The sequence below is a fragment of the Pseudomonas sp. BF-RE-22 genome (genome assembly GCF_019956155.1).
In the GTDB taxonomy this organism is placed as follows: Bacteria; Pseudomonadota; Gammaproteobacteria; order Pseudomonadales; family Pseudomonadaceae; genus Aquipseudomonas; species Aquipseudomonas migulae.
The window spans coordinates 1-167,879 of sequence record NZ_JAHBDD010000003.1; the positions used below are offsets into that span (position 1 = coordinate 1).

General features: G+C 58.5%; 165 protein-coding genes. 76 read left to right on the forward strand and 89 right to left on the reverse strand.

Going from position 1 to position 167,879, the window contains the following annotated elements; all coding sequences use genetic code 11:
* Positions 1 to 333: 333 nt before the first annotated feature.
* The gene (locus tag KGA82_RS01875) at positions 334 to 1,434 is read left to right on the forward strand and encodes a polyamine ABC transporter substrate-binding protein (RefSeq protein WP_008027246.1); all 1,101 of its coding nucleotides are present in this window, start codon (positions 334 to 336) and stop codon (positions 1,432 to 1,434) included.
* Between the two features lie 165 nt (positions 1,435 to 1,599).
* Here KGA82_RS01875 and KGA82_RS01880 read toward each other — a convergent pair whose 3' ends face one another.
* Together KGA82_RS01880 and KGA82_RS01885 are read right to left on the reverse strand one after the other, a co-directional pair.
* Positions 1,600 to 2,778, reverse strand: coding sequence for a cystathionine gamma-synthase (locus KGA82_RS01880; RefSeq protein WP_008027244.1), 1,179 nt, complete (start codon positions 2,776 to 2,778; stop codon positions 1,600 to 1,602).
* The gene (locus KGA82_RS01885; RefSeq protein ID WP_008039030.1) at positions 2,775 to 4,151 is read right to left on the reverse strand and encodes a pyridoxal-phosphate dependent enzyme; all 1,377 of its coding nucleotides are present in this window, start codon (positions 4,149 to 4,151) and stop codon (positions 2,775 to 2,777) included. Before KGA82_RS01885 ends, KGA82_RS01880 begins: the two co-directional genes overlap by 4 nt.
* A 208-nt stretch (positions 4,152 to 4,359) precedes the next feature.
* Between KGA82_RS01885 and KGA82_RS01890 the strand changes: the two genes are divergently transcribed.
* Both KGA82_RS01890 and KGA82_RS01895 read left to right on the forward strand, forming a co-directional pair.
* On the forward strand, positions 4,360 to 4,746 hold the full coding sequence (locus KGA82_RS01890) for a DUF1801 domain-containing protein (protein WP_008039029.1): 387 nt from the start codon (positions 4,360 to 4,362) through the stop codon (positions 4,744 to 4,746).
* A 138-nt stretch (positions 4,747 to 4,884) separates the two neighbouring features.
* Complete coding sequence (locus KGA82_RS01895; protein WP_223449470.1) at positions 4,885 to 5,334, forward strand: cupin domain-containing protein; 450 nt, start codon at positions 4,885 to 4,887, stop codon at positions 5,332 to 5,334.
* A gap of 112 nt (positions 5,335 to 5,446) precedes the next feature.
* On the opposite strand, the gene KGA82_RS01900 is transcribed toward KGA82_RS01895, so the two are convergent.
* Positions 5,447 to 6,865 carry an MFS transporter gene (locus tag KGA82_RS01900; protein WP_223449471.1) on the reverse strand — a complete coding sequence of 473 codons (1,419 nt, stop codon included), beginning with the start codon at positions 6,863 to 6,865 and terminating at the stop codon, positions 5,447 to 5,449.
* 135 nt (positions 6,866 to 7,000) lie between these two features.
* Here KGA82_RS01900 and KGA82_RS01905 point away from each other — a divergent pair, with 135 nt between their 5' ends.
* The gene (locus KGA82_RS01905) at positions 7,001 to 7,891 is read left to right on the forward strand and encodes a LysR family transcriptional regulator (protein ID WP_223449472.1); all 891 of its coding nucleotides are present in this window, start codon (positions 7,001 to 7,003) and stop codon (positions 7,889 to 7,891) included.
* Between the two features lie 16 nt (positions 7,892 to 7,907).
* Here KGA82_RS01905 and KGA82_RS01910 read toward each other — a convergent pair whose 3' ends face one another.
* Entirely contained in the window at positions 7,908 to 8,168 is a 261-nt protein-coding gene (locus KGA82_RS01910; protein WP_008027230.1) for a hypothetical protein, read from the reverse strand.
* 393 nt (positions 8,169 to 8,561) lie between these two features.
* Here KGA82_RS01910 and KGA82_RS01915 point away from each other — a divergent pair, with 393 nt between their 5' ends.
* Positions 8,562 to 9,629, forward strand: coding sequence for a hypothetical protein (locus tag KGA82_RS01915; protein WP_223449473.1), 1,068 nt, complete (start codon positions 8,562 to 8,564; stop codon positions 9,627 to 9,629).
* Positions 9,630 to 9,649: 20 nt separating this feature from the next.
* Positions 9,650 to 10,003, forward strand: a complete 354-nt coding sequence (locus KGA82_RS01920; RefSeq protein WP_223449474.1) for a DUF1428 domain-containing protein — start codon at positions 9,650 to 9,652, stop codon at positions 10,001 to 10,003.
* A 13-nt stretch (positions 10,004 to 10,016) separates the two neighbouring features.
* On the opposite strand, the gene KGA82_RS01925 is transcribed toward KGA82_RS01920, so the two are convergent.
* Positions 10,017 to 10,211, reverse strand: coding sequence for a hypothetical protein (locus KGA82_RS01925; RefSeq protein WP_192415742.1), 195 nt, complete (start codon positions 10,209 to 10,211; stop codon positions 10,017 to 10,019).
* 60 nt (positions 10,212 to 10,271) lie between these two features.
* On the opposite strand from KGA82_RS01925, the gene thpR reads away from it, so the two are divergent.
* Together thpR and KGA82_RS01935 are read left to right on the forward strand one after the other, a co-directional pair.
* The gene (thpR, locus tag KGA82_RS01930) at positions 10,272 to 10,811 is read left to right on the forward strand and encodes an RNA 2',3'-cyclic phosphodiesterase (RefSeq protein ID WP_223449475.1); all 540 of its coding nucleotides are present in this window, start codon (positions 10,272 to 10,274) and stop codon (positions 10,809 to 10,811) included.
* Positions 10,812 to 11,100: 289 nt separating this feature from the next.
* Positions 11,101 to 12,987, forward strand: a complete 1,887-nt coding sequence (locus tag KGA82_RS01935; protein WP_223449476.1) for a hypothetical protein — start codon at positions 11,101 to 11,103, stop codon at positions 12,985 to 12,987.
* 327 nt (positions 12,988 to 13,314) lie between these two features.
* Here the strand turns inward: KGA82_RS01935 and KGA82_RS01940 are convergent, their stop codons facing one another.
* The 5 genes from KGA82_RS01940 to KGA82_RS01960 form a co-directional block, all read right to left on the reverse strand.
* Positions 13,315 to 14,412, reverse strand: a complete 1,098-nt coding sequence (locus tag KGA82_RS01940) for a polyamine ABC transporter substrate-binding protein (RefSeq protein WP_192228304.1) — start codon at positions 14,410 to 14,412, stop codon at positions 13,315 to 13,317.
* 158 nt (positions 14,413 to 14,570) lie between these two features.
* Positions 14,571 to 15,455 (reverse strand): ABC transporter permease subunit, encoded by an 885-nt coding sequence (locus KGA82_RS01945; RefSeq protein ID WP_192228303.1) that lies wholly within the window; start codon positions 15,453 to 15,455, stop codon positions 14,571 to 14,573.
* A complete protein-coding gene (locus tag KGA82_RS01950; RefSeq protein WP_223449567.1) occupies positions 15,452 to 16,333 on the reverse strand; it encodes an ABC transporter permease subunit in 882 nt (293 codons plus the stop codon). The genes KGA82_RS01945 and KGA82_RS01950 overlap by 4 nt, the downstream gene beginning before the upstream one ends.
* 29 nt (positions 16,334 to 16,362) lie before the next feature.
* A complete protein-coding gene (potA, locus tag KGA82_RS01955; protein ID WP_008027211.1) occupies positions 16,363 to 17,505 on the reverse strand; it encodes a polyamine ABC transporter ATP-binding protein in 1,143 nt (380 codons plus the stop codon).
* 347 nt (positions 17,506 to 17,852) lie between these two features.
* Positions 17,853 to 18,614, reverse strand: coding sequence for a gamma-glutamyl-gamma-aminobutyrate hydrolase family protein (locus tag KGA82_RS01960; protein WP_008027209.1), 762 nt, complete (start codon positions 18,612 to 18,614; stop codon positions 17,853 to 17,855).
* 272 nt (positions 18,615 to 18,886) lie between these two features.
* On the opposite strand from KGA82_RS01960, the gene KGA82_RS01965 reads away from it, so the two are divergent.
* The 5 genes from KGA82_RS01965 (at position 18,887) to KGA82_RS01985 (ending at position 24,834) form a co-directional block, all read left to right on the forward strand.
* On the forward strand, positions 18,887 to 20,263 hold the full coding sequence (locus tag KGA82_RS01965) for a glutamine synthetase family protein (protein ID WP_008039000.1): 1,377 nt from the start codon (positions 18,887 to 18,889) through the stop codon (positions 20,261 to 20,263).
* A gap of 261 nt (positions 20,264 to 20,524) precedes the next feature.
* Positions 20,525 to 22,015, forward strand: a complete 1,491-nt coding sequence (locus KGA82_RS01970) for an aldehyde dehydrogenase (RefSeq protein WP_223449477.1) — start codon at positions 20,525 to 20,527, stop codon at positions 22,013 to 22,015.
* A gap of 52 nt (positions 22,016 to 22,067) precedes the next feature.
* Positions 22,068 to 23,351 carry an NAD(P)/FAD-dependent oxidoreductase gene (locus tag KGA82_RS01975; protein WP_008027204.1) on the forward strand — a complete coding sequence of 428 codons (1,284 nt, stop codon included), beginning with the start codon at positions 22,068 to 22,070 and terminating at the stop codon, positions 23,349 to 23,351.
* Positions 23,352 to 23,723: 372 nt separating this feature from the next.
* Positions 23,724 to 24,272 (forward strand): cupin domain-containing protein, encoded by a 549-nt coding sequence (locus KGA82_RS01980; RefSeq protein WP_007946335.1) that lies wholly within the window; start codon positions 23,724 to 23,726, stop codon positions 24,270 to 24,272.
* A gap of 115 nt (positions 24,273 to 24,387) precedes the next feature.
* Entirely contained in the window at positions 24,388 to 24,834 is a 447-nt protein-coding gene (locus KGA82_RS01985; RefSeq protein WP_223449478.1) for an NUDIX hydrolase, read from the forward strand.
* Between the two features lie 90 nt (positions 24,835 to 24,924).
* Here the strand turns inward: KGA82_RS01985 and KGA82_RS01990 are convergent, their stop codons facing one another.
* On the reverse strand, positions 24,925 to 25,182 hold the full coding sequence (locus KGA82_RS01990; protein ID WP_223449479.1) for a hypothetical protein: 258 nt from the start codon (positions 25,180 to 25,182) through the stop codon (positions 24,925 to 24,927).
* A gap of 95 nt (positions 25,183 to 25,277) precedes the next feature.
* Here KGA82_RS01990 and KGA82_RS29425 point away from each other — a divergent pair, with 95 nt between their 5' ends.
* The gene (locus KGA82_RS29425; protein ID WP_411737445.1) at positions 25,278 to 25,721 is read left to right on the forward strand and encodes a hypothetical protein; all 444 of its coding nucleotides are present in this window, start codon (positions 25,278 to 25,280) and stop codon (positions 25,719 to 25,721) included.
* Between the two features lie 325 nt (positions 25,722 to 26,046).
* On the opposite strand, the gene KGA82_RS02000 is transcribed toward KGA82_RS29425, so the two are convergent.
* The 17 genes from KGA82_RS02000 to KGA82_RS02080 form a co-directional block, all read right to left on the reverse strand.
* Positions 26,047 to 26,340 (reverse strand): fructose-bisphosphate aldolase, encoded by a 294-nt coding sequence (locus KGA82_RS02000; RefSeq protein ID WP_223449480.1) that lies wholly within the window; start codon positions 26,338 to 26,340, stop codon positions 26,047 to 26,049.
* A 613-nt stretch (positions 26,341 to 26,953) separates the two neighbouring features.
* Positions 26,954 to 27,826: an alpha/beta fold hydrolase gene (locus tag KGA82_RS02005; protein WP_223449481.1), complete on the reverse strand. Its 873-nt coding sequence runs from the start codon at positions 27,824 to 27,826 to the stop codon at positions 26,954 to 26,956.
* 112 nt (positions 27,827 to 27,938) lie between these two features.
* Positions 27,939 to 28,583, reverse strand: coding sequence for a CGNR zinc finger domain-containing protein (locus tag KGA82_RS02010; protein ID WP_223449482.1), 645 nt, complete (start codon positions 28,581 to 28,583; stop codon positions 27,939 to 27,941).
* A gap of 107 nt (positions 28,584 to 28,690) precedes the next feature.
* A complete protein-coding gene (locus KGA82_RS02015; RefSeq protein WP_223415512.1) occupies positions 28,691 to 30,112 on the reverse strand; it encodes a mannose-1-phosphate guanylyltransferase/mannose-6-phosphate isomerase in 1,422 nt (473 codons plus the stop codon).
* Positions 30,113 to 30,241: 129 nt separating this feature from the next.
* Positions 30,242 to 31,330, reverse strand: coding sequence for a mannuronate-specific alginate lyase (locus KGA82_RS02020; RefSeq protein WP_223449483.1), 1,089 nt, complete (start codon positions 31,328 to 31,330; stop codon positions 30,242 to 30,244).
* Positions 31,330 to 32,727, reverse strand: a complete 1,398-nt coding sequence (locus tag KGA82_RS02025; protein ID WP_223449484.1) for an alginate O-acetyltransferase AlgX-related protein — start codon at positions 32,725 to 32,727, stop codon at positions 31,330 to 31,332. The genes KGA82_RS02020 and KGA82_RS02025 overlap by 1 nt, the downstream gene beginning before the upstream one ends.
* A gap of 11 nt (positions 32,728 to 32,738) precedes the next feature.
* Positions 32,739 to 34,256 carry a mannuronan 5-epimerase AlgG gene (gene algG, locus KGA82_RS02030; RefSeq protein ID WP_192228291.1) on the reverse strand — a complete coding sequence of 506 codons (1,518 nt, stop codon included), beginning with the start codon at positions 34,254 to 34,256 and terminating at the stop codon, positions 32,739 to 32,741.
* A gap of 83 nt (positions 34,257 to 34,339) precedes the next feature.
* Positions 34,340 to 35,728, reverse strand: coding sequence for an alginate export family protein (locus tag KGA82_RS02035; RefSeq protein ID WP_223449568.1), 1,389 nt, complete (start codon positions 35,726 to 35,728; stop codon positions 34,340 to 34,342).
* Positions 35,729 to 35,769: 41 nt separating this feature from the next.
* A complete protein-coding gene (locus tag KGA82_RS02040) occupies positions 35,770 to 37,170 on the reverse strand; it encodes an alginate biosynthesis protein AlgK (RefSeq protein ID WP_223449485.1) in 1,401 nt (466 codons plus the stop codon).
* Complete coding sequence (locus tag KGA82_RS02045) at positions 37,167 to 38,381, reverse strand: alginate biosynthesis protein Alg44 (protein WP_223415517.1); 1,215 nt, start codon at positions 38,379 to 38,381, stop codon at positions 37,167 to 37,169. Before KGA82_RS02045 ends, KGA82_RS02040 begins: the two co-directional genes overlap by 4 nt.
* A gap of 64 nt (positions 38,382 to 38,445) precedes the next feature.
* Positions 38,446 to 39,927: a glycosyltransferase family 2 protein gene (locus tag KGA82_RS02050; protein WP_223449486.1), complete on the reverse strand. Its 1,482-nt coding sequence runs from the start codon at positions 39,925 to 39,927 to the stop codon at positions 38,446 to 38,448.
* Positions 39,928 to 39,984: 57 nt separating this feature from the next.
* Positions 39,985 to 41,295: a nucleotide sugar dehydrogenase gene (locus tag KGA82_RS02055; RefSeq protein WP_008027175.1), complete on the reverse strand. Its 1,311-nt coding sequence runs from the start codon at positions 41,293 to 41,295 to the stop codon at positions 39,985 to 39,987.
* Between the two features lie 590 nt (positions 41,296 to 41,885).
* Positions 41,886 to 43,301: a purine-cytosine permease family protein gene (locus tag KGA82_RS02060; RefSeq protein ID WP_223449487.1), complete on the reverse strand. Its 1,416-nt coding sequence runs from the start codon at positions 43,299 to 43,301 to the stop codon at positions 41,886 to 41,888.
* Positions 43,302 to 43,665: 364 nt separating this feature from the next.
* Positions 43,666 to 44,817 (reverse strand): acetylornithine deacetylase, encoded by a 1,152-nt coding sequence (argE, locus tag KGA82_RS02065; protein ID WP_223449488.1) that lies wholly within the window; start codon positions 44,815 to 44,817, stop codon positions 43,666 to 43,668.
* Complete coding sequence (locus KGA82_RS02070; RefSeq protein WP_192228284.1) at positions 44,814 to 45,491, reverse strand: DUF1028 domain-containing protein; 678 nt, start codon at positions 45,489 to 45,491, stop codon at positions 44,814 to 44,816. Before KGA82_RS02070 ends, argE begins: the two co-directional genes overlap by 4 nt.
* Positions 45,492 to 45,612: 121 nt before the next feature.
* Positions 45,613 to 46,029, reverse strand: a complete 417-nt coding sequence (locus tag KGA82_RS02075; protein ID WP_046027689.1) for a RidA family protein — start codon at positions 46,027 to 46,029, stop codon at positions 45,613 to 45,615.
* Positions 46,030 to 46,050: 21 nt separating this feature from the next.
* Complete coding sequence (locus tag KGA82_RS02080; protein WP_223449489.1) at positions 46,051 to 47,361, reverse strand: flavin-containing monooxygenase; 1,311 nt, start codon at positions 47,359 to 47,361, stop codon at positions 46,051 to 46,053.
* 206 nt (positions 47,362 to 47,567) lie between these two features.
* On the opposite strand from KGA82_RS02080, the gene KGA82_RS02085 reads away from it, so the two are divergent.
* The 5 genes from KGA82_RS02085 to KGA82_RS02105 all read left to right on the forward strand — a co-directional run bounded on the left by KGA82_RS02085 (position 47,568) and on the right by KGA82_RS02105 (position 52,603).
* Positions 47,568 to 48,539: a helix-turn-helix domain-containing GNAT family N-acetyltransferase gene (locus tag KGA82_RS02085; RefSeq protein ID WP_008027162.1), complete on the forward strand. Its 972-nt coding sequence runs from the start codon at positions 47,568 to 47,570 to the stop codon at positions 48,537 to 48,539.
* 39 nt (positions 48,540 to 48,578) lie between these two features.
* Positions 48,579 to 48,959: a RidA family protein gene (locus KGA82_RS02090; RefSeq protein ID WP_008027160.1), complete on the forward strand. Its 381-nt coding sequence runs from the start codon at positions 48,579 to 48,581 to the stop codon at positions 48,957 to 48,959.
* A 247-nt stretch (positions 48,960 to 49,206) separates the two neighbouring features.
* The gene (locus KGA82_RS02095; RefSeq protein WP_223449490.1) at positions 49,207 to 50,301 is read left to right on the forward strand and encodes an alpha/beta hydrolase; all 1,095 of its coding nucleotides are present in this window, start codon (positions 49,207 to 49,209) and stop codon (positions 50,299 to 50,301) included.
* Positions 50,302 to 50,361: 60 nt separating this feature from the next.
* Positions 50,362 to 51,417: an alpha/beta hydrolase gene (locus KGA82_RS02100; RefSeq protein ID WP_223449491.1), complete on the forward strand. Its 1,056-nt coding sequence runs from the start codon at positions 50,362 to 50,364 to the stop codon at positions 51,415 to 51,417.
* A 13-nt stretch (positions 51,418 to 51,430) separates the two neighbouring features.
* A complete protein-coding gene (locus KGA82_RS02105; protein WP_223449492.1) occupies positions 51,431 to 52,603 on the forward strand; it encodes a cupin domain-containing carboxymuconolactone decarboxylase family protein in 1,173 nt (390 codons plus the stop codon).
* Here the strand turns inward: KGA82_RS02105 and KGA82_RS02110 are convergent.
* Entirely contained in the window at positions 52,591 to 53,484 is an 894-nt protein-coding gene (locus KGA82_RS02110; RefSeq protein WP_223449493.1) for a LysR family transcriptional regulator, read from the reverse strand. The genes KGA82_RS02105 and KGA82_RS02110 overlap by 13 nt on opposite strands.
* A gap of 91 nt (positions 53,485 to 53,575) precedes the next feature.
* Positions 53,576 to 54,430, reverse strand: a complete 855-nt coding sequence (locus KGA82_RS02115; protein WP_223449494.1) for a LysR substrate-binding domain-containing protein — start codon at positions 54,428 to 54,430, stop codon at positions 53,576 to 53,578.
* A gap of 134 nt (positions 54,431 to 54,564) precedes the next feature.
* Here KGA82_RS02115 and KGA82_RS02120 point away from each other — a divergent pair, with 134 nt between their 5' ends.
* Genes KGA82_RS02120 through KGA82_RS02140 form a run of 5 tightly spaced genes read left to right on the forward strand, consistent with a single transcriptional unit; the run spans position 54,565 to position 59,277 of the window.
* Complete coding sequence (locus KGA82_RS02120) at positions 54,565 to 55,617, forward strand: agmatine/peptidylarginine deiminase (protein WP_207284502.1); 1,053 nt, start codon at positions 54,565 to 54,567, stop codon at positions 55,615 to 55,617.
* Between the two features lie 4 nt (positions 55,618 to 55,621).
* Entirely contained in the window at positions 55,622 to 56,530 is a 909-nt protein-coding gene (aguB, locus tag KGA82_RS02125) for an N-carbamoylputrescine amidase (protein ID WP_223449495.1), read from the forward strand.
* A gap of 1 nt (position 56,531) precedes the next feature.
* Positions 56,532 to 57,629 carry an extracellular solute-binding protein gene (locus KGA82_RS02130; protein WP_223449496.1) on the forward strand — a complete coding sequence of 366 codons (1,098 nt, stop codon included), beginning with the start codon at positions 56,532 to 56,534 and terminating at the stop codon, positions 57,627 to 57,629.
* Positions 57,630 to 57,652: 23 nt separating this feature from the next.
* Positions 57,653 to 58,777: an agmatine/peptidylarginine deiminase gene (locus KGA82_RS02135; RefSeq protein WP_223449497.1), complete on the forward strand. Its 1,125-nt coding sequence runs from the start codon at positions 57,653 to 57,655 to the stop codon at positions 58,775 to 58,777.
* Between the two features lie 41 nt (positions 58,778 to 58,818).
* Positions 58,819 to 59,277: a metallophosphoesterase family protein gene (locus tag KGA82_RS02140; protein ID WP_223449498.1), complete on the forward strand. Its 459-nt coding sequence runs from the start codon at positions 58,819 to 58,821 to the stop codon at positions 59,275 to 59,277.
* A 399-nt stretch (positions 59,278 to 59,676) separates the two neighbouring features.
* On the opposite strand, the gene KGA82_RS02145 is transcribed toward KGA82_RS02140, so the two are convergent.
* Positions 59,677 to 60,561 carry a LysR substrate-binding domain-containing protein gene (locus KGA82_RS02145; protein WP_008038922.1) on the reverse strand — a complete coding sequence of 295 codons (885 nt, stop codon included), beginning with the start codon at positions 60,559 to 60,561 and terminating at the stop codon, positions 59,677 to 59,679.
* A gap of 156 nt (positions 60,562 to 60,717) precedes the next feature.
* Between KGA82_RS02145 and KGA82_RS02150 the strand changes: the two genes are divergently transcribed.
* Positions 60,718 to 63,741, forward strand: a complete 3,024-nt coding sequence (locus KGA82_RS02150; protein WP_223449499.1) for an FAD-binding and (Fe-S)-binding domain-containing protein — start codon at positions 60,718 to 60,720, stop codon at positions 63,739 to 63,741.
* Positions 63,742 to 63,752: 11 nt separating this feature from the next.
* On the opposite strand, the gene KGA82_RS02155 is transcribed toward KGA82_RS02150, so the two are convergent.
* Positions 63,753 to 64,340 carry a TetR/AcrR family transcriptional regulator gene (locus KGA82_RS02155; protein ID WP_223449500.1) on the reverse strand — a complete coding sequence of 196 codons (588 nt, stop codon included), beginning with the start codon at positions 64,338 to 64,340 and terminating at the stop codon, positions 63,753 to 63,755.
* 172 nt (positions 64,341 to 64,512) lie between these two features.
* Between KGA82_RS02155 and KGA82_RS02160 the strand changes: the two genes are divergently transcribed.
* From KGA82_RS02160 to KGA82_RS02175, 4 genes are all read left to right on the forward strand, one after another.
* Entirely contained in the window at positions 64,513 to 64,791 is a 279-nt protein-coding gene (locus KGA82_RS02160; protein WP_207284493.1) for a LysR family transcriptional regulator, read from the forward strand.
* A 140-nt stretch (positions 64,792 to 64,931) separates the two neighbouring features.
* Positions 64,932 to 66,176, forward strand: a complete 1,245-nt coding sequence (gene mexE / locus KGA82_RS02165; protein WP_223449501.1) for a multidrug efflux RND transporter periplasmic adaptor subunit MexE — start codon at positions 64,932 to 64,934, stop codon at positions 66,174 to 66,176.
* 11 nt (positions 66,177 to 66,187) lie between these two features.
* Positions 66,188 to 69,382 carry an efflux RND transporter permease subunit gene (locus tag KGA82_RS02170; protein WP_223449502.1) on the forward strand — a complete coding sequence of 1,065 codons (3,195 nt, stop codon included), beginning with the start codon at positions 66,188 to 66,190 and terminating at the stop codon, positions 69,380 to 69,382.
* On the forward strand, positions 69,379 to 70,797 hold the full coding sequence (locus KGA82_RS02175; protein WP_223449503.1) for an efflux transporter outer membrane subunit: 1,419 nt from the start codon (positions 69,379 to 69,381) through the stop codon (positions 70,795 to 70,797). Before KGA82_RS02170 ends, KGA82_RS02175 begins: the two co-directional genes overlap by 4 nt.
* Positions 70,798 to 70,863: 66 nt before the next feature.
* On the opposite strand, the gene KGA82_RS02180 is transcribed toward KGA82_RS02175, so the two are convergent.
* The 6 genes from KGA82_RS02180 to KGA82_RS02205 form a co-directional block, all read right to left on the reverse strand.
* Positions 70,864 to 71,460, reverse strand: a complete 597-nt coding sequence (locus KGA82_RS02180) for a cytochrome c3 family protein (protein ID WP_008038883.1) — start codon at positions 71,458 to 71,460, stop codon at positions 70,864 to 70,866.
* A 9-nt stretch (positions 71,461 to 71,469) separates the two neighbouring features.
* Positions 71,470 to 71,955, reverse strand: coding sequence for a nitrate reductase cytochrome c-type subunit (locus KGA82_RS02185; protein WP_008038876.1), 486 nt, complete (start codon positions 71,953 to 71,955; stop codon positions 71,470 to 71,472).
* An 11-nt stretch (positions 71,956 to 71,966) separates the two neighbouring features.
* A complete protein-coding gene (napA, locus tag KGA82_RS02190) occupies positions 71,967 to 74,471 on the reverse strand; it encodes a nitrate reductase catalytic subunit NapA (protein ID WP_223449504.1) in 2,505 nt (834 codons plus the stop codon).
* Positions 74,468 to 74,728, reverse strand: coding sequence for a chaperone NapD (locus tag KGA82_RS02195; protein ID WP_008038861.1), 261 nt, complete (start codon positions 74,726 to 74,728; stop codon positions 74,468 to 74,470). The genes napA and KGA82_RS02195 overlap by 4 nt, the downstream gene beginning before the upstream one ends.
* A gap of 33 nt (positions 74,729 to 74,761) precedes the next feature.
* Positions 74,762 to 74,929 (reverse strand): periplasmic nitrate reductase, NapE protein, encoded by a 168-nt coding sequence (gene napE / locus KGA82_RS02200; protein ID WP_008038857.1) that lies wholly within the window; start codon positions 74,927 to 74,929, stop codon positions 74,762 to 74,764.
* 179 nt (positions 74,930 to 75,108) lie between these two features.
* Positions 75,109 to 75,849: a Mut7-C ubiquitin/RNAse domain-containing protein gene (locus KGA82_RS02205; RefSeq protein ID WP_223449505.1), complete on the reverse strand. Its 741-nt coding sequence runs from the start codon at positions 75,847 to 75,849 to the stop codon at positions 75,109 to 75,111.
* A 358-nt stretch (positions 75,850 to 76,207) separates the two neighbouring features.
* Here KGA82_RS02205 and KGA82_RS02210 point away from each other — a divergent pair, with 358 nt between their 5' ends.
* A complete protein-coding gene (locus KGA82_RS02210; RefSeq protein ID WP_192228256.1) occupies positions 76,208 to 76,669 on the forward strand; it encodes a hypothetical protein in 462 nt (153 codons plus the stop codon).
* 107 nt (positions 76,670 to 76,776) lie between these two features.
* Here KGA82_RS02210 and arsH read toward each other — a convergent pair whose 3' ends face one another.
* Complete coding sequence (gene arsH / locus KGA82_RS02215) at positions 76,777 to 77,469, reverse strand: arsenical resistance protein ArsH (protein ID WP_223449506.1); 693 nt, start codon at positions 77,467 to 77,469, stop codon at positions 76,777 to 76,779.
* An 11-nt stretch (positions 77,470 to 77,480) separates the two neighbouring features.
* Positions 77,481 to 77,951: an arsenate reductase ArsC gene (locus KGA82_RS02220; protein WP_223449507.1), complete on the reverse strand. Its 471-nt coding sequence runs from the start codon at positions 77,949 to 77,951 to the stop codon at positions 77,481 to 77,483.
* Positions 77,952 to 78,247: 296 nt separating this feature from the next.
* On the opposite strand from KGA82_RS02220, the gene KGA82_RS02225 reads away from it, so the two are divergent.
* Positions 78,248 to 78,514, forward strand: coding sequence for a ParD-like family protein (locus KGA82_RS02225; protein WP_008038842.1), 267 nt, complete (start codon positions 78,248 to 78,250; stop codon positions 78,512 to 78,514).
* On the forward strand, positions 78,511 to 79,302 hold the full coding sequence (gene map, locus KGA82_RS02230; RefSeq protein WP_223449508.1) for a type I methionyl aminopeptidase: 792 nt from the start codon (positions 78,511 to 78,513) through the stop codon (positions 79,300 to 79,302). Before KGA82_RS02225 ends, map begins: the two co-directional genes overlap by 4 nt.
* Before the next feature lie 74 nt (positions 79,303 to 79,376).
* Here the strand turns inward: map and KGA82_RS02235 are convergent, their stop codons facing one another.
* Positions 79,377 to 80,024, reverse strand: coding sequence for a TetR/AcrR family transcriptional regulator (locus KGA82_RS02235; RefSeq protein WP_008038840.1), 648 nt, complete (start codon positions 80,022 to 80,024; stop codon positions 79,377 to 79,379).
* A 129-nt stretch (positions 80,025 to 80,153) separates the two neighbouring features.
* Between KGA82_RS02235 and KGA82_RS02240 the strand changes: the two genes are divergently transcribed.
* Positions 80,154 to 81,371 carry an MFS transporter gene (locus KGA82_RS02240; protein WP_008038838.1) on the forward strand — a complete coding sequence of 406 codons (1,218 nt, stop codon included), beginning with the start codon at positions 80,154 to 80,156 and terminating at the stop codon, positions 81,369 to 81,371.
* A gap of 184 nt (positions 81,372 to 81,555) precedes the next feature.
* Here the strand turns inward: KGA82_RS02240 and KGA82_RS02245 are convergent, their stop codons facing one another.
* The 3 genes from KGA82_RS02245 to KGA82_RS02255 form a co-directional block, all read right to left on the reverse strand.
* Positions 81,556 to 82,011, reverse strand: a complete 456-nt coding sequence (locus KGA82_RS02245; RefSeq protein WP_223449509.1) for a VOC family protein — start codon at positions 82,009 to 82,011, stop codon at positions 81,556 to 81,558.
* A gap of 181 nt (positions 82,012 to 82,192) precedes the next feature.
* Positions 82,193 to 82,615, reverse strand: a complete 423-nt coding sequence (locus KGA82_RS02250; RefSeq protein WP_192228253.1) for an MAPEG family protein — start codon at positions 82,613 to 82,615, stop codon at positions 82,193 to 82,195.
* A gap of 72 nt (positions 82,616 to 82,687) precedes the next feature.
* On the reverse strand, positions 82,688 to 83,641 hold the full coding sequence (locus KGA82_RS02255; RefSeq protein ID WP_223449510.1) for a diiron oxygenase: 954 nt from the start codon (positions 83,639 to 83,641) through the stop codon (positions 82,688 to 82,690).
* A 198-nt stretch (positions 83,642 to 83,839) separates the two neighbouring features.
* Here KGA82_RS02255 and KGA82_RS02260 point away from each other — a divergent pair, with 198 nt between their 5' ends.
* Positions 83,840 to 84,796, forward strand: a complete 957-nt coding sequence (locus tag KGA82_RS02260; protein ID WP_223449511.1) for an AraC family transcriptional regulator — start codon at positions 83,840 to 83,842, stop codon at positions 84,794 to 84,796.
* A 47-nt stretch (positions 84,797 to 84,843) separates the two neighbouring features.
* On the opposite strand, the gene KGA82_RS02265 is transcribed toward KGA82_RS02260, so the two are convergent.
* Positions 84,844 to 85,731 carry an NAD(P)/FAD-dependent oxidoreductase gene (locus tag KGA82_RS02265; protein WP_223449512.1) on the reverse strand — a complete coding sequence of 296 codons (888 nt, stop codon included), beginning with the start codon at positions 85,729 to 85,731 and terminating at the stop codon, positions 84,844 to 84,846.
* A gap of 141 nt (positions 85,732 to 85,872) precedes the next feature.
* Between KGA82_RS02265 and KGA82_RS02270 the strand changes: the two genes are divergently transcribed.
* Positions 85,873 to 86,301: an Rrf2 family transcriptional regulator gene (locus KGA82_RS02270; RefSeq protein WP_008038831.1), complete on the forward strand. Its 429-nt coding sequence runs from the start codon at positions 85,873 to 85,875 to the stop codon at positions 86,299 to 86,301.
* 203 nt (positions 86,302 to 86,504) lie between these two features.
* Here KGA82_RS02270 and KGA82_RS02275 read toward each other — a convergent pair whose 3' ends face one another.
* The 8 genes from KGA82_RS02275 to KGA82_RS02310 all read right to left on the reverse strand — a co-directional run bounded on the left by KGA82_RS02275 (position 86,505) and on the right by KGA82_RS02310 (position 94,331).
* Positions 86,505 to 87,086, reverse strand: a complete 582-nt coding sequence (locus KGA82_RS02275) for a hypothetical protein (RefSeq protein ID WP_192228249.1) — start codon at positions 87,084 to 87,086, stop codon at positions 86,505 to 86,507.
* Positions 87,087 to 87,184: 98 nt separating this feature from the next.
* Positions 87,185 to 88,546, reverse strand: a complete 1,362-nt coding sequence (locus tag KGA82_RS02280) for a HEAT repeat domain-containing protein (protein ID WP_223449513.1) — start codon at positions 88,544 to 88,546, stop codon at positions 87,185 to 87,187.
* Positions 88,547 to 88,670: 124 nt separating this feature from the next.
* Positions 88,671 to 89,102 (reverse strand): bleomycin resistance protein, encoded by a 432-nt coding sequence (locus tag KGA82_RS02285; protein WP_223449514.1) that lies wholly within the window; start codon positions 89,100 to 89,102, stop codon positions 88,671 to 88,673.
* Between the two features lie 158 nt (positions 89,103 to 89,260).
* Positions 89,261 to 89,662, reverse strand: a complete 402-nt coding sequence (locus tag KGA82_RS02290; RefSeq protein ID WP_192228246.1) for a GFA family protein — start codon at positions 89,660 to 89,662, stop codon at positions 89,261 to 89,263.
* Positions 89,663 to 89,800: 138 nt separating this feature from the next.
* Complete coding sequence (locus tag KGA82_RS02295) at positions 89,801 to 90,706, reverse strand: alpha/beta fold hydrolase (protein ID WP_223449515.1); 906 nt, start codon at positions 90,704 to 90,706, stop codon at positions 89,801 to 89,803.
* 139 nt (positions 90,707 to 90,845) lie between these two features.
* Complete coding sequence (locus KGA82_RS02300; protein WP_223449516.1) at positions 90,846 to 91,994, reverse strand: hybrid-cluster NAD(P)-dependent oxidoreductase; 1,149 nt, start codon at positions 91,992 to 91,994, stop codon at positions 90,846 to 90,848.
* Between the two features lie 3 nt (positions 91,995 to 91,997).
* The gene (locus KGA82_RS02305) at positions 91,998 to 93,254 is read right to left on the reverse strand and encodes an aromatic ring-hydroxylating oxygenase subunit alpha (protein WP_223449517.1); all 1,257 of its coding nucleotides are present in this window, start codon (positions 93,252 to 93,254) and stop codon (positions 91,998 to 92,000) included.
* A gap of 138 nt (positions 93,255 to 93,392) precedes the next feature.
* On the reverse strand, positions 93,393 to 94,331 hold the full coding sequence (locus KGA82_RS02310; RefSeq protein WP_223449518.1) for a LysR substrate-binding domain-containing protein: 939 nt from the start codon (positions 94,329 to 94,331) through the stop codon (positions 93,393 to 93,395).
* 414 nt (positions 94,332 to 94,745) lie between these two features.
* Here KGA82_RS02310 and KGA82_RS02315 point away from each other — a divergent pair, with 414 nt between their 5' ends.
* The 11 genes from KGA82_RS02315 to KGA82_RS02365 all read left to right on the forward strand — a co-directional run bounded on the left by KGA82_RS02315 (position 94,746) and on the right by KGA82_RS02365 (position 107,121).
* A complete protein-coding gene (locus KGA82_RS02315; RefSeq protein WP_008033405.1) occupies positions 94,746 to 95,459 on the forward strand; it encodes a GntR family transcriptional regulator in 714 nt (237 codons plus the stop codon).
* Entirely contained in the window at positions 95,456 to 96,367 is a 912-nt protein-coding gene (locus tag KGA82_RS02320; protein WP_008038810.1) for a dihydrodipicolinate synthase family protein, read from the forward strand. Before KGA82_RS02315 ends, KGA82_RS02320 begins: the two co-directional genes overlap by 4 nt.
* Positions 96,360 to 97,877 carry an aldehyde dehydrogenase gene (locus KGA82_RS02325; protein ID WP_223449519.1) on the forward strand — a complete coding sequence of 506 codons (1,518 nt, stop codon included), beginning with the start codon at positions 96,360 to 96,362 and terminating at the stop codon, positions 97,875 to 97,877. Before KGA82_RS02320 ends, KGA82_RS02325 begins: the two co-directional genes overlap by 8 nt.
* A complete protein-coding gene (locus tag KGA82_RS02330; protein ID WP_008038806.1) occupies positions 97,874 to 99,220 on the forward strand; it encodes an NAD(P)/FAD-dependent oxidoreductase in 1,347 nt (448 codons plus the stop codon). Before KGA82_RS02325 ends, KGA82_RS02330 begins: the two co-directional genes overlap by 4 nt.
* A 72-nt stretch (positions 99,221 to 99,292) precedes the next feature.
* Entirely contained in the window at positions 99,293 to 100,141 is an 849-nt protein-coding gene (locus KGA82_RS02335) for a glycine betaine ABC transporter substrate-binding protein (RefSeq protein WP_008038804.1), read from the forward strand.
* A gap of 74 nt (positions 100,142 to 100,215) precedes the next feature.
* Positions 100,216 to 101,334, forward strand: a complete 1,119-nt coding sequence (locus tag KGA82_RS02340; protein ID WP_223449520.1) for a glycine betaine/L-proline ABC transporter ATP-binding protein — start codon at positions 100,216 to 100,218, stop codon at positions 101,332 to 101,334.
* The gene (locus tag KGA82_RS02345) at positions 101,331 to 102,179 is read left to right on the forward strand and encodes an ABC transporter permease (RefSeq protein WP_223416287.1); all 849 of its coding nucleotides are present in this window, start codon (positions 101,331 to 101,333) and stop codon (positions 102,177 to 102,179) included. Before KGA82_RS02340 ends, KGA82_RS02345 begins: the two co-directional genes overlap by 4 nt.
* Positions 102,176 to 103,027: an ABC transporter permease gene (locus KGA82_RS02350; protein WP_008033394.1), complete on the forward strand. Its 852-nt coding sequence runs from the start codon at positions 102,176 to 102,178 to the stop codon at positions 103,025 to 103,027. The genes KGA82_RS02345 and KGA82_RS02350 overlap by 4 nt, the downstream gene beginning before the upstream one ends.
* Positions 103,028 to 103,039: 12 nt before the next feature.
* Positions 103,040 to 104,038 carry a 4-hydroxyproline epimerase gene (locus KGA82_RS02355; RefSeq protein WP_223449521.1) on the forward strand — a complete coding sequence of 333 codons (999 nt, stop codon included), beginning with the start codon at positions 103,040 to 103,042 and terminating at the stop codon, positions 104,036 to 104,038.
* Positions 104,039 to 104,152: 114 nt separating this feature from the next.
* On the forward strand, positions 104,153 to 105,136 hold the full coding sequence (locus tag KGA82_RS02360) for a GlxA family transcriptional regulator (protein WP_008038798.1): 984 nt from the start codon (positions 104,153 to 104,155) through the stop codon (positions 105,134 to 105,136).
* A gap of 587 nt (positions 105,137 to 105,723) precedes the next feature.
* Positions 105,724 to 107,121, forward strand: a complete 1,398-nt coding sequence (locus tag KGA82_RS02365; protein ID WP_223449522.1) for an MFS transporter — start codon at positions 105,724 to 105,726, stop codon at positions 107,119 to 107,121.
* Positions 107,122 to 107,216: 95 nt separating this feature from the next.
* Here KGA82_RS02365 and KGA82_RS02370 read toward each other — a convergent pair whose 3' ends face one another.
* Positions 107,217 to 107,918: a hypothetical protein gene (locus tag KGA82_RS02370; protein ID WP_192228235.1), complete on the reverse strand. Its 702-nt coding sequence runs from the start codon at positions 107,916 to 107,918 to the stop codon at positions 107,217 to 107,219.
* A 132-nt stretch (positions 107,919 to 108,050) separates the two neighbouring features.
* Complete coding sequence (locus tag KGA82_RS02375) at positions 108,051 to 108,968, reverse strand: LysR substrate-binding domain-containing protein (RefSeq protein WP_223449523.1); 918 nt, start codon at positions 108,966 to 108,968, stop codon at positions 108,051 to 108,053.
* A gap of 382 nt (positions 108,969 to 109,350) precedes the next feature.
* Here KGA82_RS02375 and KGA82_RS02380 point away from each other — a divergent pair, with 382 nt between their 5' ends.
* From KGA82_RS02380 to KGA82_RS02395, 4 genes are all read left to right on the forward strand, one after another.
* A complete protein-coding gene (locus tag KGA82_RS02380; protein WP_192228233.1) occupies positions 109,351 to 109,803 on the forward strand; it encodes an Ohr family peroxiredoxin in 453 nt (150 codons plus the stop codon).
* 240 nt (positions 109,804 to 110,043) lie between these two features.
* The gene (locus KGA82_RS02385) at positions 110,044 to 110,502 is read left to right on the forward strand and encodes a MarR family winged helix-turn-helix transcriptional regulator (RefSeq protein ID WP_008033385.1); all 459 of its coding nucleotides are present in this window, start codon (positions 110,044 to 110,046) and stop codon (positions 110,500 to 110,502) included.
* A gap of 161 nt (positions 110,503 to 110,663) precedes the next feature.
* Positions 110,664 to 111,359 carry a tRNA (adenine(22)-N(1))-methyltransferase gene (locus KGA82_RS02390; RefSeq protein ID WP_280164027.1) on the forward strand — a complete coding sequence of 232 codons (696 nt, stop codon included), beginning with the start codon at positions 110,664 to 110,666 and terminating at the stop codon, positions 111,357 to 111,359.
* 173 nt (positions 111,360 to 111,532) lie between these two features.
* The gene (locus KGA82_RS02395) at positions 111,533 to 112,102 is read left to right on the forward strand and encodes a DJ-1/PfpI family protein (RefSeq protein ID WP_223449525.1); all 570 of its coding nucleotides are present in this window, start codon (positions 111,533 to 111,535) and stop codon (positions 112,100 to 112,102) included.
* Positions 112,103 to 112,496: 394 nt separating this feature from the next.
* Here the strand turns inward: KGA82_RS02395 and KGA82_RS02400 are convergent, their stop codons facing one another.
* The 8 genes from KGA82_RS02400 to KGA82_RS02435 form a co-directional block, all read right to left on the reverse strand.
* Positions 112,497 to 113,261: an ABC transporter ATP-binding protein gene (locus KGA82_RS02400; RefSeq protein ID WP_223449526.1), complete on the reverse strand. Its 765-nt coding sequence runs from the start codon at positions 113,259 to 113,261 to the stop codon at positions 112,497 to 112,499.
* 144 nt (positions 113,262 to 113,405) lie between these two features.
* The gene (locus tag KGA82_RS02405) at positions 113,406 to 114,104 is read right to left on the reverse strand and encodes an ABC transporter permease (RefSeq protein WP_223449527.1); all 699 of its coding nucleotides are present in this window, start codon (positions 114,102 to 114,104) and stop codon (positions 113,406 to 113,408) included.
* A complete protein-coding gene (locus KGA82_RS02410) occupies positions 114,101 to 114,790 on the reverse strand; it encodes an ABC transporter permease (protein WP_223449528.1) in 690 nt (229 codons plus the stop codon). Before KGA82_RS02410 ends, KGA82_RS02405 begins: the two co-directional genes overlap by 4 nt.
* Positions 114,791 to 114,896: 106 nt before the next feature.
* The gene (locus KGA82_RS02415) at positions 114,897 to 115,679 is read right to left on the reverse strand and encodes an ABC transporter substrate-binding protein (RefSeq protein WP_223449529.1); all 783 of its coding nucleotides are present in this window, start codon (positions 115,677 to 115,679) and stop codon (positions 114,897 to 114,899) included.
* Positions 115,680 to 116,106: 427 nt separating this feature from the next.
* Positions 116,107 to 117,261 carry an alpha-hydroxy acid oxidase gene (locus tag KGA82_RS02420; protein ID WP_223449530.1) on the reverse strand — a complete coding sequence of 385 codons (1,155 nt, stop codon included), beginning with the start codon at positions 117,259 to 117,261 and terminating at the stop codon, positions 116,107 to 116,109.
* A gap of 94 nt (positions 117,262 to 117,355) precedes the next feature.
* Positions 117,356 to 118,273 carry a LysR substrate-binding domain-containing protein gene (locus KGA82_RS02425; protein ID WP_223449531.1) on the reverse strand — a complete coding sequence of 306 codons (918 nt, stop codon included), beginning with the start codon at positions 118,271 to 118,273 and terminating at the stop codon, positions 117,356 to 117,358.
* A gap of 384 nt (positions 118,274 to 118,657) precedes the next feature.
* Complete coding sequence (locus KGA82_RS02430; protein WP_223449532.1) at positions 118,658 to 119,620, reverse strand: GntR family transcriptional regulator; 963 nt, start codon at positions 119,618 to 119,620, stop codon at positions 118,658 to 118,660.
* 43 nt (positions 119,621 to 119,663) lie between these two features.
* A complete protein-coding gene (locus KGA82_RS02435; protein WP_223449533.1) occupies positions 119,664 to 120,980 on the reverse strand; it encodes a CitMHS family transporter in 1,317 nt (438 codons plus the stop codon).
* Positions 120,981 to 121,332: 352 nt separating this feature from the next.
* Between KGA82_RS02435 and KGA82_RS02440 the strand changes: the two genes are divergently transcribed.
* The 4 genes from KGA82_RS02440 to KGA82_RS02455 all read left to right on the forward strand — a co-directional run bounded on the left by KGA82_RS02440 (position 121,333) and on the right by KGA82_RS02455 (position 126,750).
* Positions 121,333 to 123,939: an aconitate hydratase gene (locus KGA82_RS02440; protein WP_223449534.1), complete on the forward strand. Its 2,607-nt coding sequence runs from the start codon at positions 121,333 to 121,335 to the stop codon at positions 123,937 to 123,939.
* 28 nt (positions 123,940 to 123,967) lie between these two features.
* Positions 123,968 to 125,116 carry a 2-methylaconitate cis-trans isomerase PrpF gene (gene prpF, locus KGA82_RS02445; RefSeq protein WP_223449535.1) on the forward strand — a complete coding sequence of 383 codons (1,149 nt, stop codon included), beginning with the start codon at positions 123,968 to 123,970 and terminating at the stop codon, positions 125,114 to 125,116.
* A 183-nt stretch (positions 125,117 to 125,299) separates the two neighbouring features.
* Positions 125,300 to 126,013, forward strand: coding sequence for a TerC family protein (locus tag KGA82_RS02450; RefSeq protein ID WP_223449569.1), 714 nt, complete (start codon positions 125,300 to 125,302; stop codon positions 126,011 to 126,013).
* Positions 126,010 to 126,750 (forward strand): transporter substrate-binding domain-containing protein, encoded by a 741-nt coding sequence (locus tag KGA82_RS02455; RefSeq protein ID WP_223449536.1) that lies wholly within the window; start codon positions 126,010 to 126,012, stop codon positions 126,748 to 126,750. The genes KGA82_RS02450 and KGA82_RS02455 overlap by 4 nt, the downstream gene beginning before the upstream one ends.
* Positions 126,751 to 127,149: 399 nt before the next feature.
* On the opposite strand, the gene KGA82_RS02460 is transcribed toward KGA82_RS02455, so the two are convergent.
* Positions 127,150 to 127,518 (reverse strand): DUF6632 domain-containing protein, encoded by a 369-nt coding sequence (locus tag KGA82_RS02460; protein WP_223449537.1) that lies wholly within the window; start codon positions 127,516 to 127,518, stop codon positions 127,150 to 127,152.
* 334 nt (positions 127,519 to 127,852) lie between these two features.
* On the reverse strand, positions 127,853 to 128,449 hold the full coding sequence (locus tag KGA82_RS02465) for a hypothetical protein (protein ID WP_223449538.1): 597 nt from the start codon (positions 128,447 to 128,449) through the stop codon (positions 127,853 to 127,855).
* Positions 128,450 to 128,771: 322 nt separating this feature from the next.
* Between KGA82_RS02465 and KGA82_RS02470 the strand changes: the two genes are divergently transcribed.
* Together KGA82_RS02470 and KGA82_RS02475 are read left to right on the forward strand one after the other, a co-directional pair.
* Positions 128,772 to 129,443, forward strand: a complete 672-nt coding sequence (locus KGA82_RS02470) for a hypothetical protein (protein ID WP_223449539.1) — start codon at positions 128,772 to 128,774, stop codon at positions 129,441 to 129,443.
* 14 nt (positions 129,444 to 129,457) lie between these two features.
* Positions 129,458 to 130,144: a tetratricopeptide repeat protein gene (locus KGA82_RS02475; RefSeq protein WP_223449540.1), complete on the forward strand. Its 687-nt coding sequence runs from the start codon at positions 129,458 to 129,460 to the stop codon at positions 130,142 to 130,144.
* Between the two features lie 163 nt (positions 130,145 to 130,307).
* On the opposite strand, the gene KGA82_RS02480 is transcribed toward KGA82_RS02475, so the two are convergent.
* The 4 genes from KGA82_RS02480 to KGA82_RS02495 are packed head-to-tail and all read right to left on the reverse strand — an operon-like array spanning position 130,308 to position 132,089.
* Positions 130,308 to 130,490, reverse strand: coding sequence for a DUF1289 domain-containing protein (locus KGA82_RS02480; RefSeq protein WP_008033373.1), 183 nt, complete (start codon positions 130,488 to 130,490; stop codon positions 130,308 to 130,310).
* A gap of 2 nt (positions 130,491 to 130,492) precedes the next feature.
* A complete protein-coding gene (locus KGA82_RS02485) occupies positions 130,493 to 130,849 on the reverse strand; it encodes a hypothetical protein (RefSeq protein WP_223449541.1) in 357 nt (118 codons plus the stop codon).
* A 39-nt stretch (positions 130,850 to 130,888) separates the two neighbouring features.
* Complete coding sequence (dmeF, locus tag KGA82_RS02490) at positions 130,889 to 131,797, reverse strand: CDF family Co(II)/Ni(II) efflux transporter DmeF (protein WP_223449542.1); 909 nt, start codon at positions 131,795 to 131,797, stop codon at positions 130,889 to 130,891.
* 16 nt (positions 131,798 to 131,813) lie between these two features.
* Positions 131,814 to 132,089 (reverse strand): metal/formaldehyde-sensitive transcriptional repressor, encoded by a 276-nt coding sequence (locus KGA82_RS02495; RefSeq protein WP_008033367.1) that lies wholly within the window; start codon positions 132,087 to 132,089, stop codon positions 131,814 to 131,816.
* A gap of 209 nt (positions 132,090 to 132,298) precedes the next feature.
* Here KGA82_RS02495 and KGA82_RS02500 point away from each other — a divergent pair, with 209 nt between their 5' ends.
* The 4 genes from KGA82_RS02500 (at position 132,299) to KGA82_RS02515 (ending at position 134,475) form a co-directional block, all read left to right on the forward strand.
* Complete coding sequence (locus tag KGA82_RS02500) at positions 132,299 to 132,640, forward strand: hypothetical protein (RefSeq protein ID WP_223449543.1); 342 nt, start codon at positions 132,299 to 132,301, stop codon at positions 132,638 to 132,640.
* Positions 132,641 to 133,014: 374 nt separating this feature from the next.
* Positions 133,015 to 133,293, forward strand: a complete 279-nt coding sequence (locus tag KGA82_RS02505; RefSeq protein ID WP_223449544.1) for a DUF2790 domain-containing protein — start codon at positions 133,015 to 133,017, stop codon at positions 133,291 to 133,293.
* Between the two features lie 238 nt (positions 133,294 to 133,531).
* Positions 133,532 to 134,179 carry a hypothetical protein gene (locus KGA82_RS02510; RefSeq protein WP_223449545.1) on the forward strand — a complete coding sequence of 216 codons (648 nt, stop codon included), beginning with the start codon at positions 133,532 to 133,534 and terminating at the stop codon, positions 134,177 to 134,179.
* Between the two features lie 89 nt (positions 134,180 to 134,268).
* Positions 134,269 to 134,475, forward strand: a complete 207-nt coding sequence (locus KGA82_RS02515) for a co-regulatory protein PtrA N-terminal domain-containing protein (protein ID WP_008033360.1) — start codon at positions 134,269 to 134,271, stop codon at positions 134,473 to 134,475.
* 122 nt (positions 134,476 to 134,597) lie between these two features.
* Here the strand turns inward: KGA82_RS02515 and KGA82_RS02520 are convergent, their stop codons facing one another.
* Both KGA82_RS02520 and KGA82_RS02525 read right to left on the reverse strand, forming a co-directional pair.
* A complete protein-coding gene (locus KGA82_RS02520) occupies positions 134,598 to 134,924 on the reverse strand; it encodes a DMT family transporter (RefSeq protein WP_192415939.1) in 327 nt (108 codons plus the stop codon).
* A gap of 69 nt (positions 134,925 to 134,993) precedes the next feature.
* Complete coding sequence (locus tag KGA82_RS02525; protein ID WP_223449546.1) at positions 134,994 to 135,995, reverse strand: SLAC1 anion channel family protein; 1,002 nt, start codon at positions 135,993 to 135,995, stop codon at positions 134,994 to 134,996.
* 115 nt (positions 135,996 to 136,110) lie between these two features.
* On the opposite strand from KGA82_RS02525, the gene KGA82_RS02530 reads away from it, so the two are divergent.
* From KGA82_RS02530 to KGA82_RS02545, 4 genes are all read left to right on the forward strand, one after another.
* On the forward strand, positions 136,111 to 137,067 hold the full coding sequence (locus KGA82_RS02530) for a GlxA family transcriptional regulator (protein WP_192229319.1): 957 nt from the start codon (positions 136,111 to 136,113) through the stop codon (positions 137,065 to 137,067).
* Between the two features lie 190 nt (positions 137,068 to 137,257).
* A complete protein-coding gene (locus KGA82_RS02535; protein ID WP_223449547.1) occupies positions 137,258 to 137,779 on the forward strand; it encodes a sigma-70 family RNA polymerase sigma factor in 522 nt (173 codons plus the stop codon).
* Positions 137,776 to 138,732, forward strand: coding sequence for a FecR domain-containing protein (locus tag KGA82_RS02540; RefSeq protein WP_223449548.1), 957 nt, complete (start codon positions 137,776 to 137,778; stop codon positions 138,730 to 138,732). The genes KGA82_RS02535 and KGA82_RS02540 overlap by 4 nt, the downstream gene beginning before the upstream one ends.
* A gap of 118 nt (positions 138,733 to 138,850) precedes the next feature.
* The gene (locus KGA82_RS02545) at positions 138,851 to 141,331 is read left to right on the forward strand and encodes a TonB-dependent siderophore receptor (protein ID WP_223449549.1); all 2,481 of its coding nucleotides are present in this window, start codon (positions 138,851 to 138,853) and stop codon (positions 141,329 to 141,331) included.
* Between the two features lie 119 nt (positions 141,332 to 141,450).
* On the opposite strand, the gene KGA82_RS02550 is transcribed toward KGA82_RS02545, so the two are convergent.
* From KGA82_RS02550 to KGA82_RS02560, 3 genes are all read right to left on the reverse strand, one after another.
* Positions 141,451 to 142,071, reverse strand: coding sequence for a LysE family translocator (locus KGA82_RS02550; RefSeq protein ID WP_223435659.1), 621 nt, complete (start codon positions 142,069 to 142,071; stop codon positions 141,451 to 141,453).
* Between the two features lie 48 nt (positions 142,072 to 142,119).
* Positions 142,120 to 142,614, reverse strand: a complete 495-nt coding sequence (locus tag KGA82_RS02555; RefSeq protein ID WP_223449550.1) for a PaaI family thioesterase — start codon at positions 142,612 to 142,614, stop codon at positions 142,120 to 142,122.
* A gap of 90 nt (positions 142,615 to 142,704) precedes the next feature.
* Positions 142,705 to 143,109, reverse strand: a complete 405-nt coding sequence (locus KGA82_RS02560) for a RidA family protein (RefSeq protein WP_008024112.1) — start codon at positions 143,107 to 143,109, stop codon at positions 142,705 to 142,707.
* Positions 143,110 to 143,241: 132 nt separating this feature from the next.
* On the opposite strand from KGA82_RS02560, the gene KGA82_RS02565 reads away from it, so the two are divergent.
* The 3 genes from KGA82_RS02565 (at position 143,242) to KGA82_RS02575 (ending at position 145,883) form a co-directional block, all read left to right on the forward strand.
* Positions 143,242 to 144,168, forward strand: coding sequence for a LysR family transcriptional regulator (locus KGA82_RS02565; protein ID WP_008024114.1), 927 nt, complete (start codon positions 143,242 to 143,244; stop codon positions 144,166 to 144,168).
* A gap of 136 nt (positions 144,169 to 144,304) precedes the next feature.
* A complete protein-coding gene (locus KGA82_RS02570; RefSeq protein ID WP_223449551.1) occupies positions 144,305 to 144,973 on the forward strand; it encodes an ATPase in 669 nt (222 codons plus the stop codon).
* Positions 144,974 to 145,094: 121 nt separating this feature from the next.
* The gene (locus KGA82_RS02575) at positions 145,095 to 145,883 is read left to right on the forward strand and encodes a DeoR/GlpR family DNA-binding transcription regulator (protein WP_192229311.1); all 789 of its coding nucleotides are present in this window, start codon (positions 145,095 to 145,097) and stop codon (positions 145,881 to 145,883) included.
* Between the two features lie 18 nt (positions 145,884 to 145,901).
* Here the strand turns inward: KGA82_RS02575 and KGA82_RS02580 are convergent, their stop codons facing one another.
* Together KGA82_RS02580 and KGA82_RS02585 are read right to left on the reverse strand one after the other, a co-directional pair.
* Complete coding sequence (locus tag KGA82_RS02580; protein WP_223449552.1) at positions 145,902 to 146,801, reverse strand: bestrophin family protein; 900 nt, start codon at positions 146,799 to 146,801, stop codon at positions 145,902 to 145,904.
* A 249-nt stretch (positions 146,802 to 147,050) separates the two neighbouring features.
* Positions 147,051 to 147,902 carry a CAP domain-containing protein gene (locus KGA82_RS02585; protein WP_223449553.1) on the reverse strand — a complete coding sequence of 284 codons (852 nt, stop codon included), beginning with the start codon at positions 147,900 to 147,902 and terminating at the stop codon, positions 147,051 to 147,053.
* Between the two features lie 200 nt (positions 147,903 to 148,102).
* On the opposite strand from KGA82_RS02585, the gene KGA82_RS02590 reads away from it, so the two are divergent.
* The 4 genes from KGA82_RS02590 (at position 148,103) to KGA82_RS02605 (ending at position 152,037) form a co-directional block, all read left to right on the forward strand.
* Positions 148,103 to 148,723 (forward strand): cell wall hydrolase, encoded by a 621-nt coding sequence (locus KGA82_RS02590; protein WP_223449554.1) that lies wholly within the window; start codon positions 148,103 to 148,105, stop codon positions 148,721 to 148,723.
* A 107-nt stretch (positions 148,724 to 148,830) separates the two neighbouring features.
* A complete protein-coding gene (locus tag KGA82_RS02595; protein WP_008024127.1) occupies positions 148,831 to 149,766 on the forward strand; it encodes a phosphatase in 936 nt (311 codons plus the stop codon).
* A gap of 176 nt (positions 149,767 to 149,942) precedes the next feature.
* Entirely contained in the window at positions 149,943 to 150,875 is a 933-nt protein-coding gene (locus tag KGA82_RS02600; RefSeq protein ID WP_008044201.1) for a GlxA family transcriptional regulator, read from the forward strand.
* A 193-nt stretch (positions 150,876 to 151,068) separates the two neighbouring features.
* Positions 151,069 to 152,037: a nitrilase-related carbon-nitrogen hydrolase gene (locus KGA82_RS02605; protein WP_223449555.1), complete on the forward strand. Its 969-nt coding sequence runs from the start codon at positions 151,069 to 151,071 to the stop codon at positions 152,035 to 152,037.
* Positions 152,038 to 152,266: 229 nt separating this feature from the next.
* Here KGA82_RS02605 and KGA82_RS02610 read toward each other — a convergent pair whose 3' ends face one another.
* Genes KGA82_RS02610 through KGA82_RS02625 form a run of 4 tightly spaced genes read right to left on the reverse strand, consistent with a single transcriptional unit; the run spans position 152,267 to position 154,455 of the window.
* Positions 152,267 to 152,965, reverse strand: a complete 699-nt coding sequence (locus tag KGA82_RS02610) for a dienelactone hydrolase family protein (protein ID WP_223449556.1) — start codon at positions 152,963 to 152,965, stop codon at positions 152,267 to 152,269.
* A gap of 37 nt (positions 152,966 to 153,002) precedes the next feature.
* Positions 153,003 to 153,626 carry a glutathione S-transferase family protein gene (locus tag KGA82_RS02615; RefSeq protein ID WP_223449557.1) on the reverse strand — a complete coding sequence of 208 codons (624 nt, stop codon included), beginning with the start codon at positions 153,624 to 153,626 and terminating at the stop codon, positions 153,003 to 153,005.
* A gap of 56 nt (positions 153,627 to 153,682) precedes the next feature.
* The gene (locus KGA82_RS02620) at positions 153,683 to 154,198 is read right to left on the reverse strand and encodes a DoxX family protein (protein ID WP_223449558.1); all 516 of its coding nucleotides are present in this window, start codon (positions 154,196 to 154,198) and stop codon (positions 153,683 to 153,685) included.
* A 53-nt stretch (positions 154,199 to 154,251) separates the two neighbouring features.
* On the reverse strand, positions 154,252 to 154,455 hold the full coding sequence (locus KGA82_RS02625; RefSeq protein ID WP_008043946.1) for a hypothetical protein: 204 nt from the start codon (positions 154,453 to 154,455) through the stop codon (positions 154,252 to 154,254).
* A gap of 377 nt (positions 154,456 to 154,832) precedes the next feature.
* Between KGA82_RS02625 and glsB the strand changes: the two genes are divergently transcribed.
* From glsB to KGA82_RS02640, 3 genes are all read left to right on the forward strand, one after another.
* Positions 154,833 to 155,741, forward strand: a complete 909-nt coding sequence (glsB, locus tag KGA82_RS02630) for a glutaminase B (protein WP_008028142.1) — start codon at positions 154,833 to 154,835, stop codon at positions 155,739 to 155,741.
* Between the two features lie 340 nt (positions 155,742 to 156,081).
* Positions 156,082 to 157,584 (forward strand): aldehyde dehydrogenase family protein, encoded by a 1,503-nt coding sequence (locus KGA82_RS02635; protein ID WP_223449559.1) that lies wholly within the window; start codon positions 156,082 to 156,084, stop codon positions 157,582 to 157,584.
* Positions 157,585 to 157,657: 73 nt separating this feature from the next.
* Positions 157,658 to 158,008 (forward strand): BON domain-containing protein, encoded by a 351-nt coding sequence (locus KGA82_RS02640; RefSeq protein WP_008043954.1) that lies wholly within the window; start codon positions 157,658 to 157,660, stop codon positions 158,006 to 158,008.
* A 119-nt stretch (positions 158,009 to 158,127) separates the two neighbouring features.
* Here KGA82_RS02640 and KGA82_RS02645 read toward each other — a convergent pair whose 3' ends face one another.
* The 3 genes from KGA82_RS02645 to cynS all read right to left on the reverse strand — a co-directional run bounded on the left by KGA82_RS02645 (position 158,128) and on the right by cynS (position 159,606).
* Entirely contained in the window at positions 158,128 to 158,787 is a 660-nt protein-coding gene (locus KGA82_RS02645) for a carbonic anhydrase (protein WP_192416027.1), read from the reverse strand.
* A gap of 28 nt (positions 158,788 to 158,815) precedes the next feature.
* Positions 158,816 to 159,052 (reverse strand): DUF2790 domain-containing protein, encoded by a 237-nt coding sequence (locus KGA82_RS02650; protein ID WP_223449560.1) that lies wholly within the window; start codon positions 159,050 to 159,052, stop codon positions 158,816 to 158,818.
* A gap of 86 nt (positions 159,053 to 159,138) precedes the next feature.
* On the reverse strand, positions 159,139 to 159,606 hold the full coding sequence (cynS, locus tag KGA82_RS02655; protein WP_201112519.1) for a cyanase: 468 nt from the start codon (positions 159,604 to 159,606) through the stop codon (positions 159,139 to 159,141).
* Between the two features lie 121 nt (positions 159,607 to 159,727).
* Here cynS and cynR point away from each other — a divergent pair, with 121 nt between their 5' ends.
* On the forward strand, positions 159,728 to 160,624 hold the full coding sequence (cynR, locus tag KGA82_RS02660) for a transcriptional regulator CynR (protein ID WP_223449561.1): 897 nt from the start codon (positions 159,728 to 159,730) through the stop codon (positions 160,622 to 160,624).
* Here cynR and KGA82_RS02665 read toward each other — a convergent pair.
* The 5 genes from KGA82_RS02665 to KGA82_RS02685 all read right to left on the reverse strand — a co-directional run bounded on the left by KGA82_RS02665 (position 160,610) and on the right by KGA82_RS02685 (position 165,077).
* Entirely contained in the window at positions 160,610 to 160,912 is a 303-nt protein-coding gene (locus tag KGA82_RS02665) for a hypothetical protein (RefSeq protein WP_223449562.1), read from the reverse strand. The two genes, cynR and KGA82_RS02665, sit on opposite strands and share 15 nt — an antisense overlap.
* A 121-nt stretch (positions 160,913 to 161,033) precedes the next feature.
* A complete protein-coding gene (locus KGA82_RS02670) occupies positions 161,034 to 161,363 on the reverse strand; it encodes a hypothetical protein (protein ID WP_008028159.1) in 330 nt (109 codons plus the stop codon).
* A 521-nt stretch (positions 161,364 to 161,884) separates the two neighbouring features.
* A complete protein-coding gene (locus tag KGA82_RS02675) occupies positions 161,885 to 162,388 on the reverse strand; it encodes a GNAT family N-acetyltransferase (protein WP_223449563.1) in 504 nt (167 codons plus the stop codon).
* A 31-nt stretch (positions 162,389 to 162,419) separates the two neighbouring features.
* Positions 162,420 to 163,049, reverse strand: coding sequence for a glutathione S-transferase family protein (locus tag KGA82_RS02680; RefSeq protein WP_223449564.1), 630 nt, complete (start codon positions 163,047 to 163,049; stop codon positions 162,420 to 162,422).
* Between the two features lie 78 nt (positions 163,050 to 163,127).
* Positions 163,128 to 165,077 carry a DNA topoisomerase III gene (locus KGA82_RS02685; protein ID WP_223449565.1) on the reverse strand — a complete coding sequence of 650 codons (1,950 nt, stop codon included), beginning with the start codon at positions 165,075 to 165,077 and terminating at the stop codon, positions 163,128 to 163,130.
* A 348-nt stretch (positions 165,078 to 165,425) separates the two neighbouring features.
* On the opposite strand from KGA82_RS02685, the gene KGA82_RS02690 reads away from it, so the two are divergent.
* Complete coding sequence (locus tag KGA82_RS02690) at positions 165,426 to 165,794, forward strand: DUF427 domain-containing protein (RefSeq protein WP_008028168.1); 369 nt, start codon at positions 165,426 to 165,428, stop codon at positions 165,792 to 165,794.
* A gap of 36 nt (positions 165,795 to 165,830) precedes the next feature.
* On the opposite strand, the gene lldD is transcribed toward KGA82_RS02690, so the two are convergent.
* Positions 165,831 to 166,985 (reverse strand): FMN-dependent L-lactate dehydrogenase LldD, encoded by a 1,155-nt coding sequence (lldD, locus tag KGA82_RS02695; RefSeq protein WP_223449566.1) that lies wholly within the window; start codon positions 166,983 to 166,985, stop codon positions 165,831 to 165,833.
* Positions 166,986 to 167,879: the final 894 nt, after the last annotated feature.

The window sequence follows — 167,879 nt, forward strand, 5'->3', positions numbered from 1 at the left end:
CGATAGCGGTGTGTCAGTCACCCATGATGTTGCCTGGCCAACCGCTATCGCCAGCAAGCCGGCTCCTACAGGGATTGCGTACAACAGGGTGATCAGGGCGTCTTCCGCCACCGGATCCACCGGGACACCGATATTGGCCATTTCGATCTCCTTTTGGCCGACCTCGCACTATGAACTCACTCGTTCGTCAGCAAGAATCGAAGCAGCATTGCTGTTTCAGCACGCTTGCGAATCCACAACTGAAATCCTGTTTTCCTTGCCCTGGGCAATTTTTAAGGCCTGCCGTGTACAGAACATAAAAACCAACGAGCGACACATTTGGGGAATTCATTCATGGTCATGATGAAACGCATACTGGGCGCCACTGTTTGTGGGCTGACGCTGTTGGCCAGTGCCGTGCACGCCGAACAGCGGGAATTGCGGGTGTACAACTGGGCGGACTACATCCTGCCGTCCGTGCCCAAGGACTTCGCCCAGAAAAGCGGAATCAAAGTGACCTGGGACACCTTCGACACCAACGAATCGCTGGAAGCCAAGCTGCTGACCGGTAACTCGGGCTACGACCTGGTGGTGCCGTCGAACCAGTTCATCGAAACCCAGATCAAAGCCGGTGTATTCCAGAAACTCGACAAGTCCAAGCTGCCGAACTGGAAACACCAGGACCCGGCACTGCTCGCATTGCTGGACAAGAACGATCCGGGTAACCAGTACGGCGTGCCCTACATGTACGGCACCGTGCTGATCGGTTTCAACCCGGCCAAGGTCAAGGCCGCGCTGGGCGAGAATGCGCCGGTGGACAGTTGGGACCTGGTGTTCAACCCGCAGAACATGCAGAAGCTGAAATCCTGTGGCGTCGCCATGCTCGACTCACCTTCGGAAATCCTGCCGCTGGCGCTGCACTATCTGGGGCTGGACCCGAACAGCCAGAATCCGGACGACTACGAAAAAGCCAAGGCATTGATGCTGAAGATTCGCCCTTACGTCACCTACTTCAACTCCGCCAAGTACATGACCGACATCGCCAATGGCGACATCTGCGTCGCCATCGGCTATTCCGGCAGCTTCTATCAGTTCGGCAATCGCGCCAAGGAAGCGGGCAACGGCGTAGTGGTCGACTGGCGCTTGCCGAAGGAGGGCGCGCCGATCTGGTTTGATACCTTTGCGATTCCAAAAAGCGCGAAGAACGTGGAGGAGGCCCACGAGTTTCTCAACACCTTGCTGGACCCGAAAGTCATCGCCCCGATCAGTGATTTCCTTGGCTACCCCAACGCCAACAAGGACTCGCTTGCGCTGATCAACAAAGAGATCACCGGCAACCCGAACCTGACGCCGACCAGCGAAGCGTTGAAAACCCTGTATGTGGTGCAACCGCTGCCGCAAAAGCTTGAGCGGGTGCGCACGCGGGTCTGGACGAGCATCAAGTCCGGCGAATAACACCCAAGGCGGAGCGCAATCGGCCGGCCTTACGCATTCCCCTGTAGGAGCCGGCTTGCTGGCGATAGCGGCGTGTCAGCCAACATCAATGGTGATTGATACACCGCAATCGCCAGCAAGCCGGCTCCTACAGGTTCGGTGTCATGCCACCGAACCCCGTTTTGTTCAGATCCGTGTCAGCGCCTGCGCCAAATCGGCACGCAGATCCTCGACATCCTCAACCCCCACGGACAACCGCACCAGCCCGTCGCCGATGCCCAGCTGTGCACGGGTTTCTGCGGGGATGGTGGCGTGGGTCATGATTGCCGGGTGCTCGATCAGGCTTTCCACGCCGCCCAGACTTTCAGCCAGGGCGAATATCCGTACGCTCTCAAGGAAGCGCGTGGCACCCGCCAGATCACTCTTCAGATCGACAGAAATCATCCCGCCGAAACCGCGCATCTGCCGCTTCGCCAATTCATGCTGCGGGTGCGATGGCAGGCCCGGGTAGTAGACGCGTGCCACTTGCGGCTGGCGTTCCAGCCATTGCGCCAACTCAAGCGCGTTGCTGCAGTGACGCTCCATGCGCAGCGCCAGGGTTTTCACGCCGCGCAGGGTCAGAAACGCGTCGAACGGGCCGGCGATTGCGCCCACCGAGTTCTGCAGGAAACCCAGGCGTTGCGCCAGTTCCGGGTTCTGCCCGACCACGGCGATGCCGCCGATTACGTCGGAGTGGCCGTTCAGGTATTTGGTGGTCGAGTGCAGCACGATGTCGAAACCCAGCTCCAGCGGGCGCTGGATCCATGGGCTGGCAAAGGTGTTGTCGGCGACGCAGATGATGTCGCGGTCGCGGCAGATACGTGCGACGGCGGCGAGGTCGGTCAGGCTCAGCAATGGATTGCTCGGCGTCTCGACCCAGACCATTTTGGTGTCGTCCTGCAACGACGCTTCGAACGCTCCGAGGTCCGTCAGGTCGACGAAGCTGAAGCGATGCCCGGCGCTGCGTTTACGCACCTTGTCGAACAGTCGGAAAGTCCCGCCGTACAGGTCATTGCCGGACACGATGTGCGACCCTGCGTCGAGCAGTTCCAGCACCGTCGAAATCGCCGCCAGCCCGGAGGCGAACGCGAAGGCCTGGGTGCCGCTTTCCAGGTCGGCGACGCAGCGTTCCAGGGCGAAGCGCGTCGGGTTGTGCGAGCGCCCGTAATCGAAACCCTTGTGCACGCCGGGGCTTTGTTGCAAATAGGTGGAGTTGGCATAAATCGGTGGCATCAATGCGCCGGTGGTCGGGTCCGGCGTTTGCCCGGCGTGGATCACCCGAGTGGCAAAGGCGCGTGCCGCGGCGTTTTCATCGTGTTGACTCATGCAAGGGATCTCCGCAAATGATTGAGCAGGTCGACGCGAGTAATCAGGCCGTGGAAGCCCGAGGCGTCGGCGATGATCGCGACCAGCCCGCGATCGAGTTCTGCCTGCAGCTTTTCCAGGCTGGCGCTGGGCGGCAGGGTTTCTACTTTGTCGGTCATTGCGCTGGCCACGGTCAAGCGGAAGTGTGAAGGATCTTCCTGCATGCCCAGCAGAATGTCGGATTCGTCAATCACGCCGACCAGTTGCTTGCCGTCCGCCAGCACCGGCAGTTGCGACACATCCGCCAGGCGCATGCGCTGGAACGCCGTCAGCAGCGTGTCGTCCGGGCCGACGCTGATCACCCGGCCATCCTCGAAACGCCGTGCGATCACATCGCGCAGGTCGCCATAAGGTTTGCGCTTGAGCAAGCCCTGATCGTTCATCCACTGGTCGTTGTAGACCTTCGACAGGTAGCGGGTGCCGGTGTCGCAGACGAAGCTGACCACGCGTTTGGGCGTGGTTTGTTCGCGGCAGTAACGCAGCGCCGCCGCCAGCAGGGTGCCGGTCGAAGAACCGCCGAGAATGCCTTCGGCGCGCAACAGTTGGCGGGCGTGATCGAAGCTTTCCTCGTCGCTGATCGAATAGGCGTGGCGCACGCTGGACAGGTCGGCAATCGAGGGGATGAAGTCTTCGCCGATGCCTTCCACCGCCCACGAGCCGGGCGTCTGCATGGTGCCGCTGCGGCTGTATTCGGCCATCACCGAACCGATGGGGTCGGCCAGCACCATTTCCAGATTGGGCTGTACGCGCTTGAAGAAACGGGTCAGCCCGGTCAGCGTGCCGGCCGAGCCGACGCCGACGACAATCGCATCCACGTCATGCTGGGTTTGCGCCCAGATCTCCGGTGCGGTACTGCACTCATGGGCGAGCGGGTTGGCCGGGTTGTTGAACTGATCGGCGAAGAATGCGTCGGGAATTTCCAGCGCCAGCCGTGCCGCGACGTCCTGGTAATAATCGGGATGGCCCTTGCCGACGTCGGAGCGGGTGATGTGCACCTCGGCGCCCATGGCCTTGAGGTGCAAGACTTTCTCTGTGGACATCTTGTCCGGCACCACCAGCACCACCCGATAGCCCTTGGCGCGGCCGACCAGGGCCAGACCGAGGCCGGTGTTGCCGGCGGTGGCCTCGACGATGGTGCCGCCAGATTTCAGCCGGCCGTCGCGCTCGGCTTCGTCGATCATCGCCAGGCCGATGCGGTCCTTGATCGAGCCGCCGGGGTTCTGTGATTCGAGCTTCAGAAACAGGGTGCACGGGCCCGTGTCAAAGCGGCTGACGCGCACCAGCGGCGTATTGCCGATCAGTTCAAGCACGGCAGGGCGGGAGTCGTTCGGCATGTTGTCACCTCTTTGCGAAAATTCGCACGGGAAGGACAGCAACCGGCGGTGAGCCATCGCACGCCGGTCGCCAGCAATGCATCGTTTGGACCATAGGCCGCGAATGCGCCTCTCGCAACTTTGTGCGACCAGCCGGTCACCTGATTGCTGGAGAGAATCCCCGAGTCGGCAATACTCAAGCGACCACCATCAGTCGAGGGCGAGCACCATGACGAAGGAAAGCAGCGGGGGCGAATCGGCCTCTGCGCTGATCGACGCACGAATCAGGGAATTGAATGACTGGCGAGGCGAGACGCTGGCGCGCGTCAGGGCGATCATCCAACAGGCAGACCCCGACGTGGTCGAGGAGTGGAAGTGGAGGGGCGTGCCGGTGTGGTCGCATGCCGGGATCATCTGCACGGGCGAGACGTACAAAACAGCGGTGAAAATGACCTTCGCCAAAGGCGCTGCGCTGGACGATCCTGCCCATCTCTTCAACGCCAGCCTGGAAGGCAATACCCGCCGGGCGATTGATGTGCATGAGGGCGAGGCGCTTGATGAAAAAGCATTGAAGGCGCTGATCCGGGCGGCGGTGGTGCTCAACACCTCCAAATGAGTCGGCCGGTTTGTATCCCCGTGTATCCCTCGGGGCCGCAGCTATCTTGGCTTACAAAACCATGGCATCCGCGACACGTGCCCGATACACGACCGCCGCCTAATGGGGCACCACAACGGTATCACCCGGAGAAATGCCATGTTCCGTATCAACGCTCGTCACACCGCCAGAATGCTTGGCGTCGCTGTTGCCACCACTGCCGCACTCGCGGCGTTCTCCGGGATGTCTCAGGCCGAGGAAGTGAAGGCCCCTGCAAAAAGCTGGCAGACAGGGATTCATCGCACCGATCTCCTGAAAAAGGACCTCGACGTCGACGGTCGTGAAGTGATCCAGGTACGGGTTGATATCGATCCGGGCATCTCGTCGCCCAACCACTCCCATCCAGGCGTGGAAGTGGCTTATGTCATCGACGGCACGTTCGAATATCAACTGGAAGGGCAGCCACCGGTCACGTTGAAAGCCGGTGATTCGCTGTACATCCCGGCCGGCGTTGCGCACGTCGCGAAGAACATCGGAACCAAAACCGGCTCCGAACTGGCGACGTACATCGTCAAGAAAGGCGAACCGCTGGTTGTGATCAAACAGTAAGCCAAAGCCACGCAAATCCCTGTAGGAGCCGGCTTGCTGCGGGCGGCGTTCCGACGATGGTGGGTCAGTCGACATCGATTCAGCTGACCCACCATCGCCAGCAAGCCGGCTCCTACAAAGGTTTCAGCGTTCGGCGGGCTAGCACGACGCCTAACGCAACAACGATCAGCCCCAACGCTACCGCGAAGGTGACCCGCATGCCGTGGGCCACGGCTTCGGGTGGCGTCAGGGTGATGTCGGCCGCCTGCGAGGCGAGGGCGAATACAGCCCCCAACGCCGAGGCACCGGTGATCAATCCCAGGTTTCGCGACAGATTGAGCATGCCCGAGACAACGCCACGCTGATCGGGCTGCACATCGCTCATGACCGTGGTGTTGTTGGCCGTCTGGAATACGGCATAGCCGAGCGTGATCACCACCATCGGCGCAACATACCCGCCAATGCCAACGGTCAGCGGCAACACCGATAACACCAGGCAACCGACGGCCATGGCGATCAGCCCGGCGACAGTCATCCGCTGGGCGCCGAATCGGTCGGCGATCCGCCCGGCGGGCACACCTGTCAGGGCCGCGACACAGGGCCCGACCGCGAGCACTATGCCCACCACAACCGCCTTCAGCCCAAGCCCGTGGGCCAGATAAAACGGCCCGACCACCAGCGTTGCCATCATCACCGTCGCGACCAGTGTGCTCATGGCCAGGCTCGCGCTCAGCACCGGGTTGCGAAACATCGCCAGCCGTATCAGCGGCGAAGCGACTTTCATTTCAACCAAAACGAAGAGCCCCACGCCGAACCCCGCCGCCAACAGCAAACCGATATTAAGCAGCCCGAAATGGCCACGGCCCAACGTCATGGCCAGCGCATATGCCGCCAGCGTCAGCGCCAATACCAGCGTGCCCCACGCGTCGAAACGGGCGCTCCCGGTGGTTGCCTTCTGCCGATCCTCCGGCAGGTAGCGATGCGCAAGCAGCAGCGTCATCAGGCCCAATGGCACGGTGACCAGGAACATCGCCTGCCAACCGAACCCACTGATCAACAGGCCGCTCAGCGATGGCCCCAGCGCGGTGCCTATCGCCGACATCGTCCCGAGCAACCCCATGGCGCTGCCGGTTTTGGCTTTCGCCACTGTCTCACCGACGAAGGCCATGGTCAGCGCCATCATGATCGCCGCACCGAGGCCTTGCAGGGCTCGGGCGCCGATCAACATGCCCAATGTCGGTGCCGATGCGCACAGCGCCGAGGCGAGGGTGAATACGCCAATGCCGCCGAGCAGCAACCGGCGGCGGCCGATCAGGTCACCGAGCCTTCCGACGCTGACGATCAGCGTGGTGATCGCCAGCAGATACGCGATGACGACCCATTGCACGTCCTGAAAGGTTGCACCGAACACCTGGGCCAGCGTCGGCAAACCGACGTTGGCGACGCTGGTGCCGAGTGACGACAGCAGCATCGACAGCGAAAGGCTGACCAGCGCCCAGCGCACGGCGGGTGTCTGTGTTGCGTTGTCCACGATGGCGATAGTCGGCTTCATGCTGTCCCTCTGGATCTGACCGCTCCCGAAGTGGAGCTATCAGAAATCTACGCTGGCGCCTAACATGGCGGAAGGCGCACGGGTTGCACTCTACTCGTGCGTCAAACGCCATCTCACCCGGCCGTGGGGCAACGCATGTCGACTCCCGATTTCAATTTGCTGATCACCCTTGATGTGCTGCTCGCTGAAGGCAGCGTGGCGCGTGCCGCCAAACGCTTGCGACTGAGCCCGTCGGCGATGAGCCGGGCGTTGGCGCGGTTGCGCGAAACCACCGGTGACCCGTTGCTGGTCCGGGCCGGGCGCGGACTGGTCGCCACGCCTCGGGCGCTGGAATTGCGCGAGCGGGTCAGCCAGTTGGTGCAGGACGCCGAAGCGGTGCTGCGCCCGGCGCAACAGCCTGACCTGAAACAATTGGTCCGCACGTTCACGTTGCGCACCAGCGAAGGCTTTGTGGAGACCTTTGGCGCGCCGCTCATCGCCCGCGTCGCCGAGCAAGCGCCGGGCGTGCTGCTGCGCTTCATGCACAAACCTGACAAGGACAGCACGTCGCTGCGGGACGGGACCGTTGATCTGGAAACCGGTGTGGTGGGGAAGGCTGCCGGGCCTGAGTTAAGGACCCAGGGTTTGTTTCGTGACCGCTTCATCGGCGTAGTGCGCGTGGGTCACCCGTTGAGTCAGGGCGAGATCACTCCGGAACGTTATGCGGCGGGCGGTCACATCAGCGTCTCAAGGCGCGGGCTCGACAAGGGGCCTGTCGATGAAGCGCTGGCGGCGCTGCAACTGGAACGGCAGGTCGCGACCATCGTTGCCGGTTTCTCGACCGCGTTGGCGCTTGCCCGAGCCACCGATTTGATCGCTGCCGTTCCTGAACGCCACACCGAAAACCTGCGGGCGGGCATGCACAGTTTTTCGCTGCCGGTTGCCTTGCCGGAATTCACCGTCGCGATGCTCTGGCATCCGCGCCTGGACGCCGATCCGGTGCATCGCTGGTTACGTGGGTGTGTTCGTGAGGTCTGTGCGCAATAGCCAGTGACGGTCAGTCTCAAAAACTGAACGACCTCGAAGTGTGTTGGGCCAGCTCGGCATCCAGCAGATGTTCGGCCAGCACATCATTCAAAAAGCGGAATTGATCGTTGAGGCCGACCACTTCGTTGCTGAAGTGGTTGCCGGCGGCTGGCATCAGCAGCGCTTCGAAGTTCTTGTCGAACACCAGCGACAGCACTTTGCGCGAGACGGCCTGCTGCGAGTAGTAGTTGTTGCCGAACACCGGAAAGCTCACGGCGAGGGTGACGGTGTGGATCATGATGTGCGCTCCTCGGTCAGGACGTACCACGAAAAAACGGTCAGCGTGAAGGCTGTCAGGGCCAGGCAGGTCAGCAGATGGATCAACATGATTTGCCCCTCCGGTTCGGGGTTGTGTGTCGGGTTGAAGTTGATCCTACGCTGACGGTTCATGAGCGGAAGGCATTCGCGGCGATGGTGAATATCGATGTGAGTGATGGTCGGGTTTTTGTGGTGTTCTTGAGGGACCCTTCGCGGGCAAGCCTCGCTCCTACAGGGGCCGGTGTTGAAATGTTATTTTGTGAACGACGCTGATCCCTTGTGGGAGCGAGCCTGCTCGCGATGCTCTTGCGGGCAAACACCTATACTCAGGTAGAAACCCTTAATCTGATTTCGACCCTAGAGAACCACGATCTTGAACCTGCGTTCGCTGATCGTCGCCGTGCTGCTGGTGTTGGCGGGATGCGTCACGCCTGCGCGTGCCCCGGCGCCTGCGCCGCCCGTGGTCATTTCCCAGAGCACCTGGCAGCAGGTGGATAGGGACATCGTCGCGGCATCCCAGTCCGCCACCGAGCAGGCAAAAATCTATTCGCGCGGCGCCATGGATTACTGGCGAACCCGGGTCTATCAACTGACCGAAGAAAAATTCATTCCCTGGTTCAGCAGTTACTGGACCCAGGAATGGCTGTCGATGAAAGTCAGCTGGTACAGCCTCAGCGCCCAGGGTGAGCAGGATGCCTCGTCGAAACGCCTGGCGGCCTATCTGCTGGAGCAATACCAGAAACGCGTGCTGGCCCCGGTCGCGGTCGAGATTGATCCCGACCAGATCCTCGGTCTGGCCACGGCGTTCTACGTGGATATTCTTCAGGAAGAACTGCAAAAAATCTCCCAGCGCCACGGCGTGCCCATGGCCCAGCTCAATGGCCGTATCCAGAAAATCCCGGCCATCGCCCTCGGACCGCCGCCCGCGCGAGACGCTTCGCTGTACCAGGTCGTGCACACCCAGCCGCTCAACACCCTGCCGGCGTACACGGCGCTGATCGACAAAATCCACAAGGCCGGCGGTAGCAAGGGCGTTGATTCCACCGACCAAGCCATGGCGCCGGTGGCCAAGCGCGCCAGCCAGCGGATGGAAGCCGAAATGGCCCCGCGCGGTGCCGCCAGCGCGGTGTCCGCAGCGGCGGGAAAAATCGCCGGAGGCTTGATTACCTTGGGCGTGGCGGGGATTCGCGCACTGATTCAGGCCAGCGACCGACCGGACAGCGAGGCGCTGATTCGCAGCAGCCTGGGCAACACGTTCGACAAGGCCTGGATAAAAATGGTGCAGAACCCGACCTCCGGTGTGATGGCGGGGACGTTGTACATGGCAGGGCAGATCGAGGGCAACCTGGCGGGGAGTGCCGACGTACCGTCGGTCAGTTCGGGCAGCGGCGCTGTCGATTGGAGCCCGTCCGAACCGACTAAACCGCAGATCGACCCTTAACCCCCGGCAGGAGAATGACCATGTCTTACGTCGATGGCTGTGTCTTTGCGGTGCCCAGTGCCAACCGCGAAAAATTCAAGAAACACGCGGAATCCGCCGCTGTGATTTTCAAGGAAAACGGCGCCCTGAGTGTTGTCGAATGCTGGGGCGATGACGTGCCCGATGGCAAAGTGACTTCGTTTCCGCTGGCGGTGAAACTCAAGGACGACGAAACCGTGGTGTTTTCCTGGATCGTCTGGCCGGACAAGCCCACCCGCGATGCCGGCATGCAGAAATTGATGGCCGACCCGCGTATGCAGCAGGACGTCAACCCGATGCCGTTCGATGGCCAGCGGATGATCTTCGGTGGCTTCGACATCCTCTTGCAGGTCTGAGCGTGTGGCAGGATCACTCCGGCGTCGGGGTGATCCTGCAACTCTTGCGATTGCGGATCTCGCTGTCCGTCGGTCGTTCTTTGACAAACTCGAAACGCGGTTCACCTTCGCTATAGTGAACCAGCCAGCCCCATTCCAGCTCTGACTCATCCTGACCCGGTTGCGGTGGCACGGCCCACCATGGCTCTTTGCTGATGATCTCTCGCATGGCCCCGTCCCGTTTATTCGGTTGGTTCAACTATAACGTGCATGTCAGGAGGTGCCAGGCGTGAGCGACGAAACCGCGGAGCCGGTCAAACGGCTGTTTTTTGCATTGGATTGCCCATCCGAACAGCGCAAGGCGATTGCCCAATGGCGCAGCGCGCTGCAATTGCGCATCGGGCGTCCGGTGCCGGTGGAAAACTTCCATCTGACGTTGCTGTTTTTGGGCGCTGTGGAGGTGGCGCAGATTGCCGAAATCTGCACGGCGGCAGCAAAGGTGCGCGTGCCGGGTGCGACGTTGCGGCTGGCGCTGGATCGCCTGGATGTGTGGCGCAGGGCCGGGGTGTTGGTGCTCGCGCCGGAACAGGCGCCGCCGGAGTTGCTGCGGCTGGTGTATGCGCTGGAGCAGGCGATGTTGCCGTTCGGGTTTGAAGAGGTACACAAGGAATTCAGACCGCATCTGACGTTGATGCGTGACTATCGGGCGCCGGTGCCTGAGTCGACGACGCCGCCGGAGTTTTTTCTGCGGGCGGATCGATTTGTGTTGTTTGAATCCCACAAGGGCCGCTATCGGGCGCTGGCCGAATGGCCGCTGGTGCCGGCATAAAAAAAGGCGCCCGAGGAGGGCGCCGAACTCACCTTAACCGAGGAAGCCAGGTGAGGCCGTTCGTCAGAGAGGAGTGCAGCGGTGGTAAGGCGCTGCGTGAACGGAAAAGGGTAAGCGGCCAGTATCTATGTTGGATGTTTTGGCCTCATCGCCAGCAAGCCGGCTCCTACAAGGTACGCGTCGCGCCGCAGATCACTGTAGGAGCTGGCTTGCTGGCGATAGCTATCGCGTCGCACGCTGAGAGATCTGGTAGTGTTAGTTATCGGAGAAATTAGTTTTAAGGACTGTTATGAAAAAACTGAAACCCTGGGCACGTGGACCTTTGGAGCTGATCCAACATGCCGAGGAGCACTTGAGAGGGGACAGTGATTTCGACCGTCGCATGGTCTTGGTTAGTTTTGACAATGCTATTGAACTTTCAATCATCACCTTTTTGTCACTTAATCCCATTCAGCGAAGTGGTTTGCAATATGAAAAAGCACAAGTTGGGAAGTGGATGCACAACTTTCACTCAAAGCTTGAGTTTTTGGAATATTATGTTGTTTCTCAGCTTAAACAAGAGATGCTCATAGAGCGTGATGTTTTGGTCTATTATCATTCGATTCGGAATGAGCTTTATCATAATGGGAATGGGTTTGCACCGGCTTTGGAAATTGTCGATGGCATAAAGTCCGCAGCGCATTGGGTCTTTTCCGTATTGTTCGAAAGTAAGCCTGAAGATCATTTTGTCAGTCGGGTTGTTGAGAGTAAATCACCTTTTCCAACTGATGAAACTGGTCTTTCATCTGCTACCCTGTTCTTGAAAGCATTTATAGATGTGAAAAATCTGTTGAATTCGGAAATGGGTGCGGATGGTGTTGAACATTCGAGCTCTCTAGTTTCTGCTATACGGAAGTTTGCCGAAAATTATCCAATAAAATTGCCTGACGGATTAGTTGCTGCAGCTGTAAAGGCGGAAGAAGTTAGGGAGGTCATGCTTGGTGGTGAGCAGCCGGACTTGTCGGGGGTTGAACTTAAAAATCTATCGTCGGAGTTGAAAAAGTATTCGGCCCAGATAGATTCGAAACTCAGACTTTACCAGTTAAAATTAGTAGAGGCAGCCGTTGAGGCGACGGTTAAAACACTGTCGTTGCATGAAGATAGAAAAGTGGGGGTGGTTCATCAAACACTTGGGACAGGGATAAATATGTCCATTGTCTCGTACATAATTCGCGCACGTCAAATTGCAGGGCTGGAGTATGTGCCATTCATTGTGGTCGGCACTCACAGAGAGTTGTTGAGTCAACTTCAAGGTAGATTAATCGATCACTGCCCTGGCTCCTCGGGGATGCATACTGTAATGCCCATGGGTAAGGTGAATTTGATGGCTTCGCTCTCTGCTCCGAATCCTGGAGTAATCTTTACTACGATGGCGCAACTTCGAAATATCCCGATGGTGTTTGAGCAGAAGTGTCTTTTGATTGGTGTCGGCTTGCAAGGCGTTCAGTTTGATTTCAAGAGATCAACTCCGCTTGCTGCATTAATTAATTTTTCCAGTTCTCCTGTTGGTCTCAAAGAGTTTCCGGATAAGAATTTTGGCTCTCTTGTTGTTAGTTTTGGTCTGCAGCAAGCTGTAGAACATGGTGTTCTTCTTCCGTTGATACTGGATAAGAGGCCTGTAACTGTGGTGGCTCGAGCGGGTGCTGATGAAAGCGCGGTTTCTGATGGTGTCAGGGAGGAGTGGATAATTGGTGAGGTTTGTAAAGACCTGAAGAGTTTTTCGTTTGATAGTAGGTGTAAGGCTATTATCGTCACGAATAGAATATCTGTTGCATCCATTTTGTACGAAAAATTGGTGGTCGCGTTAGGTGGGAAGGGAGAGAGTGGTGTGGCTCCGCTAACAGTAGGACTTCTTTCGAGTGCAGAAAAAGATGGAGGTCGTCATGCGGTTCAACAATTCAATAATGCAAGTGACGGAGGAAGCGTCCTTGTGATCACCAGCGGAATGCTGGCGGGGCTTGACTTGCCGGAAGTTAATATGGCTTTTGTAACCAGTCCGCTACAAACGGAGTCTCTAGAAAAAATTACCACTTTGTTGGGGCGTGCCGGCCGATCAACAGAGGGAGTAATTGTTGACTTCAGTGGTAATGCATGGCCGGACGTGATGATTGGGCAAGTAACCAAGAACGAAAATTAGATTTTCAGGTGACGAGCAGTAACGTGTGTGGTTGAAACATCGAACAAGTAAGTTCATAGCTTTAAGGCACAAGGCTCAGGGTTTCAGTCGTTGCAAAAAAAGGCGCCCAAGGAGGGCGCCGAACTCACCTTAACCGAGGAAGCCAGGTGAGGCCGTTCGTCAGAGAGGAGTGCAGCGGTGGTAAGGCGCTGCGTGAACGGTAAACAGTAGAAACCCAATGCCCCTTTAGGAGCGAGGCTTGCCCGCGAAGACGGTGTGTCAGTCGCTATTAATGTTGAATGTGACGGACCCTTCGCGGGCAAGCCTCGCTCCTACAAAGGGGCTCAATTATTTCCCGAGCTTCACCCGCGTCCAGCCCCGGGTCATCACCCGCTGAACGCCGATCGGCATGTCCGGAATCGCATACAACGTCGCCATCACGGCCAAGGGTGGATACGAGCCCGGATCATCGCGAATTGCTTCATCCACCAACGGTGTCGCCGCCGCGTTGGCGTTGCTGTAGCCGATGTTGTTGGTAATCTCGGCGATGATGTCCGGGCGCATCAGGAAGTTCATGAACAGGTAGGCGTTGTCGACGTTCGCCGCATCCCGTGGGATCGCGACCATGTCGTAGAAACTGCCGGCGCCTTCTTTCGGAATGCTGTATTCGATTTTCACCTTGTCGCCCGCTTCCTGTGCGCGGGCCTTGGCTTGCAGCACGTCGCCGGAATAACCGACAGCCACGCAGATGTTGCCGTTGGCCAGGTCGGAGATGTACTTCGATGAATGGAAATACGCCACCGACGGCCGGATCTTCATGAACAGCGCTTCAGCTTCGGCGATCTGCGCCTTGTCCTGCGAGTTCACCGGGTAGCCCAGATAGTGCAGGGCGGCGGGCAGCATTTCGGTCGGCGAGTCGAGGAAGCTGATGCCGCAGGCTTTCAGTTTCTCGGCGTTTTCCGGTTTGAACAGCAAGTCCCAGGAGTTGGTCGGCGCATTGGCACCGAGCACTTCCTTGACCTTGGCCGGGTTGAACCCGATGCCGATCGAGCCCCACATGTACGGGAAGGCGTGACCGTTTCCCGGGTCGCTGGCCGAAGCGTTTTTCAGCAACACCGGGTTGAGGTTTTTCCAGTTCGGCAGCTTCGACTTGTCCAGTTCCTGATAGACACCAGCCTTGATCTGCTTGGCCAGGAAGCTGTTGGACGGCACGACAATGTCATAGCCGGATTTGCCTGCGAGCAGGCGTGCCTCAAGGGTTTCGTTGCTGTCGAACACATCGTAGGTCACGCGGATACCGGTCTCGTCTTCGAACTTCTTGACGGTGTCCGGGGCGATGTAATCCGACCAGTTGTAGACGCGCAGTACCTTGTCATTGGCCTGGGCGCCGGTAGCCATCGCGCCCAATAAGGACAGTGTCAGCAGAGTCCTGCCAAACATTTTCATCGGTACAACTCCATTTCTCTTTTTATTCAAAATCACACCGCAAGCGCTTGCACGCTCCTTTGTGGGAGCGAGCCTGCTCGCGAAAAACCTGAGGACGCCGCGTTCAATCAGACAGACCGCGTCATCGTTAACGTCCATCGCGAGCAGGCTGTTGGGTATCAGGCCGTCGCTTCTACCATTTGCTTTTTCGGTTGCTGCCAGGATTCGCTGGCGGTCTGGTCCATCGCTTCCTGGATCGCCCGTTTGCGGCTGGCTTCAGCGCGGCGGCTGAAGTACCAGACCATGAAGGTCACAATCGAAACGGCGAGCAGTATCAGGCTGGCCACGGCGTTGATCTCAGGCTTCACGCCCAGACGCACCGCCGAGAACACTTCCATCGGCAGGGTCGTCGAACCCGGCCCGGACACGAAGCTGGCCAACACCAGGTCATCCAGCGACAGGGCAAACGACATCATGCCGCCGGCCGCCAGTGACGGCGCGATCATCGGGATGGTGATCAGGAAAAACACCTTGAACGGTTTCGCCCCGAGGTCCATGGCCGCTTCTTCGATGGACAGGTCCAGCTCACGAAGGCGGGCAGAGACGACCACCGCCACATAGGCCGCACAAAACGTGGTGTGGGCGATCCAGATGGTGACGATGCCACGCTCCATCGGCCAGCCGATCAGCTGCGCCATGGCCACGAACAGCAGCAACAGCGACAGGCCGGTGATCACTTCAGGCATCACCAACGGCGCGGTGACCAGGCCACCAAACAGCGTACGGCCCTTGAAGCGCGTGACGCGAGTCAGCACGAACGCCGCCAAAGTCCCCAGCGCCACCGCTGCAATCGCGGTGTAGCAGGCAATCTCCAGCGAGCGCACCACCGAGCCCATCAGTTGCGAGTTGTCGAGCAAGCCGACGTACCACTTCACCGACCAGCCGCCCCACACCGTCACCAGTTTCGAGGCGTTGAACGAGTAGATCACCAGGATCAGCATCGGCAGGTAGATAAACGACAGGCCGAAAATCAGCATGAACTTTGAAAATCCGAAGCGTTTCATCCCCGTGCCTCCATCTCTTTGGCCTGGCTGCGGTTGAACAGCAGAATCGGCACAATCAGGATCAATAGCATCACCACCGCCAGGGCAGACGCCACCGGCCAGTCGCGGTTGTTGAAGAACTCTTGCCACAGCACACGGCCGATCATCAGGGTTTCCGGGCCGCCCAGCAGTTCCGGAATCACGAACTCACCGACCACCGGAATGAACACCAGCATGCAGCCGGCGATGATCCCGTTCTTGGCCAGCGGCACGGTGATTTTCCAGAAGTTGTTGAAGTTGCTCGACCCCAGGTCCGAACCCGCTTCCAGCAAGCTTTGATCGTGCTTGACCAGGTTGGCGTACAGCGGCAAGACCATGAACGGCAGGTAGGCATAGACCACGCCGATATACACGGCCGTGTTGGTGTTGAGGATCTCGATCGGGTGATCGGTGAGCCCGGTCCACATCAAGAACGCGTTGAGCAAACCGTTGTTGCTGAGGATGCCCATCCACGCATACACGCGGATCAGAATCGCAGTCCAGGTCGGCATCATGATCAACAGCAGCAAGACGTTTTGCGCTTCCTTGCTTGCCTTGGTGATCGCGTAGGCCATCGGGAAACCGATCACCAGGCACATCAACGTACTGAAAAACGCGACCTTCAACGAGCCGAAGTAAGCCGAGATGTACAACTCATCCTCGGTCAGCATCAGGTAGTTGCCGACGTTGAGGAACAGCTGGAGTTTCTGTTCGGCGAAGGTGTAGATCTCGGAGTAAGGAGGAATGGCCAGCGCCGCTTCCGAGAAGCTGATCTTCATCACCAGGAAGAACGGCAACAGGAAAAACAGGCACAGCCACAGGAATGGAATCCCGATGACGAGCTTTCGACCACTCGGCATCAGCCGCATGAACCGCTGATTGAGTGTTTTCATGAGCGCAGTACCACGCCGCTGTCGTCTTCCCACCACACGTAGACCTTGTCGTCCCAGGTCGGACGCGCGCCACGGCGTTCGGCGTTGGCCATGAACGACTGCACGACTTTGCCGCCAGGCAATTCGACGTAGAACACCGAGTGACCACCGAGGTAGGCGATGTCATGCACCTTGCCCTGGGACCAGTTGTAGCGGGACTCGGGTTGGGTGGTGCTGACCAGCAGTTTTTCCGGACGGATCGCGTAGGTGATGGACTTGTCCTCCACCGAAGTGCTGACGCCGTGGCCGACGTAGATCTTCTGCTCCAGATCCTTGCTGTGAATGATCGCGTGACCTTCAAGGTCCTCGACAACGGTGCCTTCGAAGGCGTTCACGTTGCCGATGAATTCGCAGACCATGCGGCTGACCGGGGCTTCGTAAATGTCCACCGGGCTGCCAATCTGGGCGATCCAGCCCAGGTGCATGATCGCGATGCGCTGGGCCATGGTCATGGCCTCTTCCTGGTCGTGGGTCACCATCACGCAGGTCACGCCAACGCGTTCGATGATTTCCACTAGCTCAAGCTGCATCTGCGAACGCAGTTTTTTATCCAGCGCGCCCATCGGTTCGTCGAGCAACAACAGCTTCGGACGTTTCGCCAGGGAGCGGGCGAGGGCGACACGTTGACGCTGACCGCCGGAGAGTTGATGCGGCTTGCGTTTGGCGTATTGGGTCATGTGCACCAGGCGCAGCATCTCTTCCACGCGGGCGTCGATTTCACTGGCGGGCAAACGGTCCTGCTTGAGGCCGAAGGCAATGTTCTGTGCGACGGTCATGTGCGGGAACAGGGCGTACGACTGGAACATCATGTTGATCGGCCGTTCGTACGGCGGCATGTCGGTGATGTCCACGCCATCGAGCAGGATCCGCCCTTCGGTCGGGCGCTCGAAGCCGGCGAGCATGCGTAGCAGCGTCGATTTGCCGGAACCGGAACCGCCGAGCAAGGCGAAGATTTCCCCTTGATGAATCTCAAGCGAAACATCGTCCACTGCGGTGGTTTCGTCGAATTTCTTGGTGACGCGGTCGACTTTCACCAAGACCTTTTTCGGTGCCTGGTGACCTTCAAGAGCCTTCCTGTAAATGCTGGAGGCGTTTGCCATGTGAAACTCCCAACAGGTTTCAGTCGTCGGGCCAACGCGGCCTGACTTAAGAGTGGATTGCAAGCCCGGGGCATTCGGTTGGCGCAACCCCTGTAGGAGCGAGGCTTGCCCGCGAAGACGGTATGTCAGTCGATATCATCGTTGTCTGAAACACCGCCTTCGCGGGCAAGCCTCGCTCCTACAAAGGATTGCGCTCGCCTGATCCATACCGCTCGGGCTTATTCGGCGCCGCCGTCCTGGCTGCCTGGGTCGTACTTGTTGTTATTGCAGTGTGTTGTTTTCGCGAGCCACGGACGCGCAAAGGCACGCCCGCCAAACTCGCGGGGGCAGTAAATGGGTGTTTTGGGTCAGCGGGTTTTACGCTGCGCGGCCCGTCGTCGGCATGCATCGCCGAACGCCTGGAAAATACTCAAATAAGGAGGATTCGAAAGCACCTGCCATTCCGGGTGCCATTGCACGCCGACCGCGAAGGTCGGGCTGTGGTCCACCGAAATCGCTTCGATCAGACCGTCCGGCGCAATCGCCTCGGCACGCAGGCCGGGAGCGAGGCGGTCGATGCCCTGGCTGTGAATCGAATTGACCATGAACTCGGTCGGCAACTCCAGCGCTTCGAACACGCCACCCGGTTGCACCGTCACCGCATGCGCCGGGGCGTATTGCACGGCCAGCTCAGGGCTGTCCGCTTCGCGGTGATCGAGCATGCCCGGCAGTTCATGCACCTTCTGGTGCAGGCTGCCGCCGAACGCCACGTTCATTTCCTGGAAACCACGGCAGATGCCGAGTACCGGAACGCCCGCCGCAATGGCTGCACGCAATAAAGGAAGGGTAGTGGCGTCCCGCGCCGGATCGTGATCCGTGCCGGGAGCGCTGGCCGGGCCTTGATAGTGGAAGGGCTCCACATTCGATGGCGAACCGGTCAGCAACAGACCGTCGAGATGCGCGAGCACATCCTCGATTTCAGTCAGTTCGCCTAAGGAAGGAATGACCACGGGCAGCCCCAGAGCCGCGACGCTGACAGCACGCAAGTACTTGTCGCCGCTGATGTGGTAGGGGTGCAGGCCAATCTGTTTGACGCACGCTGTAACGCCGATCAATGGCTTGAATGCCATTTTTATCACCTCGACCTTGAACGAGTTTTTCAGGAGCTTAGCTTTGTTGATTTTAATTAACAACTCTCATGTAAAAAATTCTAAACGCCGCACGTCCGATTGCTAGTCTTTGTGCGGTGTTGAGGGCCTATATGGCACTCTCGTGCCCAGAAAAGTCCCAAAAATAAAGGATGAAAGGCCAAGTGTTCGCTATTGACTTCACTTTGCCGTTCGGGTTGACTGGGCTCCAGAAAGTGCGGTGAACATAATAATTAACAGCTAATAGGTGCATCATGTCGGTCCCTCTGCGTGCCGTTCAACTCAACGAAGCAAACGCATTCCTTAAGAAATATCCTGAGGTTTTGTACGTCGACCTTCTGATTGCGGATATGAACGGTGTGGTGCGCGGCAAGCGCATCGAGCGCACCAGTCTTCATAAGGTCTACGAAAAAGGCATCAACCTGCCGGCGTCCCTGTTTGCCCTGGACATCAATGGCTCCACGGTGGAAAGCACCGGCCTGGGTCTGGACATCGGTGACTCTGACCGGATCTGCTATCCAATCCCTGGCACCCTGAGCATCGAGCCTTGGCAGAAGCGCCCGACCGCGCAACTGTTGATGACCATGCACGAACTGGAAGGCGAGCCGTTCTTCGCCGACCCGCGCGAAGTGCTGGCCAATGTGGTGCGCAAGTTCGATGAACTTGGCCTGACCATTTGCGCTGCGTTCGAACTCGAGTTCTACCTGATCGACCAGGACAACGTGAACGGTCGTCCGCAATCGCCACGCTCGCCGGTTTCCGGCAAACGTCCGATGTCGACCCAGGTGTATTTGATCGATGACCTCGACGAATACGTCGATTGCCTGCAAGACATCCTCGAAGGTGCGAAAGAGCAGGGCATTCCTGCTGACGCCATCGTCAAGGAAAGCGCCCCGGCACAGTTCGAAGTGAACCTGCATCACGTCAACGACCCGATCAAGGCCTGCGACTACGCGGTGTTGCTCAAGCGTCTGGTGAAGAACATCGCCTACGACCACGAGATGGACACCACGTTTATGGCCAAGCCGTATCCGGGCCAGGCGGGCAACGGTTTGCACGTGCACATTTCGATTCTCGACAAAGAAGGCAACAACATCTTTGCCAGCGAGGATCCCGAGCAGAACGCCGCGCTGCGACACGCGATCGGCGGTGTGCTCGAGACCCTGCCGGCGCAGATGGCTTTCCTGTGCCCGAACGTCAACTCGTACCGTCGTTTCGGCGCGCAGTTCTACGTGCCGAACTCGCCGAGCTGGGGCATCGACAACCGTACTGTTGCGGTACGTGTGCCGACCGGTTCCTCCGATGCCGTGCGCATCGAACACCGCGTGGCCGGTGCCGATGCCAACCCGTACTTGCTGATGGCTTCGGTGCTGGCGGGCGTGCACCACGGCCTGACCAACAAGATCGAGCCGGGCGCACCCGTGGAAGGCAACAGCTACGAGCAAAACGAGCAAAGCCTGCCGAACAACCTGCGCGATGCATTGCGCGAGCTGGACGACAGCGAAGTCATGGCCAAATACATCGACCCGCTGTACATCGACGTGTTCGTGGCGTGCAAGGAAAGCGAGCTGGCCGAGTTCGAAAACTCCATTTCGGATCTTGAGTACAACTGGTACCTGCACACGGTTTGACGAGATCTGTGTCGTCCACACCTTTCGTGCACGACACAAACTTTGTAGGAGCCGGCTTGCTGGCGATAGCGGCGGCACATCCAACACAAGTGCCGCCTGACACACCGCCATCGCCAGCAAGCCGGCTCCTACAGTAGATCTTCGTCGTTCGCATCTTTTGTGTACGTCACAAAACCCTGTAGGAGCCGGCTCGCCGGCGATGGCGGCAGCTCAGCCACCACCAACGCCCCACCCAACATTCCTCTGCGTCGAGTCACAACCATGACAAACACTCGCAGCGACTGGGAACAACGCTTCCAGTCCCTAACCATCGAAAACCGCGCCTTCATCGACGGCCAATACCGCGCGGCACTCAGCGGTGAAACCTTCGAATGCATCAGCCCGGTCGACGGCCGCTTCCTGGCCAATGTCGCCAGCACCGATGAAGCCGACGCCAACGAAGCCGTCGCCGTCGCACGCCGCACCTTCGAATCCGGCGTCTGGGCCAATCTCGCCCCGGCCGAGCGCAAGCGCACTTTGATCCGCTTCGCCGACCTGATCCTGGCCAACCGGGAAGAACTCGCCCTGCTCGAAACCCTCGACATGGGCAAACCGATCAACGACTCGATGAACATCGACATCCCGGCGACCGCCAACGCGATCCGCTGGAGCGCCGAAGCCATCGACAAGATCTACGACGAAGTCGCCGCCACGCCGCACGACCAACTCGGCCTCATCACCCGCGAACCTGCCGGTGTCGTTGCCGCCATCGTGCCGTGGAATTTCCCGTTGATCATGGCCAGCTGGAAGTTCGCCCCGGCCCTCGCGGCGGGTAACTCGTTCATCCTCAAGCCTTCGGAAAAGTCGCCACTGACCGCGATCCGAATCGCTCAATTAGCGCTGGACGCCGGCATTCCGAAAGGCGTGTTCAACGTCCTGCCGGGCTACGGCCACACCGTCGGCAAGGCGCTGGCGTTGCACATTGACGTCGACGTGCTGGCCTTTACCGGCTCGACCGCGATTGCCAAGCAACTGCTGGTCTACGCCGGCCAAAGCAACATGAAACGCGTCTGGCTCGAAGCAGGGGGGAAGAGCCCGAACGTGGTGTTCGCCGATGCGCCGGATCTGCGCGCGGCAGCACAGGCAGCGGCCAGCGGCATCGCTTTCAACCAGGGCGAGGTCTGCACCGCCGGTTCGCGTTTGCTGGTCGAGCGTTCGATCCGCGAGCAGTTCATTCCGTTGCTAGTGGAAGCGCTGCAAGCCTGGAAACCGGGGCATGCTTTGGACCCGCAAACCACCGTCGGCGCGGTCGTCGATCAGCGTCAACTGGACAACGTGCTGCGCTACATCCAGGTCGGCAAAGACCAGGGCGCGCAACTGATCGCGGGCGGCAGCCGCACCCTGGAAGCCACTGGCGGCCTGTACGTGGAGCCGGCGATTTTCGACGGCGTGACCAACGCCATGACCATCGCCCGGGAAGAAATTTTTGGCCCGGTGCTGTCGCTGATCACCTTCGATACCGCTGAAGAAGCCTTGGCCATCGCCAACGACAGCATCTTCGGCCTGGCTGCCGGTGTCTGGACCAGCAACCTGAGCAAGGCCCACACCTTCGCTCGCGGCTTGCGCGCCGGCAGCGTCTGGGTCAACCAGTACGACGGCGGCGACATGACCGCGCCGTTCGGCGGGTACAAGCAGTCGGGTAACGGTCGGGACAAATCGCTGCACGCGTTCGACAAATACACCGAACTCAAAGCGACCTGGATCAAGCTCTAATACTTCTACAACGGCGGCCGCCGGCACATGCCAGCGGCCATCGGAGAAACCTATGAAACAGACTCATGTAAACAGCTACTACGCCGCAACCCGCAACTTCACCGGCGACTTCCCGGTGCTGGAACAAGCGGTGGATTGCGACGTCTGCATCATCGGCGCCGGCTACACCGGTTTGTCCTCGGCGCTGTTCCTTGCCGAAGCCGGCTACAGCGTGACTGTGCTCGAAGCCGCCAAAGTCGGTTTCGGCGCCAGCGGTCGCAATGGCGGCCAACTGGTCAACTCCTACAGCCGCGACGTCGATGTCATCGAAGAGCGCTACGGCGACAGAACCGCCGAAGTCCTCGGCAGCATGATCTTCGAAGGCGCCGACATCATCCGTCAGCGCATACAACACTACGACATCCAGTGCGACTACAAGCCGGGCGGCATCTTCGCAGCGCTGAACAAAAAGCAGCTTAAAGGCCTGGCCGAGCAGAAAAGCAGCTGGGAGCGCTACGGCAACAAGAACCTGAAAATGCTCGACGCCGCGGACATCAAGCGCGAAGTCGGCAGCGACAACTACGTCGGCGGCCTGCTCGACATGCAGGGCGGCCACATCCACCCGCTGAACCTGGCCCTCGGCGAAGCCTCGGCCATCATCGGCCTGGGCGGCAAAATCTACGAACAATCGGCGGCGGTGGAAATCACCTACGGCGAACCGATCACCGTGCGCACCGCCAAAGGTGTGGTCCGCGCCAAGTACCTGCTGATCGCCGGCAACGCCTACCTGCCGCAGGGCCTCGACAATCGCGTGACCGCCAAAAGCATGCCGTGCGGCTCGCAAATCGTCGTCACCGAACCGTTGTCGGAAAAGGTTGCGCGCAGCCTGATCAAAAACAACTACTGCGTCGAAGACTGCAACTACCTGCTCGATTACTACCGCCTGACCGCCGACAACCGTTTGCTGTACGGCGGCGGCGTGGTCTACGGCGCGCGCGAACCGGATGACATCGAACAGCTGATCAAGCCAAAAATCCTCAAGACCTTCCCGCAACTGAAGGACGTGAAGATCGACTACCGCTGGACCGGCAACTTCCTGCTGACCATGTCGCGCATGCCGCAATTCGGCCGCATCGAGAAAAACGCCTACTACATGCAGGGCTACAGCGGCCACGGCGTCACCTGCTCGCACCTGGCCGGCAAGCTGATCTCGGAAATGATCCGCGGCGACGCCGAACGCTTCGATGCCTTCGCATCCTTGCCACACATGCCAATGATCGGCGGCCGCACCTTCCAGGCCCCGCTCACCGCCATGGGCGCCGCGTACTACGCGCTTCGCGACCGTTTCGGCATCTAACCCAACACAACCCTGTAGGAGCAGAGCTTGCTCGCGAAGACGACGGCACATCCGACATCGGTGCCGCCTGACACACCGCCTTCGCGAGCAAGCTCTGCTCCTGCATTGGATCCACGGCAGGCACAAAATGTATGTGCAGCAGAGGTCAAAAACTGTGGGAGCGAGCCCGCTCGCGATGACGCCATCCGGTTCCCCATCAATGCCAACTGACCCACCACCATCACCAATAACCATGCGCCTACAGCAACACCCCCAAACGTGATTTAATACCCGCCTTTCACAATTACGGGACAGGGAAGCGGTACTTTCGCGGCCAAAAGTCGCCCGCCATCCACCCCCATAACCCTTAAGTTTTCCTCGCATAAGGCTGTCATGGACACGGGCTCACGACTCAAATTAGTACGCGAAAGCTACAAACTCTCCCAGCGCGAGCTGGCCCGGCGTAGCGGCGTCACCAATGCCACCATCTCCCTGATCGAACAGAATCGCGTCAGTCCCTCCGTCAGCTCCCTGAAAAAACTGCTCGAAGGCATCCCCATGTCTTTGGCAGACTTCTTTACCTTTGATCAGCCGCCACGTGAACATCAATACGTGTTCCGCGCCAACGAACAACCGGATCTCGGGCGTCATGGGCTGCGGTTGCTGCTGATTGGCGCTTCGGTGCCGAGCCGGCAGATGCGCTTGTTGCGCGAGCAATACGCGCCGGGGGCGAGTTCGGGGGAAGAGCCGATTGTGCACTCGGAAGGGGAGGAGTGTGGGTTGGTTACGCGGGGGACGGTTGAGTTGACTGTTGATGGGCAAATCAGTGTGCTCAACGCGGGTGACGGCTATTACTTCCCGACGACGTTGCCGCACAAGTTTCGCAATATTGGCCAGGATGAAGCGGAAATCATCAGCGCCAACACTCCGGCCAACTTCTGATATCAAAAGCGGACGCCAACCTGTGGCAGTTGCCGAGGTTGCGTCCGCGATCAATACCCCATGCCGAATGGAAGCAGCTGCTTCAGGAATTTTCAAAGTAAATGGACTTCACATCATGACCACACCCCGCATCCGCCCCCTCGCACTCTGCATCTTCCATCACGACGGCAAGATACTGGTCAACGAAGCTCGCGATCCTATTACTGAAAAGCCGTTCTTCCGCCCAATCGGTGGCGGAATCGAATTCGGCGAAACCAGCGCCCAGGCAGTTGTACGAGAAGTACAGGAAGAACTCGGTTTGCCCATCACCGATGTTCGCTTGCTCGGCACGCTTGAAAGCCTCTTTACGTATAACGGCACACCAGGGCACGAAATCGTGCAGGTGTACGACGCGAAGTTTGTGGATGCCAGTGTCTATGAGTTGTCGCACCTGGACGCTCAAGAAAGCAATGGTGCACCCTTCATCGCCAAATGGCTCCCATGGGCAAGCTTTACTGACGAACAGCCGTTGGTGCCTGATGGGCTATACGAGCTGCTGAAGAAAGTCGAGCTTTTGGACTGACACCCGTTACCGGATAACTTTGGATCAATCAGCATCAGGCTGTTTCTTGATAAGTCATGGGGATGAATGATGAGAGTTTTAGTGTTGCTATTAATGCTTGGTTTTGGTGGTCAGGCATTTGCCAGTTGCTACGGCATCGATAACAACGATCAGCGCATATTGTGCGAAGCCAGGAATAGCGGTGGCAGTTGCGGCGGTATCAACGACAATGACCTTCGCAGAAGTTGTGAGGCAGAGACCAGTAATGGAAGTTGCTATGGAATTAACGATAACGATCAGCGCGTAATGTGTGAAGCTCGGAAGGGCGGCAGCTGTTATGGTATTAACAGCAATGATCTGCGGGTTCAATGCGAAGCTATGAAACACTGAGGGTGAGGCCTGAAAAAAGGTGACAGATCTATTTTTTAAATAGATCTGTCACCTTTTTCGGGTTTAAAGCCACTATGTCATTGCGTAAGGGTTCTGCACTGATTGCGCATATCGTCATTATGGATATTTTCGCAACCATGGCCACTCTGTTTGGCTTCGCACAAGTTACGTTGATCATCGTCGCGGATGTTATTGCACCCGCTACCGGTTGTTTCCCCTTTGCAAGCATTTCTCATGTCGTCGTTTTTGATGTTATCGCAACCACTGCCGCTCTGTTTGGCTTCGCACAAGTTACGTTTATCATTGTCGCGGATGTTGTTGCACCCGCTACCGGTTGTTTCCCCTTTGCAAGCATTTCTCATGTCGTCGTTTTTGATGTTGTCGCAACCACTACCACTTTGCTGGGCCCTGCAATAGGCACGCTCGTCATTATCTTTGATGTTTTCGCAGTTGGCATAGGTGTACCCACTGAACATCAACAAAATCAAAAGAATGGCTCTCATCATTGGCATCCATGATTTGTCAGGAAGCAGCCTGACGCTGATTGATCCCGAATTTTTTTTCATTTGCGCGCCATCATATCGACATCACTCTGCACAAAAGTTCCGTGATGAAAAACTATTTGAGGAGGCTGTCAAAAAACCAGGAAAGTGCTCTATTCATGCTGTACAGCGTGCGTAAGAAGGTGACTAAAAAGGAATAGGTCGGCCACCTTTTTTACTGGCCACTCCTTGTAGATGCTAACTGAGTACAGGCCAGGGTTAAGTCCCGGACAGCCGCAGATAAGGAGTTACGAGATAACAAAAACCCGCGTCAACGCGGGTTTTTTGGGATGAAATTCAGTCACTGACCATTGGAGGTATCAAACCCACGCTGCTCAATCACCCGAAACACATCACTCACATCCTGGAGCAAAATCCGGGCGATGTTGGCGACGGTGTTGATGTCGTTTTCGGCGTAGTCGGGGAGGCTGGTGCAGCCCATGAGCTGGAGGTAGGGGAGGACGGCGTTTAGGCGTTCGCTGACGACGTTGTGGAGTTCGCGGATTGGGGCGTGGCTGTCGATGACTAGTACGGGGTAGTCGGTGGCGAATTGGGACATGGGGGTGAAGCGGCGGGGCGGATTGTTCAGTGGCATAAGTAAATCTTCCTCGTATTTAAAAGAAGAGCTGCCGCCATTCGCTGCGAAACGAATTGGGTGGTAGCTGTGTGCGGGTTCGCAGACCAAGGATACGAGGAGCCCGGCAGACCCGAAGGCCTCCCACACACAGCCACCATAAAACGGGTTTCGGGCACTGTTGCGGCCGTCATTCCATTTATGGTGCTGCGTTCTACACGTATCTTAAAGGCTGCGAAACCCCTCATCGCTGACCTGTATCTGCGACTGGCCGAAACTATAGGCGCCCATTTTGGCGCTCACAACCGGGCTGTAGGACGCTTTGGCGGTCTTTGGAGCAAGGCTCAATGCCACTGTTTACGGGGTTTTCACGGCATTACGAGGGGTGTGGAGTGCCTTGGGAAATCGGGGGCAGGTTTTGGGGCTGCTTCGCTGCTTATTGGGAATAAATCCCCTCGTTACAAAAGGTGAATTCCTACACGATTTTCGGATGTCAGGTTTGCGAATCGAGTGGGCTGAAAGGTGTGACAGTGAATGTTTGTGTTGAATGTGAGGGCCTCATCGCCGGCAAGCCGGTCTCGCTCCCACAGGGGAGATGTAGGCGGGCGCACTGTTGCGTCCGCCTGTGATCCCTTTATGCGGCGTTGCCAATCACTTCGATGATGCGCTTCGCAATGTAGTCGACATGGGTTTCCAGGGCGAAGTGTCCGGTATCGAGCAGTTCGACTACGGCATTGGGGTTGTCGCGTTTGAACGCCTCTGCGCCAGGCGGGATGAAGAAGGGGTCGTTCTGGCCCCAGATGGCCAGGGTTGGCAGTTGGGTCTCGCGGAAGAAGCGCTGAAAGTCCGGGTAGCGTTTGAGGTTGTTCGCGTAGTCCAGGAACAGGTCGAGCTGGATGTCTTTGTTGCCCGGCCGTTCCAATAGCAGCGCGTCGAGCGTATAGGACTCGGGAGCGATGAGTTCAGGCGTGCTGACGCCGTGTTCGTATTGCCAGCGCGTGCCTTCCAGGTGCAGGACTGCGTCGGCGATGACCTGGCGATTTTCGGACGACGGTTCTGCCCAGTAGGCTTTGATCGGTGCCCAGGCATCGCCCAATCCTTCCAGATACGCGTTGCCGTTTTGCGAGATCAGTGCGGTCATTCTCTCGGGGTATTTGACTGCCAGTCTCAGGCCGGTCGGTGCGCCGTAATCGAAGACGTACATCGCGTAGCGTTTCAGTCCCAGGGTCTCGACGAAATGCCCCAGCGTTTCTGCCAGTGCGTCGAAGGTGTACGCGTATTTGCGCTCGGCAGGTACTTCGGTGAATCCAAAGCCGGGCAGGTCCGGGGCGATGATGTGGAAGTGGGCTGAAAGCAACGGGATGAGTTGGCGGAACTGGTGGGATGAGCTGGGAAACCCATGGAGCAGGAGGAGGGTCGGCTTGGCCGGTTCTCCTGCTTCCCGGTAGAAGACGCGGACGCCGTCGACGTCGGCGAATTTGTAGCGGATGGGGGTAGTGGTGATCATGATGATTGGCCTCGTAACCGCATGGATGAGATCAAGCCGGTTTTCGAGACTAAATCTGGCACGAACAAAGTAACCTGTCAAAATGATTTTGATAGGTTATTGTTTTTCGCCCTCAAGCATCGATGACTTTCTTTTGCCGTTCGCGGTGGGCCGCTGCTTTCGCTCGGTTGCCGCAGACCGCCATGCTGCACCAACGGCGTTTTCTGCCACGGGTGTGATCGACGAACATCAGGGTGCAGCTCGGTCCTTCGCAACATTTCACGTTGGTGAAATCTTCCTCGCTGACGAACTGCGCGAGCACTTCGCCTAGTGGCAACAGCAGGGAATCCGGACTGCGCCAGCGGCGTTTCAGTTCCCGGGCGAGCTTCGGTGTTTCGCCGTCCTGCAGCGTGATCTGGGTGTACTTCTCGTCCCGTTCGAGCAAGCGATTCAAGGCCTCTAGCTCTGTCAGGGCCGAGGCTTCAAGCGGTTTTCCTTTGTATTTCAGGACAAAGCCGCGAAACCACTCGCGCAATGACCGTGCCTGCGCTGCGACGGTTTCCAACTCGCCAGGCATGGCTTGTGCCTGAAGCCGCTGCAGTATCTCGTCGTCCACCCAGCCCGATTGATTCAGCCAGTCCAGCCAGCCGTTGCCGTCGTCGATCCAGTCGACGGGTTCATCGACCGGCGTTGCTATCGAGTTCAGGAAATCGAGAGCGGCGGCGTCGGCGACGAAGAGGGCCGGTCCACGGGGAGTGCTGTTCATGAGGGTGTCCACTAAAGCCTGGATTGATAAGGCTCAGCGTAACCACTCAAAGTTAGTCCGACAAGTTACTAATTAATTGATAACCTCTTCGTAGTGTTCGGTGGGGTTACTGAATGGGCTCAATTCTTGACCTGCTGGTTCCTCCCATAAACATCCTCCAACCGCTCAATATCATCCTCACCCAAATAGCTCCCGGACTGCACCTCAATCACCTCCAGCGGAATTTTCCCGGGGTTGGCCAGCCGATGCACCGAAGCAATCGGAATGTAGGTGGACTGGTTTTCCGTCAGCAGGAAGACCTTTTCGTTGCACGTCACCTGGGCCGTGCCGGAGACCACGATCCAGTGTTCGGCGCGGTGGTGGTGCATTTGCAGGGACAGTTGCGCGCCCGGTTTGACGGTGATGTGCTTGACCTGGTGGCGGATGCCGTTGTCCACCGAGTGGTAGCTGCCCCAGGGGCGATACACCGCGCAGTTGTTCTGGGTTTCCGAGCGGTTTTGGGCGTCGAGCGCGTTCACCAGTTTTTTCACGTCTTGCACGGTGTCGCGGTGCGCGACCATCAGTGCGTCTTCGGTTTCTATCACGACGAGGTCTTCCACCCCGAGCAGGGTCACCAGTTTGCTGCTGCCATGGACGAAGCAATTGCGGCTGTTGTAGCTGACGACATCGCCCTTGAGCACATTGCCGTCGGTGTCCTTTTCGTGCACATCCCACAGCGACGACCAGCAACCGACGTCACTCCAGCCAGCGCTGAGCGGGACGACCCAGGCGCGGTGGGTGCGTTCCATCACCGCGTAGTCGATGGAGTTGTCCGGGCAGCATTCGAAGGTGACGCGATCGATGCTGGTCACGCCTTCGCTGCTGGGGCTGCGCTCCAGGGCCATCACGCAGGTGTCGTACATGTCCGGTTCGTGAGTGCGCAGCTCTTCGAGGTAGCGGCTGGCACGGAACAGGAACATGCCGCTGTTCCAGAAGTATTCGCCGGAGCGGACAAATTCGGCGGCGGTTTGCTGGTCGGGTTTTTCGATGAATTGCTCGACCTTGAAGGCATGGGCGTCCGCATCGCTGCAGTCGGCCTTGATGTAGCCGAAGCCGGTTTCCGGACGTGTCGCCGGAATGCCGAACAGCACCAGATTGCCTTTGAGCGCCTCTTGCTCTGCGTGTTCCAGTGTGGCGCGCAAGGCGGGGACGTCGCTGATCACATGGTCGGCCGGAAGGACCAACATGAGCTCATCGCGGCCTTCGGCAATCAGCTTGAGGGCTGCCAGCGCCACCGCCGGTGCGGTGTTGCGGCCGAAGGGTTCGAGCAGGATTGCCTGTGGCGTGCAGCCGATGGCGGCAAGTTGTTCGTTGACCAGGAAGCGATGCTCCTGATTACACACCACGATCGGTTTGCCGATACCGTTGAACGCCAGGCGCTGCAGGGTTTGTTGAAAGAGTGAACCTTCGCCGGCCAGGCTCAGGAACTGTTTGGGATACAACTTGCGTGACAATGGCCACAACCGGGAACCACTGCCCCCGGACAGAATGACTGGAATCATTTTTCTTTCCTCCCACACCTTCATCGTTCGATTTGAAGGCGCTTCGAACAGCGAAGGACTGCCTTCCATTATTTGAAACACAAGCTCAATTCAAAGTGGCCGCAAACAGGGGCGTGCCGCCTGTTGCACCTAGTCTTTCTGGTCAGCAAACAGTTGGGTGATGTCGCCGCCCAGGCGGTAGTTTTTCATCGGTTCGACCGATTGGCGCCAGCGGTTGGTTTGCGCTGAGCAGTCGTATAGGGCGCAGTACGGTTCCAGCCAGGCAAACTTGCCATCCTCGTTGAGGTCTTCGAGTGCTTGCTTGTGGCCGGTCTTGCGTTCGAACAAACCTGGATTCTTGATGCCTTCTTCCACGCGCGTCGCCAGACGCCGCATGGCGCCGTTGTTCTCTTCGCGCAGGTCGACGCCGTTGGCTTGGGCGAATGAGGCGATCATCATCAGCGGCCCCATCGCGTAGTTATGGTAAGCCAGTGCTCGGGTGTCGCGACCCAATTCGTTGGGCAGGTACCCGTCGGCATCGACCTGGGACGCGCCGATGCGAAACTGTGCGACCGACCAGTCGAACAGGTCGCGCCGGTCGACTACCACCGAGGCCGCCATGACGGACCATGCCGCCCAATACTGGTGATTGTTGAGGCGGTCCAGCGGTTGGTCGCGCCAGTCCCGCACTACCTGTTCGGCGAGCTTGCCGATCCAGGCTTCGATGGGTCGGGTCTGCGCTTCACGGCCCTTCAATGGCTGTGATTGCGAAAACTTGAGCCGCAGGTACGCCGAAGAAATACTGCCCAACGCCCATTTGCGCATCGACTTGCCGGTGTGGGTGTAGGTGGTGCTCAGCAGCGCCTGCGCCTTGGCCCAATCGCCCAGCCAGCTCAATGTGCAGTCCACATGACCCGGGCGGCCGAGCCGCAGATAGGCGGCGACTTGTTTGTTGACGCCTTTTTCCAGTTCGTTGATATCGCCGGACATTTCCTTGTAGCGTTTGTTGGATTCTGCGTTGAGCTGATCCCGAGCCTTGCCCGAGCCTTCGTATTTGCTGGGGATCAACAGGTCGCCGGTATAGGGTTTGGGCGTCGCCGGACAGCTCTGCGCGTCGCCCTTTTTCTCTGTGGCCGGCGCGTAATAGCCCTGCGGCGGGCGAAGTTGTGCGGCCGCTTGCATGGTCGGCCCCATCAGAATGAAGGCCACGCCAATGGCGGCCCAGTGTGCCGGGCGCATCAGTTTTCCTCCGTCTGCGCAGTGCGCAGGGTCGGTGCTGCCGTGATGGCGGGTTTGACGCACAGTCGGGTCGAAAGCCCTGTGGTGGTCATTCCCGGCGGCGGTTGCACGTCCATGGAAAGAAGCGTCTGTTCGCCCCAATCCCCGTCGCCGCGCAGCTCGAAGGCGAAGCGGCCCTGGGTATTGACCGTCGGCGAACGGCTCAAGCTGAGGTTTTCCTGGCGACCGTTCAGATAAGTCAGGGTCGCGTTCAGCAGGCGCACGCCGGGATCCGCGAACTTGAGGTCGACCTGATAACGATTGCCCTTGATCGGATACACGTTGCCGCCACTGCCGTTGAACAACACTTGATTGCGCCCACTGTGCAGGGTCGCCTGGCTTTTGAGCAGCGGGGACTGGTTGTCGCAGCCATCGCTCAGCGCCGCCATTGCCTGGCGGTAGAAGCTGGGTTTGCCAAGGCTGTCGAGGTTGTCGGTTTCCCACACCAGCACCGCCGGCGGGGCGTTCTGGAAGTCGTCGCCGAGCAGGTAGGCGATCAACGAATCATCGTAGCCACCGCCCGGTACGCTGAAGTTGCGGACCGGCGTCTGCAGATATTGTTCAAGGAAACCGGGAAAGTTGAACAGCTCGCTGCTGGCGCTGGTGCCGATCAGTGCGACCTTGGCCGGCCCCTTGGCATCGCCTTGGGCGCGGGTTTGATAACGGGTCACATACTGCGCCGCATAGCCGTTGCCGCAGATCTGTGCGGCGGCTTTTTGCAGCGTGCCCGAGCGTCCCAACAGGCCGGCCGGTTGACTGGCGAAGAGCTGATGCGGCAACGCCTTGAGCACATCGTTGCCCTTGAGCGTCTGGGCTACCAATTGGGCACTGCGGTCGGCGCCATAGGGCGTCCAGTTGTGATCGCCCTTGAAGTAGAAGGGCTGCCCGGCGGGCTGTGGCGAACTCAGCAGGTTGGCAAAGTCGGGCGCCAGAATGCCCAGGCCGCGCACCCGGTCCAGGGTTTGCAGGTAGTTTTGCCGGGCCCTGGCCTGATCGAAGCTGGCCAGTTCCAGCGGCGTCAGGCGGTCGGCGTGCAGCAGGCCGCGACTGGGTGGCATCACCAACACCAGTTCGACCCCACGCTGGGCGAGCCCGTCGCGCAGGCGCTTGAGGGCTTTGTAACCGCTTTCATCAAGGCCGAAGTCGGTGCGCAAATCGCTACGGGTGCGGAAGAGCCACTGGTCCTTGGCCTCCACCAGCGTCGCGTAGTTTTTCAGTTCCGGTGGCTCGTAATAGGTTGCCTGCGCCGCTTGCGGGCACAGCTGACAGCAGGCCTCGGCCGTGTACTGCGGCTGCGCCTGTGCCCCCATCGACATGGACAGCAGGCCAAGCGCGGCAAATCCATGAAAGGTGTTCATCGGCAGGCTCCTCACAGTGTCTCGGGCAGAATCAGCGCGGCGGCATGGCGGCGCAGCAGGATGTCCATCAAGTCGCCCTGAACGTCCCCCAGCAAACCGGTGAAGGCCAGGCCGTCCTGTTTCTGCGGCGCGAGAAAGGTCAAGTCATAGAGTTCCAGGCGCGAGGGTGAAAACACGGCGATGGGGCTGGAACCGTTGCCGATCAGCTTGCCGCCGACCACGGTGAGCGACAGTTTGGCTTCGTAAGGGTCTTCCTTGAGATCGCGGTCGCTGCCACGCAAATCCTTGGTGTGGCCATAGATCCCGGTCAGGGCGTTGGCCATCAGCTCGTTTTCGTACAGCCGCACGCCCGTGCTGTTGCGCACCCGGATCCCGTGTCGATCATTGTCCGCCGCGCGGTTGCGCCAGATCAGGTTATTGCCGCTCTCGTACAAGGTGATGCCGTCGGAACGGTTTTTGTAGGTTTCGTTGTAGGCCAGCAGGTTATTGACGCTGGAACGGTCCAGGACGATGCCCGACAGATGATTGTTGTAGGTGCGGTTGTAGATGATCCAGCTGTCGTTGACCTCGCGCGAGAGGATGATGCCGTGCTTCTTGTGGGTATCGAAGACATCGTTATGGGCAATGATCAGCCGGCGCGAACGGTCGTGCGGGTCGATGCCATATACGATGTTTGCGCGATAGGTGTTGCGCAGAATCACCACGTCGTCGGCCTCGTAGCAATAGAAGCCGAAATAGTTGTCGATGAACTGCGAATTGATCAGCCAGCCGGTCGGTTTCTTTCGCTTCATCTTCGGCGCCATGCTCGGGCTGTACTGGGAAATACTCACCCCATAACTCTTGCTCTCGGTGTAGCCGAAGCTGGTGATGGTGCTGTTGACGATGTAGGTTTCGGTGCCGCCCCAGGAGATCAGGAACGGGCGAAACGTTTCCTCTTTTTTGAACCAGGCCGGGCTGTCGTCTTTCTCGCTCCAGGCGCTGACCTTGGTATCGGTAATGAACAGTTTGCCGTCGTTGACCAGGAAGGAACCGCCGTCCTGGGACAAGCGCAATTCCTTGACCGATTTGTCGATATGCAACGTCCCGCCGGGACGGATGACGATCGGCAAGCGCGCCAGAAACACCCCCGGTGCGGTCTCGCGCAGGGCTGTCTGCGGCAGGCTGCGTGCCAGTTGCGTCAGGCTCATGTAGCCACGGTCGATGAAGATCGCCACGGGCATTTGCTTCTGGCGCACCACCCATTCCTTGAAGCGGTCCTGGCCGCCGATGAACTCGTCCAGCGCGTTTTCCTTGAGCATCGGCTGGATCAAGGCACGGCCAGCGGGCTTGTAGGCAATCTTCGCGGCGACTGCCTCGGCGGTATAGCCGGACAGGTCGGGCATTTTCGGTTCCTTGATCAGCAACGGTTTTCCCGGAGCCTCGCTGATGCTGTAGCGCGGTATCAGGAGGTCACCTGCCGCACTGGCACCTGCCGTCTGCACCAACAGCATTGCGGCGAGCATCAGTCCTATCTTGACGACACGGTCCATAAGTCTCACTCATCCAAAAGGCAGCCGGTTGTGATCAATGTGCCGTTGCCCGCGATGGCTTCAGCGCGGGCAGCCACCGGGTCCTAGATTTTCCAGACGAAATCGATGAACGCCCGGTGCATGCTCGAATCGGTGTCGTTGGCGTAGGCGTCACCGGGGAAGAACACGCCCAGGCGCAGGCGGATCAGTGCCGAGGGTTCGTCGACCCAATCCACCATGCTCGCGGGCAACAGGCCTTGCTTGAAGTACTTGGTCATGACCAGATCGACTTCCTGGCCCAGGTCCTTCTCGCCGTCCACCAGCGCCGCATTGATGATCCCGTCGTCGCCGGTTTCCGTCTGGTCGTCGACCCGCCAGAAGCGGTGGTAGACGAGGCTGGCGTCGTAGTCCTCGCGATACGACCAGGCGCCGAACAGCGTCGCGGTCTGGAGGTTGCTCAGTTCGCCGCGAAAGGCTTCGCCGAAGCGGTGTACCCGTGAGCGCGTGCCGGTGTAGTTCGAGCGGTTGCTTTGCAGGCCGGTTTGCTGGAACTGGTTCTCCTGGTCGTTACCGCCGCCATCGCCACGGGCGGCGGCAGCACCGAGGCGCCAGGCGTCATCGATGTTCCAGCGCAAGCCCAGGTCCGCGGCCCAGGAATTGACGTCGCCGCTGGTGTGGCCTGTCGCGATTCGATCGCCGGAAGGGACGATCACGCTGTTGAGGTTGTCGCGATCGCCGTTCAGCCAGGTTGCGTTGATCCAGTAATTGAGCGGCATCGTCGAGCGATAGTTGTAGCCGTCACCGTTCGCTTCAAGGCCGACCCAGGTCAGGCTGCCGGTGGTGGTCTTGTCGAGTGTGTCGAGCCGGTCACCGGGATCCGGCAGATTGCCGCTGTCTTCCGAGTGATGCACGCGCAGGCCGACCCAATTGTTGGGCGTCCATTGCGTAGAGATGTCGGCGAAGGCATGGGAACGGTCTTTGTCTTCCGGCGCCAGGTCGTCCAGGTCGGTGCGGTAGTCGGAAAAGCGTTGAGCGGCGCCGACGTGGCTGCGCAGCAGCGTGGTTTCGAAGGTCCAGTTGAGCGCTTCGATGTTGGTGTCCATCCATTCGCCGCTGTCCTCACGCAGACGCTGGCGCCCCAGGCGCAGATGCTCGCCCGGATAGGCCGTGATGCCCGAATAGTCGACCCAGAATTCGCGAAGCGCCAGGTAGCTGTCATCCGCTTCACGGGTGTTGCTGTCGTCGACGCCGTTGTTCACGGTGTCGGTGTCGATGGTGTCGGTCGCCGCTACCGCCTGGCCCATCACATAGGCGCTCCAGTTGCCCCATTGGCCAAAGGCCCAGGGGCGCAGGTCGAGGCCAATATCGTTGAGGGTGCCACCGGGTGCAGTGCCCAGGTCCCGGTCGTCCTGCGACTCGCCGGTAATCTTCACATCCAGGCCGAAATTCTTCGGCGCCACTTCCGCCGCCAGCACCAGACCGGCGCTGCACATCAGCGAAACTCCCAGACCATAACCTGCCAACAGTGCTTGTTTCATAGTAAGTCCTGTCCATTTTCCGGAGTTTGCAGCCTGGCGAGAGCCGCGCCCGTCAGACGGGCCTGAGCTTCTTCCTCAAGTAAGGGCTGCGCGATTTTCCTTTCTGCCGGGGTCATCCCCGACTGCACGGCCGACAGCACTGGCCCCGCATTTACCACGCCCTGGCGTTGCGCGAGTTGCGCAAAGACAAAAGCATTGATTCGATTGACCTTGACCCCGCGTGAATCGGAAAACATGTGCGCCAGTGCAAGGTCGGCATTGGGCGAACCGTTGCGCGCTGCCAGCAGCAAGTGTTGCAACGCTTTCTGTGGTTCGACCTGGCCCAGATAACCGCGCCGGTACAACTGGCCGAGGTAGTAATGCGCCCCGACTTCACCAGCGGCGGCCGCCTTGAGCAGATGCTCTTGCGCCAGGCGCGGGTCCTGCGGCAGCCATTTGCCGAGGTAATACAGGCGCCCGGTCAGCAGTTCCGCCCGTGGATCGCCCGCTTCGCGCCCGCGCTGCAAGGCCGAGAGCAATTGCGGCGCATCGCCTTGGGCGGGGTAGTCGTCGATCAGCCGCGCCAGGCTGGTCCAGGCCGGTGGATAGTCGGGTGCCAGTTCCTCAAGCAGGCGCTGGGCGCTTTGCGGATCGGCCGGGCCTTCGAGTGTCGGCGTCGACAGAACGCGCGCCACCGACTCGACCCGCAAGGGCGCGACTCGTCCCTCACGCCAACCCTGGCGCAACTGCGCCAGCAAGTCGGCTTGCGCCTTGGGCTGGGCGCGCATTCGGTTGATGGTGGCCAGCTCCACATAACAGGCATCGAGTAATGCCAGTCGCGCCCGGCACATCTGCTCGATCTGCGGCAGGTGAGCGTTATAAGTGCCCTGATTGCGGTAAATCAGGATTTGCGCCATGTCTGCCTCGACAATGCCCTGGGCGCGCCAACTGTTGACCTTCTGCTGCGGATCCACCCCCGGCGTCAGTTGCGGGTAGCCCAGGTACAACAAGGTCAGCGGCACCACTGCACTGAACTCGCCTTTGTCCCGCGCGCCTTCCAGCAATTGCCGGGCCTCTTGCACTTGCTTGGGATCCGTCGGTCCCTGACGCAGCAACACGCGGCCCAGACGTGACTGCGCCTTGACCGATTCCGGCGCGGCCTGCCGGTACAATCCCTCAGCCTCTTTCAGGCTCGCGGGGTCGCCCGCCGAGGCCGTCAAGTCGCCCATCCCGGCCTGGGCGTCGGCATAGCCGTCCTCGGCCAGCGGCGCGTAGTTCTTGCGAGCCGTTTCATAATCGCCGCGCGCCATGGCCTCGCGCGCCAAGCCTTGATCGGGGAGGGTGCCGCACCCATGAATCATTATCAGGGCAACGGCCAGCGCGGAAAACCGCAGCCCCGATCGCCATGCGCCGTTCATTTTCCGGCCGCCATGACTTTATTCGCCCAGGTGTTTTTCACCCAGGCATTGGCCGCCGAGGCACTTTGCACCCAGACATTGCCTTGCAGGTCTTCGATACTGACCTCCACCGGCCGCCCGGCCTGATCGGTTTGCAACGGGCTGTCAGGCTCAATGGTGACCCGCAGGTCCGAGGCCAGGCCGCCGTTGTCCAGTGCCACCGCAGTGATTTTGCCCGCGCGTGGCTGTTCTTCGCCGATCAGTTGGAAGCTCACCGCTTTGCCGGGCTGGATCTTGGCAAAATTCTTGTAGGGGAAGCGCGCCTCGATGGTTGCCACACCGTCGATAGGCATCAACTCGTACACCGTGGTGCCCTTGCCGACGACTTGGCCATCCGGCACCAGTTGCGACACCACCCGGCAATCGCAAGGGCTGGTCAGCGAACCTTGCAGGGTTCGGCTGAACAGGCGCTCAAGGTTTTCCGGGGTCGCCTGCCCGGGCGGCAGGTTGCCTTTCATCACATCCAGCAGCGAGGCGGAAAAGGTCGCCAGCGGGGCGCCCTTGGCCACCACCGACCCGACTTTGACTAACGAATTGACGCTGCCGTCGCGCGGCAGGCCGATCAACTGGCCGGGCACATTGACCCGCGCCGATTCGGCATGGGTGACGAAATAAATGCCATACAACTGGTGCACCACATAACCAAAGGCAAACAGTCCCACCAGGAACATCAGCAGGCTTACCGCGGTGGCCCGCACGCGAGCGAGAATGCCCATGCCGTGGCCGCTTTCGTGCTTTCGCGGCTTGGTGAAGTTGTCGCGCTGCTGGGTCGAGAGCATGTCACCCAGGCTGATCACCCCGCCCGAAAGGTAAGAGGTGATCACGTAACGCAAGGCGGAAATCGCACGAGGGCGCAGGTTTTGAAACTCGCAACCTATGCGCTGCCCTTCGTCGTTAATCGAGCGCACGACAAACTCCACGTCGATGGCAAACCCCAGTGCATCGACCTGGAACACCAGTTTGCCTTTGTGTTGCCGGCCCACAATCAGCGTTGTACCCGGCTGACTCAGGCTGAATCCTCCGGCTGACAAGTCGATCAGCTCGCAATCGAACGGCTCCCGGTCCGGCCCGTGAAACTTGATCCTCGCCGGCAGAGTGAGCCGCGCATGCTGACGCTGCACCTCCGACTCGTGCACGACATTGTCATCAACAGCAACAAAAGCTGTGTTCATAACGCGTTCCTTCCCATCGATTGAGTCCGATCCGGCACGGCCTGCCACGGCCCTGACACCTGCACTACACAATCCACATCAGCAGCGCGCAAAACACGCTGCCGGCCGAAAACGTCATGGCCCGCGACGACCAGTTATTGAACCAGCGCTGATAGCTCGCCAGCCCACGGTCGAGTTTGGTTTTCTGGCGTGTCCACGATTGCTGGTCGAGACGGAAGAACACATAGATCTTCACCATGGCGCCGACCAGTTGGTTGTAATAGAGAATCAGGGGATAAGCCGGCCCGACCGGGTGCCCCGACGCCAGCAACAGAAGACTCAGGATCAGGCGCGTCACGCCAATCCAGAGCACATAAATCAGCAAGTAGGCGATGCTGTATTTGAGGCTGGCAATGATCGCCACCGACGGCCCGAGCAGGCTGGCCCACATCGATACGCGTTGGTCGAGCAACACCAGCGAGGTGAACCAGCCCAGCCGCCGCACGCCCAGGTGCAGGGCCCGTGAGTTCTGCCGCAGGTTATTGCCATACCAGCGGAACATCAGCTTGCGGCTGGCCTTGATGAAGTTCTTTTCCGGGGGATGCTCGACGGTGTTGATCGCCGCGTCGGGCACATAAAAGGTGTCGTAACCCAGCCGCATCAGGCTGTACCAACTGGACTTGTCATCACCGGTCAAAAAGCGAAAACGTCCCAGGCGCCAGTGCTGCAGATAATCGCGCTCGACGTCTTGAATGAAGCCGGGATCGGTCACCACCTGGGCGCGGAACACCGACATCCGCCCGGTCATTGTCAGCACGCGCTTGCCCAGTGCCATCGAGCACATATTGATGTGCCGCTGGGCGAACCGCAGCTTGTGCCATTCGCTCATCAGGTAGCTGCCGCGCACTTCGCAGAACTCATTGGTGGTCAACCCGCCGACGTTCGGAAAGAGCTTGAACCAGGGCACGGTCAGACGTACCAGCCCGGCGGAGAGCACGGTGTCGCCATCGACCACGGCCACCACTGCATCGGCGTCCGGCACGTGCCGGGAGATCGCCCGGAAACCATGGGCCAGGCCGTCGCGCTTGCCGGTGCCGGGAATCCGCACAAAGCTCAGCTTGACCTGCTCCGGCGGGGTATAGCTGTCCCAGAGCGCCTTGATCAGCAATTCATCGGCGAGCTCGACGATGGAACAGACCACCGTGGTCGGGTAACCACAACCGATGGCCTCTTCAATCACCGAGCGGTAAACCTGCGCCGTGGTCAACGCCTCGATCCGAAAGCTGGTGACCAGCAAAAACACGTGCGACGGGTCGGCAATGCTGCCGAGCCGGGTGACTTTGCGTCTGTAGTAGGGGAACACCAGATAAAGGAACAGTAACCCTCGTATGTAATGGACAGCCCCCATCGAGTAGCGCCAGATGCCGACCGCCCCCAGCAACAGGAGAAAGTCCCTGGATTGGGGATCGAACACTGAGCGCGGCAGCAGCAATGCAAGCCCCAGCAACGCGGTGACGTAAAACAGCCAGCCCGCCGCTTCGCGCAAGTAATCCCTGGCACCAGCCATACTTGTGACTCCTGTTCGATAATCCCGTATTACCCGGGTTGCAGTTCGGTGGCTCTCTTACCAGCAGATGCCTTCGAGCTGATCGTCACTGGTGTGTGGCATGAAACCCACCAGGTCAACCACCTGCTTGCCCTCGGGCACCTCAAGCGCGAGGGCTCTGAAGGACTCGTCACCGTTACCCAACACAATCACCTCTGCCTCGTCGATCACCTTCACAAGGTCTGCGCGTAGCAGCGAAGCCAGGTGCGGAATCTTCGATTCGATGTAGTCCTTGTTGGCGCCGTAGATGCGCGCGTATTCAACGTTGCGGTCGAAGATATGCAGGTCGTAGCCCTTGCCGATCAACATTTCGGCCAACTCCACCAGCGGGCTTTCGCGCAGGTCATCGGTGCCGGCCTTGAAGCTCAGGCCGAGCAGGGCGATACGCCGCTTGCCGTAACTGGTGATGATGTCGAAGGCTCGCTGAACCTGCGCCGCATTGCTGCGCATGATCGACGCCAGCAGCGGGTGCTCGACATCCAGTTGCCCGGCGCGGTAGTTCAGCGCACGCACATCCTTGGGCAGGCAGGAACCGCCGAACGCGAATCCGGGGCGCATGTAATAACGCGACAGGTTGAGTTTGGTGTCCTGGCAGACCACGTCCATCACGTCGCGACCGTCCACGCCGGCAGCCTTCGCGATATTGCCGATCTCATTGGCGAAGGTGACTTTGGTCGCGTGCCAGACATTGCAGGTGTACTTGATCATCTCGGCCACTTCGATACTGCGGCGCAGGAGCGGCGCGTCCAGCTCTTGAAAGAGCGAGGCGAGCAGGTCGCCGCTGCGTTGGTCGAGTTCACCGATCACTGTCATGGGCGGACAGTTGTAGTCCTTGATCGCCGTACTTTCGCGCAGGAATTCCGGGTTGATCGCCACACCGAAGTCGACCCCGGCCTTCTTGCCGGAACAGTCTTCCAGTATCGGGATCACCACATTCTTGACGGTGCCCGGCAGTACCGTGCTGCGCACCACCACCGTATGCCAACTGTCCTTGGTGTGCAGGGCTTCGCCGATCTCGCGGCAGACCGACTCGATGTAGACCAGATCCAGATCGCCATTCTTCTTGCAGGGCGTTCCGACGCAGAGGAACGACATTTGCGTGTCCATCACGGCCGCCTTTACATCACTGCTGCCGCGTAGCCGCCCTGAATTCACCCCCTGTTCGAGCAGCGGTTCCAGGCCGGGCTCGACGATAGGCGATTTGCCCTGGTTGATCAGGTCAATCTTGACTTGCGAGACATCCACGCCGATTACGTCATGACCGCGAGCAGAGAGACAGCCCGCGCATACAGCGCCCACATACCCCAGACCAAATATGCTGATACGCATTGGTAAGTTCCCCATATACCCGGATTTCGGATGGCCATCGGCATGCCACACAGGCCGACAGTTGCTCTATTTGGCTAACTAAGCGGCAGTTTGGTTCAACGTGTTTTTCGGGTCCGCAAACGCAGAACCAAGAGTGTAGACAAACATCTTCCTGGCACTGTCATTTTTTTTAACAGGAATTTCGAACAGTTCGCGCCAGCAATATAAAGAGTGGGGGTTACAAGGAAGGTGTCAAAAGACAATGTGTGAATTACGAATAAAAAATACTAATAAAAACAGCAAGATAACTAACTTATTTCGTTTGGAAATATGAGTAGAATATGTATTTTTGCACCAAAATCAGGCAGGCGCCTATATCGTTTTTTTGAAGCGGCACTGGCGCGGTGCAACGCCAGCGTTACAATTTTGCAATCACCCAGATCAATTTTTTCTTAGAGTGTAAAGTTGCTGAGACATGTCAAATTTTCAATAACGGTTTTATTGGCGTTTTTATTATGCGTGATAGTAAATATCTTGGAGCTGCATAATATGATCAAGCAATAAAAAACCGCATTGATGCGGTTTTTTATTAAGGTTGAAATGCGGGGGAGTTAGAGGCTATTGGCCAGTTTCCCGATGGAGAGTCGGCGCTTGTACGCGGTGTCGCGATTGGCCAGCCAGTAGTAGAGCGGCGAGGTGATGATCAGGCCCACCAGCCAGGACAGGTCAGCCCCATTGATGTGCTGCGAAATCGGCCCGACGTACAGCGGTGTGTTCATGAATGGAATCTGCACCACGATCCCGATCGCATACGCCAACAGTGCCTGCGGGTTGTACCGGCCGTAGATGCCGCCATCGACCTTGAAGATCGAATTGATGTCGTACTGGCCTTTGTGGATGGCGTAGAAGTCGATCAGGTTGATCGCGGTCCATGGCACCAACACCACGAGCAACACCAGCACCATGTCGACGAAGTGGCCGATGAAGTTGGCGGAGGCGCCGACGGCGGCGAAGCAGCAGGCGGCGAGGAGGATGATCGACAGGATGGCGCGGCTTTTGGCGGTGGGGATCCAGCGGTAGGCGAAGGTTTGCACCAGGGTAATCAGCGACAGCACGGCACCGTAGAGATTGAGGGCGTTGTGGCTGATGACGCTGAGCAGGAACAGCACGAGCATCAACGGGCCGATGGAGCCGGTGGCGAGTTTGACGGCGTCCATGGTGTCCATGCCGACGGGCGTGGCGAGGACGGCTACGGCGCCGAAAATGAACGAGAGGCTGGAACCGAGCACGGTGCCCAGATAAGTCGTCCAGAAGGTTGCGGCGACGGGCACGTTGGCCGGCAGGTAGCGCGAGTAGTCGGAGACGTAAGGCGCGAAAGCGATCTGCCAGAGTGCGGCAAGGGACACGGTGGCGAGCCAGCCGGAAATATTGAAGCTGCCGCGTGTGAGGAAATCGGCGGTCTGCACGTGAGTGAAGATGTAGCCGAAGCCGAGCACGATACCCGCGCCGAGCACCCAGGTGCCGATGCGGTTGAGCACGTGGATGAAGCGATAGCCAATGATGCCGATGATGCCGGAACCGAGGGCGCCGATGACGATGCCGACCGGCACTGGCACGCTGTCGACCACGCCATGCAGGGACTTGCCGGCGAGGACGATGTTGGAGGCAAAGAAGCCGATGTACATGATGCCGGCGATCAGCACCACCAGCAGCGCGCCGAGGGAGCCGAACTGGGCGCGGCTCTGGATCATTTGCGGGATGCCCATCTGCGGGCCTTGCGCCGAGTGCAGTGCCATCAGCACGCCGCCGACCAGGTGGCCGACGAGGATGGCGACAATGCCCCACACCAGGTTGAGGTGAAACATCTGCACGCCGAGGGCGCCGGTGACGATGGGCAGCGGGGCGATGTTGCCGCCGAACCAGAGGGTGAACAGGTCACGGGTTTTGCCGTGGCGATCTTCGGGTGGCACGTAGCCGATGGTGTGTTTTTCGATGAGTGGGGCGGGGGTTGTTGCTGCGGTAACCATGATGGACTCTAAGGCAATTTTGAGTACGTGGACGTACTTCGGTGAGCGCCGCGTGGGGCGACGCTTTTCTTGTTGGAGTTGATGATGTGCGGTGGGGTGGGATAGATAAATTAGTAGTTTTGTTGGTACAGACGTTAAAAAAAGTAGGTCCATGGGTCGCCCAAAAAACCTGTGGGAGCGAGCCTGCTCGCGATAGCGGAGTGTCAGTCAACACAGGTGTTGAATGTTAGTCCGCCATCGCCGGCAAGCCGGCTCCTACAGGGTTATTTGGGGTGTTCGGGATCGTTGCATCACCACGCCACCTGTAGGAGCCGGCTTGCCGGCGATAGCGATTGTGAGACCGCCATCGCCAGCAAGCTGGCTCCTACAGGCTGATGAACGCGAGCATTCGTTGCAGCATTTCATCGCAGCGGTTCAATTGTTCGAGGCTGACGAACTCATCCGGTTTATGGCCCTGATCCATGCTGCCGGGGCCACAGACGACAGTGGGAATTCCTGCAGCATCGAACAGGCCGCCCTCGGTGCCAAAGGCCACTGTTCCAAATTCCCTGGAGCCGGAAAATGCAGCGATCAACTCAGCCGCTTCGCTGTGTGCATCCGTCGCCAATCCGGGATACGCCGACAACTCACTGAAGCGAATCTCGCTCTGTTCACTGACCGCACGCATTCGCGGCAGCACTTGCTGCTCGGCGTAGGCTTTCAATTCCTGGGCGACTTCGCTTGGATCATGCGAGGGCAACGCGCGTATTTCGAAGTCGAACCGGCAATCGGCCGGGACAATGTTCAACGCTTTGCCACCGGAAATCACACCGGTTTGTACGGTGGAAAATGGCGGATCGAAACGCGCATCGTGATGCTCGGGCGCTTTCAGTCGGTTACCGATTCGTCCCAGTTCGCCGATCAATTCGGCGGCGTACTCAATGGCATTGACCCCAAGCGGCGCATACGCCGAATGGCACGCTTCGCCATGAATATCGCAGCGCATCGCCAGTTTGCCTTTGTGCCCGAGCACCGGTTTCAGCTCAGTCGGTTCTCCAATGATGCAGAGCATCGGTTTGACCGGGCGTTGTTCCAGCTCCGCCAGTAAGGAACGTACACCGAGGCAGCCGACTTCTTCATCGTACGAAAGCGCGATGTGCACCGGCAGTCTCAGCGAAGCGTTTACCAAGGACGGAACGAGGGCAAGCACGCAAGCAATGTAGCCCTTCATGTCCGCCGTACCGCGACCATACAACTTGCCATCGCGCTCGCTCAGTTCGAACGGCGCAACGGTCCATGGCTGGCCATCGACGGGCACCACATCGGTATGTCCCGACAGCACGATGCCCGGCTTGTCCGCCGGGCCGATCGTGGCAAACAGATTGGCCTTGCTGCGCTGCTCGTTGTAGATCAGTTCACAAGGCACATCGAGACTTGCGAGGTAGTCACGGACAAACTCGATGAGCTGCAGGTTCGATTCGCGGCTCGTGGTGTCGAACGCCACCAGGGTTTGCAGCACGTCGCGGCTGCTGCTCATCGGTCGTCTCCGGCGACGCCGTAGCCGGGGGATTTGTCCGGGGCGAGGGCACGGTCGATGTAGTCCTGGACTTGTGGGCGGTAGGCATCCCAGAGTTTTTCGAGCTGACCGATTGGATCGTTGTCCGCCCAGTCGACTCGCAGGTTGATGATCGGCCAGGTCAGTTCGCCGACCACCACCATCGCTGCCGAATGCACCGGCCCGGCTTCGCCACCAGCGGCGATGGCGGCTTTCATCGCGGCGAGCAGGCGGTCGGCGAGTTGACCTTCGCCGTGTTCGAAGGCCTCGACCATCGCCTCGATCACGCCCCGGTCCGCAAGCATGTTGCCGGCGGCCACACATTGTTCGCCGGACACGGCGTTGTGGTTGCCCAGGGTTTGCGCACCGCTGAAGTGGGCGGTCTGGCCGAGGTGGTCGATGGCGGTGATCTGCCGGTATTGGCTGTAGCCGTTGCGCGTGAGGACCTTGTCCAGCGCATCGAAGGGGGCGAGGCCTTGCTCCATCAGGGCGAGGACGTCCGGGCCGAGGGAGGGCAGGGTGATGTTTTGCGTGGAGACGGCGCCGACACCCGGCAGCAGCCACGGGCAGCGGGCGCCGACGGCGATGCTGGAAGAACTGATGGCGATGCCGAACTGACCGGTTTCGGGGCAACGGGCGGCGATGGAGAAGGTCATGGGTTTTACTCCTTGGCAAATGAGGTGTCTGGGCGGGCCTCTTCGCGAGCAAGCTTCGCTCCTACAGGAAATCCGGATCACCTGTAGGAGCGAAGCTTGCTCGCGAAGGCCGCGACTCGGTCTACTCGGGAATCACCGCAATCACATCAATCTCCATCAACCACTGCGGCTGCCCCAACGCCGACACCACCAGCCCGGTCGAAATCGGAAACACGCCTTTCAACCACTTCCCGACTTCCTGATACACCGGCTCGCGATACCGTGGATCGATCAGGTAAGTCGTGGTTTTGACGATGTGGCTGAGGTCGCTGCCAGCCTCTTCCAGCAACTGCTTGACGTTGCGCATGGCTTGCTCGGCTTGCGCACGCGGGTCACCAAGGCCTACCAGATTGCCTTCGAAATCAGTCCCGACCTGGCCACGGACATAAACTGTGTTACCGGCGCGGACCGCCTGGCACAGGTCATTGTCCAGGCTCTGGTTCGGGTAGGTTTCCTTGGTGTTGAACATGCGAATACGGGTATGGGTTGGCGTGGACATGTGAAGCTCCTGGAAAATGGCTTAAGCGCTGACAGTTTTTTTAGGGGCGAGCGAAACAACTTCCGCCTCGCGTTGCGCCGCATCGTGGTAGTCGAGGTACGAGCGCTGAATGGCAATGTGATCCGCCACGTACTTGGCGTCATGCCAAACGCCCCAGATGAACGAAGAGCCGCGACGGGACTGCCAAGGCAAACCGAGGAAGTACACCCCCGGTTCGCTCGACACACCGCGTTGATGCTGCGGCTTGCCCTTGTCGTCGAAGGCATCCACCTTCAGCCAGCTGTAGTCCGTGGCAAAACCGGTGGCCCAGATGATCGAGGTCACGCCGGCCTTGGCCAGGTCCAGCTCAAGAATCGGATGGGTCACGCACTCCGGATCGGGGAAGGTGATGCGCGCTTCCGGTTCTTGCGGCAGGTCCAGGCCATTGCGTTCGATGTAGGCGTCGGCGGCGTTGAGCAGCGCCAGATAGTTTTCGTCGCCACGCGCCAGGTTCTCGGCCAGGTTCGGCTGGAAGGTCGCCACGCCGCCGTTGAATGATTGAGTCAGGCCGACCAGCGTCATGCCGCGATGAGCGAGGCCACGGAAGTCCACCGTACGGCCGCCATGTGCGCCGCTGACCGCGATGGTCACGTGTTCGCGACCGGGCTTCATCGCCGCTTGATCCCACTCGCCAAGCACCCCCAGCCACCAGCAGAAATCACGGTTGCGATAGGCGCGAGGCGGGCGGTCGTGGGCACCGACGGAGAGGTAAACCTGCTTGCCGGCCCGCTGCAATTCATCGGCGATCTGCACGCCGGACGAACCGGCGCCAACCACCAGCACCGCGCCTTCAGGCAGTTGCTGCGGGTTGCGATAATCGGCGGAGTGGATTTGCAGGAATGGCTGATCCTGCGGCGCAATCGGTGGGATGACCGGCCGCTGGAAAGGCCCGGTGGCGGCGACCACACGGTTGGCCTCGATCACGCCTTCAGAGGTTTCGATGGTGAAGCCCGGACGGCCAACGTTGCGTTCAACTTTCAGCACGTCCACGCCGGTGCGGATCGGCGCGTTGAATTTCCTCGCGTAGGCTTCGAAGTAATCGGCCACGCGTTCTTTCGGCGCAAATTCGTCGGGGCTGAGGTCGTCAAAATCAAGGCCCGGAAAACGGTCGTGCCACGCCGGACCATTCGCCACCAGCGAATCCCAGCGCCCGGTGCGCCAGCGTTCGGCGATACGATTGCGCTCCAGCACCAGGTGCGGCACGCCGAGTTTGCTCAGGTGTTCACTCATGGCCACGCCAGCCTGACCGGCACCAACAATCAGCGTATCTGTTTTTATTTTTTCAGTGGTCATCTCTATACCCTTCGAGTTGGATTTAGGTCGCGAACGGCCTGCCATTTCTTGGGCTCAAGACTAGGGATGACCCTGTTATCGGTAAAATATTATTAAGCTGGCATTTGAGTATAAATAACTGATGCAGAGCGTTTGACTCAGCGCCTGTTGAACCTCCATGCTGAAATATGGTTGTATAGTGCAACTATTTTTAGGGGAGGCCTGAAGTGACCACTCATCCCGCTCTGGTTGAAGAAATCCGCTCTGCGTCGCGCACGATGGTGCGTGAGTTGGGCTTCATGCGCGCCACGCTGGCGGCGACCGACTACTCACCTTCAGCCGTACACGCACTGCTGGAGATCGAGGCACACCTGGCGCTGACCGCCGCTCAACTCGTGCAATTGCTCGATCTGGACAAGTCCAGTGTCAGCCGCATGGTGGCCAAGCTCATCAAGGCCGGCGAGCTGGTGGAAAGTGCCGACAGCGATGGTCGCGTCAAGCGTCTGCAATTGACGAAGCAGGGCCGGCGCACAGTGACTGCGATCCATGCTTATGGGCGAACGCAGGTCCAAACGGCGCTGGAACACTTGAATCCATCACAACAACAAGCGGTCGCCCAAGGGCTGGCGGCGTATGCCCACGCCCTGAATGCACACCGTACCGGCGAAGGAAAAGCGCCGGGCAACCCGGTCGAGATCAGCGTCGGTTACCGTCCCGGTGTCGTTGGGCGCGTGACTGAAATGCATGCCGCCTTTTACGCCAGGCACTCAGGGTTCGGGCAATTCTTCGAGAGCAAGGTCGCCAGCGGCATCGCTGAGTTCGTGGGGCGTCTGGACCAGCCCTGCAACAACCTCTGGGTGGCGACAGTGAATGATCGCATCGTCGGCTCGATTGCCATCGACGGGCAGGATCTGGGCAATAACCAGGCCCACCTGCGCTGGTTCATCCTTGATGACGGTTGCCGTGGTGGCGGGGTCGGCCGTCAGTTGTTGCGCGAGGCCGTGGAGTTCTGCGACCGGTTCGGCTTCGAGGCGATCGAGCTGGCAACGTTCAAGGGCCTGGACGCCGCGCGTCGACTTTATGAAGCCGCAGGTTTTGAGCTGACCCACGAACAGCAAGGCAGTCAGTGGGGCAGCGTGGTGACTGAGCAGCAATTCACCCGCCGCAGGGGAGGCGCAAGTCACCCGGTGAAGCTGTAAACTCCCCACACTTTTTACTTCCTCGAACAAGAGAACCCCATGGCGAACCAAGACATCACCTTCACCCCTGATCCCGACGCGGATTCCATCTCCTCCGACGTGGCCGGCTTCAACGGCATCCTGGTCTCCACGCAGATCCCGACCCGCGCCGACGGCAGCCTGGAACTGGGCGACATCACCCTGCAGAGCGAATGCACGTTGCAGGCATTGAAGGTTGCGCTGGAGCGCGCCGGCAGTTCCATGGACCGCGTCATGCACCTGACCATCTACCTCACCGACATGGCCGACCGCGCCGCGTTCAACGAGGTGTACAAGCGCTTCTTCGCCAAACCGTGGCCGGTGCGTGCGGCTGTTGGCGTGGCTTCGCTGGCAGTTGAAGGCATGCGTGTGGAAGTGACCGCGATGGCGGCCAAGGGCTGAGCAAAATGGTAGGAGCAGCCGGTCGACGCTCGATTGCTCGCGATGAACTCAGGCGCAACGCGTTTATTCAGAAAACCCGCGTTATCGTTGGCCTCCATCGCGAGCAGGCTCGCTCCTACAGGGAAAGTGTTGGGCATTCTCATCACATTTATGTGATTTTGGTATCAGTGCTATCCGATTAGTGCTGTTTATCAATCAATAGTCTGAGGGTAAGTTGCTTCTCTGCGTTTCTCGCCGAGAGTACCCCATGACCCATCCCGTTATTCTCTATCGTGTTTCAGCCCTGGCAAAGGCAGGCACCCTGTGTTTTGCCCTGTGCACCTCTGCGGTCGCCGAAGCGGACGAGCGCAGTCCGCTGGTTATCAAGGAGCAGGGCAGCGTGATTGCCGGCGGGAGAGTTGAGACTCAGCCGGGCATCTTTGACCCCTACAAGCCTGCCCTGTCTGATGGCCAAAGCTACCATGGCGACCATGTGTATGCGTTCTACCAGGTCCCGGTTGACGCTCGCCCGTTGCCGATTGTCATGTGGCATGGCGCGGGGCAGTCTGCGAAATCCTGGGAAACGACGGCTGACGGACGTGAAGGGTTTCAGAACATCTTCCTGCGTCGCGGCTTCTCCACCTGGTTGATCGACCAGCCGCGCCGTGGCGATGCAGGACGCAGTCTGGTTGAAACGACGATCAAGCCGGTGGCGGACGAGCAGATGTGGTTCAACCAGTTCCGCATTGGCCTGTGGCCCGACACTTTCGAGGGCAGCCAATTCCCTCGGGGGCCGCAGGCGCTGGAGCAGTTCTTCCGTTCGATGACGCCCAACACCGGCCCTTATGACATTGAGGTCGTATCCGATGGCGTATCCGCGCTGCTGGAAAAGACGGGGCCGGCCATTCTGTTTACCCACTCGCAAGGTGGCGGACCCGGCTGGCTGACGGCGATCAAGAGCCGCCATGTGCGGGCTATCGTCGCATTTGAACCGGGCAGCAGCTTCGTGTTTCCCGAGGGGGAAGGTCCCGCGCCGATCCCCAGCGCATTCGACACAGTCTCGGCACAGATCGTCTCGAAGGAACAGTTCGAAGCGCTGACCCGTATCCCCATCCTCATCTTCTACGGCGACAACATCCCCGACAAACCGGTTCGTTTGCCTGCTCAGGACAGCTGGCGTGCCCGTCTGGAGATGGCGCGCCTGTGGCGTGATGCGGTGAATCGCCATGGCGGTGACGTAAAGCTCATTCATTTGCCGGAGATCGGGATCAAGGGCAATAGCCACTTCCCGTTTTCTGACTTGAACAACATCGAGATCGCGGACCTGGTTTCGACCTTCCTCGCAGAAAAAAATCTTGATTGATTACGCGCACGGCCATGGCTGCCGTGCACCTTGGAAACAGGAATTGGCAGGAATATTCATATGACGCGAACCACGATAAAGGCCACATTCCTGGCCGCCATGATCGGGATGTCCGGAGCCGAAGTCGAGGCAGGGGACTACAAGCAGAACCCATTCACATTGACCTACGGTGGCGCGCTGACGAAGAACGAGCCCGGAAAGGTCAACATCCATCCGGTCACCTACAAACTCAATGGCCTGGACATTGCCGCCAACGTTTACACCCCCGCGAACTATGACTCGGCGAAGAAGTACCCGGTTGTTGTCGTGGCGCATCCCAATGGCGGGGTGAAGGAGCAGGTTGCAGGCCTGTATGCCCAGCGCCTGGCAGATCAGGGCTATATCACGATCACTGCGGATGCGGCGTATCAGGGAGGCAGTGGCGGTCAGCCGCGCAACGTCGACAAACCAACGAACCGCGTCGAAGACATCCATGGCATGGCGGACTTTATCGCCGGCTATCCGGGCGCCGACGACTCGCGTTTGGGCTTGCTCGGTATCTGCGGCGGTGGCGGCTATTCATTGAAGGCGGCGCAAACCGACAAGCGCTTCCAGTCCATCGCAACGGTGAGCATGTTCAATTCCGGACTGGTACGGCGCAATGGCTACAGGGATTCGCAGCTGTCCACCGTTCAGGAGCGTTTACGGCAGGCTTCGGCTGCCCGTGCCCAGGAAGCGGCGGGCGGAGAAATCCTCTACACCGGCGATGCCAAACTCACCGACGAGCAGATCGCCAAGCTGCCATTTGATTTGTATCGGCAGGGTTTTGAGTACTACGGCAAGACTCATGCTCACCCCAACTCGACCTTCAGATACACCCTGAGTAGCCTGCTGGACCTGATGAGCTTCGATGCGACGGATCAGATCGAACTGATCGACAAGCCGTTGCTGATGATCGCGGGCAGCAAGGCGGACAGCCTGTATATGTCGGAGCAAGCCTTTGCCAAGGCCAGCGGTACACAGGACAAGAAGCTGTTCACCATCGATGGCGCAACTCATATCGAAACCTATTGGGTGCCTGAGTATGTTGACGTCGCCATTGCGCAGTTGAACGCGTTTTACGCCAGAACGCTCTGACTTGGGGGGCATTATGAAAAACACTCTTTTGGGGATCGCGGTTTGCGTCGCAGCGCCTTTTGCCGGCGCTGCGGGTGCTGAAAATGCCGGTGAGTCCCGGTCCGTTCAGCAGATCAGTCGCGCAGGCTCCCAATCTTCCACAGCGGGACCGGCGGATTACTTTACCGGGCAAGTGCGCGTCGACCCCCTGTTCCCCGTCACGAATGAAATCAATGCGTCCAGCGCCTACGTGACCTTCGAGCCGGGGGCGCGTTCGGCTTGGCACACCCATCCCGCAGGCCAGCGATTGGTGGTGGTTTCCGGTGTGGGCTTGACCCAGGAGTGGGGTAAGCCTGTGCAGGAAATCCTCCCCGGCGACGTGATCGTCTGCCCGCCGGGCGTCAAGCATTGGCACGGCGCCGCACCGTCAAGTGCCATGACCCACCTGGCGGTGACCGGTGCTGTGAATGGCAAGAGTGTGGATTGGCTGGAGAAAGTCACCGACGATCAGTACCGCGCCCACGAACCCGTAACGCCGACATCAATGTCCACCGAAAATCTCGCTTCCGAGGTGCTGTCCGCGAGGCAACAAGCCATCCCGCTGATTGCTGCCCACATGGCCAGCAGCAACATGCCGGGGCTGAATGCTGCATTGAATCAGGGGCTGGACGCGGGCCTGACCGTCAGCGAGGCGAAGGAAATACTGGTGCAACTCTACGCTTACACCGGTTTTCCACGCAGTCTCAACGCACTTGGCGAGCTGATGAGGGTTGTGGAGGCGCGCAAGAAAAACGGCATCCAGGACGATCCGGGGCGCGAGCCCGGTCGTGTCATTCCCACCGGTGGTGAACTGCTGTCGGTGGGCAAGGCCAATCAGACCCGCATTGCCGGCGCGCCTGTTCAGGGTCCGCTATTCGACTTCGCCCCTGTCATCAACCAGTACCTGCAGGCACATTTGTTCGGCGACATTTTCGAGCGCGATAACCTGGACTGGCAAAGTCGTGAGTTGGCCACGGTCTCAGCGTTGGCCGTCACTCCCGGTGTGGAGTCACAGCTGCGTTCGCACATGGCCGCCAGCCTGCGGGTCGGCCTGAGCGTTTCGCAATTGCGCCAATTGGTCCGCCTGCTGGCGGCGCAAGGTCATGCCGATGCGGCCAAGCGTGCCGACGAGGCGCTGAATGCTGCCCAGGCAAATCAGCCCAAATAGCGCAGCGCTTCGCGCAGCAGTGCGAAGGCGGGCGAGCTCTGGCGTCGGCTCGGGTAATAGAGGTGGTATCCCGAGAACGGCTCGCACCAATCCGCGAGCACGCGAATCAACCGGCCTTGCGCAACATGCTCCTGCACCAGGTCTTCGGGCATATAGGCCAGCCCCAGCCCCTGAAGCGCGGCCTCCATGCGCATGGCGATGTTGTTGAACACCATTTGGCCTTCGACGCGTACGTTCAGTTCTTGCCCATCCTTCTCGAACTCCCAGAGAAAGAGGCCGCCGTAGGTGGGCATGCGCAGCGTAATGCAGTTGTGCTGCATGAGGTCGCTTGGGAGGGTCGGCTGCGAATATCGAGCGAAATACGCAGGGGAGCCGACAACCGCCATGCGCATGTCGGGACCGATGCGCATGGCGATCATGTCTTTGGCGACCTGTTCACCCAGCCGAACACCAGCGTCGAAGCCTTCCGCCACAATGTCAGTCAGGCCGTAGTCGACGATGATTTCGATATTGAGATCGGGATTGTCGGGCAGCAGCTTCGCGAGTACCGGTTGCAGGACCGTAATCGCGGAATGCTCACCGGCCGTTATACGCAGTTTGCCTGCGGGCTTGTCGCGGAATTCGCTGAGCAATGCCAGCTCGATGTCGATCTCTTCGAACCTGGGGGCGATCACTTTCAGCAGATGTTCGCCCGCTTCCGTGGGGGATACGCTGCGCGTGGTGCGAGACAGTAACCGGACGCCCAGTCGTTCCTCCAGCTGGCGCATGGCCCGGCTCAATGCGGGCTGTGACATGCCCAGCCTGGCAGCGGCGCGGGTGAAACTGCGCTCCTGCGCCACGGCCGAGAAGATCGCGAGTTGGTCGTAGCTTTCAACGGTCATTTGTACATCCCTGGGTCACGTTTCCAAAGAGGAACGAGGAGCTTACCTTGAGGCCTGCGAAAGCGCTTTGCAGGATGTCGAAAAGACCGCGTCACGTCAGGTTGTTCAGCAACCACTCGCTAAAACTGCGCGCCAACGGATTGTTCTCACTGTCACGGTGCGTCAGCAACGCCCAGTTCGGCCCGCGAATGGTTTCCTCCACCAACGGTTGCAGCAGCCCGTTGTCACGCGCCTGCCGACTCAACAGCTGGCTGACCAGCGCAATCCCTAACCCCGCGCACGCCGCGTCCAGCAGCAACCCGGGATCGGAAAAATTCAAGCCCTGATCCTTCTGCCCCACATCGATGCCGGCCTCGACGTCCCAATGGCTCCAGTCCATTTCCCGCTCGCCGTGCAGGGTGGTGCGCTGTTCGATGGGCACGGCCAATACATCGGGGTGGCACGCCGGATAGAGGCGATCAGCGTGCAGCACCTTGAAGCTGCATTCGGCCTGGGAGCTGATGTCATCGCGCACCGCGAGGTCGATGGTCTGGGTGGTCATGTCCGGGACTTCATCGGTGCTGAAAATCCACAGATCGACTTCCGGATGCTGCCGGCGAAAGTCCCCAAGGCGTGGCAGCAGCCAATGACGAGCGAACGTCGGCGTGGTGTTGAGCACCAGTTGATTGGGTTTCTGGTATTGCCCGAGACGACGAATGCCGACCGACAATTGCTGCAACAACGCCTGCGTGGTGCTGAGCAAATCGTGGCCGGCATCGGTCAGGCTGACGCTGCGTCCACTGCGAAAAAACAGCGGCTGTTCAAGGTACGCCTCAAGCGTTCGAATCTGCTGGCTGATCGCCGATTGGGTCAGGTGCAGCTCGTCGGCGGCCTTGTGAAAACTGCCCAGGCGGGCAGCCGCTTCAAAGCCGCGAAGGGTGCTGAGCGGGGGCCAGTGCTTGAGCATATTGATAAGTTCCTCTAATCACTTTTCTGCAAAATCCATCGTTTGTTAGCCCGTTTTTACAGCCGTAGCATGCATGCCAGGACCGCAAAGGTCATTTTCATTGAACACAATGACTTAACTCAAGGGCGATTGTCATGCAGCAGAACGAACTTCAGAACAGCGGCTGGTTGATGCCGGCAGAATGGGTAAAGCACGCAGCGACCTGGATGGTCTGGCCACACAATCAGGCACTCTGGGAGTCGGGTTGGCGCGTCACCCTCGCACAAGTGCAAAAGGATTTCGCCGGGGTAGCCAACGCCATCGCTCGTTTCGAACCGGTGAAAATGGTCGTTGATCCGTCGGCTGTCGCGAGTGCCAAGGCGCTTTGTGGTCCGAACATCGAACTGATCGAGTTGGCGGTGAACGACAGTTGGTGTCGCGACTCCGGCCCAAGCTTCGTTTGCCACCCGCAACAAGGGTTGGCCGGTGTGAGTTGGCGCTTCAACGCGTGGGGCGGCAAGTCGGCGCACGATCTCGATGAAGGCCTGGCGCGCCGTGCACTCAATCACCTGGGCTTGCCGTGCTTCGGCACACCGCTGAGTAACGAAGGCGGGGCGATCCATGTCGACGGCGAGGGTACGCTGATCACCACCGAGTCGGTGTTGCTCAATCCCAATCGCAACCCCGGGATGACCAAGGCTGAGATGGAGGAGATTTTCACGCGTCTGCTGGGCGTGAAGAAAACCATCTGGCTGCCGGGCGATCCGGACTACGTGACCGGCGACATGACTGACGGCCATGTCGATGGTGTCTGCGCATTCGCACGCCCCGGCGTGTTGCTGGTGGACGCGACTCACGACAAGCAGTCGGTGTATGCCGAAGTGGCCCGCGAGAATCGCCGTGCGTTGGAACTGGCCACTGATGCCCAAGGCCGGAAGTTCGAGCTGATCGAGCTCTATGAAGCCACCGATGCGGTGGACACTGAGGCGGAAGTGTTCTGCGCCTCGTACACCAATTTCTACATCGCCAACGACGCGATCATCATGCCGGCCTACGGCATCGATGCCGACCACGCAGCGGCCGAAGTGTTGGCCCAGGCATTCCCTGGGCGTGAAGTGGTGCCGGTGCGGATCAACCATCTGGCCCATGGCGGCGGCGGGGTGCATTGCATCACCCAGCAACAGCCTGCCTGGCCAGTGAAGGGTTGATGCCATGACTCTATTGACGATTGCCACCACCCAAATGCCCTGCACCTGGGACCTGCCGCACAACCTCGACCTTGCCGAGCAGTTGGTTCGCGAGGCGGCGTCGAAGGGCGCTCAAGTCATCCTGTTGCAGGAGCTGTTTGCCACGCCGTATTTCTGCATCGAGCAAAGCCACAAACACTTGGCACTGGCCGAGGAATATCAATACAGCCGTGTACTCAAACGCTTTGCCGCCTTGGCCAAGGAGTTGGGCGTGGTGCTGCCGCTGAGCTGGTTCGAGAAGGCCGGCAATGCCTATTTCAATTCTCTGAGCGTGGCCGATGCCGACGGACGCTTGTTGGGCGTGTATCGCAAGACTCACATCCCCAACGCCATCGGTTATCAGGAGAAGGAATACTTCAGCCCCGGCGATACCGGTTTCCGGGTCTGGGACACGGCGTTCGGGCGCCTCGGCGTGGGGATCTGCTGGGATCAGTGGTTCCCCGAGACCGCCCGTTGCCTGGCGTTGATGGGCGCTGAAGTCTTGCTGTTTCCCACCGCCATCGGTTCTGAACCTGGCTGCGCCGAACTGGATTCCCGTGACCACTGGCAGATGACCATGCGTGGCCATGCGGCCGCGAACATCCTGCCGGTGGTGGCCGCCAATCGCGTCGGCCGAGAAGCGGCGACCACCGATCCGACCTTGCAAATGGGCTTCTATGGCTCGTCGTTCATCTGCAATCACAAGGGCAAATTGCTCGCCGAGGCCGACCGTGACAGCACTGGCGTGCTGGTGCACAGCCTGGACTTGAGCGCCATGCGCGAAGAGCGCCTGAGCTGGGGCATCTACCGCGACCGTCGCCCGGAGATGTACGGGGCGCTGTTGAGTCAGGACGGTCGTCACCTTCATGCACGCTGGAACACTCAAGGAGTTTGATATGGGCATTGCGCACACGTTGTTGCTCGGCACCTTGGGGTTGGCACTGGCCTCGTCGTCGCTGCACGCCGAAGAGAAAACCCTCAGGCTGTACAACTGGGCCGATTATTTCGCCGAGGACACGCTGGCGAAATTCACCGCTGAAACCGGGATCAAAGTGATCTATGACGTCATGGATGGCAGCGAAACGCTGGAAGCCAAGATGCTCGCCGGTGGCAGCGGTTATGACCTGATTTTCCCCGGCGACACGGTGGCCGAACGCTTGATGCGCGCCGGCAGCCTGCTGCCGCTGGACCGCAGCAAACTCACCGCGCTGAACGACATCGAGCCCGGTTTGCAGAAACTGCGCCGGCAGTATGAAACCTCGAGTCAGGCCACCGTGCCTTACACGTGGGGCACCATCGGCCTGACCTACAATGATGAGCAGATCAAACAGCGCTTGCCCGATGCTCCGGTCAACAGCCTCGATATGTTGTTCAAGCCGGAGCTGGCCGGCAAATTTGCCGACTGCGGTATTTCGATGATCGACTCACCGGACGAAGTGCTCGCCGTGGTGCTCAATTACCTCGGCCGGGAACCGCGCAGCGCCAAGCCCGAAGACCTCGCGGCGGCGAGTGAATTGCTGATGAAATTGCGGCCACACATTCGCAAGTTCCAGTCGCAGCCAGTGACCGATCTGGTGAACGGCAACCTGTGCGTGTCGCTCGGTTACAGCGGCGACATGACCCAGGCGCAACGGACGTCCGACAGCGCCGGCAAAAGCACCCGATTCGAGTACCGCATCCCCCGTGAAGGCACCACCGTGTGGATGGACACCATGGCGATTCCGGTCGATGCGAGACATCCGGAGTACGCTTATGCGTTCATCAACTTCGTCATGCGCCCGCAGAACATGGCCGACATCAGTAACTTCACTGGCTACCCGACCTCCAACGCCAAGGCGCGGCCGAGCGTCGATGCGACAATGCGCAACAACCCGGACATCTATCTTGATGAAGCCACCTATGCGCGGCTGATTCCGGGCAAGGACATTCCCCAGTCCGATATGCGCGCGCGGATGCGCACCTGGACCAAGTTCAAGACGGCCACCGCGAAATGAGTTCACTTTCCAAGGATCAATACATGTCGACGCGTCGCGAGTTCATCAAGCAGGTTTCGGTCGTGGCGGGGATGGGGGCGGTTGCCTCCATCGGATTTGGCCTGACGCCTTTGTCCGCGCACGCAGCCACCCAGGTCGGTTGGCGCATGCCGGATGAGGGCGATCGCCACGAGCAAGCCTTCATTGCTTTTGGTGCACAAGAGGCGATCTGGGAGGATTTCACCGCCGACGTGCAAGCGGCCATTGGCCTGATTGCGCGCACCATCGCCCGCCATGAACCGGTCACCGTTTTCTGTCGCGAGCACGAGCGAAGCCTGGCCGAGGAGCATTGCGGCAAGAGCAACATCACCTACGTCGTCACCGAACTCGACGACATCTGGATGCGCGACATCGGCGCCAACTTCGTCATTGATGACAAGGGCGTACTTGGCGCCGTGGATTTCAACTTCAATGGCTGGGGCAACAAACAGCAGCACAGCGAAGATGCGCAACTGGCGGCACAGGTGGCCGACGCCACGGATGCGCGTTACCTGCGCAGCGAACTGGTGGGCGAGGGCGGCGGTATCGAAGTGGATGGTCACGGCACCGGGATCATGACCGAGAGCAGCTGGATCAATAAAAATCGCAACCCTGACTGGAGCAAGGCCGAGGTCGAGGAAGAACTGAAAGCCCGCTTGGGCCTGCGCAAAATCATCTGGCTGCCGGGCATCAAGGGCAAGGACATCACCGATGCCCATGTCGATTTCTACGCGCGTTTCGTCAAGCCCGGCGTGGTAATCGCCAACCTCGACAACGACCCTGAGTCATATGATTACAAGGTCACGCGGGCTCATCTGGAAATTCTGAAAAATGCCACGGATGCCGATGGCCGCAAGCTGCAGGTGCATACGGTGTCGCCGCCGCTCAATCCACGAAAGAGCAGGTTCAACCGCAGCAACCCGGACTTTGCAGCGGGCTATATCAACTACTTCGTGATCAACGACGCGGTGATTGCGCCGGAGTTTGGTGACAAGGTGGCAGATGCCAAAGCCTTTGATCTGTTGTCCGGGCTCTATCCGGATCGAGAGGTGGTGCAACTGAACATCGACGCAATTTCCGCTGGGGGTGGCGGCATACATTGTGTGACCAGTCATCAGCCGTTGGTTTAGTCTGCGATGCTCCACTGCTTGAGCCTGGTCGGGAGCTTTGTATGAAGGTTGGCGTGATTTCCGATACCCATGGATTGCTCCGCCCTGAGGCCCTTGCGGCTTTGGAGGGGTGTGAGCGGATCATTCATGCGGGCGACATCGGCAGCTCCGAAATCCTTGAGCAGCTGGGGGCAATCGCTCCACTGCATGTCGTGCGCGGGAACAATGATCTTGATGCTTCCTGGGCAAAGGATCTTGCAGATTGCCTGCGTTTCGACCTCAACGGGTGGGAGGCGTTGCTGGTGCATGACCTCGCCGATGTCCCGGCCGTGCTCGATGCGACGGTCAAACTGGTGATCACTGGCCATTCGCACAAGCCGTGCATCGAATGGCGCGGCGAACGGCTCTACCTCAATCCGGGCAGTGCGGGACGCAGGCGCTTCAAGTTGCCGGTAACGTTGGCGTTGCTGGAGGTATTCGAGACGGCAATAGAGCCGCGCCTGGTCTCGCTGTTGGAGTGAAGTGCGCGAAGCACAATGGCTCGATTACGGGATTGGGTGAGGCCCGGTCTTGTGGACACCGCTGCACTGTAGGAGCTGGCTTGCCAGCGATGGACTCACAGGCGCCGCGTTTATTCTGTAGAAACACTTAATCGTTAACGACCATCGCCAGCAAGCCGGCTCCTACAGGGTTTGGGTGAGGCTTGGTCTTGTGGACACCGCTGCACTGTAGGAGCTGGCTTGCCAGCGATGGACTCACAGGCGCCGCGTTTATTCTGTAGAAACGCTTAATCGTTAACGACCATCGCCAGCAAGCCGGCTCCTACAGGATTGGGGTGAGGCTGGGTCTTGTGTGCGCCGCTGCACTGTAGGAGCCGGCTTGCTGGCGATGCAGACGACGCGGTGCATCGGCGGACGTCGTCATATTTGCGCCAGCAACCAGGTACGGAACGCGATCAGCGAAGGCAGCCTTTCGTTGCGCGGTGGGTAGGTCAGGTAGTAACTGCGCTGGCTGGCGAAGGGTTGGTCCAGGCTGATCAACTCGGCGTTGGCCAGTTCGTCGGTCACCAGGATGCGTGGCACCAGACCGATACCAATGCCCGCTCTCACGGCCTGGATCAAGTGTGAAGTGAGTTCGAAACTCGGCCCCAGCCGCATCATTCGATGGGGCAGGCCGTGGTGGCTGAACCACTCGCCCCAGACGTTGGCGTTGTTCGCGACGTTGAGCAGCGTCTGTCCGCCGATGCGTTCCGGGGTCCAGGCGTCATGGGCCTCGGCCGCTTCTGGAGAAATGATCACCATCAACTCTTCCGTATGCAGGCGATGGCTGATCAGGCCCGGCGAGTCGGCCGTGCCGACGACGATCGCGGCATCGATGCCACTGGTTTCGAAGTCGATGGCCTCGATCCGGGAGTTGATGTGCACCAGCATGCCAGGATGGGTTTTGTAGAAGTCGTGAAGGCGCGGCAATAACCATTTCGAACCGAACGTGGGCAATGTGGCCAGGCGCAAGGTGCCGCTGCCTGACTGATAAGCCAGCGCCTGCAATGTGGCGCTGCGGATGCGCCCGAGTGCGTCGCTCATTTCCCGCTGGTAAAGACGACCGACGTCGGTCAATTGCACCTGCCGACCTTCACGACGAAACAGCGTCAGGCCCAGTTGCTGCTCCAGCGCCTGGACTTGCCGGCTGACGGCGCTCTGGGTCAGTGACAGCTCCAGCGCGGCGCGGGTATAGCTTTCATGCCGGGCGGCGGCTTCGAAAGCCAGCAGCAAGGACATGGACGGGGTGAGATGGCGGTAATTCATTCGTAAAAGTCATCGATAGCGGCAGGATTATCCGTTTGTTCGGCGTCGGAACCTGCAGGATCATTGGCTCAGCCGACGACCTGAGGCTGACCTATTAATGCTCAGGCGACAAGTATTTTGATTTCCGTGATTAGACCTACAAGAGATTTTCCAGCGATGATCGCCCAGTTGCCTACCGCTGCACCCGCCGCACAGTACCCGGAATTCCTCCAGGCCTTGCGTGCCGCTGGTTTCCGCGGACAGCTCAGTGCCGACTACGCCACCCGCACCGTGCTGGCGACCGACAACTCGATTTACCAGCGTCTGCCGCAAGCGGCGGTGTTCCCACTGGATGCAGACGACATCGTGCGCATCGCAACATTGATGGCCGAACCGCGCTTTCGCCAGATCAAGCTGACCCCACGTGGCGGCGGCACCGGCACCAACGGCCAGTCGTTGACCGACGGCATCGTGGTTGACCTGTCGCGACACATGAACACCATCCTCGAAATCAACGTCGCCGAACGTTGGGTGCGGGTGCAGGCCGGCGTGGTCAAAGACCAGCTCAATGCCGCGCTCAAACCTCATGGATTGTTTTTCGCCCCGGAGCTGTCGACGTCCAACCGGGCCACCGTTGGCGGCATGATCAACACGGACGCCAGCGGCCAGGGCAGTTGCACCTACGGCAAGACCCGCGATCATGTGCTGGAACTGCACAGCGTACTGCTCGGCGGTGAGCGCCTGCACAGCCAGCCGCTGTCCGACGCACAGCTGGAAGCTGCATGTGCGCAACCCGGCCGTATCGGCGAGGTGTACCGCACCGCACGGCAGATCCAGGAAACCCAGGCCGAGCTGATCGAGGCGGTGTTCCCCAAACTCAATCGCTGCCTGACCGGTTACGACCTGGCGCACCTGCGCGACGAGCAGGGGCGTTTCAACCTCAATAGCGTGCTGTGCGGTGCGGAAGGCTCGTTGAGTTACCTCGTCGAAGCCAAGCTCAACGTGCTGCCGATTCCCAAGTATTCGGTGCTGGTGAACGTGCGCTACAGCAGCTTCATGGATGCGCTGCGCGATGCCAATGCATTGCTGGCGCACAAGCCGCTGTCCATCGAAACCGTGGACTCCAAAGTGTTGCTGCTGGCGATGAAAGACATCGTCTGGCACAGCGTCGCCGAGTATTTCCCGACGGATGCCGAGCGCCCGACGCTGGGTATCAACCTGGTTGAATTCAGCGGCGAAGACCTGTCGGAGGTGAACGCTCGCGTGGCGTCGTTCGTGACGCATTTGCAGGCCGATACGACGATCGAACGGCTGGGCCACACGCTGGCCGAAGGTGCTGAAGCGGTGACCCGTGTCTACACCATGCGTAAACGCTCCGTCGGTTTATTGGGCAACGTCGAAGGCGAGGTCCGCCCACAGCCGTTTGTTGAAGACACCGCCGTACCGCCTGAGAAACTGGCCGACTACATCACCGAGTTCCGCGCACTGCTCGACAGCCATGGCCTGGCCTACGGCATGTTCGGTCACGTCGATGCCGGCGTGTTGCATGTGCGTCCGGCGCTGGACATGAAAGACCCGAAGCAGGCCGCGCTGGTCAAGCCGATTTCCGATGCCGTGGCCGAGCTGACCCGGCGTTATGGCGGGCTGCTGTGGGGCGAGCATGGCAAGGGTTTGCGCTCGGAATACGTCCCCGATTTCTTTGGCGAACTGTATCCGGCGCTGCAATCGCTCAAGGGCGCGTTCGACCCGCACAATCAGCTCAACCCCGGCAAAATCTGCACCCCGCCGGATGCTGCCCAAGGCTTGCTCAAGGTCAACGAAGTGACGCTGCGCGGTGATCTGGATCGGCAAATCGATGAGCGCGTGTGGCAGAGCTTCGGCAGCGCCGTGCACTGCAACGGCAACGGCGCTTGCTACAACTATGACCCCAACGATGCGATGTGCCCGTCGTGGAAAGCCACCCGGGAACGCCAGCATTCGCCGAAGGGCAGGGCGTCTTTGATTCGTGAATGGTTGCGCCTGCAAGGGGCGGCCAACATTGATGTGTTGCAAGCGGCCCGTGGCAAATTGTCGTGGTTGAGCGGGTTGCCGGTGCGACTGCGCAATAACCTGGCGCGCTCGCGCGGCGAGGCGGATTTCTCCCATGAAGTGTACGACGCCATGGCAGGCTGCCTGGCCTGCAAATCCTGCGCGGGACAATGCCCGGTCAAGGTCAATGTCCCGGAATTCCGCTCGCGTTTTCTCGAGCTGTACCACGGTCGCTATCAACGCCCGATGCGCGATTATCTGATCGGCTCGCTGGAGTTCACCATTCCCTACATGGCGTACGCGCCGGGCCTGTACAACGCGGTGATGGGTTCGAAATGGGTGAGTCGTTTGCTGGAGCGACACGTCGGCATGCTCGACAGTCCGCTGATCCACCGCTTCGACCTGCAGAACACGTTGACCCGCTGCAAAGTCGCTGTCGCCAGCGTGCCCGCCCTGCGCGAACTGACTGCCGCACAACGTGAGCGAAGCGTGGTGTTGGTGCAGGACGCCTTCACCCGCTACTTTGAAACACCGCTGTTGGCGAGCTATATCCAGTTGGCGCATCAGTTGGGCTACCGCGTGTTTCTGGCGCCCTACAGTGCCAACGGCAAGCCTTTGCACGTGCAGGGGTTCGTCGGTGCATTCGCCAAAGCGGCGATCCGCAACGCCAATCAGCTCAAGGCCCTGGCCGACTGTGGCGTGCCGTTGGTCGGCCTCGACCCGGCGATGACGCTGGTCTATCGCCAGGAATATCAGAAAGTGCCGGGCCTCGACGGCTGCCCGAAAGTCTTGCTGCCCCAGGAATGGCTGGTTGATGTGTTGCCTGAAAGGTCCCGTCACGCTGATCAGACGTTCCGTTTGATGGCGCACTGCACCGAGAAGACCAACGTCCCGGCCAGCACCTCGCAATGGGAAACCGTGTTTGCCAGGCTTGGGCTGAAGCTGGTGACCGAGGCAACCGGCTGTTGCGGCATGTCGGGCACCTATGGCCACGAAGCGCGTAACCAAGAGACCTCACGGACTATTTTCGAGCAGTCATGGGCGGGCAAGCTGGACAAGGCGGGTGAAGCGCTGGCGACGGGGTATTCGTGCCGCAGCCAGGTCAAGCGCCTGGCCAGCAAGCAACTGCGTCACCCGCTGGAGGTGGTGTTGGAGCATGTGCTCGTTGAGTGAAGAGTAGGACGTCAGTCCGGAACGCCTGCCTGCTCTTCTTTCTCTGGAACAGCAGGCCAGGCACTGATCACCGATTGCAGGAACTGCCCGGACAACTCCGGGTTGTCCAACGCCCTGGCAATCAACATCGCCCCGGCTATCGATGACAGGATGCGCAGCGATTCCTGGTATTTCTCCTCGTGACTTTCCCCCTCGACCAGCGCCATCAACGTTTCGATCAAACGCTCGACGCCTTTGGTGAAGGAGTTGCTGACGGTCCCGCCGGCGCGGGCAACGTCAGCGCCCAATGCCGGGATGGGGCAGCCTTCGGTCCAGTTATCCAGGTGCCCTTGCGTCAGGTAACCCTTGATGAGCTCGGGAATGGATTTGGCGTCCCGCCAGTCCTGGATATTGGACTCGAACGTGCGGGTGACGGCTTCTGAAGCCAACTGCTCCTTGCCGCCCGGAAACTGTCCGTAAAAGCCGCCATGGGTCAGGCCCACGGAACGGGACAGTTCACCAATGCCGATGCCGTCGATTCCCTTTTCCCGATACAGCCGGGACGCGGCCGTGAGGATCGCCTCTTTGTTCGCGGCGGCCTGGTCTTTCGTGACTTTCATGAGACTGCTCCTGTCGCCAGGTCGGCATCGCTTGGGAAAAGCTGTGCTGAGAGGCTAGTATTGATGATGCGCGTCATATAAAGTCGCTGCAATGGCTTTTCCGGTATCGACTCAAGTCTGGCGGATTCCCCGCCTGTGGCTCAAGTCAAAAATCTCTACGTGGACCTGCCCCATGAAACGTAATGATCTGCACAGTATCGATCTGAATCTGCTGGTGGTATTCGACACGCTGATTCAGGAACGAAACCTCACCCGTACCGCTGAGAAACTGTCGCTGGGCCAGCCCGCCATCAGCGCGGCGCTGGTGCGTTTGCGCAAGTTGTTCAATGACCCTTTGTTCGAGCGCATCGGTCGCCGGATGGTACCCACTCCACGGGCATTGAGTGCGGCGCAGACGCTGGGGCCGGCGCTGGATTGCGTGTGTTCGGCAATCGCTCACAGGGGGAGTTAACCGGGTCGACCCTTTTTTTTACTCTTAAACATGACGGCTATCATTAATGATGATAGCCAACTTCACTCCGTTCGATTCGTCGTGACCTCGCGCGAGGCCGAGAATCCGCAAAATCCCAAACCGTCTGGCGGACACCCCCCATGGAACAGTCACTCAAACCTTTGCGTTATCCCTTGGCTGCGTTGGCGCTGCTGATGCTTGCCGCGTGTGAACGTACACCCAGCGCCGCACAGGCTCCGGGGGCGCCGCACGTCACCGTCGCCAAAGTGCTCGAGCAGCCCATTACCGAGTGGGATGAAGTCACCGCTCGCCTGGAAGCACCGGAAACCGTCGAGGTTCGTCCACGGGTGTCGGGCCAGATCGAACGTGTTGCCTTTACCGATGGCGCGCTGGTGAAGAAGGGCGACTTGCTGTTCCAGATTGATCCACGGCCGTTCGAACATGAGGTGCATCGCATCGAGGCGCAGCTGCAACAGGCACGCGCCACCCTGGTCCGCACCGGCAACGAAGCGCAGCGCGGCCAACGTCTATTGAGCAGCAACGCAATCTCCGCCGAGCTCGCCGACACCCGCACGACGACTGCGCAAGAAGCCCGGGCCGGTGTCGATGCCATTCAGGCGCAGCTGGATCTGGCGCGTTTGAACCTCAGTTTCACCCGCGTTACCGCGCCGATCACCGGCCGCGTCAGCCGTGCGGAAATCACCGCCGGCAACATCGTGACCGCCGACACTACAGCGCTGACCAGCGTGGTCTCCACGGACAAGGTCTACGCCTATTTCGATGCGGACGAGCGCATGTTCCTCAAGTACAGCCTGCTTTCCCGCCAGGGCCAGCGCGGTCAAGCCACGCCGGTGTACATGGGCCTGTCGAACGAGGAGGGCAACAGCCACCTCGGGCAGATGAACTTCGTCGACAACCAGGTCAATCCGAAAACCGGCACCATCCGTGGTCGCGCGGTGTTCGACAACACGGACGGCCAGTACACCCCCGGCCTGTATGCCCGGTTGAAACTGGTGGGCAGCGCCGCCTATCCCGGCCTGTTGATCAAGGACGAAGCGGTGGGCACCGACCTCGGCAAAAAATTCGTGCTGGTGGTCGATCAGGACAACAAAGCCGTGTATCGCAGCGTCGATCTGGGGCCGAAGCTTGAAGGCTTGCGCATCGTGCGCAGCGGCTTGCAGAAAGACGATCGCATCGTCATCAACGGCTTGCAGCGCGTGCGGCCCGGTGCAGTGATCGACCCGCAGGATGCGCCGATGGCCAGCCCGGAAACCGTCGCCACACTGGCTCGCCAACGTCAGGCCATCGAAGCCTCCAATCAGCCGGCTGCCGCTAAATCACCTGCCCTGGTGAAAGCGGATTCTGCCGCTGCACCTCGCGGATAAGGAGCACCGACATGAAGTTCTCCCAGTTCTTTATCACTCGGCCGATCTTCGCGGCGGTGCTGTCGCTGCTGATCCTGATCGCCGGCGCGATCTCGCTGTTCCAGTTGCCGATCAGTGAATATCCGGAAGTGGTTCCACCGACCGTTGTCGTTCACGCCAACTACCCGGGCGCCAACCCGAAAGTCATCGGCGAAACCGTGGCAGCCCCTTTGGAGCAAGCCATCACTGGTGTCGAGAACATGCTGTACATGTCCTCGCAATCCACGGCTGATGGCCGGCTTACCCTGACCGTGACTTTCGCGTTGGGCACCGATCTGGACAACGCCCAGGTGCAGGTCCAGAACCGCGTGACCCGTACCGAGCCCAAGCTGCCCGAGGAAGTGACGCGTATCGGTATCACCGTCGACAAGGCATCGCCCGAGCTGACGTTGCTGGTGCACTTGGTGTCGCCGGACAAACGCTACGACATGCTCTACCTGTCCAACTACGCGATCCTCAACGTCAAGGACGAGCTGTCGCGTCTGGAAGGGATCGGCGATGTGAAGATGTTCGGCATCGGCGATTACTCGCTGCGTATCTGGCTCGATCCGGACAAAACCGCCTCGCGCAATCTGACTGCCACTGATGTGGTCACTGCGGTGCGTGAACAGAACCGTCAAGTCGCCGCCGGCCAACTGGGTTCGCCACCTGCGCCGAATGCCACCAGCTTCCAGATGTCGATCAACTCCCAAGGGCGGTTGGTCAGCGAAGAAGAGTTTGAAAACGTGATCGTGCGCAGTGGCCCGAACGGCGAAATCACGCGCCTGAAGGACATTGCCCGGATCGAACTGGGTTCCAACCAGTACGCCTTGCGCGCCTTGCTCAACAACCAGGAAGCGGTGGCGATGCCGATCTTCCAGCGGCCAGGTTCCAACGCCATCGACGTCTCCGATCAGGTGCGGGCGAAGATGGCCGAGCTGAAGAAAAATTTCCCCGAAGGCATGGATTACGAGATCGTCTACGACCCGACAATTTTCGTCCGCAGCTCGATTGAGGCGGTGGTGCACACGCTGTTTGAAGCACTGATTCTCGTGGTGCTGGTCGTCATCCTGTTCCTGCAAACCTGGCGTGCTTCGATCATTCCATTGGTGGCCGTGCCCGTGTCGCTGATCGGTACGTTTGCCGTGATGCACCTACTCGGATTTTCGCTCAACGCGCTATCGCTGTTCGGCCTGGTACTCGCCATCGGGATCGTGGTCGACGATGCCATTGTGGTGGTGGAGAACGTCGAGCGAAACATTGAATCCGGACTGGAACCGGTCGAAGCGACCAAGAAAGCCATGGGCGAAGTGACCGGGCCGATCATCGCCACGGCGCTGGTGCTGTGCGCGGTGTTCGTGCCTGCGGCTTTCATCTCGGGTCTTACGGGACAGTTCTACAAACAGTTCGCGTTGACCATCGCGATTTCCACGGTGATCTCGGCGTTCAACTCCCTGACCTTGTCGCCGGCGTTGGCGGCGGTGTTGCTCAAGGCCCATGGCGCACCGAAAGACCGGTTCTCCAGAGTGCTGGATCGTTTGCTCGGTGGCTGGCTGTTCAAACCGTTCAACCGCTTCTTTGAAAAGGCCAGTCACGGCTACATGGTTGCCGTGGCCAAAGTCATTCGTGGCAGCAGCGTGGCGTTGTTGGTGTACGCCGGTCTGATCGCCATGACCTGGATGGGTTTCAGCACCACGCCGACCGGCTTCGTGCCGACCCAGGACAAAAAGTACCTGGTGACCTTCGCGCAACTGCCGGATGCCGCAAGTCTCGATCGCACCGAATCGGTGATCCGTCGCATGAGCACCATCGCCATGAACGAGCCGGGTTTCGACAGTGCCGTGGCATTCCCGGGCCTTTCAATCAACGGCTTCACCAACAGCCCGAACGCCGGTATTGCGTTCATCGGCTTGAGTTCGTTTGAAGAGCGTAAAGACCCGAGCCTGTCTGCCAAGGCGATTTCTGCCTCGCTCAACGGCAAGTTCGGCGGCATTCAGGACGCCTACATCGCCGTGTTCCCGCCACCTCCGGTACAAGGCTTGGGCACCATCGGTGGCTTCCGTCTGCAGATCGAAGACCGTGGCAACCTGGGCTACGACGAGCTGTACAAAGAGACGATGAATATCATCGCCAAGAGCCGTAGCACGCCGGAGCTGGCCAACCTGTTCACCAGTTACACCGTCAACGTGCCGCAGGTCGAAGCCGCCATTGAGCGGGAAAAAGCCAAGACTCACGGGGTGAAGATCAACGATATTTTCGACACCTTGCAGGTCTACCTGGGCTCGCTGTACGCCAACGACTTCAACCGTTTTGGCCGGACCTATCAGGTCAACGTGCAGGCTGAGCAACAGTTCCGCCAGGAGCCTGAACAGATCGGTCAGTTGAAGGTGCGCAATGATCGCGGCGAGATGATTCCGCTGGCCACGTTCGTCAAGGTCAGCCCGACGTCAGGCCCTGACCGGGTCTCGCACTACAACGGCTTCCTCACCGCAGAAATCAACGGCAGTGCAGCCCCCGGCTACAGCTCCGGACAGGCACAAGCCGCGATTGAAAAGTTGCTCAAGGAAGAATTGCCCAACGGCATGACGTACGAGTGGACTGACCTGACCTACCAGCAGATTTTGTCGGGCAACACGGCGTTGCTGGTGTTCCCGCTCTGCGTGCTGTTGGCGTTCCTGGTGCTGGCGGCGCTGTATGAAAGCTGGAGCCTGCCATTGGCGGTGATTCTGATTGTGCCGATGACCCTGCTGTCGGCGATTGCCGGGGTGATCATTTCCAAGGGCGACAACAACATCTTCACCCAGATCGGCCTGATCGTGCTGGTCGGCCTGGCCTGCAAGAACGCGATCCTGATCGTCGAGTTCGCCAAGGATAAACAGGACCAGGGCATGTCGCCGCTGGATGCAGTGCTGGACGCTTGCCGCATGCGTCTGCGGCCGATTCTGATGACGTCCTTCGCGTTCATCATGGGGGTGATTCCGCTGGTGACGTCCACGGGTGCCGGCTCGGAAATGCGCCGTGCGATGGGCGTCGCGGTGTTCTCCGGAATGCTCGGCGTGACCTTCTTCGGGTTGCTGCTGACGCCGGTGTTCTTCGTGCTGATTCGTCGCTACATCGAGCGCAAGAACGCGCGCAAGGTCACCAAGGTTCATCAGGCAAACGCACTCAATCAGGAGGCACATTCATGAACACCTTGAAGCTTTTTTTACCCAGCCTTCTGGTCGTCGCGCTCGGCGCCTGCACGGTAGGCCCGGACTACAAAACGCCTGACACCGCGCCTGCCAACGTCGTGTCTGCCCAAGGCAGTGCCTACGATCAATCGCGATTTGAAACGGTGTGGTGGCAACAGTTTGATGACCCCACGCTCAATCAGTTGGTGAGCAAATCCCTGGAAGGCAACCGCGACTTGCGCGTCGCGTTTGCCCGCTGGAAAGCCGCCCGGGCGATTCGTGATGACGTCAGCAATGACAATCTGCCGGTCGTCACCAGCCGCGTCAGCAGCCAGCAGGGCAAGTCGCAAGTGCCTGGCCTGACCGAAAGCCGCGTCAATATCGAGCGCTACGACCTGGGCCTCGACATGGCTTGGGAAGTCGATCTGTTCGGCCGGATCCAGCGTCAACTGGAATCCAGCAGCGCCCAGGAAGACGCTGCCGCCGCAGACTTGTATCAGCTTCGCGTGACAATGATCGCCGAGCTGGTGGATGCCTACGGCCAATTGCGCGGCGCGCAATTGCGGGAAAAAATTGCCCTGGCCAACCTGAAGAATCAGCAGGATTCGCGCAGCGTGACGGTCAGCCTGCGCGATGCCGGCGTGGGCAATGAGCTCGACGTGGTGCGCGCCGACGCACGTTTGGCGGCTGTCGAGGCGACGGTTCCGCAACTGCAAGCGGAACAGGTACGGCAGAAAAACCGCATCGCCACGCTGTTGGGTGAACGCCCGGATACGTTGAGCGTGTCGTTGAGCCCGGCGCAGTTGCCCGCCATCGCCAAAGCGTTGCCGATCGGTGATCCCGCCGAGCTGCTGCGCCGGCGTCCCGATGTGCTCGCCGCCGAGCGCAGACTGGCGTCCTCCACGGCGGAAATCGGCGTGGCCACCGCCGACCTGTTCCCGAGAGTGAGCTTGAGCGGCTTCCTCGGTTTCACCGCTGGCCGTGGATCGCAGATTGGTTCCAGTGCCGCCAGAGCCTGGGGATTGGGACCGAGCATTACCTGGGCAGCCTTTGACCTGGGCAGTGTGCGAGCGCGCATCCGGGGTGCCGACGCGAATGCCGAAGGCGCCTTGGCCACCTACGAACAGCAAGTGCTGCTGGCGCTGGAAGAGTCGGAAAACGCCTTCAGCGACTACGGCAAACGCCAGCAGCGGCTGCTGTCGTTGATCCGGCAAAGCGAGTCCAGCCGAGCGGCTGCAGACCTGGCGGCGATCCAGTACAAGGAAGGCACGGTGGATTATCTGGTGTTGCTGGACGCGCAGCGTGAACGCTTGAACGCCGAAGATGCGCAGGCGTTGGGTGAGATTGATCAGTACCGGGGGATCGTCGCGATCTATAAGGCGTTGGGAGGAGGGTGGGACAGTGGCGACAAAAAAGTGGTAGCCACGAACTGATGCCGGCGTGAAATCTGTCGCCCTACGCTGACGGTGTGGGGCGGCCGGTCGGATATTTCGGATGCATCACCATCCTTTCACGCCACTCATATCGGGCAACTTGTGCGCAATGCCCTTGTGGCAGTCGATGCAAGTGGCCTCGCCCTTGGCCAATGCGGTGGAGTGCATGGCCGCAGCGCGTTTGCCCTGGCGGGTAAAGTCCATGAACTCAAAGTTGTGGCAATTGCGACATTCGCGCGAGTCGTTGGCCTTGAGCCTGGCCCATTCATGTTCCGCCAGTTCACGGCGCAAGGTGAGGAATTTGTCGCGAGTGTCGATGGTGCCGAACAGCTTGCCCCAGACTTCCTTCGATGCCTGCATCTTGCGCGCGATCTTGTGCGTCCACTCATGGGGAACGTGGCAGTCCGGGCAACTGGCGCGCACACCGGAACGGTTGGTGTAGTGAATGGTGTCCTGCAACTCGACATAGACGTTGTCGCGCATCTCGTGGCAGGAAATGCAGAACTTCTCGGTGTTGGTCAGCTCCAGCGCTGTGTTGAAACCGCCCCAGAAAATGATCCCGGCGATAAAGCCGCCCAGTGTCAGAAACCCCAGGCTGAAGTAAACGCTGGGTCGACAGAGGATGCCCCAATAATCCTTAAGCAGGGCGAACAGTGCTTTCATGGCGCCTCCTCAAGGTTTCTGCGCGGCGTTGGCATCGTCTTGCAGGATTTTGTCGATGGTTTCAAAGGTGTTGCCCACCAGCGGCAGTACCTCTTTTTGCGGCACGTGGCACTGAGTACAGAAGTAGCGCCGGGGCGAGACCGCCGCCAGCGCCTGACCGTCGCGGTCCATGTAGTGGGTGATGCTGATCATCGTCGCCTGGGTGCGCGCGCTATTGGCCCGGCTGTGGCACGTCAGGCATTTGTTGCCGTTCTTGTCGATCTGGTACCCGCGAATGCTGTGGGGAATGGTCGGCGGCTGGTCAGGATAGTTGCGCTCGCGCTTCAGGTCCTTGTTTTCATCGTTGGCAATCGGTGGCGCGGGCATGCTCCGGGTGAGGGTACCGCCGGGGCGGCGACCGTCTGGGCCGGGCGCGTCCAGCGGGTAATCGACCTCGGCGGCGAGCACCATGCCCATTGCGGCAAGCAGTACCAGGGGCAGGATTCGAAAAGTCATGACGGTTCTCCTCAAGCCGCGCTGATCAACTCGATGCGGATGGCGCATTTCTTGTAGTCGGTCTGCTTGGAGATCGGGTCGGTGGCGTCGAGCGTGACCTTGTTGATCAACTTGTTGGCATCGAAAAACGGTACGAACACCAGGCCGCGGGGTGGTTTGTTGCGCCCGCGGGTTTCGATGCGCGCGCGGATTTCACCGCGGCGGCTGATCAGCTTCACTTCACTGCCACGCCGTGCCTTCAAGGCCTTGGCGTCCTCCGGATGCATGTACACCAGGGCGTCCGGCACCGCTCTGTACAACTCCTCGACTCGCTGGGTCATGCTGCCCGTATGCCAGTGTTCGAGGACACGGCCGGTGCTTAGCCAGAACGGGTAGTCAGCATCCGGGATTTCGGCCGGTGGCTCGTAGGGCAGGGCGAAGATGATCGCCTTCTTGTCCGGGTAGCCATAGAACTGCACTTCGCTGCCGGCCTCCACGTAAGGATCAAGGCCCTCGCGATAACGCCAGCGGGTCTCCTTGCCGTCGACCACCGGCCAGCGCAGGCCACGTTCGCTGTGGTAAAGGTCGAAGGGTGCCAGGTCATGGCCGTGGCCACGACCGAACCGGGCGTACTCTTCGAACAAGCCTTTTTGCGCATAGAAACCAAAGGCCTTGGCTTCGTCGTTCTTGAAGCCGGCCTCGATTTGCTCGACGGGAAACTGGTCGACCTGACCGTTCCTGAATAGAACCTCGAACAGGGTTTTGCCTTTGTATTGCGGCGATTTGGCCAGTAACTCGGCGGGCCAGGTTTCGTCGGTGGTGAAGCGTTTGGAAAACTCCATCAGCTGCCACAAGTCCGATTTGGCGTCTCCCGGTGCGCTGACCAATTGATGCCAGAACTGCGTGCGACGTTCGGCATTGCCAAAGGCACCTTCCTTTTCCACCCACATGGCACTGGGCAAGATCAGGTCGGCGGCCTGGGCGGAAACGGTGGGGTAAACGTCCGAGACGATGACGAAGTTTTCCGGGTTGCGCCAACCCGGCAAGACTTCCTGCATGATGTTCGGCCCGGCGTGCATGTTGTTGCTGGCCTGGGTCCAATACACGTTGAGGACGCCGTCCTTGAGCATGCGGCTCTGTTGCACCGCGTGAAAACCGACCTTCTCCTGAATGGTGCCGGCCGGCAGTTTCCAGATCTGTTCTGCGGTGGCGCGGTGCTTGGGGTTGGTCACTACCATGTCGGCGGGCAAGCGGTGGGAGAAGGTGCCGACCTCCCGCGCAGTGCCACAGGCTGACGGCTGGCCGGTCAACGAGAATGGGCTGTTGCCCGGCTCGCTGATCTTGCCGGTGAGCAGGTGGATGTTATAGATCAGGTTGTTGGCCCACACCCCGCGTGTGTGTTGGTTGAAACCCATGGTCCAGAACGACACTACCTTGCGTTCGGGGTCCGCATAAAGTTCAGCCAGGGCCTTGAGGTGTTCCGGGGCCACGCCGGACTCTTTCGCGGTACGTTCCAGGGTGTAGGGTTTGACGAACGCGGCGAACTGCTCGAAGGACATGTCGGTCCAGGTATTGGCCTTGTCGGCATTCTTCGCCTGTTTTTCCCGTGGGTCGTCGGGACGCAAGCCGTAGCCGATGTCATCGGCGCCTTTGGCGAAGCGCGTGTGCTTGCTGATGAAATCCTTATCGACCTTACCGTTTTCAATGATGTGGTTGGCAATGTAATTGAGGATCAGCAGGTCGGATTGCGGCGTGAATACCATGGGAATATCGGCCAGTTCGAAGCTGCGATGTTCGAAGGTCGACAGCACCGCGACTTTCACATGCGGCTGGCTCAGGCGCCGGTCGGTGACCCGGCTCCATAGAATCGGGTGCATCTCAGCCATGTTCGAGCCCCACAGCACAAAGGCGTCGGTGGCTTCGATGTCGTCGTAGCAGCCCATCGGTTCATCCGCGCCAAAAGTGCGCATGAAACCCATCACCGCCGAGGCCATGCAATGGCGGGCGTTGGGGTCGATGTTGTTGCTGCGAAAACCGGCTTTCATCAATTTGTTGGCCGCGTAACCTTCCCAAACCGTCCATTGCCCGGAACCGAACATGCCGATCGATTCCGGGCCTTTGCTCTTCAGGGCTTGCTTGAACTTTTCTTCCATGATGTCGAAGGCCTGGTCCCAGCTGATCGGCTGGAATTCGCCCTGTTTGTCGAACTGGCCGTTGGTCATGCGCAGCAGAGGCTGGGTCAGGCGGTCCACGCCGTACATGATTTTGGAGAGAAAATAGCCCTTCACGCAGTTGAGTCCGCGATTGACCTCGGCCTTGACGTCGCCATGGGTGGCGACCACCCGGTTGTCGCGGGTCGCGACCATCACGCTGCACCCGGTGCCGCAGAAACGGCAGGGCGCCTTGTTCCAGTCCAGGGTGACCATGTCCGCTTCGGTAATCAGGTTACTGGCGGACGTGGCAATCGGCAGGCCAGCGGCGGCGGCTGCGATGGCCGCGGCCTGGGCCTTGACGAACTCTCGGCGGGACATGCTCATTCGGTGTCTCCTGTGGGCTCTAGGAGTTCGTGATAGATCAACGCGGCGTTGAGCACACCCGGCAGATTGTTGATTTGCTCGATACGTTGCAGGATCTGATTTTCGTGGCTGGCCTCAAGCACGACCACCAGTTTTCCGGCGGCACTTTCGTGATGTAATTCCAGGCCGTCCAATAGACGCAAGTTGGCTTTGACGGCGTCGAATAGTTCAGGTCGGGCAAGTACCACCAGGCTGGCTATATGCAGAGTTTCGTCCATGCGCTGACTCCAACAGGCTCTGAAAGAGAACTATCAGTTAGGTGGCCCGGGCGGGCCGTAGAGCATTTGGAAAAACCAGATGAGGAAGCCATAGCCGCCCACTATCGCGACCGACAGCAGCGGAAAAAGGCAGACGACAAGAAAGACAAACAGCCGGGCTTCTTTGCGACGCTGCGGTTTTTGTTCTTCAGCCAACGACATGAGAATCTCCTGCCGAAACTTGCGTTGATACTAGATCAGTAGTTTAGGGGAGGACTTCTGCCCTGAGTTTTTCTCGACCAATGGTTAACCTCTATGCACCGGTGCAAGCCTCGGAAACGCTAGTACGAGCGGGACATGTTTGGAGATGGATGCGATCTCTTCCCTGTCGATGCATTCGGCTATCGGTTCAGCAGAGGTGCCAGCAGTGCACACATGCTGCGCCAGTGCGAACCCTTCCAGTAAATCCGTTGGCAGGCATCGCAACGCAGGAAGTGCGAATAGAGGGCGCCAACGCGTGGCGGCACCTGCGACCGGGCCAGTTCCGGGCTGATCTCGTGCAGCGGCAGGTTGCAATGAAGGCACAGGCTGAATGGCCGCGCGCTACGCGCCAGGTCGAGGCGCTCGTACAATTCGCGCAGCTGCAGCGACGGTTTCAGGGCATGCACGTAACAGCCATGGCTGATGATCCGCCGCTTGAGCAGTTCGCGGTCACGGGTCAGCACGATACGTCCTTGCTGCGCAGCGATCTCAGCAATCTCGCCATCCTCGAAGCGATTATCGTAGAGAGTGTCGAAGCCGCTCATGCGCAGCAGGTTGGCCAGCCCGCCCAGGTGCGCATCAGCGACGAAGCGCAGCACCCGTAAAGGTTGAGCCCGAACCTTTAACAGCGGGCTGATGTCCAGCGTTTCGAACTTGGGATACACCGCCAACCGGTCATCATCGAAGATCACCCGCTCGAAACCCACCGACTCGCCGTTGAGCAACACCAGTTCGACCTCCGTGTGCGGTATCCCGAGCGCCTCGATCATGTGCTTGACCGTCGCCCCTCGCGCGCACTTGCAGGTGAATGACTGCCGCCGCCGTTCGGCCGGCAGGAAATCGTTGAGCTCCTCGTAGAAGCGGAAGGTTGCACTGGCCATGATGAACAGTATGGCAGGGCTGCAGGATGAGCGAGTCTGGTCCGGACATCTTCTGCGGCGGGGGCCTGACTACGAACGTGTTGGAATTGCTCAGGGATAGGTTTGATGCCGATTTGTTCAGGGGCTTCCAGGCCGCCAGGATAAAAAACAGTGGGCCAAATGTATCGCTGTGTATCCAGACCCGCTGTAAAGATGCTGGCGTACAAATGCCCCTCGATCCGGATACATCCGGGATACACGGTTGCAGTCAAATAGCCTGGCCTTAGCGAGAAAGCAAACGCACCTCGCACCACGGCTTATCGCCCTGGTGGCATGACCCTGAGCGGCCTTACCGCACACAGTATCCGGAGAAATAACCATGTCCCGTCTTTCGAACAAATCCCGTATTGGCCTGATCGCTGTTTCACTGGTCGGCTGCATGAACCTCGCTTCGTCCGCCTTCGCCGCTGACGCACTGCCTCAAGGCTACCAACTCGCCGCGGCGGAAAAGACCAGTGAAGGCAAGTGTGGCGAAGGCAAGTGCGGCGCCAGCGAAACCGGCGCCAAGGTCACCAAGGCCGGTGAAGGCAAGTGCGGTGAAGGCAAATGCGGCGACGCTTCCTTCGCCCGTACCGACACCGACCACGACGGCCGAGTTTCCCTGAAAGAATTGCTGACCGTGGCCCCAAAGGGTGCTGAAGAGTTCAAGGCGATGGACACCAACAACGACGGTTTCCTTTCCGAAGGCGAGGTCTACAAATTCCGCACCAACCAGTTCACCTCCAACGGCAAGAAAGTGCCAACCGAGCTGTTCACCAAAATGAGCAAAGCGCAGGGCTGATAGTGGGGACTGCCGACTACAACAACACCGGTGTGGCGAGATAGGGTTTTCTCTATCTCGCCACATCGGTGTTTTATTCGTTGCGATCTATAAAGCGTTGGGGAGCTTCAAATCGACCGCTGATTCACCCGCCGGGTCAGTTCCTCCGCTGACTCCTTGCGTTCGGAGTAACGGTCAACCAGGTCCGGGCGCTCGCGCAGCAACAGGGTGAACTTCACCAGCTCCTCCATGACGTCCACCACCCGGTCATAAAGCGCGGACGGTTTCATACGGTTGTCTTCGTCGAATTCCAGATAAGCCTTCGGCACGGAAGACTGGTTGGGGATGGTGAACATCCGCATCCAGCGCCCCAGCACGCGCAGTTGATTCACCACGTTAAACGACTGAGAGCCACCACTGACTTGCATGACCGCGAGGGTTTTGCCCTGGGTCGGGCGAATGGCGCCGAGCGCGAGCGGCACCCAGTCTATCTGCGCCTTGAACACGGCCGACATCGAGCCGTGACGCTCGGGTGAACACCAGACCTGTCCTTCGGACCATTGCATCAGTTCGAGCAGTTCCTGGACTTTCGGGTGATCGGTCGGTGCATCGTCCGGCAGAGGAAGGCCGGATGGATTGAAGATCCGCGTATCTGCACCGAAATGTTCGAGCAATCGGGCGGCTTCCTCGATCAGCAGACGACTGAATGAGCGCGGTCGGGTCGATCCGTACAACAGCAGGATTCGCGGCTTGTGCGGGGTGTCGTCACCGGCAATGGATTGAATCAGGGAGGCGTCGAGATTGGGCAGTTCGTGGGACATGAGGGCTCCGGTTACAGGGTGCTGATGCGATCGAGTTCGCGCTTTAAGGCATCCCGGTCAAGTTCGCCGAAGGGCAGGGCAAGGAAGGCCCGGCAGCGTGTTTCGATGCGGGCCAGGGTCGAGTGGAAGGCCGCGGTCACGAGCGCTTCGTCGCCCTTCACCTCGGATGGATCTTCCAATCCCCAATGGGCCTTCAGCGCCGGCCCGAAGTAAACCGGGCACGCCTCGCCGGCAGCCTTGTCGCAGACGGTGATGACAATGTCCGGTGGGTTGGCTTCGAAGGCGTCGTTGCCTTTACTGCTCAACCCGTCAATCGCGATGCCGGCTTCTTGCAGCGTCACAAGACTGCGCGGCAGAACCTGGCCCTTGGGGAAGCTGCCGGCACTGACTGCCTGAAAACCTTGCGGCGCGAGATGATTGAACATCGCTTCGGAGAGGATGCTGCGGCAGCTATTGGCGGTGCACATGAACAAAACGCGCATGGTGACTTCTCTGTGTACATATGGTTAATCGAATATACGGTTTTCCATATGGGCAGGTCAAATGCTGTCTGATTGTCAATTCATTGCCTGGCATGGGGCGTTGCAGGAGTGCGGTCTTTGAGAACGAGGCCGCTGCAGAGTCCGTAGGGCTGACTCATTCGCCCAAATCATTACTACCTTTGCAGGCGGATCGATCAGATCCATCAGCAATCCTTCCTCATTGCCATAACGTGCATTTGAATTAACGCCCAAACCGACTAATATACGTTCCATATCCATTTCATATAGTGAAACTGATGGGCATCGTAAAAATTTCTGAAGACATGCATGAGCATCTGCGCGTCGCGAGCGATGCGTTGAGTCGCTCGATAAACGCTCAGGCCGAGCACTGGATGCGTATCGGGATGCTTGCCGAATTACACCCCGACCTGGATCACAGCGACATTTGCCGCATGCTGATTCGTGCAGAACTGCAAGGCGGTCTTGATTTGAAGAAACTCTGCGCCCTCGAAGAAAGTTCGCAAGGCCCACAGGTTCATGCAGCCATCGGAGCCAGGAAATGAGGGCGAACGTGCGCATCAATACCCAGGCAGACATCGCCTGCTCACGTGCCGCTGCAACGCTGGCGGCCGAGGTGCTGGCCATGATTGCGCCTTATGTGAAAGCGGGTGTCACCACCGACGAGCTCGATCAGCGCTGTCACGACTACATCGTCAATGTGCAAAAGGCCATTGCGGGGAATATCGGGTATCTCGGCTACCCGAAAACCGTGCTGACGTCCGTCAACCAGGTGGTCTGCCATGGCCTGCCTTCGGCCACGGTCCTGAAGGATGGCGACATTGTGAATATCGACGTCGCTGTCAAAAAGGACGGTTGGTATGGCGACACCAGTCGAATGTATTTCGTGGGTGAACCCAGTCCGCAGGCTCGGCATTTGGTCAAGACCACCTACGAAGCGCTGTGCGCCGGTATTCGAGTCGTTCGCCCCGGCGCCACACTGGGCGATATCGGTTATGCCATTCAGTCGGTCGCCGAAAGGGATGGATTCAGTGTTGTGCGCGAATACTGTGGTCACGGTATTGGCAAGGTCTATCACGACGAACCGCAGATCCTCCATTACGGCTATCCCGGCCAGGGATTGCAGTTGAAAGCGGGCATGATTTTCACCATTGAGCCGATGCTGAATGCGGGTAAGCGTCATGTGAAAACCCTGGCGGACGGCTGGACCGTTGTCACCAAGGATCACTCCCTTTCGGCCCAGTGGGAGCACATGGTGGCGGTCACTGACGATGGCTTTGAGGTTCTATCTGCCTGGCCTGACAGCGTCGAAGAGTTCCCGGCTATCCGATAACCCGGCCCTGGACGGGCCTTTGACAATTACGCAGTTGCGCCGGATTCACGCCATGGCCTCACGGGTTAAATCAATCAGTCCCTGTTGGCCATTGCGATAGCTGGCGGAGCGGAAGAGGCCGTAATGTCCCAAGTCAGCAGTATCTGGGTGATGGCCGCATCAATTACCTCATGCGACGTGTTATCCCGAGCGAGGATGGAAATACCCTGCAGGAAACTGTCGAACACCGTAGCCATCGCGGGCGCGTGAACATTGCCCGGCAATTGACCTGTACTGATACCCCGCTCGACACACGCCAAAATCCCCGCACGAGTGCGGGTGCGTGAATGGGTCAATGCATCGACCACCCGCGCACTCTCCGGGCTGGGCGCGCTCATCACGCCGAGGGCCACCATGCAGCCTTTGGGATGACCTTCTTCGCATTGCATGCGCGCCGATTGGCGCAGCGCGGTTTCGATAGCCTGGCGTGGAGGCAGGCTCCCGTCCCACAGGCATTCGGTGACTTGAGCGAAAGTCGCCAGATAACGCTGCACACACTCGTCAAACAACGCTTCCTTGGAACCGAATGCCGCGTAAAAACTCGGTGCGGAAATTCCGCCGCCCAATCCGGCTTTCAACTGAGCGAGGGAGGTCGCGTCGTAGCCGTGTTGCCAAAACAGGTGCATGGCCTGTTCCACGGCTTGGTCGCGGTCAAAGGTTCGGGGGCGGCCCATTTGCGCCATTTCAAGGCTCCTGAGGATTACGAGATAAATACTAGTCGATACATAAGTCGTTGACAACGAGTGCTGGCAGCCTTCAACATTTGTATCGATCAGTATTTAAGTCGAAAATCCTCACTCAAGGAATCTACCGTGACACCCTCAATTACCTTATCGGTGGCGCCCGAGCGCCTACCCATTGGCGCCTTGCTTGCACTGGCCATGACCGGCTTCATCTGCATCGTCACCGAAACATTGCCCGCCGGCCTATTGCCCCTGATCAGCGAAGGACTGGCGATTTCCCCCTCCATGGCCGGGCAGATGGTCACCGCTTACGCGCTGGGTTCGGTTCTGGCGGTGATCCCCATGACCATCGCCACCCGTGGATGGCGCCGCCGTAATGTACTGCTGCTGACCATCGTCGGTTTCCTGCTGTTCAACTCCATCACCGCGCTGTCATCCCACTACGGAGCGACCCTGGTGGCGCGCTTCTTCGCCGGCGTCGCGGCGGGGCTGGCCTGGAGCCTGTTGGCCGGTTACGCCCGACGCATGGTCGCGCCCCATCAACAGGGCAAGGCGCTGGCGCTGGCCATGGTCGGCACACCGATTGCCCTGTCCCTGGGGGTACCCCTCGGCACCTGGCTGGGCGGCCTCGTGGGTTGGCGCACGACCTTCGGCATCATGTCGGCCCTGACCCTGGTGCTGATTGCCTGGGTGCTGGTGAAAGTCCCGGACTACCCCTCCCAAGCCGAGCACCAGCGCCTGTCGCTGCGCACCGTTCTGACCACTCCGGGCGTGCGCCCCGTGCTGGCGGTGGTGATCTGCTGGATGCTGGCCCACAACATTCTCTACACCTACATCGCACCGTTCGTGGTGCCGGCGGGGTTGGGGGATCGGGTGGATTTAGTATTGTTGGTGTTTGGTACTGCGGCGTTGGCGGGGATCTGGCTGACTGCCAAATTGGTTGAGCCGTTGTTGCGCAAGACAGTGTTGGTGAGCCTGGCGACGTTTGCGGCGGTTTGCGTTGTGCTTGGATTTTTGGGGAGCGTGCCTGAAGTGATCTACATCGGCGTGGCGGTTTGGGGGTTGAGCTTCGGCGGGGCGGCGACGTTGTTGCAAACGGCGCTGGCAGACGCGGCGGGAGATGGGGCCGATGTGGCGTTGTCGCTGAATGTGGTGGCCTGGAACAGTGCGATTGCGGGGAGTGGGGTAGTGGGCGGCGTGTTGCTGGATAGATGGGGCATCGCCTCTTTTCCCTGGGCAATGATGGTGTTGGTGGGAGTGGGGTTTGCGATTGTCTGGGGGGCACGGGCTCACGGCTTCAAATCGGGGCCGCGTGCGGCTGGCCGGCCTGCGGTTGCGGGGCACTGAACTACAAAAAAGGCGTTGGCGGGGGGCTTTAATTCGAGAGTTGTCCCGTCCTGAATAAGGTTTACACCTTCTGATCTGTTTTCAGGAGGACGGGATACATCTCCGCTGCTGAGGGCTTGGCAAAAACCTATTGAGGCAGATGACGGGAGCGCTGTGGTCAACTTCCGAATCCCGAGACCAGATTTCAGGCAAACGCCTCTTCGATAAATGCTTCCAGCGCCCTGTCTTCCAATATCTCGATGGAGAAGTGCCCGAAGCGTTTGGGCAACCAGATGATGCGGGCCCCGGACGGGGATTGCAGGTTCGCGCGGGCCAGTGGTTTGCCGTTTTCGTCTTCTGGCTGAACACCCGTGGCGATCAATTCGTCATAGGCCTTCTCGATGTCCGGCGTGGAGTAGCAGTGGCGATAAATCATGCCTTCACCCGATGAATCCAGGAGTTCTTTCAGGTTCCCCGCCAACGGTTGCACCAGCATGAAACGCTCCTGACCAATCAACGCAATCGCGTAGCGCACGTGCAGGCCACCGCGTTCCCAGACGAGCGTTTTAGAGATCCTGGCCTTCAGTGTCTGTGCGTAGTAAGCACAGGCTTCTTCGAGATTCGTGACCAGTACATCGACGTGACTGAACTTCAGTTCCATTGCATTTCTCCTGTCAAACCGGCGTCCATGATAACGACGTCACCCTCAGGATCAGAAGGGGTTTCATGGGGTTGTTTGCGAACCGAACAGCGTCGCTGAGTTGGGGTCGTGGCGCAGGCTTGCCGAGAGCGGCAACGCATTGCCCTCGACGTTTGCGGCAAGCAAGCACTTCATCCCTTACTCATGCGCCGTAACTCGCCGCTATCACAATGAGCGCAAGGAAACAGACCAACTGAACGCAAAAGAAGGTAAACCGAACCGCCACGAACCTGTTTGTCTGCACATGAGATACGTGAACCAGAGACTGGCACACGCGAGCAATCAGGACGAGCATGGACAAGTAGTCAACGGCGGGTGTGTTGATACCAAGGGCTGAAATCACGAACACGATGGCGCCAAAGACGGGCAGGTTTTCCACACAGTTCGCATGCGCTCGAGTTCCGCGCCGATACCAATCCTCGCCATCGGGCTGATCGCTTCGGAAAGAGGCAATCGGAACATTCGAGAACAGGATTCTGACCCAGCGATATACCCCGACGGTTGCCATCAACAGCAGCAAAGTCCAGGTCGCGAACCCCAGCAACATCCACATCGGTATCGTCATGGCTGCCATCCTCAATCCAGCACGTCATTGCACATCCGCGCGGCCGACGCGAGGTCGGCCGCACCCTTTAGATCAGTTGCTCATGATGGGAGCCAGTGCGGTCTGAATCCTGGACATCTGTTCGGGTGTTGTCATGCGCGCAAGCAGTTGGCCAAAATGTGGATGCTGCACGCCCGAGATAATGTACTGCCAGCGGTAGGCGCCCAGCACGGAGGCATTGATTTGCGCGGTCTCGTCAACACTGAACGAGCGTGGAACATTGCGAATGAAGTAGTTGGCATCGGATGCCGATTGCGCCTGCAGGATTGCATCGACGGCTGCCACCAGCGCAATCAGATCGTTCACGGCCTGGTCGCGCTCGACTGGCGAAAGTTTCGCATGCTCCGCTTTCCATTCCAGCTCATCGAGTACGACGTGCCGGCTTTCATCCTTCCAGTGAAATTTGAAGACATCCTTGAAGAGCGGGCACAACTCCTCGCGCGGGGCGATGCTTTTTGCGTAATGCGTTTGAACAAACAGCTCGATATGACAGGTCAGCGCCAGCACCGACCAGGTGCTGGCCGCCAGTACCGCACGCGCCACATCGTTCGGATCGGCCACTTGACGATATCCCGACGGCAATTGCGCATCCATCATCGTTTCTATGCGCCGGAACAGCTCCTGATGCTTGATCTCGTCATTGGAAAATCGCACCAGCGCTTCAAGCGCGAGCTGATCGTCAAAGACATGGGCCCGACCTTGATCGAGCATTTTGGCACTGATGAAACGCTCGACCAGGCCAAAGATATACGCATAGGTTCGGCCCTGAATCTGGCTGAGCAGGCGCGCCTCGTCTGCGCTGAGAAAGGTCTGGCGGTCGATCCGCGAGAGTCCGTCGGGCAAGAATTTGCGCGAGAAGTCGAAGCGGCGGTCCTGGAGCAAATCGCGATCGATCTGCCATTCGGCTTTTTTCGAGGACCTGACGAGTTGAGCATAACGGGCGGCGTTGCCCGAATCTGCGTCGGGTAGGGTAGCGACGGTGTTCATATCGATCTCCTGCTTCCTGGTCGAACTGGAAGGGGGCCATTACGGTTAACGTCGGAGCCTGTGACCATGAGTGAAACCTCTGGGGGGCGTCCTGATCACTGAGTCCGCGTTGGTGCTAATCTAGGCCTCGCCGTTCAGGCGCAGAATGACCGGTGCGCCTGATTACATGCTCCGGACTCCGGAAAGGAGGGCTGGCAATTGCTGGATGCGCTTTCTGATGTCTTGCGTGTCATTCGGCTCTCTGGAGGAGTCTTCCTCGAGGCGGAATTCACTGCGCCCTGGTGCCTCAGCGGAAAAATCTCTGCGGACGATTGCAAACCGTTCCTGGCGGCCCCTCGACATGTCATTGCTTCGCATTTTGTCGCTGCGGGGCACATGCAATTGAAAATCGACGGTGAAGCCCCCCTCGACGTGGGGGCAGGCGAACTCATTCTGCTTCCGCGCAATGACGTTCATACGTTTGGCAGCGACCTGAGCGTTGCTCCCATGTCGGCGCGCGACGTTATTCAGCCGCCGGAAGTCGGCGGCATTTCACGTATCAAGTGCGGCGGAGGCGGCGAGGTCACGCAGTTATTGTGTGGGTTCCTCGGCACTGAAACCCCTTTCAGTCCTTTGCTCTCGTCGCTGCCATCCTTATTGAAACTGGATGTGCGCGCGACGGCTTCGGGAGCCTGGATTGAAAGCTCATTCCGGTTTGCTGTCAGCGAGATCGCGGCGGGGCGCGTCGGCTCGACAACGGTCATCGCCAAGCTATCGGAATTGCTTTTCGTCGAAGCCGTCAGCCAGTATGTCGCGAGCCTCCCCGCTGAACGGCGCGGGTGGCTGGCGGGTTTGCGGGATCCGCATATCGGGCGCGCATTGGCGCTGCTTCATGCTCGCCCAACCGAGGGCTGGACGGCAGAAGCCCTGGCGCTTGAAGTGGGCATGTCGCGCTCGGTTTTCGCGGAACGATTCACGACATTGGTCGGCCAGCCACCGATGCAATACCTGACGCTCTGGCGCATGCACGTGGCGGCTCAACACCTGCGCGAAGGTCGCGGCAATGTGGCGCAAATCGGCTTTGCAGTGGGCTACGAATCCGAAGCCGCGTTCAGTCGCGCATTCAAACGCCAGTTCGGCACATCACCCGGCACCTGGCGCAGGCAATCGGCATGAGAAGGTCGGGTGCCGGCGGACGCACTTAATCCGCTTGCGACGCGTATTCAGCGAAAGATCAGCGACTGGTGTGCCGCGCCGCCCGTGCGTGCGCCGTCACCCACTGCGACGGCCACATTGCCTGCGGCTATTGCTGCATCCCCGCAGGCAAACACGCCGGGTACACTGGTTTCGCGCATCGCATCGACCTTGATGAACTCACCCGTCGGCCCGACTTCAAACTCGCAACCAAGCAGCGCTGCCAGTGGGCTGCCCATACGCGTGAGAGGCTGAGTGAACAGCCCTGCAAGTTTGATCACACGACCGCTGGCCAGTGTCACATCGGCTTGTTCCCCACCAACCGACAAGACAGGTTCGCGCTCCACCGCAACCCCACGCCTGGCCAGCTTCGCCAACTGCTCGGCATCTGGCTCGAATACCTCGTTGAGGAAGAGTGTCGTTGGCCCCCAGTCCGGCAACATCAGCGATTGGTGGATGGCAACTGGCGACGCCGCCAATACTCCAATCGGTCCGCCGTACAGTTCATATCCATGGCAATACGGACAATGAAACACTCGCTGCCCCCAGCGCTCTGACAGCCCGGGAATCGCAGGCAACTCATCCACCACCCCTGTGGCCAGGATCAGACGCCTCGCTGCGAATTGCTCCCCGTTCGCGGCTGTTATCACAAATCCACCATCGCCCGTCTTTGCCTGGGTGGCGGGTTGCGAAAGCCACTCGACTGTTGGATAGGCCAGCAACTGGGCACGTGCCTCGCTGGCTATCGTGCCGGGATCACGACCGTCCTGCCCGAGAAATCCATGTGAATTGTGAGCAAACCGATTACGGCGCAGACCTGCATCGATCACCAACACCTTTCGGCGCGCCCGTGCCAGTTGCAAGCCTGCGGAAATACCGGAATAGCTGCCACCAACGATGATCACGTCGTAAACCATTGATCAGTCTCCCTGGGTCTTCGACCTGCTCGAAAACTCTAGATACAACGTAAGTTACGTGATGTCGGGGTGTCAACAGTCTCGTAACTTATGCTGTGTCGAGCGATACTCGGCACACGCAACTTCAGGAAACCGCCATCCATGAGAAATGACACTCGCTTGTCCCGCATGCTGCACGTGCTGATCCACATGGCTCGCCACGAACAGCCCGCCACGTCCGATACCATCGCGCAGATGCTCGGTACCAACCCGGTGGTGGTCCGGCGGACCATGGCGCTGCTCAAGGACGGGGGGTATGTGCGCTCGGAAAAGGGGCACCGTGGGGGTTGGACGCTGGCGAAACCGTTAGCGGATATAACACTGTTGAACATCCATCAGGCCTTGGGCTCGTCCTCGCTCTTCGCCATCGGTCTGTCGACCGACCATCCAGAATGCCTGGTGGAGCAAGCGGTGAATGCTGCGCTGACCGAAGCGTTTGATGCGGCGCAGGCACTGCTTATAGATCGCTTGGGAAGCGTCACGCTTGAACAGTTGGCCAGTGATTTCGAACGGCGCTACCAACGTCTGTAAACCTGTGGTCTACAAAGTGGCGTCTGGAAGTAGCTGTATGTTTGGTTCTAGCCGGAAAGTGACGGTCCAGTAGGGAAAGATCACATCCTTGGACATTACCCACATGGGGCCACTTGATCTTGTGAAAAGATGAGTCATGTCGCCTGGAGGGCGAACTACGTTACTCAAAAAAGCACCTCCAGCCTACCTCCACTTTGTCTGTACTACGTTAGCTGAAAACGCTCTAACGCATAATCCTTGCCTGCCAAGGTAAGTTCAAAGGTGGTGGCGCCAAACGTACCCCGCGTCACTTTTTGTTTGATAAGGCGTTTGTCTTGAAGTTGCTTTAGATCGGCTTCAACTTCTGCTGTGCTGAGGGAGACAAGTTTGCAAATTGAGTTCAGGTTTGCAACTTTCCTGAAATTTGCATGATAGGCCAAAGCTTCCATTAATAGCGTTTGGTTATCTGTCAGTCGTGGGAACTGAGGGTTGTTCATTTTGTAAACTTTTCGCTCTATCTCATGTAGCTCGTCGTAAGCTCCATCAGTGTTGCGGGCGTAGTAAATCGCTGCAGACAGAGTGCTGATTAAAATCGCGATTATCATCAGCAGCGACCAATTCGGCATTGGCGTTTCCAGCGAAAGCCAATCCGAAAAACGTTGCGGCCAGCTCGTGCTATCTGCCAACAATCTCAGGTCCAGGTGAGTGTCGAGCAGCTTTATGACAGCCCAAGCGACAAGGAAAATCCCAGCCCAGCAGGCCATAGCCTTGAGCGTGAATGGGGAATGCTTGCCTTGTGCTGCCATGCTACTCGTCCCCAGTGCAGAAACAGGTCTTATCAGCATAGCAGTGGAAAATTTGTCGTCTGGCAGATGACCTGAAAGGTCAGCTTTTGGTTGGGGATTCAACCGGTCGATGCAACACGGGCTACGCTGTCGCTGCCGATGAGTCCTGTTGCGGCCAGGTTTCGAAGCTTTTGAGCCAATGCTTCTCGCTCGGCCTTTGAGGTGACCGGATCGACGATTTGATATTGGCGATCGCACCACATGCCAACCTGACGTAGCCAGAAAGCCTGTGCAACCGGTTCAGTAGCCAGTCGCTCCAGTAGGTACGCCACCTGCTGCCAACCAGGTCTCAATTGAAGTATCGCCTGGCGGCGTGCTGTCGACAGTTCATGCCAATCCCTATCTAGTTTGGCACCTGATCCAGGTGTCACTGATGCCCAAGATAGCTTGTCCAGTTGAGCAACTGCGGCGTAAAACACTTTGTCCGACGGATCGTCAAGCGCCCCCAGCAATTCGGACAATTGGTTATCGCCAAGCAGACGTACGGCCGCTTGGCGCACGGTGGAATAGCGAGAGCGCATCGCTTCAGTTAGCCACAGCTTGTCGAGAGGGAAGTTAAGTTCGGTTGCCAAGCCAATGACACCGAGCCAATCCTGTTTCCGTGTTGGAATGCCCTGATTCAATTTCTTTTTCAGGATCGCGTTTGCATCGACGTCATGGCGTGCTGCTGCCCAGCGCGCCAAACTGCGGATTGAGGCGGATGCATCCAGCAAGGCCTTGCACAAAATTGGCCTCGGATCGTCGAACAAAGGCAGTAATGCGCGCAGCACGCAGACACGAACTTTGGCGCCCGGACGTGATAGGGCTTCGAGTAGCAGTGGTGAAGCTTGTGCAGCTGGTAAATCCTGACAAGCTGACACGGCAGCTAAGCGTACGGTCAGCTCGCGATGGGCTAAGGCGTCCCTTAAAAGTGTCTCCGGCGTTGAGTCCTTTTCCAGCAAAAGAGCAAACAGATAGCGCGCAGCTTTACCTTGTCGCGCAAGGAAATTGGCGTAGACCTCAGCCTTGATCTCGGGTGACTGCAGTACTGTGCGGGCGGCCATGAGCGTGGGGCCATGATCGGCTCTTCGGCGCGCAGCCAACGCTATGAGTGGCTCCAGTGCGATCAATAGCGCCTGGGCCCGAGAGGGAGTTAAATAGTGATTCAGCCCCTCCAACGCCAGATCGCGAATCTGGGGTACCCAATCGTTCAAACGCTCTATCAAAGCGACTAACGCTTCAGGAGAAGGATGATCGCGCAGCCCCCTGACAGCGACTTCTCGAATGAAGCCGTTGTAGTGAGTACTGATCTCTATCCATTTTCCACTGTTCTCAGCATTCCCCAGCAGTTCCATCGCTTCGTTTCGCCGATGCTCCACCAATGAGGAGGCTGGCACCTGCTTGTTCTTCAGCTTACCCAGCCATTCCTTTATGACGTTCACTTTTTAATCCTTTTTTTGCTCGTACGGGCAGTCTTGCCAACACTTTACCCAGTTTTTCAGGTCGATTGCAGTCAGTAGGGAAGGATGCTTTCGACACTGAACGGATGGTCGCCTTGGCCTGCGTTCAGATTGAAAAAGCCGGCCGCTCACCCAACCGCTCTACCAACCTGACGAGATAACCATCGGGATCCTGGACGATGAATTCGCGCTGGCCTACTTCTACGTTATCAGCCCGATACCAGGTGTCTTTGCATGCTCGATAGAGTGGAAATCCGGCTTGGTCAAGTTTTTGGGTGATGGGTGCGACAGCGGCAACGTCGATCTGCAGGTTGATTCCTCTTCCAAATGGCTTCGTCAGGGGGGCCGTAAGCCATTGGCCTGCGTCCGGATCAATCTGCTCGAGCATCACCTGAGCACCGTTCAAGTCGAGGTAAGCGAATCCATCTTCGGGGCGTTGATACGCTACTTCGAAGCCAAGGCAATGCACCCAAAAAACCAGGCTGTTACCAAGGTTGGTGACCATTAACTCTGGAACCAGTTTGCTACGTTCAAACATGAGATGACTTCCATTTCGATAGGCTTCTCCCCTGGGGCTGGCAGTGTAAATACCTGATGCGTGGTAGCAGGCTCTGCACTTTTGGCACGAGTGCCACGGGAAAGGGGAGCGAGCGGCATGATGCAGGGGTGGATGAGCATTCTCGAGCCACAAAGCGATTATCGGGACTGCGGCCAGTGATCCTGAATGTCATGCCATACAGCCTTGGACGTCACCTCGACATGCTTCTGTTTATCGCAAGTAAAGGGCGTGTCCAGCGTACCGAGGGCTATGGAGATCCAGTCGGAGTATTCGCCCTGGTTATTTGACCAGAAGAGCGACGAGCCGCAGCGAGCGCAAAACTGGCGCTCGACAGATTCAGAGGAAGGGTAAGAGCGGATGTCGTCGTTACCCTGTACCAGATCAAAGTCGCCCCGCAAGACACTTCCGTAGCTCGCAAATGCAGCGCCATGGCTTTTGCGGCATTGGCTGCAATGGCAGTGCGAAACAGCTTTGGGGCGTGACAGGAGTTTGTATTGGATGGCGCCGCAAAGGCAACTGCCCTGGAAGGTCTCAGTCATTTTTGGTGGCAATCCATTGTTGAGGGGGCAGCACTTTAAGTGGTGGGTAGATGCAGTGTCGAGCGAGTGCCCGTCGAACAGGCAGGGCGGCAGGCTTCGACAACGATCCGTAGACAGTTTTTGCCCTGCCACAGACGGTCACTGCAAAAAGTCGCGAATCGCCCGAATAGTCTGCGTAGGCGCCTCTTCCATCAACCAATGTCCTGCCCCTGGAATCACCACTTCCGTGACATTGTCCGCGGCGTTGCGCATGACGATGGCTTCGTTGTTGCCAAAGGATTTTTCCCCGCCGACGGCCAGTACGGGCATGGTCAGGCGTGTCTTCATCGATGCTTCGTTGTCCACGGCGTCCTGGCGAATGCTGCGGAACTGCGCGAACGCCGCGTGCATCGCGCCGGGGCGGGCGTAGAGTTTGGCGTAATGCTGGCGGGTGGCTTCGTCCACTTTGGTCGGGTCGCCGGCGAACTCGTTCCAGAAGCGGTCGAGGTAGATACGCTCACGACCGGCCACCAGGCGCTCGGCATCCGGGCCGCCAAAATCGAAGTGCCACAGCATCGGTGAACGCACGATGTCGTTCCACGGCGGAATGCCCGGTACGGGCGCATCCATGACCACCAGGCGATCGGTTTGCTGCGGGTAACGCGAGGCGTAGGCGAAGGCGACCATGGTGCCGATGTCATGGCCGATGACCACGGAATGTTCGATTTTCAACGCTGCGAGTACCGCGCGTATGTCGCCCGCTTGCGTCTTCTTGTCGTAGCCGCCGTCCGGGATCGACGACAAACCCATGCCGCGCAGGTCCGGCACCACGACCGTGTGATCCTTGGCCAGGTCGGCAGCAAGAGGCGCCCACATGTCGCCGGTGTCGCCGAAGCCATGCAACAGCACCACGGCAGGCCCTTTGCCGCCGACGCGCACGTGGATCTTCGCGCCTTCCACCGCGATGTCCTGGGTGCGGAAGGAAGTGGGGAATGGCGTGACGCCGGCATGGGCGGGCAGGGTTAGTGCAAGCAGCAAAGAAGCAGTCAGCAGGGTTCGGATCATGTGGTTTTCCCGGAAGGATGCGTGGAGAGTTGCGTACCGCATCCGCTGCAAACCACCGTGCCGAAAACGCACGTCGCCCGGGGCAGAACAAGGTACCCAAGGCTGGAGCGTAGACCACATTGAAAGGTTCTGATGGACCCTACAAATCGATGACCAGGTCTGACGTTGGCTTACTGCAGCACAGCAGGCGCAATCCCTTGTCGATTTCACGCTGGCGGATGCCGCCGTTGTGGTTCATCGCCACCGTGCCTTGCAGCACCGCCGTTTTACAGGTGCCGCAGACCCCTTGGCTGCAAGAGGAGGGGATGATGGCGCCGGCCTTCTTCGCTGCGGTCAGCACGGTCTGGTTGCCCGGCATGCTGAAGGTTTTACCGGAGCGGGACAGCGTGATCGTAAACAGGCTCTCCGGCTGATCGAGCACGCAGGCCGTTTCGATCAGAGGGGCCTCATCCAGCGCCGTGATATCGAAGCTTTCCTGGTGATAGTGCTGGAAATCAAAGTTTCCCTGTTTGAGTAGCGATTTGACCGCGCCCATGTAACCTTGCGGCCCACAAGTGAACACTTCTCTGTCCTTGAAGTCCGGCACCTGTTCGCTGAGCAAGGCCAGATCCAGGCGGCCAATCGGCCCGGCCCAATCCGTGCTGTCGCCGTGTCCTTCGCAGATATTCACGACTCGAAGTCCCGGCATGCTGGCCTGCATCCGTGTCAGTTCTTCATGGAAAATAATATCGTCGGGGGTTCGAGCACTGTGCACGAAGACGATATCCAGTCGGGCTGCCAGGTCGAAACCCGCACGGGTCATGGACATCAGCGGTGTCACGCCGGACCCCGCCGATAGATAAAGCAGCTTGTCGGCTGGACGGCCTGTCGGTGTGAAGCTGCCCGCAGGGCCTGAGGCAAGCAGCCTGTCGCCTTCGCGCAAGTGATCGTGCAGCCAGTTCGATACGGTCCCGCCGGGAACACGCTTGACCGTGATCGACAGCGCAAAGGGGCGGGTGGGCGACGATGACAACGTGTAGCAGCGCGACACGCGTTGCCCCGAGATGGTCGGCGATACCGTAATGAACTGCCCTGGCTCAAAACTGATGGCGCTGAAATCCGCACTTCGAAAGGTAAAGGTTTTTACGTCGTGGGTTTCGTCGCGTACGGCGCAACAGTGCAGCGCTTTTTGCTCGCCACTGTTCCACTGCGCACCGTAGGTGGCCCACGTGTCCGGATGGGCAAATACGTTCGGTGCAGACACGGCGCTCGCTGTAACCGGTGGCTTTTCAAGGAGGGTCATGGTCATTGCTCACACTCCCTGTGCGGCAAGCCGCGCGGCGTACCAGCGAGAAAATTGATCCACGTAGGATTCGGTAAATGCCGAGAAGGGGCCTGGCGAGTAGCCGGGATCTTGCGTACCGCTGTGGGTGATCGCGACAAGGTTGGCGTCCTGCTGATTGGTGGCTTTCCAGACCTCGGTCAGTTTTTCGATGTCGTAATCCACGCCCTCGATGGCGTCGGCATGGACCAGCCATTTGGTGCGCACCAACGTCTTGTCGGGCGCGAGCGGGATGATGTATGAAATGACGGCGTGATCGCTCATCACATGCGTCCAGGAGTTATGAGTCCACAGGTGCACGTCGCCGAGATCGCGGCGGGTCAGGTCACCAAACAGCCGTGTGCAGGCCACCCTCGTGTCGAGCGTTTGCGATTCGCCATTGCCGGCAATGACCAGCCGCTGCGTGCGGAACTGGGTCACCGCGTCTGTGTCCAGGTGTTCCACTGCGTCGCAGATAAACCCGTCACGTTCCCAGCTGCGTTTGGCTGCCGCATTGCGTTCTTCATATTCATCCAGCGCTTGCAGCGATTCCTCACTCAGACCTTCGGCGCAGAACCCAAAATCCTCCGGCAGGAATGAGGCGGTTAATTCAGGGTGCGTTGCAGAGCAGTGATAACACTCGCGATTGTTTTCGATGACCAACTTCCAGTTACCGTCTTCAATGATCTCGGCTTCATAAGCAATCTTCGAATACGTGAGGTTGTAGGGCGCCAGCCGGGGCGCCATGGTTTGTTCCAGGTAGGCGATGTCTGCCGGTGGTTGGTCACCCAGGCAAACAAACACATGAGTGCCGACGACTTTCGTATGAACACGAGTCAGGCTTTTGCAGGTCGGATCGAAATCCTTACCCATGTGGGCGGCGTGCTTGAGGCTGCCATCAAGGTCGTAGGTCCACTGGTGATACGGACACACGAGCATGCCCACCGTTGATTTGCCGGCCTGTTTCAGGCGTGCCCCGCGATGGCGGCAAACGTTGCGAAACGCCTGCACCTGCTCGTCGTCATCGCGCACGAGGATGATCGAGGATTTGCCGATGTCTATGGTCGAAACATCCCCAGGCTCCGGGATGTCCGCCGTCACGCCGACCAGAATCCAGTGCCGGGTGAAAAAGATATCGACGTCGCTGTCGAAAATGTCCTGACGCCCGAACAACGCGCCATGCATGCCATGACCGGGGGTGCGTGCAGTCACCAGTTCTTGTTGGGATTTCGCGACGGTAGTTGTCATCTGTTGCCTCACGGGGGCGATGTTGAATCGTCAGCAAGTGACGGTGAGGCAAGTATCAAAATGGTCCGGTTTTGCGTCAATGCGCTTTAATTTCACCCTCGCATAGCTAAAAGTTATGCGAAGAATCGACAACTGACCTTAGTGTGAAAGTGGAGACTCATCCCGCAGCCAATCGACGATGGCGTGCACCAGCGGGGTTATTTCCCGGCCGTTCGGAACAATCAGGTAATAGGCATCTTTCGGTTTCACCGCGTAGTCAGTAATCCGCACCAATTCGCCGCTCAGCAATAGCGGACGCAACAAACGGTTCCAGCCCAGCGCGACGCCATAGCCCTGCAACGCGGCCTGCACCGTGTCGTTGTAACTGCTGCAGCGCAGGCAGTAATTCACCTTGGGACGACTCTCGCCCAGCTCCTTGAACCAGCTGTTCCACGTCATCCAGCCTTCGAGCGTGGTGTCCGAATCGATCAGGTCAATGTGCAGGAAGTCGTTGACCGACAGCGGGGCAGGGTGCGTGGTCAGCCAGGCGGGGGAACACACCGGGAACACTTCTTCGTCAAACAGGAAAATCGCCGTGCCGTCTTCCCATTTGCCATTGCCGAAGCGCACGGCGATGTCGACGTCCTGTCGGTGCACGTCCGGATTATGGACTTGGGTGATCAGGCGCAGTTGCAGCTTGGGTTGCGACAGGCGCAATGCAGCCAGCCGGGGCAGGATGCGCAGGTGTGAAAACGCCGCGGTGCAGGCGAGCACCAGTTCCTGCTCGGGAATCCCCTCGGAAATCTTGTCAAACACGTTCGCCATGCGCTGCATGGATTCGGCGACCACCGAATACAGCACGTAGCCTTCGCTGGTCAGTTTGATCGCCCGGTGCAGTCGATGAAACAGACGGGTGCCGAGGGTTTCCTCCAGGTACTTGACCTGCTTGCTGACAGCCGCCTGGGTCACGCCCAATTCTTGCGCCGCCAGCGTGAAGCTGCTCAACCGCGCAACGGCCTCGAATTCCATCAAGGCCGTCATGGACGGTATCAGTCGGCGGTAACCCTTGACCTTCTTACTAGTTTCTTCACTGCCCATCTTGGTCGATCCTGAAGGAGAACGGAGCCGCTCAACCGGCGACACACTATCGCTTGTTCCGTTACTCGCCGGGAAGTGCTCGCAAAGTCGTGTCGCAAACGCCTTGCGCCATGTCGCTACGGGTCAACCGGGCTGCTGGCAAAGTGCGCTTGGCAATAAGCTTTATGATGGAATGATCTAGAAATAAGCATTCCAAAAACGACGTGTTTCTTTTCTGTAACCGACTAGTTCATTTTTTAGGTGAGCGCATAACTAAATGAATTAAAAAGAAATTATTCGAAATCACGTTGTGTTTTTCCTGTGTTTTCTATGTATACACAAGAAATACAATCTATTGACCGACCCAAAAACCCGTGCGAGTCTCGACTCATCAGTCAGCCGCACCTGACCGCAAAACTGCCCTTGGAGGTCGTTGTGAAAAACGGCAAAACCAGTCTTTACGAAGATCTGAAACGTCAAATCCTGACGATGGAACTGGACCCTGACGAAGCGCTGGATGAGGTCATTCTCAGCGAGCGATATGGCTTGTCCCGCACGCCGGTCCGGGAAGTATTCCGACGCCTGGCCGGTGAAGGTTATGTCGACATTCGGGAAAACCGCGGTGCCCGGGTGATTCCAATGAATCACTCGACCCTGCGCAATTTCTTCCTCGTCGCACCGATGATTTACGCAGCCGTTGGCCGTCTGGCCGTTCAAAACTACAAGCCGCGCCAACTGGTCGACTTGAAGGACACGCAGCATCGGTTCCGCATCGCCACCACCTCAAGGGATGCGCTGGCCATGGTCGTCGAGAACAACCGCTTCCACGCGATCATGGGCGAAATGGCCGGCAATCAATACCTCCAGCCCAGCCTGGAAAGATTGCTGATTGATCACTCCCGTATCGGCAATACCTTTTTCCGGCCTCAAAACGAGGACATGGAAGAGCGTCTTGAGCTGTCGGCGGGGCACCACGATTTGTTTATTGAGGCGATTGAACGCCGCGATGAATCCGCAGTAGTCGATCTCGTGTTTGAACACTGGGAACTGTCCCGGGAAAACATGGAGATTTTTATCGCGCCCCAAGGCATCAAGGCGGACGCGCTCGTTGATCTTCCACGCAATTCATTTCCGGAGAAATCATCTTGAAATTTGAAGGCATCTACACCCCCGCAGTGACACCTCATAAACCGGATGGGGAAATAGACTGGAGCGTGTACTCCGAAGTACTGGAGTCGCTGATCGAGGCGAAAGTGCACGGCATTATCATCGGCGGCTCGACCGGCGAATATTATGCGCAGACCTCGGAAGAGCGTACCGAGCTTGCCGCTTATGCCAAGGATGTCATCGGCAGCCGGGTCCAGTTGATCGTCAGCACCGGGGCCATTCGTACCGAAGATTCGGTGCAATACGCCAAGGATGCCAAAGCGATCAAAGCGGACGCCATTCTCGTCACTAGCCCGCCGTACGCGCTGCCGACTTCCCAGGAAAATGCAATCCACGCGTTGACCATCGATCGCGCTGCCGACCTGCCGATCATGCTTTACAACTACCCCGGCCGCATGTCCGTTTCGATGGACGAGGATTACCTCACCCGTGTAAGCGCCTCCAAAAATGTAGTTGCCATCAAGGAAAGCTCCGGCGACATGGGCCGCGTTCATCTGCTGGCCCGTGAGTTCCCGAACATCGCGCTGTCCTGCGGTTGGGATGATCAGGCACTGGAGTTTTTTGCCTGGGGCGCCCGAAGCTGGGTGTGTGCCGGCTCCAACTTCCTGCCAACCGAACACGTGGCGCTTTATGAAGCCTGTGTGCTCGAAAAGGACTTCGACAAGGGCCGCCGGATCATGTCGGCGATGATGCCACTGATGAATGCCCTGGACGGCGGCAAGTTTGTGCAGTCGATCAAATACGGTTGTGAACTGGCCGGGCTGAAAGTAGGGGACGTGCGCTTGCCGCTGCAACCTCTCGACCTGGAAGAAAAGCAAAGCCTGCAAACCATCATTGCCAATGTGAAGCGCGACGTTGCACGCATCACATCAGGAGCCAGCCATGGGTGATCTCCTGACCAAGGCCGAATACGCCGCCATCGCCAAAGACATTTCGTTCCCCTGCAATGCCTTCATCAACGGCGCGTTCAAACCCGCGATCTCGGGCAAAACCTTCGCCACGAACAATCCGGCGACCGGTGAGTTTCTGGCAGACGTCGCCGCTTGCGCGTCGGCAGATGTCGATCTCGCGGTCAGCAACGCCAAGGAAGCGTTTGAGGATGGCCGCTGGAGATCCATTTCTCCAAAAGAGCGCAAAACCGTCCTGTTGAAGTTTGCCGATTTGCTTGAACGGCATAGCCACGAACTGGCGGTCCTTGAGAGCCTCGACAGCGGCAAGCCAGTCAGCGAGTGCCAGTTGGTCGATGTGCCGGACACCATTCATACGCTGCGCTGGCACGCCGAGTTGATCGACAAGATTTATGACAACACCGCCCCTGTGGGCAGTGACGCGCTGACCATGGTCGTGCGTGAGCCTATCGGGGTGGTGGGCTGCGTGCTGCCCTGGAACTTCCCGCTGCTGATGCTGGCCTGGAAAATCGGCCCGGCACTCGCCGCAGGCTGTTCGGTGATCGTCAAACCCGCCGAGCAGACCACGCTGACGACGTTGCGTGTGGCGCAACTCGCGTTCGAGGCGGGCGTCCCCGCCGGTGTGCTTAACATTGTCACCGGCACCGGGAAAGAGGTCGGCGAGCCGATCGGCCTGCATCACGACGTCGACATGGTGAGCTTCACCGGCTCCACCGCGACCGGCCGCCGTTTCCTGCACTACGCAGCCGATTCGAACCTGAAACGCATCGTTCTCGAGTGCGGCGGGAAAAACCCGGCCGTGGTGATGGACGATGCGCAAAACCTCGACCTCGTCGCTCAGCATGTCGTCAACGGCGCGTTCTGGAACATGGGCGAGAACTGCTCCGCAACCTCGCGGCTGATCGTCCACGCGTCTGTGAAGGATGAACTGCTGGAACGCATGGGCGCCTACATCCGCGAATGGAAAATGGGTGATCCACTCGACCCGCAAAACCGCGTCGGCGCGTTGGTCAGCCCCGAACATTTCGCGAAAGTGAAGTCGTACCTTGAGCATGCCAGCGTCGGCAAACTGGACGTTGTGTACGGCGGTAGCACCGAAGACGGTGCGTTCGTCGAGCCGACCGTGATTGACGGTGTCGCGCCAGAGAGTCGGTTGTTCCAGGAAGAGATCTTCGGTCCGATTCTGTCGGTCACCACGTTCAGCTCGATTTCTGAAGCCATTGCCCTGGCCAATGACACGGTGTACGGCCTGGCCGCCTCGGTTTACACCGGCAGTTTGCGTCGTGCCATCAAGTTGGCGAGGGAGATTCGCGCCGGGATCGTCACCGTGAACTGCTTCGGCGAGGGCGATGCTTCCACGCCGTTTGGCGGCTACAAGGAGTCCGGGTTCGGCGGTCGGGACAAATCGATTTTTGCCCACGATCAATACACCGAAATCAAAACCATCTGGATCGATGTGTCTGATCGGTCGGATGAAGAGAACGAAAAATGAGCACCCATACCATCAAGCGCCTTCCGGTAGACACCGGGGTTTCAGGTTGGGAGGCAATTTCCGTACGCACTGCGCCTGTTCGCCTGCTTGATGGCAACGTCACGGCGGACTGGCTGATCATCGGTGCGGGTTTTGCCGGGCTGTCTGCGGCTCGCAGGCTGGCTCAACTGCATCCGGGCTGCCGCATCGCGGTGGTGGATGCCCATGAAATCGCCAAGGGGCCGGCGGGCAGGAACTCGGGGTTCATGATCGATGTGCCGCACAGCCTTTCATCCGGGGAGTATTCGGTGGGCGGTGAGTCGGCAACGGCACTGGAAATTGCCCAGAACCGTTTTGCCATTGCGTTTGCCGCCGACGCTGCTCGTGAATATGGCATGTCTGCGCAGACGTTCGACCCTTCCGGCAAGATCAACGCCGCCGCCACCGAGCGGGGGATGAAACTCAATGACAACTATGCCAAATCGTTAAAAGGCATTGGCGAGCGGTTTGAAGTACTGGACGCCGCGCAGATGCGAGACATCACCGGTTCCACTTATTACCACAACGGGCTGTATACGCCTGGTGCGGTGATGATTCAGCCAGCGCAATATATTCGGGATCTTGCAAACGGACTGGATCGGCAGATTGAACTGTATGAGCGTTCACCGATTGTGGAATTGTCCCGGGCGGGAGTTGGCTGGAAGGCGAAGTCTCATCGTGGTTCCGTTAGTGCGCCTAAAGTCATTCTTGCGGTCAATGGCCATATTGAAGACTTCGGTCACTTTCAAGGCCGGTTGCTGCATGTCTTTACTTACGCCTCAATGACGGCTGCTTATAGTCATGATGAGTTTTCAAGGCCGGTTACCGGTAAAGATCGTTGGGCCTTATTGCCAGCGGACCCGATGGGCGCGACAGTTCGCAAGATAACTTCGAATGGACTTTCGCGGATTGTTATCCGCACCAAGTTTACCTATGACCCGAGTATTCAAGTCACACCGATGCGTGTCGCGGCGGTGGCCGAAGAACAACGGCACTCTCTGGATGCGCGTTTCCCGGAGTTGAAATCGACGCCGCTGGAATTCAGCTGGGCAGGGCGGCTTTGCCTGAGTCGTAACAGCGCGCCCGCCTTTGGCGAAATCGAGGAAAACCTCTATTCCGCCTGCTGCGAAAACGGGCTGGGCACGGTTAAAAGCACATTGGCAGGCGTGATGGCTGCCGAGTTGGCCAGCGGTCACCATTCACAGGTTTTGCAAAGTTTCAGTCAACTGCCAGGGCCTAGCCGGCTTCCACCAAAGATATTGACGATGTTGGGTGTCAACTCGGTTATTCGCTGGCAGGCGCTCAGAGCAGGGCGAGAAGGCTGAATAGTTTCAAACCACCGGCTTTTATTTCATAAAGGCCTAATCTCTAGTTTTAACCGTAGATCGGAGCACGCCATGAAAAAGATTTGGAAGGCAGTCTGCGCTGTCGCTGTGGCCGGCGTTATGTGTTTGCCAGTTCACGCCGAAGAAAAAAATATCACCATGGGTACTATGACGTGGGAGGACTTGACGCCAATTACAGGTATTACCAAGAAGGTGCTTGAAGACTCTGGTTATACCGTAAAAGTTGTGGAGTTCTCCGAGTGGGGCATCGCTTATGCGGCATTAAGCAAAGGTGATGTTCAAGTGCTGGCGTCGCAAACGGACTACGCGGCAAACGATTACTGGAACAAAAACAAGAACAAAATCGAGAAACTCTCGCCGGTTTCGTTTGGCCTCTACCAAGGGCTTGCGGTACCGAGTTATGTCGACATCGATTCCATCGACCAGTTGAACGCCAATTCGGAAAAACTGGGCGGCAAGATCATCGGTATCGAACCGGGTTCTGGCCTGATGAACGATGCGACCAATGTGGTTAAGGCCTATGACCTCAAGCTGAAACTGGTGGAAGGCAGTACCACGGCAATGACGGCGGCGTTGAAATCGGCAGTCGACCGTAAAGAGCCGGTGGTCGTCACCGTTTGGGATCCGTCCTGGATGACCAAGAAATTCGATCTCAAATTCCTGAAAGATCCAAAAGGCATTTTCCCGCCGCTGCAAGGCTACTACTGGATCGGCCACAAAGGCTTCGCTGAAAGCAATCCGCGTGCGCGTGAACTGATGGCGAGCGTGTACGTGCCAATCGCCGACATCACCGCGATGAACGCCGAAGTCAAAGATGGCAAGACCATGGAACAGGCCATCAAGGGCTGGACCGATAGCCACAGCGAGCTGCTCAAGCGCTGGGAAAATATCAAGAACTGATTGCTGATGCCTTACGCCACTGCCGCCCTTTGATTCATTAGAGAAACCAGAAAACTGGTTCACGGGTTACGAAAATGACAACGGCCAAAATAGACACTAACGAAGTGCTGATAGATTGCCAGTCAGTCTGGAAAATCTTCGGGAAAGCCGCACCGGCAGCGATGAACGCTGTCACTCAGCAAGGGCTGACCAAGACTCAGATCCTGCAAAACTACGGCTGTGTGGTCGGGGTCTCCGACGTCAGCCTCCAGGTTCGAAGAGGCGAAATCTTCTGCATCATGGGCTTGTCCGGCAGTGGCAAATCCACCTTGATCAGGCTCCTCAACAAACTGATCACACCGAGCTCAGGCAAAGTGCTGGTCAAAGGCAGGGATCTGTCTTCCCTGACACCGGCGCAGCTTCGAGAGGTGAGGGCGCGTCACATCGGCATGGTCTTCCAGAGTGTGGCGTTGTTGCCCAATCGAACGGTGCTGGAGAACACGGCATTCGGCCTGGAAGTGCAGGGCGTCGGCAAGGCTGAGCGGTACAAAGTGGCCGAGCAGGCACTGGCCAAGGTGGGGCTGAGCGAATGGTCATCGCGTTACCCCACGGAGTTGTCTGGCGGCATGCAGCAACGTGTCGGCCTGGCCCGTGCGATTACCGCCGACCCTGAAGTGATTTTGATGGATGAACCGTTCAGTGCGCTTGATCCATTGATTCGCCGGCAGTTGCAGGATGAGTTTCGCCAGCTGACCAAGGAGCTTGGCAAGTCCGCGGTCTTCATCACTCACGACCTGGACGAGGCCATCCGCATTGGTGATCGCATCGCGATCATGAAGGATGGCGTGATCATCCAGGTCGGCACCGCCGAGGAAATCGTGCTTAACCCAGCGGACGATTATGTCGCGGAATTTGTGGCAGGTATCTCCCGGCTGCACCTGGTCAAGGCTCACTCGGTCATGACGCCGGTCGAGCCTTTCAAGGTCGCAAACCCGGGATGCGACATTTCCAGGCTGAGCAAGACTTCGCTGGGCGCAGACATCAACGAACTGATCGGATTGACGATGAAGTCCGAGCGCGACGCGCTGGCAGTCATCGACAACGGCGTGGTGGTGGGCATCATTACGCCGCGCGATCTGCTTCGCGGCGTTCAGGGCATTCCGAATGAATTCTCGGCCTCAACAGCCGACACCGTTCTGGAGGCATCGACATGAGCATTCCGGACTTTTCCGATCAATTCGACACGACCATCGACTCGAGTCTGGAATGGCTCTCGGATCACGGCGAGTTTTTGTTCGACGGCGTCAATGCACTGCTGACGGGCGTCTACAAAAGTGTGCTCTGGTGCATTGCCTATCCACCGTATTACCTCGTCGCGCTGGCCATCGCCCTGATCGGATGGCGGGTGGTGGGCGCCCGGTTCGCGATTCTCGCGGGCCTCGCGCTGGTGTTCTGCGACGTGATCGGCTTGTGGCCAGAGACGGTCAGCACGCTTGCGCTGGTGCTGACGGCCACCGTACTGGCGCTGGTGGTCGCGATTCCATTGGGCGTGCTGGCCGGCCTCGCGCCGTCGGTTGATCGCGTGGTCGATCCGGTGCTGGACCTGATCCAGACCATGCCGCCCTACATCTACCTGTTGCCGGCCATCGCGCTGCTGGGCTACGGCCCGGCCACCGCACTGCTGGCGACTTTTATCGTGGCCGTGCCGCCGGCGATACGCCTGACATCCTTGGGGATTCGGATGACCCCGCGAGAGTTCATCGAGCTGGGCGATGCCAGTGGTGTCACTGGCTGGCAAATGTTTTTCAAGATTCGCCTGCCGTTCGCCAAGCCCAGCATCATGGCCGGGGTGAACCAGAGCTTGATGATGGCGTTCGGCATGGTGGTTATCGCCGGCATCGTCGGCTCCGGCGGGCTGGGTGAGTCGATCTACGGCGCCGTTCGCACACTGGATATCGCCAAGTCGATCAACGCGGCCATCGCCATCGTCATTCTGACCATGATCCTGGATCGGTTAGCGCAGCACGCTGCCCGCTCGCGGATGGGAGAAAGCCAATGAGTGCCTCAGAACTGCAATTTTCCCCGGGCGAATTCCTGGCGCCCGCAGTCGATTGGCTGAACGCCAATCTGCACGGTGTGTTCAAAGGCATCAGCCAAGTCATCGAGGCGGTGCTGGGCGCGGTGGAGTCCGCGTTGCTGGCGCCGCATCCTTATCTGTTCATCGCCATCGTCGTGGTCGGCGCGTTCTTTTTCGCCAACAAACGCGTCGCGGTGTTTGCCGCCTTGATGTTGGCGTTTTGCCTGTTCGCCGGCCTTTGGGCGGCCTCCATGCAAACCATCGCGCTGGTCTCGGTGGCGGTGTTGATCTCGGTGGCCATCGCCTTTCCGCTCGGTGTATTGGCGGCACGGGTAAAACGCGTGGATGAAGCCTTCCTGCCGATCCTCAACATCATGCAAACCGTGCCACCGTGGGTTTACCTGATTCCCGCCGTGATGCTGTTCAGCCTCGGGCGAGTGCCGGCGATTATCGCGACCATCGTCTACGGCATTCCGCCGATGCTCAGGCTGACCACCCTGGCGTTCAAACAGTTGCCGAAAGACCTGCTGGAACTGGGCCAGGCGTCCGGCGCTTCACCCCGGGACATTCTGTTCAAGATCGAACTGCCGACCGCCGCGCCGACGCTGTTGGTCGGGCTCAACCAATGCATCCTCATGTCCCTGGCAATGGTGGTGTTGGCGGGCCTGGTCGGTGCCGGTGGACTCGGTGCAGAAGTGACGCGAGGTCTTTCCAGAATGGAGATGGGCCTGGGGCTGCGCGCCGGTCTGGCGATCGTCGCGGTGGCTCTGTTGCTGGACCGGCTGACACGCGGCGCGTTGCAGCGTCACTCCCCACGCGCACTTCTTTGAGAGACCTTCAGAATGAGACGTAGCTTTTTTTGTGTCGACTCCCATGCGTGCGGGAACCCGGTGCGGGTCGTGACCGGCGGCGGGCCTCTGCTGCCGTCCGTTTCGATGGCCGAACGCCGTGAGATTTTCGTGCGTGACCATGACTGGGTTCGCACCGCGCTGATGTTCGAACCCCGTGGGCACGACATCATGTCCGGCGTGATCATCTACCCGTCGAACCGCGACGATTGCGATTTTGGTGCGTTGTTCATCGAAGTCAGCGGCTGCCTGCCAATGTGCGGGGCGGGTACGATCGGCTTGTCCACCGTGGTGATCGAAGAGGGGTTGGTCACGCCGCGCGAGCCGGGCCGGCTGGCCATCGAAACACCGGCCGGGCGCGTCGATGTCGACTACGTCATGAGCGGCGAATACGTGGACTCGATCCGACTGTTCAACGTGGCCAGCTACCTGCACAGCGCCGACGTGGTGGTCGAGGTGCCGGGCGTTGGAACCTTCACCGTCGACATTGCCTATGGCGGCAATTTCTATGCAGTGGTTGAACCACAAGAAAGTTGGGCCGGCCTGACGGGGATGACGACCGCAGACATCGTCAGCCTGAGTCGGAAACTTCGCTCGGCATTGGCAGGCGTGTGTGATCCCGTGCATCCCGAAAACAGCCGGATCAGCGGCGTTCACCATGTCATCTGGTGCGACGACGAACACGGCACCGCCGCCGATGGCCGCAGTGCGGTGTTCTACGGCGACAAGGCGATTGACCGCTCTCCCGGCGGCACCGGGACGTCGGCGCGGATGGCGCAGCTGGTGGGGAAGGGCCGGTTGCACGTGGGCGAGACGTTCCGCAATGAGAGCCTGATCGGCACGATTTTCGAAGGCAAAGTCGAGTCTGCGGTGAAAGTCGGCCCATTCGACGGCATTCGCCCCAGCATCGGTGGCTGGGCGCAGATTACCGGGCACAACACCATTTTTGTCGATGACAAGGACCCGCTTCGTCATGGCTTTCAGTTGGCGTGAAGAGGTGTAAATGGCGCTAGGGTGTTTTGAGCGTCAGCAGGTAGCATTAGGTTTTATCTACGCCGTAACCGAGTGCCTAAAACTTTGATCGAACGACGCCAATTTAGCGGAGGCATGAAGGGGAAAAATCTTCGCTATCTGAACGACAACCCCGACGAGCCTGTTCAACTGACACGGACAGGCTTTTTGCTGCTCGAACATTTTTCGCTGCCGGCATTTACGCAGGCACTGGATACGATCATCACGGCGAATCTGCTACGGCCAAAACTGTTCTCGTCGCGCACGTTCGGCTTGCACGACGGGGAGGTCATCAGCGATCTGGGGCTGGTCATCCGGCCGGATGCGCGCATTGATTGCTCCGTCGTGCACGACCTCGATCTGTTGGTCATTTGTGGTGGCTACAGGACCGAGCTGAAGGCCTCTGACGAGTTGACCAGTCTGTTGAGAGCGGCCGCCGACCATGGCGTGAGCCTGGCCGGATTGTGGAATGGCGCCTGGTTCCTCGGGAGTGCCGGCTTGCTCGACGGCTATCGCTGCGCGATTCATCCCGAACATCGCCCCGCGCTCGCGGAAGTGGCGAAAGCGGCGCATGTCACCAGCGAGCCTTTTGTCATTGATCGGGACCGGCTCACGGCGTCCAGTCCTTCGGGCGCGTTCCACATGGCGCTGGACTGGATCAAGAGCTTGCACGACAAGGCTCTTGTCGAAGGGATCGAGGACATCCTCGCGTTCGAAGAGTCGCGTTACCGGCGGATCAAACCGACGGAAAATGTCTGCGTGAGCGCACCCTTGCGCGAGGTGGTGAAGCTGATGGACGCCAACCTCGAAGAGCCTCTGGAGTTGGAGCAATTGGCCGTTTACGCAGGCCGTTCTCGCCGCCAACTCGAGCGTCTGTTCAAGGAGCAACTCGGCACCACGCCTCAGCGCTATTACATGGAGTTGCGCATTACCGAAGCGCGGCGCCTGCTGCAGCACACGGAACTGTCCCAGGTGGATGTGCTGGTGGCCTGTGGTTTTGTGTCACCGAGTCATTTCAGCAAGTGCTACAGCTCGTATTTCGGGTATAGGCCGTCGAAGGAAAAACGGCTGGTCAAATAAGCCCCTTCAATACTTGTAGGAGCGAGCCGGCTCCGGGCGGCGTTCCGACGATGGACTCCAGAACACCGCGTTTATCCAGATAACACGCGTTTTCGTTCACGACCATCGCGAGCAGGCTCGTTCCTACCGTTCAAATGTTCGTAACGACATGCGTTGTCGTACGACTATCTGATTTTCAAATACCCACGGCCACACCCGGACCACTAATCTCTTCAAGGGCGGCACAGCCTTTGCCGTTCGGCGGGTTGTCTGTCGAGACGAACGGCCATTTTCCGGATTGACAGCCGGGTAGGGGAGTCGTTATAAAAGGCGCAGTTGTACGACGACATACGATGTTACACCCCTAAAAACAAAAACCGGGTCCCATCATGAACTCAATCCGCTTTCCAGCCTTCCCGCATACCGCTTCTTGTGGTCCGGTCCTGATTGCCTGCCCAGGCGCTCAGTCATCCCCGTTATCTGTGGCAACCCCCCGATTGCACGTGCTACTCGTCTGACGATTGCCACGGAGCAGTTCGCTGCGCGTAAGAATTGATCTCGCTTGAAACCGAGAGATCATCACCACAATCCAATAATAAAGTGATGCCATGAATCTGAACGAGCCCATCAATGCGCAACGTGTCGGCCAGTCCGTCGGCAAATATCGCTGGACGATCTGTGCACTGTTGTTCTTCGCCACCACCGTCAACTACCTCGACCGCCAGGTGCTCAGCCTGTTGGCGCCGGATCTGTCGACGCAATTTGGCTGGAGCAACAGCGACTACGCCAACATCGCTTCCGTTTTCCAGTTTGTGTACGCGATATCCATGCTGTTTGCCGGCCGTTTCGTCGACAAGATCGGCACCAAGAAGGCCTACATCATCGCGATCGCTGTCTGGTCGACCGGCGCCATGATGCATGCCTTTTCAGTGCCGATGGGCGAGGGCATCGCAGCGGTGAGCAGTGCGTTCGGCCTTGCGGTGATCCCGGTCTCTATCGCCGGTTTCATGCTGTCCCGCGCCGTGCTGGCGATAGGCGAGGCGGGTAACTTCCCGATCGCGATCAAGGCCACGGCCGAATACTTCCCGAAGAAGGAACGCTCCTTCGCCACCGGTATCTTCAACTCCGGTGCCAACGTGGGCGCGATCCTGGCGCCGATCTGCGTGCCGCTGATTGCCGCCCTGTGGGGTTGGGAAGCGGCGTTCATCGTGATCGGCATGCTGGGCTTTGTCTGGGTGGCCGTGTGGATTGCGCTGTACGAAAAACCTGAAAATCAAAAACGCCTTTCGGCAGAGGAACTGGCCTTCATTCGCAGCGATGCGCAGGTGAGTGCCACCCCGGCACCGGGCGTTGCCGAGAAAAAAGTCTCGTGGTTCAAGTTGCTGACCTACCGCCAGACCTGGGCGTTCGCCTTCGGCAAATTCATGACCGACGGTGTGTGGTGGTTCTTCCTGTTCTGGCTGCCAACCTACCTGTCGGCGCAGTACGGCATGAAGGGCGCGGCCATCGTGTTGCCTTTGGCCGTGTTGTACAGCATGACCATGGTCGGCAGCATCGGCGGCGGCTGGTTCCCGAGCTATTTCATGGCACGTGGCGATGCGCCGTATGACGGCCGGATGAAAGCCATGCTGGTCATCGCCTTCTTCCCGCTGCTGGTGTTGCTGGCTCAGCCACTGGGTTACATCAGCTTTTGGGTACCGGTGATATTGATCGGCATCGGGGCGTCGGCGCATCAGGCGTGGTCGTGCAACATCTTCACCACCGTGTCTGACATGTTCCCGCAAAAATCCATCGCGTCAGTGGTCGGCATTGGCGGTTTGGCCGGCGGCATGGGCGGTGTTGCGATGACGAAGCTTGGCGGTTGGGTGTTCGACTACTACAAATCGATCAACGATATTCACACCGGCTACATGATCATGTTCGCCATCTGTGCGGTGGCCTACCTGGTGGCGTGGAGCGTGATGAAACTGCTGGTACCGCGCCACAAGGAAATCACCGATCTGTAATCGGCTGGCTTGAGAGGTTGAACCGGTAGACGGCGCTTGTAGCCGTCACCGGTTCCGTTTCACCATTCACCGCCCTTCAGTTCAGGGGGCGCAGGTCAGGTACGACTCGCCATGCGCCGTTTCACCCTGTAGCAGTCATTGATATCGAGCGCTTTCTGGTAAAACTCCCAGCGCTGCGCGCGGTTACTGTCACCCTGCAGCCGGTAAATCTCCGCTTGATAATCACGGCTGCTGCCCCATTGCATTGCCATGCCCACGGGCTCTTCGCGTCGACACTCAAGCTTTACAACCGGCTGCGGAAAGTATTTCTCATAGAGGGGCATGCTGGCCTCGATCGCCTGCAGCGCTGTCTGGTATTGGACGGTGTCCGTGAACGCCACACACCAGGACGAAATCTCGAGTGCCGCTGGAGCAAAGCCATGTACCAGACTTTGTTCGAACAAGGGGCAAGCCTTCTCCTTTATCACGTCGCTCGGATGGAGCATCACGTAGATCAACGCCAGACGATACTGCGCTACCGGATGCTCAAGCGCTGCGGCTTGCTCCAGCAATGTGATCGCAGGCCTGAGCAACACTCCCGCTTCGTCGACCAGCGCCATTGAGCGCTGCTTCTCCTCGGCACTCGCCGTGGGAAAATTGGAAGGCACCGCTTCAAGCTTGCTATTGGCTTGCTGCAGATACGGGACAGCCTGTTGGTAGAGACTCTCGGAGCGAGAATCTATGGAAAACGAACTCGCCATGCACAGCGACGGCATCAGACTCGCCAGCAAGGTGATGCAACTGCGATGGATAAACATGGGGACTTCCTTGTGTCACGCGTTTTCAGTGTTGCGCAGGATACTGAGAACTTCGCATGGGGACCACTTTCAGGCGTGAGCGATCAGGATTCTGGTGACGGTAATGGACGCGCGTGAATGACGACTCGAGCCTCACCCCTTGGCTCGGTGACGCAAGCGTGAGTACGAAATCAGCATGCTGGTCAGTTCTTGTGTCACTTGGGTGAAGGGTGACACTCGACGGCTGATCAGGCACACCTCGCACGACTCCAGCGGCTCGCGAATCGAAATGCTGGTCAGCGACGAGGAAAACAGCTTCATGCCGGCAAGCATGCCGGGCTCAATGGTCAGGTAGTCTGTCTCGGAGATGATGTGCAGCATTTCCAGCAGCGACTCGGTCGTGATCGCGATCTTCGGGGGCGGCAAGCCTTGGGCTTTGAACAGCTCGATCAGTTGCTTCTCCGCGCTACCGGCAATCCCCGCCGGGCGGACGCTGATCCACTGGCAGTCGGCGAGGTCGCGCACTGAGCGAGCCTCCGCCAGGGGATGCCCCTTGCGCGCAATGACGCTGGCTTTCGAGCGGTAAAGCCGCTCAATCTGCAAGTCGATATCGCAAACGTCGGCACTCAGTGGACACATCACAAAGTCGAGCCGGCCCGCGCGAATCATTTCGATCAACTTCTTCGTCTGGCCACCGGCGACGTGCAACTGCACGTTTGGAAATCGGCGGGTAAAACTGTTGAAGACCGGCATCAGGCACGCAGCCAAGGGCTCCGTCGTGACACCCAATGCGATCTGACCTTCGGGCGCACCGTTGCATTGTCGGACGTCCTGTACTGCGCGATCACAATCCAGAATGATCGAGCGTGCCCTGGTCAGGAAAACCTTGCCGGCCAGGGTCAGGCTGATGCCTTGATTGGAGCGCACCAACAAGGTGGCCCCCAGTTCTCTTTCCAGACTTTGAATCGACTCGGTCAAGGTGCTTTGAGCCGCTTCCAGCGTTCGCGCCGCCGAACGAAAACTGCCCATGTCGACCACTGAGCAGAACGCCCGAAGCTGGATCAGTTTCATGCAGCAGTGATCCAGTTGTTGCCGTTGTGGCCATGGGCAGCGTGAGAGATAGAGATTGTGCGGCTGCTTGCGGTGTTCATGGCGGATTCTCCAAACGGCAAGGGATGTAGTGGCTTGTTATCGCTATCGATTAGATCGTATGCGATGCATTAATATTCAAGCAAAAACCCCTTGATGTCAAAGATCCTGTCGCGACTTGGCGACGAGCGGTGATGGGCTTCATCTCAACTGGCGAAGGGCAGCAAGGTGGTCGGAAAAGCCGAAGGTGATCGGTTTTTCCGTCATTCCCGGCGCTCTGATCTCGTCTATAAAATGAGCCAAGTCATATAGTTACGTATCTTTTGTGCTATTTGACTTTAATAAAAAACTCAAGGAATCACTGATGAGCAAAATCGAAAAAGTCTTGGCTACCGGCAAGACTCACACCACCCTGAGCAGCTCCGGCAACAATTCGCGCGGGCACAACGGCAACCTCGACATCGAACTCTCAACGCCGGGGAGCGCCAAACCGGCCCACGTATTTGCCGCCACCCAGCCGCACCCGACGGCCGAGCAGTTGTTTGCCGGCGCATGGTCGGCTTGCTACATCGCAGCGCTTGGCCTTGCGGCCAAAGAGTTGAAGGTGGCTATTCCGGCCGACGTGTCCGTCGACATCGAGATTGATCTGGGGCAAACCGGGAATGCTTACTTCCTGCAGGCCGGGTTCAACGTCAACCTGCCGGGCCTGCCTTATGAGGTCGCTTGCGCTGTTGCACATGCGGCGGATCAAATTTGCCCGTACTCGAAGGCCACGCGCGGCAACATTGATGTGTATTTGAATGTTCAGACGTCGTGAGTCGATATAAAAAGCCGGGTTCAAGTCGCTGAGGTAAGTGAAAAGCCCAAAGCATGAAGACTTGATGCTGACGGCGGCAGTGTCCGTCGACGCACGACTCCCTGGTGAGCCGTGCGTCGACCGTCACCGGCCTGCTGCACGTGGATAACGAACATCAGAGGAACGAGCACTTCCGACACCATCGCATGCGATGTATAGTCGGGCCTTGCGATCCATTTGTCTTTGGCCCGGAGAATGCTCATGAAACCCACTGAAAAGACATCCGCCCTCGACCTGAAACTTTCCGACTTCCTGTGTTTTGCGGTCTATTCCTCCAACCTCGCCTTCGGCAAGGCTTACAAGCCAATGCTCGAACGGCTCGGACTCACCTACACGCAATACATCACCCTCGTGGCACTGTGGGAGGAAGACAACCAGACCGTTGGCAGCCTCGGCGAAAAACTGTTCCTGGAATCCAACACCCTCACTCCGATCTTGAAGAAGTTGGAAGCCATGGGGTATGTGCTGCGCCAGCGCGACCCGGAAGACGAACGCCAGGTGCGGATCAGCCTCACAAAAGAGGGGCGAAAATTGCGTGAAGGTCTCTCCGAAGACGGCTTCCCGCAAACCGGTCTGGATGCCGACGACTTCGTGCAATTGCAGCAGGCAATCGTGAAGTTACGGGGCAACCTCATCCGTACGACGAAAGATCGGGAGTAGGGCGACTCAACCGTTCAAGCCTGTCTACCCGAAGGCAAGACGACAGGCAGTTCATCACACAACCCGCGCCGGCGCTTTACCCTGCCACCCTCACCAAGCATCATGTGCGGCCCGCACTCATGCCAACGGTGCCGGACATCCGTGGTGAAAAGGAACTGCAGTTGAACGAACAGACATTGTCCATGCGCTTGGAGCGCGTAGCCGCGCATATGCCAGCCGGTGCGCGCCTGGCCGATATCGGCTCGGATCATGCCTACTTGCCGGTGGCGTTGATGCGCCGTGGCGCCATCGCATCGGCGGTGGCGGGCGAGGTGGCATTGACGCCGTTCCACTCGGCCGAACGCACCGTGCGCGAAAACGGCCTGGACCAGCACATCACCGTGCGCCTGGCCGATGGCCTGGCGGCAATCGAGCCGGGAGACGGGATCACCGCGATCAGCCTCTGCGGCATGGGCGGCGAGACGATCCGCGACATCCTCGACAGCGGCAAGGCGCACCTGAGCGGCCAGGAGCGCTTGATCCTGCAGCCCAACGGCGGCGAGCAGCCACTGCGCCAATGGCTGATGGAAAATGGCTACCGCATCCTCTGCGAGGAAGTGCTGCGCGAAAACCGTTTCGACTACGAAATCATCGTCGCCGAGCGCGCCGGACCGGTGACGTACACCGCCGAAGAACTGTACTTCGGCCCACTGCAAATGCAGGCACGCACCCCGGCGTTCCTGGTCAAATGGCAGCGCATCCTGCGCCACAAGCAACAGACCCTGACCCAGTTCGCCCACGCGCGGCAGGCCGTGCCTGAGGAGAAGGTGCAGGATGTCGCCCGGCAGGCGCGGTGGATTAGTGAGTTGCTGGCTTGAGTGCGTTTCCCGGGTTTGTACGGACGTTAGCTGGGCGGATATCCCTCAAAGGTGTAGGCACATCAAATGGTTGGTAACGACCTGTCGCGAGGGGCAGCAAACGACCCATAGCAGCCCTTGATGTATGTGCGTTGTCGCCATATGTTATTGGCATTCATGGAGGATTCTGACTGATGGCACGCGTGGGATTGATACTGACACCCGGTTTTGCGGACTGGGAATATGCTTTCATTGCTGGAACTGCGTCTCCGTTTTACGGGATCGACGTCAGGTTTTTCGCTTCTGCTACGGGGCAGTTCCGCTCGCAGGGTGGATTGGCTGTAACTGTCGATAGCAGCTTGCAACAATGTCTGGACTGGAAACCGGACGTTGTTGTCGTCATTGGAGGAATGGTCTGGGAGCGTGCAGAAGCACCGGATATTCGAGAGTTTCTTCATGCTAGTCGTTCAAGTGGAGCGACAATTGCCGGTATCTGTGGGGGAACGCTGGCACTTGCGAGGGCCGGGCTTCTCGACACGGTTCCTCATACATCGAACAGCGCTGACTTCTTACAGCAGAATGCCGTAGGTTATGAGGGGCGCACGCTTTATCGATGCAGTGCAGTGGCTGTGGTTGCAGACCGCATTATAACTGCTCCAGGCCCTGCACCCGTTAGCTTCACCTGCGCAGTGTTCGAAGCTGCCGGGCTATCTTCAGAGATCACTTCTCAATTCAGGTCAATGTTGGCAGCGGAACATCGGTGACTGCTTCGTCCTGCAAAACAGCCGATCAGGTGATGTGTTCGAGTGGCCGCTCATGGCCGATTGCTGCCCTCCGCGACAGGCAGCAATCGACCCTTTGCAGTCAGTCAAATTACCGATGCAATCAGGCGATAATCCGTGCATTTCTGGCGTCATTGATCATCGAGGATTACATACGGTTTCTAATAATTTGACGTTGGCCGAATGCATGTGCATTCAGCCTTCGATAGATCTACTTTGTTTCTAAATGACCACTACAGCAACGGTCTAAGTCATGAAAGTGCTTTGGAAATGATTACGTGGTGGTTCGCTCGGCGTTATTGGGCCTGTCAGCTAGAAAGCTAGTGTGTGGGGAAGGCATTCCAAGGCGCTCTACGACGGAGATGCAAGCGGCCGACTACTTCAAGCTTCCAAAAAGGAATTGCTGGAGCCGTTCGGATTTTGGATTTGCCAACACTTCCTTAGGGCAACCGCTCTCTTCTACCAGTCCCTTATGCAAAAAGGTCAGATGGTTAGAAACCTCACGAGCAAAGCCCATTTCGTGGGTCACCACCACCATAGTGCGTCCCTCCTGCGCAAGGTCTTGCATTACCTTAAGTACTTCACCAACGAGCTCTGGGTCTAGCGCCGACGTGGGCTCGTCAAACAGCATCACTTCCGGCTCCATAGCAAGAGCGCGGGCAATGGCCACGCGTTGCTGTTCGCCACCAGACATATGTCCTGGATAAGCATCTTTCCTGTGTGCCACTCCGACCTTGTTCAGGTAGTGTTCGGCCCTGTCGCGAGCCTCACTTTTGGAAAAGCCGAGCACGTGTACGGGAGCTTCCATGACGTTTTCCATGGCACTCATGTGTGACCAGAGGTTGAAGTGCTGGAACACCATTGCCAGGCGCGAGCGCATACGCTGCAATTGTTTAGGGTCAGCGGCTCTAAGCGCTCCGTCTTTGCTTGGCGTTAGCTTCAGCTCTTCGCCGTTGAGCAGGATCTTTCCGCCGTAAGGTTGCTCCAGCATGTTGATGCAGCGCAAAAAGGTGCTTTTGCCGGAACCGCTTGAACCGATGATGCTAATAACATCACCAGCCTTGGCGGTCAGGGACACGCCCTTGAGCACTTCGTGAGTACCGTAGCGTTTGTGCAGGTCTTGGACTTCTAGTTTGTACATGGTTTCGATCTCCTGTGGCCATGTCGCTCGGAACGCGCTCCTGATGGGTGGCTTCACGACTGACCTTGGCCAGCCATCGTTCAGGCAGCGCGAAGAAGCGGGGGGTTAGGCGCGTAATGAATTGAGCGTGCTTGGCACCACTCCCTAGTGCTTGCGCGGGGCGAGGTACGCTAGCCAATGGCGCTCGGCGTGCTTGAACAGGCGCACCAAGATTAGGGTCAGGCCAAGGTAGAGCAAGCCTGCTGTGATGAAGGCCTCAAACGGCAGGTAATACTGCGAACTCACCGTGCGTGCGGCACCGGTAATGTCGATCAGTGTGACAATCGACGCCAGGCAAGTGGTGTGCAGCATCATGATCACTTCGTTGCTGTATTGCGGCAGCGCGCGGCGCAGGGCCGAAGGTAGCAAGATCCGGCGATACAGCTTGGCACGCGACATGCCGACAGCTTTTGCCGCCTCTATCTCGCCGTGAGGTGTAGCTTTCAAACTGCCAGCAAGGATCTCAGCGGTGTAGGCACTGGTGTTTATGGCAAAGGCTATACAGGCGCAAAAGGTGGCGTTGGAGAGGTAAGGCCAAAGCGCGCTTGCGCGTAATGCCTCGAACTGCGCCAGGCCGTAGTAGATCAGGAATAGTTGTACCAGCATCGGTGTGCCACGGATTACGTAGGTATAGAGCCACGCCGGCAGGTTCACCAACGGGTTTCTGGACACCCGCATCAGTGCCAGTGGTACTGCCGACAACAGACCCAAGGTCAGGGAGATCACCAGTAGTTTGAGGGTTACCAGCATGCCTGCAAGATAAAGCGGTAGGTTCTCCAGAATAACGCTGTAGTCGAAGATCATAGTTCAACCGCCTTGATACCCGCGGAGTAGCGTTTTTCCAAAACACGCAATGCCAGCAATGAAACGCTGGTCAGCACCAGGTAAAGCGCCGCCGCTGCCAGATAGAAAGTGAAGGGTTCGTGTGTCGAATCTGCGGCGCTCTTTGCCTTGAACATCATGTCCTGCAGGCCGACCACGGAGATAAGTGCCGTAGCCTTGGTCAGCACCAGCCAGTTGTTGGTAAAACCAGGAATGGCCAAGCGAATCATCTGCGGTACTAATATACGGAAAAAAACCTGAGAGTCGCTCATACCATAGGCAACTCCTGCCTCGCTCTGTCCTTTTGCAATGGCCATAAAGGCACCGCGGAAGGTTTCGGACAAGTAGGCACCGAAGATTAATCCCAAGGTGAACACGCCAGACCAGAAGGGGTCGAGATCAATGTAGTTCTCGTGGCCGACCATCGACGCTGCGAGGTTCACGACCTGCTGGCCACCGTAAAAAACCAATAGAATCAGCACCAGGTCAGGGATGCCTCGCACGATGGTGGCGTAGCCTTCACCCAAGAGCGCCATCCACTTGATTCGCGACAACCGAAGCGCTGCGCCAATCAGGCCAAGAGTGATCGCCAGCAATATGGAAGATAGGGCCAATAACAGCGTAAGCCAGGCACCATCGAGTATGGTCGAACCGTAGCCATTAAGCATGATTCAAGTCCTTAAAACGCGCTCTGAGATATCGGGCGCTGCCAATTCAACGAAAAAGTGGCGCAATCACTAAGTTGAGAGTTGCGCCATTACCAAGGGGAAGTAATTAGTCGCCAAAGACGTCGAACTGGAAGTATCTATCCTGGACTACTTTATACTTGCCATTAGTCCGGATGGCTGCAATGGCTGTGGAGATCTTTTCAGCCAAGACCTTATCTCCCTTGCGCACAGCAATACCTTTACCCTCACCGAAGTAATTCTTGTCAGTGAAGGCCGGGCCTGCCAAAGCGAAGCCTTTGCCGGCGTCGGTCTTCAGAAAGCCATTATTGATGTTCACCGCATCCGCCAGAGTGGCGTCTAAGCGTCCTGCGGCCAAGTCTAAAAAGACCTCGTTCTGCGAGCTGTAACGCACCACTTCCACACCGGCAGGAACCAGGACTTGGCTTGCGTAGCGATCAAAGGTTGACGCACGTTGCACACCGACTTTCTTGCCTTTCAGATCAGTCAATGGATCGTTGATCACGGCACCTTCTTTCATCGCTAGGCGAGCCGGGGTATTGTAATATTTATCAGTAAAGTCCACCGACTTGAGACGTTCTTCAGTGATGCTTATCGATGACAGCGCGGCATCGAACTTACGGACTTTAAGGGCAGGAATAAGACCGTCGAACTCTTGCTCTATCCATTGGCACTTGACCTTCATTTCTTCGCATAGGGCGTTCCCTATGTCGTAGTCGAAGCCGGTTATCTTGCCTTCCGAAGTCTTGTAGGCGAAGGGCGGGTAAGCTGCCTCGATACCTATGCGCAGAGGGGGCGTGCCATCGGCCATGGCAATCAATGGTGATATCAGAGACAGTGCCATGGCACCAATAAGTGAAGTTTTTCTCATTACGTGACTCCTTTGTAGAGTGGGGTTTTCGCGGGCAGGAATAGGACGTAGCAATGCTTGCCTATAAAAAGGAAGGGCATTGTCCTCGAGTGTTTATTATTTTTGTTTTTCTGAGTACCAACCCATTTGATGTGCGCGGTACTCCAGAAACTAATATTCCGTTTGCTGTTAAGATTGCTTCCCTGGGAGTCTGTTTTTCGTATGTCTAAATCACTTCTTGAAATTAGCCATGAGCTTATATTCTTGAAATTGATTAGGTGGTTGCGCTGAGTTTCATGGTTGAAATAATTTTTATGCTCTTTAGATAAATGCTGAGGAGTGATCTAAAGTCGCTTAAGTTGAAAATTCGGAGAGTTAACCAGTGCTGTAAAATGGATGAAAAAGTTTTCACCGTAACTATACAAAAAAAGCAATTTTGATGTGCCTGTTATGGCGTCGGGTAGCTACCAGGCAACAGAATGTTGTGATTGATTTGGCTGATGTCGGTATAGCCACAAAGTGCCATTGTAAGATCCATCTCTTTGGCAATGATCTCCAGTGTTTGCCGAACACCCTTTTCCCCAGATGCACCAAGGCCGTATAGGTGGGCTCTACCGATTAGAGTGCCTTTGGCGCCAAGAGCCAGTGCCTTGATCACGTCCTGTCCGCTGCGGATACCGCTATCGAGCCAGACTTCGACCTGGTTGCCTACTGCGTCAACAATGGCCGGCAGCATCTTGATGCTCGAAGGTGCACCATCGAGTTGACGTCCGCCATGATTACTCACGATGAGTGCATCGGCACCGACCTTGACTGCCATTCGCGCATCCTCTACATCCAGAATGCCTTTCAATACTAGTTTTCCACCCCAGCGCTGCTTGACCCAGGCAATGTCGTCCCAGCATAGGCTCGGGTCGAATTGATCATACGTCCACTCAGCAAGCTGGCTCAGGTCATCGACGCCTTTGACGTGCCCCATGATGTTGCCGAAGTGGTGTCGGCGGGTGCCGAGCATTCCTTTGATCCAGCGGGGTTTGCTCAGCATGTTCAGGATATTTGCAGGGGTTGGCCGAGGAGGGGTGCTCAGACCGTTTTTCAGGTCTTTGTGCCTCTGGCCGCTGAGTTGCAGATCAAGAGTAAGCACCAGTGCATCACAACCTGCGGCTTTTGCTCTATCAATCAAGCGGCCGATAAAGTCACGGTCACGCATGATGTACAACTGGAACCAGAAAGGGGATCCCACCTCATCAGCAATATCCTCCAGCGAGCAAATGCTGACGGTCGATAAGGTGTAGCGAATGCCCGCCGATGCTGCAGCCCGAGCCGCAAGAATTTCACCGTCGGCGTGCATCATGCCAGCGAGCCCGGTCGGGGCGATAGCGACTGGCATTGCCATGTCGATTCCAAGCATCTTGGCTTTCAGTGAGCGGTTTTCGATGTTGCGCGCTACCCGCTGACGGAACTTGATCCGCGCAAAGTCACTTTCGTTTTCTTGATAAGTGCTCTCAGTCCAGGAGCCCGTGTCGACATAGTCATAGAACATTCTCGGCACACGCCGCTGAGCTAACAGGCGAAGATCTTCTACGCAAGTAATGATGGTCATAAGGCCACTCCCCAAAAACATTGATGGGGATGCTAGCGGTTATGGAGCGAGTGGGCGGGGAAAAAAATGCGCGTCATCAAGGCGTTTTTTTCCGTTAGAGCGAGTGCTCCAATTGCATCTGGGCGCTGGATACCGCCTCGCAACAAATTTGCTTGAGCCAGGCTACGAACGCATCGGCCGCTACCGAAGGTTGAAGTACGCTCACTTCATAGTGAAAAGATGGTTTGCTACGAATCTTGCCTAAGGGTACCAACCTGCCATCAGCCAACCACGACCGAGCCAGCGATGGCCGAGCAAGTACCACCCCTTGGCCGTTCGCTGCTGTTTCCAACATCATGCCCAGGTCGAGCAACACTGGGCCCACATGAGGTTCTGGCAGATCCAGCTGGGCCTCATTAAACCAAGGACGCCAAGGCTCCAGCGGTGAGCGTAGCAGGGGGAGCCGGGAAATATCGTCAAGCAAATGCAGCGAGCCGAATCTGGTAAGCAAGTCTGGTGCTGCCAGGGGCTGCAGTTGCTCGTCCAGCAGTCGGTGCTCTGGTTCTACCTTGGCGCTATCGCCACTGATATTGATATCCCATGTACCGCCGGTGCTACGTGCCAGAGGCGCCGAGAGTTGAATTTGCAGATCGATGTTCGGGTGCGCCGCGCTGTGCTCTGGAAGACGAGGAATTAGAATTTGGCGAGCGAAGGTCGGTGGACAGCAGATGGTGAGCCGCTGCTTTCGCTGGGTCAGGCGGCTATGCATTGGGATTGCGACCAACTGTTCTAGTATCGGCGTGATCTGTTCAAGATAGGCTTGGCCCTGGGCGGTGAGTGTCACGGTACCGCCGAGGCGATTAAACAGTAGTACACCGAGAAGCTGCTCTAAGCCCGATATGCGCTTTCTGAGCGCGCTGCTGGTAACCGATAATGACTCAGCGGCTCGATCAAAAGACTCCATCTGTGCTGCGGCCTCGAATGCCAATAGGGCATCGAGAGAAGGGAGACGATAGTCGTTGAATCCGCTCATGCTTGCTCCCGAACATTAAAATTTACTACACCTTGACTGCTCCCGACCGACTCGTTTTTCGATGAGGAAACAAGCCGAGCAGTGTATACCGTTCGTTTTTCATGTCTCTTGTTATTGGCTCCCAAGCCCCCTGATAAAAGCCGTCTGGCTGTCCTTGGTCGATGCACCGGCTAGTGAGGTTGTGTTCAAGCGGACACGATAGCCAGTACTCGCTCTGTTTAAATTAGAAATGATCTTTGTAATGATATAGGACAATCTGTGTTTTTGGGATGTATGCATGAAGCCAACGATTAGCTAGAGGCTATCGTTTGGCAAAAATCAGGAAGGGGTAAGCGAGCGCGACCTGTGAGGTCGCACTTGGCATGAAGAGAGGAGAGCGGGGGGTTATTCGAACAGAGAAGGATCTACTTTTTTACGTCGGGCCTGCTCCAGGTGTCTGCGCATCTGGTCTGCTGCTGCCAGCCGGTCCCCTCGTTCCAGGCAGTCGAGGATCGCGAGATGCTCTTCCGCCTGGCCTTTGCGTGGGGCTCGTGTGCTGGCTTGACGGTATTCTACCAGTCGACGCAATTGGTCGAGACGGCGGACGGTTTGATGCAGGAAGCGATTGCCGGAGCACGCCGCCAGTGTCTCGTGAAACAGTGAGTTCGCCTCAAACAGCTCCTGAGGAGTCATAGTCAGGTAACCACCGTTGGCAATGAACTCCTGTTGTTTGCGACAGGTAGCAAGCGTTTCACGATCTATTTGAAATGTGGGTGAGAGCAGGCCAGAGGGCTCGATGGTTGCGCGGAATGAATAGCTTTCTTCATACGCCTCCACTGAATCGATCATGGGCAGAAGCCGCCATCCTTGACCCGCGCGTTGTTCAATCCATCCTTCCTGCTGGATGCGTGAGAGAACCGCTCTCAGCGCTGCCCGAGACACATCAAACCGACGCATGAACTCAATCTCGGTAAACAGCTCGGGAAGCTGTCGGCTGAGACGTAATTCGGCAAACTTCAGGTAGAGCGGATCGTCACTGCTCTCCATGACTTCCGAGGCGAGGTCTACTAGATCGTCGCTGGAGCGGGCTAGAAAAAAGCCTCGATTTCGGTCGTATGTGAGCATGCCCTTTTCGACCAAATGGCCCATGGCAAACTTGATTGGAGTACGTGAAACGTTAAGCGTTGCCGCCAGCTGTGACTCGACCAGGTGATGTCCTATATCGAAGCGTTCACGACGCACGTGAGAAACAATGTCACGCGCAATGCGTGCTTGCAGAGGACTTAGAGGCATTGGATCGAGAACCAAATAGAGCTGACCATGGAGTCGCCATTCTAGCGTGTCGGTAAGCTTAACGGCAGAGACCATTTTTTTGCCTCTGCCGAGGTTTGTGTTGCTCCGAGCGCCTGTTTTATCGAACCTGGTAGAAGGGGAACGCCCCGAACAACAGGCCACCAGCGAGCAGGCCGAAGCTGGCAAAAATTGCCCACTTGAGAGCGAAGCGCTGGTGGTCACCCAGATCGACTTTTGCCAATGCGACCAACAGGTACAGGGACGGTACCAACGGGCTCAGCAGATGGACAGGTTGGCCGACCACTGAGGCGCGGGCAATTTCAAGAGGCGTGATTCCATACTGAACGGCTGTCTGTGCGATCACGGGCAGAATGCCGAAGTAAAACGCATCATTGGACATGAAGAATGTGAACGGCATGCTGACCAATGCTGTGAATACGGCCAGGAACGGGCCGAAACTGTGTGGAATGACAGTGAGCAAACTTTTGGCCATCGCATCCACCATGCCGGTTCCAGACAGGATGCCTGTGAATATCCCGGCGGCAAAGATCAGCGCGGTGACGGCCAGCACATTCGACGCATGGGAGGCGATACGTTCCTTTTGGTGTTCGATACTTGGGTAGTTGATCATGATTGCCAGTGCGAAACCGACCATGAAAAGCACCTGGATTGGCATGGCCCCCACGACAAGGCAAGCGATCAAGGCGAGTGTGAGAATCAGGTTTGGCCAGAACATTTTCGGACGGCGATGCACGTCACACTCTTCTGCCGATCCATTCCCCAAAGCCATCGATCCATGGTGAAAGTCTTCGAGATGAAGCACTCCGAGCGCGGCACGCTCTTTGCGACCCAGCACAATGGCCGTAAATATGAGGCAGGCCGCCCCCATCAGCATTGCAGGAATCATCGGCAGGAATATCTCAAGCGCATCGACATGCAGGGCGGCAGCGGCGCGCGCTGTTGGCCCACCCCAGGGTGAAATGTTCATGATGCCGCTGGCGATATTCACTACGCAAACCATACCCAGCACGTTCATACCCAATCGCTGGTAAAGCGGCAGAAACGCTGCACAGGCGATCATGTAAGTGGTTGAACTGTCGCCGTCCAGGGATACCAGCATCGTCAGCACGGCAGTGCCCACCAGAACCTTCAGCGGGTCTCCTTTCACCAGCTTCAAGATGAAGCGCACGAGCCCGTCAAAGAGCCCCGCGTCGATCATGATGCCGAAGTAAAGAATCGAAAACGTCAACATCACGCCCGTTGGTGCGAGGGTTTTTACACCGTCGAGCATCATGCCGCCGAGGCCCGCGAAATGGCCCCCGATCAAAGCGAAAACGATAGGTATCAGGATCAGCGCAATAAGCGCCGATAGGCGCTTTGTCATGATCAGGTACATGAAACAAATGACCATTGAAAAACCAAGGATTGTTAACACGGTCGTACTCCCACTTTTATTAGACGTATGTGGCTCTCGTCAGCCGCGTGGCTGTTCCAGATCCATGGTTATCAAGTCGAGGCTGGCTCGAAAAAAAGGGGAGTGAGGATGGAGCTGGGGCATGTGAGCTTGATCATGGTGAGCCTCGACTTTCTTATGTTTATTTTTTTCTACCGTACCCAACCGGGCGCTGCGTCAAAGGAGCGACTGTGCACAGTAGAAATCGTTGGTTGGGGTACGTCCGATCTCGGGTTTGAGATGACTCGGACAAATCAACATTGATCTATATCGTGACAAAGTGCAATATGGCTCTCACAAAAACATTGCCCGTACAGCCTGTGAGGATTAGCCAATGCCTAAGTCAAAGGGTCGAACCGTTTCCGCCAACGGCATCGAGTACCGTGTAAGTGATATTCGGGGGGTTGTGACTGACCTGGGCGGTGACTACGCCAGGCTGCCCTATAGCCTGCGAGTTCTTGCCGAGAACGTTTTGCGTGGTGAGGGCGATCCTGAAGCCGCACTTAAAGTGATATGTGCCCGTTCCAAAGAATTCGACATCCCGTTCCGCCCGGCCCGGGTTGTGCTGCAGGATCTGCTGGGTACGCCAGCACTCGTAGACCTCGCTGGTTTGAGAGATGCCGTCGCGCAGAAAGGTGGTAATCCGCGCTTGGTGAACCCGGTGACCCCAACCCACCTCGTTGTGGATCACTCGCTCAACGTCGAGCGTTGGGGCGATGCCAGTGCTCTTGCTGATAACGAGGCAATCGAGCGTGAACGCAATGCGGAGCGTTTCCAGTTCCTGGACTGGTGTAACAAGGCATTCAGCAATCTCTCCATCATTCCCTCGGGCAAAGGCATCCTTCACCAGATCAACCTTGAGCGTCTGACCACCGTTGTGGGTACTCAGCGCCGTGGCGACGAGCTATGGGCTTTCCCGGATACGTTGGTAGGTACTGATAGCCACACCACCATGATCAACGCCATTGGTGTGTTGGGCTGGGGTGTTGGCGGCATTGAGGCTGAAGCCGCGATGCTGGGCAAATCACTGATGCTGCGCCTGCCGGAAATCGTTGGCGTGCGCCTGGAAGGCACATTGCCTCAAGGCTACCTCGCGACCGATATTGCACTGGCGTTGACTGAGCAACTTCGTAAAGCGGGTGTTATCGGTTCCTTCCTCGAGTTCTTCGGCCCGGGCGTGCCACAGCTATCACTGGCAGACCGTGGAACCTTGTCGAACATGGCGCCGGAATTCGGTGCAACAGCAGCAATGTTCGCAATTGATGACCGGACGCTGCATTACTTGCGTATGACGGGGCGTGGCGGTCAGATTTCGGGACTGACGGAAGCGTATGCGCGGGCACAAGGTCTCTGGCATGACAGTCTTGCCGAGGCTGAATACAACCGTGTCGTAACACTCAATCTCAGCACTGTTGCACGCTCGATAGCCGGGCCTAAGCAGCCACACCAACGCATCGTGTTGGGACAAAAGGCGCCTGCTACCAATCTTCCTGCCGGTCTGGACAATGGCTCGATAGTTCTCGCTGCTATTACCAGTTGCACCAACACCTCCAACCCAAGGGGAGTAATCGCTGCGGGGCTGGTTGCGCGTAACGCACGAAAGCGTGGACTGAAGAGAGCCCCCTGGGTGAAAACCTCGTTCGCTCCTGGCTCCATGGTGGTATCGGACTATCTTGAGCGGTCTGGCCTGAATGAAGATCTGGACGCTCTAGGTTTCAACCTGGTTGGCTACGGCTGCACCACCTGCAACGGTATGTCCGGCCCGTTGCTCAGCACCGAAATCGAAGACGAAATTCGTGCTCGCAAGTTGGAGACTGTGGCTGCGACTTCAGGCAACCGTAACTTTGAAGGCCGAGTCCACCCACTGGCGCGCGAAGTTTTCATCATGTCGCCACCGTTGATCGTCGCTTATGCGATTGCCGGCACCTACTTGATTGACCCGGAAAAGGACGCATTGGGTCTCGACGACAAAGGCGTACCGGTCTACCTGCACGAATTGTGGCCGAGCGATGAGGAGCTGACGCAAATCGAAGCAGATAATTTGACTGCCGATTTGTTCGACAAGGCCTACGAGGATGTTCCGCGTGAAGCAGGCTTGATCGCCAGTGATCTGCGCGCCGGTGTCAGCGACCAATATGCCTGGCAAGAAAGCAGCACTTACATCCGTAAACCTCCATATTGGAGCGACGCGGTGACTGCGACAGACACAGCCAAAGACCTCAGCAACATGCGTGTGTTGGCCATGCTCTCGGACAACATCACCACCGACCACATCTCACCATCTGGCGCGATTCTTCCAGAAAGCGATGCGGGCCAATACCTGCAATCGCATGGCATCGCAGTACCAGACTTCAACTCCTATGGTACGCGTCGTGGCAACCATGAAGCGGCGCAGCGTGCGACCTTCGCAAGCCCTCGTTTGAAAAACGAACTGCTTGAAGATGGTCGTGAGGGCCCGTGGACGTTGCTTCTGCCCGAGAAAGAAGTCACCACGATTTTCCAGGCCGCCGAGATCTACGCACAACGTAAGCAGTCGCTGATCGTTGTCGCCGGTAAGGAGTACGGAAGTGGATCCTCGCGCGACTGGGCTGCAAAAGGCCCCCGTCTGTTGGGTGTTCGTGTGGTCGTGGCCGAAAGCTTCGAGCGTATTCACCGCACCAACCTGGCTGGCCTCGGCATTCTTCCGTTGCAGTTTGAGGACGGTGTTTCTCGTCAGAGTCTGGGCCTGAACGGACGTGAAACATTCAGCGTTGAAGGCATCACCGCAGACTTCCAGCCGGGCGCAAAAATCACGCTGGTGATCGAGCGTGAGAGTGGTGAGAAAGAGCGCGTCACGGTCGTGAGTCGTCTGGATACCTTCGAAGACGTCCGCTACTTCCGCAGCGGTGGTTTGCTGCCACAGCTTCTGATCGAAAGCATGAAGAACGCATCCGTTAACTGATGCACCGCTGATTCGTTGGAGTAAAAAAATGACCCAAAGACGTATTCCTGCCGTTTACATGCGTGGCGGTTCCAGCAAAGGCGTGTTTTTTCTTGACGAGAGCCTGCCACCGGCAGGTGCGGAGCGTGATGCGATCCTGCTTCGTGTGATTGGCAGTCCGGATGTGTATGGCAAGCAGATCGATGGGATGGGCGGCGCCACCTCCAGTACCAGCAAGGTTGTGATCATCGGTAAATCCACCCGTGATGACTGTGATGTGGATTACCTGTTTGGTGCGCCGGCGATTGAGACCCCTGTAATCGATTGGTCAGGTAACTGCGGAAATCTGAGCTCGGCGGTTGGCCCTTACGCGATTTCCGAAGGCTTGGTGGATGCACCTCGCGATGGCATGGCAGTTGTCCGCATCTGGCAAGCCAACATCCAGAAGCGAATCATCGCTCACGTGCCAATGCGTAATGGTGAGGTTCAGGAAGAGGGTGATTTTGTACTCGATGGCGTAGCTTTTCCTGCTGCCGAAGTTGTCTTGGAGTTCCTCAATCCCGGTGGTTCAGATGGCAGCATTCTGCCAACCGGAAATGCCATCGATGAATTGGACATTCCGGGCGTCGGTAATCTTGCAGTGACACTGCTGAATGCTGGCAACCCGACCATATTCGTAGACGCGGATAAGGTGGGCCTGAAAGGCACCGAAACTCAAGACCAGGTTAACGGTGATGCGCAGTTGCTTGCACGGCTTGAAATCATTCGCGCCCATTGCACGGTGGCCATGGGCTTGGCCGAGAGTGCGGAAGAAGCAACGCGATTGCGTCCTCATACTCCGAAGCTATGCATGGTTGCTAAACCTCAAGCCTACAAGGCAGCGGGTGGCAAACAGGTTGAGCCAGGTGATATCGACGTGATTGCCCGGATTCTCTCGATGGGCAAGCTTCACCATGCAATCACTGGCACCGGCGCTGTTGCTGTTGCAGTTGCAGCAGCACTTGATGGCACGTTGGTCAATCGCATCGTCGGCGACGTCAGAGATCGTCAGGTACGCATGGGACACACCGCTGGCAGCGTCGCTGTCGGTGCGAAAACCGCCTTTGTAGAGGGGGCCTGGACAGTCGAAAAAGCAGTCATGAGCCGCAGTGCTCGTCGACTGATGGAAGGCTGGGTACGCATCCCCGAAGTGGTTTGATTTGCCAGTGTCATGCCGAGCGCCGCTCGGCATGAGCACACCTGATTCAATGTCGCATTTGACGTTGACAGACATTCAGGTGGACTTACTGAAAATGGCCATGTGATTAAAACCGGCAGCCCTGTTTGTATGATTTTCAAAACGACCTGACCGCCTGATTCGCAGAGACCTGGAATGCTTACTTTGATCGAACTACTCAACTCGCCAACGTTCTGGCTGGCAGTGGCGCAAATCATCGCCATCGACATCTTGCTCGGGGGCGACAACGCAGTTGTCATTGCATTGGCATGCCGCAAGCTCCCGGAAGCTCAGCGCAATCGCGCCATTCTTGGTGGCGCGCTGGGTGCCATAGTGCTCCGCATTGTGATGATTTTCTTTGCACTGCAATTGTTGGAATTGCCGTACCTCAAGTTCATCGGGGCAGCACTGCTTCTCTGGATTGGTATCAAAATGCTCGTTCCAGAGAACGAGGATGCGCAAGACAACCTTGCAGCCAGTCCTCGGCTGTGGGGGGCGATCAAGACAATCATTGTCGCTGATGCTGTCATGAGCCTGGATAACGTTGTTGCGGTCGCGGGAGCATCTAAAGGTAGCCTGGAGCTGGTGATCTTTGGCATCGTCATCAGCATTCCAATCATCATCTGGGGCAGCAAGCTGGTGCTCCATTTTATGGATCGGTTTCCATTGATCATCACACTCGGGGCGGCATTGCTTGGCTGGATCGCCGGAAGCATGGCTGTCGGTGACATCAGCTTGCCAAGTCTCCCGTCATGGTCGCACTACGCAGCTGGTGTGGTCGGTGCGATGTTGGTCTTGATTGTGGGCATGCTCGTGAAGCGTCGTCAGCAAACTGATGGCGAGCCGTCTCCAGAGATTGAAAGAGGTGAACAGTTATGAGTTCTGATATTGCAGATGTGCGTCGCGATTTGGCCCCTTATGGCGAACTGCGGGTAGCCATCAATCTAGGTAATCCAGTCCTGGCCCAGCGCGATGAAGCCACCGGCACTTTAGGAGGTGTATCTGTTGCGTTGGCAAATGCATTGGCACAGGAGCTGGGTGTCGCGGTCAAGCTGGCTGCATACGATGCCGCTGGGAAGGTGTTTGCTGCCTTGGAGGACGGGCAGTGGGACTTGGCGTTTCTAGCTATTGAGCCAGTACGCGCGGAGAAGATCGCCTTTTCAGAACCTTATGTGAGTATCGACGGCACCTACCTCGTTCGTGAGCAAAGCCCTTACCAAAGTGCATCTGACCTGGATGCGCAAGGTCACAGGATTTCTGTAGGCCGTGGTGCCGCGTATGACTTGTATCTCACACGCACTCTTCAGAGAGCTGAGCTCGTCAGAGGGGAGACCTCAGCGAGCGCTATTGATCTGTTTTATGAGCAGGGATTGGAGGCGGCAGCGGGAGTGCGACAGCCATTGGAGCGGTTTGCAAAGTCAGCTCAGGGAGTAAGGGTGCTGGCAGACAACTTCACCCAAATTCGCCAGGCGATGGCTGTTCCGAAGGCTCGGAGCATCGCAGCTGCGTACATTCAGGATTTTATAAGTCGTCGCGTAAAAGATGGCTTCGTGGCAAATGCGCTAGCCGAAAGTGGGCAACATGATGCGCGAGTGGCACTGCCAAAAGCGTACTAATCCAGACAGCATTTTTGCTCCAGTTTTCGGACATCGTTGTTCAGTGTTTGAAAAGTGAAGGCTCCAAGTGCGGCATCGAAGATTACCTTGAAATCAGATATTTCTGTTTTAGCGTGTAGTGATGAGGGTAAGCGTGGAAAGTAAAAGCCGGTTGAATTATCTCGGAGCGCCATTGGTGGGAGTCATCGGTGGTCTGCTGGCGAGTTGGGTTGACTGGCCCTTGCTGCGCAATGTGATTCTCTGCAGGCAGTTTTTCAATCGCATATAGCGCGCAAGATCCTCCGCAGGTAGCTTGACCAAGGAATATCGGTGAATCGACTGCATATTCGATAACAGCCAGGCGAAAATCGACAACCCGACAATTCCCAAAACGTGAGGGCGTACCCATTCGGCGGCCAATTACGAGCGGGGCGTCAAGATGGCCAAGGCAACCGCCACGATGAAGAGCGCCGGCACGTCACCTGCCAAGTGCCCCATTTGCCCCGGCTGGGTGACCGCCTGGACGGCCATGATTCCTCCGTGTATGGCGCTAGACCACACGGTGAACCAGATCAGGCTCAGATTGGCTAATGGATCACGTGCGGCCAGGATCAAGAACACGCCAAGTGTGGCGTAGATGCCAACGATCATCATCGGGTAGTCCGAGTGACCGACGTGCCAGGCCCAGCCGGACGGCCAGAACAACATAAGTGGGTAGAGAGCAAGGCACGCGAGGCCAGCCAAAACTAGAACGACGCGCAAATACCTGAGGCGATCGGCTACGGTCATGGCGGACTCCTCTTTGGGCCTAAGACCCCAAGTTGGGGTGATAACGCCTTCACAGGCTTGATGGATAACATTCCTTGTTCTGTCGTCTATCCCTGACCAGGCCGGGCATTGTGATAGTCGGGTAACCGCTGAAGGGGCTTATACACCATGGACGGAAAGCCCAATCTGCTCAATCAGTTCCGGCAGTAGACCAAGCATAGCTACTCATTTGCTATCGCTCCGTCCACCGAACGCTTCTGGTCGATTGCTGCCTGTCACGAAGGGCAGAAAACGACCCATAGCTGCCCTTTGCCAAGGACAGTAGATGACCAATCTCCAGGCGAAAGCTCAACGACTAACTTTGGTTTTTACAGACGTTGTAAACCTGATTCTGGTCCATTAATTCAACGCGCTGCCCATATCCTGTCATCATAACGAGCTTGCGTTCGGTGATTCCGGTTGGCTGATAGGGCTTTCCTTGGGCATCGACGTGAAGACGGAAGCCGGCGGCCGTCATCTCATCGATCAGCTTTTTCCGTAGGGGGACGTCAATAAGCCCTCTGTTGTTGCCGGTAGTAAGAAATACGGGGCGATCAGCTTTCAATAACCACACCGGCTGTGCGCTTACATCCCCCTTGAAAATGTACATGCAGTCGGTTGAGGCACTGGTGAATTTAGCCTGGCGGACGTAATGGCCTTTCTCATACCCGACAAGTGTGAGTAAGCCGGGTTGGACCAGTGCAAGAGTATCTACCGTATCCAAGCCTTCTTTTTGAACGCCATACTCAAAGTAGGACCATTTCAGAGGGAGCATTCCTGACGGTAAATGCTCCAAGTTAAGGTCTTGCTTCATACGGGCTAAATCTTCAGGTGATTCATAGGGAACTGTACTGCTACAGGCAGCTATCAGCGCGGCGCAGCTTCCAGCTAGTAGCACGTTTAGGAGTTTCACTGTCACTCTCCGTGTGTCGAAAAGTATGTGTCGGCATTGGTCAACTGAATAGGTGGCCGTATGCTATCAGAAACACGGCAGGTTTCATGTTTAGAACTTTCCATTCTGGCCGTTTTCTTCTCGTTATCACGGGCTAATTCAAGTCTTTGGTTACGCTTCTCAATGACTGCTTCTGGCCGATTGCTGTCTATCAGTTGGTTCTCACAAGGATCATTAGGGGATAGACCAAATTTTCTAAATGTGGTCTGTCCCTGAAATCCCCTTGCTAAAGTTCCCGACTCACCAGCCGACAGCCTCCGTTCCCACTTCACGGATGATTCTAATGTTCCGTTCTCTTTTTTCCGGCGTTGCTTTGCTCGCCGTCGGCGCGGCCTGCACTGCCCAAGCCCAGACCGTCACCACGCCCGAACAACTGCTGACTGAATTCTCTCGTTGCGATGCGCATTTCTTCGAGAGCCTGCGCGATGCTCGCCTGCCAGCAGGTACCTTGCGCCTAAGTGACTACGGCTCGGTCAAGGCACCGACCATCATGAGTCCGCTGCAGGAAGGTGGCACTTACCAACACTTCGAAACGCCCCTGATCGTTAACGGCGTGCGTATGGTCGGCTATTACAACCAGGCCGAAACCATCAAGAACGTCGGCAATTTTCTGTTCTGGGGTTTCGTAGCCGATGGCTTGCCGCAAGAGGTGGCCGCAAAACTCAAGCCGCTGATCGTTGACAACGCACGCTTTGTCAGTCAGGGCAAAGCCATTACCCGCGCCGAAATTCGCCGCGTCGGTGACCCGATCGGCCAATGGCGCACCGAAGAACTGACCGGCCCCGGCGTCGCCACGCCGTTTGGTTTCATAGACCGCGTGCTGATCGTCGACACGGGCGACACAACACCGCCACTCGCGGGACACACCACCGTGTTCTGCTCGCTACAAGGCACCGTGACGGCGCCGCTCTTGCAGGTCTATCGCCCTGACCTCAACGCTCATCTGCTCGACTGACAAGGATGCTTATCATGAATACTCGCTGGCCTGCACTGATCGCCTGCTCCGTCATCCTCACAGGTTGTGCAGGGATGCAGAACCCGCAAAAAGCCAACCTTGTCCACTGCGCTAATCAGCTTAAGGCGTCCAAAGCCGAAAACTACTCTCTGGTGCTGCAGGAAGGTGATCTATGCCTGCAGAGAAATACGCTGTCCGCCTCGCTGCAAAGTTTGATTTACGCGGTGCAGGCCGACGCCTACAGCAACCTCAAGCACTTTCCCGAAGCCGTGGCTGCCAAGGAAAAATCCATGCAACTGGAGGTCAAGCCTGATCCGCGCGCCAACCTGGACTTGAGCGCCATGTATCGCGACGCTGGCAACCCGAAAAAAGCCCTTGAACTCGTGCAGTACAACCTTGACAACGGAATGGGAGAAGCCGGAAAGGGTTCCGGCTTCCACATGCCGACCTACTATCATCTGGGCCTAGCGCTGACAGACTTGGGTCAGTACCGAGAGGCCGCTGAAGCATTCAGCACCGGCCTTCAGCGCCAGCCGGACTATGCCTGGGCCTATTATGCGCGCGGGATCGCGTACGACCATTTGGGAGGCAGGGACGACGCCAAGGCCGACTTCATGAAGTTCTCGCAGATTGCCAACAAGAAGTACGTGCTGGAGGAGCACAAGGCCAAGCTCGCCGAGTACAGAATTTCCATGCCGTAACAGGAGAGCCGGCTTGGTGGCGAATGCGGTAGGTCAGCGACCGCTTGCGTCGCATCTCAGATGAGGGAACGATCACCTCTGCTCCACCCCCGGGCGACGAAGCGAACCGAATGCGTCGGGGCCCTTTATAGCCCCGGCGTCACTAAATCTACAGACTCGATCGCTATCCCTGTGCTTTCTTCAACCCTTTCAAACGCACATTCGCCCTTTGCACAGCGGCCATTTTTTCAGGGCGCTTCATGCGTTTCCACTTTCTGATGTCTTCCTTGCTCCGTCCACAACTCACACACAGATCGCCACTCAGTTGGCAAACCGAGATGCAGGGGTTTTCGATTTCTTTAGCCATCGTCAATAACCCTTGGCCAGACGCTTCTGCCAATCACCACCGTGAGTGCGCTGGCATTCTTCTTCGGAGTCAAAGCGGACATTGAGGTCTGAAGGGCTCAGATCGATGTTGGCCTCATTAAAGGCGATGGCCGTCAGCTCAAAGATGCGCGTCTTCGCGTTAACCTGGGCGAGCTTTTTGTCAGCGAGGGTTTCGAACACCCAGATCACCTTCAGGGTTTCAGCCAATGCGTTCAGGTCAGTGATGTGGGTGAGCCAGGTAAAACCCTTGATTTCACTTTTTGCTGTTTCGCACGCATCAGTGAGCGTGGCAATCAATCGGCGTTCGATCCGCGCCAGTTCACGTTTCCCTGGGGGCATTACGGTTTCCTTTGGAGGCAATGGAGGGGAGGGGCTGAATCAGGCCGGTCGAAACTCGACCGTCAGATGGCTGACTTCATGAACCGGCTTCAGACGTTCACGAATGCTGTCGGCGTTCGCAGTGGCTTCACCAAGGACGCTGACGATGGCCGCATGAGCTTGTGGTCCAACTCGCCAGACGTGCAAGTCGGTGATGGTGGCATCCCCAGGTTTCTCAACCAGTTCACGGATTTCCTCGGCAACGTGTGCGTCTGTCTGATCCAGCAGTACACCTGCGGTGACCCCCATCAAGATCCATGCCCAGCGTGCGATCACGATAGCGCCGACAATGCCCATGACCGGGTCCAGCCACACCCAGCCGAGATACCGGCCGGCGAGCAGTGCAGCAATGGCCAGAACCGAAGTCAGCGCGTCCGCGATGACGTGGACGTAGGCCGATTTCAGGTTGTTGTCGTTCCCATGATGGGCATGATCGTGATCGTGCCCATGACTATGTCCGTGACCCAGCAGCAGAGCGCTGACAATGTTGACGATCAAGCCGGCAATCGCGATGAGCGTAGCGGTGCCGAACTGAACTTCCGTTGGCTGCAAGAGACGTATGACGGACTCAACGCCAATTCCCAGGGAGACCATGCCGAGAATCAGCGCCGAGGCGAACCCGCCCAAGTCTCCAACCTTTCCTGTACCGAAACTGTAGCGCTGGCTGAAAGCGTGGCGTTTTGCGTATCCATAAGCAGCCGCCGCGATGCCCAATGCGCCGGCATGGGTTGCCATGTGAAAGCCATCGGCCAGTAATGCCATCGAGCCCGTTATATACCCGGCGGTGATCTCGCCAACCATCATCACAACGGTCAGTATCACAACCCAAAGCGTACGCTTGGCGTTTTCGTCGTGCGCTGAGCCAAGGAACATGTGGTCGTGTGTGTAGTTGATGTTGGAGCTGCTCATGAGTGTGTACCTGCGTTCACTTGGAGTAACGGCGAATGGCCTCAAGAAGTTCTTCGACGCCCTTGTTACGCTCCTCTTCGCTGAGAGCAGGGTTCGCGACATGCTCCCGCGCGTGGTCCTCGATGATTTCCTCCATCAAGCCGTTGATGGCTCCGCGGGTGGCGGCAACAAGGTGCAGTGTTTTGGCACAATCGAGATCCGATTCCAATGCCCGCTCAACGGCTTGGATTTGTCCGGCGATACGTTTTACGCGTTTGAGAAGATCGCCTTTGTTTGCTGCAATATGGCCCATGGGATACCCCCCTACCTATGTATTGCGCATGATAGGCATACCCCCTATACCTATGCAATGTCAGGGGCGGAGAGGGCATCTATAACCCTTGGCAGGAATTTGCGAGGGGGAAAGAGGACCTGGAATGATCGCTTCTGGCTGATTGTTGCCGTTCACCATCGACACTGATGCTCGCCAGCTGCCCCTTGGACTCGAGCAATGGATATCGCTTGGATGAATGGCAGTTCCTCAGCCTGCGGGACGTCTGGAAATCAGCTGTACTTAAAATCCGACATCGAGTTCCTGGAGATCAGATTATGAGAAAGCACAGGACGTTTGGTTGGGTAGCGATGATTTTTCTTCTGGTGGCGAACGGGGCAGCTTGGGCGGCCACCGAACGAGCCGAGACGCGTCGTTCCGCGCGCGATGTCAGGCAGGAAACGCGCCAAGGTGCGCGTGAGACGAAACAGGATTGTCGAGCAGCCGATGCCCAGAGCAATCCCGGTTGCCGACAAGACAAGCGACAAACGAAGCAGGAAGGACGTCAAAAAGCCCGGGATATCAAGTACTGAATCTGGACGCTCGAACGGCGGAAACTGGCCGATTTCGGCCAGTCATGGACGGCAGAAATCGGCCAATACCCGATATTTCTCACCCTGGCTCGCAGACGTTTTCGGTCCATGTGCCGTCACAGCCAGCACGTGAAATCTTGCGCGAAAATCCGTCATAACATGTTATGACCTCACTCAAAAATGCCGTTTGGCCCAACAAATACGGCGTTTAATGGACGAATGGTCGTAAGGCGTCAAGCGCGGGGAATTGCTAGGGGCCTGAAGCCACTACAGGCGACTCAGATCGGCGCGTTCGTCGCGGTGAAGTGAACTTCACTTTGATCACGTGTCACATTAAGTCCTCGTTAAGAGAACTTCAGTGGAGGTATAGCGTTATGAACGTGGCCACAATTGTCAGTGCCGTGATTTCCAGTCTCGCGCCAACTGTCTTCGACCAGAACGGCCTGCAAGAACCCGGCGCGCATGTCTCAGCCGTCGATTACCACTACGGTATGGAAATCGATGTGAAGCGGGTATTGCAGCGCACTGATACATCCAACAAGACAGGCGTGGTACCGGTGACCCTGGTCTATGAAGACAGCCTGGGTGAGGTTCACAAGATCCGTTTCCTCGAATGGGGCGCAAGCCCGGCAAATCCCGCCAGCATTGCCTGATCCGCTCGCCGATAGGGTTCTGGATCTCGCCGACCCCAGAAGCGGAAGTTAAACCTCATATGCACTAAGTACGGATGATTAAAAGTTCATTCGCGAAGATCACTATTATCCTGGCAGCGTAACACTGCGAGATTATTTAATAATAATTGTTGGATCCTAATTACAATCAGCAACGGCAAACTTCAATCAAGCTGTGCCGAGAACTATGTTGATTCACTATTTAAGTCAAGAGGTAACCATGGAGCTTAGTATGATTTCTTCGTCCGCCGTGGAATATTTTCGTTTGGGCGTTGTATATTTCCATCTTATCGCCTGCTGTGTTGCAATCGGTCTTGTCTTGACCAGTGACGTTGCAATGGTCAAGCAACTCCTGAACGGGGACGTGTCGGGTCACCATGATGACGCACATATGGAAAGCCTTCAAAAAACCGTCGTACTTGCACTTGTAGCTCTTTGGATTACGGGCATTGGCATTATCGGGATCGATTATGCCGGCAAGGGGATGGAGTATTTCCAGAATCCAAAGTTGCAAGCAAAAATCGGGATCGTTGTACTGCTGACCTTTAACGGCTTCCTGTTGCATAGCGCTGTATTGCCGGCGCTGAAAAAAGCCGGTTCGTTACTTGAACTTTCCTTCAGCCTTCGCATGCTGGCGCTGTTCTCGGGTGCGCTCTCTGGTGTGTCGTGGTTTTATGCCGCCATGTTGGGTGTTGGTCGTCCGCTGGCCTGGAAATACTCGCTGATCGAGTTGCTGGCAGCCTATCCGGTTCTCATCGTTGGTGGATTCGCAATGATGGTAATGCTCACCGCCTGGGCAAAAAGCAGAGATACCGACGGGCGTATGGAGCAAGGCACCTGGACGCAACAAAACGCCGCCCTGGCTTAATGCTAAAGCCAGGTTGAATAAGCAAGTAATGCTTTAGCAAATAACTACCACTGTTATCTATTAATAAACTCTTACTTGAGGAAACCCAAATGAAATCCATGAAAGTTCTTTTCGTCGCCGCCGCTCTGACCGCTTCCACTCTGGCTATGGCCACAGGTGGCGGTGATCGGACCTTCACACGTATGGAGTCGGCCCGGAAAGTCTCGATGGAAGCCTTCCAGGTTGCACAGAAACAGAAGGCTGAAGCCGCTGTTGCCGAAAGCAAAGCCAAGGCGACCGATCGCACCAACGGCTGATCTGTGTAGGGTCATTAGGGGACAGACCACATTTTCTAGATGTGGTCTGTCCCTGAAATCCCTGAAATCCCTGAAATCCTCTCTCGCTTGAGCCCAAAAGACATTCTGAAGTCCTTGCTCGTTCAAGCTGCCCAGCGTAGTCCCGCGACACTCAGCAGGATCAATCCGATCCAGACCATTCGCCAGAGTGAAACCCCATCACCCAACCAGTACATGCCGACAATGGCTGTGCCGGCGGCGCCGATGCCGGTCCAGACTGCATAGGCGGTACCGACTGGCAGAACGCGCAACGCCATCGTCAACAGGCACAAACTGCCGGCCAACACGATGACGGTACCGGCCAACACGGCGGGCCGTTCAAAGCCGTTTGCAGATTTCAAACCGACCGCAAAGGCGATTTCCAGTAGTCCGGCAACGATCAGCATTAACCACGAAGTGCTGTGTGTCATTCGATGAAACCTGTAGGGGCAAAAAAAAAGAAGCGAGCCGGTGAAGGCTCGCCAAAGGGAGGTAAAGCGTCAGTTGGCCAACAGTTTGCCGCTGAACAGGCTGATCAGGGTTTTCACCAACAGCACGGCCAGTGCCACGGTGAGGAACAGCAGGATCGCCGCAGCGATGACCATCAGCAGAGCGTTGTCCTGGGCATGTGCATATTTCAGCGCCGCATTGCTCAGGGCCGCGATAGGAAAGCTGATAGCCCACCACGAAGGGGCAAAGGGCACATCGCGACGGAACACTTTGAAGCTCAGCACCACGAACAGGAACAGGCCGAAGTAGAACAACACACTGGCAAACCGGTCGATTTCGCCGAACACGTTGGTGTACGCCAGGAAACCTACTTCGAAGGGTGCAATCAGGACCATCAACGAAGGCACCATGCCTTTGGCCAAAGCGGCCTCATGCACCAGTCGCGAAAAGATCCGGGTGAAGAAAACCAATGCCAGCACCGCACCCACGGCGAGGGCAAACAGGTTGAACTCCGCAGCCCAAACCATGGGCATGTGCGCACCGGTTACCGCGATGTCGAGGGTGGCAACACCAGGAATCAGCCAGGCAGGCACGGCATTCACCGAATCCTGATTGCCCGACAACAGACGCGAAACCACCAGGCCTGCGAGCAACACCGTCAGCGCGCTGCCCAGTATCCACAGAGCCTCTGCGAGCCACTGGCTATGGGGCGCAGCGACTGCCGAAAGCAGCAACAGGGCAATGGTGACGGTGCCAAAAAAGTTGCTGGCAATCGGATGGTTGAACTCGGCCTTTACTGCTTCAGGGTGTTTCACCCATTTGCTCAGGTAACCCAGGGTCAGCAGCACGAATACCAGGCCGGCCAGTGCGCCAATCGCTTCACCCAATGCGCCGCCGACGCCGAAATATTGGCCACTCAAACGCCAGGCCAATCCCAGGCCAGCCAGACCCATGACGGAACCGAACAGGTTGATGGGCAGGTTTTTGATCGACGTCTTACTGCTTGATACCGATTGTGCAGCTGCGACGGAGGAAGTGTATGCAGTGTTCATGGCGGTCTCCCGTTTGACTGAATTTGCTGTTGGAGCTATTTTCAGCCGAAAAGGCCATGGCTGAAATAGTCACATAGCGACGTATTCAGCCAATGATTCGACGAGGACAGACATCATGCGCATAACTCTCCTGGCGTTCCCCCGCGTGCAGCTTCTGGACGTCATCGGCCCGGCAGACGTCTTTGCTGAAGCGGCAAAGCAGCTCGGCAATCCGCGCGCCTATCGGGTGGAAGTCATCGGTACCGACAAGGGGATGATCAAGGGTTCAAGCGGATTGAAGCTGGGCATCGACGAGACCTTCGATACCTATAAAGGCAAGATCGATACGTTGCTCGTGGCCGGAAGCCCACACATCGATGAAATTGCGCTCGACCCCGCACTGCAAGAATGGCTGCGCCGACAGGCGAAATCCGTGCGCCGTATCGGCTCGGTCTGCAGCGGTGCTTTCTTGCTCGCCGCCGCTGGCCTGCTGGACGGACGCCGAGTCACTACTCACTGGAATTCCAGCGCAAAACTCGCCAAGGAGCACCCGCAAACCCAGGTCGAACCCGACAGCATCTTCATCAAGGACGGCAACATCTACACCTCGGCGGGTGTCACGGCCGGCATGGACCTGGCCCTGGCGCTGGTCGAAGAGGATCACGGCAGAGAACTGGCGCTGAGCGTTGCCCGTGAAATGGTGATGTTCTTCAAGCGGCCTGGCGGACAGTCGCAATTCAGCGCGCAACTGGCAGCGCAAACCGCAGAGCGCAGCGTAATCAGAGACGTGCAGGATTATGTTTTGGAGCACCTGAAGGCTGACTTGAGCGTACCCACCCTGGCTGCCCGCGCCGGGATGAGCGAGCGCAACTTCGCCCGTACCTTTAAATCCGAAGCGAATTCGACCCCGGCCGAATTTGTCGAGCTGGCGCGCATTGATGCGGCCAGGCGGCTAATCGAAGGCTCGGACGTATCACTCAAGCGCTTGGCCGATACCGTCGGCTATGCCAATACGGACGGGTTCAGAAGGGCATTTATGCGACGCCTCGGAGTGGGGCCGAGCGATTATCGCAAGCGGTTTTCATCCGTGTGATGCAGGGGTAAGCGTCAGCGACATTGATCAAGCGTCTTCAGAAATATCCTGATAGCCGCCTGCATGTATTTATTGATGGGCTTGATGCATCTGCCTGGCGTCGCGCCTGTCAGCCAATGTGGCTATTGCAAATCACCCATTGCACACATGACAATGCGAGTCATTATCACTCGCAAATTATTCCATCGTCATGTCCGCCAACGATTTATCCCTGCGTAGCGCCGTCAATGATCTGTATTGCGACCATCACGGTTGGCTCAATGGCTGGCTGCGCAAGCGCCTGGGCAATGCGTTCGATGCGGCAGACCTGACGCAGGACACCTTCGTCCGGGTCCTCAAGGCGCGTAACGCACTCGATATTCGCGAGCCGCGACCTTACCTGTCGATGATCGCCAAGGGTTTGCTGATCGATCTGTTCCGCAGGCGGTCATTGGAACAGTCCTATCTGGAAGCCTTGGCGGCCATGCCCGAATGGCAGCAGCCTTCGTTGGAGGAGCAGGCGATCCTGTTGCAAGCCCTGATGGAGATCGACCGCCTGCTGCAAGGATTGGGGACGAAGGTCAAACAGACGTTCATCCTGTCTCAGTTCGACGGCTTGACCTACCCGCAGATTGCCGAGCGCTTGAATATCAGCTCTCGCACGGTCAACAACTACATGGCCAAAGCCATGGAGCATTGCTGCCTGATGCAGATTCAGTTGCAACTGGCATGAGCCTTTCGCCCGCTGAGTTGAAGGCAATCAGCGTTGCCGCCCAGTGGTACGCCCGACTTCGGTCGGGTGTCGCCACCGATTCGGACCTGGCCGCCTGGAACGACTGGCTGGTCGCCGACCCTGCCCATCGACAAGCCTGGCAACGCATGGCGGACGTCGGCGAGCAGATGGCCAGTGTGCCGGGCGCCCTGGCTTCACCAGCGTTGCATGGAGCTGATCGATCCCGGCGTCAGGTGTTGCGCAGTGTGCTGGTGCTTGCCTCCGCCAGTTCGCTGGGCTGGCTGGGCTGGCGCAGTGAAACCTCGCAGAACCTGTTCACCGATTTTCGCACTGCCGTGGGGGAGCGCCGTGAGTTCCGGTTGGCGGATGGCAGCTCGTTGCTGCTCAATACCGACACCTCGGTGAATCTTCGTTTTGACGGTCGTCAACGTGTGCTCGAACTGTTGCGTGGCGAGATCCTCGTGACGACCGCTGTCGATCCCTTGCAACGACCCTTCAAGGTGCTCACCCGTCATGCAGAGGTGCTGGCGCTCGGGACGCGTTTTATCGTCCGGTCCCTTGAGCAGGGCGGCGGGGTGGCGGTGATCGAGAAGGCCGTAGAGGTCCGTTCGGCTGGCGGTGGCTCGACGGTGCGTCTGGAAGCCGGCCAGTCCCTGGACTTCGATGGTCACTCGTTGGGGGCGGTACGGCGCAACGACGCAGCCGTCGGCGCCTGGCAAACGGGCAGCATCATTGCCATCAATCGTCCCTTGGCCGAGTTGCTGGCTGACCTTTCGCGCTATCGCACAGGTGTGCTGCGCTGTGATCCGCGTATTGCCCAATTGAAAGTGTCCGGCGCTTTTCCCATTGATAACACCGACCTGGCGCTGGCTGCGCTGGAGAGTGGTTTCTCGCTGCGGATCACCCGCTTCAGCCGCTATTGGGTCGACGTGTCGCGTGGTGATTTGCTCTGAATGTGGGCTTGCTCGCGATAGAACTGAAAATAATTTTCCGGCCTTTGCACTTTTCATACACATCGTTCGGCTCATCCCTCAGTGAGTTTTTATTGATTGTTTTTGGGGGAGGGTAAGCATGTCTCGGGTGTACAAGTCTGATCGTCTGGCGACCGCAGTGACGGTCGGGCTATTGGCGGCAACGACGGCGGGCGTCTGGTCCACGGCAACGCTTGCGGCACAGGTGCCGGTGCAACAGCAGAACCCGGTGAAATCGTTCAACATTCCCGGCGGCAGCCTGACCGAAGTGCTCAGCCAATTCGCCAGTGCGGCGGGTGCCGCCATTTCCTTTGATGCGCGACAACTCGAAGGGTTGAAATCCCCGGGCCTCAACGGTGCGTTCGGGATCAGCGAAGGGTTTGCGCGGATTCTGGGCGCAAGTGGTCTGCAAGCCGAACCCCAGGCCAACGGTACTTATGTCCTGCGACCAGCCCCGGCTGCCGGCTCGGCCCTGGAACTGGGTGCGACCAACATCAATGGGCAAATGCTCGGCGCGACCACCGAAAACAGCGGCTCGTACACCACGGGGGCGGTGACTATCGGCAAGGGTGAGCACTCACTCAGGGAAACGCCGCAGTCGGTCACGGTGATGACGCGCAAGATGCTCGATGACCAGAACCTGAACACCATCGACCAGGTCATGGAAAAGACCCCGGGCATCACCGTCTACGACTCGACCATGGGCGGCAAGTATTTCTACTCGCGCGGATTCCGCATGTCGGGCCAGTATCAGTACGACGGCGTCCCTCTGGACATGGGCAGCCTCTATGTTCAGGCCGACAGTTTCAGCGGTGACATGGCGTACTACGACCGTGTCGAAATCCTTCGCGGCGCAGCCGGGATGATGAAAGGTTCAGGTGGCACCGCCGGCGGGGTGAACTTCGTGCGCAAACGCGGCCAGACGGCCCCGCACACCGACATCACGCTGTCCGGTGGCAGCTGGGACAACTATCGCGGACAGGTCGACACCGGTGGCCCGCTCAACGAGTCCGGCACCCTGCGCGGACGGGCCGTTGTCGCCGAGCAGAGTCGGCATTACTCGGTAGATGACGCCAGTCGCAAGGATCAGGTGTATTACGGCGCGCTCGACGCTGATGTGAGCCCCGACACGACACTCGGCCTGGGCGTTGCCTATGAAGATGTGGACGCCAACCCTTGCTGGGGTGGCCTGCCGCGTTACCGGGACCGCAGCGATTTGAAGCTCAGCCGCTCGACCTGCCTCGACCCTTCGTGGAACACGTGGCGCAGCCAGCGCACCACCGTTTTCAGTGATTTGAATCACCGGTTCAATGATGACTGGAGCTTGAAGGTCGCCAGTGTTTATACAAAAAACACCCAGGACATCAAGTACGCATTCGCTTCCGGCGCCGTGACGCCTGGCACCAATACCACCGGCATGCTGGGCAGCATGTACGATTACGATCAAGTCGATTACGGCCTTGATGCGTACGTGGATGGCAAGTTCAACGCGTTCGGCCAGCAACATGAATTGATCGTGGGCGCCAACGCCAGCCGTTCAAAAAAGGACGACTTCTACTCGGTGGCGTTTCTGAAGCAACGCCAGAATGTGTTCAACCCCGACAAACATATTCCGGAGCCGGATGACAGTTACTTTATCGACAACTCGTCTCGCGGCGGGCCGGTCAATTCGGTGACCAAACAGAAGGGCATTTACTCGACACTGCGGTTGAAACTGGCTGATCCGCTGACATTCGTCGTCGGCAGTCGGGTGAGCTGGTACTACTCCGAAACCGACTCCGACTTCATCAACACAGGCACCTCGGAACATTCCAGCGCTACCGAGACCGGGCAGGTGACGCCGTTTGCCGGTGTGCTTCTGGACCTTAACGAGAACCTGACGGCCTATGCCAGCTACTCGGATATCTTTACCCCGCAAGGCAATTTCCGCTCGGAAGACGGTTCGGCGCTCAAGCCGCTCGTGGGCCAGAGCTATGAGCTGGGGATCAAGGGCGCCTGGTTCGACGGTCGCCTGAACAGTTCCTTCAACTTGTTCCGCACGATCCAGAAAGATCAGGCGCAGACGGACTACAACTCATCCTGTCCTTCATCCGATGGTTACTGCTACGTCAATGCCGGCAAGGTTCGCGCCCAGGGATTCGAGGCCGAGATCAGCGGTGAAGTCATTGAACGCCTGCAAGTGCTGGCGGGTTACACCTATACCCAGACCAAAACCCTCGACGACATCGACACCAGCCTGAACGGCGCGGCGTTCAACAGTTATGTGCCTCGGCATGTGCTGCGCATGTGGGGCGATTACGCCCTGAGCGGGTCGCTTGAGCGATTCACGATCGGTGCCGGCGTCAACGCGCAAAGCGATAACTTCCGGGTTTCACCTTCCAGTGGCGACAAAATCAGCCAGTCAGGTTATGCGGTCTGGAACGGCCGCATCGGTTACCGCATCGACGACACCTGGTCGGTTGCGCTCAACGGCAACAACCTGTTCGACAAGCGCTACTACGCCACCATCGGTACCGAAACCTTCGGCAACTACTACGGTGATCCACGCAACTTTATGGTGTCGGTCAAAGCGAGTTTTTAACGCAGGCCGCGCTGAAAACGCCGCATAACCCGTGAACGAAATGCCCGCTTCGCAAGAGGCGGGCATTTTTTTGGGTTCTTCACACAATCCCGAGAAACACAAAACTGTAGGAGCGCTGTTCACCGCTTGCTGAACGCCAACCGCGCTGCAAACAGAACAAAGATCATGCCCGTCGTGCGGTCCATCCACTTGATGACTTTTTCACGCCGCAGCACCAGGGCGAGTGGTTGTGTAGCGCGAATCAACGTCAACGACCAGATCAAACCGAGCACCACGTGAATGCTGACCAGGCCAAATGTCCAGGCAATCAGCGACTGGCCCTGGGGAATGAACTGTGGGAGAAAAGAGACGTAAAAAATGCCGATTTTCGGATTGAGCACATTCCCCATCATGCCTTTCAGAAACCAGTTGGCCGTTGGTTTTGCGTCGGTTTCGAGGGGCGACAGCGAGCGGCGCGGGCGCAGCAGCATGTTCAGGCCCAGCCACGCCAGGTAAGCGGCGCCGCAGTATTTCAGGACGTTGAAGGCCAGTTCCGAGACAGCGATCAACGCGCCCAGGCCAAAAGCGACCGCAGCGCCCCACAGGAAGCAGCCGGCATTGATGCCCAATGCCGCGCGGAAGGCCTGTTGTCGGCCTTCCACCGTTGCGGTTCGCAGGATCAATGCGGTATCGAGGCCGGGCGTCAGTGTCAGCAACGTGGCCGCGAAGGTAAACGCGAGAAGATTGTCGGCGATGGACATGGGCGTGCGCTTCCAAAAGAGGATGCGCGCACGTTATCACGCGGCGACCTATCGGTTGTGCGCGACGTCGGCCAATTGAGCGGTGTCCACGCGAACAAAAGTGGAGTCGCCCACCGCCGTGAGCACGTCCCCGGCGTAGATCTCGCAGATGACCCGAGTCTTGCGCCCGACATCACCTTCGACTTTCGCCCGCAGGGTCAGCGGGACACCCATCGGCGTCGGCTTGATGAACTTGATGCCGAGGTTGCCCGTGACGCAATTGATGCGCGGAAGGCTGGCGGGGTCGCGGTTTTCCGCCCGGTAGTGATAGGCCATCGCGGTCCAGTTGGAATGGCAATCCACCAACATCGCGATCAAACCGCCGTAGACCAGATCCGGCCAGCCGCAATACCTGGCGTCGGGCACGTGCTCGGCGATGACATGCTCGCCGTCTTCGTGCCAGAAGCTTTTGACGTGCAGCCCATGCGGGTTGCGGCTGCCACAGCCATAACAAACGCCTTCCGGCGCCGCGGTGTCTTGCAGGGAAATGTCGGGTGTGGACATGCCTGGGTCATCCTCAAAAGTGTGGGCTGAACATTTTCCGATTCTAACGCCGAACGGATAGCCGCGTTCATTCCCTGTGCAGGCGTCAGTTCATTCCTCGGCGGTGTCTGGAAGCCTGGCAATCACCTTGATCTCGAATTGAAAGCCATACAGCCACGTTACGCCGACTCCGGTCAACGTCGGGTGCGGTGCGTTACCCCAGAACTCCGGCACGATCTTCCAGATGGTTTCGAAGGTCGATTCGGGGTCGACGATGAACACGGTGACATCAATCACATCGTCGAAGGTGCAACCGGCCGCCACGAGGATCGCGTTCAAATTGGTGAAGGCGAGCCGCACCTGTTTCTCCAGATCCGGTTCGGGCGATCCATCCTCAGCGCTGCCGACTTGCCCCGAGACGAACAAAAAGCCGTTGGAGCGAATAGCCGGTGAGTAGCGATTGCGCTCATATAGCGCCTGGCGTTTGGCTGGGAAAACAACATCGCGCTGCGTCATGAAAGGCCTCCATCAAGGGCTCTGTGTGAACGATGAAGGGACTGTAAGGACTTGCATCGGGGCGATAAACGAGCAACCTTGGCCAGCACTGTTTGTGATATCCAAACAATCCTATCGATACCTGGGGCTGCAATGGACCGTTTTGATGCAATGCAGGCATTCGCGCGCGTGGTGGAGGCGGGCAGTTTCACCAAGGCGGCCGAAACCCTGCACATGAGCAAGACCACCGTGACCCAACTGGTGCAGCAACTGGAGGCCCGGTTGCGCGTCAAGTTGCTCAACCGCACCACGCGCAAGGTCAACGTCACGGCTGATGGCGCCGTCTATTACGAGCGGGTGTTGCGGCTGCTGGCCGACATGGACGATGCCGAAACCAGCCTGTCCGGTGCGTCGACGTTGCCCAGAGGCCGGCTGCGCGTGGATGTGCCGAGCCCGCTGGCGAGGATGATTCTGGTGCCGGCATTGCCTGCGTTTTATGCGCGATACCCGGACATCCAGATCGACATGGGCGTCAGCGATCGCATCGTCGACATCATCGATGAAAACGTCGATTGCGTGGTGCGCGGCGGCGAGCTGATGGACCAGTCGCTGATGGCCCGGCGTGTCGCTGACCTGCCGCTTGGGGTGTTTGCAGCACCGAGCTATCTGGCTCGCGTCGGCGTGCCTTTGCATCCGCAAGAGCTGGAGGATTCGGATCATCGAGTCGTCGGCTTTTTGTGGGCGCGCACCGGCAAACCGGTGCCCTACGCGATGTACAACGAACGTGAGCGTGTGCAGGTCAAAGGACGTTATGTGCTGGCCGTCGATGATGGCAACGCATTTCTTGCGGCGGGCCTCGCCGGGCTCGGTGTGCTTTGGCTGCCCAAATACATGTCCCGGGACTACGAGGCTCGCGGTGAATTGGTACCGCTGTTCGAGGACTGGAGTCTCGAGACGATGCCCTTGTATGTGGCCTTCCCGCCGAACCGGCACATCAGCCTGAAGCTGCGCGTGTTTATTGATTGGGTGGTCGAGTTGATGGCGCAGCATGCGCCGGTTGCTGATCGGCCGGGGGCATGAGGCTAGGGGGTAACGGTCCCTTTTGCCGCAACCATTCGTTTGATCAATAACCATCATCAAGAATCGCAAGTTCTGTTTTTTCGCCAAGGGAGGAGGATAGCCACATACCGAATTCGCCACCGAAGGAACCTGCGTGATGAGAATCTCTACCCTGCTGGCCCTTGTCGCTGTCCTGACCGGCAGCGTTGCCGCCACCGTGCCGGCATACGCCGCCGAACAGTCCTGCCACTTCCCGCCGGTCGCCGACAGCGCCGCGATGTTGCAACACGCGCAATCAGTGGGCGTGCTCTACAGCGAAAACACTGTCAGCACCCTCGAATACCTTGAGCAGTACCACTCGGTCGCGATGAACGGCGCGAAGAACCCTGAACTGGATTCACGCATCAGCAGCGCCTTCGTCGACAGCTCCGATCCGAAACGGGCGATCAACTGGCTGATGGGGTCGTTGCAGAAAGAGTTTGCCTCGGTGACGGTCTACGACAACCTCGATGCGCTGGTGCAGGCGCACCCGGACGTGGTGGTGATGCTCGACACTTACAGCCGTCTGGTGTCCAAGCGTAACAACCAGGTTGAAGCGCGGTTCATGGCCAAATTCTACGACTCGAACCTGCAATACATCGGCAAGGCCGAGGGCTCGCGCACACAACAAATGCCTTCGGTCTGGGTGCATGGCAAAGCCGCACCGGAGATCGCCGCGCAGATCGATCAGCAAACCGCATTGCAAGTGAATGCACTGAAACAGTTCGACACCTCGTTGAAGGCGCTGGTGACCTCGGGCCATGTGGCTCAGGTCGCGATCAACTGACGCTTCACCGCAATCCTGTAGGAGCCGGCTTGCCGGCGATGGGGCCCCTGAGCCCTGCATCGATTGTGTTTGCACGAAGGTTTGGCTAATCTCGCACAAACCCGCAAACTCAGGCATAAACATGCACGACCATCACTCGGCCGCCGAACTCCCTCATCTGCGCCGGCAGAAAATCCTGCTGATCCTCGAACGTGACGGCAAGGTCATGGCCTCCGAGTTGAGTCAGCATTTCGCCGTTTCGGAAGACACCATCCGCCGCGACCTGTCAGAGTTGGCCACGGCCGGTCTGGTGCAACGCGTGCACGGCGGCGCGCTGCCTCGGCCCAAGGACACGGGCAAGGATTACTTCACGCGGGTCAGCGAAACCGATGAAGTGAAAACCCACCTCGCGCAGCTCGCCGCCAGTCGCGTGGAGAATGGCCAGATCGTGATGTTCGATTCCGGCACCACCACGCTGCAGATCGCGCGTTCGTTGCCTTCGGACATTTCCATCACCGCCATCACGACCTCGCCGATGACCGCCATCACCCTGGCCGAATACAAAGGCATCAAGGTGATTCTGGCAGGCGGGCAACTCAACCTCGCGACGATGTCGGTCAGCGGACACGAGACCCTGCGCTTGTTGCAGGGTATCAAGGCGGATGTGCTGTTCACCGGGGTTTGCGCGATTCATCCGCAAGTCGGCATCAGCTCGTTGCACTTCGATGAGGTGCCGGTGAAACAGGCGCTGCTCGACAGTGCTTCGCAGGTGATCGCCGTCACCACGGCGGACAAACTGGGCGCGGTCGAGCCGTTTGTGGTCGCGCCGTGCAACCGCATTCATACGCTGATCACCGAGCGCCATGTGGCGTCGGGCGATGTCGGGGATTATCGGAAACTGGGGATCGAGGTGGTTCAGGCACAGGCCTGAACCTGTCCCGCTGGCGTTTCAGCTCAACACGAAATCGACGGGTTCAAGGGCCGGGGGAAGTTGCGTTTCACCCAGTGCCGCGAGGATTTCGCGCTCGATGTTGCGCACCATCGCATGGGTCGGCAGATCGTTTTCGTCACGCCCGAACGGGTCCTCCAATTCATCGCCAATCGCATCCAGGCCGAAGAACGTGTAGCTGACGATGGCGGTGAAAACCGGTGTCAGCCAGCCCAGCGACTCTGCCATGGCGAAGGGCAGCAAGAGGCAGAAAAGGTAGGTCGTGCGGTGCAGCAGCAGGGTGTAGGCGAAGGGTAGAGGCGTGTGCTTGATCCGTTCGCAGGCCGCTTGCGACCGGCTCAGGCTCGCCAGGTGGTTGGCCATGATCGTGTAGCGAAACTCACTGATGGCTTCGGACTCGCCGAGTGCTGAACATTGCTCACCGACATGGTTGAGAATACGTCCGCTGATGTCCGGCGCGTTGTCGTCCGGCCTCGGCTCAAGCCACTCACCAGCCGCGTCCAGTTCGCGCTTGCCGTGCAATTTTGCGTTCAACGCGTGGGCGAACCCGCAAAGGTTGCGCAGGATGGTCTGCCGCGCGTGCGCGTCCTTGATCACTTGGGTTTCGCGGATCATCGAGCGGATCGCGACGATCATTTCGCCCCAGGCTTTACGTGCTTCGTACCAGCGGTCGTAACAGGCGTTGTTGCGAAAGCTCATGAAAATCGAGAGCGACAGGCCGAGCAAGGTGAATGGCGTCGCGTTCACTTTGGCGAAGTAGTTGGGGTGCAGGGTTTCCACGAGCACGATGATGGACGCCAGCAGCGTCACCATCAGACAACGCAGCGCAATTTTCCTGGCAATCGAGCCCTTGAGCGAAGTGAGGATGTTGATCAGATTGGGTTTGGGGCGGACGATCATGGTGCTTTGCCTGTGTCGGAGGGCGCTGTTCACGAAATGAGTGCGCGCAGGCTAGAAGCAACGGGCCGGGGCGTCCAATCACTTTAGATGACCAGTTGATTGACAGAGTCTATGACAACGCCAAACGCCGACCTGTATCTGTAGGAGCGAGCCTGCTCGCGATGGACGTTAACGATAACGCGTTGTCCTGAATGAACGCGGCGCCCTGAAGTCCATCGCGAGCAGGCTCGCTCCTACAGGAGATGCGGTTTACGGCGAACCAAACATCACTGTCCAGTAAATCCCCGAATCGCTCTTCGGGTCCACCGCATACGCCGCGCCCAGCTCGTGATACTGCGGGTTCATCAGGTTGGCGCAGTGGCCGGGGCTGGCGACCCAGCCATCGACGACCTTGCGCACACTGTCTTGCCCGGCGGCGATGTTCTCGCCGATCTGCTGGCCGCTGTAACCCGCCAGTTCTGCCCGGTCACCCGGCGTGCGACCGTCGCGGTCCTTGTGATCGAAGTAATTGTTGTTGGCCATGGATCGCGCATGCGTCTCGGCGGCTGTCGCCAGTGTGGCGTTCCAGGTCAACGGCGTGGCGGCGGCAAAGGATTGCGTGCCGCACTGACGTGGACGGCTGCGGGCGACGTTGAGTTCGGCGAGCAGCTTCTGGCCTTCCGCCTGCCAGTCGCCCAGGCGCGCACTCAACAATGGACGGGCCACCACGATGCGCCATTCACGGTCCTGGCGGCTCACGCCGATGTCGACGAATTGCGGATCGAGCACGATCTGGCAAAAGCTCTCCTGGATCGCTTTCATCGCCGCCGCCGCATCGCGCGGCCCGGACAGGCTGATCGCCTGCACGTTCTTCATCGGATAATTCGCGGCGACCATGGCCTGTTGCAGATTGCCGATGCTGGAGGCGGACAACGCCAGCCGTGGATCACCCGCCAGCGGTGGCAGTTCCGACGAGACCTGACCTGCGCACCGCTGGTTCTGGCTGCGGTAATCGTTGATTGAGTCGATCAGTTGTTTCTCGTCGGCCGCCAGTGCATTCATGGCGAACAACAGCCCCAGCGAAAACGTGGCAAGACGCAAAACGGGTGGCAGGACACGCATGGAAATCTCCCTTGTTCGGACTGCGCCCATGATGCGCGATTTCACCCCCGTGAGCGCAATGCCTTTTCACACCGAAATACAGGTTGTCGGCCGTCTGTCGAAATGAAAACGGGCAACTACAATCAAGCGATGTCGCCGGCCAGGGGCGCTCAGCGTCGACATTTTGTTGCTTGAATCCAGTCCACTCAGAAGGGGCGATCATGCGCTTGATTTGGATAGCGACCTGCTTTGCAATCACGCTACTCAGCGGCCAGGCAGCGGCGACTGAACAGGAACAAAAAAAGGAAGCGGCCGAAAACAAGGCCGAAGTGCTGGAACAGAAAGCGGCGGAGAAGGGGGCCGATGTGCCGGTGCCCAAGTCCGAAGCGATTACCACCTCCGAAGTGCAGGCGGTCGACCCGGCAGGCGCGTCGCCGCTGGACGATGCAATCACCTGCCTGGCGCGCTCCATTTATTGGGAAGCCAAGGGCAAGTCCTCCGCCGACATGGAAGCCGTGGCCAGCGTGGTGATGAATCGCCTGGGCCATGAGGGCTTTCCGGACACGGTGTGCGCGGTGGTCAAACAAGGTTCTGAAACCAAGAATTGCCAGTTTTCCTGGTGGTGTGACGGGCGTTCCGATCAGGTCCAGGAAGAAACCCAATACACGATCGCCAAGGAAATCGCGCGCAAGGCGCTCAACAAGCAGCTCAACGACCGCACCCACGGCGCGATGTATTTTCACGACCGCAACGTGAACCCCGATTGGGCCAGCAAATACATCAAGACCACCGAGACCAGCATGTTTCTCTTCTATAAGCCCAAGGGCGGAGAGGCCCATTAGCGATGTCATCTGGATGTCATCGAACCCATGTAAAAATTCTTGCAAACCGTCTTGAACGTTCAGTGGGCCTGGGTCTGCTGACAGATGAATTTGCAAGGAATACCTCAATGAAAGGAGATGCCTCCCTGTTTGCGGCCATCGACCTGGGTTCCAATGCGTTTCGCATGATGATCGGTCAGTCGGTCAAGCGGAATCAGCAACTGGTGATCCAGGAAGTGAAAACCCTGCGCGAACCGGTGCGTCTGGCGGAGGGTTTTCAGGGCGGTGCGCTGGACGAAATGGCACTGGATCGCGGATGGCAGGCACTCGCGCGATTCGGCAAAAAGTTACGCGGCTTTGAGCCCGGTCGTGTGCGGGCGGTGGCGACGAGCGCCGTGCGTGAAGCCGACAATGCCCAGTTATTCCTGGCCAGCGCTGAGCGGCATCTGGGTTTTCGCATCGACGTGATCTCCGGGCATGAAGAAGCAAGGCTGGTTTATGCCGGTGTGGCTCACACGGTTCCCGGTACGGAACGCAAACGGCTGGTGATCGACGTCGGTGGCGGCTCCACGGAATTGATCCTCGGGCAGGGCGCGCAGCCGCTGTTGACCGAGAGCATTGCCATCGGCAGCGGCACCTTTGGTGCGCGTTATTTTCAAGGAGGGCGCATCACGGCCCCGGCGCTGCTGGAAGCCGAGCGTGTCGCCACCCTGCAATTCGAGCGCGTGGCGCGCCGTTATCGCTCGCTGGGCTGGCAGCAAGTGATCGGCTCATCAGGCACCGCACGGATGCTCGCCAAAGTGCTCAAGGCCAACGGTTTGAACGACGAAGGCCAGAGCGGCATTACCTACAGCGGCCTGTTGCGCCTGTCGCTGCGCCTGCTGGAAGTGGGGCACGTCAATCAACTCAGGCTCGCGGGCCTGCAAAGTCACCGCCTGAGCATCCTGCCCGGCGGACTGGTGCTGATGCTGGCAGCGTTCAAAGTCTTCGGCGTCTCGCACATGACACCGTCCGAGCCCGGTTTGCGGTTCGGTGTGCTGCATGGGTTGATGTCGCGGCACTGAGTGCCAGCCGCGATCCCTTCCGAACTTCGCATAGTTCAACGCATCGACCACGGCCGGCGCCTCGTTGTTCGGCCAACGGCTTTCCGTTAGGTGTAGACCTGATCAGGGCGTACAGTGCAAGTTAGATGGCCTTAAAAGCTATCAAGCCTCCTTTGCGGTCATCAGGAATTGGCGTCATGCACGAGATCGGCCTCATCGTTTACCCCGAATTCCAGGTGCTGGGCCTGGCCATGTGTGCGGCGTTCGAAATGGCCAACGGCGCCGCCGACGAGCCGGTATACAGCCTCACCTTGTTGTCGGAACACGGCGGGACGGTGCAGACCTCCGCCGGCTTCGGCGTGGAGACCACCGCGTTCGATCAGCGCTCGTTCGACACGCTGCTGGTAATGGGCGACAACCTGATCCGCCCGGTTTCTTCGGGCATGGTGGCGTTTCTGCGCAGCGCCAGTCAGAGCTCTCGCCGGGTCGGCTCGATCTGCACCGGGGCCATCGCGCTGGCCGAGGCCGGTCTGCTCGATGGCCGGCGAGCGACCACGCATTGGTGCCATGCACCGGCGCTGCAGCGGGCCTACCCGAAGGTGAAGGTGGAGGAGGACCGGATCTTCATCAACGACGGCAACGTCTGGACCGCTGCGGGCATGAGTGCCTGTGTCGATCTTGCATTGGCCCTGGTGGAAAGTGACCTCGGTGCAGAAGTGGCGCGGCGGGTGGCCCGGCAATTGGTGGTGTACCACCGGCGCGCGGGCGGGCAGTCGCAGTTTTCGGTGATGCTTGAACTCGAGCCCAAGACTGACCGCATTCAAGCTGCGTTGACCTATGCCAAGCAGCATTTGAAGTCCGAGCTGTCGGTCGAGGAGCTGGCCAGTGCCGCCAACCTCAGCCCGCGACAGTTCAGTCGCGTATTCCATGCCGAAACCGGTCAGTCTCCTGCCAAGGCCATTGAAAACCTGCGGGTGGAGGCCGCGCGCCTGATGATGGAAACCGGCCGGCACGCCATCGATGTGGTGGCGACAGAGACCGGTTTTGGTGATCGCGAGCGGATGCGCCGGGCGTTTATTCGCGCCTTCGGCCAACCGCCGCAGGTCATCCAGCGTGCGAATCGAGGTTGACTTGCGTGGACCACAATTCCGAACCTCCGCGTAATCTGTAGGAGCCGGCTTGCTGGCGATGGCGATTTCAAATACGCCATCGCCAGCAAGGTATTTGCGTGGCTTAAAAGGTGGCGTATTTGGCATTTAAGACAAAATATTATTGGCGTAATCTTGATCTCGTTGAAGCCCATTCCCCACTGAGATCACCGCCATGACCATCGTCAAAGCCGCTGCCGTCCAGATCGCACCTGTGCTCTACAGCCGTGAAGGCACTGTAGAAAAGGTCGTCAACAAGATCCGTGAACTCGGCGAGAAAGGCGTGCAGTTCGCCGTTTTCCCGGAAACCATCGTTCCGTACTACCCGTACTTTTCCTTTGTGCAGGCGCCGTTCGAAATGGGTTCCGAACACTACAAATTGCTCGATCAGGCCGTCGTCGTGCCTTCCGCGACCACCGATGCCATTGGCAAAGCCGCCAAGGAAGCCAACATGGTGGTGTCCATCGGCGTCAACGAGCGCGATGGCAGTACCCTGTACAACACGCAATTGCTGTTCGATGCGGACGGCACCCTGATTCAGGCCCGTCGCAAGATTTCGCCGACCTATCATGAGCGCATGATCTGGGGCATGGGCGATGGTTCCGGCCTGCGCGCAACCGACAGCGCTGTTGGCCGCATTGGTCAACTGGCTTGCTGGGAACACTACAACCCGCTGGCGCGTTATGCCCTGATCGAGGATGGCGAACAGATTCACGCCTCGATGTACCCCGGTTCGTTCGCCGGTGAGCGGTTCACCCGCCAGATGGAAGTCAGCATCCGCATGCACGCGCTGGAATCGGCGTGTTTCGTGGTGAACTCGACGGCCTGGTTGTACCCGGAACAGCAGGCGCAAATCATGGCTGACACCGGTTGCGGCATTGGTCCGATCTCCGGTGGTTGCTACACCGCGATCATCGATCCGCAAGGTGAAGTCGTCGGCGCACTGACCGAAGGTGAAGGTGAAGTCATTGCCGACATCGACTTGTTCCAGATCGAAGTGCGCAAGCGTCAGATGGATGGGCGCGGCCACTACAGCCGTCCGGAAATCCTCAGCCTGAACATCGACCGGACACCGCATCGCCATGTGCATGAGCGCAACGCACAGCCGAAGCTGGCCGACACTGCGCAAGCGGAAGAGTTGTGATTATGGAAGTCATGACGATCAACCGGTAAACGCTTCACCTGTAGGAGCACGGCTTGCCGGCGAAGGCGTCTTTGAAATCGCCATCGCCAGCAAGCTGGCTCCTACAGGTTTTGCGTCAACCCGCGACCCCGAACACACCCGAGATCTGTAGGAGCCAGGCTTGCCGGCGAAGGCGTCAGTGAAATCGCCATCACCAGCAAGCCGGACTCCTACCCAAAGCGTGTCGGTCTTAGAGCTCCATGCCCAGGAAGATCAGCGTATTGCCATGGGCTTCAGCCGCGGCACGCTGGTTGTAGCTGTCGCGATGCGAGCAGTTGAAGCCATGCTCGGCTTCCGGGTAAACCACGATTTCAACGTTATCGTTGTTGTCGAAACGCTCGGCGATTTTCTCAACGGCTTCCAGCGGGATGTGGCTGTCCTGTTCGCCGAAGTGCATCAGCAGCGGCACTTCGATTTCGTCGGCGCGGTCCAGTTGGTTCTGGATGCCGCCGCCGTAATAGGCGATCGCCACGTCCACCAGGCCATTGGCAGCGGTGTGGTAGGAGAGCAAGCCGCCGAAGCAGTAGCCGATGGAGGCAATGCCGCCATCCAGACCCGGTTGTGCTTTCAAAGCGTCGATGGCCAGCTCGATGTCTTTCTGTGCTTTGCCGACGTCGGTGGCGTTCATCAATTCGACGGCGCGTTTCCAGCCGGCTTCGTCGTAGGTCAGTTCAATGCGCGGGCCGTTGCGCCAGAACAGGTCCGGTGCAATCACCAGGTAGCCGTCGGCGGCATATTGCTCGGCGACCGAGCGGATGTGTTCATTCACACCGAAGATCTCCTGGATCAGCACAATCCCCGGGCCTTTGCGGGTATGCGGAATCGCCAGGTAAGCGCCGAATTTACCTTCAGCGCTGTCGATCTCGATCCATTGGGTGGTCACGCTCATGGTGGCTCCTGTCTTCGCAAGTGAGTTGGGGCGTAGCTTAATGCGGCTGTGTGGCTTTGAAGCTCGTCAGCCCCTGCATCCGTTTCCACCAGCTGTTGAAGCCGTCCACGGCAAATACCTGCGGCGCATCCGGGGTCATCGCGATGTAGGCGCAACCCGGTGCCAGGTAGAAGTCGCCGATGCTCGGTTCAAGGCCGGCGATATACGGATCGGTGCCTTTAATCTTCATCAACTCGCGCAGCACTCGTTTCGAGTTCTCGATGCCTAGGCTGCGCGAATCTTCATTCTGCCCGCCAATGAAGTCGGGAAACAGATGGTAGCCGAACACCGAGACCAGCGCGCCATAACCGTAGGAATCATAAATGCCCTGGGCCATGTGCGTGCGCGCACGGTCGTGGGCGTTGTCCGGGGTGATTGACGGGCCGGGCAGGACTTCGTCCAGGTAGGCAATGATCGCACCGGTTTCGATCACCCGAAAGCCGTCGTGGTCGACGACGGGCACCTTGCCGAACGGGTGACGCACCAGATGCTCCGGCAGGTGTGGTTCCCCTTTGATCACGTTGACCTGCACCTGCTCGAAGTCCGCGTCTTTTTCCACCAGCAACATCTTCACTGTGCGCACATAAGTACTGCCGTCAAAACCGTAGAGAGTGAGACTCATGGCGATTGCTCCTGTTCTATTGGGAGTGGCAGGTACGTTATCGAAACGCCGGCGCCTCAGCGGTGGTTGCGACGCCAGAAGAAGCGAGCCAACAACGTATCGAGACTGAGCTTGCCGGCACCCGAGAGCAACAGCGGCATCAGGGCGGCGAGGTAAATCAGCGGCAGTTTGAAGTTGCCGTGGCCCTTGTTGCTGATGGAGTAACCCTGAGCAAGCTCACTCAATGTAGACCAATCGGCCGGCCAGTGGACGGCGGCCGTCGCCACAAGGGTGACCACGATCAACGCGATGGCCGAAATCCGCGTGCCAAGGCCGACGAGGATGGCGAGGGCGCAAAGCAGTTCGGCCCACATCGACAGTTCCCAGTTCAGCGTCGCCGGTATCTGGTCGAAGGGAAACGGAAAGCGATCCTGAATGTCGGCGAACCAGTTTTCGCCATTCCATTTTTCCAGACCTGACTCGAAAAATTCCCAGGCAATGAACAACCGCAGGGTCAATGGGGCGAGCCAGCTACCGGCACGGTCAAGGTTCAGGTGCAGGCCTTTCACGGCCGACGAGATTGCAGAGTTCATGGACGTGGTCTCCGTTCAGTCAGGGATGCGGGGCTCGCGGCCCCGCGCAAGGGTTACTCGCCGGCGCCGCACTTACCTTCGCCGCATTTGCCTTCAGCCGGTTTTTCCGCGGTGTCGGCGTGGGCCTGGCTGTAGCCGTGGGCCAGTTGTTTCATGCTGAACGCTTCGGACTCGGAGGCCGACGCAACGTTGGACAGGGCCAGGCCGCCGGCGATGATCAGGCCGAGGGTCAGGGAGGAAGTCGAGAGCTTGAACATGGTGATACTCCGTAGCATTGAATGAATTGAGCGCTTTGATCGGCTGAGCCAATCGACAGGCACATTTCATCAATCGGGTGTATCTGCGATGTGTCGTTGGGGTGGGGTTTTATGGACGGGGTGTGTCAAGGACGGGGCTGTACACACTCTGATACGTAACCCCCTAAATTTCCTTGGCCTACACAAATCCTTGTAGGAGCCGGCTTGCTGGCGATAGCGTCCGTTCAGGCGATAAATGTGTCGACTGACCCACCGCTATCGCCAGCAAGCCGGCTCCTACAATGGCATTCCAATTCACAACTGTGATCCGCTGCTGACCACCAGCGTCTAGCGTCAGTGTCCCCGCAATCCCTTGGGGCGAGACTTCGGAACCCGGCATGCAAGCGCTGTTGAACGAGATCCTTGACGCAGTTCGGCCCCTGATCGGTCAGGGCAAGGTGGCTGACTACATTCCTGCCCTCGGCACCGTGCCGGCCAATCAACTGGGCATCGCCGTGTATGGCAACGACGGCGAGCTGTTTTGCGCCGGTGACGCCCACACGCCGTTCTCGGTGCAGAGTATTTCCAAGGTGTTCAGCCTGGTGCAGGCCATCGAACATTCCGGCGAAGCCATCTGGCAGCGCCTGGGCCACGAGCCTTCCGGGCAGCCGTTCAACTCGCTGGTGCAGCTGGAATTCGAACGCGGGCGCCCGCGCAATCCGTTCATCAATGCCGGCGCACTGGTGATCTGCGACATCAATCAGTCGCGCTTTGCCGCACCGGCCTTGTCGATGCGCGATTTCGTCCGGCGCCTGTCGGGCAATCCGCAAGTCATGGTGGACGGCAAGGTCGCCGAATCCGAATACCAGCACCGGGCGCGCAACGCCGCCATGGCGTACCTGATGCAATCCTTCGGCAATTTTCACAACGATGTCGAAGCGGTGCTGCGCAGCTACTTCAGCCATTGCGCCTTGCGCATGAGCTGCGTGGACCTGGCGCGGGCGTTCTGCTTCCTGGCCAACGACGGCTTCTGCAAGCACAGCGGCGAACAGATCCTCAGCGGCCGCCAGACCCAGCAAGTCAATTCCATCATGGCCACCAGCGGCCTCTATGACGAGGCGGGCAACTTCGCCTATCGCGTCGGTTTGCCCGGCAAGAGCGGCGTGGGCGGCGGGATCGTCGCGGTGGTGCCGGGGCAGTTCACGGTGTGCGTCTGGTCACCGGAACTCAACGCCGCCGGTAACTCACTGGCGGGCATGGCCGCGCTGGAACTGCTGAGCCAGCGGATTGGCTGGTCGGTGTTCTGATAGCGCGGGGTTGTGGCCGGCGCGACTACCGCCACAGCCGCCGAGGCGGCCTGAAAGCCGACCTGTTTCTCAGTTGTCCGCGTTCTCCTTCACTACTGCGACCGCTCATTTTGGATATGTCCACCGATTCCCTGTAGGAGCCGGCTTGCTGGCGATGGCGTCTGTCCAGCCAATACACACGTTGACTGATCCACCGCTATCGCCAGCAAGCCGGCTCCTACAGGGGATCTGCGTACGGTTTCGCAATCGAACGAAATGCGCTGGATGGCCACCGGTTAATGACGCTCCAGAAATTTTGCTATACATTTTCTGACCGCCCATTGCATGGTGAAACCGCTTCATGTCTCTTGCGCTCGAACGTCTAGTCGCTGGCACGCCAATCCCTTTCGCTGGTAACCGCGTCACTGTGGTCAGCCCCGAACTGGCCTTGCGCTTTCAGCCCGGGGACCACCTGTTGGTGGAGCAGGTCAGCGGCGAGTTGTTGCTGATTCCCGTAGCAGACCAGAAAGCAGCAGCGGTCGCGATTGAGCGGGCTGAAGCGGCGTTTACGGCAATGTCCGCCGTTTCCGATCAGGCGATCAGTGCGTTTTTCGACCTTTTTGCCCAACGCCTGGAAAACCAGGACTGCTGGGACTTGATCGAAGCGGCCAACCGGGCCGACATCGAATGGGCCAAGTCGCGTGGACGCTCCACCACACGGTTGCTGGCCGATGAGCGCATGCGTCGTGACATGATCGCGGGCCTCAGGGCCTGGCGCGATGCGTCTGCCTCGCGCGGCAAAGTGATCAGTTGCGTCGAGCATGACGGCTGGAAAGTCGAGCAGGTGGTTTCGCCGTTGGGCATCGTCGCCTTCGTCTTCGAGGGCCGGCCGAATGTTTTCGCCGACGCCGCTGGCGTGTTGCGCACCGGCAACACCGCGGTGCTGCGCATTGGCAGCGATGCCTTGGGCACGGCGCAAGCCATTGTCACCCACGCGTTGAATCCGGCATTGAGTGAGGCCGGTTTGCCGGTGGGCGCAGTGTCGCTGGTGGAAAGTGTCAATCACGCCGCCGGTTGGGCGATGTTCGCCGACCGTCGCCTGTCGTTGGCGGTGGCCCGTGGCTCGGGGCGTGCGGTCAGTCAGCTGGGCAGCATCGCGCAACAGGTCGGCACTGCCGTCAGCCTGCATGGCACCGGTGGCGCCTGGCTGGTCGCCGATAAGGACGCCGACGCCAAGCGTTTTGCCGCCGTCGTGCGCAATTCCCTGGACCGTAAAGTCTGCAACACCCTGAACGTCTGCCTGATCCACCGCGATCGCGCCGCCGAACTGGTGCCGCTGTTTCTGGACGCCTTGGAAAAAGCCGGCAGCGCCCGGGAAGAGGGCTGCAAGTTGCACATCGTCGAGGGCAGCGAAACGTATTTGCCTGGCCGTTGGCGGACTGCAACCGTCGAGGTCTACCGCCCTGACGGCTACCAGACCGAAGCGTTGGCCGAACCACTGCCCGAAGACCAGTTGGGCCACGAGTGGGAATGGGAAGAAACCCCGGAAGTCAGCCTGAAGATCGTCGACGACCTGGGCCAGGCCATCGCCTTGTTCAATCGCTACAGCCCGCAATTCACCGTGTCGTTGATCAGTGAAGATGCCGAGGCGCATGAGCGCTTCTACAACGCAGTCAACGCACCTTTTGTCGGCAACGGGATTACCCGTTGGGTTGACGGGCAGTACGCGCTGAATAAACCGGAACTGGGGCTTTCGAACTGGGAGAGTGGTCGCCTGTTCGCTCGCAGCGCGATTCTCTCGGGCGACGGTGTGTTCACGATCCGTAGTCGCATGACGCAGATCGATCTGTCAGTCAAACGCTGAGAACCCGACCTCAAGCGCAGACCGCACTATAATTAAGGGTGTCTGCGACTGCGTCTTGAGACAGGGGTCCGCCATGAAACTTCAATCCTTCGATCATTACTCTCATAAGCTGGAATTGGCCGCGCACGACGCGTGGCTGACAGCCCGGGTGAAGTCGGCCTTGGCGTTGGCCGATCCGACCCTTGGCCTGCAAGTCCATGTCAAAACCCTCGCGGGAATGGTGATGTTGAGCGGTCGCGTCAACACGCATAAGCAATGTGAGCAGGCTGTTGCGCTGGCTCGCACGGTCAGTGGTGTCAATGAAATCGATGCCAGGGAATTGCTGACTCACGTGTTCACGCCTGGAAGCTTCCCAACACCGCCTAACGCCGAGGAAAACCCGGAGATCCGGCCATCCTCGTCAGCCAAACCGGAAGACAAATAAAGCGGGGTGCAGCGCTTCCGTGAATCGGGCGCGCTGCATTTTCACTTCGCAGCTATTGAGCGCGGATGCTGATTGGCTGCACGGTGCCAGCTGAGGGCGATGGCCCTCTGGTGCGCGGATCAAGCCGCTTCAACCGCTTTGCCGTAAACGGCGCACGTGGTTGGGTGTTCGACCAGCGACACGAACGTGCGGCTGTTGGCATCCAGTGCATCGATCGACCCGGTTTCGATGTCGTAGACCCAGCCATGCAGGTTCAGCAGGCCTTTTTCCTGAGCCAGTCGCACGCTCGGGTGCGTCTGAATGTTCGCCAGTTGCGCGATCACGTTTTCCCGCACCATTGAACTTACTTTCGCCGCGTCGCTGGCATGAGGCCGGGATTCGTTGATGACCTTCGCCGATTCCGCATGTTGCAACCAGCCGCTGACGGCGGGCAGGTGATCCATGCATTTGCAGCTGGCGACGGCTGTCATCGCGCCACAATCCGAATGGCCGCAAATCACGATGTCGGTGACGCCCAGTACGGCCACCGCGTATTCGACCGTGGCCGATACACCGCCCGGATGCGGGCTGTAGGAGGGCACGATATTGCCGGCGTTACGGATCACGAACAGTTCGCCGGGTTCTTGCTGGGTCAGCAGTTCCGGTACGACACGGCTGTCGGAACAGGTGATGAACAGCGTGCCGGGGTGTTGCGTGGTGGCCAGGTGTTTGAACAGGTCGGTCCGTTGTGGGAAGGCTTCTGTCTGGAACTTCAAAAAACCGTCGATGAGCGCTTTCATGGGGAATTTCCTTTCAAATGATGGGGGATCAGTTCGAGCAGCCGGTGCCAAACACGCCGTAGTCCAGAATGTGGGTGGCGCCTGTGGAGTCCTGGTATGTCATTTCCACGGGAACGACCCCGCATTCATCGGCAATCGGCGTGATGCTCACGACATGCGCGATGTCCAGTTTCATGCCGTACTCGTACGCGACGGCCGTTTCTTCTGCGTGAACCTGGGCAGACATGCCCGCTAACAACGACAGCACCAACAGAATTTTTTTCATGGGGCATCCTCCAGGCCAATGTGGTGAACAAAGAAACAAGTGGGGTTCTGGAACTGGCCCGCACTTGAGTGCGGGCCGGGATCAAGTCAGAAAGGACGCAGTGGCAGGAACTTGCCGTCGAGGGTGATCACGGCGCGGGAGCCGCCTTCCGGGTCTTCGACTTTTTTCATGTCGAGCTTGAAGTTGATCGCGCTGATGATGCCGTCGCCGAACTGTTCATGAACCAGGGCTTTGAGCGTGGTGCCGTAGATCTGGATCATTTCGTAGAAGCGGTAGATGGTCGGGTCGGTCGGCACACCAGAGAGGCTGCCGCGCAGTGGAATGATTTGCAGGCGGGCCACGGCGTCGGCGTCCAGGTCGAGTTTCTCGCCAATCACTTTGGCGGCGCTTTCCGGCAGTGGGTGCTGACCGAGCAGGGCGGCGGTGACGTAGGCCAAGCCGAGGCCTGTGCCGTCGGTCAGGTCCTGCCACGACAGGTTTTTACGCGCCTTGGCATCGAGGATCGAAGTGGTCAGGGCCAGGCTCGGGTCGTTGTAAGCGTGGGACTGTTGCATGGTGAATCTCCTATCGGGTTGAGTACTGCTTGGGTGTGAAGCAATCTTCTGTCGATTGATTCATAGCGTCCAAGACCGATATACAATGCATTGCATAAGTCCTGCCTATAGGTTGATCCCGATGTTGCTCCGACATTTGCGCTACTTGCTGGCGGTCGCCGACCACGGCGGCTTCACCCGTGCTGCCGAGGCATTGCACGTGTCCCAACCGACCTTGTCGCAACAGATCCGCCAATTGGAGGAAACCCTCGGCGTGAGCCTGTTCGACCGCACCTCGCGCACGGTCAAGCCGACCGATGCGGGTGAGGCCTACATCGAGTGCGCTCGGCGGGTGCTGGTGGAACTGGAGGCGGGTAAACGGGCGTTGCATGACGTGAAGGACTTGTCCCGGGGGACGTTGCGATTGGCGATGACGCCGACGTTCATGGCGTATCTGGTCGGGCCATTGGTACGCGACTACGTGGCGCGCTATCCGAACATTCACCTGGAGATTTTCGAGTTGTCGATGGACGACATTGAGGCCGGGCTGCTGGATGACTCACTGGACATCGCCATTGCATTTGATCAGGTCAGGAATGCCGACATCGAGTCGATTCCGGCGTTTACCGAGACGCTGGGCCTGATGGTCGGGCGGGATCATCCGTTGTACGAAAGCCGGGTCCCGTTATCCGCTGAAGCGGTGGCTCAGCTGGAGTTCGCCCTGTTGGCCACGGACTTCGTCACCCGAACCCGAATCGATGAGTATTTCGCTGAGCAGCAGATCACGCCAAAAGTGGCCATCGAGGTGAACTCGGTCAGCACCTTGCTGGAAGTCATTCGCCACACGGCGATTGCCACCATCCTTCCGGAACCCATCGCCACTCAGGACCGCGCGTTACGCAGGATCCCGTTGCTGGGGGAGGCGCCCAAGCGCGGGGCCGCGCTGCTGCGGCGTAAAAACAACTACCACAGCGCGGCGTCGGTGGCCTTCATGGAACTGTTGCTGGGAACCGTTGAGGCGACGTCAGTCATCCACTGACTGGCACACGCCGTTGGAGGCCTTGCCGGTGGAGGTCACGGCGACCGAATCGTCATCGGCGAGGACAATTGACAGGGTGATGCCGGAGCCTTTGGCTTCGAAGCGGCGCTCACTGATGATTTTGGTGTCTGCTTCCTTGCCGTTGATCATGACCGGCCCATCCTGATCCGCCTGCACGAGAAACTTGCCGGGGCACTCCACCGCGAATGACGGGACACCGTCGACGCTGTTTGCCTGAGCAACACTTGTCAGAACCAGCAACAGCGGGAATATCAGCTTGTTTTTCATCGCAAGTCTCCAGTGACCAACAGCGGATACGCTTAACAATAGCTTTGTTTGGCAAACCGGAGACAAACAAAAAGGCCCCGCTCGTTTATTCGAGCGGGGCCTTTTTTATTGCGATGGTTTATCAGTAGAACCGATCAATCACCCGAACTTCATTCTGGTTCTGCATCGAGTCCCAGGCCTGCTTCAGCGTTTGCAGGACATTGCCGATGAAGTCTTTGTCGGCTGCAGCTTTCTTGCCGACATAACCCTGGCCGCGACGGTACATTTTCAGTCGGGCCAACAGGTTCTGGTTGTTCTGGTCGAACTCGGCTTCATGGGCATGCGGCGACAGGCAATCGATATGAACCTGGCCCGATTTGCTGATCCACAGAATGTGGCTGTCGTGGCTGTCTTTTTGCGCAGCGAACATACGAGCCAGTTCATCGATAGTAGGTTGATTGTTCAGATTCATAATATGCCCCTTGACCATTTGGTGATCTTTCAAAGTTGATTCGCTAATACAAGTAGCCCATCGGTTAGTTGATCCCTGGCACCGAAACCAGGACGTCAGCGTTCGGCCGTCTAAAGTGACGGGGTTCCGCGTCTGTTGCATGTAGTCGTGTTGAATAACTGCTACGCAATAGCGTCACAACGAAGAGAAGCAGCGAATACCTTCAGGCCACTGCCGACGTTTTCAGGGTCGGCCACAAGCTTCATGAGGATTGATCGCCAGCGCTTCTCGTCCTTGTACTGGACGTTCGGGCCAGGTCAGCTTCTTCAATCTGCCTTGTGGGCAGCGTGTATCCGGGAAAAACAGCTCGGCGGTCAGACGAGCTTGCTCAAACATGTTGCTGTACTCCCGATCGGGGAGATGTCTGCATCATGCAAGGGCAAATCGGAGGCGTCAACGGTTTTGTAGTGATTATTTTCAGTCACTACATATTGTCGGACAAAGCTGTTTGGAATTAGAAAGCAGCAGGTTGAAAGCGCCCCTCAGGACGAGGGCAGCGAGCTTTGGAAGCGGTAAAAGGTGCAGGGATAACCGTCCACTGGCTGCTGATGCAGGGAGAACGCGTCACCCGTGAGGTCTGGCATCACACGGGCCCAGAACTGTCGTGCAGGCGGGTTGGCGTCGATGTGGAAAATCTGCCATTGCCCGGGCAGCTGGCTCAAGAGGGTAGATATGACAAACGTCGCGACTCCTTGGCCACGAAAGCGTCGGCTGACAAAAAGGTAGCCGATGTTGTACTGGGCGCCAGGCAGGTGGGTGTTGTCATCCACGGTCACAAAACCGGCCAGCTCCCCGTCGACCTTGATCAGGAACGGGCGGGTTGCGGGGTTGCGCCAGTAGTCCTGTTGCGGCTGGATGCGGAAGAAGCCATGCCCGCCGAGTTTGAGCGGCAGCCACTCACTGAGGTCGTACATATAGAACTGCATCAGGTTTTCGAGCGTTTCCAGTTCGTCGCGCTGAGCGGCGTGCAGTTCTATCGAGGGCATGCGGGCTGGCTCCTGTTCAGAGCGGAATCAATCAGTGAGGCGCGAAGTCGTATTTTCCGCCTTTCTTCAGTGCGGCTTGATAGGCCGGGCGCCCCTGGAAGCGCTCGACCCAGGCCGCTACATGAGGGTAGTCGCCGAGCTTGCCTTGGGCGCGGGCGATTTCGCCTATAAAACTCATCTGGATATCGGCTGCGCTGAGTTCCTTGCCCAACAGGTAATCGGACTGGCTCAGCGCCGTGTTCAGATAGCCGAGGTAGTTGGCCACTTCCGAGTTGATCCGTGGATGCAGCGGTGCGCCGGCTTCACCGAGACGTCCGACATACAGGTTCAACATCAGCGGCAACATGGCCGAGCCTTCGGCAAAATGCAGCCACTGCACGTATTCATCGTAGGCCGGGGTGGACGGATCGGGTTGCAGGCGCCCCTCGCCATGGCGACGAATCAGGTAGTCGATGATTGCGGCGGACTCAATCAGTTTCTGCGTGCCGTCTTCGATGACCGGCGATTTGCCCAAGGCGTTGATCGCTTTCAGTTCCGGCGGGGCCAGGTTGGTTTTCGGATCGCGCTGATAGAGCTTCAGTTCGTAAGGGATGGCCAGTTCTTCCAGTAGCCACAGAATGCGCTGGGAGCGGGAGTTGTTCAGGTGGTGCACGATAATCATGGTCGATGCCTTTTCAGGAAACAGGGCTGTAGCCGGGCTTGAAGAACACTAGACCATCGCTGTCCATTTGAAGTGCCATCAAGCTTTACCCGGCGTTTTTGCTGCACGTTTGACGCCGGTCGATGGCTTGCGTTTGGCCGGCTTGCGTTTGTTTTTCCAGGGTGTAGCACCTCGCCCGGCAGGGCTTGCGGGCCCGCTGATAGTCAGGCTCAGGCCGGAGCAGCGGGCAACTTGCTTGCTCATCCACGCCGCTTGTTTGGTGACGAATTCTTCCAGGCTCATTTCGCCGCTCTGCACCATGTCCAGCGCCTGCTCCCAGATCGCTGTGGTGCCCGGGTCGGCAATCGCGCGTGGCACGGCGTCGATCAGGCTGAACGCCGCCGGGGTGGCGGCCAGGGCCTTGCCGTTCTTGATCAGATAACCACGGTCGAGCAGCCCCTGAATGATCGAGGCGCGGGTGGCCTCGGTGCCGATCCCGGTGGTGTCCTTGAGTTTCTGTTTCAGCAGTGGATCCTCCACCAGCTTGGCGACGTTCTTCATCGCCTTGATCAAATCACCCTCGGTAAACGGTTTGGGCGGCTGCGTCCAAAGGTCCTTGAGCTTCACTTCGGCCACCGCGCAATCACGGCCTTCGCTCAATGTCGGCAGTGTTTGCGGCGCCGGTACTTCGCGGCCCTTGGCCGGAGCAAGGGCCTCGGGCAGGGCGCGTTTCCAGCCGGGTTCGACGATCTGCTTGCCGACCGCGCGCAAGGCTTCACCGGCACAGTCGAAGTCGGCCTGGGTCCGGTCGTATTCATGGTTGGGCAGAAACTGCGCCAGATACCGCGCGCGGATCAGCGTGTAGACCGCTCGCTGCTTGCCCACCAGTCGATCCAGGTTCTTTGCCGCAGCCGTGGGGATGATGCCGTGGTGAGCGCTGACCTTGGCGTCATTCCAGGCCCGTGAGCGCCGTTGCGGTTCAAGGTAGTCCTGCAAGGCGTTCAGCGTCGGATCTGCTTGCCGCAGGGCGGCGAGAATTCCGGGCGCTTCACTGTGTTGACTCACCGGCAGGTAACCGCAGTCGCTGCGAGGGTAGGTGATGACTTTATGGGTTTCGTAGAGTGCCTGGGCGATGTCGAGGGTTTCCTGAGCGCCAAGCCCGAGTTTCTTCGAACAGACTTCCTGCAAGGTGCCCAGATCGAACGGCAACGGCGCCACTTCGCGCATGCGCTCGGTACGCAGTTTGATCACCCGGGCGCTCGCCGCGTTGCCAATTGCCGCCGCTGCCTTTTGTGCGAGTGCTTGATTGAGGCAGCGATCCTGGTCGTCGCAAACGTCGGACGGTGCACGCCACTGTGCAGTGAACGCGGTGCCATCGTGCAGCAGCTGCACGTCGATGGCCCAGTAAGCCACGGGGACGAAATCGGCGATGCTGCGGTCGCGGTCCACCACCAGACGCAGGGTCGGCGTTTGCACTCGACCGACCGGCAATACGCCCTGATAACCGGACTGGCGCCCCAGCAGCGTGAACAACCGGCTCATGTTCATGCCGATCAGCCAGTCGGCCCGTGAACGGCCCAATGCCGAATGATAAAGGCTGAAGGTCTCCGCCCCCGGCTTCAGCGCGGCCAATGCCTTGCGGATTGACGCATCGTCCAGTGCCGACAGCCACAACCGCTGGATCGGCCCGCGATAACGGCAATGCTCCACCAGTTCCCGGGCGATCATTTCGCCCTCACGGTCGGCGTCGGTGGCGATCACCAATTCATCGGCCTCGCCGAGCAAGCGTTTGACGGCCTTGTACTGACTGGCGGTGCGCGGTTTGACGGTCATTTTCCATTTGTCCGGAATGATCGGCAGATCCGCCAGCACCCAGCGCTTGTAGCGTGCGTCGTAGGCATCCGGTGGCGCGGTTTCCAGCAGATGGCCGATGCACCAGGTCACCGTGACGTCCGTTCCCAGCCAGCAGCCGTCGCCGCGACGCCGGGCGCCGAGCACGGCCGCAATGTCTTTGGCCTGGGAAGGTTTTTCACAGAGGTACAACCGCATAACCACCATCGTTCATCAATTGCCGGGAGGTGCACAGAATGGCGGCTGATGAGCGATGGAGCAATCTTTATCTGTATGGATGTACAGCTCGTGCGTTTCGAGTCATTGCAACGAACGGCATCTCGCTTCTGCATTTGACGTTATCCGCCTCTGCGCTTGTGCCGGTCCTGCGACGGATAGCTTCAGCGCCCCGTTCGGCTGTGAAGCCGTCACGCTGATGAAATCTGGGTTATACCTGACAAAGCTGTGTTCTCAAGTTTTGGGGCACTGTGCGACCCATTGCGGGCAAGTCGGATTGCCGCATCGCACGCTCCCACAGGTTTTTCACCGTCCCGAGGAACGCATTTCATGAAAAGCTCCGGTCCTAGCCCTGTCATTACCATCGCCGAGCAGCCCGGCTGTCTGTTGGTGAAGTTTCACGGCATTCAGGTGGCTGCGTCGGCGCGCGCGCTGGTGCTGCTGGAGGCCAATTACCCTCCGGTGTACTACGTGCCCCGGGAGGATATCGACGAGAAGTATTTTGCCCGCACCGACCACACGAGTTACTGCCCCTACAAGGGCGATGCGAGCTATTTCAGCCTGCAGGTCCCGGGGCATGAGGGCGCGAATGCGGCGTGGAGTTATGAAGATCCCAAGGTGTCGGTAGAACAGATTCGGGGCTACATTGCGTTCTATCCCGATCAGGTGAAGTTCGAGATTCTCAAAGACGTCGAGTGATTGAAAACGCCCTGCATTGACAGGGCGTTTTTACGATCAAGCGTTCAGTTCACGAACCGCCTGCACCAGCGTCGACTCATCGATCTGAGCAATCGAGGTCACTCCGGTCAACGTCATGGCCACGCGCATCTCTTTGGCGAAAATATCCAGCATGTTTTCCACCCCGCGTTGACCATCGGCGGCCAGGGCATAGGCCATGGATCGCCCCAGCAATACACCTTTCGCGCCCAGGGCCAGCATCCGCACGACATCGAGCCCCGAGCGGATCCCCGAGTCGACCAGCACCGTCAGATCATTCCCCACCGCTTTTACGATGGGCGGCAATGCCTTGGCGGTGGAAAGCACGCCGTCCAGCTGCCGTCCGCCGTGGTTCGATACCACAATGCCGTCCGCGCCAAAGCTGACGGCGTCTCGCGCGTCCTGAGGATCGAGAATGCCCTTGATGATCATCGGGCCTTTCCAGAAGTCACGAATCCACTCCAGATCGCTCCAGCTGATCGACGGGTCGAAGTTGTTCGCCAGCCAGCCCATGTAGTCTTCGAGCGTGACGGCTTTGCCAAGGTACTTCGAGATGTTGCCCAGATCGTGCGGGCGTCCCATGACGCCGACGTTGAAGGCCCAGTCGGGTCGGGTCATCGCCTGAAGTATTCGCCGCGATGACGCAAACGGTCCGGACATGCCCGAGTGCGCATCCCGGTATCGGGCACCGGGCGTGGGCATGTCGACGGTAAACACCAGGTTCTTCACCCCGGCAGCCTTGGCCCGTTCCAGGGCGTTTTTCATGAAGCCCCGGTCTTTCAGCACGTACAGCTGGAACCAGATGGATTGTTGGCTTTGCGCCACCACTTCCTCGATCGAACACACCGAGACCGTCGACAGGCACAGGGGAATGCCTTTGTTTTGCGCCGCTTTCACGGCTTGTACTTCGCCTCGACGGGCGAACATGCCTGTCAGGCCTACCGGCGCCAGGATGATCGGCATTGCGAGGGACTGGTCGAAGAGGGTGGTTTGCAGGCTCAGGGTTTCGACGTTTTTCAGAATGCGCTGACGCAGGCTGATGCCCGTCAGGTCGGCGCTGTTGGCCCTCAGTGTGTGCTCCGCATAAGCGCCTCCATCGATGTAATCGAACAAGAACCGGGGGAGTTTGCGGCGGGCTGCCTCGCGATAGTCGGATGCGGATGAAATGATCATGGTGCCTCGGTCGGGTGAGTGGCGGGGCGATGGGTGCTTTGAGCCAGAGTAGCGAAAACGGCTCGTGTTTGCGGTAATTCTGTTTTTCGCGGTGTTGGGTGTTTGGGTTTTTTGGGGGGGACATATCTGTTATTGGGGTAACGGCGGCTATTGGTTTCGCCCTTACGGCGAGTCACTTGGAGAAGCGCCAAGTAACCAAGCGCTTTTGCCCCTTTCGTTCGGTGCCTCGCCTAGGCTCGGCATGCCCTCGCTCCGGTCCTGCTCCGTGGGCCTGCCGCGATCGGCCATCCTTGGCCGTGCGCGGCTAACCCGGCATCCATGCCGGGTTGCCCACTGCGCAGAACCTGCGCTCGGCCTCTCGAGGGGGCGACTACCGCCACAGCCGCCGAGGCGGCCTGAAAGCCGACCTGGCTCTTTGGTCGTGTGCACACTCCCACATCATGGTGGCTGCACTAATGTTGGATGTTTGCACATTCCCTTGTAGGAGCCGGCTTGCTGGCGATGGCGTCCTTTTAGGCGACAGATGTGTCGACTGATCCACCGCTATCGCCAGCAAGCCGGCTCCTACAGTTGATCGTATTTATCCAAATGCATATGCATTTCCCTTGTAGGAGCCAGCTTGCTGGCGATGGACGCCAACGATAACTCGGGCTGTCTGAATGAACGCGTTGTCCGGTCGTTTTTCGCGGGCGAGCCTCGCTCCTACAGGGAATCGCGTTTGCTTTTGATTTTCACCACTCATCAGGCCGAGCGTTAGCTCGCCTTCAGCTTTTGATCTGAGCGCCCCCTCGAGAGGCCGAGTGGAGGTTCTGCGCAGTGGGCAACCCGGCATGGATGCCGGGTTAGCCGCGCACGGCCAAGGATGGCCGATCGCGGCGGGCCCACGGAGCAGGA

Excerpts from the sequence above, each read along its gene's own strand:
- KGA82_RS01875 (WP_008027246.1), top strand. The coding sequence starts at position 334 with ATGGTCATGATGAAACGCATACTGGGCGCCACTGTTTGTGGGCTGACG.
- KGA82_RS01880 (WP_008027244.1), bottom strand. The coding sequence starts at position 2,778 with ATGAGTCAACACGATGAAAACGCCGCGGCACGCGCCTTTGCCACTCGG.
- KGA82_RS01885 (WP_008039030.1), bottom strand. The coding sequence starts at position 4,151 with ATGCCGAACGACTCCCGCCCTGCCGTGCTTGAACTGATCGGCAATACG.
- KGA82_RS01890 (WP_008039029.1), top strand. The coding sequence starts at position 4,360 with ATGACGAAGGAAAGCAGCGGGGGCGAATCGGCCTCTGCGCTGATCGAC.
- KGA82_RS01895 (WP_223449470.1), top strand. The coding sequence starts at position 4,885 with ATGTTCCGTATCAACGCTCGTCACACCGCCAGAATGCTTGGCGTCGCT.
- KGA82_RS01900 (WP_223449471.1), bottom strand. The coding sequence starts at position 6,865 with ATGAAGCCGACTATCGCCATCGTGGACAACGCAACACAGACACCCGCC.
- KGA82_RS01905 (WP_223449472.1), top strand. The coding sequence starts at position 7,001 with ATGTCGACTCCCGATTTCAATTTGCTGATCACCCTTGATGTGCTGCTC.
- KGA82_RS01910 (WP_008027230.1), bottom strand. The coding sequence starts at position 8,168 with ATGATCCACACCGTCACCCTCGCCGTGAGCTTTCCGGTGTTCGGCAAC.
- KGA82_RS01920 (WP_223449474.1), top strand. The coding sequence starts at position 9,650 with ATGTCTTACGTCGATGGCTGTGTCTTTGCGGTGCCCAGTGCCAACCGC.
- KGA82_RS01925 (WP_192415742.1), bottom strand. The coding sequence starts at position 10,211 with ATGCGAGAGATCATCAGCAAAGAGCCATGGTGGGCCGTGCCACCGCAA.
- KGA82_RS01935 (WP_223449476.1), top strand. The coding sequence starts at position 11,101 with ATGAAAAAACTGAAACCCTGGGCACGTGGACCTTTGGAGCTGATCCAA.
- KGA82_RS01940 (WP_192228304.1), bottom strand. The coding sequence starts at position 14,412 with ATGAAAATGTTTGGCAGGACTCTGCTGACACTGTCCTTATTGGGCGCG.
- KGA82_RS01945 (WP_192228303.1), bottom strand. The coding sequence starts at position 15,455 with ATGAAACGCTTCGGATTTTCAAAGTTCATGCTGATTTTCGGCCTGTCG.
- KGA82_RS01950 (WP_223449567.1), bottom strand. The coding sequence starts at position 16,333 with ATGCCGAGTGGTCGAAAGCTCGTCATCGGGATTCCATTCCTGTGGCTG.
- potA (WP_008027211.1), bottom strand. The coding sequence starts at position 17,505 with ATGGCAAACGCCTCCAGCATTTACAGGAAGGCTCTTGAAGGTCACCAG.
- KGA82_RS01960 (WP_008027209.1), bottom strand. The coding sequence starts at position 18,614 with ATGGCATTCAAGCCATTGATCGGCGTTACAGCGTGCGTCAAACAGATT.
- KGA82_RS01965 (WP_008039000.1), top strand. The coding sequence starts at position 18,887 with ATGTCGGTCCCTCTGCGTGCCGTTCAACTCAACGAAGCAAACGCATTC.
- KGA82_RS01970 (WP_223449477.1), top strand. The coding sequence starts at position 20,525 with ATGACAAACACTCGCAGCGACTGGGAACAACGCTTCCAGTCCCTAACC.
- KGA82_RS01975 (WP_008027204.1), top strand. The coding sequence starts at position 22,068 with ATGAAACAGACTCATGTAAACAGCTACTACGCCGCAACCCGCAACTTC.
- KGA82_RS01980 (WP_007946335.1), top strand. The coding sequence starts at position 23,724 with ATGGACACGGGCTCACGACTCAAATTAGTACGCGAAAGCTACAAACTC.
- KGA82_RS01985 (WP_223449478.1), top strand. The coding sequence starts at position 24,388 with ATGACCACACCCCGCATCCGCCCCCTCGCACTCTGCATCTTCCATCAC.
- KGA82_RS29425 (WP_411737445.1), top strand. The coding sequence starts at position 25,278 with ATGTCATTGCGTAAGGGTTCTGCACTGATTGCGCATATCGTCATTATG.
- KGA82_RS02000 (WP_223449480.1), bottom strand. The coding sequence starts at position 26,340 with ATGCCACTGAACAATCCGCCCCGCCGCTTCACCCCCATGTCCCAATTC.
- KGA82_RS02005 (WP_223449481.1), bottom strand. The coding sequence starts at position 27,826 with ATGATCACCACTACCCCCATCCGCTACAAATTCGCCGACGTCGACGGC.
- KGA82_RS02015 (WP_223415512.1), bottom strand. The coding sequence starts at position 30,112 with ATGATTCCAGTCATTCTGTCCGGGGGCAGTGGTTCCCGGTTGTGGCCA.
- KGA82_RS02020 (WP_223449483.1), bottom strand. The coding sequence starts at position 31,330 with ATGCGCCCGGCACACTGGGCCGCCATTGGCGTGGCCTTCATTCTGATG.
- KGA82_RS02025 (WP_223449484.1), bottom strand. The coding sequence starts at position 32,727 with ATGAACACCTTTCATGGATTTGCCGCGCTTGGCCTGCTGTCCATGTCG.
- algG (WP_192228291.1), bottom strand. The coding sequence starts at position 34,256 with ATGGACCGTGTCGTCAAGATAGGACTGATGCTCGCCGCAATGCTGTTG.
- KGA82_RS02035 (WP_223449568.1), bottom strand. The coding sequence starts at position 35,728 with ATGTGCAGCGCCGGTCTGGTGCTGGCGGCGGAAGTGGCGCCGAAGAAT.
- KGA82_RS02040 (WP_223449485.1), bottom strand. The coding sequence starts at position 37,170 with ATGAACGGCGCATGGCGATCGGGGCTGCGGTTTTCCGCGCTGGCCGTT.
- KGA82_RS02045 (WP_223415517.1), bottom strand. The coding sequence starts at position 38,381 with ATGAACACAGCTTTTGTTGCTGTTGATGACAATGTCGTGCACGAGTCG.
- KGA82_RS02050 (WP_223449486.1), bottom strand. The coding sequence starts at position 39,927 with ATGGCTGGTGCCAGGGATTACTTGCGCGAAGCGGCGGGCTGGCTGTTT.
- KGA82_RS02055 (WP_008027175.1), bottom strand. The coding sequence starts at position 41,295 with ATGCGTATCAGCATATTTGGTCTGGGGTATGTGGGCGCTGTATGCGCG.
- KGA82_RS02060 (WP_223449487.1), bottom strand. The coding sequence starts at position 43,301 with ATGGTTACCGCAGCAACAACCCCCGCCCCACTCATCGAAAAACACACC.
- argE (WP_223449488.1), bottom strand. The coding sequence starts at position 44,817 with ATGAGCAGCAGCCGCGACGTGCTGCAAACCCTGGTGGCGTTCGACACC.
- KGA82_RS02070 (WP_192228284.1), bottom strand. The coding sequence starts at position 45,491 with ATGACCTTCTCCATCGCCGCCCGTTGCCCCGAAACCGGTCAGTTCGGC.
- KGA82_RS02075 (WP_046027689.1), bottom strand. The coding sequence starts at position 46,029 with ATGTCCACGCCAACCCATACCCGTATTCGCATGTTCAACACCAAGGAA.
- KGA82_RS02080 (WP_223449489.1), bottom strand. The coding sequence starts at position 47,361 with ATGACCACTGAAAAAATAAAAACAGATACGCTGATTGTTGGTGCCGGT.
- KGA82_RS02090 (WP_008027160.1), top strand. The coding sequence starts at position 48,579 with ATGGCGAACCAAGACATCACCTTCACCCCTGATCCCGACGCGGATTCC.
- KGA82_RS02095 (WP_223449490.1), top strand. The coding sequence starts at position 49,207 with ATGACCCATCCCGTTATTCTCTATCGTGTTTCAGCCCTGGCAAAGGCA.
- KGA82_RS02100 (WP_223449491.1), top strand. The coding sequence starts at position 50,362 with ATGACGCGAACCACGATAAAGGCCACATTCCTGGCCGCCATGATCGGG.
- KGA82_RS02105 (WP_223449492.1), top strand. The coding sequence starts at position 51,431 with ATGAAAAACACTCTTTTGGGGATCGCGGTTTGCGTCGCAGCGCCTTTT.
- KGA82_RS02110 (WP_223449493.1), bottom strand. The coding sequence starts at position 53,484 with ATGACCGTTGAAAGCTACGACCAACTCGCGATCTTCTCGGCCGTGGCG.
- KGA82_RS02115 (WP_223449494.1), bottom strand. The coding sequence starts at position 54,430 with ATGCTCAAGCACTGGCCCCCGCTCAGCACCCTTCGCGGCTTTGAAGCG.
- KGA82_RS02120 (WP_207284502.1), top strand. The coding sequence starts at position 54,565 with ATGCAGCAGAACGAACTTCAGAACAGCGGCTGGTTGATGCCGGCAGAA.
- aguB (WP_223449495.1), top strand. The coding sequence starts at position 55,622 with ATGACTCTATTGACGATTGCCACCACCCAAATGCCCTGCACCTGGGAC.
- KGA82_RS02130 (WP_223449496.1), top strand. The coding sequence starts at position 56,532 with ATGGGCATTGCGCACACGTTGTTGCTCGGCACCTTGGGGTTGGCACTG.
- KGA82_RS02135 (WP_223449497.1), top strand. The coding sequence starts at position 57,653 with ATGTCGACGCGTCGCGAGTTCATCAAGCAGGTTTCGGTCGTGGCGGGG.
- KGA82_RS02140 (WP_223449498.1), top strand. The coding sequence starts at position 58,819 with ATGAAGGTTGGCGTGATTTCCGATACCCATGGATTGCTCCGCCCTGAG.
- KGA82_RS02145 (WP_008038922.1), bottom strand. The coding sequence starts at position 60,561 with ATGAATTACCGCCATCTCACCCCGTCCATGTCCTTGCTGCTGGCTTTC.
- KGA82_RS02150 (WP_223449499.1), top strand. The coding sequence starts at position 60,718 with ATGATCGCCCAGTTGCCTACCGCTGCACCCGCCGCACAGTACCCGGAA.
- KGA82_RS02155 (WP_223449500.1), bottom strand. The coding sequence starts at position 64,340 with ATGAAAGTCACGAAAGACCAGGCCGCCGCGAACAAAGAGGCGATCCTC.
- KGA82_RS02160 (WP_207284493.1), top strand. The coding sequence starts at position 64,513 with ATGAAACGTAATGATCTGCACAGTATCGATCTGAATCTGCTGGTGGTA.
- mexE (WP_223449501.1), top strand. The coding sequence starts at position 64,932 with ATGGAACAGTCACTCAAACCTTTGCGTTATCCCTTGGCTGCGTTGGCG.
- KGA82_RS02170 (WP_223449502.1), top strand. The coding sequence starts at position 66,188 with ATGAAGTTCTCCCAGTTCTTTATCACTCGGCCGATCTTCGCGGCGGTG.
- KGA82_RS02175 (WP_223449503.1), top strand. The coding sequence starts at position 69,379 with ATGAACACCTTGAAGCTTTTTTTACCCAGCCTTCTGGTCGTCGCGCTC.
- KGA82_RS02180 (WP_008038883.1), bottom strand. The coding sequence starts at position 71,460 with ATGAAAGCACTGTTCGCCCTGCTTAAGGATTATTGGGGCATCCTCTGT.
- KGA82_RS02185 (WP_008038876.1), bottom strand. The coding sequence starts at position 71,955 with ATGACTTTTCGAATCCTGCCCCTGGTACTGCTTGCCGCAATGGGCATG.
- napA (WP_223449504.1), bottom strand. The coding sequence starts at position 74,471 with ATGAGCATGTCCCGCCGAGAGTTCGTCAAGGCCCAGGCCGCGGCCATC.
- KGA82_RS02195 (WP_008038861.1), bottom strand. The coding sequence starts at position 74,728 with ATGGACGAAACTCTGCATATAGCCAGCCTGGTGGTACTTGCCCGACCT.
- napE (WP_008038857.1), bottom strand. The coding sequence starts at position 74,929 with ATGTCGTTGGCTGAAGAACAAAAACCGCAGCGTCGCAAAGAAGCCCGG.
- KGA82_RS02205 (WP_223449505.1), bottom strand. The coding sequence starts at position 75,849 with ATGGCCAGTGCAACCTTCCGCTTCTACGAGGAGCTCAACGATTTCCTG.
- KGA82_RS02210 (WP_192228256.1), top strand. The coding sequence starts at position 76,208 with ATGTCCCGTCTTTCGAACAAATCCCGTATTGGCCTGATCGCTGTTTCA.
- arsH (WP_223449506.1), bottom strand. The coding sequence starts at position 77,469 with ATGTCCCACGAACTGCCCAATCTCGACGCCTCCCTGATTCAATCCATT.
- KGA82_RS02220 (WP_223449507.1), bottom strand. The coding sequence starts at position 77,951 with ATGCGCGTTTTGTTCATGTGCACCGCCAATAGCTGCCGCAGCATCCTC.
- KGA82_RS02225 (WP_008038842.1), top strand. The coding sequence starts at position 78,248 with ATGGGCATCGTAAAAATTTCTGAAGACATGCATGAGCATCTGCGCGTC.
- map (WP_223449508.1), top strand. The coding sequence starts at position 78,511 with ATGAGGGCGAACGTGCGCATCAATACCCAGGCAGACATCGCCTGCTCA.
- KGA82_RS02235 (WP_008038840.1), bottom strand. The coding sequence starts at position 80,024 with ATGGCGCAAATGGGCCGCCCCCGAACCTTTGACCGCGACCAAGCCGTG.
- KGA82_RS02245 (WP_223449509.1), bottom strand. The coding sequence starts at position 82,011 with ATGGAACTGAAGTTCAGTCACGTCGATGTACTGGTCACGAATCTCGAA.
- KGA82_RS02250 (WP_192228253.1), bottom strand. The coding sequence starts at position 82,615 with ATGACGATACCGATGTGGATGTTGCTGGGGTTCGCGACCTGGACTTTG.
- KGA82_RS02255 (WP_223449510.1), bottom strand. The coding sequence starts at position 83,641 with ATGAACACCGTCGCTACCCTACCCGACGCAGATTCGGGCAACGCCGCC.
- KGA82_RS02265 (WP_223449512.1), bottom strand. The coding sequence starts at position 85,731 with ATGGTTTACGACGTGATCATCGTTGGTGGCAGCTATTCCGGTATTTCC.
- KGA82_RS02270 (WP_008038831.1), top strand. The coding sequence starts at position 85,873 with ATGAGAAATGACACTCGCTTGTCCCGCATGCTGCACGTGCTGATCCAC.
- KGA82_RS02275 (WP_192228249.1), bottom strand. The coding sequence starts at position 87,086 with ATGGCAGCACAAGGCAAGCATTCCCCATTCACGCTCAAGGCTATGGCC.
- KGA82_RS02285 (WP_223449514.1), bottom strand. The coding sequence starts at position 89,102 with ATGTTTGAACGTAGCAAACTGGTTCCAGAGTTAATGGTCACCAACCTT.
- KGA82_RS02290 (WP_192228246.1), bottom strand. The coding sequence starts at position 89,662 with ATGACTGAGACCTTCCAGGGCAGTTGCCTTTGCGGCGCCATCCAATAC.
- KGA82_RS02295 (WP_223449515.1), bottom strand. The coding sequence starts at position 90,706 with ATGATCCGAACCCTGCTGACTGCTTCTTTGCTGCTTGCACTAACCCTG.
- KGA82_RS02300 (WP_223449516.1), bottom strand. The coding sequence starts at position 91,994 with ATGACCATGACCCTCCTTGAAAAGCCACCGGTTACAGCGAGCGCCGTG.
- KGA82_RS02305 (WP_223449517.1), bottom strand. The coding sequence starts at position 93,254 with ATGACAACTACCGTCGCGAAATCCCAACAAGAACTGGTGACTGCACGC.
- KGA82_RS02310 (WP_223449518.1), bottom strand. The coding sequence starts at position 94,331 with ATGGGCAGTGAAGAAACTAGTAAGAAGGTCAAGGGTTACCGCCGACTG.
- KGA82_RS02325 (WP_223449519.1), top strand. The coding sequence starts at position 96,360 with ATGGGTGATCTCCTGACCAAGGCCGAATACGCCGCCATCGCCAAAGAC.
- KGA82_RS02330 (WP_008038806.1), top strand. The coding sequence starts at position 97,874 with ATGAGCACCCATACCATCAAGCGCCTTCCGGTAGACACCGGGGTTTCA.
- KGA82_RS02335 (WP_008038804.1), top strand. The coding sequence starts at position 99,293 with ATGAAAAAGATTTGGAAGGCAGTCTGCGCTGTCGCTGTGGCCGGCGTT.
- KGA82_RS02340 (WP_223449520.1), top strand. The coding sequence starts at position 100,216 with ATGACAACGGCCAAAATAGACACTAACGAAGTGCTGATAGATTGCCAG.
- KGA82_RS02345 (WP_223416287.1), top strand. The coding sequence starts at position 101,331 with ATGAGCATTCCGGACTTTTCCGATCAATTCGACACGACCATCGACTCG.
- KGA82_RS02350 (WP_008033394.1), top strand. The coding sequence starts at position 102,176 with ATGAGTGCCTCAGAACTGCAATTTTCCCCGGGCGAATTCCTGGCGCCC.
- KGA82_RS02355 (WP_223449521.1), top strand. The coding sequence starts at position 103,040 with ATGAGACGTAGCTTTTTTTGTGTCGACTCCCATGCGTGCGGGAACCCG.
- KGA82_RS02360 (WP_008038798.1), top strand. The coding sequence starts at position 104,153 with ATGAAGGGGAAAAATCTTCGCTATCTGAACGACAACCCCGACGAGCCT.
- KGA82_RS02365 (WP_223449522.1), top strand. The coding sequence starts at position 105,724 with ATGAATCTGAACGAGCCCATCAATGCGCAACGTGTCGGCCAGTCCGTC.
- KGA82_RS02370 (WP_192228235.1), bottom strand. The coding sequence starts at position 107,918 with ATGTTTATCCATCGCAGTTGCATCACCTTGCTGGCGAGTCTGATGCCG.
- KGA82_RS02375 (WP_223449523.1), bottom strand. The coding sequence starts at position 108,968 with ATGAAACTGATCCAGCTTCGGGCGTTCTGCTCAGTGGTCGACATGGGC.
- KGA82_RS02380 (WP_192228233.1), top strand. The coding sequence starts at position 109,351 with ATGAGCAAAATCGAAAAAGTCTTGGCTACCGGCAAGACTCACACCACC.
- KGA82_RS02385 (WP_008033385.1), top strand. The coding sequence starts at position 110,044 with ATGAAACCCACTGAAAAGACATCCGCCCTCGACCTGAAACTTTCCGAC.
- KGA82_RS02395 (WP_223449525.1), top strand. The coding sequence starts at position 111,533 with ATGGCACGCGTGGGATTGATACTGACACCCGGTTTTGCGGACTGGGAA.
- KGA82_RS02400 (WP_223449526.1), bottom strand. The coding sequence starts at position 113,261 with ATGTACAAACTAGAAGTCCAAGACCTGCACAAACGCTACGGTACTCAC.
- KGA82_RS02405 (WP_223449527.1), bottom strand. The coding sequence starts at position 114,104 with ATGATCTTCGACTACAGCGTTATTCTGGAGAACCTACCGCTTTATCTT.
- KGA82_RS02410 (WP_223449528.1), bottom strand. The coding sequence starts at position 114,790 with ATGCTTAATGGCTACGGTTCGACCATACTCGATGGTGCCTGGCTTACG.
- KGA82_RS02415 (WP_223449529.1), bottom strand. The coding sequence starts at position 115,679 with ATGAGAAAAACTTCACTTATTGGTGCCATGGCACTGTCTCTGATATCA.
- KGA82_RS02420 (WP_223449530.1), bottom strand. The coding sequence starts at position 117,261 with ATGACCATCATTACTTGCGTAGAAGATCTTCGCCTGTTAGCTCAGCGG.
- KGA82_RS02425 (WP_223449531.1), bottom strand. The coding sequence starts at position 118,273 with ATGAGCGGATTCAACGACTATCGTCTCCCTTCTCTCGATGCCCTATTG.
- KGA82_RS02430 (WP_223449532.1), bottom strand. The coding sequence starts at position 119,620 with ATGGTCTCTGCCGTTAAGCTTACCGACACGCTAGAATGGCGACTCCAT.
- KGA82_RS02440 (WP_223449534.1), top strand. The coding sequence starts at position 121,333 with ATGCCTAAGTCAAAGGGTCGAACCGTTTCCGCCAACGGCATCGAGTAC.
- prpF (WP_223449535.1), top strand. The coding sequence starts at position 123,968 with ATGACCCAAAGACGTATTCCTGCCGTTTACATGCGTGGCGGTTCCAGC.
- KGA82_RS02455 (WP_223449536.1), top strand. The coding sequence starts at position 126,010 with ATGAGTTCTGATATTGCAGATGTGCGTCGCGATTTGGCCCCTTATGGC.
- KGA82_RS02460 (WP_223449537.1), bottom strand. The coding sequence starts at position 127,518 with ATGACCGTAGCCGATCGCCTCAGGTATTTGCGCGTCGTTCTAGTTTTG.
- KGA82_RS02470 (WP_223449539.1), top strand. The coding sequence starts at position 128,772 with ATGTTCCGTTCTCTTTTTTCCGGCGTTGCTTTGCTCGCCGTCGGCGCG.
- KGA82_RS02475 (WP_223449540.1), top strand. The coding sequence starts at position 129,458 with ATGAATACTCGCTGGCCTGCACTGATCGCCTGCTCCGTCATCCTCACA.
- KGA82_RS02480 (WP_008033373.1), bottom strand. The coding sequence starts at position 130,490 with ATGGCTAAAGAAATCGAAAACCCCTGCATCTCGGTTTGCCAACTGAGT.
- KGA82_RS02485 (WP_223449541.1), bottom strand. The coding sequence starts at position 130,849 with ATGCCCCCAGGGAAACGTGAACTGGCGCGGATCGAACGCCGATTGATT.
- dmeF (WP_223449542.1), bottom strand. The coding sequence starts at position 131,797 with ATGAGCAGCTCCAACATCAACTACACACACGACCACATGTTCCTTGGC.
- KGA82_RS02495 (WP_008033367.1), bottom strand. The coding sequence starts at position 132,089 with ATGGGCCATATTGCAGCAAACAAAGGCGATCTTCTCAAACGCGTAAAA.
- KGA82_RS02505 (WP_223449544.1), top strand. The coding sequence starts at position 133,015 with ATGAACGTGGCCACAATTGTCAGTGCCGTGATTTCCAGTCTCGCGCCA.
- KGA82_RS02510 (WP_223449545.1), top strand. The coding sequence starts at position 133,532 with ATGGAGCTTAGTATGATTTCTTCGTCCGCCGTGGAATATTTTCGTTTG.
- KGA82_RS02515 (WP_008033360.1), top strand. The coding sequence starts at position 134,269 with ATGAAATCCATGAAAGTTCTTTTCGTCGCCGCCGCTCTGACCGCTTCC.
- KGA82_RS02520 (WP_192415939.1), bottom strand. The coding sequence starts at position 134,924 with ATGACACACAGCACTTCGTGGTTAATGCTGATCGTTGCCGGACTACTG.
- KGA82_RS02525 (WP_223449546.1), bottom strand. The coding sequence starts at position 135,995 with ATGAACACTGCATACACTTCCTCCGTCGCAGCTGCACAATCGGTATCA.
- KGA82_RS02530 (WP_192229319.1), top strand. The coding sequence starts at position 136,111 with ATGCGCATAACTCTCCTGGCGTTCCCCCGCGTGCAGCTTCTGGACGTC.
- KGA82_RS02535 (WP_223449547.1), top strand. The coding sequence starts at position 137,258 with ATGTCCGCCAACGATTTATCCCTGCGTAGCGCCGTCAATGATCTGTAT.
- KGA82_RS02540 (WP_223449548.1), top strand. The coding sequence starts at position 137,776 with ATGAGCCTTTCGCCCGCTGAGTTGAAGGCAATCAGCGTTGCCGCCCAG.
- KGA82_RS02545 (WP_223449549.1), top strand. The coding sequence starts at position 138,851 with ATGTCTCGGGTGTACAAGTCTGATCGTCTGGCGACCGCAGTGACGGTC.
- KGA82_RS02550 (WP_223435659.1), bottom strand. The coding sequence starts at position 142,071 with ATGTCCATCGCCGACAATCTTCTCGCGTTTACCTTCGCGGCCACGTTG.
- KGA82_RS02555 (WP_223449550.1), bottom strand. The coding sequence starts at position 142,614 with ATGTCCACACCCGACATTTCCCTGCAAGACACCGCGGCGCCGGAAGGC.
- KGA82_RS02560 (WP_008024112.1), bottom strand. The coding sequence starts at position 143,109 with ATGACGCAGCGCGATGTTGTTTTCCCAGCCAAACGCCAGGCGCTATAT.
- KGA82_RS02565 (WP_008024114.1), top strand. The coding sequence starts at position 143,242 with ATGGACCGTTTTGATGCAATGCAGGCATTCGCGCGCGTGGTGGAGGCG.
- KGA82_RS02570 (WP_223449551.1), top strand. The coding sequence starts at position 144,305 with ATGAGAATCTCTACCCTGCTGGCCCTTGTCGCTGTCCTGACCGGCAGC.
- KGA82_RS02575 (WP_192229311.1), top strand. The coding sequence starts at position 145,095 with ATGCACGACCATCACTCGGCCGCCGAACTCCCTCATCTGCGCCGGCAG.
- KGA82_RS02580 (WP_223449552.1), bottom strand. The coding sequence starts at position 146,801 with ATGATCGTCCGCCCCAAACCCAATCTGATCAACATCCTCACTTCGCTC.
- KGA82_RS02585 (WP_223449553.1), bottom strand. The coding sequence starts at position 147,902 with ATGCGTGTCCTGCCACCCGTTTTGCGTCTTGCCACGTTTTCGCTGGGG.
- KGA82_RS02590 (WP_223449554.1), top strand. The coding sequence starts at position 148,103 with ATGCGCTTGATTTGGATAGCGACCTGCTTTGCAATCACGCTACTCAGC.
- KGA82_RS02595 (WP_008024127.1), top strand. The coding sequence starts at position 148,831 with ATGAAAGGAGATGCCTCCCTGTTTGCGGCCATCGACCTGGGTTCCAAT.
- KGA82_RS02600 (WP_008044201.1), top strand. The coding sequence starts at position 149,943 with ATGCACGAGATCGGCCTCATCGTTTACCCCGAATTCCAGGTGCTGGGC.
- KGA82_RS02605 (WP_223449555.1), top strand. The coding sequence starts at position 151,069 with ATGACCATCGTCAAAGCCGCTGCCGTCCAGATCGCACCTGTGCTCTAC.
- KGA82_RS02610 (WP_223449556.1), bottom strand. The coding sequence starts at position 152,965 with ATGAGCGTGACCACCCAATGGATCGAGATCGACAGCGCTGAAGGTAAA.
- KGA82_RS02615 (WP_223449557.1), bottom strand. The coding sequence starts at position 153,626 with ATGAGTCTCACTCTCTACGGTTTTGACGGCAGTACTTATGTGCGCACA.
- KGA82_RS02620 (WP_223449558.1), bottom strand. The coding sequence starts at position 154,198 with ATGAACTCTGCAATCTCGTCGGCCGTGAAAGGCCTGCACCTGAACCTT.
- KGA82_RS02625 (WP_008043946.1), bottom strand. The coding sequence starts at position 154,455 with ATGTTCAAGCTCTCGACTTCCTCCCTGACCCTCGGCCTGATCATCGCC.
- glsB (WP_008028142.1), top strand. The coding sequence starts at position 154,833 with ATGCAAGCGCTGTTGAACGAGATCCTTGACGCAGTTCGGCCCCTGATC.
- KGA82_RS02635 (WP_223449559.1), top strand. The coding sequence starts at position 156,082 with ATGTCTCTTGCGCTCGAACGTCTAGTCGCTGGCACGCCAATCCCTTTC.
- KGA82_RS02640 (WP_008043954.1), top strand. The coding sequence starts at position 157,658 with ATGAAACTTCAATCCTTCGATCATTACTCTCATAAGCTGGAATTGGCC.
- KGA82_RS02645 (WP_192416027.1), bottom strand. The coding sequence starts at position 158,787 with ATGAAAGCGCTCATCGACGGTTTTTTGAAGTTCCAGACAGAAGCCTTC.
- KGA82_RS02650 (WP_223449560.1), bottom strand. The coding sequence starts at position 159,052 with ATGAAAAAAATTCTGTTGGTGCTGTCGTTGTTAGCGGGCATGTCTGCC.
- cynS (WP_201112519.1), bottom strand. The coding sequence starts at position 159,606 with ATGCAACAGTCCCACGCTTACAACGACCCGAGCCTGGCCCTGACCACT.
- cynR (WP_223449561.1), top strand. The coding sequence starts at position 159,728 with ATGTTGCTCCGACATTTGCGCTACTTGCTGGCGGTCGCCGACCACGGC.
- KGA82_RS02665 (WP_223449562.1), bottom strand. The coding sequence starts at position 160,912 with ATGAAAAACAAGCTGATATTCCCGCTGTTGCTGGTTCTGACAAGTGTT.
- KGA82_RS02670 (WP_008028159.1), bottom strand. The coding sequence starts at position 161,363 with ATGAATCTGAACAATCAACCTACTATCGATGAACTGGCTCGTATGTTC.
- KGA82_RS02675 (WP_223449563.1), bottom strand. The coding sequence starts at position 162,388 with ATGCCCTCGATAGAACTGCACGCCGCTCAGCGCGACGAACTGGAAACG.
- KGA82_RS02680 (WP_223449564.1), bottom strand. The coding sequence starts at position 163,049 with ATGATTATCGTGCACCACCTGAACAACTCCCGCTCCCAGCGCATTCTG.
- KGA82_RS02685 (WP_223449565.1), bottom strand. The coding sequence starts at position 165,077 with ATGCGGTTGTACCTCTGTGAAAAACCTTCCCAGGCCAAAGACATTGCG.
- KGA82_RS02690 (WP_008028168.1), top strand. The coding sequence starts at position 165,426 with ATGAAAAGCTCCGGTCCTAGCCCTGTCATTACCATCGCCGAGCAGCCC.
- lldD (WP_223449566.1), bottom strand. The coding sequence starts at position 166,985 with ATGATCATTTCATCCGCATCCGACTATCGCGAGGCAGCCCGCCGCAAA.